The 228,368-nt window shown below is 66.2% G+C and carries 202 protein-coding genes, 4 pseudogenes and 2 riboswitches (2 of these 208 running past the window's edge); of the genes and pseudogenes, 107 read left to right on the top strand and 99 right to left on the bottom strand.

Annotation, left to right across the window (positions count from 1 at the left end; all coding sequences use genetic code 11):
* Positions 1-244 carry the 5' portion of a response regulator transcription factor gene (locus tag FQV39_RS15885; RefSeq protein WP_149131165.1) on the bottom strand. It extends 458 nt beyond the left edge of the window, so the window shows 244 of its 702 coding nt (coding positions 1-244); the start codon lies at positions 242-244; the stop codon falls past the left edge of the window.
* A 142-nt stretch (positions 245-386) separates the two neighbouring features.
* On the opposite strand from FQV39_RS15885, the gene FQV39_RS15890 reads away from it, so the two are divergent.
* From FQV39_RS15890 to FQV39_RS15900, 3 genes are all read left to right on the top strand, one after another.
* The gene (locus FQV39_RS15890) at positions 387-1,148 is read left to right on the top strand and encodes a HugZ family pyridoxamine 5'-phosphate oxidase (protein WP_149131166.1); all 762 of its coding nucleotides are present in this window, start codon (positions 387-389) and stop codon (positions 1,146-1,148) included.
* A gap of 581 nt (positions 1,149-1,729) precedes the next feature.
* Positions 1,730-3,340 carry a phosphoenolpyruvate carboxykinase gene (locus FQV39_RS15895; RefSeq protein ID WP_149131167.1) on the top strand — a complete coding sequence of 537 codons (1,611 nt, stop codon included), beginning with the start codon at positions 1,730-1,732 and terminating at the stop codon, positions 3,338-3,340.
* A 36-nt stretch (positions 3,341-3,376) separates the two neighbouring features.
* Entirely contained in the window at positions 3,377-4,387 is a 1,011-nt protein-coding gene (locus FQV39_RS15900; protein ID WP_149131168.1) for an Lnb N-terminal periplasmic domain-containing protein, read from the top strand.
* A 105-nt stretch (positions 4,388-4,492) separates the two neighbouring features.
* Here FQV39_RS15900 and FQV39_RS15905 read toward each other — a convergent pair whose 3' ends face one another.
* The 3 genes from FQV39_RS15905 to FQV39_RS15915 form a co-directional block, all read right to left on the bottom strand.
* Positions 4,493-5,911 carry a sodium:proton antiporter gene (locus tag FQV39_RS15905; RefSeq protein WP_149131169.1) on the bottom strand — a complete coding sequence of 473 codons (1,419 nt, stop codon included), beginning with the start codon at positions 5,909-5,911 and terminating at the stop codon, positions 4,493-4,495.
* 15 nt (positions 5,912-5,926) lie between these two features.
* A complete protein-coding gene (locus FQV39_RS15910) occupies positions 5,927-7,597 on the bottom strand; it encodes a TRAP transporter large permease (RefSeq protein ID WP_149133877.1) in 1,671 nt (556 codons plus the stop codon).
* A 158-nt stretch (positions 7,598-7,755) separates the two neighbouring features.
* Entirely contained in the window at positions 7,756-8,355 is a 600-nt protein-coding gene (locus FQV39_RS15915) for a TRAP transporter small permease subunit (RefSeq protein WP_149131170.1), read from the bottom strand.
* Between the two features lie 287 nt (positions 8,356-8,642).
* Between FQV39_RS15915 and FQV39_RS15920 the strand changes: the two genes are divergently transcribed.
* From FQV39_RS15920 to rocF, 8 genes and pseudogenes are all read left to right on the top strand, one after another.
* Entirely contained in the window at positions 8,643-9,431 is a 789-nt protein-coding gene (locus FQV39_RS15920) for a class II glutamine amidotransferase (protein WP_149131171.1), read from the top strand.
* Positions 9,432-9,549: 118 nt separating this feature from the next.
* Positions 9,550-11,205 (top strand): acetolactate synthase large subunit, encoded by a 1,656-nt coding sequence (locus tag FQV39_RS15925; protein ID WP_149131172.1) that lies wholly within the window; start codon positions 9,550-9,552, stop codon positions 11,203-11,205.
* 181 nt (positions 11,206-11,386) lie between these two features.
* Entirely contained in the window at positions 11,387-12,769 is a 1,383-nt protein-coding gene (locus FQV39_RS15930) for an aldehyde dehydrogenase family protein (RefSeq protein ID WP_149131173.1), read from the top strand.
* A gap of 240 nt (positions 12,770-13,009) precedes the next feature.
* Positions 13,010-13,795 (top strand): annotated as a pseudogene (efeU, locus tag FQV39_RS33735) (iron uptake transporter permease EfeU); the annotation flags it as partial.
* Positions 13,778-14,845: a cupredoxin domain-containing protein gene (locus FQV39_RS33740; RefSeq protein WP_248313417.1), complete on the top strand. Its 1,068-nt coding sequence runs from the start codon at positions 13,778-13,780 to the stop codon at positions 14,843-14,845. The pseudogene efeU and the gene FQV39_RS33740, both read left to right, overlap by 18 nt.
* On the top strand, positions 14,842-16,161 hold the full coding sequence (efeB, locus tag FQV39_RS15940) for an iron uptake transporter deferrochelatase/peroxidase subunit (RefSeq protein ID WP_149131174.1): 1,320 nt from the start codon (positions 14,842-14,844) through the stop codon (positions 16,159-16,161). The genes FQV39_RS33740 and efeB overlap by 4 nt, the downstream gene beginning before the upstream one ends.
* A 1-nt stretch (position 16,162) precedes the next feature.
* On the top strand, positions 16,163-16,987 hold the full coding sequence (gene efeO / locus FQV39_RS15945; protein ID WP_149131175.1) for an iron uptake system protein EfeO: 825 nt from the start codon (positions 16,163-16,165) through the stop codon (positions 16,985-16,987).
* A gap of 289 nt (positions 16,988-17,276) precedes the next feature.
* Complete coding sequence (rocF, locus tag FQV39_RS15950) at positions 17,277-18,257, top strand: arginase (RefSeq protein WP_149131176.1); 981 nt, start codon at positions 17,277-17,279, stop codon at positions 18,255-18,257.
* Between the two features lie 233 nt (positions 18,258-18,490).
* Here the strand turns inward: rocF and ggt are convergent, their stop codons facing one another.
* Positions 18,491-20,086: a gamma-glutamyltransferase gene (gene ggt / locus FQV39_RS15955; protein WP_149131177.1), complete on the bottom strand. Its 1,596-nt coding sequence runs from the start codon at positions 20,084-20,086 to the stop codon at positions 18,491-18,493.
* A 163-nt stretch (positions 20,087-20,249) separates the two neighbouring features.
* On the opposite strand from ggt, the gene ilvA reads away from it, so the two are divergent.
* The 3 genes from ilvA to FQV39_RS15970 all read left to right on the top strand — a co-directional run bounded on the left by ilvA (position 20,250) and on the right by FQV39_RS15970 (position 24,115).
* Positions 20,250-21,806 carry a threonine ammonia-lyase, biosynthetic gene (ilvA, locus tag FQV39_RS15960; RefSeq protein WP_282570339.1) on the top strand — a complete coding sequence of 519 codons (1,557 nt, stop codon included), beginning with the start codon at positions 20,250-20,252 and terminating at the stop codon, positions 21,804-21,806.
* A gap of 91 nt (positions 21,807-21,897) precedes the next feature.
* Positions 21,898-22,782 carry a LysR family transcriptional regulator gene (locus FQV39_RS15965; protein WP_149131179.1) on the top strand — a complete coding sequence of 295 codons (885 nt, stop codon included), beginning with the start codon at positions 21,898-21,900 and terminating at the stop codon, positions 22,780-22,782.
* A gap of 103 nt (positions 22,783-22,885) precedes the next feature.
* Positions 22,886-24,115: a GTP-binding protein gene (locus FQV39_RS15970; RefSeq protein WP_149131180.1), complete on the top strand. Its 1,230-nt coding sequence runs from the start codon at positions 22,886-22,888 to the stop codon at positions 24,113-24,115.
* Between the two features lie 200 nt (positions 24,116-24,315).
* On the opposite strand, the gene FQV39_RS15975 is transcribed toward FQV39_RS15970, so the two are convergent.
* Complete coding sequence (locus tag FQV39_RS15975) at positions 24,316-25,374, bottom strand: ornithine cyclodeaminase (protein WP_149131181.1); 1,059 nt, start codon at positions 25,372-25,374, stop codon at positions 24,316-24,318.
* 127 nt (positions 25,375-25,501) lie between these two features.
* Between FQV39_RS15975 and FQV39_RS15980 the strand changes: the two genes are divergently transcribed.
* The 3 genes from FQV39_RS15980 to mgrA all read left to right on the top strand — a co-directional run bounded on the left by FQV39_RS15980 (position 25,502) and on the right by mgrA (position 28,898).
* On the top strand, positions 25,502-25,939 hold the full coding sequence (locus tag FQV39_RS15980; protein WP_149131182.1) for an Lrp/AsnC family transcriptional regulator: 438 nt from the start codon (positions 25,502-25,504) through the stop codon (positions 25,937-25,939).
* A gap of 413 nt (positions 25,940-26,352) precedes the next feature.
* A complete protein-coding gene (locus FQV39_RS15985; RefSeq protein WP_149131183.1) occupies positions 26,353-27,783 on the top strand; it encodes an aldehyde dehydrogenase family protein in 1,431 nt (476 codons plus the stop codon).
* Between the two features lie 92 nt (positions 27,784-27,875).
* Complete coding sequence (gene mgrA, locus FQV39_RS15990; RefSeq protein WP_149131184.1) at positions 27,876-28,898, top strand: L-glyceraldehyde 3-phosphate reductase; 1,023 nt, start codon at positions 27,876-27,878, stop codon at positions 28,896-28,898.
* A gap of 187 nt (positions 28,899-29,085) precedes the next feature.
* Here the strand turns inward: mgrA and FQV39_RS15995 are convergent, their stop codons facing one another.
* Complete coding sequence (locus FQV39_RS15995; protein ID WP_149131185.1) at positions 29,086-29,574, bottom strand: Lrp/AsnC family transcriptional regulator; 489 nt, start codon at positions 29,572-29,574, stop codon at positions 29,086-29,088.
* Positions 29,575-29,731: 157 nt separating this feature from the next.
* Between FQV39_RS15995 and FQV39_RS16000 the strand changes: the two genes are divergently transcribed.
* Positions 29,732-31,144 carry an aminotransferase-like domain-containing protein gene (locus FQV39_RS16000; protein WP_248313030.1) on the top strand — a complete coding sequence of 471 codons (1,413 nt, stop codon included), beginning with the start codon at positions 29,732-29,734 and terminating at the stop codon, positions 31,142-31,144.
* Between the two features lie 37 nt (positions 31,145-31,181).
* On the opposite strand, the gene FQV39_RS16005 is transcribed toward FQV39_RS16000, so the two are convergent.
* The 6 genes from FQV39_RS16005 to FQV39_RS16030 all read right to left on the bottom strand — a co-directional run bounded on the left by FQV39_RS16005 (position 31,182) and on the right by FQV39_RS16030 (position 36,895).
* Positions 31,182-31,589 carry a DUF983 domain-containing protein gene (locus FQV39_RS16005; RefSeq protein ID WP_149131187.1) on the bottom strand — a complete coding sequence of 136 codons (408 nt, stop codon included), beginning with the start codon at positions 31,587-31,589 and terminating at the stop codon, positions 31,182-31,184.
* Between the two features lie 122 nt (positions 31,590-31,711).
* The gene (lpdA, locus tag FQV39_RS16010; protein WP_149131188.1) at positions 31,712-33,109 is read right to left on the bottom strand and encodes a dihydrolipoyl dehydrogenase; all 1,398 of its coding nucleotides are present in this window, start codon (positions 33,107-33,109) and stop codon (positions 31,712-31,714) included.
* On the bottom strand, positions 33,106-33,288 hold the full coding sequence (locus tag FQV39_RS16015) for a hypothetical protein (RefSeq protein ID WP_149131189.1): 183 nt from the start codon (positions 33,286-33,288) through the stop codon (positions 33,106-33,108). The genes lpdA and FQV39_RS16015 overlap by 4 nt, the downstream gene beginning before the upstream one ends.
* A 4-nt stretch (positions 33,289-33,292) precedes the next feature.
* Positions 33,293-34,615: a dihydrolipoamide acetyltransferase family protein gene (locus tag FQV39_RS16020; RefSeq protein WP_149131190.1), complete on the bottom strand. Its 1,323-nt coding sequence runs from the start codon at positions 34,613-34,615 to the stop codon at positions 33,293-33,295.
* Positions 34,615-35,631: an alpha-ketoacid dehydrogenase subunit beta gene (locus FQV39_RS16025; RefSeq protein ID WP_149131191.1), complete on the bottom strand. Its 1,017-nt coding sequence runs from the start codon at positions 35,629-35,631 to the stop codon at positions 34,615-34,617. Before FQV39_RS16025 ends, FQV39_RS16020 begins: the two co-directional genes overlap by 1 nt.
* 4 nt (positions 35,632-35,635) lie before the next feature.
* Positions 35,636-36,895, bottom strand: a complete 1,260-nt coding sequence (locus FQV39_RS16030) for a 3-methyl-2-oxobutanoate dehydrogenase (2-methylpropanoyl-transferring) subunit alpha (protein WP_149131192.1) — start codon at positions 36,893-36,895, stop codon at positions 35,636-35,638.
* A 228-nt stretch (positions 36,896-37,123) separates the two neighbouring features.
* On the opposite strand from FQV39_RS16030, the gene FQV39_RS16035 reads away from it, so the two are divergent.
* Entirely contained in the window at positions 37,124-37,621 is a 498-nt protein-coding gene (locus FQV39_RS16035; RefSeq protein WP_149131193.1) for an Lrp/AsnC family transcriptional regulator, read from the top strand.
* Between the two features lie 122 nt (positions 37,622-37,743).
* Here the strand turns inward: FQV39_RS16035 and FQV39_RS16040 are convergent, their stop codons facing one another.
* Positions 37,744-38,775 (bottom strand): LLM class flavin-dependent oxidoreductase, encoded by a 1,032-nt coding sequence (locus tag FQV39_RS16040; protein WP_149131194.1) that lies wholly within the window; start codon positions 38,773-38,775, stop codon positions 37,744-37,746.
* 209 nt (positions 38,776-38,984) lie between these two features.
* Here FQV39_RS16040 and FQV39_RS16045 point away from each other — a divergent pair, with 209 nt between their 5' ends.
* The 8 genes from FQV39_RS16045 (at position 38,985) to FQV39_RS16080 (ending at position 48,752) form a co-directional block, all read left to right on the top strand.
* Complete coding sequence (locus FQV39_RS16045; RefSeq protein WP_248313031.1) at positions 38,985-39,899, top strand: LysR family transcriptional regulator; 915 nt, start codon at positions 38,985-38,987, stop codon at positions 39,897-39,899.
* A 228-nt stretch (positions 39,900-40,127) separates the two neighbouring features.
* Positions 40,128-40,598 carry an NAD(P)H-dependent oxidoreductase subunit E gene (locus FQV39_RS16050; RefSeq protein ID WP_149131195.1) on the top strand — a complete coding sequence of 157 codons (471 nt, stop codon included), beginning with the start codon at positions 40,128-40,130 and terminating at the stop codon, positions 40,596-40,598.
* Positions 40,599-40,601: 3 nt separating this feature from the next.
* Positions 40,602-42,167, top strand: a complete 1,566-nt coding sequence (locus FQV39_RS16055) for a formate dehydrogenase beta subunit (protein ID WP_149131196.1) — start codon at positions 40,602-40,604, stop codon at positions 42,165-42,167.
* Positions 42,168-42,177: 10 nt separating this feature from the next.
* Entirely contained in the window at positions 42,178-45,060 is a 2,883-nt protein-coding gene (gene fdhF, locus FQV39_RS16060) for a formate dehydrogenase subunit alpha (protein WP_149131197.1), read from the top strand.
* Positions 45,047-45,889 carry a formate dehydrogenase accessory sulfurtransferase FdhD gene (gene fdhD, locus FQV39_RS16065; protein WP_149131198.1) on the top strand — a complete coding sequence of 281 codons (843 nt, stop codon included), beginning with the start codon at positions 45,047-45,049 and terminating at the stop codon, positions 45,887-45,889. Before fdhF ends, fdhD begins: the two co-directional genes overlap by 14 nt.
* Positions 45,886-46,158 (top strand): formate dehydrogenase subunit delta, encoded by a 273-nt coding sequence (locus tag FQV39_RS16070; RefSeq protein WP_472840594.1) that lies wholly within the window; start codon positions 45,886-45,888, stop codon positions 46,156-46,158. The genes fdhD and FQV39_RS16070 overlap by 4 nt, the downstream gene beginning before the upstream one ends.
* Before the next feature lie 210 nt (positions 46,159-46,368).
* A complete protein-coding gene (locus FQV39_RS16075) occupies positions 46,369-48,027 on the top strand; it encodes an OFA family MFS transporter (RefSeq protein ID WP_149131199.1) in 1,659 nt (552 codons plus the stop codon).
* A gap of 293 nt (positions 48,028-48,320) precedes the next feature.
* Positions 48,321-48,752 (top strand): OsmC family protein, encoded by a 432-nt coding sequence (locus tag FQV39_RS16080; RefSeq protein ID WP_149131200.1) that lies wholly within the window; start codon positions 48,321-48,323, stop codon positions 48,750-48,752.
* A gap of 134 nt (positions 48,753-48,886) precedes the next feature.
* Here FQV39_RS16080 and FQV39_RS16085 read toward each other — a convergent pair whose 3' ends face one another.
* The 7 genes from FQV39_RS16085 to FQV39_RS16115 all read right to left on the bottom strand — a co-directional run bounded on the left by FQV39_RS16085 (position 48,887) and on the right by FQV39_RS16115 (position 57,246).
* Positions 48,887-49,921, bottom strand: a complete 1,035-nt coding sequence (locus tag FQV39_RS16085; protein ID WP_149131201.1) for an ABC transporter ATP-binding protein — start codon at positions 49,919-49,921, stop codon at positions 48,887-48,889.
* Positions 49,914-50,903, bottom strand: coding sequence for an ABC transporter ATP-binding protein (locus FQV39_RS16090; RefSeq protein ID WP_149131202.1), 990 nt, complete (start codon positions 50,901-50,903; stop codon positions 49,914-49,916). Before FQV39_RS16090 ends, FQV39_RS16085 begins: the two co-directional genes overlap by 8 nt.
* Positions 50,900-52,363: an amidohydrolase family protein gene (locus tag FQV39_RS16095; protein WP_149133880.1), complete on the bottom strand. Its 1,464-nt coding sequence runs from the start codon at positions 52,361-52,363 to the stop codon at positions 50,900-50,902. The genes FQV39_RS16090 and FQV39_RS16095 overlap by 4 nt, the downstream gene beginning before the upstream one ends.
* A 38-nt stretch (positions 52,364-52,401) precedes the next feature.
* Positions 52,402-53,598 (bottom strand): amidohydrolase family protein, encoded by a 1,197-nt coding sequence (locus tag FQV39_RS16100; protein ID WP_149131203.1) that lies wholly within the window; start codon positions 53,596-53,598, stop codon positions 52,402-52,404.
* A 32-nt stretch (positions 53,599-53,630) separates the two neighbouring features.
* A complete protein-coding gene (locus tag FQV39_RS16105) occupies positions 53,631-54,566 on the bottom strand; it encodes an ABC transporter permease (protein WP_149131204.1) in 936 nt (311 codons plus the stop codon).
* Positions 54,556-55,548 carry an ABC transporter permease gene (locus FQV39_RS16110; protein WP_149131205.1) on the bottom strand — a complete coding sequence of 331 codons (993 nt, stop codon included), beginning with the start codon at positions 55,546-55,548 and terminating at the stop codon, positions 54,556-54,558. The genes FQV39_RS16105 and FQV39_RS16110 overlap by 11 nt, the downstream gene beginning before the upstream one ends.
* 129 nt (positions 55,549-55,677) lie before the next feature.
* Entirely contained in the window at positions 55,678-57,246 is a 1,569-nt protein-coding gene (locus FQV39_RS16115; RefSeq protein WP_149131206.1) for an ABC transporter substrate-binding protein, read from the bottom strand.
* Positions 57,247-57,489: 243 nt separating this feature from the next.
* On the opposite strand from FQV39_RS16115, the gene FQV39_RS16120 reads away from it, so the two are divergent.
* From FQV39_RS16120 to FQV39_RS16155, 8 genes are all read left to right on the top strand, one after another.
* Entirely contained in the window at positions 57,490-58,197 is a 708-nt protein-coding gene (locus FQV39_RS16120) for a GntR family transcriptional regulator (protein ID WP_149131207.1), read from the top strand.
* The gene (locus FQV39_RS16125) at positions 58,194-58,892 is read left to right on the top strand and encodes a flavin reductase family protein (protein ID WP_248313032.1); all 699 of its coding nucleotides are present in this window, start codon (positions 58,194-58,196) and stop codon (positions 58,890-58,892) included. The genes FQV39_RS16120 and FQV39_RS16125 overlap by 4 nt, the downstream gene beginning before the upstream one ends.
* A 391-nt stretch (positions 58,893-59,283) precedes the next feature.
* Positions 59,284-60,099: an alpha/beta fold hydrolase gene (locus FQV39_RS16130; RefSeq protein ID WP_149131208.1), complete on the top strand. Its 816-nt coding sequence runs from the start codon at positions 59,284-59,286 to the stop codon at positions 60,097-60,099.
* A gap of 101 nt (positions 60,100-60,200) precedes the next feature.
* Complete coding sequence (locus FQV39_RS16135) at positions 60,201-60,587, top strand: c-type cytochrome (protein WP_149131209.1); 387 nt, start codon at positions 60,201-60,203, stop codon at positions 60,585-60,587.
* A gap of 184 nt (positions 60,588-60,771) precedes the next feature.
* A complete protein-coding gene (nhaA, locus tag FQV39_RS16140; RefSeq protein WP_149131210.1) occupies positions 60,772-61,968 on the top strand; it encodes a Na+/H+ antiporter NhaA in 1,197 nt (398 codons plus the stop codon).
* 128 nt (positions 61,969-62,096) lie between these two features.
* Positions 62,097-62,546, top strand: a complete 450-nt coding sequence (locus tag FQV39_RS16145; RefSeq protein WP_149131211.1) for an NUDIX hydrolase — start codon at positions 62,097-62,099, stop codon at positions 62,544-62,546.
* Between the two features lie 219 nt (positions 62,547-62,765).
* Positions 62,766-63,572, top strand: coding sequence for a class I SAM-dependent methyltransferase (locus FQV39_RS16150; protein ID WP_149131212.1), 807 nt, complete (start codon positions 62,766-62,768; stop codon positions 63,570-63,572).
* A 514-nt stretch (positions 63,573-64,086) separates the two neighbouring features.
* Positions 64,087-64,440 carry an endonuclease domain-containing protein gene (locus FQV39_RS16155; protein ID WP_149131213.1) on the top strand — a complete coding sequence of 118 codons (354 nt, stop codon included), beginning with the start codon at positions 64,087-64,089 and terminating at the stop codon, positions 64,438-64,440.
* Between the two features lie 59 nt (positions 64,441-64,499).
* On the opposite strand, the gene FQV39_RS16160 is transcribed toward FQV39_RS16155, so the two are convergent.
* A complete protein-coding gene (locus FQV39_RS16160; protein WP_149131214.1) occupies positions 64,500-64,922 on the bottom strand; it encodes a DUF2267 domain-containing protein in 423 nt (140 codons plus the stop codon).
* Positions 64,923-65,015: 93 nt separating this feature from the next.
* Between FQV39_RS16160 and FQV39_RS16165 the strand changes: the two genes are divergently transcribed.
* Positions 65,016-66,584, top strand: a complete 1,569-nt coding sequence (locus tag FQV39_RS16165) for an HNH endonuclease signature motif containing protein (protein ID WP_149131215.1) — start codon at positions 65,016-65,018, stop codon at positions 66,582-66,584.
* 16 nt (positions 66,585-66,600) lie between these two features.
* Here FQV39_RS16165 and uvrB read toward each other — a convergent pair whose 3' ends face one another.
* Complete coding sequence (uvrB, locus tag FQV39_RS16170; protein WP_149131216.1) at positions 66,601-69,282, bottom strand: excinuclease ABC subunit UvrB; 2,682 nt, start codon at positions 69,280-69,282, stop codon at positions 66,601-66,603.
* A 143-nt stretch (positions 69,283-69,425) separates the two neighbouring features.
* Here uvrB and FQV39_RS16175 point away from each other — a divergent pair, with 143 nt between their 5' ends.
* Positions 69,426-72,845: a class I SAM-dependent DNA methyltransferase gene (locus FQV39_RS16175; RefSeq protein ID WP_149131217.1), complete on the top strand. Its 3,420-nt coding sequence runs from the start codon at positions 69,426-69,428 to the stop codon at positions 72,843-72,845.
* A gap of 154 nt (positions 72,846-72,999) precedes the next feature.
* Here FQV39_RS16175 and FQV39_RS16180 read toward each other — a convergent pair whose 3' ends face one another.
* On the bottom strand, positions 73,000-74,244 hold the full coding sequence (locus tag FQV39_RS16180) for a TIGR03862 family flavoprotein (protein ID WP_149131218.1): 1,245 nt from the start codon (positions 74,242-74,244) through the stop codon (positions 73,000-73,002).
* A gap of 166 nt (positions 74,245-74,410) precedes the next feature.
* Between FQV39_RS16180 and FQV39_RS16185 the strand changes: the two genes are divergently transcribed.
* Positions 74,411-74,731 (top strand): YnfA family protein, encoded by a 321-nt coding sequence (locus FQV39_RS16185; RefSeq protein WP_149131219.1) that lies wholly within the window; start codon positions 74,411-74,413, stop codon positions 74,729-74,731.
* Positions 74,732-74,888: 157 nt separating this feature from the next.
* Here FQV39_RS16185 and FQV39_RS16190 read toward each other — a convergent pair whose 3' ends face one another.
* The 7 genes from FQV39_RS16190 to FQV39_RS16220 form a co-directional block, all read right to left on the bottom strand.
* A complete protein-coding gene (locus tag FQV39_RS16190) occupies positions 74,889-76,616 on the bottom strand; it encodes a Na/Pi cotransporter family protein (protein ID WP_149131220.1) in 1,728 nt (575 codons plus the stop codon).
* Between the two features lie 434 nt (positions 76,617-77,050).
* A complete protein-coding gene (locus FQV39_RS16195) occupies positions 77,051-78,118 on the bottom strand; it encodes an ABC transporter ATP-binding protein (RefSeq protein ID WP_248313419.1) in 1,068 nt (355 codons plus the stop codon).
* Positions 78,112-80,331 (bottom strand): ABC transporter permease, encoded by a 2,220-nt coding sequence (locus tag FQV39_RS16200; protein ID WP_149131221.1) that lies wholly within the window; start codon positions 80,329-80,331, stop codon positions 78,112-78,114. Before FQV39_RS16200 ends, FQV39_RS16195 begins: the two co-directional genes overlap by 7 nt.
* Before the next feature lie 228 nt (positions 80,332-80,559).
* Entirely contained in the window at positions 80,560-81,597 is a 1,038-nt protein-coding gene (locus tag FQV39_RS16205) for an ABC transporter substrate-binding protein (protein WP_149131222.1), read from the bottom strand.
* Between the two features lie 103 nt (positions 81,598-81,700).
* Positions 81,701-82,483 (bottom strand): inositol monophosphatase family protein, encoded by a 783-nt coding sequence (locus FQV39_RS16210; RefSeq protein WP_149131223.1) that lies wholly within the window; start codon positions 82,481-82,483, stop codon positions 81,701-81,703.
* A complete protein-coding gene (iolG, locus tag FQV39_RS16215; RefSeq protein WP_149131224.1) occupies positions 82,483-83,481 on the bottom strand; it encodes an inositol 2-dehydrogenase in 999 nt (332 codons plus the stop codon). The genes FQV39_RS16210 and iolG overlap by 1 nt, the downstream gene beginning before the upstream one ends.
* A gap of 61 nt (positions 83,482-83,542) precedes the next feature.
* Positions 83,543-84,343, bottom strand: coding sequence for an SDR family oxidoreductase (locus FQV39_RS16220; protein ID WP_149131225.1), 801 nt, complete (start codon positions 84,341-84,343; stop codon positions 83,543-83,545).
* 350 nt (positions 84,344-84,693) lie between these two features.
* Between FQV39_RS16220 and purU the strand changes: the two genes are divergently transcribed.
* The 5 genes from purU to FQV39_RS16245 all read left to right on the top strand — a co-directional run bounded on the left by purU (position 84,694) and on the right by FQV39_RS16245 (position 91,440).
* The gene (gene purU, locus FQV39_RS16225; protein ID WP_149131226.1) at positions 84,694-85,557 is read left to right on the top strand and encodes a formyltetrahydrofolate deformylase; all 864 of its coding nucleotides are present in this window, start codon (positions 84,694-84,696) and stop codon (positions 85,555-85,557) included.
* A gap of 208 nt (positions 85,558-85,765) precedes the next feature.
* A complete protein-coding gene (locus FQV39_RS16230; RefSeq protein WP_149131227.1) occupies positions 85,766-87,553 on the top strand; it encodes a peptide ABC transporter substrate-binding protein in 1,788 nt (595 codons plus the stop codon).
* Positions 87,554-87,704: 151 nt separating this feature from the next.
* The gene (locus FQV39_RS16235; protein WP_149131228.1) at positions 87,705-88,664 is read left to right on the top strand and encodes an ABC transporter permease; all 960 of its coding nucleotides are present in this window, start codon (positions 87,705-87,707) and stop codon (positions 88,662-88,664) included.
* Positions 88,630-89,571, top strand: coding sequence for an ABC transporter permease (locus tag FQV39_RS16240; protein ID WP_149131229.1), 942 nt, complete (start codon positions 88,630-88,632; stop codon positions 89,569-89,571). Before FQV39_RS16235 ends, FQV39_RS16240 begins: the two co-directional genes overlap by 35 nt.
* A gap of 18 nt (positions 89,572-89,589) precedes the next feature.
* A complete protein-coding gene (locus FQV39_RS16245) occupies positions 89,590-91,440 on the top strand; it encodes an ABC transporter ATP-binding protein (protein ID WP_149131230.1) in 1,851 nt (616 codons plus the stop codon).
* A 287-nt stretch (positions 91,441-91,727) separates the two neighbouring features.
* Here the strand turns inward: FQV39_RS16245 and FQV39_RS16250 are convergent.
* Positions 91,728-92,482 (bottom strand): IS5 family transposase gene (locus FQV39_RS16250; protein WP_149129006.1). Its coding sequence is split into 2 segments (ribosomal slippage): positions 91,728-92,149 and positions 92,149-92,482, totalling 756 coding nucleotides; the frame shifts between segments, so codons are not numbered across the junction.
* An 860-nt stretch (positions 92,483-93,342) separates the two neighbouring features.
* Positions 93,343-95,382 carry an NAD(+) synthase gene (locus tag FQV39_RS16255; RefSeq protein ID WP_149131231.1) on the bottom strand — a complete coding sequence of 680 codons (2,040 nt, stop codon included), beginning with the start codon at positions 95,380-95,382 and terminating at the stop codon, positions 93,343-93,345.
* Between the two features lie 305 nt (positions 95,383-95,687).
* On the opposite strand from FQV39_RS16255, the gene FQV39_RS16260 reads away from it, so the two are divergent.
* From FQV39_RS16260 to FQV39_RS33745, 7 genes are all read left to right on the top strand, one after another.
* A complete protein-coding gene (locus FQV39_RS16260; RefSeq protein WP_149131232.1) occupies positions 95,688-97,055 on the top strand; it encodes a nucleotide sugar dehydrogenase in 1,368 nt (455 codons plus the stop codon).
* Positions 97,056-97,249: 194 nt separating this feature from the next.
* On the top strand, positions 97,250-98,305 hold the full coding sequence (gene rfbB, locus FQV39_RS16265) for a dTDP-glucose 4,6-dehydratase (RefSeq protein WP_149131233.1): 1,056 nt from the start codon (positions 97,250-97,252) through the stop codon (positions 98,303-98,305).
* Between the two features lie 16 nt (positions 98,306-98,321).
* Positions 98,322-98,879: a dTDP-4-dehydrorhamnose 3,5-epimerase gene (gene rfbC / locus FQV39_RS16270; protein ID WP_149131234.1), complete on the top strand. Its 558-nt coding sequence runs from the start codon at positions 98,322-98,324 to the stop codon at positions 98,877-98,879.
* Positions 98,879-99,772: a dTDP-4-dehydrorhamnose reductase gene (rfbD, locus tag FQV39_RS16275; protein ID WP_149131235.1), complete on the top strand. Its 894-nt coding sequence runs from the start codon at positions 98,879-98,881 to the stop codon at positions 99,770-99,772. Before rfbC ends, rfbD begins: the two co-directional genes overlap by 1 nt.
* Before the next feature lie 4 nt (positions 99,773-99,776).
* A complete protein-coding gene (rfbA, locus tag FQV39_RS16280; protein WP_149131236.1) occupies positions 99,777-100,643 on the top strand; it encodes a glucose-1-phosphate thymidylyltransferase RfbA in 867 nt (288 codons plus the stop codon).
* A 203-nt stretch (positions 100,644-100,846) separates the two neighbouring features.
* Positions 100,847-101,200: a hypothetical protein gene (locus FQV39_RS16285; RefSeq protein WP_149131237.1), complete on the top strand. Its 354-nt coding sequence runs from the start codon at positions 100,847-100,849 to the stop codon at positions 101,198-101,200.
* 131 nt (positions 101,201-101,331) lie between these two features.
* Complete coding sequence (locus FQV39_RS33745) at positions 101,332-102,030, top strand: glycosyltransferase (RefSeq protein WP_149131238.1); 699 nt, start codon at positions 101,332-101,334, stop codon at positions 102,028-102,030.
* Here FQV39_RS33745 and FQV39_RS16295 read toward each other — a convergent pair.
* From FQV39_RS16295 to FQV39_RS16330, 8 genes and pseudogenes are all read right to left on the bottom strand, one after another.
* Positions 102,011-103,126: pseudogene (locus FQV39_RS16295) on the bottom strand (nitrilase-related carbon-nitrogen hydrolase); the annotation flags it as partial. The gene FQV39_RS33745 and the pseudogene FQV39_RS16295 sit on opposite strands and share 20 nt — an antisense overlap.
* A 254-nt stretch (positions 103,127-103,380) precedes the next feature.
* The gene (locus tag FQV39_RS16300) at positions 103,381-103,998 is read right to left on the bottom strand and encodes a glutathione S-transferase (protein WP_149131239.1); all 618 of its coding nucleotides are present in this window, start codon (positions 103,996-103,998) and stop codon (positions 103,381-103,383) included.
* On the bottom strand, positions 103,998-104,906 hold the full coding sequence (locus FQV39_RS16305) for a glycosyltransferase family 2 protein (RefSeq protein WP_149131240.1): 909 nt from the start codon (positions 104,904-104,906) through the stop codon (positions 103,998-104,000). The genes FQV39_RS16300 and FQV39_RS16305 overlap by 1 nt, the downstream gene beginning before the upstream one ends.
* Positions 104,903-105,919 (bottom strand): glycosyltransferase, encoded by a 1,017-nt coding sequence (locus FQV39_RS16310; protein WP_149131241.1) that lies wholly within the window; start codon positions 105,917-105,919, stop codon positions 104,903-104,905. Before FQV39_RS16310 ends, FQV39_RS16305 begins: the two co-directional genes overlap by 4 nt.
* Positions 105,916-107,049 (bottom strand): glycosyltransferase, encoded by a 1,134-nt coding sequence (locus tag FQV39_RS16315; protein WP_149131242.1) that lies wholly within the window; start codon positions 107,047-107,049, stop codon positions 105,916-105,918. Before FQV39_RS16315 ends, FQV39_RS16310 begins: the two co-directional genes overlap by 4 nt.
* A gap of 16 nt (positions 107,050-107,065) precedes the next feature.
* On the bottom strand, positions 107,066-108,190 hold the full coding sequence (gene wecB, locus FQV39_RS16320; protein WP_149131243.1) for a non-hydrolyzing UDP-N-acetylglucosamine 2-epimerase: 1,125 nt from the start codon (positions 108,188-108,190) through the stop codon (positions 107,066-107,068).
* 2 nt (positions 108,191-108,192) lie between these two features.
* Positions 108,193-109,206 (bottom strand): polysaccharide biosynthesis protein, encoded by a 1,014-nt coding sequence (locus FQV39_RS16325; protein WP_149131244.1) that lies wholly within the window; start codon positions 109,204-109,206, stop codon positions 108,193-108,195.
* Positions 109,207-109,236: 30 nt separating this feature from the next.
* A complete protein-coding gene (locus tag FQV39_RS16330; RefSeq protein ID WP_472840595.1) occupies positions 109,237-110,097 on the bottom strand; it encodes a dTDP-4-dehydrorhamnose reductase family protein in 861 nt (286 codons plus the stop codon).
* Between the two features lie 33 nt (positions 110,098-110,130).
* Here FQV39_RS16330 and FQV39_RS16335 point away from each other — a divergent pair, with 33 nt between their 5' ends.
* The 3 genes from FQV39_RS16335 to FQV39_RS16345 all read left to right on the top strand — a co-directional run bounded on the left by FQV39_RS16335 (position 110,131) and on the right by FQV39_RS16345 (position 113,855).
* Positions 110,131-111,117 (top strand): ABC transporter permease, encoded by a 987-nt coding sequence (locus tag FQV39_RS16335; protein WP_149131246.1) that lies wholly within the window; start codon positions 110,131-110,133, stop codon positions 111,115-111,117.
* Positions 111,107-112,555, top strand: coding sequence for an ABC transporter ATP-binding protein (locus FQV39_RS16340; protein ID WP_149131247.1), 1,449 nt, complete (start codon positions 111,107-111,109; stop codon positions 112,553-112,555). The genes FQV39_RS16335 and FQV39_RS16340 overlap by 11 nt, the downstream gene beginning before the upstream one ends.
* 124 nt (positions 112,556-112,679) lie before the next feature.
* Positions 112,680-113,855, top strand: coding sequence for a TylF/MycF family methyltransferase (locus FQV39_RS16345; protein ID WP_248313034.1), 1,176 nt, complete (start codon positions 112,680-112,682; stop codon positions 113,853-113,855).
* A 626-nt stretch (positions 113,856-114,481) separates the two neighbouring features.
* On the opposite strand, the gene FQV39_RS16350 is transcribed toward FQV39_RS16345, so the two are convergent.
* From FQV39_RS16350 to FQV39_RS16375, 6 genes are all read right to left on the bottom strand, one after another.
* On the bottom strand, positions 114,482-115,573 hold the full coding sequence (locus FQV39_RS16350; protein ID WP_248313420.1) for a class I SAM-dependent methyltransferase: 1,092 nt from the start codon (positions 115,571-115,573) through the stop codon (positions 114,482-114,484).
* A gap of 330 nt (positions 115,574-115,903) precedes the next feature.
* Positions 115,904-117,166: a glycosyltransferase family protein gene (locus tag FQV39_RS16355; protein ID WP_149131249.1), complete on the bottom strand. Its 1,263-nt coding sequence runs from the start codon at positions 117,164-117,166 to the stop codon at positions 115,904-115,906.
* The gene (locus tag FQV39_RS16360) at positions 117,163-118,353 is read right to left on the bottom strand and encodes a glycosyltransferase (RefSeq protein ID WP_248313035.1); all 1,191 of its coding nucleotides are present in this window, start codon (positions 118,351-118,353) and stop codon (positions 117,163-117,165) included. Before FQV39_RS16360 ends, FQV39_RS16355 begins: the two co-directional genes overlap by 4 nt.
* Before the next feature lie 29 nt (positions 118,354-118,382).
* Positions 118,383-119,786: a glycosyltransferase gene (locus tag FQV39_RS16365; RefSeq protein ID WP_187639951.1), complete on the bottom strand. Its 1,404-nt coding sequence runs from the start codon at positions 119,784-119,786 to the stop codon at positions 118,383-118,385.
* A 1-nt stretch (position 119,787) separates the two neighbouring features.
* Positions 119,788-120,996, bottom strand: coding sequence for a glycosyltransferase (locus tag FQV39_RS16370; protein ID WP_187639952.1), 1,209 nt, complete (start codon positions 120,994-120,996; stop codon positions 119,788-119,790).
* A gap of 147 nt (positions 120,997-121,143) precedes the next feature.
* The gene (locus FQV39_RS16375; RefSeq protein WP_149131253.1) at positions 121,144-121,623 is read right to left on the bottom strand and encodes a UDP binding domain-containing protein; all 480 of its coding nucleotides are present in this window, start codon (positions 121,621-121,623) and stop codon (positions 121,144-121,146) included.
* A gap of 466 nt (positions 121,624-122,089) precedes the next feature.
* On the opposite strand from FQV39_RS16375, the gene FQV39_RS33750 reads away from it, so the two are divergent.
* Positions 122,090-122,245: a GMC oxidoreductase gene (locus FQV39_RS33750; protein WP_248313036.1), complete on the top strand. Its 156-nt coding sequence runs from the start codon at positions 122,090-122,092 to the stop codon at positions 122,243-122,245.
* A gap of 516 nt (positions 122,246-122,761) precedes the next feature.
* Complete coding sequence (locus FQV39_RS16385) at positions 122,762-123,571, top strand: hypothetical protein (protein WP_149131254.1); 810 nt, start codon at positions 122,762-122,764, stop codon at positions 123,569-123,571.
* Positions 123,572-123,605: 34 nt separating this feature from the next.
* On the opposite strand, the gene FQV39_RS33195 is transcribed toward FQV39_RS16385, so the two are convergent.
* Positions 123,606-123,767: a hypothetical protein gene (locus FQV39_RS33195; protein ID WP_187639953.1), complete on the bottom strand. Its 162-nt coding sequence runs from the start codon at positions 123,765-123,767 to the stop codon at positions 123,606-123,608.
* A gap of 407 nt (positions 123,768-124,174) precedes the next feature.
* Here FQV39_RS33195 and FQV39_RS16390 point away from each other — a divergent pair, with 407 nt between their 5' ends.
* The 3 genes and pseudogenes from FQV39_RS16390 (at position 124,175) to tnpC (ending at position 126,599) form a co-directional block, all read left to right on the top strand.
* The gene (locus FQV39_RS16390; protein ID WP_248313037.1) at positions 124,175-124,615 is read left to right on the top strand and encodes a transposase; all 441 of its coding nucleotides are present in this window, start codon (positions 124,175-124,177) and stop codon (positions 124,613-124,615) included.
* 2 nt (positions 124,616-124,617) lie between these two features.
* Positions 124,618-124,965 carry an IS66 family insertion sequence element accessory protein TnpB gene (gene tnpB, locus FQV39_RS16395; RefSeq protein WP_472840596.1) on the top strand — a complete coding sequence of 116 codons (348 nt, stop codon included), beginning with the start codon at positions 124,618-124,620 and terminating at the stop codon, positions 124,963-124,965.
* Positions 124,966-125,033: 68 nt separating this feature from the next.
* Positions 125,034-126,599, top strand: a pseudogene (tnpC, locus tag FQV39_RS16400) (IS66 family transposase).
* A 16-nt stretch (positions 126,600-126,615) separates the two neighbouring features.
* On the opposite strand, the gene FQV39_RS16405 reads toward tnpC, so the two are convergent.
* Positions 126,616-127,569, bottom strand: a complete 954-nt coding sequence (locus FQV39_RS16405; RefSeq protein ID WP_149131256.1) for a class I SAM-dependent methyltransferase — start codon at positions 127,567-127,569, stop codon at positions 126,616-126,618.
* 261 nt (positions 127,570-127,830) lie between these two features.
* Here FQV39_RS16405 and FQV39_RS16410 point away from each other — a divergent pair, with 261 nt between their 5' ends.
* The 3 genes from FQV39_RS16410 to FQV39_RS33760 all read left to right on the top strand — a co-directional run bounded on the left by FQV39_RS16410 (position 127,831) and on the right by FQV39_RS33760 (position 129,157).
* Complete coding sequence (locus tag FQV39_RS16410) at positions 127,831-128,376, top strand: ERF family protein (RefSeq protein WP_210251109.1); 546 nt, start codon at positions 127,831-127,833, stop codon at positions 128,374-128,376.
* Positions 128,373-128,777, top strand: coding sequence for a YqaJ viral recombinase family protein (locus tag FQV39_RS33755; protein WP_248313038.1), 405 nt, complete (start codon positions 128,373-128,375; stop codon positions 128,775-128,777). The genes FQV39_RS16410 and FQV39_RS33755 overlap by 4 nt, the downstream gene beginning before the upstream one ends.
* A gap of 209 nt (positions 128,778-128,986) precedes the next feature.
* Positions 128,987-129,157 carry a hypothetical protein gene (locus FQV39_RS33760; protein ID WP_248313039.1) on the top strand — a complete coding sequence of 57 codons (171 nt, stop codon included), beginning with the start codon at positions 128,987-128,989 and terminating at the stop codon, positions 129,155-129,157.
* Between the two features lie 17 nt (positions 129,158-129,174).
* Here the strand turns inward: FQV39_RS33760 and terL are convergent, their stop codons facing one another.
* On the bottom strand, positions 129,175-130,116 hold the full coding sequence (gene terL / locus FQV39_RS16420) for a phage terminase large subunit (RefSeq protein ID WP_248313422.1): 942 nt from the start codon (positions 130,114-130,116) through the stop codon (positions 129,175-129,177).
* 604 nt (positions 130,117-130,720) lie between these two features.
* Here terL and FQV39_RS16425 point away from each other — a divergent pair.
* The 3 genes from FQV39_RS16425 to FQV39_RS16435 all read left to right on the top strand — a co-directional run bounded on the left by FQV39_RS16425 (position 130,721) and on the right by FQV39_RS16435 (position 135,362).
* Positions 130,721-132,133 (top strand): mannose-1-phosphate guanylyltransferase/mannose-6-phosphate isomerase, encoded by a 1,413-nt coding sequence (locus FQV39_RS16425; RefSeq protein ID WP_149131259.1) that lies wholly within the window; start codon positions 130,721-130,723, stop codon positions 132,131-132,133.
* A 581-nt stretch (positions 132,134-132,714) separates the two neighbouring features.
* On the top strand, positions 132,715-134,379 hold the full coding sequence (locus tag FQV39_RS16430) for a GMC family oxidoreductase (protein ID WP_149131260.1): 1,665 nt from the start codon (positions 132,715-132,717) through the stop codon (positions 134,377-134,379).
* A 455-nt stretch (positions 134,380-134,834) separates the two neighbouring features.
* A complete protein-coding gene (locus FQV39_RS16435; protein ID WP_149131261.1) occupies positions 134,835-135,362 on the top strand; it encodes a hypothetical protein in 528 nt (175 codons plus the stop codon).
* A 25-nt stretch (positions 135,363-135,387) separates the two neighbouring features.
* On the opposite strand, the gene FQV39_RS16440 is transcribed toward FQV39_RS16435, so the two are convergent.
* The 3 genes from FQV39_RS16440 to cobD form a co-directional block, all read right to left on the bottom strand.
* Positions 135,388-136,602, bottom strand: coding sequence for an MFS transporter (locus FQV39_RS16440; protein WP_149131262.1), 1,215 nt, complete (start codon positions 136,600-136,602; stop codon positions 135,388-135,390).
* Between the two features lie 18 nt (positions 136,603-136,620).
* Positions 136,621-137,592, bottom strand: a complete 972-nt coding sequence (locus FQV39_RS16445; protein WP_149131263.1) for a D-2-hydroxyacid dehydrogenase — start codon at positions 137,590-137,592, stop codon at positions 136,621-136,623.
* Positions 137,593-137,673: 81 nt separating this feature from the next.
* The gene (gene cobD, locus FQV39_RS16450) at positions 137,674-138,687 is read right to left on the bottom strand and encodes a threonine-phosphate decarboxylase CobD (protein WP_149133885.1); all 1,014 of its coding nucleotides are present in this window, start codon (positions 138,685-138,687) and stop codon (positions 137,674-137,676) included.
* A 14-nt stretch (positions 138,688-138,701) separates the two neighbouring features.
* On the opposite strand from cobD, the gene cbiB reads away from it, so the two are divergent.
* Entirely contained in the window at positions 138,702-139,679 is a 978-nt protein-coding gene (cbiB, locus tag FQV39_RS16455; protein ID WP_149131264.1) for an adenosylcobinamide-phosphate synthase CbiB, read from the top strand.
* Positions 139,680-139,904: 225 nt separating this feature from the next.
* On the opposite strand, the gene FQV39_RS16460 is transcribed toward cbiB, so the two are convergent.
* Together FQV39_RS16460 and FQV39_RS16465 are read right to left on the bottom strand one after the other, a co-directional pair.
* Positions 139,905-141,560, bottom strand: a complete 1,656-nt coding sequence (locus FQV39_RS16460; RefSeq protein WP_149131265.1) for an acyl-CoA dehydrogenase family protein — start codon at positions 141,558-141,560, stop codon at positions 139,905-139,907.
* The gene (locus FQV39_RS16465) at positions 141,557-142,177 is read right to left on the bottom strand and encodes a TetR/AcrR family transcriptional regulator (protein ID WP_149131266.1); all 621 of its coding nucleotides are present in this window, start codon (positions 142,175-142,177) and stop codon (positions 141,557-141,559) included. Before FQV39_RS16465 ends, FQV39_RS16460 begins: the two co-directional genes overlap by 4 nt.
* A gap of 143 nt (positions 142,178-142,320) precedes the next feature.
* On the opposite strand from FQV39_RS16465, the pseudogene FQV39_RS33765 reads away from it, so the two are divergent.
* Both FQV39_RS33765 and FQV39_RS16475 read left to right on the top strand, forming a co-directional pair.
* Positions 142,321-142,422, top strand: a pseudogene (locus FQV39_RS33765) (GntR family transcriptional regulator); the annotation flags it as partial.
* A 193-nt stretch (positions 142,423-142,615) separates the two neighbouring features.
* On the top strand, positions 142,616-143,512 hold the full coding sequence (locus FQV39_RS16475; protein ID WP_149131267.1) for a ketopantoate reductase family protein: 897 nt from the start codon (positions 142,616-142,618) through the stop codon (positions 143,510-143,512).
* A gap of 400 nt (positions 143,513-143,912) precedes the next feature.
* Here FQV39_RS16475 and cobO read toward each other — a convergent pair whose 3' ends face one another.
* Both cobO and cobU read right to left on the bottom strand, forming a co-directional pair.
* Positions 143,913-144,527, bottom strand: a complete 615-nt coding sequence (gene cobO / locus FQV39_RS16480) for a cob(I)yrinic acid a,c-diamide adenosyltransferase (protein ID WP_149131268.1) — start codon at positions 144,525-144,527, stop codon at positions 143,913-143,915.
* A 10-nt stretch (positions 144,528-144,537) separates the two neighbouring features.
* Positions 144,538-145,071, bottom strand: coding sequence for a bifunctional adenosylcobinamide kinase/adenosylcobinamide-phosphate guanylyltransferase (cobU, locus tag FQV39_RS16485; RefSeq protein ID WP_149131269.1), 534 nt, complete (start codon positions 145,069-145,071; stop codon positions 144,538-144,540).
* A 103-nt stretch (positions 145,072-145,174) separates the two neighbouring features.
* Positions 145,175-145,360: riboswitch (cobalamin riboswitch) on the top strand.
* Positions 145,361-145,396: 36 nt separating this feature from the next.
* Between cobU and FQV39_RS16490 the strand changes: the two genes are divergently transcribed.
* The 9 genes from FQV39_RS16490 to cobJ all read left to right on the top strand — a co-directional run bounded on the left by FQV39_RS16490 (position 145,397) and on the right by cobJ (position 155,046).
* On the top strand, positions 145,397-145,573 hold the full coding sequence (locus FQV39_RS16490; protein WP_112576409.1) for a CbtB domain-containing protein: 177 nt from the start codon (positions 145,397-145,399) through the stop codon (positions 145,571-145,573).
* 12 nt (positions 145,574-145,585) lie between these two features.
* Positions 145,586-146,329 carry a CbtA family protein gene (locus tag FQV39_RS16495; RefSeq protein ID WP_149131270.1) on the top strand — a complete coding sequence of 248 codons (744 nt, stop codon included), beginning with the start codon at positions 145,586-145,588 and terminating at the stop codon, positions 146,327-146,329.
* Positions 146,330-146,368: 39 nt separating this feature from the next.
* Positions 146,369-146,758 carry a DUF1636 family protein gene (locus FQV39_RS16500; protein ID WP_149131271.1) on the top strand — a complete coding sequence of 130 codons (390 nt, stop codon included), beginning with the start codon at positions 146,369-146,371 and terminating at the stop codon, positions 146,756-146,758.
* 4 nt (positions 146,759-146,762) lie between these two features.
* Positions 146,763-147,818 (top strand): cobalamin biosynthesis protein CobW, encoded by a 1,056-nt coding sequence (cobW, locus tag FQV39_RS16505; RefSeq protein ID WP_149131272.1) that lies wholly within the window; start codon positions 146,763-146,765, stop codon positions 147,816-147,818.
* A 9-nt stretch (positions 147,819-147,827) separates the two neighbouring features.
* Complete coding sequence (locus FQV39_RS16510; RefSeq protein ID WP_149131273.1) at positions 147,828-151,418, top strand: cobaltochelatase subunit CobN; 3,591 nt, start codon at positions 147,828-147,830, stop codon at positions 151,416-151,418.
* Positions 151,415-152,704 (top strand): precorrin-3B synthase, encoded by a 1,290-nt coding sequence (gene cobG, locus FQV39_RS16515; protein ID WP_149131274.1) that lies wholly within the window; start codon positions 151,415-151,417, stop codon positions 152,702-152,704. The genes FQV39_RS16510 and cobG overlap by 4 nt, the downstream gene beginning before the upstream one ends.
* Entirely contained in the window at positions 152,701-153,333 is a 633-nt protein-coding gene (locus FQV39_RS16520; RefSeq protein WP_149131275.1) for a precorrin-8X methylmutase, read from the top strand. The genes cobG and FQV39_RS16520 overlap by 4 nt, the downstream gene beginning before the upstream one ends.
* Complete coding sequence (locus tag FQV39_RS16525; RefSeq protein WP_149131276.1) at positions 153,308-154,078, top strand: precorrin-2 C(20)-methyltransferase; 771 nt, start codon at positions 153,308-153,310, stop codon at positions 154,076-154,078. The genes FQV39_RS16520 and FQV39_RS16525 overlap by 26 nt, the downstream gene beginning before the upstream one ends.
* Positions 154,079-154,254: 176 nt before the next feature.
* Entirely contained in the window at positions 154,255-155,046 is a 792-nt protein-coding gene (gene cobJ / locus FQV39_RS16530) for a precorrin-3B C(17)-methyltransferase (protein ID WP_248313040.1), read from the top strand.
* Here cobJ and FQV39_RS16535 read toward each other — a convergent pair.
* Positions 154,989-155,753, bottom strand: a complete 765-nt coding sequence (locus tag FQV39_RS16535; RefSeq protein WP_149131278.1) for a cobalt-precorrin-6A reductase — start codon at positions 155,751-155,753, stop codon at positions 154,989-154,991. The two genes, cobJ and FQV39_RS16535, sit on opposite strands and share 58 nt — an antisense overlap.
* On the opposite strand from FQV39_RS16535, the gene cbiE reads away from it, so the two are divergent.
* The 5 genes from cbiE (at position 155,752) to bluB (ending at position 160,264) form a co-directional block, all read left to right on the top strand.
* On the top strand, positions 155,752-157,002 hold the full coding sequence (gene cbiE / locus FQV39_RS16540; protein ID WP_149131279.1) for a precorrin-6y C5,15-methyltransferase (decarboxylating) subunit CbiE: 1,251 nt from the start codon (positions 155,752-155,754) through the stop codon (positions 157,000-157,002). The two genes, FQV39_RS16535 and cbiE, sit on opposite strands and share 2 nt — an antisense overlap.
* Before the next feature lie 161 nt (positions 157,003-157,163).
* Entirely contained in the window at positions 157,164-157,553 is a 390-nt protein-coding gene (locus tag FQV39_RS16545; protein ID WP_149131280.1) for a cobalamin biosynthesis protein, read from the top strand.
* 13 nt (positions 157,554-157,566) lie between these two features.
* A complete protein-coding gene (gene cobM, locus FQV39_RS33770; protein WP_248313041.1) occupies positions 157,567-158,331 on the top strand; it encodes a precorrin-4 C(11)-methyltransferase in 765 nt (254 codons plus the stop codon).
* Positions 158,328-159,656 (top strand): cobyrinate a,c-diamide synthase, encoded by a 1,329-nt coding sequence (locus FQV39_RS16555; protein WP_248313042.1) that lies wholly within the window; start codon positions 158,328-158,330, stop codon positions 159,654-159,656. The genes cobM and FQV39_RS16555 overlap by 4 nt, the downstream gene beginning before the upstream one ends.
* The gene (gene bluB, locus FQV39_RS16560) at positions 159,653-160,264 is read left to right on the top strand and encodes a 5,6-dimethylbenzimidazole synthase (protein WP_149131283.1); all 612 of its coding nucleotides are present in this window, start codon (positions 159,653-159,655) and stop codon (positions 160,262-160,264) included. The genes FQV39_RS16555 and bluB overlap by 4 nt, the downstream gene beginning before the upstream one ends.
* A gap of 351 nt (positions 160,265-160,615) precedes the next feature.
* On the opposite strand, the gene FQV39_RS16570 is transcribed toward bluB, so the two are convergent.
* Positions 160,616-162,265 (bottom strand): caspase family protein, encoded by a 1,650-nt coding sequence (locus tag FQV39_RS16570; RefSeq protein WP_187639955.1) that lies wholly within the window; start codon positions 162,263-162,265, stop codon positions 160,616-160,618.
* Positions 162,266-162,674: 409 nt separating this feature from the next.
* On the opposite strand from FQV39_RS16570, the gene FQV39_RS16575 reads away from it, so the two are divergent.
* From FQV39_RS16575 to FQV39_RS16595, 5 genes are all read left to right on the top strand, one after another.
* On the top strand, positions 162,675-163,442 hold the full coding sequence (locus FQV39_RS16575) for an ABC transporter ATP-binding protein (RefSeq protein ID WP_149131285.1): 768 nt from the start codon (positions 162,675-162,677) through the stop codon (positions 163,440-163,442).
* Complete coding sequence (locus tag FQV39_RS16580) at positions 163,429-164,175, top strand: ABC transporter ATP-binding protein (RefSeq protein WP_149131286.1); 747 nt, start codon at positions 163,429-163,431, stop codon at positions 164,173-164,175. The genes FQV39_RS16575 and FQV39_RS16580 overlap by 14 nt, the downstream gene beginning before the upstream one ends.
* A 77-nt stretch (positions 164,176-164,252) precedes the next feature.
* The gene (locus FQV39_RS16585; RefSeq protein ID WP_149133886.1) at positions 164,253-165,455 is read left to right on the top strand and encodes an ABC transporter substrate-binding protein; all 1,203 of its coding nucleotides are present in this window, start codon (positions 164,253-164,255) and stop codon (positions 165,453-165,455) included.
* Between the two features lie 186 nt (positions 165,456-165,641).
* Positions 165,642-166,529, top strand: a complete 888-nt coding sequence (locus FQV39_RS16590) for a branched-chain amino acid ABC transporter permease (RefSeq protein ID WP_149131287.1) — start codon at positions 165,642-165,644, stop codon at positions 166,527-166,529.
* Positions 166,530-166,549: 20 nt separating this feature from the next.
* A complete protein-coding gene (locus FQV39_RS16595) occupies positions 166,550-167,539 on the top strand; it encodes a branched-chain amino acid ABC transporter permease (protein WP_149131288.1) in 990 nt (329 codons plus the stop codon).
* Positions 167,540-167,707: 168 nt separating this feature from the next.
* Here the strand turns inward: FQV39_RS16595 and FQV39_RS16600 are convergent, their stop codons facing one another.
* Positions 167,708-168,238, bottom strand: a complete 531-nt coding sequence (locus tag FQV39_RS16600) for an isochorismatase family protein (RefSeq protein WP_149131289.1) — start codon at positions 168,236-168,238, stop codon at positions 167,708-167,710.
* Positions 168,239-168,371: 133 nt separating this feature from the next.
* On the opposite strand from FQV39_RS16600, the gene FQV39_RS16605 reads away from it, so the two are divergent.
* The 3 genes from FQV39_RS16605 to FQV39_RS16615 all read left to right on the top strand — a co-directional run bounded on the left by FQV39_RS16605 (position 168,372) and on the right by FQV39_RS16615 (position 171,134).
* Positions 168,372-168,818, top strand: coding sequence for a MarR family winged helix-turn-helix transcriptional regulator (locus tag FQV39_RS16605; RefSeq protein WP_149131290.1), 447 nt, complete (start codon positions 168,372-168,374; stop codon positions 168,816-168,818).
* Between the two features lie 123 nt (positions 168,819-168,941).
* Positions 168,942-170,435, top strand: coding sequence for an MDR family MFS transporter (locus FQV39_RS16610; protein ID WP_149131291.1), 1,494 nt, complete (start codon positions 168,942-168,944; stop codon positions 170,433-170,435).
* A 135-nt stretch (positions 170,436-170,570) separates the two neighbouring features.
* On the top strand, positions 170,571-171,134 hold the full coding sequence (locus FQV39_RS16615) for a DUF1269 domain-containing protein (RefSeq protein WP_149131292.1): 564 nt from the start codon (positions 170,571-170,573) through the stop codon (positions 171,132-171,134).
* A 137-nt stretch (positions 171,135-171,271) separates the two neighbouring features.
* On the opposite strand, the gene dapD is transcribed toward FQV39_RS16615, so the two are convergent.
* The 7 genes from dapD to FQV39_RS16650 form a co-directional block, all read right to left on the bottom strand.
* Positions 171,272-172,114: a 2,3,4,5-tetrahydropyridine-2,6-dicarboxylate N-succinyltransferase gene (gene dapD, locus FQV39_RS16620; RefSeq protein ID WP_149131293.1), complete on the bottom strand. Its 843-nt coding sequence runs from the start codon at positions 172,112-172,114 to the stop codon at positions 171,272-171,274.
* Between the two features lie 60 nt (positions 172,115-172,174).
* Positions 172,175-172,933 carry a precorrin-6A synthase (deacetylating) gene (gene cobF / locus FQV39_RS16625; protein WP_149131294.1) on the bottom strand — a complete coding sequence of 253 codons (759 nt, stop codon included), beginning with the start codon at positions 172,931-172,933 and terminating at the stop codon, positions 172,175-172,177.
* Between the two features lie 53 nt (positions 172,934-172,986).
* Positions 172,987-173,274 carry a hypothetical protein gene (locus tag FQV39_RS16630; RefSeq protein ID WP_149131295.1) on the bottom strand — a complete coding sequence of 96 codons (288 nt, stop codon included), beginning with the start codon at positions 173,272-173,274 and terminating at the stop codon, positions 172,987-172,989.
* Between the two features lie 19 nt (positions 173,275-173,293).
* The gene (locus FQV39_RS16635) at positions 173,294-173,578 is read right to left on the bottom strand and encodes a hypothetical protein (protein ID WP_149131296.1); all 285 of its coding nucleotides are present in this window, start codon (positions 173,576-173,578) and stop codon (positions 173,294-173,296) included.
* Between the two features lie 156 nt (positions 173,579-173,734).
* Positions 173,735-174,514: a VOC family protein gene (locus FQV39_RS16640; RefSeq protein ID WP_149131297.1), complete on the bottom strand. Its 780-nt coding sequence runs from the start codon at positions 174,512-174,514 to the stop codon at positions 173,735-173,737.
* A 24-nt stretch (positions 174,515-174,538) separates the two neighbouring features.
* Positions 174,539-175,525 (bottom strand): TRAP transporter substrate-binding protein, encoded by a 987-nt coding sequence (locus tag FQV39_RS16645; RefSeq protein WP_149131298.1) that lies wholly within the window; start codon positions 175,523-175,525, stop codon positions 174,539-174,541.
* A 69-nt stretch (positions 175,526-175,594) separates the two neighbouring features.
* On the bottom strand, positions 175,595-176,194 hold the full coding sequence (locus FQV39_RS16650; RefSeq protein WP_149131299.1) for a nitroreductase family protein: 600 nt from the start codon (positions 176,192-176,194) through the stop codon (positions 175,595-175,597).
* Between the two features lie 273 nt (positions 176,195-176,467).
* On the opposite strand from FQV39_RS16650, the gene FQV39_RS16655 reads away from it, so the two are divergent.
* A complete protein-coding gene (locus FQV39_RS16655) occupies positions 176,468-177,370 on the top strand; it encodes an aldose 1-epimerase family protein (protein WP_149131300.1) in 903 nt (300 codons plus the stop codon).
* 12 nt (positions 177,371-177,382) lie between these two features.
* Here FQV39_RS16655 and FQV39_RS16660 read toward each other — a convergent pair whose 3' ends face one another.
* The 6 genes from FQV39_RS16660 to FQV39_RS16685 all read right to left on the bottom strand — a co-directional run bounded on the left by FQV39_RS16660 (position 177,383) and on the right by FQV39_RS16685 (position 184,300).
* Positions 177,383-178,972, bottom strand: coding sequence for an ABC transporter substrate-binding protein (locus FQV39_RS16660; protein WP_149131301.1), 1,590 nt, complete (start codon positions 178,970-178,972; stop codon positions 177,383-177,385).
* 56 nt (positions 178,973-179,028) lie between these two features.
* Positions 179,029-180,537 (bottom strand): serine hydrolase domain-containing protein, encoded by a 1,509-nt coding sequence (locus tag FQV39_RS16665; RefSeq protein ID WP_149131302.1) that lies wholly within the window; start codon positions 180,535-180,537, stop codon positions 179,029-179,031.
* Positions 180,538-180,548: 11 nt separating this feature from the next.
* Complete coding sequence (locus tag FQV39_RS16670) at positions 180,549-181,706, bottom strand: amidohydrolase (protein WP_149131303.1); 1,158 nt, start codon at positions 181,704-181,706, stop codon at positions 180,549-180,551.
* 128 nt (positions 181,707-181,834) lie between these two features.
* Positions 181,835-182,050 (bottom strand): hypothetical protein, encoded by a 216-nt coding sequence (locus tag FQV39_RS16675; RefSeq protein ID WP_149131304.1) that lies wholly within the window; start codon positions 182,048-182,050, stop codon positions 181,835-181,837.
* 151 nt (positions 182,051-182,201) lie between these two features.
* A complete protein-coding gene (locus tag FQV39_RS16680) occupies positions 182,202-182,942 on the bottom strand; it encodes a M48 family metallopeptidase (RefSeq protein ID WP_149131305.1) in 741 nt (246 codons plus the stop codon).
* A gap of 56 nt (positions 182,943-182,998) precedes the next feature.
* On the bottom strand, positions 182,999-184,300 hold the full coding sequence (locus tag FQV39_RS16685; RefSeq protein WP_149133887.1) for a polyhydroxyalkanoate depolymerase: 1,302 nt from the start codon (positions 184,298-184,300) through the stop codon (positions 182,999-183,001).
* Between the two features lie 286 nt (positions 184,301-184,586).
* Here FQV39_RS16685 and FQV39_RS16690 point away from each other — a divergent pair, with 286 nt between their 5' ends.
* Together FQV39_RS16690 and FQV39_RS16695 are read left to right on the top strand one after the other, a co-directional pair.
* Positions 184,587-185,939 (top strand): ActS/PrrB/RegB family redox-sensitive histidine kinase, encoded by a 1,353-nt coding sequence (locus FQV39_RS16690; protein WP_149131306.1) that lies wholly within the window; start codon positions 184,587-184,589, stop codon positions 185,937-185,939.
* An 89-nt stretch (positions 185,940-186,028) separates the two neighbouring features.
* Positions 186,029-186,592: an ActR/PrrA/RegA family redox response regulator transcription factor gene (locus FQV39_RS16695; RefSeq protein WP_149131307.1), complete on the top strand. Its 564-nt coding sequence runs from the start codon at positions 186,029-186,031 to the stop codon at positions 186,590-186,592.
* A gap of 73 nt (positions 186,593-186,665) precedes the next feature.
* Here FQV39_RS16695 and FQV39_RS16700 read toward each other — a convergent pair whose 3' ends face one another.
* A complete protein-coding gene (locus tag FQV39_RS16700) occupies positions 186,666-187,844 on the bottom strand; it encodes an MFS transporter (RefSeq protein ID WP_149131308.1) in 1,179 nt (392 codons plus the stop codon).
* Between the two features lie 96 nt (positions 187,845-187,940).
* On the opposite strand from FQV39_RS16700, the gene FQV39_RS16705 reads away from it, so the two are divergent.
* Positions 187,941-188,906, top strand: a complete 966-nt coding sequence (locus tag FQV39_RS16705) for a LysR family transcriptional regulator (RefSeq protein ID WP_149131309.1) — start codon at positions 187,941-187,943, stop codon at positions 188,904-188,906.
* On the opposite strand, the gene FQV39_RS16710 is transcribed toward FQV39_RS16705, so the two are convergent.
* Together FQV39_RS16710 and FQV39_RS16715 are read right to left on the bottom strand one after the other, a co-directional pair.
* Complete coding sequence (locus FQV39_RS16710) at positions 188,898-189,365, bottom strand: MmcB family DNA repair protein (RefSeq protein ID WP_149131310.1); 468 nt, start codon at positions 189,363-189,365, stop codon at positions 188,898-188,900. The genes FQV39_RS16705 and FQV39_RS16710 overlap by 9 nt on opposite strands.
* Before the next feature lie 262 nt (positions 189,366-189,627).
* Positions 189,628-190,686, bottom strand: coding sequence for a LacI family DNA-binding transcriptional regulator (locus FQV39_RS16715; protein ID WP_149131311.1), 1,059 nt, complete (start codon positions 190,684-190,686; stop codon positions 189,628-189,630).
* Between the two features lie 119 nt (positions 190,687-190,805).
* Between FQV39_RS16715 and FQV39_RS16720 the strand changes: the two genes are divergently transcribed.
* From FQV39_RS16720 to FQV39_RS16740, 5 genes are all read left to right on the top strand, one after another.
* Positions 190,806-191,822, top strand: a complete 1,017-nt coding sequence (locus tag FQV39_RS16720; RefSeq protein ID WP_149131312.1) for a TRAP transporter substrate-binding protein — start codon at positions 190,806-190,808, stop codon at positions 191,820-191,822.
* 92 nt (positions 191,823-191,914) lie between these two features.
* Positions 191,915-193,762 (top strand): TRAP transporter large permease, encoded by a 1,848-nt coding sequence (locus tag FQV39_RS16725; protein ID WP_248313423.1) that lies wholly within the window; start codon positions 191,915-191,917, stop codon positions 193,760-193,762.
* Positions 193,763-193,782: 20 nt separating this feature from the next.
* Entirely contained in the window at positions 193,783-194,337 is a 555-nt protein-coding gene (locus tag FQV39_RS16730) for a VOC family protein (RefSeq protein ID WP_149131314.1), read from the top strand.
* A gap of 125 nt (positions 194,338-194,462) precedes the next feature.
* A complete protein-coding gene (locus tag FQV39_RS16735) occupies positions 194,463-195,737 on the top strand; it encodes a ribulose-bisphosphate carboxylase large subunit family protein (protein ID WP_149131315.1) in 1,275 nt (424 codons plus the stop codon).
* Positions 195,738-195,743: 6 nt separating this feature from the next.
* Positions 195,744-197,030, top strand: coding sequence for a four-carbon acid sugar kinase family protein (locus tag FQV39_RS16740; protein ID WP_149131316.1), 1,287 nt, complete (start codon positions 195,744-195,746; stop codon positions 197,028-197,030).
* Here FQV39_RS16740 and FQV39_RS16745 read toward each other — a convergent pair.
* From FQV39_RS16745 to FQV39_RS16770, 6 genes are all read right to left on the bottom strand, one after another.
* The gene (locus FQV39_RS16745; protein ID WP_149131317.1) at positions 197,027-197,971 is read right to left on the bottom strand and encodes a threonine ammonia-lyase; all 945 of its coding nucleotides are present in this window, start codon (positions 197,969-197,971) and stop codon (positions 197,027-197,029) included. The genes FQV39_RS16740 and FQV39_RS16745 overlap by 4 nt on opposite strands.
* Complete coding sequence (locus FQV39_RS16750; protein WP_149131318.1) at positions 197,968-199,008, bottom strand: succinylglutamate desuccinylase/aspartoacylase family protein; 1,041 nt, start codon at positions 199,006-199,008, stop codon at positions 197,968-197,970. The genes FQV39_RS16745 and FQV39_RS16750 overlap by 4 nt, the downstream gene beginning before the upstream one ends.
* 224 nt (positions 199,009-199,232) lie before the next feature.
* Positions 199,233-200,015: a transporter substrate-binding domain-containing protein gene (locus FQV39_RS16755; RefSeq protein ID WP_187639956.1), complete on the bottom strand. Its 783-nt coding sequence runs from the start codon at positions 200,013-200,015 to the stop codon at positions 199,233-199,235.
* A gap of 37 nt (positions 200,016-200,052) precedes the next feature.
* Positions 200,053-200,784, bottom strand: a complete 732-nt coding sequence (locus FQV39_RS16760) for an amino acid ABC transporter ATP-binding protein (protein WP_149131320.1) — start codon at positions 200,782-200,784, stop codon at positions 200,053-200,055.
* On the bottom strand, positions 200,771-201,418 hold the full coding sequence (locus FQV39_RS16765; protein ID WP_149133888.1) for an amino acid ABC transporter permease: 648 nt from the start codon (positions 201,416-201,418) through the stop codon (positions 200,771-200,773). Before FQV39_RS16765 ends, FQV39_RS16760 begins: the two co-directional genes overlap by 14 nt.
* Complete coding sequence (locus FQV39_RS16770; protein WP_149131321.1) at positions 201,418-202,080, bottom strand: amino acid ABC transporter permease; 663 nt, start codon at positions 202,078-202,080, stop codon at positions 201,418-201,420. The genes FQV39_RS16765 and FQV39_RS16770 overlap by 1 nt, the downstream gene beginning before the upstream one ends.
* Before the next feature lie 141 nt (positions 202,081-202,221).
* On the opposite strand from FQV39_RS16770, the gene FQV39_RS16775 reads away from it, so the two are divergent.
* The gene (locus tag FQV39_RS16775) at positions 202,222-203,004 is read left to right on the top strand and encodes an IclR family transcriptional regulator (protein WP_187639957.1); all 783 of its coding nucleotides are present in this window, start codon (positions 202,222-202,224) and stop codon (positions 203,002-203,004) included.
* Positions 203,005-203,354: 350 nt separating this feature from the next.
* Here FQV39_RS16775 and ureG read toward each other — a convergent pair whose 3' ends face one another.
* Genes ureG through FQV39_RS16815 form a run of 8 tightly spaced genes read right to left on the bottom strand, consistent with a single transcriptional unit; the run spans position 203,355 to position 208,912 of the window.
* Entirely contained in the window at positions 203,355-203,975 is a 621-nt protein-coding gene (gene ureG, locus FQV39_RS16780; protein ID WP_149131323.1) for an urease accessory protein UreG, read from the bottom strand.
* Positions 203,972-204,670 carry an urease accessory protein UreF gene (locus FQV39_RS16785; RefSeq protein WP_149131324.1) on the bottom strand — a complete coding sequence of 233 codons (699 nt, stop codon included), beginning with the start codon at positions 204,668-204,670 and terminating at the stop codon, positions 203,972-203,974. Before FQV39_RS16785 ends, ureG begins: the two co-directional genes overlap by 4 nt.
* Positions 204,627-205,136, bottom strand: coding sequence for an urease accessory protein UreE (locus FQV39_RS16790; protein ID WP_149131325.1), 510 nt, complete (start codon positions 205,134-205,136; stop codon positions 204,627-204,629). The genes FQV39_RS16785 and FQV39_RS16790 overlap by 44 nt, the downstream gene beginning before the upstream one ends.
* An 8-nt stretch (positions 205,137-205,144) precedes the next feature.
* Complete coding sequence (ureC, locus tag FQV39_RS16795; RefSeq protein ID WP_149131326.1) at positions 205,145-206,857, bottom strand: urease subunit alpha; 1,713 nt, start codon at positions 206,855-206,857, stop codon at positions 205,145-205,147.
* Positions 206,857-207,162, bottom strand: a complete 306-nt coding sequence (locus tag FQV39_RS16800; RefSeq protein ID WP_149131327.1) for an urease subunit beta — start codon at positions 207,160-207,162, stop codon at positions 206,857-206,859. Before FQV39_RS16800 ends, ureC begins: the two co-directional genes overlap by 1 nt.
* A gap of 4 nt (positions 207,163-207,166) precedes the next feature.
* The gene (locus FQV39_RS16805) at positions 207,167-207,742 is read right to left on the bottom strand and encodes a HupE/UreJ family protein (protein WP_149131328.1); all 576 of its coding nucleotides are present in this window, start codon (positions 207,740-207,742) and stop codon (positions 207,167-207,169) included.
* A gap of 21 nt (positions 207,743-207,763) precedes the next feature.
* Entirely contained in the window at positions 207,764-208,066 is a 303-nt protein-coding gene (locus FQV39_RS16810; protein ID WP_149131329.1) for an urease subunit gamma, read from the bottom strand.
* A 9-nt stretch (positions 208,067-208,075) separates the two neighbouring features.
* Complete coding sequence (locus tag FQV39_RS16815) at positions 208,076-208,912, bottom strand: urease accessory protein UreD (RefSeq protein ID WP_472840649.1); 837 nt, start codon at positions 208,910-208,912, stop codon at positions 208,076-208,078.
* Positions 208,913-209,569: 657 nt separating this feature from the next.
* On the opposite strand from FQV39_RS16815, the gene FQV39_RS16820 reads away from it, so the two are divergent.
* From FQV39_RS16820 to FQV39_RS16840, 5 genes are all read left to right on the top strand, one after another.
* Positions 209,570-209,965, top strand: a complete 396-nt coding sequence (locus FQV39_RS16820; protein WP_149131331.1) for a (R)-mandelonitrile lyase — start codon at positions 209,570-209,572, stop codon at positions 209,963-209,965.
* A gap of 24 nt (positions 209,966-209,989) precedes the next feature.
* Positions 209,990-210,994 (top strand): 1-aminocyclopropane-1-carboxylate deaminase/D-cysteine desulfhydrase, encoded by a 1,005-nt coding sequence (locus FQV39_RS16825; protein ID WP_149131332.1) that lies wholly within the window; start codon positions 209,990-209,992, stop codon positions 210,992-210,994.
* Between the two features lie 34 nt (positions 210,995-211,028).
* Positions 211,029-211,237, top strand: a riboswitch (cobalamin riboswitch).
* A gap of 272 nt (positions 211,238-211,509) precedes the next feature.
* The gene (locus FQV39_RS16830; RefSeq protein WP_149131333.1) at positions 211,510-212,541 is read left to right on the top strand and encodes an ABC transporter substrate-binding protein; all 1,032 of its coding nucleotides are present in this window, start codon (positions 211,510-211,512) and stop codon (positions 212,539-212,541) included.
* A complete protein-coding gene (locus tag FQV39_RS16835; protein WP_149131334.1) occupies positions 212,538-213,581 on the top strand; it encodes a FecCD family ABC transporter permease in 1,044 nt (347 codons plus the stop codon). Before FQV39_RS16830 ends, FQV39_RS16835 begins: the two co-directional genes overlap by 4 nt.
* Complete coding sequence (locus FQV39_RS16840; RefSeq protein ID WP_149131335.1) at positions 213,578-214,363, top strand: ABC transporter ATP-binding protein; 786 nt, start codon at positions 213,578-213,580, stop codon at positions 214,361-214,363. Before FQV39_RS16835 ends, FQV39_RS16840 begins: the two co-directional genes overlap by 4 nt.
* 230 nt (positions 214,364-214,593) lie before the next feature.
* Here the strand turns inward: FQV39_RS16840 and FQV39_RS16845 are convergent, their stop codons facing one another.
* The 9 genes from FQV39_RS16845 to FQV39_RS16885 all read right to left on the bottom strand — a co-directional run bounded on the left by FQV39_RS16845 (position 214,594) and on the right by FQV39_RS16885 (position 226,091).
* A complete protein-coding gene (locus FQV39_RS16845) occupies positions 214,594-215,124 on the bottom strand; it encodes a protein-tyrosine phosphatase family protein (RefSeq protein WP_149131336.1) in 531 nt (176 codons plus the stop codon).
* A gap of 23 nt (positions 215,125-215,147) precedes the next feature.
* A complete protein-coding gene (locus FQV39_RS16850; RefSeq protein ID WP_149131337.1) occupies positions 215,148-216,254 on the bottom strand; it encodes an acetate/propionate family kinase in 1,107 nt (368 codons plus the stop codon).
* Positions 216,251-217,198 (bottom strand): bifunctional enoyl-CoA hydratase/phosphate acetyltransferase, encoded by a 948-nt coding sequence (locus tag FQV39_RS16855; protein WP_149131338.1) that lies wholly within the window; start codon positions 217,196-217,198, stop codon positions 216,251-216,253. The genes FQV39_RS16850 and FQV39_RS16855 overlap by 4 nt, the downstream gene beginning before the upstream one ends.
* A 56-nt stretch (positions 217,199-217,254) precedes the next feature.
* Positions 217,255-218,376 (bottom strand): alpha/beta fold hydrolase, encoded by a 1,122-nt coding sequence (locus tag FQV39_RS16860; RefSeq protein WP_149131339.1) that lies wholly within the window; start codon positions 218,374-218,376, stop codon positions 217,255-217,257.
* An 82-nt stretch (positions 218,377-218,458) separates the two neighbouring features.
* Positions 218,459-220,351, bottom strand: a complete 1,893-nt coding sequence (locus FQV39_RS16865) for a heavy metal translocating P-type ATPase (protein WP_149131340.1) — start codon at positions 220,349-220,351, stop codon at positions 218,459-218,461.
* Between the two features lie 36 nt (positions 220,352-220,387).
* Positions 220,388-221,521, bottom strand: coding sequence for an ABC transporter permease (locus FQV39_RS16870; protein WP_149131341.1), 1,134 nt, complete (start codon positions 221,519-221,521; stop codon positions 220,388-220,390).
* 1 nt (position 221,522) lies between these two features.
* Positions 221,523-224,255: a ribosome-associated ATPase/putative transporter RbbA gene (gene rbbA, locus FQV39_RS16875; protein WP_149131342.1), complete on the bottom strand. Its 2,733-nt coding sequence runs from the start codon at positions 224,253-224,255 to the stop codon at positions 221,523-221,525.
* Positions 224,252-225,262 carry an HlyD family secretion protein gene (locus tag FQV39_RS16880; RefSeq protein ID WP_149131343.1) on the bottom strand — a complete coding sequence of 337 codons (1,011 nt, stop codon included), beginning with the start codon at positions 225,260-225,262 and terminating at the stop codon, positions 224,252-224,254. Before FQV39_RS16880 ends, rbbA begins: the two co-directional genes overlap by 4 nt.
* Positions 225,263-225,413: 151 nt before the next feature.
* Positions 225,414-226,091: a GntR family transcriptional regulator gene (locus tag FQV39_RS16885; RefSeq protein WP_149131344.1), complete on the bottom strand. Its 678-nt coding sequence runs from the start codon at positions 226,089-226,091 to the stop codon at positions 225,414-225,416.
* 171 nt (positions 226,092-226,262) lie between these two features.
* Between FQV39_RS16885 and FQV39_RS16890 the strand changes: the two genes are divergently transcribed.
* The 3 genes from FQV39_RS16890 to FQV39_RS16900 all read left to right on the top strand — a co-directional run.
* Positions 226,263-227,249, top strand: coding sequence for a TRAP transporter substrate-binding protein (locus tag FQV39_RS16890; protein WP_149131345.1), 987 nt, complete (start codon positions 226,263-226,265; stop codon positions 227,247-227,249).
* A gap of 83 nt (positions 227,250-227,332) precedes the next feature.
* Positions 227,333-227,869, top strand: a complete 537-nt coding sequence (locus FQV39_RS16895) for a TRAP transporter small permease (protein WP_149131346.1) — start codon at positions 227,333-227,335, stop codon at positions 227,867-227,869.
* A gap of 3 nt (positions 227,870-227,872) precedes the next feature.
* Positions 227,873-228,368: the start of a TRAP transporter large permease gene (locus tag FQV39_RS16900; RefSeq protein ID WP_149131347.1), read on the top strand. Its footprint extends 785 nt past the window's final position; only the first 496 of its 1,281 coding nucleotides appear in the window; the start codon lies at positions 227,873-227,875; its stop codon lies beyond the right edge, outside the window.

The raw sequence follows: 228,368 nt of genomic DNA on the forward strand, positions 1-228,368 counted from the left end.
CCTTCGAGGTCAGGAAGATCACCGGCAGGTCGGATTTCTGGCGCAGGCGACGCAGCAGCTCCATGCCGTCCATGCGCGGCATCTTGATATCGAAGATCGCGAGATCGGGCGGGTTCTGCTTCAGCCCGTCGAGGGCCGAGGCACCGTCCGTATAGGTCATGATGCGATAGCCCTCTGCTTCGAGAGCGATGGAAACCGACGTCAGGATGTTGCGGTCGTCATCGACCAGCGCAATCGTTGGCATAAGGCTTTCGTCTCTTGTTCTCGTTGCAATAAACGGGTTCCCCTCTCGCGTGAGAGAGGCCAAAGCATGGCGGTAATCTAGCGGGGGCGTGGCGATTTGCCTATGTCCCCGTATCACAAGCCTGAAATCGGAGAGAGGTTCCATGGCCAAGGATGCCAAAGACGTAATCCAGCCGATGGACGACGCCGTACGCGCCGAGGCCAAGGGATTGCTGCGCGAGGCGCGCTCGGCGGCGCTCGCCACGCTGGGACCCGACGGCCATCCCTCGGCGAGCCTGGTCGGGCTCGCCACCGACATCGACGGCACGCCGATCATCCTCGTCTCGGGTCTGGCCGCCCATACGGCGAACCTCGTCGCAGATCCGCGCGCTTCGCTCCTGATCTCGCCCGGTGGCAAGGGCGATCCGCTCGCCCATGCGCGCATCACGCTCAAGGTCCGCGCCCGCAAGGTCGAGCGCGAGACGGAAGAAGCCGCGCGCATCCGCCGCCGCTATCTGGCGCGCCAGCCGAAATCCGCGCTCTATGCCGACTTCCCCGATTTCAGCTTCTTCGCGCTGATGATCGAGGGGGCCAGCCTCAATGGCGGCTTCGCCCGCGCCTTCGCGCCGACGCCCGCCGACCTGATGAGCGACCCGGCCCATGCAGCCGCCCTCGCCGATGTCGAGGAAGGGGCGGTGGAGCACATGAACGCCGATCATGCCGATGCACTCGGGCTCTATGCGACACGCCTTCTCGGCGCCAGGGCGGGTGACTGGCGGGCGATCGGTCTCGACCCCGACGGGCTCGACATGGCGCTCGGCAGCGCTGCGCTGCGCCTGCCATTCCCTACCCCCGTAGACGGCCCCGCGGCCTTGCGCAGGACCCTCGCCGAGCTCGCCGGGAGGGCGCGCGCGCAGGCCGCCTGATCCGGAGCATTGTGCTTTGAGCTGGAATCGTGAGGCTCGGGCTGGCGCGAGGCGAACCCCTCCCCCTTGTGGGGAGGGGCAGGGGTGGGGATCGAAAAGCAAGAGCGATCGATGGGGAGGTGTTTCCGGCGCTGCTGCCACGGCACTGAACCTCCAGCCGGTCACCAGGCGGCACCACCCCCTCCCCTCTCCCCTCCCCACAAGGGGGAGGGGAAGAGCGCGCATCGCCAGCGTAGCGGTTCAACCTAAGCGCAGGATACTCCAGCTCTTTGTTTTGACGCATTTTTTCACGCGAACCGGCTTCCACTTCGCTCGAAAATGCTCTCGCCAGACGACTGCTGCGATCGGCCTGGCTCCCAAGGCAGCGTCCGCCGATTCACTACAACGGTATTTCAATCGATTTAGCGAAAGCGGCAAAGAGACCGGGCATTTCCAATGGCTTGAGCCTGAGCGATCATGGCCCTAAAGACCGGGCGTGGCCTTAAGTGCCTTGCCTCGACGCCCGGACCTTTCGACCGGCCCGCGCGTATTTGTTTCGACAACAGGCCGCCCTGAGAGGGAACGGCCTCCGGAGGAATCCAGTGGATAATATCGGTCAGTTCAACGCCGCCCATGGTGCCGAGGCCTTCGGCTTCCGCAAGCTCAAGGCCGTGCGCTGGAACCTGGAAGCGCCGCAGCTTTATGAAGAGTCGCTGCGCCGCGGCGAATCGCAACTGGCGCGCGGTGGCGCGCTCTGCGCCGATACCGGCACCCACACCGGCCGCTCGCCCAAGGACAAGTTCACGGTGCGCGACGCGCTGACCGAGAACACCGTCTGGTGGGACAACAACCAGGCGATGTCGCCCGAGCATTTCGAGACGCTGCTCGGCGACTTCCTGGCCCACGCCGAAGGCAAGGAGCTCTTCGCGCAGGATCTCTATGGCGGCGCCGATCCGGTCCACCGCGTCCGGGCCCGCGTCTACACCGAGATGGCCTGGCACTCGCTGTTCATCCGCAACCTGCTGATCCGCCCGGCGCGCGACGAGATCGCCTCCTACGCGCCGGAGATGACGATCATCGACCTGCCGAGCTTCAAGGCCGATCCGAAGCGCCATGGCTGCCGCAGCGAGACCGTCGTCGCCATCGACTTCACCCGCAAGATCGTGCTGATCGGCGGCTCGGCCTATGCCGGCGAGATGAAGAAATCGGTCTTCACCTATCTGAACTACGTTCTGCCGACCAAGGGCGTCGTGCCGATGCACTGCTCGGCCAATGTCGGCGCGAAAGATGATTCCGCGATCTTCTTCGGCCTCTCCGGCACCGGCAAGACCACGCTTTCGGCCGATCCCGAGCGCACCCTGATCGGCGACGACGAGCATGGCTGGTCGAAGGAAGGCATCTTCAACTTCGAGGGCGGCTGCTACGCCAAGACGATCCGCCTCTCGGCCGAGGCCGAGCCGATGATCCACGCAGCCTCGCTGCGCTTCGGCACGGTGCTCGAGAACATCGTCATGGACCCGCTGACGCGCGAGGTCGATTTCGACGACCAGTCGAAGACCGAGAACACCCGCTCGGCCTATCCGCTCGACTTCATCCCCAACGCCTCGCGCACCGGCCGCGCCGGCATCCCGAAGAACATCGTGATGCTGACCGCCGACGCCTTCGGCGTGATGCCGCCGATCGCCAAGCTGACCCCGGCCGAGGCGATGTACCACTTCCTCTCCGGCTACACCGCCAAGGTCGCCGGCACGGAGCGCGGCCTGGTCGGCGTCTCGCCCGAATTCTCCACCTGCTTCGGTTCGCCCTTCCTGCCGCGCCACCCGTCGGAATACGCCAATCTGCTGCGCGATTTCATCGCCAAGCACCATGTCGACTGCTGGCTGGTGAACACCGGCTGGACCGGCGGCAAGTACGGCACCGGCCGGCGCATGCCGATCCGCGTCACCCGTCGCCTGCTCTCGGCGGCGCTCGACGGCTCGCTCAACCGCGCCGACTTCCGCCGTGATCCCTATTTCGGCTTCGCGGTGCCGAGCTCGGTGCCCGGCGTCGAGCCGCACATCCTCTATCCGGTGAAGACCTGGGCCGACAAAGCCGCCTTCGCCGAGACCGCGAAGGATCTGGTCGGCATGTTCGCCAAGAACTTCGCCAAGTTCGAGGCCCATGTCGACGACGCCGTGAAGGCAGCGGCCCCAACGAGCTCGCTTGCGGCCTGACGCCAAGCCATCCGGCCTGTGCTACGAGAGGCGGCCATGGGCCGCCTCTTTTCGATTGTGCTGAAGCTTCTCCTCACCCTCGTCATTCTCGGCACCGCGACCTGGGGCACGGGCTTCCTGCTGTTCCGCCTCGCGGGCGCGACCGCGATCGTCGGGGCGATCGGCTTTGGCCTCGCTGCATTGGCAGGCCTCATCGGCATCTGGACGAGCGATGCGCGCCTGCCGCTCGGCTTCGCCGCGGTCTTCGTCGGTCTGCTCTCCTGGTGGAGCAGCTTCCAGCCCTCGCATGATCGCGACTGGATTCCCGAGCTCGCGCGCCTGCCGACGATCGCACGCGAGGCCGACACGCTCACCGTCTCCAACCTGCGCCATTTCCGCTGGCGCACGGAGCAGGATTACGACCAGCGCTGGGAAACGCGCCGCTACAACCTCGCTGCGATCAGCGGCGCCGACATCTTCCTGACCTACTGGTCCGGCGAGGCGATCGCGCATCTCCTCGTCAGCTTCACCTTCTCGGATTCAGTGCCGCTGACCTTCTCGATCGAGGTCCGGCGCGAGCAGGGCGAGGAATGGTCGGCGCTGGCCGGCTTCTTCCGCAGCTACGAAATGGCCTATGTCGCCGCCGACGAGCGCGACATCGTCGGACTGCGCACCCATGCACGGCGCGAGGATGCGCGGCTCTTCCGCCTCAGCGCCTCCGCCAGCCAGGCCCGCGACCTGCTCCTCGCCTATGCCGCCGACATCAATGACCTCGCCGCCAGGCCGCGCTGGTACAACACGCTGACGACCAATTGCACGACCGTAGTCTACCACCTCGTCGGCAGCGTCGCGCCGGGCTGGAAGTTCCCGTTGCCGCTCGATCCGCGCGTGCTGCTCTCCGGTTACCTGCCGAGCTATCTGCAGCAGATCGGTGCAATCCGGCAGGACATCCCGCTCGCCGAACTGGTCCGGCTTGCCCGCATCGGCGACCACGCCCGCACGCTCTCGCTCGACGATCCGGACTTCTCGGCGAAGATCAGGGAAGGCGTTCCAACGGGGCGGCCGTAAGCGGTACGTCATCGTCGGGCTTCACCCGACCATCTCGGAAACCAGTGCCTTCTCGTCCTGAGATTCTCGGGTCTGCGCTTCGCTCCGCCCGAGAATGACGCCCTGCTACCTGAAGAACAGCAGCGTCAGCACCACGAAGAGCGGGATCAGGATCGCGCCGGACCAGAGCATGTAGCCAAAGAAGCTGGGCATCGCGACCTTCCGGTCCTTGGCGATGGCGTAGACCATGAAGTTCGGCGCATTGCCGATATAGCTGTTCGCCCCCATGAAGACGGCACCCGCCGAGATCGCCGCCAATGTCAGCGCGCCGTTCGTCATCAGTGCCTTGGGGTCGCCACCCGCCAGCTCGAAGAAGACGAGATAGGTCGGCGCGTTGTCGAGGAAGGAGGAGAGCGCGCCGGTCAGCCAGAAATAGGCGGTCGTGTTGGCGCTGCCATCAGCATTGGTGACCAGAGCGACCAGCGGTGCGAAGGCGCCATCCTTCCCCGCCTGCAGCATCGCCAGAACCGGGATGATGCAGATGAAGATGCCGGCGAAGAGCTTGGCGACCTCCTTGATCGGCCCCCAGGAGAATTCATTGCCGGCACGGACAGGACCTGGCGTGAGCTTGAGCGACAATCCGGCAAGGACGAGCAGAATGATGTCCCGCAGCAGGTTCTGCCCTTCAACGGCGACGCCGTGCACGGTGAAGGCGGTGCCCGGCTTCCAGTTCGCCGACATCAGGATCGCGCCGATCACGCCCGCCAGCAGCATGATATTGACCTTGCCCCAGAGCTTAATGGCGCGATCGGGCGTCGGGTCCTTGAGCTTCGGATAGTCCTTCTCCCGGCGGAAGAGGAAGCTGTCGATTGCGTAGAACAGCGCCAGCAGGACGATGACGGCGAAGCCAGTCTCCGGCAGCAGATGCCGCGTCGTCCAGAAGAAGTCGACGCCACGCAGAAAGCCGAGGAAGAGCGGCGGGTCGCCGAGCGGCGTCAGCGAGCCGCCGATGTTCGAGACCAGGAAGATGAAGAAGACGACGACATGGACGTTGAAGCGCCGGTCGTCATTCGCCCGCAGAACCGGACGGATCATGATGATCGAGGCCCCGGTTGTGCCGACGAAACTCGCGAGCACCGTGCCGATCGCCAGCAGGGTGGTGTTGGTCAGCGGCGTACCGCGCAGATTGCCGCTGATCAGGATGCCGCCGGCGATGGTGAAGAGTGCGAAGAGCAGGATGATGAACGGGGTGTAGTCGAGCAGTGCCGTGTGGAGCAGCGCGCCGAGCGCCGGCTCGAAACCCCGCAGCAGCACCAGCGGGATCAGCGTGAGAGCGGCCCAGAAGGCGGCAAATTTGCCATAGTGACGCTCCCAGAGATGCGGGAACACCACCGGGCCGAGCGCGATCGAGAGCAGCATGCCGGCGAAGGGCAAAGCCCAGCCGGCACCCATCGTCGCCCCGCCGATGTCGCCGGCGGCAAGCGCGGGTCCGGCCGCCAGGACAGCCGGCACCGCCGCGATCAATGCTCCCCCGCGCCGCATCATCTCAGCGAGCGGCCATCAGGGCTTCGGCGGCTCGATGACGGGCGGCGCGTTCAGGTCGAAGCCGCCCGGCAGGCCCGGACCGCCCAAGCCCGGGATCTGGATCGAGTCGAACTGCTTGTCGATCGCCTTCTGATCGAGCTGCACGGCGGAAGCCTTGTAGTGCATCACCATTTGCGGGAAGAGCACGACGAGAGCGACCATGATGCACTGGATCACCACGAAAGGCACGGCTCCCCAATAGATCTGCCCGGTGGTGACGGGCGCCATCATCTTGCCGGTGACGCGATCCTTGTAGGGGTTCTTTGGTGCGACCGAGCGCAGGAAGAACAGCGCGAAGCCGAAGGGCGGGTGCATGAACGAGGTCTGCATGTTCACGCCGAGGATGACGCCGAACCAGATCAGGTCGATCCCGAGCTTCTCCGCCGCCGGTCCGAGCAGCGGCACGATGATGAAGGCCAGCTCGAAGAAGTCGAGGAAGAAGGCGAGCAGGAAGACCAGCACGTTGACGACGATCAGGAAGCCCGTCGCGCCGCCCGGCAACCCGACGAGGAGATGCTCGACCCAGAGATGGCCGTTGACGCCGTAGAAGGTCAGCGAAAACACGCGCGCGCCGACCAGGATGAAGAGCACGAAGGCGGAGAGCTTGGCCGTCGACTCCGTCGCCTGACGGAGCAGGTCGAAGGTCATCCGCTTCTTGCCCAGGGCGAGCAGGATCGCCCCGGTCGCGCCCATCGCGCCGCCTTCCGTCGGGGTGGCCACGCCGATGAAGATCGTGCCGAGCACCAGGAAGATCAGCGCCAGCGGCGGCACCATCACGAAGATCACCTGCTCAGTCATGCGCGACAGCAGGTTGAGGCGAAGCAGCTTGTTCAGCAGCGCGATGACGAAGGAGATCGCCACCATCAGCGACATGGTGAGCACGACGAAATCGGAGCCGGCCTTCACCTGCGTGAACATCTTCATGTAGGCGTAGGCTAGGGCGAGCGAGAGAAGCGCCACGACCAGCAGCGAGAAGCGCCGCGTCTTGCCGTCAGCATCGCGCAGGGTCTGCGCCTCCGGCGGCAAGCCCGGTGCGCGCTGCGGGTAGACGATGGTGACGATGAAGACGTAGCCGGCATAGAGCCCCGCCAAGACGAGGCCGGGGATGAAGGCGCCCTCATACATATCGCCGACCGAGCGGCCGAGCTGGTCGGCGAGCACGATCAGGACGAGCGAGGGCGGAATGATCTGCGCCAGCGTGCCGGAGGCCGCGATGACGCCCGAGGCGAGGCGCCGGTCATAGCCGTAACGCAGCATGATCGGCAGCGAGATCAGGCCCATCGAGATCACCGAAGCCGCGACGACGCCAGTGGTCGCCGCGAGCAGCGCGCCGACGAAGACCACTGCATAGGCGAGGCCGCCGCGCACCGGGCCGAAGAGCTGACCGATGGTATCGAGCAGGTCCTCCGCCATGCCGGAGCGCTCCAGGATCAGCCCCATGAAGGTGAAGAACGGCACGGCCAGCAGCACGTCATTGTTCATCGTGCCGTAGATGCGTTCCGGCAGGGCCTGGAGGAAGTTCTCCTGGAATAGGCCGAGATCGATGCCGATCAGCGCGAAGAGCAGGCCGTTGGCGGCGAGCGCGAAGGCGACGGGGTAGCCGAGCAGCAGGAAGACCACGAGCGTCGCGAACATCACCGGCGCCATGTTGACGCGCAGGAAATCGCCGACGCCGCCGCCCGCCGCGAAGGCGTCGCCAGTGTGAAGGCCGAAGAAGGCGAGGAGGGTGAGCGCGAGCAGCAGGCCGGCGACGCGCGGAAGGCGATGAGCGTGCATGGGACGTTTCCGGACTTCTTGCGGGCCGCTCACGAAGCGAGACCCTGTTCCTTGGCTTGTTCTAGCAGGCGCTGGGCTTCCGCCTCGGCCGCGGCGGCATGGCCGGCGGCCGCCTCCTGATCCTCAAGGTCGCCGCGCATGATCGCGATCTGCTTGATGATCTCGGAGACGCCCTGGAAGCTCAGCATCAGGAAGCCGATCACAACGAGGCCCTTGGCCGGCCATTGCGGCAGGCCGCCGGCCGAGAGCGACTGCTCGTTGATGGCGTAGGAGCGCAGGAAGAACGGCCAGGCGTGGTAGACGATCAGCAGGCAGAACGGCATCAGGAAGAAGATGTGTCCGAGCAGCTCGATCCACTGGCGGACGCGCTTCGGCAGCATGCTGTTCACGATGTCGATGCGAATGTGCTCCTTCACCTGCATCGTCCATGACGCGCACATCAGGAAGACCGCGCCGAACAGCATCCATTGCAGTTCGAGCCAGGCGTTCGACGAGATGTTGAAGAGCTTGCGGACGATCGCGTTGACCGTCGCAACGATCACGGCCGCGAGGATCAGCCAGGCGACTTTCTTGCCGATGAAGCCGTTGACCGCGTCGATGACCCGGCTGATGGCGAGGAGGCCCTTCACATTCCGCTCCCGTCGAGAGGCGCCATGCGCCGGATATGTTTTCCGGGCATTGATTATGCGCCGTTTATGCGCTGGATCGGTATAGGAGGGATGCGCCTCACGCAAGACTATGTCGTTCTCATCCCTTAGACGAAAGATGGATGTGCGCGGCCGCCTCCTTTCGCGCCAGCAGATTGCGAGCTGCTTCCGCCCGGATGCAAACGCAGAGAATATTCGTTATGTCCACGTTCATCTTCGGGGAACAATATTCCCTGTCATCGTTCCCAACCGGCTGATTCGAGGCCGAGATGTGTCGTTTCCTCGCCTATTCAGGCGTCCCCGTCTTTCTCGAGGATTTCGTCGCCTCGCCCTGCCATTCGCTGATCCATCAGTCGCTTCATGCCGAAGAGGCCAAGACCGGCACGAACGGCGACGGCTTCGGCGTCGGCTGGTATGGCGAACGGGCAGAACCGGGGCAGTATCGCGAGGTGCGCCCGGCCTGGTCCGACGAGAACCTGCTCTCGATCGCCCGGCAGGTGCGCTCGCATCTGTTCTTCGCCCATGTCCGGGCGGCGACCGGCACCGCGACGACGCGAGCGAACTGCCACCCTTTCGTCCATGGCCGCTATCTCTTCATGCATAACGGCCAGATCGGCGGCTACAGCCAAATCCGCAGGCAGCTCGAGGCGCTGATCCCGGATTCGCTCTACGGCGCCCGCGCCGGCACCACCGATTCCGAAGCCCTCTTCCTGCTCGCCCTTGCCCATATCGCCGAAGGGATGCCGCCCGGCGAAGCGCTTGCCGCGGCTCTCTCCGACGCGCTCTCCCTGATGGAACAGACAGGCGTCCGCGAGCCGCTGCGCTGCGCCGCCGCGCTCGCCGATGGCGAGACCATCCACGCGATCCGCTGGTCCTCCGACACGAGACCGCCGAGCCTTTACCTCTGTCCGCGGCCCGACAGCGTCGTCGTCGCCTCCGAGCCCGTCGACGCCGCCCGCGAATGCTGGCAGGCCTTGCCCTGCAACACGCTGGCGACGGTGCAGGCCGGCAATGTGACACTCACGCCCTTTCTCGTCGGTTTGCGGCAGGCGGCCTGACCCTGCCCGGCAGGGCAGCCATGCGCGGCGCGCCCTGACATTGTTCCTGTTGCCTTCCTACGTCGGTGGCCTAGCTTTGCCGTTCAGGCGAGGCTGCTTCCGCGAAAGGCGACAGGCGATGAAGAAGGGTTCCGATCTTCTGGTCGAAGCGCTTGAGAACGAGGGCGTCGACCGCGTCTTCGGCGTTCCGGGCGAGGAAAATCTCGACGTCGTCGAGTCCCTGCGCAAATCCAAGATCGAGCTGGTTCTGACGCGGCACGAGCAGGCCGCCGCCTTCATGGCCGCGACCCATGGCCGGCTCACCGGCCGGCCAGGCGTCTGCATCGCCACGCTCGGCCCCGGCGCGCTCAATTTCTCGACCGGCGCGGCCTATGCCCATCTCGGCGCGATGCCGATGATCCTGATCACCGGGCAGAAGGCGATCATGACCGCCAAGCAGGCGCGCTTCCAGATCGTCGACGTCGTCGCCTCGATGCGCCCGCTCACCAAGATGACGCGCCAGATCGTCAGCCCCGGCAGCATCCCGTCCGTGGTGCGCGACGCCTTCCGCGTCGCGATGGAGGAGCGGCCGGGCCCGGTCCATCTGGAACTGCCGGAGGACGTCGCCGCCGAGGAGATCGAGGATATCCCGCTGATCCCGGTCCATCCGCTCGACCGGCCGGTCGCGCCCACCGCGCCGCTCGACCGCGCCGCCGAGATGATTCTCGCCTCCAAACGGCCGCTGGTGATGATCGGCGCCGCCGGCAACCGGCCGCGCCTCGTCGAGCCGCTTTCGGCCTTCGTGCGTCGCACCGGCCTGCCCTTCTTCAACACGCAGATGGGCAAGGGCGCCGTCACCGGCGGCTCAAACCTCTACATGGGCACCGCCGCGCTCTCCGAGGGCGACTATGTCCATGAGGCGGTGGCGCTCGCCGATCTCATCATCGCCGTCGGCCACGACACGGTGGAGAAGCCGCCCTTCCTGATGCGCAATGCCGGCGGGCCGAAGGTGATCCATATCGGCTACCAGTCGGCCAATGTCGAACAGGTCTATCACCCCGATGCCGAGGTGATCGGCGATATCGGCGCCACGGTGACGGGGCTCGCCGACCGGCTCGAAGGCAAGTTGCCCGAACAGACGCAGATGCTGGAGCTGCGCCAGAAGATCCTGAACAAGATCAACGCCCGCGCCGAGGAGGACCGCTTCCCGGTGACGCCGCAGCGTCTCGTCCATGATGTGCGCGCGGTGATGCCGGAAGACGGCATCGTCTGCCTCGATAACGGCATGTACAAGATCTGGTTCGCGCGGAACTACCGCACCCATGTCGCCAACACGCTGCTGCTCGACAATGCGCTGGCGACGATGGGCGCCGGCCTTCCCTCGGCGATGATGGCGGCGATGCTGCATCCCGAGCGGCGCGTCATGGCGGTCTGCGGCGATGGCGGCTTCATGATGAATTCGCAGGAGATGGAGACGGCGGTCCGCTTGGGCCTCAATCTCGTCGTGCTCGTGCTCAACGACGGCGCTTATGGCATGATCCGCTGGAAGCAGGCGGTCGACCAATTCCCCGACTACGGCATGACCTTCGGCAACCCCGATTTCGTCCGCTATGCGCAGGCCTATGGCGCCAAGGGCTCACGCGTGACCTCGGCCGATGCGCTGGTGCCGACCCTCGAAGCCGCCTTCAAGGGCGGCGGAGTGCATCTCGTCGATTGTCCGATCGACTATTCCGAGAATACCCGCGTCCTCGTCGAGGAGCTGCGCAACAAGGTGCCGGACGTCGATCTGGCCTGAAGAACCGGCTCCAACCGGCAGCCCTCATTCTGAGGAGCCGCGGTACGCGGCGTCTCGAAGGATGATCCAGACGGTTCCGGAGCTTCATGGAACATCCTTCGAGACGCCATTCCGTCGGAATGGCTCCTCAGGATGAGGGCTCGCAGGAAGAAGCCGACAAATCCCTTTCCGGAGAGAAATCATGCTCCAGGTTGTTCAAGCCTATGACCGTGCCCCGATCACCGAGATCGAGACCGACAACGAAGCTGCGCTCGAACGCAAGCTCAAGGCGGCTGAAGCCGTCTTCAAGGACCGCGACAACTGGCTGAAGCCGCATCAGCGCATCGCGATCCTGCGCAAGCTCGCAGGGCTCCTCGAAGCGAAGCGCGACCATTTCGCCATGCAGATCGCGCGCGAGGGTGGCAAGCCGCTGCCCGATGCGATCGTCGAGGCGAACCGGGCCGTCGACGGCGTCTATAATGCCGCCGACGAATTGCGGAACTTTGCCGGGCGCGAGATCCCGATGGGGCTGTCGGCCGCGGCCGCCGACCGCTGGGCCTTCACCACCAAGGAGCCGATCGGCATCGTCGCGGCGATCTCGGCCTTCAACCACCCGCTCAACCTGATCGTCCATCAGGTCGCGCCGGCGATCGCGGTGGGCTGCCCGGTCATCGTCAAGCCGGCCGGCACGACACCGCTCTCCTGCATCGACTTCGTCAAGCTGGTGCATGAGGCCGGATTGCCGGAAGCCTGGTGCCAGAGCTTCGTCCCGACCGAGACGGCGCTGGCGGAGAAGCTCGCCACCGATCCGCGCATCGCCTTCCTGAGCTTCATCGGCTCGGCCAAGGTCGGCTGGTATCTGCATTCCAGGCTCAGCCCTGGCGCCCGCTCGGCACTGGAGCATGGCGGCGTCGCACCGGCGATCGTCGACAAGACCGCCGATCTCGACGCGATCATCGAACCGATCGTGAAGGGCGGCTACTACCATGCCGGCCAGGTCTGCGTGTCGACGCAGCGCATCTATGTCCATGACGCCATCGTCGACGACTTCACCGAGCGGCTGGTCGCGCGGGTGAAGACGCTGCGCACCGGCGATCCCGTGCTGAAGGACACCGAAGTCGGCCCGCTGATCATCCCCAAGGAAGCCGACCGCGTCGCCTCCTGGATCGACGAGGCGGTGAAGGGCGGCGCCAGGCTCGCGACTGGCGGCAGGCGCCTGTCGGAGACGACGCTGGAGCCGGCCGTGCTGATCGACCCGGCGCCGGAAGCGCGCATCTCCAGCGAGGAGGTGTTCGGCCCGGTCGTCGCAATCTACCGCTACGGCAAGCTCGACGACGCCATCGCGCGGGCAAACTCCCTGCCCGTCGCCTTCCAGGCCAGCATCTTCGCGCAGGACATCGACGTTGCGCTGCGCGCCGCGAACCGGCTCGACGCCTCGGCGGTGATGGTCAACGACCCCACGACCTTCCGCACCGACTGGATGCCCTTCGCCGGCCGGCGCGTCTCGGGCTACGGCACCGGCGGCATCCCCTACACCATGCGCGACATGACGCAGGAAAAGATGATCCTGCTGAAGCGGCGCTGAAGACGCGGCGCGGCGGAGCGTGACGCTTCGCCGCGCCCGCTCACCGGAAGCATCCGCAGATCCCGACAAGAAAAAGCCAGGCAATTTCCGGGTTTTCTATAAGTATCCGGCGCAGATTTCTTAGTTTACGACGATTCTAAACTGATAGGATTTGGTTGACCCCTGCCTCGCAGCTGCCTAGGCACTGGCTGTCTGCACCGCGATTAGCTGATCGCGGCGCGCAACCGGGCCGGGTCTGCCGTGATCGTTCCGTTTCTCATCATGCTCCGCGAAGGCATCGAGGCCGCGCTGATCGTCGGCATCGTCGCGAGCTATCTGGTCCGGACCGGGCGACGCGAATGGCTGCCGGCGCTCTGGGTCGGCGTCGCCCTCGCCTGCGCGGTGAGCCTCGCAGCGGGCGCCGCGCTCGACATCGTCGCCGGCGAATTGCCCCAGCGCGGGCAGGAGCTGTTCGAAGCCATCATCGGCCTCATCGCCGCCGCGATGCTGACCTCGATGGTGTTCTGGATGCGCAAGGCGGCGCGCTCGATCAAGGGCGAGCTACAGGCCGGCGTCGACGCCGCGCTGGCCGGTGAGCATCAGGGGCTCGCGCTCGTCGGCCTCGCCTTCCTCGCCGTGGTGCGCGAAGGGCTGGAGTCGGTCTTCTTCCTGCTCGCCATCTTCCAGCAGAACAGCGGCTGGGCTCCGGCGCTTGGCGCGGGGCTGGGCATCCTGCTCGCCGCTGCGGCCGGCTACGCGATCTATGCGCTCGGCGTGAAGCTCAACTTGCGCATCTTCTTCCGCTGGACCGGCATCCTGATCCTGTTCGTCGCGGCCGGGCTCGTGGCGAACGCCGTGCGCTCCCTGCACGAAGCCGGGCTCTGGAACCACCTTCAGCAGACCGTCTACGACCTCGGCGCGGTGCTGCCGGCCGATGGCGCGCTCGGCGCGGTCCTTTCCGGCCTCTTCGGCTATCAGGAGCGGGCGGCGCTTGGCGAAGTCGTCGCCTATGTCGCCTTCCTCATCCCGATGCTCGTCCTGTTCCTTGCCGGGGGCCGGCAGGAACAGACGGCAATCGCCGTCCCCCGTCTAGAAGCCCGGCGTTCTCCGCGCCTGAGATTCGCCGGCGTCGGCACGCTGCTGCTGATCTGCGGCGGCATCGGCGCCTTCGTCTATGCGGCGGGCACCGGCAGCCGGCGCGCAGCCCAGGCGAGCGCGACCGACATCGCCATCGCGATCACCGACCGGAGCTGCGAGCCCGCGACACTGACGATTCCCGCCGGCAAGGCGAGCTTCGTCGTCACCAATCGCGGCGAGCGCGTGCTGGAATGGGAAATTATCGACGGCGTCATGGTGCTGGAGGAGCGTGAGAACATCGCGCCCGGCCAGTCGCGGCGGCTGACGACGCAGCTCCACCCCGGCGAATACGCGATCACCTGCGGGCTGCTCAGCGCCCCGCGCGGCCGGCTGATCGTGCAGGCGTCGGCGACGCAGCCGCGCCCGGCCCTGACGCTGATGGACATGATCGGCCCGGCCGCCGAATACCGCGCCCTGCTAAGCGAGCGCTCGGCCGCCCTCGGGGCCGCTATCGATGCCCTGGAACAGGCGCAGAGCGCAGCCGATAGGCAGGCTGCAGACAAGGCCCGCTTCGACGCTGCCGCGCTGCTGCCCGGCTTGCGCCCCGCAATCGCGGGCGATGTCGAACTCGAAGCGCAGTTCGCAAAGGTCGAGGCCGCGTTGGCCAGCCCCGCGGCCGCTGCATCCGCCGAGATCAAGCCAGCCGCCGAAGCTTTCCGCGCCGCGCTCGGCCAACGCACCATCCTGCCGGACATAATGCTGGCGGGCGCCGTCGCGCTTCTCTCCGCCCAGGACGGAGAGACGGTCTCATCCGAGGCTGTCGCGGCAGCAAGCCATATCGCGCAGCTGCTGCTGCCGCTGACGGCACGTGTCGACCCTGATCTGGCAGCACGGACCAAGGCCGTTCTCATGGCCCTGCCGAACGATGCCAAGCCGGGCGGCACGCTCCGGTCGCTGGCCGAGGATCTCTCGGCCATGCGCAAGGCGCTCGCGCTGCCCGAAGCGGAGCGCAAATCATGACCCGACCTGGCAAGACCTTCACACCCTCACGGCGTTCGCTCCTGACCGGCGGCGCAGCCGCTCTCGGCAGCGCCTCCCTGGCGCAGGCAGCGACCGAGCCAGCACAGAATCCGGCAGCGGCACCGGAAAGCGACGCGACGGCCCAGCGCCAGCCCTTCCACGGCATCCATCAATCCGGCATCGTCACGCCGCGCCCCGCAACCGGCCTCGTCGCCGCCTTCGACATCACCGCCACCTCGCTCGACGAGCTCGAACGGCTCTTCCGGCTGCTCAGCGAGCGTATCGCCTTCCTGATGCAGGGTGGGCCAGCGCCGACGGCCGATCCGGGCTTTCCGCCGCCGGACAGCGGCATCCTTGGCCCGGTCATCGCGCCCGACAACCTGACCGTCACCGTCGCGCTCGGCGCCTCGCTCTTCGACGAGCGCTTCGGGCTTAGCCCGCTGAAGCCGAAGCGCCTGCAGCGGATGAAGCGCTTCCGCAACGATGCGCTCGACGGCGCGCTCTGCCATGGCGACCTCTTGCTGCAATTCTGCGCCAACACCGCCGACACCAATATCCACGCGCTGCGCGACATCCTGAAGAACGCGCCGGACCTGCTCCTGCTACGCTGGAAGCAGGAGGGCACGGTCCCGGTCCTCAAGCCCAAAGCCGACGAGCCGGCGGAGAGCGCCCGCAACCTGCTCGGCTTCCGCGACGGCACCGCCAATCCCGACGCCGCCGACAAGGCGCTGATGGGCCACCTCGTCTGGGTCCAGACCGGTTCGGACGAGCCCGAATGGGCCGCCAATGGCAGCTATCAGGTGGTCCGGATCATCCGCAATTTCGTCGAGCGCTGGGACCGCACGCCGCTCGGCGAGCAGGAGGCGATCATGGGCCGCGAGAAGGCGAGCGGCGCGCCGATCGGCGGCAAACGCGAATATGACGAGCCTGCCTATGCCGACGATCCCGAAGGCCAGCGCACCAAGCTCGACGCCCATATCCGGCTCGCCAATCCGCGCCGGCCGGAGACCGAGGCCAGCCGCATGCTGCGCCGGCCCTTCAACTATTCCAACGGCGTCACCCGCGCCGGCCAGCTCGACATGGGGCTGCTCTTCATCTGCTTCCAGCAGGACCTCGAACGCAGCTTCATCGCGGTGCAGAAGCGGCTCGATGGCGAGCCGCTGGAGGAATACATCAAGCCGGTCGGCGGCGGCTATTTCTTCGCCCTGCCCGGCGTGCCCGATGCCGGCAGCTATCTCGGCGCCGGGCTGATCAGGGCGGCACGCGGCATCGTCCCGGCCTCGGCATCGACTTCCCCCCGCAAGACAGGAGACTGATATGAGCTTGCGCTTCGCATGGCTGGCCGGGGCCGGTCTGTTCACCATCGTCGCAGCAGGACCGGCCTTCGCCGCCTCGCCGCTCGACCTCGTGGCGCCGGTCTCCGAATACAAGCTCTATGTCTCGCAAGGCGTCGACCAGCTGGTGAAGGACACCAAGGCCTTCACCGATGCGGTCAAGGCCGGCGACCTCGCCAAGGCCAGGGCGCTCTATGCGCCGACCCGCGTCTCCTACGAGAAGATCGAGCCGGTCGCCGAGCTGTTCAGCGACCTCGACGGCAAGATCGACTCGCGCGCCGACGACCACGAAAAGAAGGAGGAAGACCCGGAATTCACCGGCTTCCACCGCATCGAATACGGGCTCTTCGCCAAGAACAGCACCGAGGGCCTTGGCCCCTTCGCCGACAAGCTGCTTTCGGATGTCACCGAGCTGCAGGGCCGCATCAAGGGCCTGACGATCCCGCCGGACAAGATGGTCGGCGGCGCTGCCGTGCTGATCGAGGAGGTCGCGGCCACCAAGATCTCCGGCGAGGAGGATCGCTACAGCCACACCGATCTCTGGGACTTCCAGGCCAATATCGACGGCGCCAAGAAGATCGTCGACCTGCTGCGGCCGCTGGTCGCCAAGGAGGACAAGACGCTCGCGGCCAAGATCGACGCGAATTTCGAGACCGTCGACAAGACGCTGGCGAAGTACAAGCTCAAGGATGGCGGCTTCGAGACCTACGACAAGCTGAGCGAGGCCGACCGCAAGGCGCTCGCCGCGATGATCACCACGCTGGCCGAGGATCTGTCCAAGCTGCGCGGCGTGCTCGGCCTCGGCTAGCCGCTTCGGTTCCGTGGAAAGAAAAAGCCGTCATTCCGGACAAGCCGCGAAGCGGCGCCGATCCGGAATCCATCGTAGGGCCCGACGCTCTATGATGGATTCCGGGTCAAGCCCGGAATGACGGCGCGGTTCCGTCAGAAGACAATATGTTTCCGATCTACGTAGACCGATCCGACGCCCTGACACAGAACGGTCACGCAAGCGCGGCACTCGACAGGCGAAAGCCGATGCGCCATGGACGGCGCATCGGCGACGAACGCCCCTTCGCAGACATGGACAGCCTGCCCTCATGACCGACATTTCCGCCAAGAACCCGGCCACACAGGGCCGCATCGCCCTGCTGGGCTGCCCGATCGAGGTTGGCGCCTCGCGTCGCGGCGCGCTGATGGGCCCGGCCGGCCTGCGCACCGCCGGCCTCGTGCGGGTGCTCGAAGATCTCGGCTACGCTGTCGACGACCATGGCGACATTCTTGCGCGCGACCTGAAACCGGTCGACGGCCCGGCGCCCGACAACGCTCGCTTCTACAACGAGATCGCCGCCTGGATGCGCGCGCTGAGCGCCCGCGCCTACGAACTCGCCCGCACCGGCGCCACGCCGATCTTCCTCGGCGGCGATCACAGCCTGTCGATGGGCTCGGTCAACGGCGTCGCCCGCCACTGGCAGGAGCAGGGCCGCAAGCTCTTCGTGCTCTGGCTCGACGCCCATGCCGATTTCAACATGCCGGCGATCTCGCCCTCCGGGAACATGCACGGCATGTCCTCGGCCTTCCTCTGCGGCGAAGCAGGGCTCGACGACCTGCTCGGCCTGGAGCCGCGCGCCTCGATCTCCCCGGAGCAGCTCAGCCTGTTCGGCATCCGCTCGATCGACCCGCTGGAGAAGGCGGCGGTGAAGGCGCGCGGCATCGACATCGCCGACATGCGCGCCATCGACGAGCACGGCGTCGGCGTGCTGATCCGCCAGACCATCGAGAAGGTGCGCGCCGCCAACGGCGTGCTGCATGTCTCGTTCGACGTCGATTTCCTCGACCCGCCGCTGGCGCCGGGCGTCGGCACGACGGTGCCGGGCGGCGCGACCTATCGCGAGGCGCATCTCGTGATGGAGCTGCTGCACGATTCCGGGCTGGTCCGATCGATGGACATCGTCGAGCTCAACCCCTTCCTCGACGATCGCGGCCAGACGGCGCGGCTTGCCGTCGAGCTCGCCGGCAGCCTGTTCGGCCAGCAGATCACCGACCGCCAGACGCCGTCGAACGCCATCGGCGCGGCCTGAGGGGGCTCCGCCGTCATTCCGGGGCTTCGCGCAGCGAAGAGCCCGGAACCCATGAACACGACGGTTATCCAGCCCGCGTCATGCTCGCCCTTGTGGCGAGCATCCACGTCTTGAACACGGCCTTCGACCAGCGAAGACGTGGATGGTCGGGACAAGCCCGACCATGACGGCAAATGTCCTGCTCATGGCATCCGGGCTCAGGCCTTCGGCCTGCCCCGGAATGACGGTGGGGCTCACACCGCCAGCGCGAAGCCGTCCTTGCGGTGGTCGGAGGCGCCGAACATCACCCCGCGCTTGTGATCGACCCAGATCGCCTGGCAGCCGCCGAGCGGCTCCTCGGCCCACACGACATCATGGCCGCGCGCCTTCAGATCAGCGGCAACGCTGGCCTGGATCGTCGTCTCCAGCGAGAGCTTGCCGTCATAGGCGAAGCTGCGCGGCGCATCCGAGGCCTGCTGTGGATCGAGGCCGCGGTCGAGGATGCCGGAGAGGAAATGGACGTGGCCGGTCGACTGGTACTGGCCGCCCATCACGCCCATCGGCATGATCGGCTTTCCGTCCTTGGCCAGCATGCCCGGAATGATCGTGTGGAAGGGGCGCTTGCGCGGGCCGATGGCGTTGGGATGCCCCTCGATCAGGCGGAAGCCCGAGCCGCGATTCTGCAGCATGACGCCGGCCTTCGATGCATAGATGCCGCTGCCGAAGGCGGAGAACAGCGAGTTGATGAAGGACACCATGTTGCCGTCGCCGTCGACGACGCAGAGATAGATCGTGTCCTTGTGCAGGGGCATATCGAAGGCTTCCGGCTTCGCCGCCTTCTCCAGGCTGATCTCCTTGCGGATCCGGCCGACGAACTGGTCGGAGAGGAAGGCTTCCGTATCGAAGGGGCTGACGGCCGGGTCGGCCACCAGCGCGTCGCGCTGACGATAGGCGGCCTTGCTCGCCTCGGCGAGGAGGTGGATGCGGTCCGCTTCGCTCAGCTTCTCGTCCTTGAGGTCAAAGCCCTCGAGGATGCGCGCGATCAGGAGCGCGGCGATGCCCTGACCGTTCGGCGGGCATTCCCAGAGGCGATGGCCGCGATAATCGGCGCCGATCGGGTCGACATAGTCCGGCTTCGAGGCGGCGAAGTCCTCGAGCCCGATCAGGCTGCCCGCACCTTTGAGCACGGCAACCATGTCCTCGGCGATCTCGCCCTCGTAGAAGGCGGAGCGGCCCTCGCGGGCGATGCGGCGTAGCGTCCTGCCGAGCGCGGGATGGACCATCTTGTCGCCGACGGCCGGGGCGTTGCCGCCCGGCAGATAGACGGCGTTGCCGAGGCCGTGCTTCTCGATCCGGCCGCGGGCCTTGGCCCAGTCGAGCGCGACGCGCGGCGTCACCACGAAGCCCTCCTCGGCGGCGCGGATCGCCGGCGCGAAGATCTCGTCCAGGCTCTTGCTGCCGTAATCGGCGACGAGGCGGCACCAGGCGTCGATGGCACCCGGCACGGTGACGGCATGCGGTGAATCCGCCGCGATCGCCGTCATGCCCTGCCCGAGGAACCAGCCGAGCTCGGCCTTGGCCGCCGCCCGGCCGGAGCCGTTGAGCGCCACCATCTTGCCGTCGGCCGGCGCGTAGATCGCGAAGCAGTCGCCGCCGACGCCGGTCATGTGCGGATCGACGACGGCCTGGACGGCAACGGCCGCGATGGCGGCATCGATCGCATTGCCGCCGGCGCGCAGGATCTCGACCGCGGCCAGCGTCGAGGCCGGATGCGAGGTCGCCGCCATGCCGCGATCACCGACCGCAACCGGCCGGCCCGGCGCCATGAAATCGCGATTGCCCCAGCTCATGCTCATCTCCACCTCTGCGGCGCCGTCGCTTCGCGGTGCCTTGTTTCGCTCAACGCTTTGGCGCGCCGGCCGGGGGCTTGGCAATCCCGCCCGGCGCATGGCCGGCATGGGTCACCCCTCGCCGTAGGCAGCCGTCCTGATTGACATCGCGGCATGGAAGGCTATCGCCGCCTGGAAGGACGGGGCTGCCATGCAAGACTACATCCGCAAGATCATCGGGGCGCGCGTCTACGACGTCGCGATCGAAAGCCCGCTCGATCCGCTGCCGCGGCTTTCAGGCCGCATCGGTGGCCAGGCCCTGCTGAAGCGCGAGGACCTGCAGCCCGTCTTCTCGTTCAAGCTGCGCGGCGCCTACAACAAGATCGCGGGTCTCTCTGCGGTCGAGGCCGAGCGCGGCGTGATCTGCGCCTCCGCCGGCAACCATGCGCAGGGCGTGGCGCTGGCGGCGCGCAAGCTCGGCATCAAGGCGACCATCGTGATGCCGCGCACCACGCCGGACATCAAGGTACAGGCGGTGCGCAGCCTCGGCGGGCGCGTCGTGCTGCATGGCGAGAACTTCGACGAAGCCTATGGTCATGCCCGCAAGCTGGAAGCGGAGAAAGGCCTGACCTTCGTCCACCCCTATGACGACCCGGACGTCATCGCCGGCCAGGGCACGGTCGGCATGGAGATCCTGCGCCAGCATCCCGATCCGATCGAGGCGATCTTCGCGCCGATCGGGGGCGGCGGGCTGGCGGCCGGCGTCGCGGTCTATGCGAAGTTCCTGCGACCGGAGATCAAGGTGATCGGCGTCGAGCCCGAGGACGCCGCCTCCATGGCCGGTGCCATCGCTGCGGGCGAACGCGTCGTGCTCGACCAGGTCGGGCTCTTCGCCGACGGCGTCGCGGTGCGGCAGGCGGGCGAAGAGACCTTCCGACTCTGCCGAGAGCTGCTCGACGAGGTCGTCACCGTCTCGACCGACGAGATCTGCGCCGCGGTGAAGGACATCTTCGAGGACACCCGCGCCATCGCCGAGCCCTCCGGGGCGGTCAGCCTCGCCGGCCTGAAGACCTATGCGGCGCGCAGCAACGAAAGAACGGGTGCCCTCGTCGCGATCAATAGCGGCGCCAACATGAATTTCGACCGTTTGCGCCATATCGCCGAGCGGGCCGAGATCGGCGAGCAGCGCGAGGCCCTGCTCGCGGTGACCATTCCCGAGAAGCCGGGCAGCTACCGCGCCTTCATCCAGCTGCTGGGCCGGCGCGCCATCACGGAGTTCAACTACCGCTACTCGGACCCCAAGGCGGCGCGCATCTTCGTCGGCGTGCAGCTTTCCGAGGGCGAGGCCGAGAAGCGCCAGATCATCGCGATGCTGGCCGAGCACGGCTATCCGGTGCTCGACATGAGCGACAACGAGCTCGCCAAGCTGCATATCCGCTACATGGTCGGCGGCAAGGCGCCGGGTCTCGCCGACGAATTGCTGTTCCGCTTCCAGTTCCCGGAGCGGCCGGGCGCGCTGCTGAAGTTCCTGAACAGCCTCTCGGCCGACTGGAACATCTCGCTCTTCCACTACCGCAACCACGGCGCCGATTACGGCCGCGTGCTCGCCGGCGTCCAGATTCCGCAGGCCCAGCGCAGCCAGCTGACCAAGCGGCTCGATGCGCTCGGCTATCCCTATTGGAGCGAGAGCGACAACCCGGCCTATCTGTCGTTCCTGGCGGAGATGCCTCCGGGAAGCTGACCGCCTGTTCGGCACTCCCGCGCCCCTCATCCTGAGAACCGCGCCACAGGATGAGGACTGAGTTTTTTCGATCGGGCTGTAGGATCAGTGCATGACGCTCGAACAGCTTCGCATCTTCGTCGCCGTCGCCGAACGGGAACACCTGACGCAAGGCGCCCACGCCCTCAATCTCACCCAGTCGGCGGTGAGTTCCGCGATCGCAACGCTGGAGGCGCGCTACGCCACCAAACTGTTCGACAGGATCGGCCGGCGAATCGCCCTGACCGAGGCCGGCCGGCTCTTCCTGACAGAAGCCCGCGCCGTGCTGGCCCGGGCCGCAGCGGCGGAAGCCGTGCTCTCCGATCTTTCGGGGCTCGCCCGCGGCTCGCTCGCGCTGATGGCGAGCCAGACAGTGGCGAACTACTGGCTGCCGCCGCTGATCCAGCGCTTTCGCCGGGAGCATCCCGGCATCACCGTCTCGCTCGCTATCGACAACACCGAGACGGTGAGCGCCGCCATCCAGAATGGCGCCGCCGATCTCGGCTTCATCGAGGGCGAGATCGACGACCCGGCGCTGGCCATGACCGCCGTCGCAGAGGACGAACTCGTCATCGTCGCGCCGGCCGGCCATCCCTGGGCGGAAACGCCCCCTTCCCCTGCCGAACTGAAGCAGGGCGCCTGGGTGCTGCGCGAGCCGGGCTCAGGGACGCGGGCCATGTTCGAGGCGGCGCTGCCGGGGCTTGGCCTCGACGCGACCGACCTGACGGTGGCGCTGGAGCTGCCCTCCAACGAGGCGATCTGCGCCGCGGTCGCCGCCGGCGCCGGCACCACCGCGATCTCGCGGCTCGTCGCCGCCAACGCCATTGCCGCCGGGCGCCTCGTCACCGTAGCGCTGCCGCTACCGAAGCGCCGCTTCCTCGCGCTCCGGCACAAGGAACGCTACCTCGCGAAGGCAGCGGCAGCCTTCCTGGCGCTGGCAGGAACCAGCGCGCCCTGAGCGGATCTCAAGGGTGATCTCCGACCTGTCCGTCTCAGGGCGGTTGACATCTATGTTATGTTATAATGTAACAGATCATCTTTCATCGAACCGGGTCTCTCCGATGGCTTCGTCTCCCCTCCTCGTCGACCGGCGCCTGCCGGTCACGGTCCTCTCCGGCTTCCTCGGTGCCGGCAAGACCACGCTGCTCAACCACATCCTGAACAATCGCGAAGGCCGGCGCGTCGCCGTCATCGTCAACGACATGAGCGAGGTGAACATCGACGCTGATCTCGTGCGTGAGGGTGGTGCCAATCTCTCCAAGACCGAGGAGAGCCTGGTCGAGATGAGCAATGGCTGCATCTGCTGCACGCTGCGCGACGATCTGCTCAGCGAGGTGCGCCGCCTCGCCGAGGAGCGGAAGTTCGACTACCTGCTGATCGAGGGCACAGGCATCGCCGAGCCGCTGCCGATCGCTGCGACCTTCTCCTTCCGCGACGAGGAGGATCGTTCGCTCGACGACGTCGCCCGGCTCGACACGATGGCGACCGTCGTCGACGCGCTCAACCTGCTCCGGGACTACGACAGCCGCGATTTCCTCGGCGACCGCGGCGAGACGGCCGGCGAGGGCGACGAGCGCACGCTGGTCGACCTGCTCGTCGAACAGATCGAATTTGCCGATGTGGTGGTGATCAACAAGGCGAGCGAGGTCTCGCCGCAGGAGTTGGAGAAGGTCAGGCTGGTGGTGCGCGGGCTCAATGCCGATGCCCGCATCGTCGAGGCCGATTTCGGCCGCGTGCCGCTCGACCGGCTGCTCGATACCAAGCTCTACAGCGAGGAGAAGGCGCAGACCCACCCGCTCTGGCACAAGGAGCTCTACGGCTTCCGCGACCATGTGCCGGAGACCGAGGAATACGGCATCCGCTCCTTCGTCTACCGGGCGCGGCGGCCGTTCCATCCGCTGAAGCTGCACGCCTTCATGGGCAAGCGCTTGCCAGGCGTCGTCCGGGCCAAGGGCCATTTCTGGCTGGCGACCCGGCCGCATTGGGTCGGCGAATATTCGCTCGCCGGGCGCATCACCCGCACCGAAGGCATGGGGCGCTGGTGGGCGGCGGCGCCGAAGGAGCGCTGGCCGCGCTCGGAGGAATTCCTGTCGCTGATGCACAGGCACTGGTCGCCGACATGGGGCGACCGGCGCCAGGAAATGGTGTTCATCGGCGGGCCGGAGATGGACGAGGCGGCGATCCGCGCCGAACTCGACGCCTGCCTGACCGGCAGCCCGACGACCGGGCTGACGCAGGCGCTGCTCGGACTCGAAGACCCGTTCCCGCGCTGGGACCGCGACGCGGCCTAAATACGAAATGCGATCCTTGGCCAGGAACCACCGTCATCCCGGACGGAGCCCTCGGGTCCGATCTTCGATCGGCCCAAGGATGAACTCCGCGAAGATCCGGGATCCATGCCTGAGCCTTGATCGGAGACGCCCCGGCATGGATCCCGGGTCAAACCCGGGATGACGTCGTGGTTATATCGAGAACCAGCATGCCGAATGGCTCAGGCTGCCGCGGCCGCGCCCGGCGCAGCGCGCATCAGCATGCCGAAGAGATCGCGCGGGTCGTCGGGGTCCGCGATCAGGTCGAGATCGACATAGGTGCCGGCCTCGCGTATGCGCTCATGAACATAGCGCAGCGCCGAGAAATCCTCGATCGCGAAGCCGACCGAGTCGAATAGCGTGATCTGGCGGGCATCCGTGCGCCCCACCGCCGTGCCGGCGATGACCTTCCACAGCTCCTCGACCGGGTGATCGGGATCGAGCTGCTGGATGTCGCCCTCGATGCGGGTCTGCGGCGGATATTCGACGAAGATCGAGGAGCGCAGCAGCACGTCGCGGTGGATCTCGGTCTTGCCGGGGCAGTCGCCGCCGACCGCGTTGATGTGGACGCCGGCGCCAACCATGTTGTCGGTCAGGATCGTGGCATATTGCTTGTCGGCAGTGACGGTGGTGACGATCTCGGCGCCCTCGACCGCTTCCATCGCCGTGGCGCAGCGGGTGATCCTGAAGCCATGGCGCGCGAGGTTGCGGGCGCATTTCTCGGTCGCGGTCGGATCGACGTCGTAGAGCCGCAGGTTCTCGATGCCGAGCAGTGCGCGGAAGGCGAAGGCCTGGAACTCGGACTGGGCGCCGTTGCCGATGATCGCCATGGTCGCGGCGTTCTTCGGCGCGAGGTGCTTTGCCGCCACCGCCGACATCGCCGCGGTGCGCAGCGCCGTCAGGAAAGTCATCTCCGAGAGCAGGACGGGATAGCCGGTCGCGACGTCGGAGAGCAGGCCGAAGGCGGTGACCGTCTGCAGGCCGGCCTTCATGTTCTTGGGATGGCCGTTGACGTATTTGAAGCCGTAGAGCTTGCCGTCGCTGGTCGGCATCAGCTCGATCACGCCCTCGAGGCTGTGAGAGGCGATGCGCGGCGTCTTGTCGAAGATCTCCCAGCGGCGGAAGTCGTCCTCGATATAAGCAGCGATGTCGGACAGCATCCGCTCGATACCGATCGCATGGACCAGCTTCATCATGTGGTCGACGCTGACGAAAGGCACGACATTCAGTTGCTGAACCATAGGATCCCCTGTTGCTCTTGCGAGAGCCCTATAGTGCCCGCCTTCGCCGGCAGACGATAGAAGCCAGATTGACCTGATCGATGCCGGTATTGATCGAAATGGATAGAGACATTATCCATTTCGGGCGATGGACGATATCGACCACAAACTCATCACCCTGCTGCGCCATGACGGGCGCCGCAGCATCTCGGACCTGGCGGCCGATCTCGGCCTGACGCGGGCGACGGTGCGCTCGCGGCTGGAGAAGCTGGAGCAATCGGGCGAGATCATCGGCTTCACCGTGATCCTGCGTTCGGATGCGATCGACCTGCCGGTTCGTGGCATCACCATGATCGAGATCGCCGGTCAGGCCGCGGATTCGGTGATCGCCGCGCTGAGCGGCTTCAGCGAGGTCTCCAGCATCCACACCACCAACGGCAACTGGGACCTCGTTGTCGAGCTCGGCACCTCCGACCTGATCGCCTTCGATCAGGTGCTCAGACGCATCCGCCTAATCCCTGGCGTCACCAACAGCGAGACCAGCCTGCTCCTGGCGACGCCGCGCAGCGTCAAGGCGCGGCTGTAGATCCGTTTCAACTAGGTTGTCTCGTCATTGCGAGCGCAGCGAAGCAATCTAGGGGGACTGGGCTGAACGGTTTGCCCCAGTCCCCCTGGATTGCTTCGTCGCTGACGCTCCTCGCAATGACGGCTCTGGCGGGCTGGCTCGATCGGAAGACGTTACGGGGCTACCGCCAGACAAGAAGCGCCGTTGCATGGCGGCCATCCGCAAACGCGCTTCCCGGCGTGGTGACAGGCGCACGCTGCCCCCCTAACGTTATGCCCCGTCAGATACAGCGTCGATGGCGACCGGCGATGCATGATCGCGCAAGGCCGCCCGTTCGCGTCGGACACCGACAGTTCCCGCTCGGGGCATGACCGCCGGCCGCTTTCCGGCCGGTTTTCCGCGCCTTGGGCCAAGACGAGGCAGGAGACCAGACCATGGCGCATGAGCTCGAATTCTACATCGATGGCCAGTGGGTAAAGCCCTCCGGCAGCCGCACGCTCGGTGTGGTCGACCCGTCCAACGAAGAGGTCTTCGCCACCATCGCGCTCGGCGAGCAGGCTGATGTCGACAAGGCCGTCGCTGCGGCACGCGCCGCCTTCCCGGCCTTCGCCGCGACCTCCAAGGCCGAGCGCCTCGCGCTGATGCGCCGCCTCGCCGAGGCCTACAAGAAGCGCTACGACGCCATCGCCGACATCCTGTCGCGCGAAATGGGCGCACCGAAGGAGCTGGCGCACCGGGCGCAGGCCGCGATGGGCACAGCGCATCTCGCCAAGATGATCGAGACGCTCGAGAATTTCGAGTTCGAGGAGCTGCGCGGCACCACCCTGATCGCCAAGGAGCCGATCGGCGTCGTCGGCATGATCACGCCGTGGAACTGGCCGCTCAATCAGATCATGTGCAAGGTCGCCCCTGCCCTCGCCGCCGGCTGCACTATGGTGCTGAAGCCCTCCGAGATTGCGCCGCTCAACGCGCTGATCTTCGCGGAAGCGATGGACGAGGCCGGCGTGCCGAAGGGCGTGTTCAACCTCGTCAACGGCGACGGGCCGACGGTGGGCGAGGCGATCTCGCGCCATCCGGGCGTCGACATGGTCTCCTTCACCGGCTCGACGCGGGCCGGCATCCTCGTCGCCAAGGCGGCGGCGGATACCGTCAAACGCGTGCATCAGGAGCTCGGCGGCAAGTCCGCCAACATCATCCTCGACGATGCCGATTTGAAGAAGTCGGTGAAGCTCGGCGTCGAGAGCGTGATGCGCAACTCCGGCCAGTCCTGCAACGCGCCGACCCGGATGTTCGTGCCGGAGAAGCTGCATGAGGAAGCCCTCGCCATCGCCAAGCAGGTGGCCGAGCCGCTCAAGGTCGGCGCTCCCTCGGCGGACGGCGTGTTCCTCGGCCCGGTCGTCAGCGAGGCCCAGTACGAGAAGGTGCAGCGTCTGATCGAGGCCGGCATCAAGGAAGGCGCGACGCTGGTCACCGGCGGCCCCGGCCGTCCGGAAGGGCTGAACCGCGGCTACTATGTCCGCCCGACGGTCTTCGGCGGCGTCACCGACGAGATGACCATCGCCCGCGAGGAGATCTTCGGCCCGGTGCTCTCGATCCTGCCTTACAAGAGCGATGACGAGGTGGTGGAGCGCGCCAACGACACGCCCTACGGCCTGGCTTCCTACGTCCAGTCCGGCTCGCAGGAACGCGCCCGCAAGGTCGCGGCGCAGATGCGCTCGGGCAATGTCTACATCAACTACCCGGCCTGGGACGCGGGCGCGCCCTTCGGCGGCTACAAGCAGTCCGGCAACGGCCGCGAATACGCTGCTTTCGGCCTTGAGGAGTTCCTCGAGATCAAGGGCACGGTCGGCTACGCCGCAGCCTGATCGGACAGCCATCTGACGAAAGCGAGGCCCGGTGGACTGAAAGCCACCGGGCCTTCATCTTATCGACCATTCAATCGATTGAGAGGCAGGCCATGGTCAATCCGAACCGCTATGACGCGATGCGCTACAATCGCTGCGGCCGCAGCGGGCTGCAGCTGCCGGCGCTCTCGCTCGGCCTCTGGCAGAACTTCGGCGAGACCGGCAGCCACGCCAACATGCGTGAGATCTGCCGCACCGCCTTCGACCTCGGCATCACCCATTTCGACCTCGCCAATAATTACGGGCCACCGCCCGGCTCGGCCGAGACCGCCTTCGGCGAGATCCTGCAACAGGACTTTGCCGGCTATCGCGACGAACTCGTCATCTCGACCAAGGCCGGCTACCGGATGTGGCCCGGCCCCTATGGCGAATGGGGCAGCCGCAAATACCTGATCTCCAGCCTCGACCAGAGCCTGAAGCGGATGAAGCTCGACTATGTCGACATCTTCTATTCCCATCGCTTCGACCCGAACACGCCGCTGGAGGAGACGATGGGCGCGCTCGACGCCATCGTCCGTCAGGGCAAGGCGCTCTATGTCGGCCTCTCCTCCTACAATTCGAAGCGCACCCAGGAGGCCGTCGCGATCCTGCGCCGGCTGGGCACACCCTGCCTGATCCACCAGCCGAGCTATTCGATGCTCAATCGCTGGATCGAGCAGGACGGGCTGCTCGACACGCTCGATGCCGAGGGCATCGGTTCGATCGTGTTCTCGCCGCTGGCGCAGGGCATGCTGACGGACAAGTACCTCAAGGGCGTGCCGGCCGGCAGCCGCGCCGACAAGAAGGCGCCGTCCTTCCGCGAGGGCTTCCTCAGCGAGGACAACATCAAGCACATCGCGGCGCTGAACGAGATCGCCAAGGCACGTGGCCAGAGCCTCGCCCAGATGGCGATTTCCTGGGTGCTGCGCGGCGGACGGGTCACCTCGGCCTTGATCGGCGCGAGCCGGCCGGAACAGGTGATGGATTGCGTCGCGGCGCTGCAGAATCCGGAATTTTCGGCTGAGGAGCTGGCCGCCATCGACAGGCACGCCGTCGAGGGCGGCATCAACATCTGGGCGGCGTCAGCGGAGCGGTAAGTTATCCTTCGCCGTCATTCCGGGGCGGGCCACAGGCCCGAGCCCGGAACCCATGAACACCGCGCGAACAGGATGAAGCGTTTCCCGACGCCGCTTAGCGAAACGTGACAGTGTTCATGGGTTCCGGGCTCATCGCTGCGCGATGCCCCGGAATGACGGTTTGGTTCCGCCGCAAACGCGTGACCGCTCAATCCTCCTCCGCCACCGCCGCGATCGGCAGGGCGCTGGAGCGCTTCACCTGCCCGAGCGCGAAGCTCGACTCGATCGAAGCGACGCCGTCGAGGCGAGTGAGCTTGTCCTTGAGGAAGCGCTCATAGGCCGGCAGGTCGCGCACGACGATGCGCAGGAGATAGTCGCGCTGGCCGGTCATCAGATAGCAATCGACGACCTCGGGCCAGCGCGCCACGGCCTGCGAGAAGCGGTCGAGCTCGTCCTCGCGCTGGCGCTCCAGCTTGATCGAAACGAAGACGCTGATCGGCAGCCCGACTTTGGTCTGGTCGATGATCGCAGCATAGCCAGTGATGACGCCCGCCTCCTCCAGCATGCGGATGCGGCGCGCGCAGGGCGAGGCCGACAGCCCGATCCGGTGGGCGAGGTCCTGCACCGAGAGGCGCGAATTGATCTGCAGTTCCGCAATGATCTTGCGGTCGAGCGCATCGAGGCGCAGGCGTGCCATTCCCTGTCTCCGGCTCCGGCTGACATGGCTCTTTTACAGGAGTGACAGCTCGCCACCATCCGCATCGCCGCGAAGGAGGGCGACAGCCGCGGCATGCCACTGGCGCAGATGGGCCGTCCGCGCTATGCGATGCCTACAATCGCGGGAATGTATGGAATTGGCTCAGGCGAAGGCCGACAGCGACGAAGCGCTCCACTGGGTCGGCCGGCTCGATCCGGCGGCGGGGCCGCGCTATCTGCAGATCGTCGCGCAGCTTGAGCAGGCCGTCACTGAGGGGCTTCTCCGGCCCGGCGACAAGCTGCCGCCGCAGCGCCGGCTGGCGGAGCATTTCGCGGTCGATCTCACCACGGTGACGCGCGCCTTCGGCGAGGCTCGCGAACGCGGGCTGATCGACGCGGTGACGGGGCGCGGCTCCTTCATCTCGGCGCGGCAGGAGCAGGAAGGGCCGCCGCTCGATCTCAGCATGACCATCCCACCGGCGCCGAAGGGTTTGCGGCTGGGCGAGCTGATGCAGCGCGGCATCGCCGAGATTCTGGCGCGCAGTGATGCCGACCAGCTGATGAACTACCATGGCGGGGCAGGCTCGCTCGCCGAACGCGCCGCCGGAGCGGCCTGGCTCGCGCCGCTATTGGGCGCGCTTCCGCCTGACCGCATCGCGGTGGTGCCGGGTGCCCAGACCGGCCTCAACGCCCTGCTCTCGCTGCTGGCCCGGCCCGGCGAGCCGATCCTGATGGAGCCCCTCGCCTATCCCGGCCTGATCGATGCCGCCCGTCAGCGTCGGCTCGCCATGGTGCCGGTCGCAAGCGACGCCGACGGGCCGCTCCCGGACGCCCTCGACGAGGCTGCCGGCCGACATGGCGCCAGGCTGTTCGCGCTGACGCCGACGTTGCAGAACCCGACCTGCGTCACCCTGCCCGAACGGCGCCGGCAGGACCTCGTCGCGGTCGCCCGCCGACGCGACATCACCCTGATCGAGGACGATCCCTACAGCCTGCTCGCCGGCGATGCCCCCGCACCGCTCGCTGCGCTGGCGCCCGAGCGGACATGGCATGTCGCGACCTTGTCGAAGGTTCTGACGCCCGGCCTGCGCACGGCCTTCGTCGTCATGCCGGAGGGAGCCGACAGCACTGCGTTCCTCGCCGCCCTGCGCGCGACGGCCCTGATGCCGGCGCCGCTGATGACGGCGCTCGCTGCGCACTGGATCAGGATCGGCGCGGCCAAGGATCTGCTGGAAGGCGTGCGGCGCGAGGCGGCCGAACGGCAGCTGCTGGCGAAGGAAATCCTGCCCGAAACGATGCAGGGCCATCCGCATGCCCTGCATGTCTGGCAACCCCTGCCTGCGCATTGGGAGCGCAGCAGCCTGATCGAGCGCGCCCGCGTCGCGGGGCTCGGCGTCATGGCGGCCGACGCCTTCAGCACGGGCGGCGCGGCGCCGGACGCAATCCGGATCGCGCTCGGAGCGATCCCGGAGCGGGCGAGGCTCGCCGAGGCGCTCGGCCTCCTCGCCGGGCTGATCCGCGGCGATGCGCGAGAGACGGATCCGATCAGGTTGAATCAACCTGATCGGTGAATCCGTCTCTAAACTTAAGTGAGAGCACGCGGCCAGCTCAACTCGAGGCGGCCGGCTTTTCCTGCGGCGTCGGGCGGGCGAGCCGACCTTCTTCCGCCTTGTGGAAGAATTGCGAGGCGACGAGCCAGCCCTTCAGCGGCTGAAGCGGTGGAATGCAGGTCAGCAGGATCAGCGGCAGCGTCGTGACCAGATGCACCCAGGTCGGCGGGTTGTAGGTCAGCTCCAGCCAGAGCGGGAAGGCTGCGGCCGGGATGCAGACGAACATCATCACGAAGAAGGCCGGTCCATCGGCGGGATCCGCGAAGGAATAATCCAGCCCACAGACCTCGCATTTCGGCTTCAGCTTCAGGAAGCTCTCGAACATCTTGCCCTGCCCGCAGCGCGGGCAGCGGCCGCGCAGGCCGGTCTGGAGCGGAGAGAGTGGCGGCCAGTGCTCGCCGGACATGAATGATCTCCTCGGGACGGCGCCGTTCGATCGGCGTCGCCCCTCAGATCATCCTCGATGCAGACAATGTCAATATTGTATGCATCTTAGCTGGCTGCCTGCGCGGATCGGCCGCGGGCGCCTCAGATGTGCAGCGCGTGCCCCAGCGCCTTCATCGCGGCCTCCGGGAAGGCCTCGCCGAGCGTCGGATGGGCGTGGATCGTGCCGGCGATGTCCTGCAGTGTCGCGCCCATCTCGATGGCGAGCCCAAAGGCGGCGGACAACTCCGAAACGCCCTGCCCCACCGCCTGGATGCCCAGCACCAGCTCACTGCCGGCCTGCGCGACGACGCGCACGAAGCCAGCCTCGCCGTGGCGTGTCATGGCCCGGCCATTGGCGGCGAAGGGGAACTGGCCGATCTTCAGCTCATGGCCGGCACGCTTCGCCTCCTCGGGCGAGAGACCGACCGAGACGATCTCAGGATCGGTGAAGCAGATCGCCGCGATGCCGCGCTTATCCCAGGCCCGCGGCAGTCCGGCGACGATCTCTGCCACCATCTCGCCCTGCGCCATGGCGCGATGCGCCAGCATCGGTTCGCCGGTGACGTCGCCAATGGCATAGATGCCGCGCATCGACGTCTCGCAGCGCTCGCCGATGCGGATGAAACGGCCGTCCATATCGAGGACGAGGTTCTCGAGGCCGAGATCCTCGGTGACGGGCTTGCGCCCGACCGTGACCAGAACCTTATCAGCAGGTAGGCTGCGCTCGGAGCCATCAGCCGTCTCGATCCGTAAGCCGTCGCCCTTGGCCGTCGGGCCAAGCGCCTTGGCCCCGGTCAAAACCTCGACGCCGAGCGCGGTCAGGCGCTTCGAGACCGGGCCGGTGAGTTCAGTATCGTAGAGCGGCAGGATGCGCTCCAGCGCCTCCACCACCGTGACCTTGCTGCCCATCCTGGCAAAGGCGATACCCAGCTCCAGCCCGATATAGCCGCCGCCGACCACGACGAGGCGCTTCGGCAGCTCGGTCAGCGCCAGCGCGCCGGTCGAGGAGATGACGTTGCCGCCGAAGGGCAGGAAGGGCAGTTCGACCGGGGCCGAGCCGGTGGCGATAACGATAGCCTCGGCATGAATCGTCTTCGGTCCGGTCTCGGTCTCGACCACGACCGTCTTGCCGTCGCGGAAACGGGCGCGGCCATGGACGATCTTGACCTTGGCCTTGCGCAGCAGCGCCGCGACGCCGTTGTTGAGGCGCTGGACGATGCCGTCCTTCCAGGTCACGGCCTGCTTCAGGTCGAGCTTCGGCTCAGCGACCGTCAGGCCGAAGGGCGTCTTGCCGGCGGCGGCCTCGGCCGCCTTCTCGAACTCCTCGGCGACATGGATCATCGCCTTGGAGGGGATGCAGCCGACATTGAGGCAGCTGCCGCCGAGCTTGGTGCTTTCGACGATGACGGTATCGATGCCGAGCTGGCCGGCGCGGATGGCGCAGACATAGCCGCCGGGGCCGGCACCGATGACGAGGAGCTTGCAGGTGATCTCGGTCATGGCCGGTCTCCATCGTCCAGGCTTTCGCGATCGTCCGGGCCCTCGCTCGTCATTGCGAGGAGCGTCAGCGACGAAGCAATCCAGGGGGACTGGGTCGAAGCGTTCAGCCCAGTCCCCTGGATTGCTTCGCTGCGCTCGCAATGACGGCTGGCCGCATCACCTTCGATGACGATCCTCATCACGTCACAGATCCACGAAGAGCGTGGCCGGGTTCTCCAGCAGCTCCTTCAGCCGCTGCACGAAGACGGCGGCATCCCAGCCGTCGATGACGCGGTGGTCGAAGCTGGAGGACAGGTTCATCATCTTGCGCGGCACGAAGGTGGTGCCGTCCCAGACGGGCCGGACCACCATCTTGTTGACGCCGACGATGGCGACTTCCGGATAGTTGATCACCGGCGTCGTCGCGATGCCGCCGAGCGCGCCGAGCGAGGTGATGGTGATGGTCGAGCCGGTCAGCTCGTCGCGGGTCGCGGTGCCGTCGCGGGCGCGCTCGGCAAGGCGATTGAGCTCGATGCCGCAGCCCCAGAGATCGCGCGCCTCGGCATGCTTCACCACCGGCACGATCAGTCCCGAGGGCGTCTGCGTCGCGATGCCGATATTGATCGCGGCATGCTGGCGGACGATGCCGGCCTCGTCGTCATAGAGCGCGTTGAGCGCCGGCTGCTCGGCGAGCGCCTTGACCATGGCGCGCATCAGGAAGGGCAAGAGCGTCAGCTTCGGCCGCTCCGGGGTCGGCTTCTTGTTGAGGGTGGCGCGCAGGTCCTCCAGCGGCGAGACATTGACCTCCTCGACGATGGTGATGTGCGGGATGCGCGACTTCGACAGCGCCATCTTCTCGGCGATGCGACGGCGCAGACCGACGACCTTGATGTCGGTAACGGCATTCTTCTCAGCGAAACCAAGCCCACGCGCCGGCTCAGGCCCGCGCAGCAGGAAGGCGTCGATGTCGTCATGGGTGATGCGGCCGGCAGGGCCGGTACCCGGCACCTGGCGCAGATCGACGCCAGCCTCGCGGGCCTTGAGACGCACGGCCGGCGAAGCCAGCGGCTTCTCGCCCGGTGCGCGACGCTGGGCCGGAGCGGCACTGACGCGGTTCTGTGTCGCCGCGGGCTTCGGCGGCGGAGGCGCGGCAGGCTTGGCGGGAGCGGCCGGCACCGCGGGCTTCTCCGCCTTGGCCGGAGCGACAGGGGTTGCAGCCGCTTTCTCGGCCGGAGCTGCTTCCGTGGCTACAACCTCGGGCGCTTCGGCGGCAGCACCGCCCTCACCAGCTACCTTGAGCTTTACCAGGGCCGAGCCGATCGCGACGGTGTCGCCGACCTCCGCACCCACCCAGGTGACCTCGCCCTCGACCGGCGAGGGAATCTCGACTGTCGCCTTGTCGGTCATCACGGCGGCGAGCAGATCGTCCTCGCGAACGATATCGCCGACCTTGACGTGCCACTCGACAAGCTCAGCCTCGGCAATGCCCTCGCCGACATCCGGCAGCTTGATGATGCGCTCGCCCATCAGCGTGCCTCCATGATGTCGCGCAGCGCCTGTCCGAGGCGGGCGGGACCGGGGAAATAGTCCCATTCCTGCGCATGCGGATAGGGCGTGTCCCAGCCGGTGACGCGCATCACCGGCGCCTCCAGATGGTAGAAGCAATGCTCCTGCACCAGCGCGACCAGCTCGCCGCCGAAGCCGGAGGTCAGCGTCGCCTCGTGCAGGACGATGCAGCGGCCGGTCTTCTCGACCGAGGCGATGATCGCTTCGAGATCGAGCGGGACGAGCGTGCGCAGGTCGATGATTTCGGCGTCGATGCCGGTATCCTCCGCCGCCGCCAATGCGACATGGACCATGGTGCCATAGGCGAGGATGGTGACGGCATTGCCCTCACGCCGCGTCACCGCCTTGCCGAGCGGCACGGTGTAGTGGCCTTCCGGCACCTCGGAGAGCTCATGCTTCGACCAGGCCGTGACCGGGCGGTCGTGATGGCCGTCGAAGGGGCCGTTATAGAGCCGCTTCGGTTCGAGGAAGATCACCGGGTCGGGGTCCTCGATCGCGGCGATCAGCAGGCCCTTGGCGTCGTAGGGGTTGGACGGCACGATCGTCTTCAGGCCGGAGACATGGGTGAACAGCGCTTCCGGGCTCTGGCTGTGGGTCTGGCCGCCGAAGATCCCGCCACCGGTCGGCATGCGGATCACCATCGGGCAGGTGAAGTCGCCGGCCGAGCGGTAGCGCAGGCGCGCCGCCTCCGAGACGATCTGGTCATAGGCCGGGTACATGTAGTCAGCGAACTGGATCTCGATGCAGGGCTTGAGGCCATAGGCAGCCATGCCGATCGCGGTGCCGACGATGCCGGCCTCGCTGATCGGCGCGTCGAAGCAGCGCGAGACGCCGTATTTCTGCTGGAGCCCGTGGGTGCAGCGGAAGACGCCGCCGAAGAAGCCGACATCCTCGCCGAAGACCACGACATTGTCGTCGCGGCCCATCGAGACGTCCATGGCGGAGCGGATCGCCTCGATCATCGTCATCTTGGCCATCGCGTCACACCCCGATCTGCTGGCGCTGGCGGCGCAGATGCGGCGGCAGCTCGGCATAGACATCCTCGAAGATGTCGCGCGCCGAGGGCTTGCCGCCGGAATGCAGCGTGCCGAAGCTCTCGGCCTCCTTCTGCGCCGCGATGACGGTGGCGAGGATCTCGGCCTCCGCCTGCTTGTGGCGTTCCTCCGACCAGGCGCCGACGGCGATGAGATGCTGCTTCAGCCGGATCAGCGGGTCGCCCAGCGGCCAGTCGTCGGATTCATGCTTGGGGCGATAGGCGGAGGGATCGTCCGAGGTGGAATGGGCGCCGGCGCGATAGGTGACGTATTCGACCAGCGTGGGACCCAGATTGCGGCGGGCACGCTCGACCGCCCATTGCGCGACGGCATAGGTGGCGAGGTAGTCGTTGCCGTCGACGCGCAAGGCCGGGATGCCGAAGCCGAGGCCCCTTGCGGCAAAGGTGCCGGAGCCGCCGCGCGCGATGCCCTGGAAGGTCGAGATCGCCCACTGGTTGTTGACGACGTTGAGGACGACCGGCGCCTTGTAGGTCGAGGCGAAGACGAGGGCGGCGTGGAAATCCGATTCCGCCGTGGAACCGTCGCCGATCCAGGCGGCGGCGATGCGGGTGTCGTTCTTGATGGCTGAGGCCATCGCCCAGCCGACGGCCTGGACGAACTGCGTCGCGAGGTTGCCGGAAATGGTGAAGAAGCCGTGCTCCTTCGACGAATACATGATCGGCAGCTGCCGGCCGCGCAGCGGATCGCGCTCGTTCGAGTAGATCTGGCACATCATGTCGACGAGCGGGTAGTCATGCGCGATCAGCAGACCCGCCTGGCGATAGGTCGGGAAGTTCATGTCGCCGGGCTCGAGCGCGATGCGGAAGGCGCAGCTCACCGCCTCCTCGCCGGTGTGCTGCATGTAGAACGAGGTCTTGCCCTGGCGCTGCGCCATCTGCATGCGCGCATCGAAGGTGCGCAGCGTCATCATGTGGCGCAGGCCGCGGATCAGATCGTCATGCGAGAGATCCGGAACCCAGGGGCCGACGGCCTCGCCCTCGCGGTTGAGCACGCGGATGATCGAATAGGCGAGATCGCGTATGTCCTTGGGGTCGACATCGACCGGTGGACGGGCGACGGAGCCCGCCTTGGGGATCACGACATGGGAGAAGTCGGGCTTCTCGCCGGGACGACTCGCGGGTTTGGGGACGTGGAACTGCAGTGGCTGGGTCGCTACCGGCGCGCTGCCGGCCTTGTCGCTGCTCATGAGCGCCTCCATCCCTGACGCCACCAGCATTCCGCCTTTGCCGGCATCCGGCAAGGCGTCTCGTCAGCGGCGCTGCCATGCGCAGCGGCCGCGGCCAGCGGGCGATCGTTCCCCTTGCAACCAACGCTAGCTGCGCCGCCCCGGAGGTTCCTTCCGAATTTGCCGGCGGCGCCGAAATCTTGCAGAAGTTACTTCTGCATAATGACCTAAACCCAGAATGATCATCCGATGAACAAAAAGAGCCAGAACGGTCCTGCTCTCGATCTGATCGATCGCAAGATTCTCGCCGCGCTGCGCGAGGATGGGCGGCTGACAACGCAGGCATTGGCCGAGAAGGTGGGCCTGTCACCCTCGCCCTGCTGGACGCGGGTGAAGCGGCTGGAAGAGTCAGGCGCGATCGAGAAATATGTCGCACTGCTCGACCACAAGGCGCTCGGCTACAACAACATCGTCTTCGTCGAGATCACGCTCGACAAGCATGACGACAAGGTGCTCGACCAGTGCGGCGAGGCGCTGAGCCGGGCGCCGGAGGTGGTCGAGGCGCATCTCGTGACGGGCGAGTACGACTATCTCGCCAAGGTCGTGGTCAGCGGCACCGACCATTACGAGCGCTTCCTGCGCGGAACGATCTACCGCATCCCCGGCGTGCGCCAGACGCGAACGACCTTCGGCTTGAGGGCGCTGAAGCGGACGCTCTCGGTCGATCCGCTGAAGGTTGTAGGGTGAGGCAGCCGTCATGCTCGGGCTTGACCCGAGCATCTCTCGCCGAAAGAGGCTTCTTTAGCCTCATCCTGCCTGAGATTCTCGGGTCCGCGCGAAGCGCGGCCCGAGAATGACGTCGCGGGCTTCTACCCCAGCATCTCCCGCACCAGCGGAATGACCTTCTCGCCATAAAGCCGGATGCACTCCATCAGCTTCTCATGCGCCAGCGGGCCGGCGCTGTATTTGAGCTGGAAGCGGGCGATGCCGAGGCCCTTGGCGGTCGCGGCGATCTTGCGCGCCACCGTCTCGGGCGAGCCGAGATAAAGCGAGCCGCCCGCGACCTCCTGCTCGAAGTCCTCGCGGCTCATCGGCGGCCAGCCACGCTCGGCGCCGATGCGGTCCCGATTCGCCTTGAACGCCGGAAAGAACTCCTCCTTGGCCTGCTCGTCGGTCGCGGCGACATAGCCCGGCGAATGCACGCCCACCGGCTTCGCCGGCTTGCCGATCTGCCCATAGGCGCGGTGGTAAAGATCGACATAGGGTTTGAAGCGCAGCGGGTCGCCGCCGATGATGGCGAGCATCAGCGGCAGGTCGTAGCGCACCGCACGCACCACCGATTCCGGGCTGCCGCCGACACCGATCCAGGTCTTGAGCGGACCGTGCTCGACCGGCGGATAAACGAGCTGGTCCTTGAGCGGCGGACGGATCGAGCCCTGCCAGCTCACCGGCTCCTGCGGCAGCAGTGCGGCGAAGAGATCGAGCTTCTCCTCGAAGAGCTGCTCGTACTGCCGCAGGTCGAAGCCGAAGAGCGGAAAGGACTCGGTGAAGGAGCCGCGGCCGAGGATGACCTCGGCGCGCCCGTTCGAAAGCGCATCCACCGTCGAGAAGCGCTGGAAGACGCGGATCGGGTCGTCCGAGGAGAGAACGGTGACGGCGGAGCCGAGCTTGATGCGGCTGGTGCGCGTGGCCATGCCGGCCAGCACGGTCTCGGGCGAGGAAACAGCGAAATCGGCACGGTGATGCTCGCCGACACCGATGAAATCGATGCCGACGCTGTCGGCCAGCACGGCTTCCTCGACGAGATTGCGGATCACCTGCGCATGCGGCAGCGGCTTGCCGTCCGCCCCGTTGGTGACGTCGCCGAAAGTGTCGAGCCCGAATTCCAGTTCCTGCGCCATGATCGTCCCGAGGCCGTACTGCGGCCTGTTGCCTGCCGGCCATCCCGGCCTCACGGAGTTAGGATCGTGATTGCCGCAGCGCAATTCTGTCGGCGTTGCCCCGGCAGCAACAACCTGTTTGCACGATTGCAACCACGATGCTTGCAACGGCTGCGCGCTATGCCGATGCTCGGGCACGCGGCGATATCAGCCGTTCCCGAAGCGACGCCATGATCATTCGCCAGCTGGTCTATCTCGATGCGCTCGCCCGCGAGAAGCATTTCCGCCGCGCAGCCGAGGCCTGCCACGTCTCGCAGCCGACGCTGTCGGCCGCGATCGTGCAGCTGGAAGAAGAACTCGGCGTGCTGATCGTCGAGCGCGGCCGGCGCTTCCAGGGCTTCACCAAGGAAGGCGAGGTCGTTCTCGCCCATGCCCGGCGCATTCTGGCCGAGGCCGAGGTCATGAAGGATTCGATCGCCGAGCTGCGCGAGGGCGTCTCCGGCCGCATCCGGCTCGGCGCGATCCCGACCGCGCTGCCGATGATCGCCCATATCACCGCACCGTTCTCGGACCGCTATCCGGCGGTGTCGCTCACCGTGCTCTCGCTGACCTCGCAGGAGATCCAGGAGGGCATCGACAATTTCGAGCTCGATGTCGGGCTGACCTATCTCGACAACGAACCGCTCGACCGGGTGATCTCCAAGCCGATCTATCAGGAATCCTATGTGCTGCTGACGCGCGAGGACGGGCCTCTGGGCGTGCGCAACACCATCAGCTGGGCTGAGGCCGCCGAGCACAAGCTCTGCCTGCTCACCGGCGACATGCAGAACCGGCGCATCATCGACGGCATCTTCCGCTCGGTCGGCACTGCGCCGCGCCCGGTCATCGAGACCAACTCGATCTTCAATCTGTGTTCCCATGCCGGCATCCAGGGCGTCGCCAGCATCGTCTCGCTGCAATTGCTGGAGTTCTTCGGCGTGCCGCTCGGCACGAAGGCGCTGTCGCTGGTCGAGCCGGAGGCGCAGCGCACGATCGGGCTGATCGTCGCCGACCGTCAGCCCGTCGCGCCGCTCGCCCGCAACCTGCTGATGATGACACAGCCGATGACGGATGCACGGCTGCCGCGGCGGCCGATCGTACGATAGAGTTCGCCTATCGTCGTAGAAGCGCCGCAGCATTGTGCGGCGCAAAATCGGCAATTCGCGACATTTTCAAGGCGAGGTTTGCAACCACCCGATCAACATCGGCCGCATGCCGGCCATATTGATAGTCAAAAACTATCACACAGTCGAAACAAACGATTTGAAATCATTCCAATTTCACTCACCCTTCCATCCAAGGAGCGCCCGGCGAACCGGGCCGATGGAGGAAAGATGGCGGGTTATCCAGCCTGGGATCAGGACAGCGCGCGCACGATCATCGCCGGTCTGGCGCATCTGGAAGGCGCCACGCTGCCGATGCTGCACGCCCTGCAGGACGAATTCGGCTATGTCGACCCGCAGGCCGTGCCGCTGATCGCGGAGGCGCTGAACCTGTCGCGCGCCGAGGTCCATGGCGCGATTTCCTTCTACCACGACTTCAAGACCGCGCCGCAGCCAGCCCGCCTCGTCAAGCTCTGCCGGGCGGAAGCCTGCCAGTCGCTCGGCTGCGAAAAGGTCGTCGCCGAGCTCGCCGCTGAGCACGGCATCGTCGTCGACGGTGGACCGTCCGGCGACGCACTGGTCGAAACGGTGTATTGTCTTGGCAATTGCGCGCTCGGGCCTTCGGCCCTGGTCGACGGCGAACTGATCGGGCGCGTCGATGCAGCCCGCATCGCCGGGCTCTGCCAGCACGGAAGGGCGTGAGGCATGAGCGCCGCCCCGATCCGCATCTTCGTACCCGTAGACGCCGCCGCCTTGTCGGTCGGCGCAGAAGCTGTCGCTGAGGCCGTCATCCGCGAAGCGGCGGCGCGCGGCCTCGCCGTCGAGATCGTCCGCAACGGCTCGCGCGGCATGCTCTGGCTGGAGCCGCTGGTCGAGGTCGAGACGCCGGAAGGGCGCATCGCCTACGGACCAGTCGCAGCGAAAGATGTCGCCTCGCTGTTCGAAGCGGGCTTCGCCGCGGGCGGCGCGCATGGCTTACGCCTCGGCAAGACCGACGAACTGACCTGGATGAAGCGCCAACAGCGGCTCACCTTCGAGCGCGTCGGCATCATCGACCCGCTCTCGATCGCCGACTATCGCGCCCATGGCGGCTTTGCGGGGCTGGAGAAGGCGCTCTCGCTCACCGGCAACGAGATCGTCCAGACGATCAAGGCGTCCGGCCTGCGCGGTCGCGGCGGCGCCGGCTTCCCGACCGGCATCAAATGGCAGACCGTGCTCGATGCCAAAGCGGAGCAGAAATACATCGTCTGCAACGCCGACGAGGGCGACAGCGGCACCTTCGCCGACCGCATGCTGTTCGAAGGCGACCCCTATCTCACCATCGAGGGCATGGCGATCGCGGCGGTCGCGGTCGGTGCGACGCGCGGCTACATCTATCTGCGCTCGGAGTATCCGCACGCCCATCGCACGCTGCAGCGCGCGATCCTGAAGGCTGAGGCGGCCGGGCTGATCGGCGCTTCGGTGATGGGCACCGAGCATGCCTTCCACCTCCAGGTCCGGCTCGGGGCCGGCGCCTATATCTGCGGCGAGGAGACCTCGCTGCTGGAGAGCCTGGAAGGCAAGCGCGCCATCGTCCGCGCCAAGCCGCCGCTGCCGGCCCTGCAGGGACTCTTCGGCAAGCCGACCATCGTCAACAACGTGCTCTCCTTCGCGGCCGTGCCCTGGATTCTCGATCATGGTGCGCAGGCTTACGCCGATTACGGCATGGGCCGCTCGCGCGGCACGCTGCCGGTGCAGCTCGGCGGCAATGTCAGGCGCGGCGGGTTGATCGAACTCGCCTTCGGCATCTCGCTGCGCGAGATCATCGAGGAGATGGGCGGCGGCACGCTCTCAGGGAGGCCGATCCGCGCCGTGCAGGTTGGCGGGCCGCTGGGCGCCTATCTCACCGCCGAACAGCTCGACGTGCAGATGGATTACGAGGCGCTCGCGGCCATGCGCGCCATGCTCGGCCATGGCGGCATCGTCGTGTTCGACGATACGGTCGATATGGCCCGGCAGGCTCGCTTCGCCTTCGCCTTCTGCGCCAAGGAATCCTGCGGCAAGTGCACGCCCTGCCGTATCGGCGCGACGCGCGGCGTCGAGGTGATGGATCGCATCATCGCGGGCACCGAACGGCCGAAGAACATCGCCGTGCTGCGCGATCTCGCCAAGCTGATGACCGACGCCTCGCTCTGCGCCATGGGTGGCCTGACCCCCATGCCGGTGATGAGTGCACTCAACCATTTCCCCGAGGACTTCGACCGTCCTCCGCTGCCTTTGGCGGCCGAGTGAGGAGGCCGCGATGAGCCTGATCAAGGAAATCGACTACGGCACGCCGATCCGGCTCTCCGAGCAGACGGTGACGCTGACCATCGACGGCCAGAGCGTCACCGTTCCGGCCGGGACCTCGGTGATGGCGGCGGCGATGAGCATGGGCACCGCAATCCCGAAGCTCTGCGCCACCGACTCGCTCGAGCCTTTCGGCTCTTGCCGGCTCTGTCTCGTCGAGATCGAGGGAAGGCGCGGCACCCCCGCGTCATGCACGACGCCAGCGGAAGACGGCATGGTCGTGCGCACCCAGTCGGAGAACCTGTCCTCGCTGCGCAAGGGGGTGATGGAGCTCTATATCTCCGACCACCCGCTCGACTGCCTGACCTGCTCGGCCAATGGCGATTGCGAATTGCAGGACATGGCGGGCGCGGTGGGCTTACGCGAAGTGCGCTACGGCTATGAGGGCGAAAACCACGTCTTCGCCAAGACGAAGGACGGCGCGGTCAACGAGAACTGGCTCGCGAAGGACACCTCGAACCCGTACTTCGCCTATGACCCGTCGAAATGCATCGTCTGCAATCGCTGCGTGCGCGCCTGCGAGGAGGTGCAGGGCACCTTCGCGCTGACGATCACCGGAAGAGGCTTCGAGTCCCGTGTCGCAGCCGGCCCGACCGATTTCCTCGGCTCCGAATGCGTCTCCTGCGGCGCCTGCGTGCAGGCCTGCCCGACGGCGACGCTGATCGAGAACAAGGTCATCGAACACGGCCAGCCGGAGCATTCCGTGGTCACGACCTGCGCCTATTGCGGAGTCGGCTGCTCGTTCAAGGCGGAGATGCAGGGCGACCGCGTCATCCGCATGGTGCCCTACAAGGACGGCCAGGCGAATGAGGGCCATAGCTGCGTCAAGGGCCGCTTCGCCTGGGGCTACGCCACCCACAAGGACCGCATCACCAAGCCGATGATCCGCGACCGGATCACCGATCCCTGGCGCGAGGTCTCCTGGGAGGAGGCGATCGGCAAGGCGGCCTCCGAGTTCAAGCGCATCCAGGCGAAATACGGCCGCGAATCCGTCGGCGCCATCACCTCGTCGCGCTGCACCAATGAGGAGGTCTTCCTCATCCAGAAGCTGGTGCGCGCCGCCTTCCGCAACAACAATGTCGATACCTGCGCCCGCGTCTGCCATTCGCCGACCGGCTATGGCCTGAAGACGACACTCGGCACCTCGGCCGGCACGCAGGACTTCAAATCGGTCGACAAGGCCGACGTCATCCTGGTGATCGGCGCCAATCCGACCGATGGCCATCCGGTCTTCGCCTCGCGGATGAAGAAGCGGCTGCGCGAGGGTGCGAAGCTGATCGTCGCCGATCCGCGCCGCATCGACCTCGTCCGCTCGCCGCATGTCCAGGCGGACTACCATCTGCCGCTGAAGCCCGGCACCAATGTCGCGCTGCTCAATGCGCTCAGCCATGTCGTGGTCACGGAAGGGCTGATCGACGAGGACTATGTGCGCGAGCGCTGCGACCTCGCCGATTTCGAGCACTGGGCCCGCTTCGTCGCCCGCGAGGAGAATTCGCCGGAGGCGAGCGAACAATATACCGGCGTGCCGGCGGCCGATGTGCGCGCCGCGGCGCGGCTCTACGCCACCGGCGGCAATGGTGCGATCTATTACGGGCTCGGCGTCACCGAGCACAGCCAGGGCTCGACCACGGTGATGGCGATGGCGAACCTCGCCATGGCGACCGGCAATATCGGCCGCGACGGCGTCGGCATCAATCCGCTGCGCGGGCAGAACAATGTGCAGGGCTCCTGCGACATGGGTTCCTTCCCGCACGAATTCTCGGGCTATCGCCACGTCTCCGACGATTCCACCCGGCAGGTCTTCGAGATGCTGTGGGGCGTGCCGCTCGATCCCGAACAGGGCCTGCGCATTCCCAACATGCTGGACGAGGCGGTCGAGGGCACGTTCAAGGGCCTCTATGTCCAGGGCGAGGACATCGCCCAGTCCGACCCCAACACCAAGCACGTCACGGCGGGGCTGGCGGCGATGGAATGCGTCGTCATCCAGGACATCTTCCTGAACGAGACGGCGAAATACGCCCATGTCTTCCTGCCCGGCGCGTCCTTCCTGGAGAAGGACGGCACCTTCACCAATGCCGAGCGTCGCATCAACCGCGTGCGGCAGGTGATGGCGCCGCTCGCCGGCAAGGACGAGTGGCAGGTGACGATCGAACTGGCGCGGGCGCTCGGCTACGAGATGTCCTACAGCCATCCCGGCGAGATCATGGACGAGATCGCGCGGCTGACGCCGAGCTTCGCCGGCGTCTCCTACGACAAGCTCGACAAGCTCGGCTCGGTGCAGTGGCCCTGCAACGACAAGGCACCGACCGGCACGCCGCTGATGCATGTCGACCGCTTCGTGCGCGGCAGGGGCAAGTTCATGATCACCGAATACGTCCCGACCGAGGAACGGACCGGCCCGCGCTTCCCGCTGCTGCTCACCACCGGGCGCATCCTCTCGCAATACAATGTCGGCGCGCAGACGCGGCGCACCGAGAACGGCGCCTGGCATGACGAGGATGTGCTGGAGATCCACCCTTTCGACGCCGAGAGCCGCGGCATCCGCGACGGCGATCTCGTCGCGCTTGCCAGCCGCTCGGGCGACATCGCGCTCAGGGCGGAAATCTCCGAGCGCATGCAGCCGGGCGTGGTCTACACCACCTTCCACCACGCCAAGACCGGCGCCAACGTCATCACCACCGACTTCTCGGACTGGGCGACGAACTGCCCGGAATACAAGGTCACCGCCGTCGAGGTGCGGCGCACCAACGCCTGGTCGGCCTGGCAGGAGAAGAACTTCGAGGAAGACATCACCCTGCGCCGGATCGCGGAGCGCCTGCCCGATGCCGCGGAATAACCCGCCCGCCCAGCCGCCGGCCTCGGCCGCCGTCAAGGCCAATCCGCTGCACTTCGGCGCAGCGCCGGACAGCACGCGCGAGATCGAGGTCGCGGTCGAGACGCCGATCAACATCGTCTATGGCAACATGCCCTATGCGGTGATGATGGCGAGCCCGTCGGACCTCGAGGATTTCGTCACCGGCTTCAGCCTGACCGAGGGCATCGTGCGCGGCGCGGACGAGATCCGCGGCATCGCCATCGAACCCAGGGACGAGGGCGTGATCGTCACGGTCGAGCTCGCGCCGGGGCGCTTCCGCGAGCATCTGGCGCGGCGGCGCAACCTGTCGGGGCGGACCTCCTGCGGGCTCTGCGGCGTCGAGACCATCGAGGAGATCCCGATGGCGGATGCGGCGACGCGGGCTTCCCGCGCCGTGCCCGCCTCGGCGATCGAGGCGGCGCTCGCAGCGCTCGACAAGCATCAGCCGCTGAACCAGCTCACCCGCGCCGTCCACGCCGCCGCCTGGTGCGATCCCTCGGGAGCGATCCTGGCGGTACGGGAGGATGTCGGCCGGCACAACGCGCTCGACAAGCTGATCGGCGCCCGATTACGCGCCGGCGCCGATGCCAGCGAGGGCTTCCTGCTCGTCACCAGCCGCGCCTCCTTCGAGATGGTCGAGAAGGCGGCGATCTTCGGTGCCGGCACGCTGGTCGCGATCTCGGCGCCGACTTCGCTCGCCATCGAGCGGGCGAAGCATCTCGGCCTGGCGCTGGCGGCGGTGGCGCGCCGCGATGGCTGCATCGTCTTCACCGGCGCGCTCGCGCCCGAACCCGAGACCATCGCCAGATGATGGAGGCTGCGCTGACGACCGGGCCCGCCCCAGGCGATCATCACGACGAGAACATCGCGAAGCTCCGGCGCATGGCCGGGCAGATCGCCGATTTCTTCAAGGCCTATCCGGAGGAGGAGGCGGCCGCCTCCGTCGCCGATCACATCAACCAGTTCTGGACCGGGCGCATGCGTGGGGACTTCCTCGCCGCCTTCGCTGCCCGGCCGGAGGACCTCCCACCCCTGCTGCAGCGCGCCCTGCCGCGGATCAGGCCGGGGCGCGGGAGTTAGCACGCAAGGCGCCGCCAGAGCACGCGCCGATCTGACTGCAACGCAGTCAGATCGGAGAACGCGTTCTCTCACTTAAGTTTAGAGACGGATTCACCGATCAGGTTGATCCAACCTGATCGGATCCGGCTCTAGGGCGGTGCATCGAGAAGTTCAACGAGCCGGGACCCTACCCGGCCCGAACGGCGAAGCTTTGGGGAAAGGAAACGGGGAATGAGCGTCGCACAGGACATCGGAGAGATCGGGGGCGGCATCGGCCTGCTCGACCGCGAACGGACCATCGCCAAACCGGGCTTCAACCGCTGGCTCGTGCCGCCGGCTGCGCTGTGCATCCATCTGTGCATCGGCATGGCCTATGGCTTCTCGGTGTTCTGGCTGCCGCTGAGCCAGGCGATCGGCATCATCAAGCCGGTGGCCTGCGCCGCCGATGTCGGCCTCGTCGCCTCGCTGTTCACTACCGCTTGCGACTGGAAGGTCGCCGATCTCGGCTGGATGTACACACTGTTCTTCGTGCTGCTCGGCTCCTCCGCCGCGATCTGGGGCGGCTGGCTCGAGCGCGTCGGCCCGCGCAAGGCGGCCTTCGTCTCGACGCTGTGCTGGTGCGGCGGGCTGCTGATCTCGGCGCTCGGCGTCTACCTGCACCAGCTCTGGATGCTCTGGCTCGGCTCCGGCGTCATCGGCGGCATCGGGCTCGGTCTCGGCTACATCTCGCCGGTCTCGACGCTGGTGAAGTGGTTCCCGGACCGGCGCGGCATGGCGACCGGCATGGCGATCATGGGCTTCGGCGGCGGCGCGATGATCGGCTCGCCGCTCGCCGACATGCTGATGAACTCTTTCAAGACTCCGGCCTCGGTCGGCGTCTGGCAGACCTTCGTCGCGATGGCGGCGATCTATTTCGTTTTCATGATGGCCGGCACCTTCGGCTATCGCGTGCCGCCTGCGAACTGGCGCCCGGAAGGCTGGACGCCGCCGGCGACGCAGAACGCCATGATCACCTCCGGCCACGTCCATCTGAAGAACGCGCACAAGACGCCGCAGTTCTGGCTGATCTGGGCGGTGCTGACCCTCAATGTCTCGGCAGGCATCGGCGTGCTCGGCATGGCCTCGCCGATGCTGCAGGAGATCTTCGCGGGCTCGCTGATCGGCAAACCGGAGATCGGCTTCGCCGCGCTCGACGCCGGGCAGAAGACCCAGATCGCCACCATCGCGGCGGCCTTCGTCGGCCTGCTCTCGCTGTTCAATATCGCCGGGCGCTTCTTCTGGGCCTCGCTCTCGGACAAGCTCGGCCGCAAGCTGACCTATGCCACCTTCTTCGGGCTCGGCCTCCTGCTCTACGCGCTTTCGCCCTGGGCGGCGCATGCCGGGTCGCTGGCGCTGTTCGTCGGCTTCTTCTGTATCATCCTGTCGATGTATGGCGGCGGCTTCGCGACGGTGCCGGCCTATCTCGCCGACATGTTCGGCACGCAGTTCGTCGGCGCCATCCATGGCCGCCTGCTGACGGCGTGGTCGACCGCCGGCATCATCGGCCCGGTGGTGGTGAACTATATCCGCGAGGCGCAGATCAATGCCGGCGTGCCGCGCGCCCAGGTCTATGACCGCACCATGTACATCCTCGCCGGCATGCTGGTGCTCGGCTTCATCTGCAATCTGCTGGTCCGCCCCGTCGCGGCGAAATGGTTCATGAAAGACGCCGAGGTCGCGGCGCTGCAGGCCAAGTCGGCCAATGCCAGCGCGACCACGCATTACGGCTCCTACGGCATCGGCAAGGGCGGCTTCGACGGCACGGCCCTGCTCGCCTGGGCCGTCGTCGGCCTGCCGATCGCCTGGGGCGTCTGGATCACCCTGTCGAAGTCGCTGGCGCTGTTCCGCTAGAGCACGCGCCGATCTGACTGCAACGCAGTCAGATCGGAAAACGCGTTCTTTCACTTAAGTTTAGAGACGGATTCACCGATCAGGTTGGTTCAACCTGATCGGATCCGGCTCTAGCGGGAGCGTCCGCGCAAGATTGGCGAGGCCCGCATCGGGGAACCGGTGCGGGCCTCGCTGCTTCCGGCAAGTCGTCATACGCTCGGACGGCGAACCTGCTACGCTCTCGCCCGTTGTGGAAAGGCGGCTCCGCCTGACGGCGCCACCATCCAGCTTCAACCACGAGAGGAGTCAGCATCATGGCCATCAACAGGACCGGTTCGGCCCATTGGGAAGGCGGCATCAAGGACGGCAAGGGCGCGATCTCGTCTGAGAGCGGCGCGCTCAGCGCCTACCCTTATGGCTTCTCCAGCCGCTTCGAAGGCAAGCCCGGCAGCAATCCCGAGGAGTTGATCGGCGCGGCGCATGCCGCCTGCTTCACCATGGCGCTCTCGCTGATCCTGGGCGAGGCTAATCTCAAAGCCGATGCGCTCGATACCAGCGCGCGCGTGACGCTCGACAAGCTCGACGACGGCTACGCTATCACCGCGATCCACCTCACCCTGACGGGCAAGGTGCCCGGCGCCGACCAAGCGACCTTCCAGTCGCTGGCCGACAAGGCCAAGGCCGGCTGCCCGGTCTCGAAACTGTTCAAGGCGCCGATCACGCTGGAAGCGACGCTGGCGGACTAGGCGGCGTCGACAATTGCTGGATCGCTTCTGATCAGAACCACCATCGTCATTCCGGGTTCGCGCCTGCGCGAAGACCCGGAATGACGATGGTGTTGCTCGACGCCGCTCCGATCAAGTGTCAACAGCCCTCAGCCTCAGGCGAAGTGGCAGGACACTTCGACGCCGTCGATCGGCCGTAGCTCCGGCCGCTCGCTGCGGCAGCGATCGGCGGCTTGCGCGCAGCGCGGGTTGAAGCTGCAGCCTGGCGGCGGCGCGATCGGGCTCGGCACCTCGCCGGACATCGGCCTGCGCGCTCGGTTCGGCCGCTCGACATCGGGGATCGTATCGAGCAGCAGCCGCGTATAGGGGTGGCGCGGCTGCGTAAAGACCTCCTCGGCCGGCCCCGCCTCGACGAAGCGGCCGAGATACATGATCGCGAGATCGTCCGACATGTGCCGGACGACCGAAAGGTTGTGGCTGATGAAGAGATAGGTCAGCCCGAATTCCTTCTGCAGCCGGACCATCAGGTTGAGGATTTGCGCCTGGACGGAGACGTCGAGCGCCGAGGTCGGCTCGTCGCAGACCAGGAAGTCGGCCTCCGTGGCGAGTGCGCGCGCGATCGAGATGCGCTGGCGCTGGCCGCCGGAGAAGGCGTGCGGATAGCGGCTCGCATCGGTCCGGGAGAGGCCGACGACCTCCAAGAGATCGCCGACGCGCTGCTGGACCGCCGCCTCGTCCGGCCTGAGCTTCAGCTCGCGGATCGGCTCGGCGATGATGTCGCCGACGCGCCAGCGCGGGTTGAGCGAGGCATAGGGGTCCTGGAAGATCATCTGCACGCGCGGCGGGCCGAAGGAGCCATCGGCGCGGCGGATGTCGCGGAAGTTCAGCATACCCTCGGTCGGCCGCTGCAGGCCCACGACCATGCGCGCCAGCGTCGACTTCCCGCAGCCGGATTCGCCGACGATGCTGAAGGTGGTGCCGCGCTTCACCGTGAAGGAGATGTTCTCGACCGCGCGCAGGATGCGGCGCGGCTCATGCGAGAACAGCCGCGACAGGGCCGGCGCCGAGACGTCGAAGCGGCAGGAGGCCGCGGCGACATCAAGGATGATGTCGTCCTGCGGCGCTGCCTCGGCTATCGCAGGCTTCGGCGTCAGCTGACCCCGCGTGAGCGTCGTCACGGTATCACGCATGCGCCGCCTCCTTCAGTGGGAAATGGCAGGCTGCCGCATGCGCCGCCGCCGGCAGCCCGGGCTTGTGATCCCGACAGAAAGCCTCGGCCCGGCCACAGCGTGGATTGAAGGCGCAGCCGGGCGGGATGGCGTTGAGGCGCGGCATGGCGCCGTCGATCTGGTTGAGATTTTCGTGGCGGGCGTGGACGCTGGGGATCGAGGCCATCAGCCCGGCGGTATAGGGATGGTGCGGGCGGCGCACGACCTCCTCGACCGGGCCGATCTCGACGATGCGGCCAGCATACATCACCGCGACCCGGTCAGCCGTCTCTGCGATGACGCCCATGTCGTGCGTCACCAGCATGATCGATGTGCCGTGCTCGCGGCAGAGCCGCTTCAGCAGCGTGGTGATCTGCGCCTGAATGGAGACGTCGAGCGCGGTCGTCGGCTCGTCGGCGATGATCAGCGAAGGCTCGGCGCAGAGCGCGAGCGCGATGACCACGCGCTGGCGCATGCCGCCGGAAAACTGATGCGGGAAATGGTCGATGCGCGTCTCGGCCGCGGGGATGCCGACCTCCTTGAGCAGGTCGAGCGCCCGCTTGCGCGCCTCCGCCCGGCTCACCGGCAGATGGGTCATGATCGTCTCGACGATCTGGTCGCCGACCTTGAGCAGCGGATGCAGCGAGGTCAGCGGATCCTGGAAGATCGCGCCGATGCGCCGGCCGCGCAGCTTGCGCATCGCCTCCGCCGGCAGATTGTCGATGCGCTGGCCCGACAGGTGAATCTCGCCGCCGGCGACGCGCCCCGGCGGATCGAGCAGGCCGATCACCGCCGTGCCGGTCAACGACTTGCCCGCGCCGGACTCGCCGACCATGCCGAGGATTTCGCCGGGCGCGATGTCGAAGGAGACTCCGTCGAGCGCCGTCAATGGGCCGTGGCGGCCATCGAAGACGATGCGCAGGTCGCGCACGGACAGGAGAGGCGCGGCGGCGGATGCGGTCATGCAGAGACCTCGCTGCGTTCGATGGCGTAGCTCGACGAGAAGATCTCGCTCATCGGCGGATGGCCCAGGGTGCGCTCGGGATAGCGCGCCATCACGCCCTCGAACTGCTTCTGGGCGCGGGCGTTGTCGGCGGCCTCGTCCTGGCCCGGAACGACCCGGTTCTCCATGACGAAGCGGCCGTCGATCACCACCGTCGAGAAATCGCGGCCATGGCCGGTCAGCATCATGGTCTGGATGGGGTCGATGACCTGGCCGCTATGCGGGCGGTCGAGCTCGAAGACGGTGATGTCGGCGCGCGCGCCCGGCTGGAGCCGACCCAGATCGGGCCGCTGCAGCGCATCGGCGCCGCCAATGGTAGCGGCGTCGTAATAGTCCTCGGAGCGCACAGCGCCGACATTGCCGGCCATGGTGCGGGCCAGGATCATGCCGGTCTGCAGGTTCATCACCATGTCCGGCGGGCTCGTATCCGTGCCCATGGCGATGTTGAGCCCCATGGCACGGTAGCGGCCGAAATGGTCGATGGCGTTGCCGTGACGGCCCGAGACGAGCGGGCAGTGGACGATGCTCGCGCCCGAATCCCGGATGATCTCGAGGTCGCGGCCGGGACGGTCGATCAGCCGGCTGCCGGAGACGACCGTGCCATGCGGCAGCAGGCAGCGCTCGTTGAGGAAGCCGAGGCTCTCCAGCCATTCCGGCGGGCTCATGCCGTGCTGGGCAAGAACGAGGTCGTACTCGATCTTCGACTGGCAGCAATGTAGCCGGACGGGGATATCGAGCTCGCGCGAGGCGGCGGCGGTGCGGCGCAAGAGCTCGGCCGTGGAGGTCTCGATCCGATCCGGCGCGAACATCGCCCGGATCAGGCCGCCGGCGGCGCCTTCATGGCGCCGGGCGAAGTCGATCGCCGCATCGAGCTCGGCGAGGCCGCGGGCCTCGTCGTAATGAGTGACGATGCGCCCATCCGTCTCGACGAGCTGGTTGCCCGTGCGATAGGCCGGGCCGAGATAGACGCGCAGGCCGAGATCGGCGGCGGCCTCGGCTGCATCCTCGAACTCCTGCACCGTCTCGCCCCAGGCGCGGTAGAACAGCGAGGCGATCGGCAGCGCCGTGGTGATGCCGTTGCGGATCAGCGAGGCGAAGGCGTAGCGCTTCTGGAAGGCCAGCTCCTCGCGCGTGTACATCTCGTAGGGGCCGGCCTCGACATAGCTGCGCGGCCAGACCCGGCCCTTCTTCCAGGCCGGCTGGTTGTCATAGCCGAGGATGGTGGTGTCGAGGTCGGAGAGCGCATCGCAATCGACGAAGCCCGGCCCGATCAGGGCGTTGCCATAGTCGATGCGTCTGCTGACCTCGCCGGGAAAGCCGTGGCCGACGAAGACGACTTCGCCGTTCTCGAAGACGACCTCGCCGTTCTCGTAGAGGCGATGGCGGCCATCCTTGTGGCCGACCACCCAGCGTGCGGTCATCAGGATGCGGCCTTCCGGCCGCCTTTTGGCTTGCAGGCTCACGGGGCGGTCCTCACCGAGACGCCGTCACGGGCGACGATCTTGCCGCGCTTGACGACGCGACGCTTGGGCGAACGGGTCACGACCAGATCGGTCAGGCTCTGGCCGGGCATGATGACAAGGTCGGCGACCTTGCCCTCGGCGAGGCCGTAATCGGCGATCTCCATCACCGCGGCGCCGCCGCTCGTGCAGACCTGGAGGCCGAGCTCGACCTCGTCGTCGCGGCGGAAATTGTTGCGCAGGCCGATGAACATCGCCCGCTCGACCATGTCGGCATTGCCGTAGGGGCCCCAGGTGTCGCGGATGCCGTCGGAGCCCGAGCAGACGCGAACGCCGGCATCGAGCAGCTTCTTCACCGCCGGCGCGGTGTTGCGGGCCGGCGCCGTGGTCATGATCGCGATATCGAGCTCGGCGAGCTGCGGGATCACCGGATCGACCAGCTGCGGATCGGTGCCGAGACAGAAGGCGTGGCTGACCGTCACCTTGCCCTTCATGCCCAGTGCGCGGGTGCGCTCGATGATCAGATCGAGCGAGAACAGGCCCATCTCGCCGGGCTCGTGCAGGTGGATGTCGAGCGGCTTGCCATAAGTCTGGCAGAGCCCGAAGATCGCATCGAGATGGCCCTTCGGGTCGCGGTCGATGGCGCAGGGATCGAGCCCGCCGACGATCTCGCAGCCGGCCTTCATCGCCTCATGCATCAGCTCCAGCGTGCCTTGCCGGCGCAGCAGGCCGGATTGCGGGAAGGCGACGAGCTCGATGTCGACGATGTCGCGATAGTCATCGCGGGTCTGCATCACGCCCTCGACGCCCCAGAGCCCGTGCTCGGTGTCGATATCGATATGGCTGCGGATATGGGTCGTGCCCATCAGCGAGGACTGAATCGACTGGCGCGCCGACTGGCGTGCGGGATCGATGTCGAGACGCTTCTTGTTCTCCCGCTCGTTGTCGATCTTGTCGAGGAGCTTCGGACCGACCTCGTTGACGTACCAGGGCAGGCCCCAGAGGCTCTTGTCGAGATGGGTATGCGCCTCGACGAGGCCGGGGATGACGATCTCGCCGCGGCCATCCTCGACCGCCACGCCGGCGGGGGCGGCGATGTCCTTCGCCGTCCGGCTGATGCGGCCGTTCTCGATCAGGATGTCGAGAGCCGGCCCCGCATTCGGCCGGACGTTGCGGATGAGGAGGGAGGCAGTCATGGCAGGCGTATCCTCGTGGTTTCTTATGATGGTCAGCGCAGCTTCGGGTTCAGCGCGTCGCGCAGCCAGTCGCCGAGCAGGTTGACCGAGAGCACGATCAAACCGAGCTGGAGCGAGGGGAAGACGACGAGCCACCAGGAGCCGGAGAACAGGTACTGGTTGCCGATGCGGATCAGCGTGCCCAGCGAGGGCTGGGTGATCGGCATGCCGACGCCGAGGAAGGACAGCGTCGCCTCCGAGAGGATGGCAAGGCCGAGATTGAGCGTGGCCGAGACCAGCACCGGCGTCATCGTGTTGGGCAGGATGTGGCGGCGCATGATCCGCGTCGCCGGCACGCGGATGATCCGGGCGGCCAGCACATATTCCTTGCGGCGCTCGACCATGGTCAGCGCGCGCACCGTGCGGGCATATTGCACCCAGCTCGTCAGCGCGATCGAGATGACGAGGACCACCGCGGCAAAAGGTTCGCGCAGCGCCGGCGGCAGCATCTCGCGGAAGATCGCCGACACCAGGATCGCCATCAGCAGCGTCGGGATCGAGAGCACGGTATCGCCGAGCCGCATCAGCAGATTGTCGACGCGCCCACCATAGAAGCCGGCGGTAAGCCCGATCGAAACGCCGATCAGCATCGACACGACGACAGCGGAAAAGCCGATGATCAGCGAGATGCGCGAGCCGTAGAGGATGGCGGAGAACACGTCGCGGCCCTGCGGATCGGTGCCGAGCAGGAAGGGCCACTCGCCGCCCTCCTGCCAGATCGGCGGGATCTCGGCCTTGTCGATGAAGATCTGGGTGAGGTCGTAGGGGTTCTGCGGCGCGATCAGCGGGGCGAAGAGCGCGCTCAGCACGAGCAGCGCCAGCACCAGCGCCGAGAGCCAGGCCACCGGGCTGTGGCAGAAGCTCCAGCCGATGTCGCTGTCGAGGAAGCGGCGCAGGCGGCCGGGTTTCTTGATGGTGTCAGCGGGCATTGGCGCCTCCCGAGAGCGCGTCCTCGCGCAGGCGCGGATCGACCCAGGCATAGGTCAGGTCGACCAGCGTGTTGAGCGTGACGAAGATGAAGGAGACGACGATCAGATAGGCCGCCATCACGGGGATATCGACGAAGGTCACGGCCTGGACGAAGAGCATGCCCATGCCCGGCCACTGGAACACCGTCTCGGTCACCAGCGCGAAGGCGATGAGATTGCCGATCTGCAGGCCGGTGACGGTAATGACCGGCATCAGGCAGTTGCGCAGAGCGTGGCCGAAATGGATGGCACGCGCCGGCAGGCCGCGGGCCCGGGCGAAGCGGATGAAGTCGGTGCGCATCGTCTCCAGCATCTCGGCGCGAACGAGGCGCATCACCAGCGTGATCTGGAAGAGCGAGAGCGTGATGCCGGGCAGAATCAGCGCCTTGCGGCCCGAGGGCGTCAGGAAGCCGGTGCTCCACCAGCCGAGCTGGACGACCTCGCCGCGGCCGAAGGCCGGCAGCCATTGCAGCGAGACCGAGAAGACCAGGATGAAGAGGATGCCGAGCGCGAAGCTCGGCAGCGAGACGCCGAGCACCGAGACGAACTGCAGCGCCTTGGCGAGCAGGCTGTCTCGTCGGATCGCCGTATAGACGCCGAGCGGAATGCCGAGGGCGAGCGACAGGAAGGTCGCGACCAGCACGAGCTCGAAGGTCGCCGGGAAGCGCTCCGAGATCAGCGTGAAGACGTCCTGCTGGTTGCGATAGGAGATGCCGAAATCGCCGCGCGCGGCATTGCCGACGAAGGTCGCGAACTGCATCACGAAGCCCTTGTCGAGGCCGAGGCGGACGCGCAGCTCGTCGCGCTGCTGCTGGCTCGCCTGCTCGTTCAGCATCAGATCGACGGGATCGCCGACGAAGCGGAAGATCAGGAAGGCGAGAAAGGCCACCGCCAGCATGACGCCGGCAGCATTGAGCAGTCGCTTGAGAAGAAAGGCCGGCATGGGGACTCCTGCGTTCCGGCGTCATTCTCGGGCCGGGCGAAGCCCGAACCCGAGAAGCTCAGGAGGTGAAGGCGCTGGTTTCCGAGATGGCCGGGTCAAGCCCGGCCATGACGGCACCCTGACGCGCCCTCACTTCATCACTGTCAGCCAGAGCCGCGGCTTGTTGTCCGAGGCCTGAACCGTGGCGGTGATGGTCGAGCGCGTCGCCCAGGCCATGGGCTGCTGGTGCAGCGGGATGAAGAGGTGCTGCTCCTTCAGCAGCTTGAGCGCCTCCTGCATCAGCGCGATGCGCTTGGGCGTATCGAGCTCGACGCCGGCCTTGTCGATCAGCGCATCGATCTTGGCGTCACCCCAATTGCCCCAGTTGAAGACGCCCGCGGTGCCGCTCTTGGTGTGGATGACCTGTACGAGCAGCGAATAGGCGTCGATCATCGGCTCGTTGGCCCAGCCGAACGAAAAGACGTCGAAGTCGCCCTTGACGCGCTTCGGCGACTGCTGGGCACGCGGCGCCATGTTCAGGTTCGGCTTCAACCCGGCGCGCGCCCACATGGCCGCTACCGCCTGGCAGAACTCCTCCTCATTGGTGAGGGCGTCGCTCTGGCAGTTGATCTGGAACGAGAAGCCGTTCGGATAGCCGGCATCGGCGAGCAGCTTCTTCGCGCCGTTGAGGTCGAAGGGCAGGCGCACGTCCTGCGAGGGCTCGTAGCCGGGGATCGCCGGGGCGACCAGCGCGCCGGTATTGCGCGAGAGGCCGCGCATGGCGCGCTTCTGGACGGCGTCGATGTCGATGGCGCGGTAGAGCGCCTCACGCACGCGGATGTCCTTGAAGGGGTTCTTGTCCTTCACGTCGCTCTCGAAGGGCTTGTCCCGCATGTTGAAGCCGAAGAAGACCGAGCGCAGCTCGTTGGTCTGCAGCACCTTCACGTCCGGCGAGGACTGCAGCCGCGGCAGGTCCTGCAGCGGGGCGACATTGGTGAAGTCGATCTCCCCGGAGAGCAGAGCTGCGACGCGGGTCGAGGACGAGGCGATCGGCGTGAACTCGATCTTGTCGATGTTGTGCTTCGGCTTATCCCACCAGCCACCGTTCTTGACGAAGACCGTCCGGGCATCGGGCCTGCGGGATTCGACGATGAACGGGCCGGTGCCGTTGGCGTTGTCCGTGGCGTAGCCCTTGATGCCCTTGCCGACGTCGGTCGGCATCGTCGCATTGTTGGCCTCGAGCCACTTCTTGTCGAAGATGAAGATGTTGGTGAGATCGTTGAGCAGCAGCGGATAGGGCGCCTCGACCTCGATGTCGACGGTGTAGGCGTCGATCTTCCTCGAGGATTTGTAGGCCGGGAGATTGCCCTTCAGCGGCGAATCCGGATGCGACACGCGCGCCAGCGAAGCAAGGACGTCGTCGGCGGTGAAGGGGTCGCCGTTATGGAACTTGACGCCCTGGCGCAGCTTGAAGCGCCAGACGGTCGGCGACACCGTCTCCCACGACTCCGCCAGCGCCGGCTCGATCTTGAGGTCGCCGGTATAGCGAACCAGGCCTTCATAGACATGGTTCAGCACCGACAGGGTGAAGGTCTCACCGAAGGAATAGGGATCGAGCGAGGCGATCTCGCGCGCCGCGCCCCATTTCAGCGTCCTCGCCTCCGCCGCGCCCGTCAGCGCAAAGGCGGCGGCAGCCGCCAGCAACCAGGCCTTTTTCATCCAACTCTCCCCTTTTGTGTTTCCGGCCCTGCCGCAGCGGGCCGGCCCGATCGTCATTGCCGTCTCTTTAGGCACAGTGGCGTTTTGATCGCCATCTCGTGTGCGATTATTGAACAAACTTGCATACGATAGAAAGATCGTATTGTATGCGATTATTGAACACAAGCAGAAACTGGATCGGAGCCCGCAACCGTGACATTGACGCCCCCTGAAACAGTCAGATCAGGACGAGGGAAGGTCGACATGGGCGAGCGTCGTACGCCGGTTCTGCGGGCGGAATCCGTATACAGGGCGCTCCGGCGCGCCATCATCGAGCAGGCACTGAAGCCAGGCATGAAGCTGCCGGAAGATTCGATCGGCGAGCAGCTCGGCGTCAGCCGCACCTTGGTGCGCGAAGCGTTCGGGCGCCTCGCCGTCGAAGGGCTGGTGGAACTCAAGCCCAATCGCGGCGCCTCCGTCGCCTATCCGACGCTGGAGGAGGCGCGCGACGTCTTCGAGGTCCGGCGCGGGCTGGAGCGCCTGGTCGCGGAGAACCTGGCCGGGCGCCTGACGGCGTCCCAGGCGGCCGAGCTCGAAGCCCATGTCGAGCAGGAAGAGCGAGCGCACGAACAGGACGGACCGCAATCGATCCGCCTTTCCGGCGAGTTTCACATCAAGCTCGCTACGATGACCGGCAACGCGCTGCTGCTGCGCTATGTCCAGGAAGCGTCATCGCGTTGCTCGCTGATCCTGGCGATCTACGGGCGCCCGCATTCGAGCGAATGTGCGGTCTCCGAGCACCGCCAGCTCATCGAGGCATTGCGCGCAGGCGACGCAGCCCGCGCCGCCGATCTCATGGACCATCATCTGCGCGCGGTCGTGACCCGCGCCCTGCTGACGCCGCGCGTCGAACGGGACATCCGCGACGTGCTCGCCCCCTACGCCCGCAGCGAAGGATTGAACCCATCGTGACCGCTCACCCGTCCGGACAGCCGCGCGCCGAGACCGCCCCCGGCATCGTCACCTTCGACTTCGCGTCGCTGACCCCGCGCGAGCGCTACAAGCTGCTGATCGGCGCCGTCGTGCCACGCCCGATCGCGCTGGTGACGACGATCGACGAGCACGGCACGGTCAACGCCGCTCCCTTCTCCTTCTTCAACTGCCTGTCCGCCGATCCGGCCATCCTCGCGCTCGGCGTCGAATACCGGCCGACCGGCGCACAGAAGGACACCGGGCGCAACGTCCGGCAGACCCTGGCCTTCACCGTCAACATCGTCTCGGACGCGCTGCTGGAAGGCATGAATGTCTGCGCGGTGCCCTTCGAGCCCGGCGCCGACGAACTGGCCGAGGCCGGATTGACCGCCATGCCCGGCGTCAAGGTGCCCTGCCCCTGGATCGGCCAGGCGCCGGCAGCCTTCGAATGCCGGCACCACACGACGCTCGGCATCGGCAATTCGCGCGAGATCATCCTGGGCGAGGTCGTCTACGCCCATTTCCGTGCTGACACGGTCGATCCGCAGAAGCTCTACGTCGACCCGGCCGCGCTCGACGCCGTCGGGCGCATGGGCGGGCACGGCTATGCGACGACGCGCGACTATTTCGACCTGCCGACCATGTCGGTCGCGACCTGGCGCACGGATCCGGAGGCAGCGAACCGGCGCAGCTGAGTCCTCGCGTGAAGCCTGCTGTGCGCTTGGCAGAATGGCCTCGCCCGTGAACAGGCACAAAGCTATGCTCTGGACGCAGACCAATTAGCCTTTGGTCTATTTGATCTGCGCCAGGGACAATCCGCCCCCTGCGCTCAAGCCATGGCAGGTGCGGCCCTGATGCGCCATCCTCTCACGAACCGGTCCCATCGGCCAGATCAAGGCCGAACGACCGGCGGTGGGCGACCTAGGCTTTCAGGGAGGACGGGGCCATGTCCGGGATCATGCGCGCCAGGCGCAGCAGCGCACGTCGCCTGCGGCATCGGGCCAAAAAGTGGACCCCACTTTTTGGGGGACCCCGATGCCCCGACAAGAGATCAATCGCCAATGGCGATCGGTCGCGAGGTGACGCATGACAGCCACGACCGAGATCATCGACTTCAAGGTCGAAACGCCCGACGGCGCGACCTTGCACGCCTTCAAGGAAGGGCATGGCCAACCGCTGCTTCTGGTCAGCGGCCTGAGTGGCACCGCGGCATTCTGGAAGGATATCGCCGCGACGCTGTCTCGCTCCTTTCAGGTCATCCGCTTCGACCAGCGCGGCATCGGCGCCAGCACCCGCGGCGAGGCCCCTTGCGACATGGAGCTTCTGGCCCGCGACAGCCTCGCCGTGCTCAACGCCGCCGGCATCGAGCGCGCTGTGGTGCTTGGCCATTCGACGGGCGGCTGTATCGCCCAGAAAATCGCCAAGCTCGCTCCCGAGCGCGTAGACGGGCTGATCCTCAGCGCAAGCTGGCTTGCGCCGGGCCGCTTCCTGAACGCCCTGTTCGGGGCGCGCCTCGCAATCCTCGAAGCGGACCCCTACGCCTATGCCGCCATTTCGGTGCTCAGCGGTTATCAGCCGCGCTGGATCGAGCAGAACTGGCACATCTATGACGCTGCGCTGGAAGCCGCCCCGGTCAGCGAGCATGCCCGGACGGTGACCCGCGAGCGGCTCAACGCGCTCCTCGCCTTCGACGGCTCGGCCGATATCGGCTCGCTGCCGATGCCGATCCTGATCCTCGGCACGCGCGACGACATAGTCGTTCCGGTCTACCATCAGGAAGCGCTGGCCGCAGCCCTGCCCGGCTGCCGCCGGGCGATCATGGAAACAGGCGGGCATCTCTTCCCGGTGTCGCGCCCGGACGCCTTCACGGCGACCGTGGCGGAGTGGATCGGCGAGCTCTGAGGCCAAGCTCCGAGGGAGCGACGCAGCGCGGCGAAATGGCCCATGCGGCGCCGCGCGGCTTCGAGCTAAATGAGAACGCCTCCAAGTCGAAAGACCTGCCCATGCGCGCGATTCTCCCAAGCCTTCTCCTTCTTCTGCCCTTTATCGCCCAGCCCGCTGCCGCACAGGATGCCGCCGCCGGCGAGCGATCCTTCAACAAGTGCCGCGCCTGCCATCAGATCGGCGAAGGCGCACGCAACCTCGTCGGCCCCGAGCTCAACGGCCTGATCGGCCGGCATTCGGGCGCGGTCGAAGCCTACAGCTATTCGACGGCCAACAAGAGTTCCGGCCTGACCTGGGACGAGGCGACCTTCACCGACTACATCAAGGACCCCAGGACCAAGATCCCCGGCACCAAGATGATTTTTGCCGGCATCAAGAACGACAAGGAGATCAAGGACCTGATCGCCTTCCTCAAGCAGTTCGACAAGGACGGCAAGAAGCTCTGACCTCCGGCCCGGCCTCCCTGGAGCAGTTCCGTGATTCTCCGGATCGCGGACCTGCTCCAAGTTCATATTTTTTCGCATTTTCTTCACGCGAACCGGTGTCCACTTCCCTCGAAAATGCTCTAGATTTGGCCCTCGGCGCCGGCTTGTCGTATCTCCTTTTGCCCGATCGACGAAGGAGAGCCTGATGGCCGGCCCCGCCCCCCGGACGAGACCCTTTTCCGCGCTGCGGGACTTCCTGCGCAGCGAGGCCGCCGGCGGCATCATCCTGATGGTGGTCGCGGCGCTGGCGCTCGTCATCGCCAATTCGCCAGCGGCGCCGCTCTATTTCGGCACGCTGAAGAGCTATGTGCTCGGCCTCTCCGTCCTGCACTGGATCAACGACGCGCTGATGGCAGTGTTCTTCCTGCTCGTCGGGCTCGAGATCAAGCGCGAGATGCTGGACGGCCAGCTCTCGAGCTGGGGACGGCGCGTGCTGCCCGGCTTCGCCGCGCTCGGCGGCATGATCGCCCCGGCGCTGATCTATGTCGCCTTCAACCTGAACTCCGGCGAGAGTCTGCGCGGCTGGGCGATCCCGACGGCGACCGACATCGCCTTCGCGCTCGGCGTGCTCTCGCTGCTCGGGCCGCGCGTGCCGGCGTCCCTGAAGGTCTTCCTGACCGCGCTCGCCATCCTCGACGACCTCGGCGCGGTGATCATCATCGCGGTGTTCTACACCGCCGAGCTGTCGGGCCTGCATCTCGGCCTCGCCGCGGCGACGCTGGTCGTCCTGGCGACGCTCAACCGTCTCGGCGTGACACGGCTCCTCCCCTATCTCGTGCTCGGCGCGGCGCTCTGGTACTTCACCCTGAAGTCCGGCGTGCATGCGACGCTGGCCGGCGTCGCGCTGGCCTTGACCATTCCGCTCACGCCATCTCCGGCCCGGCCCGACGACACCAAGTCGCCCTTGCACAAGCTCGAACACGGGCTGCACCGCTATGTCGCCTTCCTGGTCATTCCGGTCTTCGGCTTCGCCAATGCGGGCGTCTCCTTCAGCGGCCTCGGCCTCGCGACGCTCGCCGCGCCGGTGCCGCTCGGCATCATGCTCGGCCTGTTCCTCGGCAAGCAGATCGGCGTCTTCGGCTTCGGCTGGGTAGCGATCCGCGCCGGCCTCGCCGATCTGCCGGCACGCGCCTCCTGGGCGCAGTTCTACGGCATCGCCCTGCTCTGCGGCATCGGCTTCACTATGAGCCTGTTCATCGGCCTGCTCGCCTTCCCGGATTCGGAGGCGCTGCAGAGCCAGACCAAGATCGGCGTGCTCGCCGGCTCGCTGCTCTCCGGCATCGGCGGCTGGCTGCTGCTAAGGCTCTCTGCCGGCGAGGATATGCACAGAAAGCAGGGCTGACCCGTTCACTTTTTCGGCAGAACGCCTCTTCCATTTTCGCGAAGCGATGCAATATTTATTCGCTTCGGCAGCCATTCCCGATTCGGAGCCGGAGGGAATCTGCAGCCAGCGAGGAGCGTCCAGCGTCGATGAAGAAGGCCAAGCGGAAACCGGGGGAGAAGCGGTCGCAGATCGCCGCCATGCCGATCCGCCACGCCGCCGACGGCTCGACGGAGATCCTGCTCGTCACCTCGCGCACGACGCGCCGCTGGATCGTGCCCAAGGGCTGGCCGATGAAGGGGCTGAAGGACCATGACGCCGCGGCCCGCGAGGCCTTCGAGGAGGCCGGCGTCATCGGCCGCGTCAGCCGCGAGCCGGCGGGACGCTACACCTACTGGAAGCGCATGAGCGACCATTTCGTGCTCTGCAAGGTGAAGCTCTATCTGCTGAAGGTCGAGCAGCAGCTCGCCAACTTCAGCGAGCAGCATCAGCGCGACCTGCACTGGTTCAAGCTGGCCGACGCCGCCGACCTCGTCGACGAGCCCGAGCTCAGCACGGCCATCCGCCGGCTGGAACAGCTGCCCGCCCTGGCGGCGTGAAGCCGCCTCACCACACATGAGCGCAGACGCCTCCACCGCGCACACGGCATATCGCCCCGATAGCGCCACTCGCGGATAAGTTGAAGCCAACAAAAAGCGAGGACGAATTGGCGCAGATCCTGTCGAGGCACCGCCATTTGCGCGCCGCAAGACAGCTTCAACTGGCAGAATCTGCCAAAATGACGTAAAGTCAGCCTTTCCGGACCAAAGGGCCAGAGAATGCCCGACCAGACACGCCATGACACATGGCAGGCCGGCGAGAACTATGATCGCTATATGGGGCGCTGGAGCCGCGAACTCGCGCCGCTTTTCGTCGACTGGCTGAACCCCCTGCCCGGCTTCGAATGGCTCGATGTCGGCTGCGGCACCGGCGCGCTGACCGAGGCGCTGCTGGGCGGCGCCGTGCCGGTCAGCATCGTCGCGATCGACCCCTCGGAGGGTCTCCTGGCCCTCGCCCAGCAGCGCATCACCAACTGGCGCGTCAGCTTTCGGCAGGGCAGCGCCGAGGCGCTGCCGGTCGAGACCGCGAGCTGCGACGCCGTCGGCTCCGCGCTGATGCTCAACTTCGTGCCGGACCGGGAGCGGGCGCTGGCGGAGATGCGCCGCGCCGTGCGGCCGGGCGGGCTGATCAGCTTCTATGTCTGGGACTATCCGGGCGGCGGCCTGCAGTTCCAGCACGCCTTCTGGACTGCGGCGACAGCCCTCGACCCGCAAGCGACGGAGCTGGCCCAGGACCGGCGCTTTTCCTTCTGCACGGACGCGGGGCTGACGGAGCTCGCTGCCGCCGCCGGGCTGATCGACATCGCCTGCGAGCCGCTCACCGTACCGACGCTGTTCCGCAACTTCGATGATTTCTGGCAGCCCTTCACGCTCGGCACCGGCCCGGCGCCGGGCTATTGCCTCAGCCTGCCGCTGGCGGCGCGCGAGCAGTTGCGGCAACGACTGCGCGAAAGCCTGCCATTCGCATCCGACGGCACGATCCCGCTGGAGGCGCGCGCCTGGGCGGTGCAGGGCATCTCGCCCTGAGGCGCACGCGCGTCTTCCCCCGCCCGCGCTTCCGCGCGGGCGTTCGTCATGAGGGGCAGCGGAGCGCCGCGAGGCGCGGGGGTATCGGGCCGCTTTCCTTGAGCCAGGATGCGGCGCGGAAGGATTGAGCCACCTTCCGCACGCCCCGTGGCGCTCCGCTCATCGGCGATTTCGGACTCCGGGCCGCGCTTATTGGGTCGAGGATGCCAGGCACCGGCCGACCGTTCCAGCGAGCTCCTCGCGCAGGGGCCGTAGTACCCCCAGGGCGGTGCCCCGAAGCCTCCCGGGAGTGGGTCGTAACGCCACCCGCAGGCGCCGAACCTCCTCCCGCCACTGGCATACCTCCGGATGGCCGCCCCTCGGGGATGAGGTGGGCCGAGCATAGGGGCGAAGCGAGAGGGCGGGGATAAGTTTTATGGGAACGCGCGGGGAACCCCTCTCCCGGATGGGAGAGGGGCAGGGGTGAGGGACCGCCATTGATTGCAAAGGCAATTCCTTTCAACATCCGCGCCTGATGACGAGCGAGCGCCGGCAATTCGCAAGAGATCTGCGGCGGTATTCGACCGAGGCTGAGAGCGTGTTGTGGTCACTGCTGCGGGATAGGCGGCTCGACGGGCTGAAGTTCAGACGACAGGTTCCGCTGCTCGGCTATACCGTCGATTTCGTCTGCATCGAGCGTCGTCTGATTGTCGAGGTCGATGGCCGGCAGCATGCCTGGGAAACGGAATACGATGCCGTACGAACCGCAGAGATCGAGCGGCATGGGTTCACGGTGATTCGTTTCCGGAATGACGAAATCATCGATAATCGGGACGCTGTCACAGCTGTCATCAGGCAGGCGGTTGCTGGTCCGGCTCAGCCCTCTTAACGAGCGGCGGTCCCTCACCCCTGCCCCTCTCCCATCCGGGAGAGGGGTTCCCCGTGCGCTTACTCCGCCGCCCAGAACGCCCGCGCGCCCGTTGGCAGCTTGTCCAGCGCGTGCGCGAAGGCAGCCGCGTCGACATGGCGGCGCAGCGCCCGGGCGACGTCGGCGATGCCGCTTGCGGGCAGGAGCGTGTGGTCGTGGCGATAGCCGATCGCCTTCCGCGTCAGCGCCGTGTGCTCGGCGAAAGGTTTCGGCGGCTGCGCCGTGTCCCAGTTCTGCAGAAACATCGCCGCGAGTAGCGGCGGCAGGGCGTTCGCGAAAGTCACGCCCTCTGCGGGCGTCAGCCGCGCCCGGAAGGTGACGAGCACGGCCAGCACCGCCGCATAGGTCTGGTGCGTGGTCCCGAGCCCGAGCTCATCGCGCGCATCGAGCAGGAAGCGCTCGAAATCGCGCGAGGCATAGACGAAGGTGGAGGGGACGGTCATGGCGAAGGCGCTCTAGGATGTCGGCGGTGTGTCAGCTGACTCTTTACATCGAAACTGCGGCATGCTCGTTTTTCTGGGGGAGGCGCTCACCGAATGCCTGATACAGTTATTCTAGACGCGATGATTGCTCGCGATGATTTTGCAGTTAAAGGCCCACCTATGTCTTCTGCAGAACCTATCAAAGCTCTCTCTATGGAGAGTCTTGGAAGCAACGGAATGCTAGTTCCATTGCTAAGGAAGCCGGATTTTCAACGAGAAACGAACCATTGGACGACAAAGCAGGTCGTTAGCTTCTTGGAAAGCTTCTTAGATAACGAATTAGTTCCATCTATAATTCTTTGGCAATCGGAGTCGTACGTTTTTGTAATTGATGGCGGACACCGAATTAGCGCCCTCAAAGCCTGGATTAACGACGACTACGGCGACGGCCCGATTTCGCTAAAATACTTCTCCAATAACATATCGATCTCTCAAAAAAAGACGGCAGAGAAGACGAGAAAAGAAGTAGAAAGAACCATCGGGAAGTACACTTTAGTTAAAGATGCCCTCGTTAATCAGAGTTCTCACACGCCAGAGCGAGTCGCACGCGCGCGCAATATGGCGACGCGCTCATTATCACTGCAATGGGTTAACGGGGACGCCGACAAAGCCGAGAGTTCGTTCTTCAAGATCAATACGCAGGGAACGCCCCTGGACGCCTCAGAAGAACTTCTCCTAAGGAACCGCACTAGGTCCATTGCAGTTGCCGCTCGGTCTGTCGTCAGAGCCGCGACAGGTCACAAATACTGGTCAAAATTCCCGGACGAGACTAGAGAAAAGATCGAAACCCAAGCGAAGATACTGCATCAAAATTTCTTCGCTCCTGAAATAAATGTTCCGATTAAGACACTTGATCTGCCAATTGGCGGCACAAAATCTCCACTCAACGCCCTTGAACTGCTAATGAATATAATTTCAATCACAAGCGCGAAACAAGGATCGACTCGCCAAGCTATCGATGAATTTGATGAAGATTCCGACGGAAGCAAAACTATTAGTGTCTTGAAAAATACGATTTCAGTAATGAGTCGAATTTCTGGAAACGATTCTGGCAGCCTTGGCCTCCATCCTGCCGTATATTTTTATTCCGAAAGAGGACGTCATATTCCAGACCTTCTCTTGGGAATGATTCTGTGCTTCAAGAAGCATATATCTAATAATAACGATCAATTTTTCCGAGATTTTTCTAATCATAGAGCAGATGTCGAGAAATTTATAATCAACAATAAATCGCTAATTACCCAATCTCTTCAAATAGCTAGAAGCAAAAATAGATTTGAAAGAGCCTCAGACATGATTGATTACATGGTAAAAAATCTAAAGTTAGGAGGAAAATTCAAAATCGAAGATCTTATATCCGTCATAATACCGAATTCAGAAGGAAAAATACTCGCATTAAAAGAAAAAGCAACATCATCTAATTTTTCTGACGACACAAAATCGTCGATTTATATCAAAGAATCTCTAAAGAAGGCAGTCAAATGCCCCATATGCAAAGGTCTCCTAGATCCAACTAGATCAATTTCTTACGACCACATTCAACGCGTCCGCGATGGAGGAAAAGGTTCGGCGGATAACGGGCAGTTAACTCATCCCTACTGCAATTCGGGAATTCGGTGTTAACACCCGCTCGGGCGACTTACCGCCTCCGCCGTCTCTCCCCCGCCCCCTTCGGCCGCGTTTCCGGCACCGGGCCCATCTCGTCGAGGGTGGGCTTGCGGGCGCGTGAGGCCAGCGGGTCGCTCTTCGGCTTGCCCTCGCCGCCGCCCCAATTATGCGGGCCCATATCCGCGTCGGTCGGCTTGCGCGCGCGGGTCGGCGGCAGGTTGGCGCTCGATCCGTAGCTGCGCTCGCCCTTGTAGCGGCCGGCGCTGGCCTCGACATCGCTCTGGCGGGCGAGCGGGTCGTCGCTGATCGCCAGCTCCGTCGCCTGCAGGCGCTTGATCTCGTCGCGCAACCGGGCGGCGGTCTCGAATTCGAGGTCGGCGGCGGCCTCGCGCATGCGCTTCTCGAGATCGGCGATCGCGGCCTTGAGGTTGTGGCCCGAGGCCGGCGCCACCAGCCCCTTGTCGACCGTGACATGGTCGCGCTCATAGACCGAGCCGAGGATGTCGCCGATGGCGCGCTTGATCGTCTGCGGCGTGATGCCGTTGGCCTCGTTATAGGCGACCTGCTTCTCGCGGCGGCGATTGGTCTCGGCCATCGCCCGCTCCATCGAGCCGGTGACGTGGTCGGCATAGAGGATGACCTTGCCGTCGACATTGCGCGCGGCGCGGCCGATGGTCTGGATCAGCGAGGTCTCGGAGCGCAGGAAGCCCTCCTTGTCGGCGTCGAGGATGGCGACGAAGCCGCATTCGGGGATGTCGAGGCCCTCGCGCAGCAGGTTGATGCCGACCAGGACATCAAACGCTCCTAGACGGAGATCGCGAAGAATCTCGATGCGCTCGATCGTGTCGATGTCGGAGTGCATGTAGCGCACGCGCACGCCGTTCTCGTGCAGATACTCGGTCAGATCCTCGGCCATGCGCTTGGTCAGCACGGTGACGAGGGTGCGGTAGCCCTTCTCGGTGACCTCCTTGACCTCGTCGAGCAGGTCCGCGACCTGATGCTTGGCGGGGCGGACCTCGACCGGCGGGTCGATCAGCCCGGTCGGGCGGATGACCTGCTCGGTGAAGACGCCACCGGTCTGCTCCATCTCCCAGCCGCCGGGCGTGGCCGAAACATGCACCGACTGCGGCCGCATCGCGTCCCATTCCTCGAAGCGCAGCGGCCGGTTGTCCATGCAGGAGGGCAGGCGGAAGCCGTATTCGGCCAAGGTCGCCTTGCGGCGGAAGTCGCCGCGATACATGCCGCCGATCTGCGGCACGGTGACGTGGCTCTCATCGGTGAAGACCAGCGCGTTGTCGGGCAGGTATTCGAACAGGGTCGGCGGCGGCTCGCCCGGCTTGCGGCCGGTGAGATAGCGCGAATAGTTCTCGATGCCGTTGCAGGAGCCGGTGGCCTCGATCATCTCGATGTCGAAGGTGCAGCGCTGGTCGAGCCGCTGCGCCTCCAAATAGCGGCCCATACGGTTGAGCTCGTCGAGGCGGGCCTTGAGCTCCTCCTTGATCGACTTCACCGCCTGGGTCAGCGTCGGGCGCGGCGTGGTGTAGTGCGAATTGCCGTAGACCTTGATGAATTCGAGCTCGCCGGTCTTCTGGCCGGTGAGCGGATCGAACTCGGAGATCGACTCGACCTCGTCGCCGAACAGGCCGATGCGCCAGGCGCGGTCCTCATAGTGCGCCGGGAACAGCTCGATCACGTCGCCGCGCACCCGGAAGGTGCCGCGGGCGAAATCGCCGAGCGTGCGCTTGTATTGCAGGGCGACGAGATCGGCGATGAGCTGGCGCTGCTCGATGCGCTCGCCGAGCTTCACCGAGAAGGTCATCGCCGTATAGGTCTCGACCGAGCCGATACCGTAGATGCAGGAGACGGAGGCGACGATGATCACGTCGTCGCGTTCGAGCAAAGAGCGCGTCGCGGCGTGGCGCATGCGGTCGATCTGCTCGTTGATCGAGGATTCCTTCTCGATATAGGTGTCCGAGCGCGGGACATAGGCCTCGGGCTGGTAATAGTCGTAATAGGAGACGAAGTACTCGACCGCGTTGTCGGGGAAGAAGCTTTTGAATTCCCCGTACAACTGGGCGGCCAGCGTCTTGTTCGGCGCCAACACCAGCGCCGGGCGCTGCGTCTCCTCGATCACCTTGGCCATGGTGAAGGTCTTGCCCGAGCCGGTGACGCCGAGCAGCACCTGGTCGCGCTCCTGCCGGCGGATGCCGTCGACGAGATCGGAGATCGCGGTCGGCTGGTCGCCCGACGGCGAGAAATCCGACTTCATCGTGAAAGCGATGCCGCCTTCCGACTTCTCCGGACGCGGCGGACGGTGCGGCGTCCAGGGTTTACCCGGATCGATGAAGGGGCTGCCGGTTTCAAGCAGCGACTGCAGCGACGTCGCGGTCGCGGCCGCCGCCCCTTCGGCGCCGGCGAAAGCTGAATCCGCCTTCTTCGAGAGCTTCTTCTTCGGCCTGATATCGCCATCGCCGGGGCGCGCCTCGGCCTCGTAGCCGGCCTGCGGCGTATCCTTGAAGCCCGAGGCGCCGCCGGGCACGGCCGTGCCGCGATTGATCGCCGGGTTCAGCAGATCGGCGAGATAGCCTTCGAGCGGCTTCAGCTCGGGCTTCGACGCCTTGGAGTTCGGCGTGCGGGCCGATGACGGCTTCTTTGTCGCAGCGGACTTGGCGGCTTTCGGCTTGGCGGTCGTGCTGTCAGGGCTTTTCGGCATGGCGGCAATATGGTCCCGAACGCCTGATGATGCGAGGGGGTGCGGCGGCGAAACGGCCAGATTGGTGACAGGAGTTGACAGGGGAAGTAGTTGCAATCTTAGGTTGCATATTCTGATCTGAAGCAACCTGGGGAGACGGGACCATGTCGGGGGGCGGGTCCGGGCCGGATACGGCGGATGTCGAGGCCTTCATCGCGCGCTGGCGGGTGTCGGAAGGGGCTGAGCGCGCCGCCTATGCGCAGTTCCTGAGCGAGCTCTGCCGGCTGATCGGCGTCGAGCCGCCGCAGCCACCGACCAGCGATTCCGACGCGGTGACCTACCGCTTCGAATATCCGGTGCGCTTTCCCGATGGGCAGGGCGGGCACAGCACGGGGCGCATCGACCTTTACAGGAAGGGCGCCTTCGTCCTCGAAGCCAAGCAGAGCCGGCTGAAGGGGCAGGCGAAGGAAATCCTCCCGGCGCAGGGCGCCCTGCCCTTCGCCGAACCGGCCGGGCCGCGCGGCCGGCGCGGGGCCGATCGCGCCTGGGACGTGCTGATGCTCAACGCCAGGCGCCAGGCGGAGGACTATGCCAAGGCCCTGCCGGCCTCGCATGGCTGGCCACCCTTCCTGATTGTCTGCGACGTCGGCCACTGTTTCGAGTTCTACGCCGACTTCACCGGGCAGGGTAAGAACTACGTCCAGTTCCCGGACCGGCAGAGCTACCGCGTCTATCTCGACGATCTGCGCGAGGAGGCCGTGCGCCGGCGCCTCGCCGCAATCTGGACCGAGCCGCTCGCGCTCGACCCGACCCGCCATGCGGCGCGCGTCACCCGCGCAATCGCTGAGCGACTGGCCGCCGTCTCCAAGGCGCTGGAGCGCGACCATGATCCGGAGGAGGTCGCGCTTTTCCTGATGCGCTGCCTGTTCACAATGTTCGCCGAGGATGTCGGGCTGATCCGCAAGGATGCCTTCAAGACGCTGCTGCGCGAATGCCGCGACGATCCCGAATCCTTCCTGCCGCTCGTATCGGAGCTCTGGCAGGCGATGGACAAGGGGCAATACTCGACCTCCGTGCGCGAGCGGATGAAGCGCTTCAACGGCAAGCTCTACGAGGACGCGAAGGTCTACCCGCTCGGGCGCGAGGAGATCGGCGAATTGCTGGCCGCCGCCGAGCACGACTGGAAGGAGGTCGAGCCCGCGATCTTCGGCACGCTGCTCGAACAGGCGCTCGATCCGCAGGAACGTGCGCGGCTCGGCGCGCATTACACGCCGCGCGCCTATGTCGAGCGGCTGGTCGTCGAGACCGTGATCGAGCCACTGCGCGAAGACTGGCGCGCCGTGCTCGGCGCCGCGCAACAGGCACGCGACGGCGGCGACACGAAGAAGGCGCTGGCGCTGGTCGAGGTCTTCCACGAAACCTTGTGCCAGACGCGTGTCCTCGACCCGGCCTGCGGAACGGGGAATTTCCTCCATGTCGCACAGGAGCTGATGAAGAAACTCGAGGGCGAGGTTCTGGACGCAGCGAGCGAGCTCGGCAGTGCCGAGACGCTCGGCGGCTTCGCACGACACGCGGTCGGTCCGCAGCAGTTCCTCGGCCTGGAAACGAACCGCCGAGCCGTCGCCATCGCCGACCTCGTGCTCTGGATCGGCCATCTGCAATGGCATTTCCGCACCCGCGGCTTCGCGCCGAAGGAGCCGATCCTCAAAAAGCTCGACCACATCTACAAGCGCGATGCGGTGCTGAGCTGGGATGGCTGGCCGATCCCGAAGGTGGTCAATGGCCATGAAATCCTGCCGAATCCGCGCCGGCCGGAATGGCCGGAGGCCGAATTCATCGCCGGCAACCCGCCCTTCATCGGCGGCAAGGACCTGCGCAGCCGACTTGGCGACGCCTATGCAGAAGCGCTGTGGGCGGCGCACCCGCAGATGAACGAGAGCGCCGATCTGGTGATGTACTGGTGGGATCGGGCCGCCGAGATCCTGACGCGGCCAGGCACGAGGCTGCGGCGCTTCGGCTTCGTCACCACCAACTCCATCACGCAGCTTTTTCAGCGCCGCACGATCGAACGGCATCTGGCGGCGCGACGGCCGCTCTCGCTGGTCATGGCGATCCCCGACCATCCCTGGACGAGAGCCGGCAAGGACAGCGCCGCTGTGCGCATCGCGATGACGGTGGCGCAAGCCGGGCGACACGACGGAAGGCTCTGCGAAATGACGTCCGAAGCCGCGCTCGACACCGATCAGCCGCAGATCGAATTGAGCCTACGCGAGGGGCGGATCAGCTCAGACCTTTCGATTGGCGCAGACGTAACCCAGGCGGTCGCGCTGAGATCTAATGAAGGCTTGTGCTCGCGCGGCGTGCCGCTGCACGGAGCAGGCTTTATTCTCAAGCCGAGCGAAGCCGAAGCTCTCGGCTTGTCTCGCCGGGCAGGGCTAGTCGAACACATCCGCCACTATCGCAACGGCCGTGACCTCACATCACGCCCACGCGGCGTTCTGGTCATCGATCTCGATGGGCTCGGCAGCGAGGACGTAAGGACACGCTTCCCGGAAGTTTATCAGCACCTTCTGCTGCGTGTGAAACCTGAGCGGGACAAGAACAACGAGGCTTATCGGCGGGAAAACTGGTGGCTGTTCGGTCGCAGAAATACCGACATGCGCGGTTTCACAGCTGGACTGCAGCGCTACGTCGCCACGGCCGAGACCGCCAAGCATCGCGTCTTCCAGTTTCTTGACGCTTCGATCCTGCCGGACAACATGCTCGTCGCGGTAGGCCTCTCCGACACGTTCCATCTTGGCGTGCTCTCGTCTCGAATCCACGTTGTTTGGGCCCTGCGCGCCGGCGGCTGGCTCGGCGTCGGCAACGATCCGCGCTACTCGAAATCCCGCTGCTTCGATCCCTTCCCGTTTCCCGATGCGAACGAGCTTCAGAAAGAGGCCATCCGGAAGCCCGCCGAGGCGCTGGATGCCCTGCGCAAGCAGGTGCTGGCCGATCATCCCGACCTCACCCTGACCAAACTCTACAATGTGCGCGAGGCGATCCGTGCCGGCGGCGCCCTGACGGCGGCCGAAGCCGGTATCCGCGACCGCGGGCTGGTGCTGATCCTCGACGAACACCACGGCGCCATCGATGCCGCGGTCGCCGCCGCCTATGGCTGGCCGGCCGATCTGGCCGGGGAGGAGGTTCTGGCGCGGCTCGTCGCCCTGAACCGGCAGCGCCTGCGGGAGGAGGCGCGCGGCACGGTGCGCTGGCTCCGGCCTGACTATCAGCGCCCGCGCTTCGGCGATGCCGGCCGAGGCGGTGAGCAGATCGAGGCGGAAGGGCTGGTCGCGGCGCTGCCGGCCGGCGCGGGCCGGCCACTCTTCCCCACCGATCCGGTGGAGCGCGTCGCCTGTGTGCTCTCGGCCCTGGCCTATGCTCCGGCAGCGCTCGACGCCGCCGGAATCGCCGCGCACTTCCGGCAGGGCCGCAAGGTTGAGCGCGCGATCCGCGACATCCTGATCTCGCTCGCCCGCGTCGGCGAAATCTCGACCGTCGATGGCGGGCGCAGCTTTGCGCGCCGTTTGAGCGCGAGCGGGTGAAACGGGCTTGAAGAAATCTGGTCGTCCCGGGCGCAGCGAAGCGGAGACCCAGTATCCATGCCAGAGCGTTCCGATCGAGGTTCGGACATGGATCCCGGATCGGCGCCGCTAAGGCGGCTTGTCCGAGATGACAGGCGTTCGGCGAGCACTAAGCTCACCGCTCCACCAACCACTCCACGATCCCACGTGCCGCGGCCACGCCCGTCGCGAAGCTCGCCTGCAGCAGATAGCCGCCGGTCGGCGCCTCCCAGTCGAGCATCTCGCCGGCGGCGAAGACGCCCGGCAGGCGCTTCAGCATGAAGCCGGCATCCAGCTCGTCGCGGACGATGCCGCCGGCCGTCGAGATGGCGCGCGCGATCGGCATCGGCGCGGCGAGGCGCAGCGGAACGGCCTTGATCAGCGCCGCCAGCCTATGCGGCTCCGTCGGCAGCGCGGTCCCCGCCGCCTCGCGCAGCAGCGCGACCGCGACCGGCGCGAGACCTGCGGCCTTGCGCAGGTGGTTGCTCAGCGTCTCGCCCTTGCGGCGCCGGGCCAGGCGTGCGGCGAGACCGCCCGCCGCGAGATCGGGCCGCAGATCGATCGCGATCTCCGCCGCGCCGTCACTCAAGATCGCCTCGCGGATCGGCGCCGAGAGCGCGTAGATCGCGCCGCCCTCGATGCCATCCGCATCGATCATCGCCTCGCCGGCCGCTTCCTCGCGGCCGAAGCGGATGACGATGCGCTTGAGTGGCTGGCCGGCGAAGCGCTCCTGCATCAGCGGCGACCAGGCGACGGTGAAACCAACATTTGCCGCCCGGAGCGGGGAGACCGCAACGCCGCGCCCTTCCAGCAGCGGCAGCCAGCCGCCATCGGAGCCCAGACGCGGCCAGCTCGCGCCGCCCAGCGCCAGCAGCATCGCATCGGGGCGGACAAGTTCCGTTTCACCGCTCGCGAGGCGGAAGCTCACCGCGCCATCTGCGTCCCAGCCGGCCCAGAGCCGACCCGGCGCGAGCCGGACGCCGAGCGCATCGAGCCGCCCGAGCCAGGCGCGCAGCAGCGGCGAGGCCTTCATCGCCCGCGGGAAGACACGGCCGCTGGAACCGACGAAGGTCTCGGCGCCGAGCCCGTCGGCCCAGTCGCGCAGGGCCCGCGGCGGGAAGGCCCGCAGCGCCGGCCCCAACCATTCCTGCGCCTCGCGATAGTGGCCGAGGAAGGCTTCGAACGGCTCGGAATGGGTGAGGTTCAGGCCGCCGCGCCCGGCGAGCAGGAACTTGCGGGCGGGCGAGGCCAAGCGCTCATAAATCGTGACGCGATGCCCGGCCTCGGCCAGCCGCTCGGCGGCGATCAGCCCGGCAGGGCCTGCGCCGATGATGGCGATGTCACAGGCAGGCACGGAAATCTCCGAATTGGATGCCGTCATTCCGGACAAGCCGCGCGAGCGGCGCCGATCCGGAATCCATCTTGAGCGCAACGCCTTACGATGGATTCCGGGCCTCCGCTACGCTGCGCCCGGAATGACGATGTGTTTCATTCGCTCCCTTGCATTACCCTGCTCGCCTTCGCGCCGAAACCCGCCAGGACATCCCATGCCCACCATCACCGCCTATATCGGCGCCGCGCTCTTCGAGATCGCCGGCTGCTTCGCCTTCTGGGGCTGGCTCCGGCTCGGCAAGCCGGTCTGGTGGCTGCTGCCGGGGCTGGTGTCGCTCGGACTCTTCGCCTGGCTTTTGACGCTGGTCGAGAGCGCAGCGGCGGGGCGCGCCTTCGCTGCCTATGGCGGGGTCTATATCGCCGCCTCGCTCGGCTGGCTCTGGGCGGCCGAGGGGGTGAGACCGGATCGCTGGGACCTGACCGGCGGCGCCGTCTGCCTCGCCGGCGCTGCGATCATCCTGGCGGCGCCACGCTGACACAGGCTGGCTCGGCTCGCAAAGCTCCACATCGTTCCACAACCGTCATGCTTGCCCTTGTGGCGAGCATCCACGTCTTGAACTCCGCATTTTGTGAAGGAAGACGTGGATGGTCGGGACAAGCCCGACCATGACGGGAACGGGCGTTCAGAAAGTCCTACCCGCCCGAATGCGGAGCGGGGATGAGCACGGCCGGCGTCTCGCGATTGCGCGCCGCTTCCTTGGTCTCGCGCAGCCGGCTCTCGCGCAATTCGTTGGCGCCCTCGAGGATCGGGTAGGCGATCGAGACGATATGGCCGTGGATGCGCTTCAGGTCCCGGATGATGTCGAGATGGATTGCGCTGGTCTCGATCGATTCCGGCCGGCCCGAACGCAGGCGCTGGAAATGGCTGTCGGCGGCGTGCCGCTCGGCCTCGCGCATCGCCGCCTTGTCGGCGAAGAGCTGGCGGGCGAGCACGATGTCGCGGGTGGCGAAGACGTTGAGCGCCAGCGCCAGCGCCGAGGCGACGCGCTGGTGGAAATCGCGGATCTCGGCCAACCCCTCGGGCGAGAAGGTAAAGCGCTTGCGGATCTTCTTCTCGGCGAGCTCGCGGAGGTTCTTGTCGATGATGTCGCCGATATGCTCGAGATTCGTGATCAGGGTGATGATCTCGAACAGGCGCCGGCTCTCCTCCTCGGTCAGCTCGTTGCGCGAGACCTTGACCAGATAGAGCTTGATCGACTCGTGGATGGTGTCGACGCCGTCATCAGCCTGGGCGATGACGCGCGAGAGCTTGAGCTCGTCCTTCTCCAGCAGGGTCATGGTGTCGCGCAGCATGATCTCGACGCGGTCGCCGAGCCTGAGCGCCTCGCGCATCGCGCCGGCGAGCGCCTCCGTCGGGCTATCGAGGGCGTTGGGGTCGAGATAGCGCGGCGCGACGGCTTCGGCCGTCTCCTCCTTGCCGGGCATGAAGCGCTCGACCAGGGCGGCGATCGGCCCGACGAAGGGCAGGAAGATCAGCGCACCGACCAGATTCAGGCCGACATGGAACTCGATGGCGAAGCGCGAGCCGGCCATCGGCAGGCTGGTCAGCCAGGCTGAAAGCGGGCCGACGAAGGGAATGACGGCGAGCGCCAGCAGGAGGCGCGTCAGCAGGTTGCCGACGGCGGCGCGGCGCTGGGCGGCGGGTGCGCCGAGCTGGTCGAGGACCGGGATCAGCGCATTGCCGAGATTGGCGCCGATCACCAGCGTCAGCGCGGTCGCCGGCGGGAACAGCCCGGAAGCGGCGAAGGTCGCGACCAGCAGGATGACGGCAATGCTGGAATGCACCATCCAGGTCGCGGCGACGGCGACAAGCACGGCGAGCAGCGGCTCGCTGCCGATGGCGCCGAGGATGACCCGGAAGGTCGGAGACTGGGCGAGCGGCGCGGCTGCGGTGTTCAATTCGATCAGCGAAAGCAGGATCAGGCCGATGCCGACCAGGACGCGGCCGATATTGCGCGGGCGCTCCATCGCCTCGCTCGACAGATACATCGCGACGCCGATAGCGAGGCACAGCCCCCAGAGCCAGCCGAGATCCATCGAGATGACGAAGGCGGCAAGCGCCGTGCCGAGATTGGCGCCGAGCAGCACCGCCAGCGCCATGGCCGAGCCGATCAGCGCCTGCCCGGCGAAGGACGAGACCAGAAGCGTCGTCGCCGTCGAGCTTTGCAGCACCATGGTCACGGCGACGCCGCTGCCGAAAGCGGCAAAGCGATTGCGGGTGAAACTCTGCAGGGCATGCCTGAGCTGCGAGCCGAAGGCGCGCATCGCGCCCGTTCGCACCAATCTGACCGCCCAGATCAGCAGCGCGACGCCGCCGGCCAGATGGATCAGGATAGTGGTTGCGCTCTCGCCCGTGGCCATTTTCGTGCGGTCTTTCCCCGATTCAGGTGCAAATCATCGGCCGAATCTATCAATTTTTGATTAGCCAACTCAACAGATATAAGCAGTGAAAGTGCTGAGAATGGGGCGAAACCGTCATGGCCCGTTCAGCGCCGGCCAGCGGCCGACCCGCGCTTGCTATCGCGACTCCCCTCCCCCTTGTGGGGAGGGGTTGGGGTGGGGGTCGGAAAGCAAGAGCGATCGACGGGGAAGTGTTTTCGACGCTGCTGTACGGCACTGACCTGAACCCGATCACCAAGCGGCACCACCCCCACCCCTATCCCCTCCCCACAAGGGGGGAGGGGAAGAGCCTCCCGTCATGACGTGAGTTCAGCACCAGCCGAAGGCCGAACCGTCAGCCCTGCCGCCCCTGGATCACTTCGTCGCTTCGCTCCTCGCGATGACGGCGTCCAGGCTCAGGTTGGCGGAATCAGCGTCACGCCCGATTTCGCGAAGGAAACCGCGACCGGAGCGCCCTGCTCCAGCAGGTCGCGGGCGCCGTACTGCACCACGAAGAGCTCGCCGACCTCGGTCTCGACCATGATGTCGAGGTGATTGCCGAGATAGGCGCATTTGCGGATCGTGCCCGGCAGCGCACCGGACTGCCCGGCCTCGCCGAGCAGCAGCGCTTCCGGCCGGATTGCGACCTTGGCCGGGCCAAGCCCGAGACCGCGCGCCGGCAGCGAGACCGTCGCGGAGCCGATGCCGACATCGGCGCGGCCATCCGCCACGGCCTTCACCGTGACGTCGATCAGGTTGGCATCGCCGATGAAGTCGGCGACGAAGGCGTTGGAGGGCTGCTCGTAGAGGTCACGCGGAGCTCCCTCCTGCGCGATCCGCGAATTCGACATCACGATGATGCGATCGGAGACGGCAAGTGCCTCCTCCTGATCGTGGGTGACATAGGCCACGGTCAGGTTGAGGTGCTGCTGCAGCTCGCGGATCTCCTCACGCACATGGCGGCGCAGCTTCGCGTCGAGGTTGGAAAGCGGCTCGTCGAAGAGCAGCACCTGCGGCTCCAGTACGAGCGCGCGGGCCACCGCGACGCGCTGCTGCTGGCCGCCGGACAACTCCGACGGGTAACGGTTCTCGAAGCCCTTGAGGCCGACCAGCGCCAGCTTTTCCAGCGCCATCTGCTTCGCCTGCTCCTTGCCGAGCCCCTTTACGGTCGGACCATAGGCGGCGTTCTCCAGCACGGTCATATGCGGGAAGAGCGCGTAGGACTGGAACACCATCGAGACGTCGCGGTCGGCGGCGGAGAGCCTGGTCACGTCCTTGCCGCCGATCAGGATCTGGCCCTCACTGGCGATCTCGAGGCCGGCGATCATGCGCAAAGTCGTGGTCTTGCCGCAGCCGGAGGGGCCGAGCAGCGTGACGAGCTGGCCGGCCTCGATGGTGAAGCTGACATTGTCCACCGCCGTCACCGCGCCGTAGCGCATGGAGACGTTGCGGAACTCGACGGAAGCGGGTCCGGCCTTCACGATGCGACTACTCCTGGCTTGAGCGGCTCGGCGGCCGAACTCGACAGCGGGATGAGCTTGCGGCGGCCGAGCTTGCGCTCGCCGACGCCGAGCTGGATGAGGGCGATGCCGAGCGCCATGAAGACGATCAGCACCGAGGAATAGGCGATGGCGAGACCGAACTCGCCGGCTTCCACGCGCCCGACGATATAGGCGGTGGAGAGATTGTATTCGGCCGAAACCAGGAAGATCACGGCGCTGACCGCCGTCATCGAGCGGACGAAGGAATAGACCAGGGCCGAGACCAGCGCCGGCTTGAGCAGCGGCAGCACGACGCGCCAGAGCGTGGTGAAGCTGCGGGCGCGCAGCGTGGTCGAGGCCTCGTCCAGGCTCTTGTCGATCTGCGACAGCCCGGCGATGCCGGAGCGGACGCCGACCGGCATGTTGCGGAAGACGAAGGCGATGACGAGGATCAGCCCGGTGCCGGTGATCTCGATCGGCGGCACGTTGAAGGCGAGGATATAGGCGACGCCGAGCACCGTGCCGGGGATGGCGAAGGAGAGCATCGTCGCGAATTCCAGCGTCGAGCGGCCGCGGAAGCGCTGGCGCGTCAGCAGATAGGCGGTGAGCAGGCCGATCATGGCCGTCAGCGGCGCCGAGATCGCCGCGACCTTGACCGTGGTGAAGAAGGACGGCCAGGCCGAGCCCTGGAAGTAGATGCCGTTGCTGAAATCGATGGCGAAGCCGGTGAGATAGTGCTGCAGCGTCGGCGTGAAGTCGCGGCCCATGTTGCGGACGAAGCCGCCGACCAGGATGACGATGTAGATCACCAGCGTCAGTGCCACCCAGGGCACGATCACGGCGGCGGAGAGCCAGGTGATGCGGCGTGGCAAGGGCGTCGGCAGGCCGGCATCGCCCTTGCCGGTCACGGTCGTGTAGGATTTGCCGCCGAGCCAGCGCTGCTGCACCCAGAAGGCGCCGAGCGTGAAGGCGAGCAGCACGATGGCGAGCACCGCCGCCTGCCCCTGATTGTAGGAGGCGCCGACCACTGCGAAGAAGATCTTGGTCGAGAGCACCTCGAAATTGCCGCCGAGCACCAGCGGATTGCCGAAATCGGCCATGCTTTCGACGAAGCCGAGCAGGAAGGCATTGGCGATGCCGGGCTTGAGCAGCGGCCAGGTCACGGTGCGGAAGGTCTGCCAGCGCTTGGCGCCGAGCGTCTGCGAGGCTTCCTCAAGGCTGGGCGAAATGCCCTGCACCACGCCGATCAGCACGAGGAAGGCGATCGGCGCGAAGGCGAGGACCTGCGCCAGCAGCACGCCCGGCAGACCGTAAAGCCAGCGCGAGCGCGGGACGTCGAACCATTCATAGAGCAGCGTCGAGACCGCGCCGGCCCGGCCGAAGAGCAGGATGAGGGCAAGGCCGATGACGAAGGGCGGGGTGATGATCGGCAGGATGGTGAGCGCGCGCATCATGCGCTTGCCGGGCATATTGGTGCGCAGGATCAGGAGCGCGCAGGCAAGGCCCAGCAGCGTGGTGATGACGCCGCAGAGCACGGCGAGGATCAGCGTGTTCCAGGCGACGCCGCAATTGGTGTTGCTGGTGACGCAGCCCAGCCCCCATATCGACGAATCGAGGAAGCGCGCAACGAAGGCCGAAAGCGCGAAGGCACCGCTCTGGTCGATCAGCGCGCTCTTCAGGATGATCGCGACCGGGAAGAAGATGAAGACGCCGATCAGCAGAATGATCAGGCCGATCGTCGAGGTGGTGAAGAGATCGCCGCGGCAGACACCGCGATAGGCGAGGCCGTGGCAGAGCAGGAAGAGCAGCGAGAGCAGCGTGACGAAGGCACCGCCGCCGATGCCGCGCTGCGCGGCGCCGGCGCCGCCGAGCAGGGCGGCGAGCCAGCCGATGCCCTGATCCTTCAGCACGATGGCGAAGGCCTGGGCGAAGAACAGGAGCATGCCCAGAAGACCCGCCCAGAGCAGCACACGCGCCGTACGCTGACGATCCTGGCTGCCCCAGAAGAGCGTGGCCGCGGCCAGCGCGACGCCGACCGGCAGGAGCCAGGGCGTCTGTCCGGAGAGAGCCAGAGCAAGTGCGCTGCCGGCCTTGCCGAACGGATACTCCGACAGCCAGCCCCAACCCGTCAGGCTCATGCCCTCGACGAGATACCAGGGCATCAGCGCATAGCCGAGCCAGCCGATCAGCAGCACGAATCGCGTCGCCGGTGCCATCCTTGCCCTGTCCCCTTGTAGAAAGTGATCCGGACCGGTTCACCCGGCCTTCGCGGTTGTGAATGCGATCTTGCGGTGCCCCGCCGCCGTCATCCCGGACGGAGCGAAGCGGAGATCCGGGATCCATACCTGAGCACGACAGGCCCAGTTCCGGCATGGATCCCGGGTCGAGCCCGGGATGACGGCGTGTGTCCGGGGCTAGTCGGAAACACGCCGAGGAGCCGCAGCTTACTTCGGCAGCGCCTTGACTTCCTTGTCCCACTTGGCGAGCAGGCGGGTGCGCTCGGCCGAGGAGCCATATTTCACGAAGTCGTAGTTGATCAGCTTCATCTGATCCATCTTCGGCGACTGTGCCGGCACGGGCGCCGCCTTGTTCGACGGCGCCTGATAGGACTTGGCCGGCGCTGCGAGCGCCTGGGCCGCCGGGGTCAGGGCCCAGTCGTAGAACTTCTTGGCGTTGTCGAGATTGCGCGCGCCCTTGACGATCGACATCGAGCCGATCTCGTAGCCCGTGCCCTCGCAGGGCGCGACCGGCTTGATCGGGTCGCCCTGCACGGCGAAGACCACCGCATCGTGGATGAAGACGATGCCGACGGCGGTCTCGCCGAGGCTCGCCGCCTTGGCCGGCGCCGCGCCCGACTTGGTGTACTGGCTGACGTTCTTGTGGAGCTGCTTGAGATAGTCGAAGCCCTTCTCCTCGCCCATCAGCTGCACGACCGTGGCGAGCAGGTTGTAGGCGGTACCCGACGAGTTCGGGTCGGCGACCTGGACGTCGTCCTTGAGCTTGGGATTGAGCAGGTCCGCCCAGCATTTCGGCTCCGGAATACCCTTCGCCTTGATCTGATCGGTGTTGAAGCCGAAGCCGAGCGCGCCGGCGTAGATGCCAACCGAGCGCTGCTTGGCGGCCTTCCACTGGTCGAGCGCCCAGCTATGCAGCTCCTTGTTCTTCGGCGATTCATATTCGAGGGTCAGCCCCTCTTCCGCCGCCTGGAGATGCGGATCGCCGGTGCCGCCCCACCAGATGTCGCCGCGCGGGTTCGAGGACTCGGCCTTGAGCTGGGCATAGATCTCGCCCGCCGATTTGCGGGTCATCGCGACCTTGATGCCGGTCTCCTTCTCGAAGGCGGTCGACATGGCGCGGCACCATTCCTCCTGGACGCCGCAATACATGACGAGCGACCCTTGGGCGCGGGCCGGCGTTGCAGCGAAGGCCGCGGTGGCGAGAGCGGCGAAGACGCCGGCCTTGAGCCAGGATTTTGATGACATGGTAACCTCCCTGATCGAAGAACCCGGCTTCTATGTCCGGTTCTTGTGACTGCCGTGAAACTGCGACGAGTGATCGCGAAAGATCAATGAAATACGGCGCCGGCTAAGCGATTCCTGTGATCTCCCTGAGCACAGGGGCCAATTCCGGCGTGCAGCACAGGATCGGATTGCCCCTGGCGATCCCCTCGCCAGCAAAAAAGTCGTTGATGAAGGCCCCCGCCTCGCCGGCGATGACGATGCCGGCCGCAACGTCCCAGGCGTTGATGTGCAGCTCGGCGTAAGCATCGCTGCTGCCGCCGGCGACATGGCAAAGGCCGAGCGTGCCCGAGCCGCCGCGCTTCATCGCGGCTCCCGCGGCATAGCCGCGCTCGATCACCTTGAGATAGTTCGCGGCCGGCACGCGGGTCGACCAGCCGAGTTCGACCGAGGCGCGGGCAATGTCGGTGGCGCCGGAAACCCGGATCGGATCGCCGTTCAGGGTCGCGCCGGCACCGCGCCGGGCGGCATAGACCTCACCGAGGGCCGGCGCCGCGACGACGCCGATCTCGGGCCGGCGGTTCGCGAGGAAGCCGATGGAGATGCACCAGTTGCGGTCGCCATGGGCGAAGTTCGCGGTGCCGTCGATCGGATCGAGGATCCAGACCGCGTCGGAGGCTTGGCCCCCGCCCTCCTCGCCGATGACGGAATCATTCGGGAAGAGCGCGGAGAGGCGCCGGCGCAGGAAGTCCTCGACCTTGCCGTCGGCGACCGTCAGCCAGTCCTGCGCGCCCTTCATGGTGATGCCCAGAGACTCGCGCTTGTTGAAATAGCCCAGCGCCAGATGGCTCGCCTCGGCCGCGAGGCCGAGCGCCGCATAATAGCGCAGATCGCGTTCCGCCGGCGTCATCACTTCACTCCCAGATCGACGCGGACGGGCTTGCCGGTCTGCGCGGATTCGGTCGCGGCATCGGCGAGGATCTGGGCCTTCAGCCCGTCGAGGCCGGTCGGCGAGGCCGCAGCCTTGCCGTGGCAGGCGGCGATGAAGGCGTCGAGCTCGGCGCGGTAGGCGGCGGCGTAGCGCTCCAGGAAGAAGTTCTGCACCGGGTCGGCGCGGAAACCCTGCCCGGTCGCGATCTCGACCGTGGTCTCGTGGATATTGCCGGCCCGCAGCATGCCCTTCGAGCCGTGGACCTCGATGCGCTGGTCGTAGCCATAGGTCGCGCGGCGGGAGTTCGAGATCTGGGCGATCTTGCCGCTGGCCGTCTTCATCACCACCGCGGCGGTGTCGACGTCGCCGGCCTCGCCGATCGCCTTGTCGACGAGAGCGGAACCGAGCGCGAAGACCTCGACCGGTTCCTCGGCCAGCAGGAAGCGCGCCATGTCGAAATCATGGATCATCATGTCGCGGAAGAGCCCGCCCGAACGCTTGATGTAATCCACCGGCGGCGGGGCGGGATCGCGCGAGATCACGGTGACGATCTCGATCTCGCCGGCTTCGCCCGCGCGCAGCCGCTTCTCAAGCGCCGCGAAATTCGGATCGAAGCGGCGGTTGAAGCCGATCATCAGCGGCTTGCCGGACTTCTCGACGGTCGCGAGGCAGCGGCGGATGCGGGCCGCGTCGAGATCGACCGGCTTCTCGCAGAACACCGCCTTGCCGGCGGAAATCGCCTGCTCGATCAGATCGGCATGGGTGTCGGTCGGGGTGCAGATCAGCACGGCGTCAATCGCCGGATCGGCGAGGATGGCCTCGGTGCTCGCAGCCTTCGCGCCGGCAGCGGCGGCGAGCGAGGCTGCCGCCTCCGGCATCGCGTCGGTGACGGCGACCAGCTCCGCATCGCCGCGCGCGGCGACGTTCAGCCCGTGAATGCGCCCGATGCGGCCGGCGCCCAGCAATCCGATCTTCATGGTGTCTTTAAGTCCTATGGTCTCATCCGGCGGCCGTCCTGCCGCGATTGGAGCCGGCGCGCTAGTCGTGCGCGCCGAGAATCGTCTGGTCGAAATCGATATTGGCGCCGGTCATCAATCCCGACTCGGCCGAGGCGAGATAGGCGACGGCCTTGGCGACCTCGCGCGGATCGATCAGCCGCCCGAAGGGCTGGCCGGCGGAGGCCTCCTCCAGCCAGCCGTCCTTGGCGTCGTGGCGCAGCTTCATGATCGCATCCTCGCCCGGCGTCGCCATCCAGCCGATATTGAGGCCGTTGACGCGGATGCGGTGCTTGATCAGGCCATAGGCGACATTCTTCGTCAGCACCGCGAGCGCGCCCTTCGAGACGCTGTAGGCGGAGAGGAAGGGCTGGCCGCCATGGGCCGACATCGACTGGATGTTGACGATCGCCCCCTCGATGCCGTGCCGGCGCATCAGCTCGGCCGCATCCTGGATCAGGAAGAAGGGCGCGCGCAGGTTCACCGCCATGATGCGCTCATAGAGCGCGGGCGAGGTGTCGAAGATGGTGCCGCGATCGGTATCGCCGGCCGCGTTGACGAGGATATCGAGCCGACCGAAGGCTTTCTCCGCCGCCGGGACGATCTGCCGCACCGCATCGAGATCGGCGAGATCGACCTGATGGAAACGGGCATCGCAGCCCCCAGTGCGCAGGCTCTCCGCCACCGCCTCACCACGCGCCGCATTGCGCCCGGTCAGCAGCGCTGCCTTGAGGCCACGGGCGGCGAATTCGCGCGTGATCGCCTCGCCGAGGCCTTGGCTGGCACCGGTGACGATGGCCGCCTTGCCCTGAAGGTCGCGGCTGAACGAACTGACTTGCGGCAAGGAAACGGCCTCCCGGAACACGGCAGGATTTTTTTATAGCTCCCGCTCAATGGAATAAACATTCCATTCTCAGCACAAACAAGTCAAGGCGATCCGGAAGCCTGCGTTGACAAAAAGCGCCGAAGGCGGTGTTTCATCCGGCATGGTCCCCGACCAGCGAGCCCATACGACCCATACGATCATGACGACCGCGAGACCCAAGGCCCTTTCCCGGCCACAGCGTCGTTCGGAACCGGCGGCCTTCCGGCGCGCGACCGGCCGAGGTTGACGGCAGCGCGACGCGCGCAGCCGTCCTCTCTCCCTGTCTTTATCCGTTCCCTGAAAGGGCCGCCTCCCCGGCGGCGTCAGCCATGCTCGATCTCAGCTCGACCCTTACCCTCTCCTGCCCGAACCGCCCGGGCATCGTTGCCGCCGTTTCGACCCTGCTGTTCGAAGCCGGCTGCAACATCCTCGACGCCCAGCAGTTCGACGACACCGAGTCCGACCGCTTCTTCATGCGCGTCGTCTTCAACCGGCTCGAAGGCAGCCAGCCACACGAGGCTATCGCGGAAGCGCTCGCCGCGCTCGGCCAGCGCTTCCGGATGGAGCTCAGCCTGCATGAAGCCAGCCGCCGGAAACGCGTCATGCTGCTGGTCTCGAAGTTCGATCATTGCCTGGCGGACCTGATCTACCGCTGGCGGATCGGCGAATTGCCGATGGACATCACCGGCATCGTTTCAAATCACGCGCGCGAGCACATCGCCTCGACCGATCTCGGCGACCTGCCCTTCCATCACCTGCCGATCACCCGCCAGACCAAGATGGAGCAGGAAGCGGAAATCTGGCGGCTGATCCAGGAAACGCAGACCGACCTCGTCGTGCTGGCGCGTTACATGCAGGTCCTGTCCGACGGGCTTTCGGCCAAGCTCGCCGGGCGCTGCATCAATATTCATCATTCCTTCCTGCCCGGCTTCAAGGGCGCCAAGCCCTATCATCAGGCGCATGAGCGCGGGGTGAAGCTGATCGGCGCCACCGCGCATTATGTGACCCCGGATCTAGACGAGGGCCCGATCATTGAGCAGGACGTCGAGCGGATCTCGCACCGGGATACGCCCGATGACCTCGTCCGCAAGGGTCGCGATATCGAACGGCGCGTCCTGGCGGGCGCCGTTCTCCACCATCTGGAGGACCGCATCATTCTCAACGGAAAGAAAACTGTCGTCTTTACCGGCTGACCCGCATAAAATTGCGACCGCGCGTGAATGGAAGGCACATTCATGCAAAGCTCGCCACATAAAACCGCCCGAGGCGCTGGCCGGGACCGAACGGTCCCGCGCTGCACAGTTGACGCTTTCGTTGGCACATGCCTTGCTGAGACCATCAACGAGAAAACGGCGCGAAAGCGCTGGGGATGACTTTTTGCTTAATGGTGGAGGCAGTTCGATGAATGAACAGGAAATCCGCGGCCTCGTCGCGGATGTGAAGGACGGCACGCTGTCGCGACGATCCTTCATCCAAAAGATGGCGGCGGTGGGCATCGCCGCCCCGATCGCGAGCCAGATCCTGGTCTGGAACAATGTGGCGATGGCGGATGCCACGCTGCCCTACAAGCCGATCAAGGCCGGCGGCGGCGGGCCGCTGAAGATCCTGCTCTGGCAGGCGCCCACCCTGCTCAACCCGCATTTCGCCTCCGGCACCAAGGACCAGATTGCCTCGCGCGTCTTCTACGAGCCGCTCGCCGGCTGGGACAAGGAAGGCAACCTCTTCCCGCAGCTCGCTGCGGAAGTGCCGACCCGCGCCAATGGCGGCCTCTCCGAGGACGGCAAGGTCGTCACCTGGAAGCTGAAGCCGGGTGTGAAGTGGCATGACGGCAAGCCCCTCACCGCCGACGACGTCGTCTTCACCTGGGAATACGCCAAGGACCCGGCGACGGCGGCCTACACCACCGGCTCCTACACCAACATCAAGGTCGAGAAGGTCGACGACCTCACCGTCAAGGTCATCTTCCAGGAGCCGACGCCGTTCTGGGCCGATCCCTTCGTCGGCGTGAACGGCATGATCATCCCGAAGCATCATTTCGGCGACTATGTCGGCGCCAAGTCGCGCGAGGCCCCCGCGAATCTGAAACCGGTCGGCACCGGCGCCTACAAGTTCGTCGAGTTCAAGCCGGGCGACATCCTCACCGGCACCCGCAACGAGGACTACCACGTCAAGAACCAGCCGCATTTCGACACGCTCGAGGTCAAGGGCGGCGGTGACGCGGTCTCGGCAGCGCGCGCCGTGCTGCAGACCGGCGAATACGACTATGCCTGGAACCTTCAGGTCGAGGACGAGGTCCTCAAGCGCATGGAGACCGGTGGTCGCGGCAAGGTCAGCGCGGTGGCGTCCGGGGACATCGAGTTCATCATCCTCAACACCACCGATCCGTGGACCGAGGTCGACGGCGAGCGCTCCAGCGTCAAGACCAAGCACCCGACGCTGACCGACCCGGCCGTGCGCCAGGCGATCAACCTCTTGATCGACCGCGACTCGATCCAGAAGTTCATCTATGGCCGCGGCGGCACCGCCACGGCGAGCTTCGTCAACGAGCCCAAGCAGTTCAAGTCGCAGAAGCTGAAATACGAGTTCAACATCGAGAAGGCCAACAAGGTCCTCGACGAGGCCGGCTGGAAGAAGGGTGCCGACGGCATCCGCGAGAAGGACGGCAAGAGGCTCAAATACGTCTACCAGACCTCGATCAATGCCCCGCGCCAGAAGACCCAGGCCATCATCAAGCAGGCCTGCCAGCGCGCCGGCATCGACCTCGAGCTCAAGTCGGTCACGGCTTCGGTGTTCTTCTCGTCGGACGTCGCCAACCCCGACACCTACACCAAGCTCTATGTCGACATGGAGATGTATACGACCACGCAGCCCCAGCCCGATCCGGAGCGCTTCCTCAACCAGTTCACCTCCTGGGAGATCGCGACCAAGGAGAACAAGTGGCTGGGCCGCAACGTCTCGCGCTACTCGGACCCCGAGGCTGACAAGGCCTACAAGGCCGCCCAGAAGGAGCTCGACCCGGCCAAGCGCGCCGCGCTCTTGATCAAGGTCAACGAGATCTTCTGCGAGGCCAACGTCATCCTGCCGATCCTGTCGCGCACCCGCGTGGCCGCAGCCTTGAACAACCTCTCCCACGACCATTCCGGTTGGGACGTCGATACCTGGAACCTCGCGGCCTGGTATCGCAGCTAAGTGCCGAACAGCCTCTCGCGGAGAGATGATCTCCGCGAGAGGCGCTTTTGCACCGGCCCATCCCTTCGGCTATCGGCAGCTGCAGGGATGAGTTGATCGCAATCGGCGTCAGTCCGCGGCGGCGCCGCGCACGCAAAGAGAAAAACACTACATGGCGACCTATCTCATACGGCGGCTTCTGATCGCCATTCCAAGTCTACTCGGAATCAGCGTGATCCTGTTCACGGTGCTCGCACTCGCGCCGGGCGATCCGTTCTCCGAAATGGCGACGAATCCGAACGTGCCGCCCGAGGTGCGCGAAGCCATCCGCGCCAGCTTCGGCCTGAACGACCCGATCATGGTGCGCTATCTGCGCTGGCTCGGGGCCATGGTCCAGGGCGACTGGGGCTTCTCCTTCGCCAGCCGCATCAATGTCGAGCAGCTCATCCTGCAGCGCGTGCCGACGACGTTGTTCGTGGTTGGCTCCTCGCAGATCCTGGCGCTGTGCATCGCCCTGCCGGTCGGCATCTTCGCGGCGACGCGGCCCTATTCGATCTTCGACCAGATCGCCAACACGCTGGCCTTCGTCGGCTTCTCGCTGCCGACCTTCTTCACCGGCCTGCTCTTCATCCTGATCTTCTCGGTGACGCTGGACTGGTTCCCCTTCGTCTATCGCTCCGACGTCGCCGCCACCGGCTGGCGCTGGTACTGGGAGATGTTCCGCCAGGCGATCATGCCGATCATGGTGCTCGGCCTGTTCCAGGCAGCCTCCTATACGCGCTACGTCCGCTCGGCCGTGCTCGACGTCATCCGGCTCGACTACGTCACCACGGCGCGCGCCAAAGGGCTCAGCGAGCGCACGGTCACGCTCAGGCACATCACGCGCAACGCGCTGATCCCGGTCGTGACGCTGGTCGCGCTGCAGATGCCCGCCGTGTTCGGCGGCGCCATCGTGACCGAGCAGATCTTCCGAATCCCCGGCATCGGCTCGCTTCTGATCGATGCGATCCTCGCCAACGACACACCGGTGATCATGGCCGTGACTTTCGTCTTCGCCTGCCTGGTGGTCCTGTTCAATCTCATCGCGGATGTCCTTTATGGCTGGCTCGACCCTCGCATCTCCTTCAGCTGATCCGACGGTGACGGCAGCCGCCACCACCGCCGTGGTCTCGCCGGGGCGCGAGACATGGCGCCGGTTCCGCCGGCACAAGCTCGCCATGGCCAGCACCTTCGTGCTCGGCTTCCTGATCCTCAGCGTCGTCGTCGGCCCCTGGTTCTGGACGATCCCGATCAACGACATCGACTTCTCGGCGCAGCTGCAGGGTCCGTCCTGGGCGCATCCGCTCGGCACGGACGACCTCGGCCAGGATATCCTGTCGCGGATGATGTATGGCGGGCGCATCTCGCTCGCCGTCGGCCTCGCCGCGATGATCGTGGCGACCATCGTCGGCGTCGTCATCGGCGCCTTCGCCGGCATGTCGCGCAAGATCGCCGACCCCGCCCTGATGTGGGTGACGGACCTGTTCCTGTCGCTGCCGCAGCTGCCGCTGCTGCTGCTGATCATCTATCTGTTCCGCGAGCAGCTGAAGGCGCTGTTCGGCGTCGAGGGCGGTGTCTTCGTGCTGATCGTCGTCGTCATCGGGGGCTTGCGCTGGATGCCGGTGGCGCGTCTGGTGCGCGCGCAGTTCCTCTCGCTGCGCGAGAAGGAGTTCGTCGAGGCGGCCCGTGCCCAGGGCGCGACCAAATTCCGCCAGATGACGCGCCACATCCTGCCGAACGCGCTCGGTCCGGTCATCGTCGCCTCGACGATCGAGGTCTCCTCGGCGATCATCGCGGAATCGACGCTCTCCTTCCTTGGCCTCGGCTTCCCGCCGGACATCCCGACCTGGGGACGTCTGCTGTTCGACGCCAAGGACCACCTCGACTCGGCGCCGCACTGGGCGCTGTTCCCCGGCGCCGCGATCTTCCTGACCGTGTTGTCGATCAACTTCATCGGCGACGGTCTGCGCGATGCGCTCGACCCGCGCCGTGTGATCTGATCCAGAGAAGGACCCGAAATGACGTCCCCGATCCTGTCGGTTTCGAATCTCACGACCTCCTTCCGGGTGGAAGGCCAGTGGAAATCGGTCGTCCGCAACATCTCCTTCGACATCAAGCCGAAGGAGACGCTGGCGGTCGTCGGTGAATCCGGCTCCGGCAAGAGCGTGACCGCGCTCTCGATCATGCGGCTGACCCCGCCCGGCTCGAGCAAGATCGAGGGCTCGATCAAGCTCAACGGCAAGGAGCTGCTGACGCTGCCGGATGCGGATATGCGCCATATCCGCGGCAACGAGATCGCGATGATCTTCCAGGAGCCGATGACCTCGCTGAATCCGGTGCTGACCATCGGCTTCCAGATCGCCGAGGCGCTGATCCTGCATCGCGGCCTGTCGCGCTCGGAGGCCGAGGCCGAAACAATCCGCCTGCTGGAGAAGGTGCGTATCCCCGCCGCGAAGTCGCGCTTCCACGAATATCCGCACCGCTTCTCGGGCGGCATGCGCCAGCGCGTGATGATCGCGATGGCGCTGGCCTGCAAGCCGAAGCTCTTGATCGCCGACGAGCCGACCACCGCGCTCGACGTCACGATCCAGGCGCAGACCCTCGAGCTGATCAAGACGCTGCAGGACGAGGAGGGCATGTCCGTCCTGTTCATCACCCACGACATGGGCGTCGTCGCCGAAATCGCCGACCGCACCGTCGTGATGTACAATGGCGACGAGGTCGAGACCGGCACGACCGAGGACATCTTCGCCAGCCCGCGCAAGCCCTATACCAAGGCACTGATCTCGGCCGTGCCGAAGCTCGGTTCGATGATCGGCAGGGGGCGCCCGATGCGCTTCCCGGTCGTCGACCGCAATACCGGCGAATCCGACGTGCCGACCGAGACGCCCGATACCGTGCAGGCGGCCGAGCGCCCGGTGCTGGAAGTCGCGGGGCTGACCACCCGCTTCGAGATCCGCGGCGGCCTGCTCTCCTCGGTCAAGGGCCGGGTGCATGCGGTCGAGAACGTCTCCTTCAGCCTCAAGGCCGGCGAGACGCTGGCGCTGGTCGGTGAATCCGGCTGCGGCAAGTCGACCACCGGCCGCTCGGTGATGCGCCTGATCGAGCCGCTCGCCGGCTCGGTGCTGCTCGACGGCGTCGACGTGCTGAAGCTCAACCAGCATGACCTGCGCGAGCAGCGCAAGCGCATGCAGATGATCTTCCAGGACCCGTTCGCCTCGCTCAATCCGCGCATGAACGTCGGCACGGCTGTCGCCGAACCGCTGCTGATCAACAACCTCGCCACCCGCAACGAGGCGCGCGACAAGGTCGCCGACCTCCTGAAGCGCGTCGGCCTGCTGCCGGAGATGGCCAACCGTTTCCCGCACGAGTTCTCGGGCGGCCAGCGCCAGCGCATCTGCATCGCGCGTGCGCTTGCGGTCGAGCCGCGGCTGATCGTGGCGGATGAGGCGGTCTCCGCGCTCGACGTCTCGGTCAAGGCGCAGGTCGTCAACCTGATGCTCGATCTGCAGGCCCGCATGGGTCTGGGCTATCTGTTCATCTCGCACGACATGGCGGTGGTGGAGCGCGTCAGCCACCGCGTCGCCGTGATGTATCTCGGCGAGATCGTTGAGATCGGCCCGCGCGAGGCGATCTTCCAGAACCCGCAGCACCCCTATACCAAGCGGCTGCTCGCGGCGGTGCCGATCGCCGATCCGGCCCGGCGCCTGCAGAAGCGCCCCGTCTCGAACGACGAGATCAAGAGCCCGGTGCGGGCGCCCGATTATGTCGTGCCGGTGCGCCAGTATCGCGAGGTCTCCCCCGGCCATGCCGTGATGATCTGGGGCGAGGAATGGGAGAAGAAGGAGCCCACCGCCGTCGCGGCGTGAGGCCTTCGGAGCTCGAAACAATCAGCCCGCGGCGCGAGCCGCGGGCTTTTTTCTAAGAGCCAATGCCCGTCATTCTGGGGCGGCCCGATGGACCGAACCCAGAACCGATGCGCGGCCCGTAAAGGCTCATCGTAAAGGCTCATACGGCCGGTCCGCTTCCCGATTAGGCGCGTCGGTTCGGATTCCGCGCTCAAGCGCTACGCGCTTGCCCCGGAATGACGGCGCAACTCATCACCTCATGCTGGATACGGTATTCGGTCAGAGGCTCTAGGCTCAGGACTCGTTGATCAGAGCCAGAAGATGACGGTAGCGGCGATACAGATTGCCGAGAAGAAGGTGTGGGCGCATCGGTCGTAGCGTGTGGCGATGCGCCGCCAGTCTTTGAGCTTGGCGAAGAGGTTCTCGACCTTGTGGCGCTGGCGATAGAGCGTCTTGTCGTAGGGATAAGGGGTTTTCCGGCTTCTGCTCGATGGAATGCAGGGTTCGATGCCTTTGGCGACCAGCGCCTGGCGGAACGCGGCGCTGTCGTAGCCGCGATCGGCGATGAGGGTTTTGGCTGGCGGCAGGGCCACGAGCACGAGGCTTGCGCCCTTGTGGTCGCTCATCTGGCCTTCCGAGAGCAGCATGATGATCGGGCGGCCGGTATCGTCGCAGACGGTGTGGAGCTTGGAGTTCAGCCCGCCCTTGGTGCGCCCGATACGACGGGGAAGAGCCCCTTTTTGAGCAGGCTCGCCGCCGTGCGGTGCGCCTTCAGATGCGTCGCGTCGATCATGATCCGCTCCGGCTTCGGCCCTTCGCCGGCAAGACCGGCGAAGATGCGGTCGAAGACGCCGAGCCGGCTCCAGCGGATGAAGCGGTTATAGAGCGTCTTGTGCGGGCCATAGTCCTTGGGCGCGTCCTTCCACTGCAGGCCGTTGCGGATGACGTAGACGATGCCGCTCACCACGCGACGATCGTCGACCCGCGGCACGCCATGCGAGAGCGGAAAATGCGGCGATATCCTCGCCATCTGGCGCTCGCTCAGCAAAAACAAATCACCCATCACGGCATCCTCCCAGACACCGTGAATCACAGATCAAACCAATTTAATAGGTCCTGAGCCTAGATTAGCAAACACCTAATAGAACAACTAAATTTATCGGAACTTGCAATAAAATCCAAATTCTATTCAATATCGTAGCCGACAAACCCCGAAACTCTCTCGGTTGATATTAAATTTATGCTCACTAAATTCCTTAGCGCGCTCGAAAGACCAAACTCGATAGGAGGTGTGAAATCACAAGAAGGTATTTCGTATGCCCCGCATTTGGACGATTTCCGTAGCTGCGTTTTTTTTCTTCACGGCCACACCGCATGCTCAAGCCCAAATGCAGCGTGATATGGCCCTGGATCTGATCGGCGCCGCGCTCGGGGGCGGGCTTGCCGGTGTCGCCGGCGTCTTAACGCGAGCCGCTATCGAGGATGCCGTGCGGCAGCCGAACTACCGCACATCTCGGCCCATCAATGTATCGACAACGCCGAGCTACGGAACTTCGCCGCAGGGCGGTTTCGCTATCTCGTCAGGCTATTCCGACCCGGACGCAGATGTAGACGGCTCAAGAATTCGTTTTAACAAGCCGTCCTCAAGCTCGATTTCAAACTCACGGCAAATGCGGTCTCGCAAAATTGCGAGCATCGAATCCATCATTTACGGCCTAGATGACGCGGACCGTTCAATTGAACGGCCCCGCTACCTTGCCAAAAGAGTCCATGCTCCGCGTGTCCGGTCGGCTCACGCCCATCACAATCAGCGCATTCACGCCCGTGGACAGCGTGTTGCTAATAGCGGGTCTCGATAAGAGCGCTCGACGTCGTCAATGACGCGACGACCAACGGACGCGCTTCGTCATTTGCGGCCTTCGTTCAATCCGGAATCCGCGCCCAATCCGCCTGCCAGGGCGCGGCGGAGGCGTCGCTGGGCGCGCGCCAGTCGCCGCGCGGCGAGAGCGAGCCGCCGGAGGAGACTTTCGGGCCGTTGGGCACGGCCGAACGCTTGAACTGGCTGGTCTCGAAGAAGCGGCGAATGAAGACGCCGAGCCAGCGCTTGATCACGGCTAAGTCATAGGCGACGCGCTTGCCCGCCTCCATGTTCGGCGGCCAGGCGCCGGCGGTGGCATCGCGCCAGGCATGCTCGGCGAGGAAGGCGATCTTGCTCGGCCGGAAGCCGTAACGCGTGGTGTAAAACAGGTTGAAATCCTGCAGCGCGTAGGGGCCGACGAAATCCTCGGTCTTCTGCGCCGGTTTGTCGCCATCGCCCGGCACCAGCTCCGGCGAGATCTCGGTTGAGAGGATATCGAGCATCACGGCCGAAGCCTCCGTCCCGAAGCGGCCGGACTGCGCCACCCAGCGGATCAGATGCTGGATCAGCGTCTTCGGCACCGAGCCGTTGACGTTGTAATGCGACATGTGATCGCCGACGCCATAGGTGCACCAGCCGAGCGCCAGCTCCGAGAGGTCGCCGGTGCCCATCACCAGCGCATTGTGCCGGTTGGCGAGGCGGAAGAGCACGGCGGTGCGCGCACCGGCCTGCACATTCTCGAAGGTGATGTCGTAGACCGGCTGCCCTTGCGCGAAGGGATGGCCGATATCGATCAGCATCTGCCGGCAGGCCGGCGTCATGTCGATCTCCTCGGCGCTGACGCCGAGCGCCCGCATCAGCCGCCAGGCATTGTCCTTGGTGTCCTTGCTGGTGGCGAAGGCCGGCAGCGTATAGGCAAGGATGTTCTCGCGGGGCAGCCCGAGCGCGTCGAAGCTGTGGGCCGCGACAATCAGCGCCTGCGTCGAATCGAGACCGCCGGAGACGCCGATCACGACCTTGTCGAGCCGCGTGCTCTCCAGTCGCTTGCGCAGGCCGTGCGACTGGATGTTGTAGGCCTCGAAGCAGAGCTCGTTCAGCCTGGCATCGTCGCTCGGCACGAAGGGGAAGCGCTCGACGGTGCGGGCGAGCCCGAGATCGGCGTCACGGTCCGGTTCCAGAGTGAAGTCGATGCGACGGAACGTGAGCCGGTCGCGGTTCACATCGGCGCTGTCGCCGAAGGTGTTCTGGCGGATGCGGTCCATCGCCAGCCGTTCGAGATCGACATCGGCGAGGATGAGCTGCGGCTCGGCGGCGAAACGCTCGGCCTCGGCCAGCAGCGCACCGTTCTCGTAGATCATCGCCTGCCCGTCCCAGGCGAGGTCGGTGGTCGATTCGCCGGTGCCGGCGGCGGAATAGGCATAGGCCGCGATGCACCGGCCGGAATGAGCCTTGCAGAGCGCATGGCGCCAGTCCGACTTGCCGATGGTGACGTTGGACGCCGAGAGGTTGAGCAGCACGGTCGCGCCAGCGAGCGCCGCAAAGGACGAGGGCGGAATCGGCGTCCAGACGTCCTCGCAGATCTCCATATGGACGACGAAATCCGGGATATCGGCTGCGGCCAGCAGAATATCCGTGCCGAAGGGCACCTCCTGGCCGCAGAGATCGACATAGAGCGCGCCCGCCCGCTCGCCCGAGGCAAACTGCCGGCGCTCGTAGAACTCGCGATAGTTCGGCAAATAGGTCTTGGGCACGGCGGCGAGGATGCGCCCGCGATGGATCGCGACGGCGCAATTGAACAGCCGCCCCTCGACCCGCAGCGGCGCGCCGACCACCGCGACGCCGCGCAGCGCGCGGCTCTCCTCGACGAGGAGGCCCAAGGCCTCGCGCACGGCATCGAGCAACGCATTCTGCTGCAGCAGATCGTCGATCGCATATGCGCTGATGCCGAGTTCCGGGAACAGGGTCAGCGACGCCCCGCTCTCGTCCGCCCGCCGCAGCATCGCGATCGTCTCGGCCACGTTGAAGGCCGGATCGGCCACCTTCAGCCGCGGCGCGGCGCAGGCGATCCGGACGAGACCGTGGTCATGGATGTTGCGGAAGCTCATGCAGACCCCGTAGCACCGGCGCAGCCAGGCCGAACATTTGGCTTATCGCGCAGGTAAAGCCCACCGAGCAAGGGGCCATCCCCCAGCTCCAAATACAGGGCTGCTGAGCCTGCACGATCACGAAGCACACGCGCGTCGCGACCTGACAGGTCATCGTACACGGCAGAAACAAGGACTCTCCTGCGACTGCAAAGCCGCATCGCTTGCCAAAACGAAGATAGGTTGACATCGCTCAAACCCGACGGCAAGGCGACCGACCGTACCGTCTTTCTCCCATGCATATTTTACCACGCGGAAAGCCGTTCATGCGCTCCTCGACGACTGATGGCCTTGAAACGGTCTCCCAAGAGCTTGCCGCACAGTTCGCCCGGATCACCGCAAGGGACTATCAAATCGGAATCATCGGTCTCGGCTATGTTGGCATCCCGCTCGCGCTGACCGCCTGCAAGTCCGGCTTCAAGGTTGTCGGCTTCGATATTGACGCGAAGCGTGTCGCGCAGATCAACCGTGGCGAGAGCTTCATCAAGCATATCCCGACGGAAGCGCTCGCCGAGGCCCTGAAGGAGGAACGCTTCCGGGCGACGACGGATTTCGACCAGCTGCGAGAGGTCGATGCCATCATCATTGCCGTGCCGACGCCGCTAACCAAGCATCGTGAGCCGGACCTGTCCTATGTCGAGAGCACGGCGCACGCCATCGCGCCGCGGCTGCGCAAGGGTCATCTGGTCGTGCTGGAATCGACGACCTGGCCGGGCACGACCGACGAGGTCATGCGCCCGATCTTCGAGGCCACCGGCCTCAAGAGCGGCACCGACTTCTACCTCGCCTTCTCGCCCGAGCGTGAGGACCCCGGCAATCCGGATTTCGGCACCTCGACCATCCCGAAGGTCGTCGGCGGTGACGGGACCGATGCCTTGGCACTGGCGAACGCCGTCTACAGCGCTCTCGTTGTCAAGACCGTGCCGGTGTCGAGCTCCGCGACAGCCGAGGCGGTGAAGCTCACCGAGAACATCTTCCGTGCCGTCAACATCGCGCTCGTGAACGAGCTCAAGGTGATCTACGGCAAGATGGGCATCGACGTCTGGGAGGTGATCGATGCCGCCAAGACTAAGCCCTTCGGCTTCATGCCGTTCTATCCGGGCCCCGGCCTGGGCGGGCACTGCATCCCGATCGACCCGTTCTACCTGACCTGGAAGGCGCGCGAGTTCGACGTCACCGCCCGCTTCATCGAGCTCGCCGGCCAAATCAACACCGCCATGCCGCATTGGGTGGTGGACCGCGTCGCCGAGGCGCTGGACCGCCGGCAAGGCCGTGGACTGAGCAGCGCGCGCGTTCTTGTCGTCGGCATCGCCTATAAGAAGAATATCGAGGACACCCGCGAAAGTCCCGCGCTGAAGCTTATCGAGCTTCTGGAAGAACGCGGCGCGACAGCCGATTATCACGACCCGTATGTTCCGGAGCTGCCTCGGACCCGTAAGCACGGCAACCTCGCAGGGCGCACCTCGGTTCCTCTGACGACCGACAATATCGCAAGCTATGACGCCGTGCTGATCGCCACGGACCACGACGCGGTCGACTATCGGGCTCTGGCGGAGGCCGCCCGCCTCGTCGTCGACACTCGCAATGCCTGTGCGAAAGCGGGGCTGGGCGGCGACAAAATCGTCAAGGCGTGAAGCGGCAGCAGCGACCCGCCGCCGCTCTACAAGATGCGCGTGAATCACCCAGCATATAGAACGTATCTCGATGCGTTTCCTGCGGCCCCGGAGCCACAATCGAAAGCTGCAAGCGGCTTGACACTGCCTAAAGAGGCTGCTTCTTGCCGGATCGACTTGAAATTGGACGGCTTTTCGTCTCGGAGTTCTGTGACGTGTCTCTGAAATTTCTCGTAACCGGCGGCGCCGGCTTCATCGGCTCGGCGGTCGTGCGGAAGCTGATCGAGGAGACCGAGCATCAGGTCTGCGTCGTCGACAAGCTGACCTATGCCGGCAATCTGGCCTCGCTGGAGCCTGTTGCGGGCAGCAACCGCTATCGCTTCGAGCAGACGGATATCGGCGACGCTGAGCGGATGCAGACGATCTTCGCCGATTTCGCTCCCGACGTGGTGATGCATCTGGCGGCCGAGAGCCATGTCGATCGTTCGATCGACGGGCCGGCCGCCTTCATCGAGACCAATGTCGTCGGCACTTTCACGCTGTTGCAGGAGGCGCTGCGCCACTACCGGGCGCTGCCGGAGGCTCGAAAAGAGGGCTTCCGCTTCCACCACATCTCGACCGACGAGGTCTTCGGCTCTTTGGGCACTGAGGGCTTTTTCCGCGAGGATACGGCCTATCAGCCGAACTCGCCCTATTCGGCGTCCAAGGCGGCCTCGGACCATCTCGTGCGGGCCTGGCACCACACCTACGGCTTGCCGGCGGTGATGACCAACTGCTCGAACAATTACGGCCCCTATCACTTCCCCGAGAAGCTGATCCCGCTGATCATCATCAACGCGCTCGAGGGCAAGCCTTTGCCGGTTTACGGCAATGGCCTCAATGTGCGCGACTGGCTCTATGTCGACGATCATGCCGACGCCCTGCTGACCGTGGCCACGACCGGAAAGCTCGGCGAGAGCTACAATATCGGCGGCCATAACGAGAAGGCCAATATCGAGGTGGTCAAGGCGATCTGTGCCATTCTCGACGAGCTCAGACCCGATCCGGCGGGACCGCGCGAGCGCCTGATCTCCTATGTCACCGATCGGCCGGGCCATGATGCCCGCTATGCGATCGATGCCGGCAAGATCGGCCGCGAGCTCGGCTGGAAGCCGAAGCAGACCTTCGAGACCGGTCTGCGCCGCACGGTCGAATGGTATCTCGCCAATCCGACATGGTGGGGCGATATCCGTTCCGGCCTCTATCGCGGCGAGCGCCTCGGCGCGGCCTGAGAAGGGAACGGAAGCGATGCTGAGCGTCGAGGACACGGCGATCCCTGCCGTCAAGATCGTCACGCCGCAGAAATTCGGCGACCATCGCGGCTTCTTCTCGGAAATTTGGAGCCGCAAGGCCTTCGTCGAGGCCGGGCTCGATCTCGATTTCGTCCAGGACAATCAGTCGCTGTCGGCACCGGTCGGCACGCTGCGCGGTTTGCATTTCCAGTCGCCGCCCTTCGCGCAGGACAAGCTGGTGCGCGTGACGCGCGGGCGCATCCTCGACGTCGCGGTCGACATCCGGGCCTCCTCCCCGACCTTCGGCCGGCATGTCGCGGTCGAGCTCTCGGCCGAGAACTGGAAACAGCTCCTGGTGCCGGTCGGATTCGCCCATGGCTTCGTCACGCTCGAGCCGGATACCGAGGTGCTCTACAAGGTCACGGCGCCCTATGCGCCCGATAACGACCATGGCCTTGCCTTCGACGACCCGGCGCTGGGCATCGACTGGCGCCTGCCGGCCGACAAACTCACCCTCTCCGACAAGGACCGCAAGCATCCGCGCCTGGCCGAGATGTTGCGGTATTTCGACTGATGGGCCTGCGCATCGCCGTCACCGGCTGGACCGGCCAGGTCGTCCGCGCCATGCTGGAGCGCGTGCCGGCGGGCGTCGAGGTCATTGCGCTCCGCCGCCCGGAACTCGATCTCGCCGATCACCGGACGATCGCGCCGGCTTTGCGCGCGGCCAGGCCCGGCGTCATCGTCAATGCGGCGGCCTATACGGCCGTGGATCAGGCCGAGAGCGAACCCGATCTCGCCATGCGCATCAACGGGGGGGCGGCCGGCGAAGCGGCGCGCGCGGCCGCCATCCTCGGCATTCCCGTCATCCAGCTCTCGACCGACTACGTCTTCGACGGAACACTCGGCCGGCCCTATCGCGAGGATGACGCGACCGGGCCGATCTCGGCCTATGGCGCGAGCAAGCTCGCCGGTGAACAGGCGGTCGCCACTGCCACGGCGAACCATGCCGTGCTGCGCACGGCCTGGATCTACAGCCCCTTCGGCAAGAATTTCGTCAGGACCATGCTGCGTCTCGCCGAGACGCGTGACGAGGTCGGCGTCGTCGCCGATCAGCAGGGTTGTCCGACCAGCGCGCTCGACATCGCCGATGCCGTCTTCGCCGTGGCGCGCAATCTTGTCGCCCGCCCCCAGGACGATACGCTGCGGGGCGTCTTCCATATGAGCGCCTCAGGCAAGGCCGTCTGGGCCGACGTTGCCGAGGCGATCTTCGCTGAACGCGAGCGCCTTGGCGGGAGGCCGGTCGCGGTGAAGCGCATCGCGACCGCGGACTACCCGACGCCGGCGCGACGGCCGGCCAATTCGCGGCTCGACTGCAGCAAGCTCGCCGCGCGACACGGCGTTGCGCTTCCCGCGTGGCGCGCTTCGCTCCCGGCTTGCGTCGAGAGGCTCCTCGAGGACCAGGGATAGACACATGAAGGGCATCATCCTCGCCGGCGGCTCCGGCACGCGGCTGCATCCGATGACGCTGGCGATGTCGAAGCAGCTTCTGCCGGTCTACGACAAGCCGATGATCTATTATCCGCTGTCGACGCTGATGCTCGCTGGCATCCGCGAGGTGCTGATCATCTCGACCCCGCACGACCTGCCGAACTTCAAGCGCCTGCTCGGCGACGGTTCCGACTGGGGCATGAGCCTTTCTTACGCGGAGCAGCCGCATCCGGGCGGGCTGGCGCAGGCCTATCTGATCGGGGCGGAATTCGTCGCCGGCGAAGCCTCGGTGCTGATCCTCGGCGACAATCTCTACTATGGCCACACTCTGCCGGAGATGATGGCGCGCGCGAAGGAGCGGACCAAGGGCGCGACCGTCTTCGCCTATCACGTGCGCGATCCGGAGCGTTACGGCGTGGTCGAGTTCGACGCGAACGGCAAGGCGATCTCGATCGAGGAGAAGCCGCAGAACCCCAAGTCGCATTGGGCGGTGACGGGCCTGTATTTCTACGACGCGCAGGTCGTCGAGATCGCCAGGTCGTTGAAGCCCTCCCCGCGTGGCGAGCTCGAGATCACCGACATCAACCGGATCTATCTGGAGCGCGGCGAACTTTCGGTGGAATCGATGGGGCGCGGCTTCGCCTGGCTCGACACCGGCACGCCCGACAGCATGCTCGAGGCGGGCGAGTTCGTCCGCACGCTGGAGAGCCGGCAGGGCCTACGCATCGCCTGCCCGGAGGAGATCGCCTATCGCCAGGGGTGGATCTCAGCCGAACAACTCGCCGCGCTTGGAGAGAAGCTGGCGAAGGGTGACTATGGGCGTTATATTCTGCTGGTAGCAAGGACATAGAGCCATATTTGAAGCTGAAACGCAATGAACAGTGGAAGCGCTACTATCGGTGGCTCCTGACTTCGCTGAGCCAGTAGAAATACACCTTGCAGAACTATCAAGCCTAAGCGACGCGAGCATCAGCGGTCTCAGCCGCCACCGGTTTCGTGAGCAGCTACGGCGTGATAATCGGCCGGAGCAATGAGCTCGCTTTGGAGACTTGAATGACCTGGCGGAACACCGTGATCTTATGGTGGCGTCGGACGGAGCAATTTTATAGCGACCTCCCCGACATTACTCGCCATGAAGGCCTAGTCACCGCGACGACGGTTCTGGGCTACCGCCTGGGTCGGATGATCAAGCACCGGCTTTTGTCGTCCATCCATTCCCGCCGTGCGCCTTACCGGGAGCGACACGTAGTACCGGCAACAATTATTGAAGAGAATGCCCCGCTGAAGCCGGGCGTCTTGTTCGTCGGGTACATTGAGGCGGGACTTGGTCTTGGCGTCTCGCTAAGAGGGTTGATCAATTCTACCGCCGAAACGGATGTTCCTTTCGCGGTTTTCCTTTCAACGTGAACGTAGAGTCACGTTTTATAGGAACGTTCCGACCAGAACGTTACGACCTAAACGGGCGCTATCAGATCAACGTCATTGAGACTGCGACCGATCAGTTACCACTCGTCCTGCGCACGCTCGGTGCAGACCGCATGGTGGCAAGCTACAACATTCTGCGAACCTATTGGGAACTGCCGCATGCACCGGAGCAGTGGCGGGCATTGCTTGAGGGCATCGACGAGATTTGGGTACCGAACAATGTCGTGGCCGAGGCCTTTCGCCAGATATTTCCGCGCGCCATCACGATCATTCCCCCCTGCGTCGAAGCACATGCCGCCGCCTCGCTGAATCGGGCGGCGCTTGGCCTTCGCGACAGGACGTTTTATTTCCTGTTTACTTTCGATTATTTTTCCTTTCCGTCACGTAAGAACCCCCTTGGCGTGCTGCGCGCCTTCCAGGCAGCCTTCCCTAAGGGAGACGAACGAGTTGGCCTGATAATCAAATCGACCGGATCGCAAAGCCAGTTTCGCGAGGTCCGGGCGGTCATCGCCAGCATCGCGCGGCGCGATCCGCGTATCGTTGTGGTTGAGACCAACATGTCGCAAGCCGAGGTTATGTCGCTGATCGCCAGTTGTGACTGCTGTATCTCGCTGCACCGTTCCGAAGGGTTCGGTCTCGGCATGGTCGAAACGATGCTCCACGGTAAGCCAGTCATAGGTACCGACTTTTCCGGTAGCACGGACTTTCTGTCGCCGAAGACAGGTTATCCGGTGACATACACGCTGCGGCCGGTACGGCGTGGCGAGTACATCTATCCGGAGGAACAGATCGTCTCGGCACCGAGCCGTTGACGTTGTAATGCGACATGTGATCGCCGATGCCATAGGTGCACCAGCCGAGCGCCAGCTCCGAGAGGTCGCCGGTGTCCATCACCAGCGCATTGTGCCGGTTGGCGAGGCGGAAGAGCACGGAGGTGCGCGCACCGGCCTGCACATTCTCGAAGGTGATGTCGTAGACCGGCTGCCCTTGCGCGAAGGGATGGCCGATATCGATCCGGTTCACATCGGCGCTGTCGCCGAAGGTGTTCTGGCGGATGCGGTCCATCGCCAGCCGTTCGAGATCGACATCGGCGAGGATGAGCTGCGGCTCGGCGGCGAAACGCTCGGCCTCGGCCAGCAGCGCACCGTTCTCGTAGATCATCGCCTGCCCGTCCCAGGCGAGGTCGGTGGTCGATTCGCCGGTGCCGGCGGCGGAATAGGCATAGGCCGCGATGCACCGGCCGGAATGAGCCTTGCAGAGCGCATGGCGCCAGTCCGACTTGCCGATGGTGACGTTGGACGCCGAGAGGTTGAGCAGCACGGTCGCGCCAGCGAGCGCCGCAAAGGACGAGGGCGGAATCGGCGTCCAGACGTCCTCGCAGATCTCCATATGGACGACGAAATCCGGGATATCGGCTGCGGCCAGCAGAATATCCGTGCCGAAGGGCACCTCCTGGCCGCAGAGATCGACATAGAGCGCGCCCGCCCGCTCGCCCGAGGCAAACTGCCGGCGCTCGTAGAACTCGCGATAGTTCGGCAAATAGGTCTTGGGCACGGCGGCGAGGATGCGCCCGCGATGGATCGCGACGGCGCAATTGAACAGCCGCCCCTCGACCCGCAGCGGCGCGCCGACCACCGCGACGCCGCGCAGCGCGCGGCTCTCCTCGACGAGGAGGCCCAAGGCCTCGCGCACGGCATCGAGCAACGCATTCTGCTGCAGCAGATCGTCGATGGCATAGGCGCTGATGCCGAGCTCCGGGAACAGGGTCAGCGACGCCCCGCTCTCGTCCGCCCGCCGCAGCATCGCGATCGTCTCGGCCACGTTGAAGGCCGGATCGGCCACCTTCAGCCGCGGCGCGGCGCAGGCGATCCGGACGAGACCGTGGTCATGGATGTTGCGGAAGCTCATGCAGACCCCGTAGCACCGGCGCAGCCAGGCCGAACATTTGGCTTATCGCGCAGATGACAATCCCAGAGCAATGCTGCTCCGGCATCCCTGCCCGGCTGACGGATCAAGAAACCAAAAGCAGGTCAATCCAGCCGCCAGCTATTATTCCGCCACCGTTACAGCGAAAGGCATCGGCCTGCCCAGATATCTCGACGGAAGCATCGTCGCCGAGCAATTAAACAAGTAATCCCGGTCACCGTCTAGGCAAAGACCGGTCAGCGCGGGGCTGCGGCAGGATCGCGATAGCGCGTCGCCTCGAAAGCGGGGACCTGAGCCGCGAAACGGTCGAGCCAGCCCGTCAGCGCGGGGAAGTCCGCGCGCCAAGCGCCCTCGAAGCGCAGGTCGAGATAGCCGAGCGCCGAGGCGAGGGCGAAATCACCGATCTGGAGCCCGTGGCCAGGGCGGGCAACGATCTCGCCGGCGCGCTCCAGGCCGCGTGAAATCTTGGCCTGCTGGTGCGCTACCCAGCGCGGCTCGCGCTTTGCTTCTTCGCGCCAGCGCCGTTCGTAAACGACGAGGACGATCGCCTCCATCACGCCGTCGGCCAAAGCCTCATAGGCTCGCGCGACGAAGCCGGCGTCCCCCTGCGGTGTGAGTGGGCTGCCGGCGCGCGCGTCGAGATAGGCGGCTATCACGGCGGAATCGAAGAGCGCCTCGCCCTGCGGCATGACCAGCGTCGGAATTTTAGCGAGCGGATTGGCAGCGAGGAAGGCGGCGTCAGGCGCACCCGTATCGACGAAACGCTCCTCGACATCCTCCTCGAAGCCGAGATGGCGCGTCAGCATGCGCACCTTTCGGGCGAAGGGTGAAATCGGGGCGCAGTAGAGGATCATCAGCTGCGTCCTTTCATGGCACGCGCCAGCCGCCCGCGCACGACCGCGCCGGCTCCGACGGCGAGGCGGCCAAGCGTGTGCGCGGGCCGTTGCGCGAAGGCCGCGCCGGCCGGACGCAGGATGGCGCCGAGCTTGCCCTCGAAGGCATAGGTGCCAACCGCCTGCAACCAGATGTCTGCCACCGCCTTGCGGCGGTCCGTCGGCGCGAGGGCGTCGAAGACATCGCGATGCTTCGCAAGCAGAAGTTCGGCCGAACGCTCCACGACCTCGCCGAGCCGCGCGCGGCGATTATAGACGCGCGCCAGCGGTTCGCGAACGGCAACGATCGTGCCCGTTCGCGTGTAACGGATCAACCAATCCCAATCCTCGAAGCGCGGCAAGGTCTCGTCGAGCGGACCAATGGCGTCAAAAACGGCGCGGCGCGTGAGCTGCGTCGTGCCGGGGCTCAGGTCGCAATCCATCGCCAGATGCCGTGCCCAATCGGGGCTGTCCTCGAGCGGTTGCAACCGTGTGACCGCGTGGTCGAGCAGATGCATCTCGACGCCGGTACAGGAGACCCCTGCATCGGCCGGCGCGGCCTCGAGCGCCGCAACCTGGATTTCGAGCTTGCGTGGGAACCATTCGTCGTCGGAGTCAAGGAAGGCGACCAGCGATCCGCGCGACGCCGCCACGCCAGCATTGCGCGCAGCTGAAGCACCGCCATTGCGCTCGCGGCGCAGCAGCCGCAGGCGCGGATCATCGATCGCCGCGACCGTCGCGACGGAAGCATCGCTCGAAGCATCGTCGACGACGATCACCTCGATGTCGCGGAAGCTCTGCGCCAGGGCACTGTCCACCGCGCGCCGGATGGTGGCGGCGCGGTTGAACATCGGGATCACGACGCTGACCTGCGGTGTCGATACCGTCATGTCTCCTCCTTCCGCACGGTGGGATCGAGGCCGAACGTCTGGTCGAGGACCGCTTGCCTGCTGAAGCGAGCAGGCAGCAAGGGCGACGCGACCGCGTGCAGCCAACCTGACAAGGGCTGCGCTGCAGCATAGGCGAGATGGCCTGCCGCGCGACGCTGGGTAGCATCGACGGGCTCGGCCCAGCGCCGTTTCAGCAGATAGGATTGCAGGGTGTAGCGCAGCGCCGGCGTGTCGGGCGCGCGAAGGCCGACGAGCGCAGCATGATAATAGGCGGCGCTGAGCGCCTGTGGCCCGAGCGCACGCACATGTGGGGGAAGGTCGGGTCGCGCCAGCAGGCGCTTGATCGTCTCGATCTTCTGGAGCGCCAGACGCGGCCCTTGGCCGCGGCGGGTCGCGCCACCGGCATGCAACCGCCAAGTCGCAAGCACGCGCGGCAGCCGCTTCACCATGGCGCCGCGCGAGCCGAAGCGCAGCCAGAAATCGTAATCGGAGATCAGCGAAGCGCGAGCGTCGCGGACGGGCTCGCCGGCGAGAACACTGACCCGAAAGAAGGCGCCGGGGCCGGGGATGCAGAAATGCTGGCCGAGCAGCACATCGTAGTCGTAATCGCGCGTCGCAATTCTCGCGAGTTCCTGCCCCCTCGCATCGATCTTGAGCCAGTCGGGATACACCGCATCAAGGGTCGGGTCGTCGTGAAAGGCGGTCCGCACCGCGTCGAGGAGACCAGGCAGGATCGGATCGTCGGCGTTGACGATCCCGACGATGTCGCAGGTCGCGCGGGCAACGCCGGCGTTGACGGCCTGTGCCTCGCCGGCATTGGCCTGTGCGACCAGATCGATCGGCAGATCGGCCGCAATGAGGCGAGCCCGCGTATCGTCGGTCGAGCCGTCGTCGACCACCACGTAGTGGTCGCCGGATTGCAGTTGCTCCACGACGGAGCGCGCCGTCTCGACGATGTAATCGGCGCCGTTGAAGACCGGCGTAACCACGGCGAGCCGAGGTCCCGCCGTCATGGTGCCCGCCTCTGCTCAGCAAGGCTGCGATAAAGCGCTTCATAGGCCCGCGTCATCGTGCCGAGCCCGTATTGTGCGCGGGCTTCGGCGAAAGACGTCGTCCAGCGCGGATCTCCCACGCTCGAGAACGTCAAGGCGGCAGCCAGCGCTTGCGGATCGGCAGGGGGGGCCAGCGCCTCAGGCGGACAGGGCAACCGCCCGACATCGCCGACACGGGTCGCGGCAATCGGCTTGCCCATCGCCAATGCCTCGAGCAGCGCCATGGGCATGGCCTCGCCATAGCGGGAGCCGAGCAGAACGGCGTCGGCGGCGTCGAGCAGGCCCGGCATGTCGGCGACCGCTCCGAGTGACAGGACTACGGGTCCGAGGCCGCGCGCGGCGATCATGGCGCGTAGCCCGGCATCCGAGTCATCCATGCCGCGCCCGGCCAGCAGCAGCCGCGCCTCCGGTGCCTCGCGCCGGAACAGCGCGAAAGCGTCGAGGCAATTGGGCAAGTCCTTCTGCGGATCGTTGCGGGCGCTCAACAGCACGGCGAAGGCGTCGTCGGAAAGGCCCAAAGCCGCGCGCCGCGTTGCACGTCGCTCCGCGTCGGCGCGGAAGCGGGTGAGATCGACACCGTTGTCGATGACGAGGCCGCGTTCCGGCGCATAGCCGTGCGCCTCATGAAAGGCTCGCGCCGATGCCGCGCAATAGACGATCGCATCGGGTACCGCGCGCGAGCGTGCAGCGAGCACGCGATCGACCAGGTGCAGCTGAGGGTTGGCGAGAAGCCGCGGGAAGGTGGTGTTGTGGATCGACCAGACGAGCCGCGCGCGTGCGGCAACGGCAAGGCTGAGGAACGCGCCGTAATAGAGCCAGCCCTGCACGACATCGGGCTTGAGCCGTTCAATCAGAGCGCGCAGCCCTCGACGCGACGCCGGCAGATGGGTCAAGGCCCCGAAGCGGCGTGTCAGGTCGAAGCCGAGATCTTCGACGCTCAGGCCGGCCCGATCGAAAAACACCTCATCCTGCATGAGCGCGACATGGTGGGTTACGCCGTCCGACGGATGGGTGGCGAGCTCGAACAGCAGCCGTTCAGCACCGCCCTGGCGCAGATGGGGCGCAACATGCAGAATTTTTAGCCCGGCCATGCCGCGCCCTCTCGCCTCACGATTTACGCCACACCGTGCGGTTGACGTAGTCGATATAGCTCAGAACGATGGCGACGACCTTGCGCGACACGGGGCCGGCGACATAGTCGGCGACCGGCCGCGGCGTGAGCCCGGCGGCATGGGCACGGATGACGAATCGGACCGAGTCGAGCACCGATTCGCGCGTGAGCCCACACATCACGAGCGTGCCTTCATCCATGCCCTCGGGGCGCTCATGCGCCTGGCGGATGGTCACGGCGGGGAAGCCGAGCAGCGAGCTTTCCTCAGTGATGGTGCCGCTGTCGGAAACGACACAGGCCGCCGTCATCTGCAGCTTGATGTAGTCGTGGAAGCCGAAGGGCGGCAGGAACCGAATGCGCGGATCGAGCTCGGTCTCGCCGAGCGCTTCCAGCCGCTTGCGGGTGCGCGGATGGGTCGAGACAATCACCGGCCAATCATAGGTCTCGGCCAGTCCCTTCAGCGAATCGAGCAGGTCGGCGAGATTGCGCTCGCTGTCGACATTTTCCTCGCGATGGCTGGAGACCACGAAGAACTGGCGCTCGGTCAGGCCGAGCCGGCCGAGGATGTCGGAGGCCTCGTAGCGGGGACGGAAATGCTCGAGCACCTCATGCATGTGCGAGCCGACGTTGAAGGTCAGCTCGGGCGGCAGGCCTTCGGCCAGCAGATAACGCCTGGCATGCTCCGTCAGCGTCATGTTGATGTCGGAGAGGTGATCGATCACCTTGCGATTGAGCTCCTCCGGGACACGCTGGTCGAAGCAGCGATTGCCGGCCTCCATGTGGAAGACCGGAATCTTGCGCCGCTTCGCCGCGATCACCGCCAAGCCCGAATTGGTGTCGCCATAGATCAGCATCGCATCGGGCTTCTCCTGCTCCATCACCGCGTCGGAACGCTTGAGCACTTCAGCGATGGTGTCGATCGCTGAGCCCCCCGCCGCCTCGAGGAAATGATCCGGCTTGCGGATGTCGAGGTCCTCGAAGAACACCTGATTGAGGCCATAGTCGTAATTCTGGCCGGTATGGACAAGGACGTGCTGCGTCTGCTCGTCGAGCAAGGCGATGACGCGGCACATCTTGATGAGCTCGGGGCGGGTGCCCACGATCGACATTACTTTGCGCATGTCTAGCCTTGCAGCTCAGCCTGGATGTAGTCGAGGCCGAGAAGCAGCTTCTTCACTCCCTCAACGTCGAGAATCTCGGTGTTGTCGGAGGTGTAGTCCTCCGCCATCGAAATCGCGCTTTCGCCCTCGACGAAATATTTGGCGTAGTTGAGATCACGGTCGTCCTGCGGGACACGGTAATAGCCGCCGTGATCGGCAGCGCGCGCCATCTCCTCGCGCGAGACGAGCGACTCGTAGCGCTTCTCGCCATGGCGGGTGCCGATCACCTTGATCGGAACCCGCTTGTCGAAGATCTGCATCACCGCCTCGGCGAGATGGCCAATGGTCGAGGCGGGCGCCTTCTTGACGAAGATGTCGCCCTGCTCGGCATTGCGATACGCATAGATGACGAGATCGACCGATTCCTCGAGCGACATCAGGAAGCGCGTCATGTTGGGATCGGTGATGGTGATCGGCTGGCCCGCCTTCACCTGCGAGACGAACAGCGGGATCACCGAACCACGCGAAGCCATGACGTTGCCGTAGCGCGTGGCGCACAGCGTCGTATCGCTTTGGGAGAGCAGACGGGCGCGGGCGACTGTGATCTTCTCCATCATCGCCTTGCTGATGCCCATGGCGTTGATCGGATAGACCGCCTTGTCGGTGGAAAGCACGACGACACGCCGGGCACCGGCGTCGATAGCGGCTTCGAGCACGTTGCTCGCGCCGAGGACATTCGTGCGCACGGCCTCCATCGGGTAAAATTCGCAGGAGGGCACCTGCTTCAGGGCGGCGGCGTGGAAGATGAAGTCGACGCCACGCATCGGCGCGCGCAGGCTGCCGGGCTCGCGCACGTCGCCGATATAGAACTTGACCCGATCGTTCTTCAGCTCGAGGCGCATGTCCTCCTGCTTCTTCTCGTCGCGGCTGAAGACACGGATCTCGCCGATGCCCTCGCGCAGGAAGCGGCGCAGAACGACGTTGCCGAAGGATCCGGTTCCGCCCGTAATGAGCAGAGTTTTGCCCTTGATATCCATGGGGTCAGGTCACTTTCTCTTGGCGTGCGCTCAACGTGCGGCGCGCATGCGGGCAATCAACTCCGGCCACGCTGGGGCGACATACCCTGTCGCCGCCTGGAAGCGCGAGCCGTCCATTGAGCGGTCGATCGCGACCGCATCGTCGGGGACGATATCGATCGCCTTTCCGTATTCTTGCGCTACCAGCTTCAGCAGCTCAAATTTGTTGATCTTGTCGGCTGCAACATGCCAGAGACCGCGCAGCTCCGGGCGCGGAATGACGACGTCGCGAATGACGCGCGCAAGTTCGACCGTCGGCAGGCCGGTGTAGATCGCCTTGCGGTATCCCTTCACCGCCGGGCCTTGCTGATTCAGGAACCAATCGACCAGCGAATGGGCGGAATTGAGCTCATGTCCGATGATGGAGGTACGCAGCGTGATCGCGTTGGGATAGTCGACCTCGCCAAGAAACTTGCTCTTGCCGTAGAGATCTTCGGCGTTCGAAGGGTCCGTCTCCTTGTAGTCACCCTTGCGACCGTCGAAAACGCAGTCCGTCGAGACATGCACGAGGCGCGCGCCCGCCGCTGCGCAGAGTTCAGCGAGACGGTGTGGCAGCAGCGAATTCAACGTGATGGAGACAAGCGGATCCTTGGCGGCGGAAAGTTGCTTGACCACGCCGACACAGTTGATCACCACATCAGGACGCGTCTCGCCCATCACCCGGATAAGACGGTCCTGATCGGTCGCATTGACATCGCTGAGCAGGCGCGCTGTCGCGCCTTGCGAGACGAGTCCGGCCGGCGCACCGCCACGGATCGTGCCGACGACGTCGAAGCCCGGCGAGGTGGCAAAGAGCCGGTAGGCAGCGTTGCCGAGCATGCCAGCCGCGCCGAGAATGAGAATTTTGGTCAAGAGCATCTCCGCTCAAACGGTGAAAACAGCGTCTTGACCATCATCGCAAGCACGTCGGACAAGTCCGCAAAGACAGGCACGATTTACTCAACCGATCCGGGATTGTCGAGCCGCCCGACCCGCACCGCAACAGAACGCGTTTGCGGGACGTGGATGCGAGGTGCTAAAGGGGCGCCGCGGCCGACGATCCGGTGCGGCTGGAGTTCAAGGATTGAAGCGTTGACGAGTTGGGGCGATCATCTGCGCCAAACGACGGAACTGACCCTGCGTCTAACAATGCGTGACTTCGAAGCACGCTATCGGGGCAGCGTATTGGGCGTCGGCTGGGCGTTTCTGACTCCGCTCCTGACCGCGCTGATCTTCACCTTCGTCTTCTCCTCGGTGTTTCAGACGCGGTGGGGGACGGGGCCGGACGGAACCGACGCCAACTTCACCTTGATATTGCTCGTCGGCGTTCTGCTGCATTCCATGCTCGCGGAGACGCTGAACCGGGCTGCGGGATTGATCCTCGCCCATAGCAGCTATGTAAAGAAGGTCGTCTTCCCGCTCGGCGTGTTGCCCATCGTCGTCGTGTTGGGTGCCCTGATCACCGCAGCCTTCGGTCTGCTGATCGTCGTGCTGGGCCATGTCCTACACAGCGGCCACGTCGAGGTAACCGCACCGCTCTTCATCCTGATCATCATCCCCTATTTGTTGTTGCTGCTCGCGACGGCCTATGTGCTTGCGGCCCTGGGCGTCTATCTTCGCGATATCGGACAGATCGTGACTTTTATCGTCACGGCCTCGATGTTCCTGACGCCGATCTTCTACCCGATTTCCTCGGTTCCTCCCGGCTTCCGGACGGCGATGCAGTTCAATCCGTTGACCATTGTGGTCGAGGAGTCTCGCAACGTGCTCTTGTTCGGCCGGGCTCCGGACTGGCAGGCTCTGGCGTTTTTGTGGCTGGGAGCGCTGGTGACCCTGCCCGCAGCGTTCTGGGTCTTCAATCGTCTGCGCGTGGGTTTCGCCGATGTCCTCTGAGATCGCGATTGAGGCCAGGCGGCTCGCTAAAGCTTACCACATCTACCAGAGCCCGTCCGACCGGCTCGCCCAGGCCGTGATGCCGCGCCTGCGGCGGGCGCTGGCGCCGACCTTGCGCGCGTTCGGTCTGAAATGGCCGGAGAAGAACTACTATAACAATCACTGGGCCCTCAAATCCCTGAGCTTCGAGGTTCCCCGCGGCGACAGCATGGCCATCATCGGCCGCAACGGGTCGGGCAAATCCACATTGCTGCAGCTCGTGTGCGGGACGCTGTCCCCCACCGAGGGCGAAGCACGCGTCAAAGGGCGTGTCGCTGCGCTGCTGGAACTGGGATCAGGCTTCAACCCCGAATTCACCGGCCGCGAGAACGTCTATCTCAACGCCTCGATCCTCGGCATGAGCCGCGAGGAAACGCAGGCCCGGTTCGACGATATCATCGCCTTCGCCGATATCGGCGACTTCATCGAAAGACCGGTGAAGACCTATTCGACCGGCATGGCGATGCGCCTGGCCTTCGCGGTGATCGCCCATGTCGATGCGGATGTACTGATCATCGACGAGGCGCTGGCGGTCGGCGACGCCTATTTCCAGCAGAAATGTCTGCGCTGGCTGCGGCAGTTCCGCGAACGCGGAACAGTGCTGTTCTGCGGCCATGACACCGGCGCGGTGATGAGCCTGTGCGACAGCGCGATCTGGATCGACAAGGGCGACCTGGTGATGCAGGGCTCCGCCAAGGATGTCTGCGAAGCTTATTCAGCGTCCATCATGAGCCAGGCGCAAGGGTTGTCGGATCAACCGATCCCGCGACCGCGCGCCAAGGCGAATACGCGCCCGGCCGATGCGCCGGCGACGACGGGCGAGGAGACGCCGCCCGAGGCGCAGCCGAAACGCGCTTCACTCCCCGAACCGCCCAAGCCCGACCGGCCGGCGATCTTCGACACCATGGCAGACAGCGCCGATTTCGGGAGCGGCAAGGCGCGCATCCAGCGCGTGAGCCTCACCCATGCCGACGGTTCACCGCTGCATTGGATCGAGGGCGGGGAGGATGTGCAACTTCTCATCGACGTCGCCGTTATCGAGGATCTCGAAGCGCCGATCGTGGGTTTCCACGTCAAGGACCGTCTCGGCCAGCCGATCCTCGGCGATAACACCTTCCTGAAGACTCTCGCCAACCCGATCACAGCGCGTGCCGGCCAGACACTTGAGACGACCTTCGCGTTCCGATTGCCCGCGCTCGCGTCGGGGCGCTATTCGGTGACCGCCGCCTGTGCTTCCGGAACGTTGGAGAATCACGTGCAGCATCAATGGATGCACGACGCATTGATGTTCGACGTCCACTCGCCCTTCCGGAACGGCGTCCTGGTTGCAATTGATATGGACCGTGTCGAGATCGCTGCTGCAGATTCGTTCCATTCGAGCGCCTCCTCCGATGCTTGACGCCTACGCGCGTTCGCGACGAAGAATTGACAACATTCTCCGTTTCATGGATGCCGAACCGGCTCACATTTTCCGGTGGAGCAGGTAGTACGAGCGCTCGATCTCGATACGTGTCGAGTGCATAGTGGTGGATATCTACGTGACGCAATCGTCTCTCACTGCCCGTCTGCTGGGCCGTATTCCAGGTTTGCGCGGCGAAGTTCGCAGGTTCGCCGAGGAGCGCGATACCTGGCGCGAGGAAGCACGCAAGTCCGCCGAGGAGCGCGACGCTTGGCATAAGGAGGCGCGCAAGTCCGCTGAGGAGCGCGATACTTGGCGCGAGGAAGCGCGCAAGTCCGCCGGCGAGCGTGATGTCTTAACGGAACGACTGGCGGCAAAGGCGACGTTGGAAGACCAAGTCAACCACGTGCTCCAGCGGATCGGCGCCCATCACGATTCCACATATCTGAAGCTGGACAATGTCTCGGCCCAAATCCTTGGCGTAGGCGCCCGTCAGGAGGAGGCCGTCGCCCGCCTCGGACGCCGATTGCAGGGCAGCAGCCCCGGCCTTGGAGGCGATGGGCGCGCCGCGGAACTCTACCTCGATTTGCTGGAAGCATCGCTCACTGGACTGCTGATTGAGGATGCGTCGCAGGCGCCCTGGACAGAACGCAAGTTCGACCCCTCGCTTCGCGCCATCGGCCGCGATTGGCCCGAACAAGCGATCACGATGATCGGAACTGCGCGCATGCGCAATTTGCGGATGCTGACGACACGGGCGTTGGAAGAAGGCGTTCCGGGCGATTTCATCGAAACCGGTGTGTGGCGTGGCGGCGCCTGCATCTACGCCAAGGGAATTTTCGAGGCTTACGGCGCAAAGGACCGCAAGGTCTTCGTCGCCGATAGTTTTCGCGGCCTGCCCGAGCCCGACGCGGCACAGAATCCGGCCGATGCTGGCGACACTCACCACACCTATGCCCAACTCGCCATTTCCCGTGAGGCTGTCTCCAGCAATTTTCGCCGTTACGGGTTGCTCGACGAACAAGTCGTCTTCCTTGAGGGGTGGTTCAAGGACACGCTTCCCGTCGCGCCGATCGATCGGCTGGCCGTGCTGCGACTCGACGGCGACATGTACGAGAGCACGATGGATGCGCTCAACGCGCTCTATCACAAAGTATCGCCAGGCGGCTTCGTCATTGTGGACGACTATGTGCTCGAGCCCTGCGCCAAGGCCATCCATGATTTTCGTGGACAACACGGCATCGAAGCCCCGATGGAGCCCGTGGACGGCGCAGCGGTCTGGTGGCGCGTTCCCCTATGAAGGATGAGGCGGCTTCAAAGCTCAAGGCGAGCATTTGAGGCTAACCGCGTCTTAACTATTCTGGCTATTGCGAGCGCTCGATCTGAGCTGCCTCTTGTTCGCGCCTTTCCGTGAGCGCGGCCAGATTGTGGGGTGGGCGAGCGCATGGGCGGTCTCTCAGTTGACATCGGGCAATCCGGCGATTGTCATCACAGGCGGCCAATTCTGCGATATCCACAGCCAGTCGTCATCGCTGCCGGAATCGTTTCCGACACGATCAAGCGAGAAGATGGCATGGACCTGTTGATGTGCAGGATGATGCCGCCTAGGCGGAGCGTTCCGTTGCCGCGAATCTGCAATTCCGCAGCCATAAATCATACATTAGGCTTTGTGGGTGTCAGCGAGATATGTCTTTTGGATCAACGTCGTTTATCCGCAGGGCTGACGTGACGGACTACCTTCATTCCCGAAATCGATCGGCTAACCGTCGCAGGATGGCGCTATCAGCCTGACCCGGTCACCTTTCTGGGGCGCCTTCTCTCTAGACTTGGCACATTGACCTCTGCTGGTCGGCCCCTTTTGGTTCCACATGCCAAGCGCGAGAGCTCTCGCGGCTTCCAGAAGACAAGCGATAGCTTGATCGCTTGTCAGGAAATTGTCGCGAAAAAGGCGCCCCCCTTGTGGTTTGCGCCAACAAGGCTCGGATGGTTCCACATTCGCGAAAAGATCGCGTGCAGCTCTGGTGTCTCCCCAATAAAATAGGCTGCAAAATCAGGTTTTAATTTCTCTCCGGCAAGCAGCCACGATGCCAATAGGTATTGCTCGTTGAAATACCATTCCAACCATGCGGGCGGATAGTCGTCCGGCAAAAATATATCGTGGATTCCGAAAACCGACCCACTCTTGAGGCGAGGAAGGATCTCGTTGAAAAAGACAGTTACATCGCTGTTTTGGAAAGATCTGTGACTACCATCAAAAAATATCATGTCATTTGGCGAGAGACCTTCGAAAAATTCCATAGAAATCTTCTCAAGCGGCTCTCGAATTACTTCATCACAGATTGCGTCAATTTCAGTGCGCGGTTCCGGATCAATTGATATCAGCTTTGTATCAAGCTGGTGGTCGCGGATCGCGCGCCTGGCAAACTTAGTAGAGAAGCCCGAACCGATCTCGATCAGACGCTGCGGCTTGTGCAGCGCTATCATTCCATAGAGTGCCATCGCGTCCAAAGCCGGGAAAGCCGGATTGATCCAGTTCGGCTCCGTGGCGTCTGCAACAACATTGCTCGGGATGGTCAGCATCGGAGCCAGCAAGGGCAGCATGGCACGCATCTGCAATGCGAAATGATCCGAGCAAGCCTTCAGCCGAGCCAGCATAAGCGGCTCAGATGGCTGACCATGGCCATGTCGCACTTTTGGGGTAACAGGAAAGTCCAGCTCGATCAGCTGATTGCGATTCTTGAGATATAGCCAATGCGCGTTGCGGTTGATTTCTTCTGCCGAGAGTTCGGGTTTTGAAGCGAGTGCATCCTGCTTCGAACGCAATTCCCCGAGAGCGGTCGCGCTCGCCTGCCGTTCCGCATCCGATTGCGCAAGTAGCGCGTTTAGCTCTGCGGCCAGTTTGTCCGCTTCACGCCTCGCGGCTATTCTCCCTGTCTCGGCCTGCCGCGCAAAATCATGCAGGCGACGAAGGGGCGGGAAGAGGCGAGCAGTGTCGCGAGCGATTCGACGCAATACCATCACAAGTACTCGCATCCTGTTGTTAAAGGCTGAAGCGTAGCTGTCGTATGCTAAAAAAACTCAAGCTTCACCTGCCGGAGAGCCAAGAGTTCCACAAAACTGGATCAGAAGGCAAGGCTATTGCCACTCTGATGACGTGCAGCTTGACATGGGGCCTCGATAGCCATTTAGCTCGGCGGCTGCTCAACAAGCTCAAGCAGCTTAGGTCTGTTGCAGCCAGATACGAGGCGTTTCGTGCCGAGCCCATGGGCTTCGCAAACTCGCCGCTATGGTCCCTCAATACGGGTAGGAAATTGCCGCTGTCGCCTCAGCGGTGGCCTCGTCGTTGAACTAGACCACCTCCAATCCATGCGCCTGCCCCGCCTTGCCGCCTTCATAACCAAGAAACCTGCGCACCGCACGCTCCATCCGTGGGAGCGTGAAGTCGGCGAGAAATGCACCTCGTGCCGCCAGCGCCGTCGCCTCGTACAGCGTGCTATCCTCGATCAAATGGGCGAGCCCATTATAGACCGCCGACGGATAGAGATCGCGGCAGAGATATGCTGCACCTCGCTCGTTCAGATAGGCGTAAGGAGCCGAATAGGATGGGCCGTGAAACAGGATCGGCCGCCCCGCCGCGAGATAAGTGGGAACCTTGGACGGGAAACTGAGGCGTGAGACCTCCGCCATCCGTTCCGCGAACGGATACGGACAATAGGCAATGTCGCAATGCTCGGCGAGCGTCCGGATCACCTCAGGTTGATCCATCCACCCCATGAACCGGAGGTGCTCGTCAGGAACGTCGTTTGGTGGCCGCTCATGGCCGAACGTCATCAGAACGACTTTACGTTCCCCCACCCGCCATTTCGCGATTTTGAGGGCCGTGACAAGCTGTGCCCATTCCTCGCTGGCATAGAATTGGCCGACCATGCCGATGACGACGCTGTCGTCGCTGATGAGCTTCGGCGGCGGCGCTTGCGCGAGCGCCGGATCGATCGAGGCGATGACCGCCGTCGAGGGAACGCCGTAGGTTTCCTCGTAATGCCGCGCCATCGGAATCGACGCCGCGGCACAGCTTGCCGCCTGCTGTAAAGTCCGATCGAACAGGGCGAGATCGAGCCGGCGATTGACAGGATCAACCCCGTGGGCGTCGAGCCACCAGCGCAGCGGATCCCATACGTGAACGCGCAGCGGGACGCCGAGCCCGCGCGCCACGGGCGCGGCGATGCGGACCATCGTCTGCCCCTGCAGAATCGCCCACAGGTCAGTCGCACCAACCGCCCGGCCATAGGCTATCGCCTGGCGGATGAGGCGGCGGGGCAGGGCTATGCGCTTCATCGCCTCGATCGCTGCCGCACCGGCTCTCCCCACCCTGATGCCGCGCAGAACGCGGCGCTGCAGTTCGGTGGGCTTGCGAACCGTCTTCATCTCGATGCCCGCGAGATCGTCGCAGAGCATCGGCCGAAGATGCGGATTCATGACGCAGAAGATCGCAAGCTCGTCCTTCGGAAGGAAGCGACACATCTGCGCCGTCACGATCCCCGCAGTCAGATTGCTGCATGGGGGAATGTCGGTCAGGAGAAGGATGCGCTTCCTCGGCGCTTCGCGCGTCATCCCTGCACCACCTTTCGATAGAGGGCAGACATCCTGCGCGCGAAATCGATGTCGCTGTAATGCGCTTCGACCCAGCGCCTGCCCGCCGCACCGCGCCGCTGGCGCTCGTCGGGAGACTGCACGAGACGCTCAATCGCCGCAGCCAGGGCGGCGACATCACGCATCGGGGTGGCGACCGCAACATCCGGTGCTCCGGCGACCTCGGGCAGCGAAGTGCCCTCGAAGACGATGATCGGCTTGGCGAAGGCGAGGGCCTCGATCGCCATCATGCCGAAGGCTTCGGCCGTCGAGGGCATCAGGAAAATGTCTGTCGCGGCAAACGCGTCCATCATCAACTCCCCGTCATTGACCCAGCCGAGATCGATGATCTGATGACGCCCGATGAACTCGTTGAGATGCCCCTTGCCGTGGGTCGTCAGAATGGTCAGGGGGATGCCGGTGTCGGGTAGCTGACGCAGCGCTTCGACGACATATTCGAACCCCTTGAACGGGCTGTCTGCAAAGGCGCGCACGCCGAGTACCAGCCGGCCCGGCAGGACGCCCAGACGGGACCGCGCCGGCTGTGGATCGACCGGACGGAAGCGTGTCAGATCGATCCCGAAGGGAATGACTTCGATATTTTGCCCCGCGGCGATAGGGGACTGCGCAGCCATGTCGCGCATGTAGCGGGAGGCGACCACGATCTGCGCGCGGCTTTTGGCGACGATCCGCTTCTTCCAGGCGAACTGTTCCGCCGTACGGTCCTTGCGCATTGTGAAGGGAAGATCGAGCGACGGACACTGTCCGCATCCTTCCCGCCACCGCTCACATTCCAGCGAATAGATGCAATGGCCCGTCATGGGCCAGGGGTCGTGCCAGGTCCACACGCTCGGCTTGCCGCGCGTGAGCCAGGGCAGGGCATCGAGGCTGAAATAACCGTCATGGATGATATGGAAATGGACCAGATCGGCTTCGCGATAAGCTCCCGACAATGCCAGCGCGTAAGCCTGCCATTGCAGGCGCGAATGGATCGAGAGCCTCGATTCGATCCGACTGATCACCCTATTGGCCAGGCGCGCTCCGGGGACCTCGAAGAAGAGCCGCGAGTCGGGGCTGTCGCTCAGCTTGCTCCATACGAGATGCGTTGACTCGATGCCCTCCGCAGCAAGCAGATGGCGAATGTCGAAATTGTTGAAGCGACTGCCCACGACGTCGCTTGCGTTGATCTGGAGAACTTTCAGCGGGGTCCACTCCCATCGCGGCGGAGCGGCACGCCGAGCGCTTGACGATAGAAGTCTCGGATGGCCGGTGTCATCACGGACTGATCGAGGCGAGACCGGATGATCTCGAGATTACGTACCGCCGCCTCGTCAACCAAGGCATCATCCGCCAGTGCACGTTCGAACCGCGCGCAGATCTCTTCGAAATCGTCGGGAGAGACGGAGAAGCCGGTCTCACCCTGCACGAACCATTCCTCGCAGCAGGAGGTGTTGGTCTGAACCGGAAATGCACCCATCAGCATCGCCTCGAGCACCGAGGTCGAGATTCCATCGGAGATGCTGACGGCCAAATAAGCTCGGGCGCGTCCGAAGCATTCCAAAATCTCGTCATGCGTGGCGAGATCGATGACGCGGATGTTGAGGACACCAGCAGCCTTCAATTCGAGCGCGCGGGCTCGGGGACGGGCACCGACCGAAAACATGACGATCTCATAGTCTTTCAGGCGGTCGGCGAAACGCTCGAGCACAGCAAGGGAGACCATGGCACGGCCGGCGAAATGATCGTAGCCCTTGACCATGATGAGCTTGCGCTGCGATGGCGGGGTTTGGTCGCGCAAGCGCTGGGCGGCATCAACATTGATGCCCCCGGAATTGGCCAGAATTGGCAATTCGGGGCCTTGATAACCAAAACTGCGTCCGAGCGCGAGATCGCGGCGGCATTCGCAGGAATAAAGGTCGACCGCCTCGCATACGCGCCGGATTTGACGCGCATGCGCTTCGTCGCGACCGAAGTAATAGATGTCACTGCCCCAGTTCGTCGCGAGCCAGCGCGGGAAGCCACGGGATGGACTTTCCGCAAGCATGAGATCGCGCGCTGCCAGCACAAGGTAGGCGTTGTGCTGGAATTCCAGGGAGTGGATGAGGTCCGGCTGCACATCGGCGATCACTTCGGCCAGCATCTGCGGGCCATGGAGCGCCATAATGGTTTCCTCGCTTTCGTCGGGACGGCCGAGCCGCACCCGCGCCTGCGGATCGTCACCATCGAACGGAACCGGACGAACGCGAAGAGGGCTTCCATCCCGCGGCGGTGACTCCGGCGCGGGCGGTGGCGCCGCACGGCGGGCGAGCTTCTCCCGCAGCAGGCGGATCGCGTCCAACGGATCCTTGAGCACATGCCGAAGAAAGCGTACCGCCCGCCGGCTGATCGAAACCGACGGTGCGGCGACAACAGGCGATGCGGGCGTCGGTCGGTGGAACGTCAGGCCGCGGATGTAAGCGTGTGGAGGAGCAGGGTCGACCGGATACAAATGCAAGTCAAAGCCCGCGTCCAGGAGAGCTTCGATCCAACGTGCCGCATGCACGGAATGATGCATCGCCACGAACAGGATGCGGGGGCGTCTTCCATCCGACAAAGGCTTCATTCTATGCGACCTCGCCAAGCGCAGCCGAAAAGGCCGCACGGGCGCGATCGACGCCAAATTCCTTCGCCGCGACCCGCGCGTTGGCGACGAGATGGGCCCGCAGCGTCGCATCCTCGCTCAACCGGGTCAGGGCCTGTGCGAGCGCCTCGACATCCGGTTGATCGATCACCAGCCCCGCCTCGCGCGCCGTGAAAAACGACGATACGAACGACCCTCGCGGCGCGTGAACGACGACAGGCCGTCCCGAGGCGAGATATTCCGCAACCTTGGCGGGTGCCGATGAACGTACGACCTCTGGGATCGGAGATTCGAAAGCAAGGGGTAAGAACAAAATGTCGGCCTCGCGCTGGCGCATCAGCGCCTGCTCCTGCGGCAGGTGGTCGAAGCGATGAACAAAGGGGCCGACAAGACCGTTGTCACGAACCTGCGCCTCGCTCTGCGCCGTGTGGACATGAAGATGGAAGCGCCCCTCAGCCCGCTCCAGCGCAGCGATCAGATTCCGGAAGGCGCTGGCCTGCGCGCTGTAGACCGAACCGGTGTACAGCACCGTCCAGGGAGCTTGCGCGCTCGGCGGGGGGCCTGCCTGCGCCACGCGGTCCGAACCAATCTTCCCCAGCTCGATCTGCTTCAGAGCGACCGGATTGCGGACGATGGCCATGGAGGTGCCAGGAACGCGGGCGCGCACATCCTCGGCCAGCACCTCATTCGGGACGATCACCTTCGCCGCGCGCGCCGCCCACCGCTTTTCCCAGAACCGAGCCAGGCTACGATAAGGCCCCTTCTCCCATTGATAGACAGGATCGTCGAACAGATAGGCGATAAAGGGCAGTTTCAAGCGCCTTGCAGCAATGGCGGCGGCCGGCAGATCGAAGGGATTGCCGCTGCACCCCACGATCACTTGTACCGGATGCTGCTTGACCGCTGCCACGATTTCGCCTGCGCGCGCCCAAACGTCCCGCACCAATCCGGCGAAATTGTTGAGGCGCTGGATATGCTCGTTTCCAAGGGTCCGCATGATCTGGAACCTCGGCGACGACAGCGCAGCGTAAACGCCAAATCCAGCTTCGCCCGGGTCGAGCGCCTGAAGTTGATCGGATAGAAACAGATGCCGCGACTCGCCGCGCTCTTGCGCCAGAAGCGCGCCCAGCACCCGCGCCTGACCGCTGGCAGAGGGCGGCACAGCAGTTGTGACGATCGCTAAGCGCTTCATTATACTGCGTACTATGTCCTGAAAAGCCGAGAAGCCCGAACCTGGCCAGCGCGGCGAGCGCATAGCACCCGCCCGACGGCACGGTCAACGGCAGGGATTTCCCATGCCCAAGTGGGCAATCGCTCAGGCTTGGCTTGGCAAGTCTCGTCAGGCCTTGATCACGTTAGCTGCGAAGGCCCCGTTCCGCTCGCAAGCATTGCGCGTATCGACAATCAGCCGAGCTTCCGCGACGAGCCTTTTGTAATCGACAGCGTCGTGGTCGGTGGCGATGAGAACGGCATCGAAATCGCCTATCGTGCCGGGGGCGAGGTCAATGGATTGGCGCCCGGCAAGGCCGCCATGCTCCCTGGTCTGCGGAATGATAGGAACATGCGGATCGTGATATGACGCATAGGAGCCTCGTTGCTCGATCAGCTCGATCAGGCGCAGTGACGGGCTTTCGCGCATATCGTCGACATTCTTCTTGTAGGGAGCGCCGATGACGAGAATCCGCGCTCCGTTCAGTCCGCGCGCGAAATGCTGATCCAGACCTTGCGCGAGCCGTTCGACAACCAGATACGACATCGCAGTGTTGATTTCGCCTGCCAGCTCAATGAAGCGCGCCGAGCTTCGATGCTGGGTACCCATTGCTGCTCCTCGTGAAAAGGATGCATGCGAATGCCTAGCAATCCCACCTTCGGCCACATCCTCGCAGCCATGACAAGTATGATCCGGTCCTATGTCGGGGCGAGAACTTCAACTCGTTTCCGGCGCGGCGACTCGCGATTGGTTTTCGAGCCAAAATTAGCCACAGAGAAGCAGTACGGATATGCAGATCCACGCGCTGACACACCTTTCCGACCTATTTCAGATTGCTCCTTCACTGCCGACATAACGGGCAGGTCCGCAACACCAAGGAGGACCGGTAGGTCGCGATCGAGGCGCTGAAGCTGACGCGACGGATCGTGGCACAGGCACCCTTGGCACGCTTCCGGTCGGAAGAATATCTGCCGGGCGATACGGCCCAGCCCGACGAAGCGCTGCTGAAGGCAGCCGCTAAGCTCCGCACGACGATCTTCCACCCCGTCGCAGCCGCGACGACGATCCGGGCGCCATGCTGGACGAACGGCGGCGTGTCCGCGGCGTCTCGGGCCTGCGCGTCATCGACACCTCGGTGATGCTGGCGATCACATCCGGCAATACCGGAAACTCGACGATGATGATCGCCGAGAAGGGCGTGGCGATGCTGCTGGAGGAAGAATACCAATAATGGCACCAAGTAGTGCGAAGCGGTCGGCCGGCGTCCTCGGTAAAAGGGAGCGGACAGAGAACGTCTATCGCTTCGAACGCGAGAGCGCACGGGGGTGAAAATCAAGCCGTTAGCGTGATCCGCCACCTCCGATGGATCAATCCATCGAGCGGCCGATCACTACGAGATGAGGGCAACGGCCCGAACTGGTCATGCGAACGATCTAGTTGAACTTGACGGATGGCATTTTCTTCGTTTGGGGTTCCGCGGCAGAAAATGTTCGATCGAGGAGTGCGGTCTCCGAACTAGGAATGCCGCCCTCGAGCGTCCGGTGATAAAGCGTTTGGAGGGGGCCAGTGGGGCCGATCGGGAATGCCGCGAATGCGACGACCTTGGAGCCGGTTTTCGGCGACTATTCTTGTAACTATTGCCACTGCGGCCGTAGCCACATGGCTTTTCACCTTAATGGCTGATCCGTATGATACGGGTCGTTTCGCGGCTTTTGGCAAGCGACCACTGTCATCGATATCAACTCGGATGGCTATCGCCAGTCTCGGCCGAAATGATCGGTTCGATGCAGCGGTTATCGGCAACTCGCATGTTGCTCCTCTATCGCCCCATCGGCTTTCCACTAACACCGGCCTAGAGTTCGTATCTCTGACTCTTCCAGGAGCGTCGGTTCAACCCGAGTTGCAACTGCTGAAGTGGTTCCTCACCCATCGAAAAGCGCCGCCAAAGCTGATCGTCGTCGGCATCGACGATGTTTGGTGCCGACAATCACCAAAATATGCGGAGGAACCAGCGCTTCCGACTTGGCTCATCAGCGACAATCCATTGTCGTATGCGGCAAAGCTATTTCGCTACGACAGTGTAGAGCAGGCGGTACAGCGGTTCACCAATTCCGGGAGATCCGTCGCGCGACCGCCTGATCCTCGTGGTTTTTGGGACCTCGAACTGGACTATAAATGGGAAGAAGAGAAAATCCGCTCCGAGCTTGCTAAGCCCTGGATTCATTCGATCAACTTGTCCGGCAGTTATCCGGCCTTGGGATTGCTTCAGCAAACGCTGTCGTTCGCCCCACCCGATGTGGCCGTGGCGCTGATCATGCTCCCCGTTTGGGCCGATACGCTGCCACAAGGAGGCGCCGAGCTGATCTCCGAGGGACTGTGCAAGCGCGCATTCAAGAACTTCGCCGAGTCTCTTAACCGTGGAATATTCATTGACCGCAGAAAGGCAGATACACCCACGAAAACCCCAAAGAACTTTTTCGATAGAACCCATTATAGAGCGCCGATCGCCGAGCAGGTCGAAGCCGAGCTAATCCAAGAGTTCCAGCGTCTCTTGTGAACTTGCTTACTGGAGGGGCGATCTAGCGCGCGACTTAGGCGCGATCACCGAGCTTTACGAAGCTATGATCGCAATAGTTGTAGATCCTGGTGTCGACGATGCTCCACTCGGCATAAAGACCAGCAATTTGAATGTGCCTGAAAGGCTGGTCCCCGAGTATCAAACGATGGCCAAAGACCTTGAGGAAGTAGGTCACGATCATTTTCCAGTGCCGGGCGCGTCGGGCAGTTCTCGTACCAATGTTTCACTTGTTCTGCCCCAACCGTCAGCCGAAGGAAACAGAGCGGCGACAAGCCCAAATTTCCATATCGACGGTGTTTCTCGAAAGGATGAGGCGTCTCCGGCGGTACGAACCATCGGTTTATGGGGCCAATGAATCTAATTTTAGCCTTTGGTCGATTAACTCCGCCCTTTTAATGCCGAGTGCGAGCTCACCCGGAATGCCACAATAACACGGCTGCAGCTGTCTTAGAGAACGTCGGGACCGATTGTGGGAGGGCCGTGCGGCCCGGCGTCCTTGCCCAGCCATGAGTAAGCGCTCGGCCGTTCCCCTCGTGCGCGGAGAGCTCAGAATATGCCAAGCCTCCTGTTCAGGAGAACGGGATGGTTGGGATGGAAGCGGACGGCAAAATGGGCGTCCATTTGGACGTCTCGACACCTGGCTACGCCGGCCGGCTTGAGGTTGTTGAAGGCCCGACGGGTCGGCGGGTTCGCTCTGCGTCGGAGAAGGCGCGGATTGCGGCGGAGAGCTTGATGCCGGGAGCGCAGGTGAGCGCGATTGCCCGCAAGCATGGCGCGACGCGCTGGCAGATTTATGATTGGCGGCTGCGCCTTCGTCTGGGAGAGCTTGTCCTTCCGGAGAGCCAGGAACCGTTATTCGCGCCGCTGCTCGTGGAAGAAGCGCCGCTGCCGCGGGTGACGCCGAAGCCGCCGAAATCGGCACCGGCGAAGGTCGAGATTGCGATCAACGGTATGGTAATCCGAACGACGGTCGAGGTCGAGCAGTTGGCGCAGGTGATCCGTGCGGTGCGGGCTTCGCGGTGATTGTGCCGGGCGCCGATCTGAAGATCTACGTGGCGACGCGTCCGGTCGAATTCCGTCGAGGCCTTGATGGGCTGGCGGCGGCGGCACAGGAGATGCTTGGCCTTGATCCCTACAGTGGGGCCGCCATCGTCTTCCGTGCCAAAAGGGCGGATCGGATCAAGATCTTGGTCTGGGACCGCACTGGACTGGTGCTGGTGCACAAGCGGCTTGAGGGCTCGAAGTTCGTCTGGCCGCAGCTTCGCGGCGGCGTGATGCGGATGTCGCCTGCGATGTTTGCGGCGTTGTTCGAGGGGCTGGATTGGAGATTGGTTCGGCCCGAGAGGGTTCGGCGTCCGCAGCTTGCCGGGTAGGTGCGGCACACTGACTCAGGCCCGTGCCGGGAATGGCGCTGACGGCAGATCCGTGCTCGAAATAGCCCATGAACGTCGCCGTTCTCCATGATGAGGTCGAGCGTCTGAAGGCCGAGTTGGCGCAGACGCAAGAGGCCCTGGCTCAGTCCGAGGAAGCGCGGCGGCTGGAGAGCATCGTCAGCGACCTCCAGCGCGAGAAGTTCGGCGCCCGGTCCGAGAAGCTCTCCGTCGAGCAATATCATCTGCCGCTGGGGACGTCGAAATCGCCCAGGGCGTGCTCGATGCAGCCCACGAGAAGGCGCAGCGGATCATCAAGGGCCGCCCGAACGGCGCCGGCGCGTCTCACCACCGCAATTGCGGTCATCTGCCGGCCCATCTGCCGCGGGTCGAGCGGATGATCGAGCCGCAGAGCAGGCTGTGCCCGTGCGGCTGCGGCGAAATGGCGAGGATCGGCGAGGACGTCAGCGAGCGGCTGGACGTGGTCCCGGCGCAGTTGCGCGTGCTGGTTACCCGCCGCCCGAAATATGCCTGCCGCCGCTGCTCGGGCGCGGTCGTGCAGGCCCATGCCCCCCGAGCATGTGGTGCCAGGCGGCCTACCGACTGAAGCGCTGATCGCCCAGGTCATCGTCGCCAAATTCGGCGACCACTTACCGTTCTATCGACAGGCCGAGATCTATGCCCGCCAGGGCATCCGGCTGGATCGGGCGACATTGGGTAACCGGGCTGGCCGGGCCTGCTTCCATCTCAAGCCCATCGCCGATCGCATGCGCCAACATCTGGCTGCGGCGGAACGCTTGTTCATGGACGAGACCACCGCGCCGGTGCTCGATCCCGGGCGCGGGAAGGTCCGGAAAGGCTTCTTCTGGGCGATCGCGTCCGATGATCGCGGCCATGCCGGCCAGGATCCGCCGATCGTGCTGTGCCACTATGCGCCGGGACGCAGTGGCGAGCATGCCGAACGCTTCCTTCAGGGCTTCCGCGGGCAGTTCCTCCAGGTCGACGCCTATGAGGGCTATGATCGGCTGACTCGTCTGGAACGGCCGCAGGGGCCGTGGCAACTCGTCCATTGCTGGAGCCACCTGCGCCGGCGCTTCGTCAAGCTCGCGCGCAACACCAAGTCGCCGATCGCCGAAGCCGCAGTCCGCCAGATTGCAGCGCTCTATGCCATCGAGGCAACCGTGCGCGGGGCCGCGCCGCAACTGCGGCTCGCCGCCCGGCGGGAGCACTCCGCGCCGATCATCGCTGCCTTCAAGCCGTGGCTCGAAAAGCAACTGTCGATGATCTCCTCCGGCTCCAGGCTGGCCGAAGACATCCGCTATGGGCTCGTCCACTGGGAGGGGCTTACCCGCTTCCTCGACAATGGCCGCCTCGAGCTCGACACCAACCCGGTCGAAAACGCCATCCGCCCAGTTTGCCTGACCCGAAAAAATGCCCTGTTCGCGAGGCACGAGGTCGGGGCGGACTGGGCACTGCTCTCATCCCTCGTCGCCTCACCCGTCGCCCATATTGCCGAAACCCTCGACGCCATCATCAACGGCCACCCGCAAAGCGCCCTCGAAGACCTCATGCCGTGGCGCTTCCGGAAACATCAAGCCCAAATCCGTAGGGCCGCGGCGCGGCGCTTACAGCCATGAGCCGCATGCCGCCTCTTCATTCGACGGGCTGTTGCTCCGGAGCGGCGCCGGCGCTGGAGCGCACCGCAAGCATGATCCCGCCAATACGGAGATCGCGTTCTGCGTAACCCGCGAACACAGCATCAAGAGCGCTCGGCAGTGGGGCGTCTTCGCGTACGACATCCCACAGAACCTCGACCTGCGCAGCCGGCATCGATCGGAAGATGCGCAGCCAATCTGATGCACGTAGTCGATTGCCTCGTGCATCCGCATCGCTTTCCCGCCAGTCGGTGTCGGCGGCGAGAAAGGCATGCGGATTATATCGGTAATCGAGATGGTCTTCGAGATGGATGGCATGCAAGGCAACGCCACCCGGGCGCAATGCGGCCTGCGTGTTGGCGACGATGGCCCTTACGTCAGCGAGCGGCAGATGCTCCAGCACCGAGGCGGAATGGATGAGGTCGAAGGTGCCGGCAAATTCCGTCTCCCGGCCAAAATCAGCCGGGGCCAGGTAGTCGATCCCGTGCTCTGAAAGTGCCTCGAGTGTCCAATTGCCAAGCTGATCAAGGCGGGTGATCCGTTCCGCAACGGTCGCCCCCGACGCCGCCGGCGCCAAAGCGGCCAGCAACACATCGCGGTCGGCAGACGTAAACGCGCGGCGCGCGAAATGCAGGTGCAAGAGGGGGTGAAAGTCGACAGCCACGACTCGCGTTGCCCCCGCGAGCCAGAACACCAGCGCCTCCGAGAGCAAGTGCCCGCTGCCGAATTCAAGGCAGGAACGGCCCTCGACGGAGCCACATGTGTCTCTAATCAGGGCAGCGAGCCCGGGCGCAATTCGGTCGATGCGCTTTTCGCCTCGGGCCCGGTGCCAAGCCCAGAGAGTGTGCGTCCAGTGTTGAGCATGGCCTTGGCCGCCGATGGCGCGCCGCAACGACCTGCGCAACGGCGTAGGCAAGCGGCCTACCAAATGAGCCAGAGTTTGCACTGGCACGGGTGATGCCCTCCAAAAGGACTAAACGGCACCCAAATCCGTTCGGCGGGGCGCACGACAACCGTGCAAAATCCGAGGCAAAAGTCCAGAAGTAGTTGTAGCGGAGTAGGCGTCTCTCAGTGAGGAACCTTCCAATTATTCAGTTTCGGACGATGCAGGGCGCCTGGTAATAGGCGGTCTTGAAAAAACGATCAGCTGTGTTTCGGATGCAAGTTTGACCCAATATGGCGGCAAATGGCGTGCGCGCGCCTGAGGCGGACAGTGAGCCGGCCAGCAATTGATACGCGCCGAGCTTTCGCAAGCAGACTGCACTCCGCGCTCGGCGCGAAGCATTATCGGCATGAGGGTCTAGCCGAGATCGCCCGGACGATCGGGCCGATCCTGGCGCGCCACGGTCTAGCCTACCGCTTCCGCTCCAAGACCGAAGGAGAGCACGTCACTGTCATCTGCGTGATCTCGCACTGCGAGGGCCATAGCGAGGAGAACAGCCTCTCCGCCGGTGCCGATCACAGCGGTGAGAAGAACGCCATCCAGGCGATCGGCTCGACGCTGACCTATCTGCAGCGGATGACGCTGAAGGCTGCGCTCGGCCTTGCAGCCGCCGATGACGATGACGGCAAGGCGGCCGGAGCTGGCGAGACCGTCACGCGCCAGCAGGTTCGCGAGCTCACCGCCCTGATCGACGAGGTGGGCGCCGAGCGCGAGGCGCTGCTGCGCTTCTTCAAGATCAAGGGTTTTGCCGAGCTCCCGGCCCGCCGCTTCCGGCAGGCGCTGGTGATGCTCAACGCCAGGAAGAGACGGGAATGACCATGCTCGAAATCGTCAACTGCATCCAGGGTTCGCCCGAATGGGCACAGGCACGCCTCGGCATCCCGACGGCCTCAGAGTTCGCCTCGATCCTGACCAAGGGACGTGGCGGCGCCGAGAGCCGGACACGGCAAAGCTATCTCTACAAGCTCGCCGGGGAGCGGCTGACGGGCGAGGTCATGGCGTGCTTCAGTTCGCCGCATCTGGAACGCGGCAGGCTGATGGAGGAGGAAGCTCGCAGCGCCTACAGTTTCGTCACCGGGCTCGATTGCGAGAGCCTCGGCTTCCTGCGCCGCGGCCAGGCCGGCGCCTCGCCCGATGCGCTGATCGGCGAGGACGGGCTCCTGGAGATCAAGACCAAGCTGCCGCACCTCCTGATCGAGGCGCTGTTGAAGGGCTAGTTCCCGGCCGAGCACAAGGCGCAGTGCCAGGGCCAGCTCTGGATCTCGGGCCGGGCCTGGATCGATCTGGCCATTTATTGGCCCGGACTGCCGACCTTCATCTGCCGCGTCGAACGGGACGAAGCCTATATCCGCGAGCTCACAGCGGCAGTCGACGCGTTCAACGACGAACTCGATCGGGTCGTCGCCCGCGTCACGGCAAGGGCGAGGTGGCCAAGGCCCAGGCCATGGCTGCGCCGATCTATTCCGGCCGCGGCCTCGCCGATGCCATGGAAGCCGGCATGCTGGACGCCCAGCGCAACCACGCCCTGCGCCAGATCATGGTCGGCTGCATGGCGGGGCGCGGCTACAGCATGACGCCGGTTACGGTGCAGCCATAGACAAGCCCGAGCTTGCCTCAAGGGCGGGCGCGGCCCTTCGGACGCACGATCCGCTCCGGGCGCTCCCGGATCACCGGGGTCCGCGCCGTCAGAAATTTCAGCGCCTGGCTCGTCGCATCCACCTGATCGTCATGGCGCGCCAGCGGGAAGGCCAGAAGCTCACCCAGATAGTCGCCCAGCCAGTGCGCCTCGCGCGGCAGGAATACCTCAAACCGCGTGGCCTGCGCCATCGGCCGGGCCGTCTTCTTGATCCGCGATGGCTGCAAGAGTGGGTAGAGTACCCCGCTCTTGCGCAGATCCTGCGACAAGGCCCGCCCCAGCTCGGTATCCTCGATCAGTCTCGCATCGACATGATGGCGCTGCGACAGCTCGACCATCTTACGGCGTAGCTGCGGCGCCTCCCAGCGATCGCGCACCACATCGATCAGATAATAGCTCTGCCCCACTGCACCCCAGACTGTCCCGCCCGACCAGTCCGAATGCTCGGCTTGGGTCGAGGCTGTATCCCAGGATGCGATCGTCAGCTCGAAGGCTTCGGGAAGCTCATCATAATGCTGGAGCCAATCGCGCTTGATGATCTGCCCCTCGGCCGGCAGCGGGTTTTGCTGATACTGCGCCGAGAAGTTTAACGCGCCGAGATTGAGCTTGGCGGCCCCCAGCCAAGCCCGTGTATCGCGGCCGGGATGAAGCCAGTTCGCCGCGGCGACGCTGATAGATTGCCACGCCTTGATGCTCTCCGCGATCATGTGGATCTGCTTGCGCGCGTTGCGCGGCGACGGCGTCAGCTGCGCGAGCGCCTTCATCACGATCTGCGGCGCGAAACACGCCGCTGCCTGTTCGAGGATCGGGTCGTCGGCAACGCTGCCGCGACGCTGGCGCGTCCGCACACGCGGGGTGGAGGATTCGGAGGACATTGCGATCGTTCCTTTTGCAAGGAGACGACCAGAGCAAGCGAGCACCCGCGGCAAAACGCGCGCCTCCGCATCGCTGCCGAAGGAGCTGGTCTCACCTAACGAGGGCTGCTCACCTAAAGTGAAATGCCTCAGTCTGGATGCCGGGACTCGAACTGATCGGTCTCGGCCAATGCCGACGATGATTCGTCGGCACCTATCTTCATAGCGCCCTCAGAGCGCGGATTCAAGGACTGATGTCCTGAGAACTAGGAACATATACTGGCTTTGTCCGCTCGAGGGCACTCTGCCGCCTGCCTCGCACGCCCTTCTGTCCGCTCGGTACCGGCGCAACCTCCCTGCCCGTGTGAGAGAAATTCCCAGCTACCTCAAAAACAGCTCCCTGCTCCGCGTCAGCTGGAATCCCTGCTGCCACAAGCGCCCCATCGCCTAAAGTGCCTTGAAAATCCCGGCGTTTCGCCAGCCCTGGACACCCCACAGGGGCAGCTCTCCTCGCCAAATTCCCTGATAATTCCCTCATACTAGGGAATTCTGGAGTATCGAGCTTTAGCTAGAGGGCATTCTTTATTCGCGGCGCCGCTAGACCGTTCGCCAAGACTTGTGTCGGTTCCGTAGACTTACTAGAGAACCGACAGTCAGGAGCGTGCAAAAGATGGTCTCAAAACTAGTCCCAGTCGTAATGTGTGGTGGGGCCGGTACGCGTCTTTGGCCGGTGTCGCGGGACACGATGCCGAAGCAGTTCATTTCGCTGCTGGGGCAGGGCTCGACCTTTCAACGGGCGATGCGGCTGGTGTCCGACCAATCCGTGTTCGCCGAGCCGATCGTGATCACCAACGCTGAGTACCGTTTCACGGTTCTCGAGCAGTTGCAGGCCATCGGGGTATCGGCGCAGATCGTGCTAGAGCCGATGCGCCGCGACTCGGCCGCTGCGGTGGCGGTGGCGACGGAGCTGGCGCTGGCGCGCGACGAGCAGGCCGTGGTCGGTGTCTTTGCCGCCGATCATATCGTCCAGGACGGCGCGCTCTTCGTCGAGACCTGCCGTAAGGCTGGCGCCGTCGCGGCACAGGGCCGGATCGTGACGATCGGCATCCCGCCGAGCCATCCCGCCACCGGCTACGGCTATATCCATCCGGGCGAGGAGATTGCCGGCGATGCGCGGCAGGTCGCAGCCTTCGTCGAGAAGCCCGATGCGAAGCGCGCCGCCCAATACCTGCTGGACGGCTATCTCTGGAACTCCGGCAACTTCATATTCGACGCCGCGACAATGCGCGCCGAGCTGGAAGCCTTCGAGCCGCAGGTGCTGGAACCTGTGGTCACGGCGGTTGCCGCCGCCAAGCCCGATCTGGATTTCCTGTTGCTCGACGCCGAGGCCTTCGGTCAGGCCAAGACGATCTCGATCGACTATGCCGTGATGGAGCGGACGAAGAAGGCGGCGGTCGTCGCCGGCAATTTCGGCTGGTCGGATGTCGGCGGCTGGTCGGCTGTTTGGGATCTGTCGGAGAAGGATGCCAACGGCAACGTCGTCGAAGGGCGCGGCTATGTGCTCGACGGCTCGAACAATCTCATCCGTTCGGAGGATGCCCTCGTCGCCGTGATCGGGCTCGACGATGTGGCGGTGATCTCGACGCGCGATGCCGTGCTGGTGGCGCCAAAGGCCAAGGCGGACAAGGTCAAGGAGATGGTCGCGCTGATCACCTCTAAGGGTGAGGCCGAAGCAGGAGCGCATCGCGAGATTCACAGGCCCTGGGGCAAGTATCTCTCAGTCGATATGGGCTCGCGCTACCAGGTCAAGCGCATCACGGTGAAGCCAGGCGGCGTCCTCTCCCTGCAGAAGCACTACCATCGCGCCGAGCACTGGGTCGTCGTGCGCGGCACGGCGGAGGTGACGCGTAACCACGAAACCATCGTCGTACACGAGACAGAATCGATTTATCTGCCGATCGGCTGCGTCCACCGCATGGCCAATCCCGGCAAGATCCCGCTCGAACTCATCGAAGTCCAAGTCGGCTCCTATCTCGGCGAGGACGACATCATCCGCATCGAAGACGTCTACAAGCGCGTCTGAGATGAGCAGCCTGAAATTCGGGATCTCCAGCCTGCGTGGCCTTGTCAGCGAACTGGCCGGCCTGCCGACTACAGCCATGTCCGCGCCTTCTGCGCACTGCTTCAGGAAGACGAAGCCCCCGGGACGGCAGCCGAGGTTCTGATCGGGCAGGATCTGCGCGCCTCAAGCCCTCTCATCGCCGCGCAGGTCGCACGGCATCGCCGATTCCGGCCTGCGCCCGGTCGATTGCGGTGCGGTTCCAACCCCCGGCCCTGGCTCTCGCCGCGAACAGACTGAGTGCATAGGGCGAAGCCAACCCGACAATCTGCGGCAACCGCTTCGAACAAGTTTCCCTGCAACTTCCCCGCAAATTTGGCGATCTGCCCAAGCCTCGTACGCCAGCGACGCCTCGTGCCAGATTAATGGCAACTCCTAGACCTGACCGCCGAAAGGCCCCCGCCGCGATGTAGACGCCGATCGGGCGCATCCTTTTCCCCCGACCGCTGTGCATATCCGCGCACTGTCGTGCCAGTTTGACCTGTGCCAAGCTGCTCTTCAGCCAGGAAACTGGCCGTTTTCGTCGATCACGCCTTGGAAGCCCCATGCTCGATACGCCTTCGACCGACCGCCGCCTGATTGGCACCTTCGACTACGTGGTCATCGGTGCGGGCTCGGCCGGCTGCGTGGTCGCCAACCGGCTCGCTGCCGATCCGGACACCAAGGTTCTGGTGCTGGAAGCGGGTGGCAAGGACGACTGGATCTGGTTCCACATCCCGGTGGGCTACCTCTTCGCCATCGGCAACCCCCGCGCCGACTGGCTGTTCCAGACCGAGCCGCAGGCCGGCCTTGGCGGGCGAGCGCTGGCTTATCCGCGCGGCAAGGTCGTCGGCGGCTCCTCGGCGATCAACGCCATGGTCTATATGCGCGGCCAGGCAGCCGACTATGACGGTTGGCGCCAGCGCGGCCTCGCCGGCTGGGGCTGGGACGACGTGCTGCCCTATTTCCTCAAGCACGAGGACCATATCGCGCCGCCGCCCGGCGGGATGCACCAGGCTGGCGGGGAATGGCGCGTCGAGCATCCGCGCGTGCGCTGGGCGATCCTCGACGCCATCCGCGACGCGGCCGAGGCGGCCGGCATCGCCAAGATCCCGGACTTCAACACCGGCGACAACGAAGGCTCCTCCTATTTCCAGGTGAACCAGCGGCGCGGGCGTCGGCTCAGCGCCTATCGCGCCTTCCTGAAGCCCCTGCTCGACCAGCGCGAGCGCTCTAACCTGCGACTGGAAACGCGCGTCCATGTCGAGCGCATCGTCTTCGAGGACGGCCGGGCGAAGGCGGTTGAGTTCACCCATGGCCAAGGCACGCAGAGCGAGGAGAAGCTCAGGGTCGAGGTGCGCGGCGAGGTCGTGCTGTCGGCCGGCGCCATCGCCTCCCCGCTCCTGCTCGAGCGCTCCGGCATCGGCGACGGGGCGCGGCTGCAGAGCCTCGGCATCGAGACGCTGATCGATGCGCCCGGCGTCGGCGAGAACCTGCAGGACCATTTGCAGATCCGGCCGGTCTACAAGGTGCACGGCGTCAAGACGCTGAACAGCGACTATGCCAGGATCTGGCGCCGGCCGCTGATGGCGTTGCAATGGGCGGCGCTGCGCTCCGGCCCGCTGACGATGGCACCGTCGCAGGTCGGCGCCTTCGCCAAGTCCGCGCCGCATTATGCGACGGCGAACCTGCAGTATCACTTCCAGCCGCTCTCGCTCGACAGCTGGGGTTCGGGGCTGCATCCCTTCGACGCCTTCACCGCGAGCGTCTGCAATCTCAGGCCGAGCAGCCGCGGCAGCGTGCATCTGCGCTCAGCCGGGCCCTACGGCACCCCTGTCATCTCGCCGAATTATTTCGACACGGAGGAGGACAGGCAGGTCGCGGTCGACGCGCTGAAGCTGACGCGACGGATCGTAGCGCAGGCGCCGCTGGCGCGCTTCCGGCCGGAAGAATACCTGCCGGGCGAGGCGGCCCAGTCGGACGAAGCGCTGCTCGAAGCCGCCGCCAAGCTCGGCACCACGATCTTCCATCCGGTCGGCACGGCGAAAATGGGCCGCGACGACGATCCGGGCGCGGTGCTGGACGAGCGGCTGAGGGTGCGCGGCGTCTCGGGCCTGCGCGTCATCGACGCCTCGGTGATGCCGACCATCACCTCCGGCAATACCGCCAACCCGACGATGATGATCGCCGAAAAGGGCGTGGCGATGCTGAAGGAAGATGCGCGCCGTTAGACCGGGCGGAGCGAAACGGCACTGCGAGTTCCGCACCGGCCGCCGGCCGACCCGCGCTTGCTGTAACGAGCGGCGGGCGAAAGATGGGGACGGCTGGCAGTGTGGCATGCGATCGCAATGGCCGCGCGCGACTCCCCTCCCCCTTGTGGGGAGGGGATGGGGGTGGGGGTCGCTCCGCTTGGTGACCGGTCCGAAATCTCGGTCGACCAGCGCCGCCTCACTTCGATACGCCGCCCCCAGACGTTCGCCCCCCACCCCTGTCCCCTCCCCACAAGGGGGAGGGGAAGAGCCTCCCGTCATGGCGCGACTCGCGTCGTTGCTTCTTAGCGAAAGCGAAGCAATCCAGAACGTCGAGTTCTGCCTTCCTGGATCGTTTCGTCGCGGCCGCTCCTCACGATGACGGGCAGCGCGTTGCATGGAAATGCCATAAATCCGGGCTTATGAATCCGGCTGCGATGTCCAACGAACTCCCGCCCCTGCCCGTGCCGGAGCGCGGCCCGCTCAAGCGCGGGCTGCTCGCGGCACTGCGCGCCATCCTCACCGTCTTCATCGTCTTGGATGAGCTGCTGCGGCCGCTCTACCGGCCGCTGATCCGTTGGCTCGCGAGCCTACGTTTCATGCGCAGGCTCGAGGAGACAGTCGCTGCCCTGCCGCGTCCGCTCGTCCTGCTGGCGCTGGCGATCCCCTTCGCCATCGCCGAGCCGCTGAAGCTCTTCGGCCTGCTGCTGTTCGCGCGCGGGCAATTCTGGACCGGGCTCGTCGTGACAGCCTTCGCGCATCTGATGAGCTTCGTCTTCGTCGAGCGCATCTATCGCGCCGGGCGCGAGAAGCTGTTGAGCTATCGCTGGTTCGCCTGGGTCATGGGACAGGTTGTGCGCGTGCGCGATCAGGTGCTGGGCTGGGTGCGTGCGTCGGCCGCCTATAGCTTTGCCATCCGTACCCGCGACGCCGCCCGGCGCTGGTGGCAGGGGCTCATGGCCTGAGCCCCACAATGGGTAACAACCTCAGCTAGCGCCCACTGCGCGCCAGCAACACGAGCGCGCTGGCGGCGAGCGCCGAGACGGCGATCAGCAGCAGCGTCGAAACCATGACGCCGCCGCGCTGCAGCGAAACGGCGAAGGCCAGCGGCGCCGCCGCCTTGATGACGAGGCCGGGCGCCGAGAGCTTGCCCATCGTCGCGCCGAAGCCAACCGGGCCGAAGAGCTGGAGCGGAACGGTGCCGCGCACGATCGAGCTCAGGCCCATGCTGATGCCGAAGGCGATGGCGAAGAGGCCCGCGACCACCGGCTGCGAGCCACCGACCAGCAGGAGCGCCAAGCCGAACGGCATGAGCCAGGCGGAAGCCCAGGCGGTGTTGATCGGCGAGACGGAGCGGCCGAACAGCATCTCGGCGAGGCGGCCGGCCACCTGCGACGGCCCGAGCATCGCGCCGATGCCGACCGCAACGGCGGCGCTGAGCCCGAAGCCCTGCAGCAGCGCCAGCATGTGGACGGCCATGGCCGAGATAACGAAGCCCTGCAGCGAGAAGGCCAGCGCCAGCAGCAGGAAGGCGCGGCGACGCGCATTGCCCGTCAGATAGGCCGCTTCCGGCTCCTGCGGCGCCGGCGATGCGGCATGCGCGGCCGACACGACCGGCCGCTTCACACGTCCCGGCAGGAAGACGAGATGCAGCGGCATGCAGACGAGGATCTGCGAGAGGCCATAGAGCCGGTAGACGCCGCGCCAGTCGAGGATCGCGAGCAGGCTGCTGGTGAGCGGCCAGAACAGGGTCGAGGCAAAGCCGCCGATCAGGGTGAGTTGGCTGATGGCGCGGCGCGCCTGGCCTCCCCGCGCCTGCGTCAGCGCCGCGAAGGCAGCGTCGTAGAAGACGGCAGTGGTGACCGCCTGCAAGGCCACCATCGCGAGGACATAGCTCACGATGCCGCGCGCCTCGGACAGCGCCAGCAGGGCGAGGCCAGCCAGCGCCGAGCCGATCGTCATCACCAGCCGCGTGCCGTAGCGGTCGATCAAGCTGCCGGTGACGGGCGCGACCGCGCCACCGAGGAGAAGACCGGCCGCGAAGCCGCCATAGGTCCATTCCGGCGCCCAGCCGAAGCTCGCGGTGATACGCGGCGCCAGCACGGTGAAGGCGTAGTAGAGCGCGCCGTAGCCGAAGACCTGCGTCACGCCCAATGCAAGGATGAGCGACGGCCCGCCGGGCCGTCCGAGTTTGGGCCAGGGCATGGCCGCCCCCTGTTCCCGTCAGACGATCTGGTTGCGCAACGCCGTCTCGCCACGGGCGAGGCGATCGAGATTGTCGAGGAGGATGTCGACCACATTGCCTTCATAGGCCCGGGTCTCGCCGGCACTGTGCGGCGTGACGATGACCTGCGGCAAGCGCCAGAGCGGCGAGGCGGCCGGCAGCGGCTCCTCATGGACGCAGTCGAGCCCGGCGCCGGCGATCCGGCCATTGCCGAGGGCATCGAGCAGCGCCGCCTCATCGACGACACGGCCGCGCGCGACATTGATCAGGAAGGCGGAGGGCTTCATCGCCGCGAGGATGCAGGCGTCGATCAACCCTTCCGTCTCGGGCGTCAGCGGGCAGGTCAGCGCGACGAAATCGGCTCCGGCCACCGCGTCAGTGAGCTTGTCGGGATGAACGACCGCTTCGACATGAGGCTGCGGCTCGGGGCTGCGCCGGACGCCAATGACGCGCATGTCGAAGGCGCTCGCCAGCTTCGCCAGCCTCAGGCCAATGCGGCCGAGCCCGACGACGACCAGCGTCTTGCCGCCGAGCTCGTCCTCGCGGCGGGCGCGGTCGCCGATCATCGGGCGCCAATACTGCTTCGCCTGGTTGTCGCGGGCGAGATGGATCTGGCGGGTGAGCGCGAGGATCAGCGACATCGCATGCTCGGCGACGGCCCGCTCGTTGACGCTCTGCGCACTCGCAAGGCGGATGCCGGCTGCTCCGATCGCCGCCTTGTCGAACTGGTCGGTGCCGGCGCTGATCGACTGGATGAAGCGCAGCTTCGGCAAGCGCGGCAGGAGATCGTTGCGCCACAGGCCGGAGACGACGAGCACATCCGCCTCGGGCGCGCGCTCGCGCAATTCGTCGAGATTGCGCACCTCGAAGCTCCTGGCGGCTCGTCCGCGCGTCGCGAACTCGTCGCCGAGCTGGTAGGCGGCGTGGGCGAAGCCGATCGTCAGTTCGCCTTCCGGCGGCAGGAATGCCATGCGTCTTCTCTCCCCGAATCCTTTTCGGTGGACGTTAGCCTCCGGGCCGGCTCCTGTCCCCGCATCCACCGCATGCAAGCTTCACGCTGGCGGCGATGCCTTCCGCGCATCGGCGGTGAGCGCCGCCTGCAGGCGCGACCAGCCGGCCTCGTCGCCCGGCAGACCGAAGCGCAAACGATCCGGCGCATTCTGGAAGCGGCGGACATAGATGCCGTGGCGGCCGAGGCGGGCGAAGAGTGCCGGCGCTGCCGGCGTTTCGAGCAGGCGGAACAGGCTCGTGCCGCCGAGGATGCGGCCATGGGGCGCGAGCAGCGCGTCGAGGCGGACGGCATCGCGCGCCCGCGCTTCGCCGGCGCTGGAGAGCCACTCGGCATCTGCCAGAGCCTGCGCACCGACATGGAGCGCGGGACCGGCCACCGACCAGGGCCCGAGCGCCGCCTTGAGCCGCGCCATCAGATCGGCAGCCCCGATGGCGAAACCCAGTCGCAGTCCCGCCAGGCCATAGGTCTTGCCGAAGGAGCGCAGCACGATCGTTTCAGCCGGCAAATCCGGCACGATGCTGGTCTCGGGCGTGAAGTCAGCGAAGGCTTCGTCGATGACGAGCGGGCCGCCGCGTGCAGCGCAGCGTGCGGCAAGTTTCGCGAGCTCCTCTCGCGAGAGCAGCCGCCCGTCGGGATTGTTGGGGTTGACCACGACGATGGTCGCCGCCGCTTCGCCGGGCGCCACCGCCTCGGTGACCGCGAAGCCCGCCTTGCGCCAGGCATGGCCGTGCTCGGCATAGGTCGGGCCGAGAATGGCCACGGGCCCGGACGGCGCAAGGCGCGGCAGCAATTCGATCAGGATCTGCGTGCCGGGCGCCGCGACGATGCCGACGTGATCGGGAACGCGATAGGCCGTGCGGGCTGCGGCGAGCAGCGCGGCCTCGTCATCAGCGCCCGGCAGACGCGCCCACAGGCTTAACGGCAGCGCGGGAAGCGGATAGGGGATCGGATTGATCCCGGTGGAGAGATCGATCCAGGGTTCCGGCGCATCCGGAAAGAGCGCGCGGGCCGTGGCGAGATCGCCGCCATGCCAGATGCCGTCCTCAGCCACGATTGCGCCTGCCCCGCATGAACCTCTCCGCCAGCTTGCCGTTGCTCGTGCTCGCCCTCGTGATCGAGGCGGCCTTCGGCTATCCGCAGCGCTTCTATGCCGCAATCGGCCATCCCGTCACCTGGATCGGGCGATTGATCAGCGTGCTGGATCGGTTGCTCAACCGCGAGGCTTCATCCTTGATCACGCGCAAGGCCATGGGGGTGCTGGCCCTGGCGGTGCTACTCGCGGTCACCATCGCGCTGTCCGCGCTGGTTCAGCATCTGTGCCTGTACTTCGGTCCGCTCGGCCTCGTGCCGCTTGCGTTCGTCGCCTCGACGCTGATCGCCCAGCGCAGCCTCTATGAGCATGTCGCCCGCGTTGCCGAGGGGTTGGAGTGCGAGGGGCTGGAAGGCGGGCGACGGGCCGTTTCGATGATCGTCGGGCGCAACCCGCAGACGCTGGACGAGGCGGGGGTCGCGCGCGCCGCGATCGAGAGCCTGGCGGAGAATTTCTCGGACGGCATCGTCGCGCCCGCCTTCTGGCTCGGTGTTGGCGGGCTGCCGGGGATCGCCGCCTACAAGGCGATCAATACCGCCGATTCGATGATCGGCCACCGCACGCCGCGCCTCCTCGCCTTCGGCGGGGCTTCCGCTCGGCTCGACGATCTCGTCAACCTGCCGGCTTCACGGCTAACCGCATTGCTGCTCGTTGCCTCGGCAGCGCTCGATCGCACAGCGGATGCCAGCGGCGCCCGGCGAGCCTTGCGGCGCGATGCCGGCAAGCACCGTTCGCCCAATGCCGGCTGGCCGGAGGCGGCGATGGCCGGAGCACTGGACCTGCGGCTCGCCGGGCCGCGCGTCTATGGCGAAACCCGCGTCGAAGATCACTGGATGGGCGATGGCCGGGCCGAGGCGACGGCGGCCGATATCCGCCGGGCGCTTACGCTCTACAAGCGTTCCTGCGGCCTGCTCTGGGCACTGGCGGCGCTTCTGGCGGGTGTGACGCTGCTCTGATCTTCGCGACCACCTCGCCCCGGCACCGTCATTCCGGGGCATCGCGAAGCGATGAGCCCGGAACCCATGAACACGGGGGTTTCGGGAAGAAGCGGCGACGCTCCCGCATGTCGTTTATCCGACGGTGTTCATGGGTTCCGGGCTCGGGCCTTCGGCCCGCCCCGGAATGACGGCGCGGTTCGTCGCAAACCCACTTGGCCGCGATTGTCGGCCGATGCCCCGTCCTTAGTTCGGAACCGGCACGGCGCGCCGCGCGATTGCTTGCAGATCGGCACCTTGCGACAGCGAGCCGAAATGGCCGGACCAGCCGCCCGCCAGACGCGAGGCGACGAAGGCATCGGCGACCGCATGCGGCGCGTGGCGGATCAGCAGCGAAGCCGACAAGGCCAGCGCCATGCGCTCGACGAAGCGCCGGGCCAGATGCTCGTGGCGGAGCACATCGACGAGATCGGTTTCGAGCTCGGCAAGGAAGGCGTCGTAGCGCGGATCGTTGCCACGCGCGGCGCGCAGTTCGTCGAGCAGGGCCGGCACGCAGTCCGGATAACGGCGGATCGAGCGGAGAACGTCGAGGCAGACGACGTTGCCCGTGCCCTCCCAGATGCCGTTGAGCGGTGCCTCGCGATAGAGCCGCGCCATCAGATGGTCCTCGATGAAGCCGTTGCCGCCATGGCATTCCAGCGCCTCGACCACGACCGGCGTGGCGCGCTTGCAGTTCCAGTATTTGGCGATCGGCGCGCCGATGCGGCCGATCAGCTTTTCCGCCTCGCTCTCGCCCTCGCGGTCGAGCGCATGGACGAAGCGGAAGGCGAGCCAGGCCGAGGCCTCCGCCTCCAGAGCGAGGTCGGCAATGACGTTCATCATGATCGGCTGGTCGATCAGCGCCTTCTGGAAGGCGCGACGATGTGCGGTGTGATGGGCCGCCTGTGCCACGGCATGGCGCATCAGTCCGGCCGAGCCGACGGCGAAATCGAGCCTTGTATAGTGGTTCATCTCCAGCCCGGCGCGGATGCCGTGCCCGGGCTCGCCGATCAGATGCGCAACGACGCCGCGGAATTCGACCTCTGAAGAGGCGTTCGACTTGTTGCCGCACTTGTCCTTGAGCCGCTGGATCTGCAGCCGGTTGCGTGAGCCGTCCGGCAGCCAGCCCGGCACGACGAAGCAGGAGACGCCTTCTTCCGTCCGCGCCAGCGTCAGGAACACGTCCGAATGTGGGACCGAGAAGAACCATTTGTGACCGGTGAGCGAATAGGTGCCGTCCGCGTTGCGCGTCGCCACGGTCTGGGTCTGGCGCAGATCGGAGCCGCCCTGCTTCTCGGTCATCGCCATGCCAACCGTGCCGCCGCGCTTCTGCGCGGCCGGGAGGGGGCGCTGGTCGTAGTCGGATGAGGTGACCAGCCGGCCGAACTCGGCCCAGCGTGCGGGGTCGCGCTGCAGGACGGGGATCGCCGAATAGGTCATGCCGAGTGGGCAGCAGATGCCGTTCTCGCCCTGATTCCAGAGATAGGAGACTGCCGCGCGCGCCACCTGCGCGCCGGCCCGCGGCTTCGTCCAGCACAGCGAATGAAACTCGTCGCGCATGGCGAGGCTCATCAGCTCGTGCCAGGCGGGATGGAACTCGATCTGGTCGACGCGTCGGCCCCAGCGGTCATGGGTCCGAAGCTCCGGCAGGCTGCGATTGGCCTGCCGCGCGAGGTCCTGAACCGCTTGCGAGCCGACATGGTGGCCGACGACACTCGCCTGCTCGCGGAACCAGCCGCCTCCGAAGGCATCCAGGATGCGGCCGAGCGCCGGATCGGCCGCGAAGGCGTCGTAATCCGCCAGCGCCGGGGCCTGGTTCAGCACCTCATGGGTGTCGTAGCCGTAAGCGTCGAGAGCGGTCATGCGGCCTGTCCTTCTCGTGAGATCAGTGCGGCGAGGGAAAGATCGGCAAGGGCCGCGGCGATCTCGCGGCCGCGCTCGGACGTGGTCGCTCGTTCGGGCGAGAGCGGGCCGATCAGCGCTTCCATGAAGCCGCCGACGATCATCGCAGCGGCGGCATCCGAATCGACGTTACGGAAGACGCCCTGTCTCCCGCCTTCGACGACGAGCGCGCGGAAGATGCCAGCGATCTCGCGGCGATAGTCGAGCCGCGTCGCATCGACGGCCGGGTCGGCGGGCTCGGCGATCATCGACCAGGCGAGGCGGCGATTGGCGAAGGCACGGCGCGCGAAGGCTTCGACCGCGGCGGTCAGGCGCTCCGCGACGGGGGCGTCGCTCGCGGCGATCTCGCGCAGCACGGCGAGCTCGCGCGACGACACGGCCGCGACAATCTCGGCCATCAGCTCGGCCTTGGAGGAGAAGTAGGAGTAGACGCTACCGGTCGAGACCCCGCTAGCGGAGGCCACCGCGGCGATGGAGGTCTCGTGGAAGCCAACCTCCGAGACGATGCCACGCGCAGCGGAGAGGATCGCCTCCCGCTTCCCGGCCTTGCGCGGTTGTCTCGGCACCATCTCGGGCATGCGCGATCTCGAAATTGAACTTGAATTCAAATTCAATTTGAGAGCAAATCCGACTACCGTCAAGCGTCGCTGCGTGAATTGTGGAGTTGGAGAGCTTTCACCGGGCGCTTGTCGCGCCGTGCAAGATGCCGGGATTGCTGAGCATGCTCGACGATCTTCAACTTGCAGACTCGCACATTATTTTTTCGGCGGCTCGTGTTGCCGATTGGCGGCCGGGTTCCAGCCTTGCGCATCGCCAGATTGTGGCCGCCCTTCGCAAGCGCGACACGACAAGGGCGGTTGCGATACGCGAAGCCCATATTCGGGGGCTGGAACACGCGGCGCATGATCGTTTCGGCTCAACGCCTCCGACAAGCCGCCCGCTGGAGACGCGTGACGCAATAGGTAGGTGGCGGAACGCATGCCGTTCAGATGGCCCATTGGCCGGGAAGGGAAACGATGAAGATCGCTGTGATGGGGGCCGGCGCCGTCGGTTGCTACTACGGTGCCATGCTGGCGCGGGCCGGTCATGCGGTCACGCTTGTCGCGCGGTCGCAGCATGTAGCGGCGATCCAGGACCATGGCCTCATCCTGGAAACCGCGACCTTCTCCGAAGCCGTCGCGGTTACGGCAACCGCCAAGCCGTCCGGAGTCAGCGATGCGGAACTCGTTCTGTTCTGTGTCAAATCAGGCGATACCGTCGCGGCGGGCCATGAGATGGCGCCTCATCTCCAGCCCGGCGCCACGGTTCTCAGCCTGCAGAACGGCGTCGATAATGCCGAACGCTTGCAGGAGGCCCTGGGACGGCCGGTAATACCGACGGCCGTCTATGTCGCGACCGAGATGCCGCGCCCGGGGCATGTCCGCCATCATGGCCGCGGCGAGCTCGTTATCGGCTCGGGCCCTACGAGTCCGGCGCTCGCCGAAATGTTCGGGCAGGCCGGTGTCCAAGCCGAAGTTTCCGACCGTGTCGTCGAGGATCTCTGGAGCAAGCTGATCGTCAACTGCGCCTACAACGCGCTCTCCGCGATCCCGCAGCTGCCTTATGGACGGATGATGCGCGTGGAAGGCGTGACCGCCTCCATGAAGGACATCGTCGAGGAGTGCCTCGCCGTGGCGCGAGCCTGCGACGTGCACGTCGAAGACGGCATTCTCGCCAAGGTGCTCGGCCTCGCCGCTACGATGCCCGATCAGCTCTCCTCGACCGCCCAGGACCTGGCCAGGGGCAAGCGAACCGAGATCAGCCATCTCAACGGCTATATCGTCCAGACTGGTGAAAGACTCGGCATCGCAACGCCTGCGAACCGCCTGCTGACGGTGATCGTCAAGCTGATGGAAGAGGGCAACCAAGACTAAGGGAAACACCCCGCTCGTCGCGGGCTGCCGCTTCAATACGGCGTTAGCTTCTGAAGCTGCCGGTTTAGCCTAACCTCCACAGGAGTAGCCGGCTCAGGCCGGCAGCTAGAGCATGCTGCGTTTTCACGGAAGCGCGGGTCATCCCGGCCGGAGCCCTCGGGTCCGATCTTCGATCGGCCCAAGGATAAACTCCGCAGAGAGCCGGGATCCATGCCTGAACCTGGACCGGAAACGCTCCGGCATGGATCCCGGGTCAAGCCCGGGATGACGGCGTGTTTCCGCATAAAATCAGCAGGCTCTAGAGCATTTTCGAGCGAAGTGGACACCGGTTCGCGTGAAGAAAATACGATAAAACAAAGATTTGAAGCATTTCCGCGATTCGGAGAAACGCGGAAATGCTCTAGAACTCGATGCCCTGCTGCGCCTTCACACCAGCGGTGAAGTGGTGCTTCACCAGCGTCATCTCGGTGACGAGATCGGCCGCCTCGATCAGCTCCGGCTTGGCGTTGCGGCCGGTGACGACGACGTGCAGGTCGGGGCGGCGAGCGACCAGCGTCGCCACGACATCGGCGAGCGGCAGATAGTCGTAGCGCAGGGCGATGTTGAGTTCGTCGAGCACCAGCAGCCTGATCTCGGGATCGGCCATCAGTTCTTTTGCCTTGGCGAAGGCGCGTTCGGCGGCAGCGATGTCACGGAGCTTGTCCTGCGTCTCCCAGGTGAAGCCTTCGCCCATGCTGTGCCAGCTCACCTGATCGCCGAAGGCTTCGAGCGCCTTGCGCTCCCCGGTCGACCAGGCGCCCTTGATGAACTGCACCACGCCGATGCGCCAGCCATGGCCGAGCGCGCGCAGGATCAGGCCGAACGCCGCCGTCGACTTGCCCTTGCCGGGGCCGGTGTTGACGATGAGCAGCCCCTTCTCCAGCGTCTTGGAGGCGACCTCGGCGTCCTGCACCGCCTTGCGCTTCTCCATCTTCGCCTTGTGGCGGGCAGCTTCGTCGTCGGTCGTCGCCATCATCTCGCTCGTCCTACTTCACCTGCATCGGCAATCCGGCGACCATGAAGACCACGCGGCCTGCGCGCGCCGCAAGCGCCTGATGCAACCGCCCCGCCTCGTCGCGGAAGCGGCGGGCGAGCGCGTTCTCCGGCACGATGCCGAGGCCGACCTCGTTGCCGACCAGCACGAGCGGCGCGGATATGCGCTCGCAGGCGGCGATGAGGGCCTCTCGCGCGGCGGCCGTATCGCGCTCCGCAAGGATGAGATTGGTCAGCCAAAGCGTCAGGCAATCGACCAGGATCGGCCGGCCGGCCGGCTGGGCGGCGATCGCATCGGCCAGATCGAGCGGCGCATCGACCGTCTGCCAACCCGTGGGCCGGCGCGCCCGATGCTCGGCGATCCGCTCCCGCATCTCCTCGTCATAGGCCTGCGCGGTCGCAATGTAGCTCCAGGGCGCCGGGTAAGCCTCGATCAACGCCTCGGCATGATGGCTCTTGCCGGAGCGGGCGCCGCCGAGGACGAGGGTGAGGTTGGGCAATTCCATCGAAAAGTCCTCAGCCGTCATGCTCGGGCTCGACCCGAGCATCTCCTGCAAGAGATTCTCGGGTCTGCGCTTCGCTTCGCCCGAGAATGACGGCGCACTGCATTGCACAGCTGCGCGGTGATGGCTAATGATGATCGGTGACGGTGCCTCCGCGAGGAGGTGAAAAGGGAACGCGGTGAAACGCCGCGGCTGCCCCCGCAACTGTAAGCGGATGTCTTTCGCCATCGGCCACTGGAGCGTTCGCTCCGGGAAGGCGGCAAAGGGCGCCAAATCCGCGAGCCAGGAGACCTGCCGTCGACCCGCAATGATCCAACCGGCTGCCGGCGGGGCGGCCACGGAGAGCCTTATGAACACCGCTTCGGTTTCCACCACCCAGCTCAGCGTCTCGGAGCGCGTCAAGGCGGTCGCCGCCGCGCTCGTGATCGGCGTCGCGCTGATCTACACCACCGGCTTCGCGGCCTCGACGAACGTCCACAACGCCGCGCACGATACCCGTCACGGCCTCGCCTTCCCCTGCCACTGAGGGAAAGCATCCATGGTCACGCGTGTTCTCACGGTCAGCATCCTGGCCGGGCTTCTGGCTGGGCTGATCGTCGCCGCCCTCCAGCATGTCACCACCACCCCGCTGATCCTCAAGGCCGAGACCTATGAGGCGGCGCTGCGCCTGAAGGCGCCGACGCTCGCCGCTTTCGACGGCGAGGCCCGGATCATCCTTGCGCACGGCCCCACAGGCGACGCGCCCGGCCACGACCATGCCGAGTGGAAGCCGCAGGACGGCCTCCAGCGCACGCTCTTCACCAGCGCGGTGACGATCGCGAGCGCGATCGGCTTCGCGGCGCTGCTGCTCGCGGGCATGATCGCGGCCGGCGACACCATCGATCAGCGCAGCGCCCTGGTCTGGGGCGCCTGCGGCTTCCTCGCGCTCGGGCTCGCCCCGGCAATGGGGCTCGCTCCGGAATTGCCGGGCGCCGCCTCCGCCGCGCTGGAGCAGCGCCAGCTCTGGTGGCTCGCGACCGCCATCGCCACGGCGCTCGGGCTTTTCCTGTTCCTGCGCTTCGAGCAGCCCTGGCTCAAGCTCCTGGCCGTAGTCGTGATCCTGCTGCCGCATGTCATCGGCGCCCCGCATCCGGCCGCGCCGGAGAGCAAGGTCCCAGCCGAAGTCGCGGCGCATTTCGCGGCGCTGTCCCTCGGCATCCAGGCCGCGCTCTGGCTCGTCACCGCCTTCATGGTCGGCGTGCTCTGGCCCTGGGCCAGCCGCCGCACCGCCTTAGCGCGCTGAAGGCAGCGGGGCCCATCGGCCCCGCGCGAAAGGCAAGCCATGTCCGAGGGCGACCTCACCATCCATGTCTGCACAGCCTGCAGACGGGCGCGCGCCGATCTCCCGGAAGGTTACGACCAGCCGGGGCTGGCGCTCGCCGAGGCGCTTGCCGAGCGCCTCACCAACAAGGGCAGCGCGATCCCCGTGCTGCCCGTCGAATGCCTCGCCGTCTGCAAGCGGCCCTGCACCATCGCGCTCAGCGCCGACGGCAAATGGACCTATCTGATCGGCGACCTCGATACTGAAACCCATCTCGACGAGATCGTCGGCGCGGCACAGGCCTATGCCGCCAGCGCCAACGGCATCGTTCCCTGGAAAGAGCGGCCCCAGTCCTTCCGCAAGGGCGTGGTCGCGCGCGTGCCGCCTTTGCCGGCGCGCCAGCAAGGATGACCTCATGAACGCTCCGCAGACCGCCAACCTCGGCAAGACGCCCTGCACGATCATCACCGGCTTCCTCGGCGCCGGTAAGACGACGCTGGTGCGCCATCTCCTCGAGAACGCCGAGGGCAAGAGGCTCGCCGTGCTCGTCAACGAGTTCGGCGATCTCGGCTTCGACGGCGAGTTCCTGAAAGGCTGCGGCATCGCCGGCTGCAGCGACGAGGACGTGGTCGAGCTGCCCAATGGCTGCATCTGTTGCACCGTCGCCGATGATTTCGTGCCGGCGCTGGAGAAGCTGCTGAATCGGCCGAACCCGCCCGAGCACATCCTGATCGAGACCTCCGGCCTCGCTTTGCCGAAGCCGCTGGTGCAGGCCTTCAACTGGCCGGCGATCCGCTCCCGCGTCACGGTCGACGGCGTCATCGCCGTGGTCGACGGGCCGGCGGTGGCCGAGGGCCAGTTCGTGGATGACCCCGAGTCGCTCGCGGCGCAGAAGGCGGCCGATGCGTCGGTCGAGCACGACAATCCGCTGGAGGAGGTGTTCGAGGACCAGATCCTCTGCGCCGATCTGATCCTGCTCAACAAGAGCGACCTCGTCGACGAGGCCGGCCGGGCCCGGGTCAAGGCCGAGATCGCCGAGCATCTGCCCAAGGCGATCAAGATCGTCGAGACCGCCCATGGCAAGGTCGAGCCGGCGCTGATCGTGGGCTTGGGCGCCGCCGCCGAGAGCGACCTCGCGGCCCGCCCCTCGCATCACGGCGAGGGCGAGCATGATCACGACCATGACGATTTCGACTCCATCGCCGTGCCCCTGCCGGCGGGTCTCACGCCCGAGGAGCTGTCGGCGCGCGTCGCCAAAGCGGCCGAGGCCGAGGGCGTGCTGCGGCTCAAGGGCTTCACCGCCGTGCCGGGCAAGCCGATGCGGCTCGTCGTGCAGGGTGTCGGCCGGCGCGTCGGGCATCATTTCGACCGGCCCTGGGGCGCGAGCGAACCGCGCGACGGGCGCCTCACCGTGATCGGCCTCAAAGGCTTCGACCTGAAGGCCGTGGAAGCGGCCCTCGCGGGGGCGTAACATCGACCGATGCACCTTCTCCCGACCAGCGAGATCAGGCTCGACGATGGCGAAGACGCCGTCGATCTCGCCCTGTCGCCGGGAGATGTGCTCGTCCTCTCCTTCACCGACAGCGACCTTTCGGCGCTGGCGGTGGTGGCAGATGACGGCAGCCTGTCGGTGCGGCTCGCGCCGCTCAGGCGACTGAAGCATCCGCTCTCGGTCGATGTCCTGATCGAGAAGACGGCGGCGCAGTGCCGCTTCGTGCTGGTGCGCTGCCTCGGCGGGCTCGATTACTGGCGCTACGGCATCGAGCAGCTCGGCGCAGCCTGCCGCGAGCGTGGCATTCCGCTCGTAATCCTGCCCGGCGACGAGCGCGACGATCCAAGATTGGGCGAGCACGCGACCGTGCCGGCGGAGTTCGCGGCCGAGCTGCTAGCCTATTTCCAGGCTGGCGGCGGCGCGGAGAACATGCGCCGGCTGCTGGGGTTGATTGGGCGGTATCTGGCAGAGCTTAAGCCCTCATCCGCCTGCCGGCACCTTCTCCCCCGAGGGGAGAAGGAAGCAGACATGCCCGTCTCGCCCTTCTCCCCTCGGGGGAGAAGGTGGCTCGGCGAAGCCGAGACGGATGAGGGCCGGCGCGACGCTCCCGACCTCGCGCCCGTCCCATTGCCGTCTTTCTTTGCACTTGGCGCCGATGGTCTCCCGCTGCCCTGGCGCGATGCACTCGCCGCCCTGCCCGCCGACCGGCCGCTGGCACCGATCCTGCTCTACCGCTCCGGCGTCGCCGCCGGCGACACGGCAATGGCCGAGGCGATTACCGCCGCCCTCGCCGCCCGCAGCCTCGCGCCCCTTCCGCTCGCGCTGACCAGCCTGAAGGACCCCGCCGTCACAGCCGAACTCGCCGCGCTGATCGCGACGCGCAGACCGGAACTGATCGTCACCACTACCGCGTTCTCCGCCCGCGAAGGCGCCGATTTCGTGCTCGACGCCGCCGATTGCCCGATCCTGCAGGCCATGCCCGTCGGCAGTCCGCGCGAAGCCTGGGAAGCCTCGCCGCGCGGTCTTTCGGCGGCCGACCTCGCCATGCAGGTCGCGCTACCGGAGTTCGACGGGCGGATCGGCGCCATTCCAGTGGCCTTCAAGGCGGAGGAGAACGACCCGGCGATCGGGCTCAGCGTCCGCCGGCTCGTGCCTGATGCGGACGGTGTCTCTGCGCTCGCCGATCTCGCGGCGGGCTGGGTCGCTCTGGCCCGGAAGCCAGCGGCAGAGCGTCGGTTGGCGTTGGTGATGTCGGACTATCCCGCGCGCGGCGGGCGGGCCGGCTTCGCCGTCGGGCTCGATACGCCGGCGAGCGTGACCGCGATCCGGAAGCTATTGGCGGGAGCGGGATATTCCGTCGATCTCCCCTCCTCGGTCATCCCGGGCGACCCACCGGGTCCGACCTTCGGTCGGCCCGATGGCAGGCTCCGGGAGACCTGGGATCCATGCCTGAGCGCTTCCGATAAAGGTTCAGGCATGGATCCCGGATCGTCGCCGCTGACGCGGCTTGTCCGGGATGACGGTGCGGATTTGGATGAGGGGGCTCGCTTGATGGCAGCCCTCACCGCAGGCCCGGCCGGCCTGAGTCTCCCGCTCACCACCTATCGCACCTGGCTCGCCAACATCCCCGCCGCCGCCCGCGAAACACTGCTGGCCGCACACGGCGCCCCCGACGCCGACCCCGCCTGCCACGACGGCGCCTTCCGCTTCCGCGCCGTGCGCTACGGCCAACTCACCGTCGCCCTGCAGCCGCCACGCGATGCCGCGCCCGACAGCAAGGCGCGCTATCACGATCCCGACGCGCCGCCGGGCCACGCCTATCTCGCCTTCTATCTCGCACTGCGCGAGCCCGAAGCCATCGACGCGCTGATCCACCTCGGCACGCACGGCACCACCGAATGGCTCCCCGGCAAGGCCGTGGCGCTCTCGGCTGGCTGCTGGCCGCGCCTCGCCGTCGGCGGTCTGCCGGTGATCTACCCCTATGTCGTCGACGATCCCGGCGAGGCGGCTCCCGCCAAGCGGCGGCTTTCGGCCGTCACGCTCGGCCATCTGCCGCCGCCGCTGGCCGAAGCGGATGCGGCCGGCGAAACCGCGCTATTGCGCGACCTCGTCGAGGAGTTCTCGCAGGCGCAGGTGCTCGATCCGCGCCGGGCTGACATCGTCGCCGCCGAAATCCGCGCGCGCGCCGAGGCGAGCGGGCTCGCCACGTCCTGCGGCGTCGCGCCCGACATGGAGATGAATGAGGCGCTGACGCGGCTCGACGCTCATCTCTGCGACATCGCCGAGCTGCCCTTCCGCGACGGCTTGCATGTCTTCGGCCATTCCGACGCCGACCCGGCCTCCGCGCGCAACGAGCGCGAAAACCTGCTCGCCGCGCTCGATGGTCGCTTCGTCCCGCCCGGCCCGGCCGGCGCGCCGCATCGCGGCCGGCCGGACGTGCTGCCGACCGGGCGCAATCTCTCGACCCTCGATCCACGCGCGATCCCGACGCGCGCTGCGACCCGGCTCGGCAAGCTGGCGGCGCAGGCAGTGGTTTCGCGCCATCTGCAGGAGCATGGCGACTATCCGCGCCGGATCGTCATGGATCTCTGGGCCTCCCCCACCCTGCGCTCGGGCGGCGAGGACATCGCCCGTGCGCTGGCGCTGATGGGCGTGGAACCACTCTGGGACAACGCCTCGACCCGCGTCACCGGCTTCAGCATCGTCCCGCAGCCGAAGCTCCCCTTCCCGCGCCTCGACGTGACCGTGCGCATCTCCGGCACCTTCCGCGACACCTTCCCGGGTCAGATCGCGCTGATCGACCAGGCTGCACGGGCGGTCGCGGCTCTGGACGAGCCGGACGACTGGAACGAGCCGGCCGCCGCCCGCCGCCGCGGCGAGCATGGCGCCCGCATCTTCGGCGCCGCGCCCGGCCGCTATGGTGCAGCAATGGCCGACCGCGCGCTCGACGGCGACTGGACCGAGCGGGCTGAGCTCGGAGCGGCCTATCTCGCGGCTTCAGGCCATGCCTATGGCGGGCCGGAAGGCATGGCCACGGCCGATGCCGGCTTCGCCGACCGCATCCGTACTTCGGACGCCTTCGTCCATGTCAGCGACACCGCCGGGCGCGACATTCTTGAGGCGACGAGCGCCGCCGACGTCATCGGAGGGCTTGCCGCCGCGGCCAGGGCGCTCGGCGCCGATCCTGCACTCTACAGCCTCGACAGCTCGAATCCGGAAGCGCCGAAAGCGCGCACGCTGGCCGAGGACATCGCCCGCATCGTGCATGGCCGATTGACGCATCCGCGCTGGATCGCCTCCCAGCTCGCCCATGGCTGGCGCGGCGCAGCCGAACTGGCGGAAGCGGTCGATACCTTGTTCGTCTTCGCCGCCAGCACGGACGCCGTCGCGGACGGGCTGTTCGACGCCGTCTTCCAGGCTTATTGCGCCGATCCGCAGATCTGGGTGGCGCTCGAAGCCGCCAACGCGCCGGCCGCCGCCTCGATCCGCTCGCGGCTGGCCGAGGCCGCCCGGCGCGGGCTCTGGACCAGCCGGCGCAATTCGGTCGGCGCCTTCCTGGCGCAGGAGGCGCCGGAATGAGCGCACTCCCAAAGGAAGCACTGCGGCGCGGCTGGTGCCCGAGCACGCTCAGTCCGATGGAGACCGGCGATGGCTGGCTGGTGCGCCTGCATCCGCCCGGCGCGAAGCTGGCACCCGCGCAATTGCGGCGGATCGCGGCGCTGGCCGGCGAGCATGGGAACGGTCTCATCGAAATCTCGGCCCGCGCCAACCTGCAGATCCGCGGCGTGACGCCCGACAGCCATCCGCTTCTGGTCGAACGCCTGCTGGCGGAGCATCTCGTCGACGAGCATGACGGCGACGGGCCGCAGCGGCTGACACTGGTCTCGCCGCTGGCGGGCCGCGATCCGAACGGCCTGATCGATGCGATTGCCCTGGCCGAACAGGTCGAGCTGCGAGCCCGCATGATTCCCGGCCTGCCGGCCAAGCTCGTCATCATCGTCGACGATGGTGGCGTGCAGGCGCTGGACGGTTTCGTCGGTGATATCCGGCTCGTCGGCATCGGCGCGGGACGCGTCGCCTTGCGTCTTGCGGATCGTCTCTGGCAAGGGCCGCTCGCCGAAGCGGGGGCGGCCGCGACGATCGAAGCCATCTTGCGCCGTTTCGCGGCGCTGCGTGCCGCCGCCCCCGACCATATCCGCCGCCTGCGCGATCTCCCGCCCGAGGCTTTGGCCGGTCTGAGTCCTCTGCCCGAAACGCCCGCCCCCGCACCACGCCCCCGGCCTCGGCGCGCCGGGCTGTTCGCTCTGGGAGAGGATCGTTTCGCAGCGGTCATCGGCCTGCCCTTCGGGCGCTGTAATGCGGCGACGCTCGACAGGCTCGGCGCCGGCATTGAGGCAAGTGCAGCCGAGATCCGGCTTTCACCGTGGCGAGGACTGGCCTTTCGCCATCTCCACCTCGCCGAAGCGGAGCGCCTGCTGGCGTTCGCGACGGACCTCGGCCTCATCACTTGCGACGACGATCCGCGCCTGTCGGTGCAGGCCTGCGCTGGCAGCCCCGCCTGCTCGCGCGCCGAGGCGCCGACCATGACGGATGCGGCCGAGCTTGCCACGGCTGCGGCCGATCTGCTCGCGCAGGGCGTGACGCTGCATGTCTCCGGCTGCGTCAAAGCCTGCGCCCACCCCGCCGCGGCCGACCTCACCCTGGTCGGGCGCGAGGGGCGCTATGACGTCGTGTCCGGCGGCACGACGCGGGACAAGCCGGTCGCGACGCTTGACCTTTCGATGCTCCTGGCGCGATTGCAGCCTGGGCAGGAGATTCGCGCGCGGCTCGCCGAGGCCGCGCGTTCAACGGGACCGCGCGGTTGAGCAGGGCATACGATTACATTCAGGACGGGGCAGCGATCTATGAGCGCTCCTTCGCGATCATCCGCGCCGAGGCCGATCTCGCCCGCTTCAGCGGTGCGGCCGAGCGCGTCGTGGTGCGCATGATCCATGCCTGCGGCATGACCGACCTGCCCGAGGACGTCGAGATGTCGGCCGGTTTCGCGGAAGCTGCGCAGGCAGCGCTCCGGGCCGGCGCGCCGATCCTCTGCGACGCCAAGATGGTCGCCAACGGTGTGACACGTGCGCGCCTGCCGGCCGGCAACGAAGTCATCTGCACGCTCGACGACCCGCAGGTTCCGACGCTGGCGGCGCAGATGGGCACGACCCGCTCCGCCGCCGCGATGGAGCTGTGGAAGCCCAGGCTCGCCGGCTCCGTCGTCGTGATCGGCAATGCACCGACCTCCCTGTTCCGGCTGCTCGAAATGCTCGATGCCGGCGCCCCGAAGCCTGCCGCCGTGATCGGCATCCCCGTCGGCTTCGTCGGCGCAGCGGAATCGAAGCAGGCGCTCGCCAGGGACGGGCGCGTGCCCTGCCTCGTCGTGCATGGGCGGCGCGGCGGCTCGGCCATGGCGGCGGCGGCCGTCAATGCGCTGGCGCAGGACAAGGAATAGTCGGGTGAGCGGGACAGCAAGAACCCTGCTCTACGGCGTCGGCCTCGGACCGGGCGCACCGGACCTGATGACGGTGCGGGCGCGGGAGATCATCCTCTCGGCCGACCGGCTGGTGCATTTCTGCAAGCGCGGAAGGCGTGGCAACGCCCGCAGCACCGCTGACGCCATCATCGCACCCGATCCGGCCCGCGAGATCGAACTCGCCTTCCCGGTCACGACCGAAGCCAATGTCGGCGAGCCCGACTATGACGGGCCGATCGCGGCGTTCTACGAGGAAGCAGCCGAGCGGCTGGCCGCAGAGATGCGGGCCGGGCGGTCGCTCGCGGTCCTCTGTGACGGCGACCCGTTCTTCTACGGCTCCTTCATGCATCTGTGGCGGCGGCTGAGCCCGCGCTTCCCCACCGAAATCGTGCCCGGCGTCACCGGCATGACCGGCGCCTGGGGCGAGGCCGGCGCACCGATCACCTGGGGCGACGACGTGATGACCGTGCTGCCCGGCACGCTATCGGAGGCAGAACTGGCGCGGCGGCTGGCCGACACCGACGCCGCCGTGATCATGAAGCTCGGCCGCAACCTGCCGAAGGTGCGCCGCGCGCTGACTGCCGCGGGGCTTGAGGGCCGTGCGATCTATGTCGAGCGCGCGACAATGGCGCGGCAGGTCGTGGCGCGGCTTTCCGACAAGGCCGATGACGAGGCGCCTTATTTCGCCATGGTGCTGGTCCCGGGCGAGGGGCGGCGGCTGTGAGCGATCACCCTTCGCATTCCGGCTCAGCTCCACCGTCATCCCGGACAAGCGGCGAAGCCGCGCCGATCCGGGATCCATCGGAGGCCGCGCGTTCTACGATGGATCCCGGATCTCCGCTTCGCTCCGTCCGGGATGACGACGCGAAGGGGGACAGGGCAGAGAAAAGGGCGCCGGCTGTGACGGGCTCGCTTACCATCATCGGCCTCGGCCCTGGCACTGCTGAGTGGATCACCCCGGCCGCCCAAGCCGCGGTTGATGCCGCAAGTGACCTCGTCGGCTACGGCCCCTATCTCGACCGGGTGCCGGAGCGGGCGGGCCGGACCAAGCACGCCTCCGACAACCGTGTCGAGGTTGAGCGCGCGTCGCATGCGCTGCGGTTGGCGGCGGAGGGCCGCAAGGTCGCAGTGGTCTCGGGTGGCGACCCCGGCGTCTTCGCGATGGCGGCGGCGGTGTTCGAGGCGCTGGAAGCCGGGCCGGCGGAATGGCTGGTCATCCCGATCACGGTCGAGCCCGGCATCACCGCGATGCTGGCGGCGGCGGCGCGGGCCGGCGCCCCGCTCGGCGGCGATTTCTGCGCGATCTCGCTCTCGGACAACCTGAAACCATGGGATGTCGTGACGGCGCGGCTGACGGCGGCACTCGCTGCCGATTTCGTGATCTGCCTCTACAACCCGATCTCGAAGGCGCGGCCCTGGCAGCTCGGCGCGGCACTGGAGCTGGCGGTCAAACATCGCGAAGCGGAAACGCCAGTGCTCTTCGCCCGCGCAGTCGGGCGGCCGGACGAAAACCTGCGCGTGCTGACATTGGCCGAAGCTGTCACGGCCGCAGGCACGGCCGATATGGCGACACTCGTGATGATCGGCGCTTCGAGCACGCGGCGGATCGCGCGCGATGGCGCCGCGCCTTACGTCTATACGCCGCGCTCGGTGACGAAGAGCCCCTGGGTCACCAGCCAGGGCAGGACCTGATCGATATGATCGACGGTCTCGACATCGGGCTTCGGCGGCCGCTCCACCATGATCACCGGCAAAGAGAGCCGGCGCGCCGCGACGAGCTTGCCGACCGTCGCCGAGCCGCCCGAGTTCTTGCTGACCAGGACCTCGACGCCCTCGCGGCGCATCAGATCCTCCTCGTCGTCGGTGTCGAAGGGGCCGCGCTGCTGGATGACGTCGACATGCGGCACCGGCAGCCGGTCGCCGATCGGCTCGATGGCGCGCACGAGATAGCGATGCTGCGGCGCGTCGGCGAAGGCGGGCAGTTCGAGCCGACCCACGGTCAGGAAGACGCGCCGCGGCGTGTCGCCCAATGCCTGCACCGCCGATTCGATGTCCGGCACGGATTTCCAGCGATCGCCGTCGCGCGGCTTCCAGGAAGCGCGCCGGATCGCCAGCAGCGGCACGCCTTCGGCCTTGCAGGCATGCTCGGCATTGAAGGGCATCACCGCGGCGAAGGGATGGGTCGCGTCGACGACGGCGACGATGCCTTCCTCGACGAGATAGCGCCTCAGGCCCTCGATGCCGCCGAAGCCGCCGATACGCACCGGCAGGTTGGTCGGCCGGGGATCGACGGTGCGGCCCGCCAGCGAGATAATGGCACGGATATCGGGTGCCTGATCAGCAAGAAGCTGGTCAAGTGCAGCAGCTTCGCTCGTTCCGCCAAGGATGAGGACGGTCATGCCGACAGTTTTGCGTGAATCGGATGTTCTGTCGAGCCGCGAGGCGCCGGCACCCTGGCTCTCGCTGATCGGCCTCGGCGAGGACGGCTCCGCGGGCCTTTGTCGCGAAGCACTTGCCGCGTTGAACGAGGCCGAGATCGTCTTCGGCGGCGAGCGGCATATCGCTCTGGTCGGCTCCGTGCCGGGGGAATTGCGGCCCTGGCCGCAGCCATTCCGCAACGCGCTGCCGCAGATTCTCAAGGAGCGCGGCCGCAAGGTCTGCGTGCTCGCGACCAGCGACCCCTTTCACTACGGCATCGGCAACAGCCTGAGCCGCGCGATCCCGGCTGAGGAGATGCGGATCATCCCGCAGCTCTCCTCCTTCTCGATGGCCTGCACGCGAATGCGCTGGCCGCAGGAGGAATGCGCGCTGGTTTCGCTGCACGGCCGCACGCTCTATCGCATCGTGCCGCACCTGCAGCCCGAGGCGCGCATCCTCGCCCTCTCCTGGGACGAGAGCACGCCGCGCGCCGTCGCGGAACTCATGACCGCACGTGGCCTCGGCGCGAGCCGCATCGCCGTGATGGAATCGCTTGGCGGGCCGCAGGAGCGCATCCGCGAGACCCGCGCCGACGCCTTCGCCATCGATGATATCGTGCCGCTCAACCTGATCGCCGTCGAGGTTACCGCGACCCACGACTCGCGCATCCTGCCGCTGACGCCCGGGCTCGACGAGGAGTGGTTCGCCCATGACGGGCAGATCACCAAATCGGAGATCCGCGCCATCACCCTCTCGGCGCTTGCCCCGCGTGGCGGCGAATTGCTCTGGGATGTTGGCGCCGGCTCCGGCTCGGTCGCCGTCGAATGGTGCCAGCGCCATGTCCGCAACCGCGCCATCGCCTTCGAGGCGAAGCCGGAGCGGGCCGAGCGGATCAGGCGCAACGGACTAGAGCTCGGCGGGCTCTCCGTCGATGTCGTCGGCGAAGCGCCAGCGGGCTTCATCGGGCGCGAGGCGCCGGATGCGGTCTTCATCGGCGGCGGGCTGACGGAGGAAGGGCTGTTCGATGCCGCCTGGGCCGCCCTGAAGCCGGGCGGGCGGCTCGTCGCCAATGTCGTCACCATCGAGGGCGAGGCGAAGCTCGCGGCGCTGCACGCCGAGCATGGCGGCTCGCTCAGGCGCATCTCGATCGACCGGCTCGCGCCCGTCGGCGGCAAGCATGGCTGGCGCCCGGCGATGCCGGTGACGCAATGGCGGGTCGAGAAGCCTTGAAGCACCTTTCGCATTCCCCCACGCACATCGTCATTCCGGACAAGCCGCATCGCGGCGCCGAGCCGGAATCCATCGTAGAGCGCCAACGCCCTTCGATGGATTCCGGGTCTCCGCTTCGCTCCGCCCGGAATGACGGCGCGGGTGGAACAGAGCGCCCAGCCATGACCGGCCGCCTCGTCGCCGGCATCGGCATCCGGCCCGGCACGGAAGCAGCCGACATCCTCGCCTGTCTCGACGAGGCGCTGGCGATCGCCGGCCTCAGCGGCACCGCGACGCCGCGCTTCGCCACGCTCGCAAGCCGTGTCGGGGAAGCCGGCATGGTCGCCGCCGCGGCCGATCGCTCGGCCGAACTCGTCGCCATCCCCGACGAGGCGCTGAAGGGCTTCGAGGCCGCCTGCGCGACGCGCTCGACCCGCATCGCCTCGCTCTATGGCGTCGGTTCGGTGGCGGAAGCTGCGGCGCTCGCGGCAGCGGGCCCGGGCGGCGAGCTGGTGCAGCCACGCATCGCCACCGCGCGCGTCACCTGCGCGCTGGCCAGAACAACCTCATGAAGCCGCACTGCGCATGACCATCCATTTCATCGGCGCCGGCCCCGGCGCGCCGGACCTCATCACCCTGCGCGGGCGCGATCTCATCGCCGCCAGCCCCGTCTGCCTCTATGCCGGCTCATTGATCCCCAAGGCGATGCTCGACTGGTGCCCGCCGGGCGCCCGTATCGTCGACACCGCCCCGCTCGATCTCGACGCGATCATCGCCGAGATGGAGGCCGCCCATCTCGCCGGGCAGGACGTGGCGCGGCTGCATTCCGGCGATCTCTCGATCTGGAGCGCCACGGCTGAGCAGATGCGCCGGCTCGACCGGCTCGGCATTCCCTACACGGTAACGCCGGGCGTGCCGGCTTTCGCCGCCGCCGCCGCGACGCTGAAGCGCGAGCTCACCCTGCCGGGCGTTGCGCAATCGCTGGTGCTGACGCGCACCTCCGGGCGCGCCTCGGCCATGCCGCCGAAGGAGACACTCGCGACCTTCGCCGCCTCCGGCGCGACGCTCGCCATCCATCTCTCGATCCACGTCGTCGAACAGGTCGTGGCGGAGCTGGCGCCGTTTTATGGCGGGGATTGCCCCGTCGCGGTGGTGTTCCGTGCGACATGGCCGGACGAGACGGTGTTGCAAGGAGTGCTCGCCGACATCGCCGGCAAGGTCCGCGCCAGCGAACTCGAACGCACGGCGCTGATCCTGGTGGGGCCGGCGTTGGCGGCCGAAGATTTCGGCGAAAGCGCGCTCTATTCGATCGACTACGACCGCCGCTTCCGGCCGCGGGGCGGCCTGTGAGCGCGCGCGGACTGCTGATCGCCGCGCCGCGCTCCGGCTCGGGCAAGACCACGATCACGCTCGGGCTGCAGCGCGCGCTGGTGCGTCGGGGCCTGACCGTGCGGGGGCTGAAATGCGGACCTGACTACATCGATCCTGCCTTCCACGCCGCAGCGACCGGGGCGCCGAGCGCCAATCTCGATTCCTACGCGATGTCGGACGGCCTGCTCGGACGGATCACCGGTGAAGCGGCCTGGGCTGCCGACATCGTCATCGCCGAGGGCTCGATGGGGCTGTTCGACGCGGTGCCAGGGCCTGCGGGCCATACGGGCGCGAGTGCCGACATCGCCGCGCTGACCGGTTGGCCGGTCGTGCTCGTCATCGACGTCTCCGGACAGGCGCAGTCGGCGGCGGCCGTCGCGCTCGGCTGCCGGACTTATGACCCGCGCATTCGCGTCGCCGGCGTCATCCTCAACAAGGTCGCGAGCACCCGCCATGAGCGGCTGGTGCGGCAGGGCATGGAGTACATCGGCCTGCCCGTTCTCGGCGCGCTGCCGCGCGAGGCGAGCCTGATCCTGCCCGAGCGCCATCTCGGTCTGGTCCAGGCCGGCGAGACGGCCGATCTACACACCCGCCTCGATGCGCTGGCGGAAGCCGTCTCGGCGGCCGTCGACCTCGATGCGATCATCGCTGCGGCCGATGACACGACGATCTCGGCCGCTGCGGGCGACAACGCCCCGCCCCTTCCACCGCCCGGCCGGCGGATCGCAATCGCCCGCGATGCCGCCTTCTCCTTCGTCTACCCCCATGTCGAAGCGGGGTGGCGCGCGGCCGGCGCCGAACTGGTGCCGTTCTCGCCGCTCAAGGACGAGGCGCCGCCGGACAATTGTGACGCCTGCTGGCTGCCGGGCGGCTATCCCGAGCTCCATGCCGGCACGATCGCGGCAGCGAACCGCTTCCTCGGCGGCCTGCGCGCCTTCGCCGCGACGCGGCCCGTGCATGGCGAGTGCGGGGGCTACATGGTTCTTGGGCGCAGCCTGACCGATGCCGATGGTGTCGCGCATGTCATGGCCGGACTGCTCTCGGTCGAGACCTCCTTCGCCAGGCGCAAGATGAATCTCGGCTATCGCCGGGCTGTTCTGGAGGCGTACGGGCCGCTTGGGCTCGCCGGCACCGCGCTGACCGGGCATGAATTCCACTATGCCAGCATCGTCGCGCAGGGCGAGGATCCGCCTTTCGCTGTGGTGACGGACCCGCATGGCTCGGCACCTGCCCCGGCGGGAAGCCGGCGCGGGCTAGTGACGGGCACGTTCTTCCATGCGATCGCGGTGGCGGAAGCAGCATGAGCCAGGCACCGGTCTTCGACGAGGCCTTCGCCCGGCAGTTCGAGGAACTGCTGCGTTGGCGGCGCGATGTCCGGCGGTTCCGACGCGATCCGGTCCCGGCCATGTTGATTGAGGGTCTTCTCGCCCAGACGCAGCTCTCGCCCTCCGTCGGGCATTCCCAACCCTGGCGCTGGCTCGCCGTAGAAGAGCCGGCTCAGCGCGAAGCCGTGCAGGCGAGCTTCCGCCGCTGCAATGCCGAGGCCCTGGCGTCCTATGAGGGCGAGCGCGCCGCGCTCTATGCGCGCCTCAAGCTCGAAGGTCTGCGCGAGGCGCCGGTACAGTTCGCAGTGTTCTGCGATCACGGCACCGAGCGTGGCCATGGCCTCGGCCGGCGGACCATGCCGGAGATGCTCGACTATTCCGTGGTCGCGGCCATCACACAGTTCTGGCTGGCGGCGCGCATTCATGGTCTCGGCGTCGGCTGGGTCTCGATCCTCGAGCCCGCCGAGATCGCGGCGGTTCTCGGCGCATCGCCCGACTGGAAGCTGATCGCCTATCTCTGCGTCGGCTGGCCGGAAGAGGAATGCGACGTGCCGGAACTGGTCAGGGCCGGCTGGGAGCAGGGCTGAAGTTGCGTCGAGACCGGCGTCCTCGGCCGGCGCGCGCAGCTCCCGGCCGAAGCCTATATCGGACACCGACTCGATGAGCCGCTCGGCCCCGCGGCCCGCAGCTTCGCGGCGGCGCTCACGCGGCTCTGCGCCAACCCTTGAGGCATGCTGCGTTTTCCTGGAAGCGCGGGTCATCCCGGCCGGAGCGAAGCGGAGAGCCGGGATCCATGCCTGAACCTTCGTCGGAAGCGCCCTCAAGCCCGGGATGACGGCGTGGTTCCGCGTCAAATCAGCAGGCTCCAGAGCATTTCCCCAAAAAGAAAAGAGCCGGCCAAACCGGCCGGCTCCGATCGTCAGGTCCATGGGCTCGGCTCAGCGGCCGCGCAGGATGCCGCCCATGATGGCGCCGCCGATGATCGAGCCGAAGGCCGCGGCACCGGCCGAGTCAGCCGAGCTGGTTTCGCGGGTGCGGACCTGGCCTTGATAGGCCCCGGCCGTGCCGCGCTGCTGCGTGCCAGAGCCTTGGTAGGCAGTGCCGCGCTCACGAGCGAGGTCGCGCCGATACATCTCCTCGCCCTCGTCGACGGTCTTGCGGGCGGAACGGCTGCTCTGCCCCTGCTGAGGCTCCGCGACGGCCTTCCGCGTCTTCTTCTCGGCGGCCGTCTTCTGCTCCTCGGCCAGGACACGCTGGTAGGCCTGCTCGCTCTGAGCGTTCAGTGCCGTCATCTGCATGGCCGTCAGGAAGCCGGTTTCAGGGATGCCGCGCGACTTCTGCCATTCCTGGATCGCCTTGCGCTGGCTCGGCCCGAAGGTGGTGGCGAGCTTGCCGGGCTGGAAGCCGGCGACGCGCAGGCGGGTCTGCAATTCGCGACGATCCTTGGCCTGAAGCTTCATCGCCGTCTCGGTCTGCACAGTGCCGACCTCGTTCTTGAGCGCCTCGTCAGTGACGCCGGGCGGTGTTGCCACAGCACTGGCAGCGGGCTTCGCCGCTTCGAGGCTGGCAAGGCGATTGCGCGCGAAGGTGGCGAACTGGCCGGACGGGAAGGCATCGAGATAGGCGCGGTAGTCGGCTACGGAGTTGCCGCGCTCGGCGACTTCCCAGGTCTTCACGTCGAGCTGGGCGCGGTCGAGGGCGGGCGCCGCCGGCATGGCCGGAACCGGCACGGCCGCGTCGATGGTCTTGGTCGCGGCAGCCGAAGCATCGACCGAGGCGAGCTTCAGCGTCGGGTTGAGCTTGAACTCGCCGATGATCGAGGAGTTCGTCCAGGGCTTCTGCTTCTTGCCCGTCGCTTCCCAGACGTCGGCACGCACGCGGTCCATCACCGTGGTGATGGAGACCTCGGGCGTCTCGATGTGCTTGAGCAGCGCGGAGGTGAAGGGGCTGTTGCCGTCACGCTCGCCATCGAGCGCAGTCGCGCGCGGGTCGGTGGCGAAGGCGATCAGGATGCCGGAGGCCGACTGGGTCTCGATCGCGGTCAGACCGCGCGTCACGGCACGCGACTTGGCCTGCAGTTGCGTGGCGAAAGGATTGTCGCGGCAGGCGTCGAGGATGACGATGTTGACGCGTTCGTCGCGCTGCATCTGGCGCAGCACGAGCTGGACGTTGACCGCCCTGAAGTCGAGATCGGCTTCCGAGCGCAGCGAGGCGTCGACCGGGATGAGATAGTTCTCGTCGCCGACGGCGATGCCGTGGCCGGCATAGTAGACGAGGCCTGCCTTGGCGCCATCGAGCTTCTGCGCGAATTCGCGCACCTTGCCCGTCATGTCTTCCATCTTCAGGTCGTAGCCTTCCACGACCTCGAACCCGAGACGTTTCAACGCCGCCGAGACGCCCTTGGCATCACGCTGCGGATTGGCGAGCGGCGGCACCGCCGTATAGGCGCTGTTGCCGATCACCAGCGCAACGCGCCGCTCCGGCACGGCGGCAAAGCCGGGCGAAGACAGCACAACGGCCCAGAGCACCAACGCAAAGGCCGAAGCCATGCGGGCTTGGAACACCGAAACCAGAGACGCGAAGCTCACGACAACCTCCTCCGATTCAGCGGCCCATACCCTCTGGCCGCGAAGCTCCCGATGGGGGACACCACACGATTGGTCGATGGACAACAATAGTGAGAGCCAACAGGCATTTTTACCGCAACACTTCCCGACGGTAAACCAGAATACCCCTTGGTCGCGCCTACCCTGTCCCAGGTTCAAATGGATTTTCCGGACCTGTATCCGAAGCAGGCAGCATCGCGTGACGCGGCCGAGCGCGACATCCTCCATTTGCAGGACATCTTTGGAATAAGACCAAGGGATAAGAAGCCTCTTCCGCGAGCCGCTTCCAGCCCAGCGAACGTTGACTTATGTTTGCGACGCGGTGCAGCATGCCATGCAAGGGGAACCGCACAAGCAAGAAAGACAAAGCTGATGAAGGCTGGCAATCGGAATGCCTGAGGACAATATTCTTTCGACGTCAGGTCTAACCAAAGAATTTGCCGGCTTCACAGCTGTAAATGGCGTGAACCTCAATGTCCGGCGCGGCTCGATTCATGCCTTGATCGGCCCCAATGGCGCCGGCAAGACGACCTGCTTCAACTTGCTGACCAAGTTCCTTCCGCCGACACGCGGTACGATCATATATAATGGTCGCGACATCACGCGCGAGAAGCCAGCCGAGATCGCGCGGCTCGGGCTGGTGCGCTCGTTCCAGATCTCGGCGGTGTTTCCACAGCTTTCGGTGCTGACCAATGTCCGCATCGCCCTGCAGCGCAAGCGCGGCGATTCCTTCGACTTCTGGCGTTCGGAGCGCGCCCTGAAGAATCTCGACGATGAGGCGAAGAGCCTCGTCGAGGCGGTCGGTCTCACGCCCTTCCTTTCGCTGACGGCGGGTGAGCTCAGCTACGGCCGCAAGCGCGCGCTCGAGATCGCGACGACGCTGGCGCTCGATCCGGAGATGCTGCTGCTCGACGAGCCGATGGCCGGGATGGGCCATGAGGACGTCGAGCGCATCGAGGCGCTGATCCGCAAGGTTTCGAAGAATCGCACCATTCTGATGGTCGAGCACAACCTCTCGGTCGTCGCTTCGCTGTCGGACCGCATCACCGTGCTGGCGCGCGGGCAGGTGCTGGCCGAGGGCGACTACGCCACCGTCTCGAAGGACCCCCGCGTGATCGAGGCCTATATCGGTTCGGGAGGCGGCCATGGCCACCACTGAGGCTTTGAAAGCCCCCACGGTGGCCGTCGGCGCCGCTCCGCTGCTGAAGGTGCGCGGGCTCGAGGCCTGGTATGGGGAATCCCATGTGCTGCACGGCATCGATATCGACGTCGCGCCCGGCGAGGTCGTGACGCTGCTGGGCAGGAACGGCGCCGGCAAGACCACGACGCTGAAGTCGATCATGGGCGTGATCGGCAAGCGCAAGGGCTCGGTCGTGCTGGAAGGCAAGGAGACGATCGGGCTGCCCTCGCGCGCCATCGCCCGGCTCGGCATCGGCTTCGTGCCGGAGGAACGCGGCATCTACGCCTCGCTCTCGGTCGAGGAGAACCTGATGCTGCCGCCGCAGGTCAGGCCCGGTGGGCTTTCCCTCGACGCCATCTTCACACTCTTCCCCAACATCAAGGAGCGGCTGAAGAGCCAGGGCACCAAGCTCTCCGGCGGCGAGCAGCAGATGCTGGCGATCGGGCGCATCCTGCGGACCGGCGCGCATCTGCTCCTGCTCGACGAGCCGACCGAAGGCTTGGCGCCGGTGATCATCGAGCAGATCGGCCGCACCATCGCAAAACTGAAGCAGGAGGGCTTCACCATCATCCTGGTGGAGCAGAACTTCCGCTTCGCCCAGACCGTGGCGGACCGGCACTATGTCGTCGAGCAGGGCAAGGTCATCGACATGATCCCCAATGCAGAGCTCGACGCCAATATCGACAAGCTGCACCGCTATCTCGGGGTTTGACGGGCTTCGCCCGGATGCCGGCATCACGCGGCCAAGAACACGGCGAAATGCCGACAACCACAGCAGGGAGAATGATGATGAAGCTGAAGACGATTCTTGCAACGACTGCGCTCGCCGCCCTGATGGCGAGCCCGGCGCTGGCCCAGCAGATTTCGGTCAAGGCCGGCGTGCTGAACGACCGCTCGGGCCTCTATGCCGACCTCTCGGGCGAAGGCTCGGTCATCGCCGCGCGCATGGCGGTCGAGGACTTCAAGGCCGCCAACAAGGGCATCAAGGTCGAGATCGTCTCGGCCGACCATCAGAACAAGCCGGATGTCGGCTCGACCATCGCCCGGCAATGGTACGATCAGGACGGTGTCGACCTGATCCTCGACGTGCCCACCTCCTCGGTCGCGCTGGCGGTCAGCCAGATCACCAAGGAGAAGAACAAGATCCACATCAACTCGGGCGCCGGCACCTCGGACCTCACCGGCAAGGCCTGCAGCCCCAACACGATCCACTGGACCTATGACACCTACGCGCTGGCGCAGGGCACAGGCGGCGCCATGGTCAAGGCCGGCGGCGACACCTGGTTCTTCATGACCGCCGACTACGCCTTCGGCCATGCGCTAGAGCGCGATGCCGCCGCCGTGGTCCAGAAGGCAGGCGGCAAGGTGCTCGGCACCGTGCGCACGCCCTTCCCCGGCACGGACTTCTCGTCCTTCCTGCTGCAGGCGCAAGGCTCCAAGGCCAAGGTCATTGGCCTCGCCAATGCCGGCGGCGACCTGATCAACTCGGTCAAGCAGGCCAGCGAGTTCGGCATCACCCAGGGCGGCCAGAAGCTGGCTGGCCTGCTCACCTTCATCAGCGACGTCAACGCGCTCGGCCTGCAGGCGGCGCAGGGCCTGGTCCTGACCGAATCCTTCTACTGGGATCGCGACGACCAGACCCGCGCCTGGTCGGAGCGCTTCGCCAAGCTCAGCGGCGGCAAGAAGCCAAGCATGGTGCAGGCCGGCGTCTATTCCGGGCTGCTGCACTATCTCAAGGCGGTCGAGGCGACGAAGAGCAAGGACGCCGCCACCGTGATGGCCAAGATGAAGGAAATGCCGACCGACGACCCGCTCTTCGGCAAGGGCTCGATCCGCATCAACGGCCGCAAGCTGCACGACATGTATCTCTACGAGGTCAAGAAGCCTTCGGAATCGAAGGGCCCGTGGGACTACTACAAGCAGATTGCGGTGCTGCCGGCGGAGCAGGCCTTCCAGCCGCTGGCCGAGACCGGATGCTCGCTCGTCAAGTAACACGTTCTCCGGTGCCTCCCGTTGTCATCCCGGGCGCCCGCTGGGCGACCCGGGACCCATCGGAAGGCGCCGGAGCCCTGCGATGGATCCCGGCCCTGCGCTTCGCTTGGCCGGGATGACGCTGGCGGCTCCACCGCCAATCCCTGTCCGGATAACATCCCACCGTCAGGATAAATCGAGCCCAGCATGTTCGAACTTCTCGGAGTCCCGCCCCAGGCGCTGTTCGGCCAGGTCCTTCTCGGCCTGATCAACGGCTCGTTCTACGCGATCCTCAGCCTCGGGCTGGCGGTGATCTTCGGGCTCTTGAACATCATCAACTTCAGCCATGGCGCCCAGTACATGATGGGCGCCTTCGTCGCCTGGATGTGCCTGAACTATCTCGGCATCAACTACTGGGCGGCGCTGCTGCTGGCGCCGATCATCGTCGGTGCGACCGGCATCGCGATCGAGCGGCTGCTGCTCAAGCGCATCGCCCATCTCGACCATCTCTACGGGCTGCTGCTCACCTTCGGCCTGGCGCTGATCATCCAGGGCGTGTTCCGCAACTACTACGGCTCCTCCGGCCTGCCCTATGCCATCCCGCCGCAGCTCGCCGGCGGCCAGAATCTCGGCTTCATGTTCATGCCGAACTATCGCGGCTGGGTGATCGTCGCCTCGCTCATCGTCTGTCTCGGCACCTGGTTCCTGATCGAGAAGACCAAGCTCGGCGCCTACTTACGCGCCGCGACCGAGAACCCGACCCTGACCCAGGCCTTCGGCATCAACGTGCCGCTGCTGGTGACGCTGACCTATGGCTTCGGCGTCGCGCTCGCGGCCTTCGCCGGCGTGCTCGCCGCGCCGATCTACTCGGTCAATCCCAATATGGGCGGCGACCTGATCATCGTCGTCTTCGCCGTCGTCGTCATCGGCGGCATGGGCTCGATCATGGGCGCCATCGTCACCGGCTTCTCGCTCGGGCTGATCGAGGGGCTGACCAAGGTGTTCTACCCGGAAGCGGCCGCGACCGTGATCTTCATCATCATGGTGCTGGTGCTGCTGGTGAAGCCTGCCGGCCTGTTCGGCCGCGCCCACTGACGCGAGCGAGGGACCATCACATGACCGACCTTGCCTCGACCGACGCCCCGGCCGCCACCGTCCTCACCGAGACGGACGACAGCACGGCGCGCCTGCACCGCAACCTGTTCATCGCCATCGCCGTGGTGCTCGCGATCGCGCCCTTCGTCGCCTATCCCGTCTTCGTGATGAAGGTTTTGTGCTTCGCGCTGTTCGCGCTCGCCTTCAACCTTCTCCTTGGATATGGCGGGCTGCTTTCCTTCGGCCATGCCGCCTATTTCGGCATGGCGAGCTATGTCAGCGCCTACACTGCCAAGAACTGGGGCCTGACGCCGGAGCTCGCGATCCTGCTCGGCACGGCGGTGGCCGCCGTGCTCGGCGCGGTGTTCGGTGCGCTCGCGATCCGCCGCCAGGGCATCTATTTCGCGATGATCACGCTGGCGCTCGCCCAGATGGTGTTCTTCTTCTCGCTGCAGACGCCGCGCTTCACCGGTGGCGAGGACGGCATCCAGGCCGTGCCGCGTGGCAAGTTCCTCGGCCTGATCAGCCTCGCCGACGACCGGGTGCTCTACTGGCTGGTGGCAGCGATCTTCATGGCGGGCCTGCTCACGATCTACCGCATCATCCACTCGCCCTTCGGCCAGGTCTGCAAGGCGATCCGCGACAACGAGCCCCGCGCCATCTCGCTCGGCTACCGCGCCAATCAGTACAAGCTGGCGGTCTTCGTACTCTCGGCGACGCTCGCAGGGCTCGCGGGCGCGACCAAGGCTATCGTCTTCCAGCTCGCCTCGCTCACCGATGTCTACTGGTCGATGTCGGGCGAGGTCGTGCTGATGACGCTGGTCGGCGGCCTCGGCACGGTCTTCGGTCCGATCGTTGGCGCGCTCGTCATCGTCGCAATGCAGAACTATCTCGCCACGCTCGGCGCCTGGGTCACCGTCGTCCAGGGTGTCGTCTTCGTGGTTTGCGTGCTGCTCTTCCGCGAAGGCATCGTCGGCGTCATCGCCAAGGCGATCAAGAAGCCGCTCTGAGAGCGCGGCTAGAGCCCGCTGATTTGATGCGGAAACACGCCGTCATCCCGGGCTTGACCCGGGATCCATGCCGGAGCACTTCCGATCAAGGTTCAGGCATGGATCCCGGCTCTCCGCTTCGCTCCGGGCGGGATGACCCGCGCTTCCAGGGAACGCAGCCTGCTCTAGCTAGCGGATCAGCTTCGAGACCGGCCGGAACTGCGGATGCTCGGCCGTCCGCAGCCATTCGAACAACACCATCTCGGTGGTGACGATCTCGGCGCCATGGCTCGCCATGCGATTCAGCGCAATCTCGCGTGACTCCGGGGCGCGTGAGCCGATCGCATCCGCGACAACGATTGCACGCCGACGGTGATCGAGCAGGCTGAGCACGGTCTGGCCAACGCAGACGTGCGCCTCGCAACCACAGATCACCAGTTCGCGGTCGCCCGCAACGGCATCGAGGAAAGCCGGCTCGGCACAGGCGTCGAAGCTCATCTTGGTGACGACCGGACCAGCCCCAGCCAGTTCCGGCACCGTCGCGCCCAGGCCGTGCGGATTCTGCTCCGTCAGGACCGCGGGAATGTCGAGCAGGCGCGCGGCCTCGATGAGACGGCCCGCATTGAGCAGCACCTTGTCGCCGGCATGGATCGCAGGCATCAACCGGGCCTGGAAGTCGATGACGACCAGCATCGCGTTCCCGGCGGCTAGCAGCGGCATCGCAAACCTCTCCTCGCTATTTCCGATTCCGCCATTATAGCGCCCACCGGGGCAATCCACGTCAAGCTGGCGCAGAGCTGCCGGCCGCGCGGCGTCGCTTGACTCGCCCCGCGCCGGCTCACATGCCATGGGCATGGACGAGAACGCGAGCGTTCCCTTCGCGACGACGCTGCATGTGCGCGATCACTGTCTGTGCCTGCATGTGCAGCGCGCGGCACGCGCCCTGGCGCGCCGCTTCGACGAGGCGCTGCGGCCTGTCGGGCTGACCAATGGCCAGTTCTCATTGCTCATGGCACTCAACCGCCCGGCCCCGCCATCGCTCAGGCCCGTCGCCGACCTTCTCGCCATGGACCGCACCACGCTGACGGCGGCTCTGAAGCCACTCGAACGCCGCGGTCTCATCGGGATTGTCACCGACCCCGCCGATCGTCGCAGCAAGCTTCTGTCGCTGACGCCGGAAGGACGCGCCCTGCTCGCCGCGGCCGTCCCGATCTGGCAGAGCACCCATGTCGCTATCGAGGCGACCTTGCCCGGGGATGCGCCGGAGACATTGCGCACCACCCTGCGCGAACTGGCCTGACGAAAATCGCAGCAACTGCTCCGCCCTCATCGCAGGGCGGCCCCGACAATGCGCAGCTGGCGCATGGCACAGGCCGGCACTAAGCTTCGCCATTCCCAAAATGCAGTCTCAATCACGGTTTCCATGGACAAGCGGCTCGACGCACCGGCCCAGGCCGCATCGCTGACCCCTGCCGATATCCGCTCGATCCTGATCGGCGTCATGCTGGCGCTGTTCCTGGCCGCGCTCGACCAGACCATCGTCGCGACCGCGCTGCCGACGATCGGCCGCGAGCTCAACGACGTCACGCATCTGTCCTGGGTCGTCACCATTTACCTGCTGGCCTCGACCGCCGTGACGCCGCTCTACGGCAAGCTCGCCGATATCCACGGGCGGCGGGTGGTCCTGCTCTCCGGCATCGCCGTCTTCGTCGTCGGGTCGATCGCCTGCGCGCTCGCCCCGTCGCTCTGGCTGCTGGTGCTGGCGCGTTTCATCCAGGGGCTCGGCGGCGGCGGGTTGATCGCGCTTGCCCAGACCATCGTCGCCGACATGGTGCCGCCCAAGGAGCGCGGACGCTATCAGGTCTATTTCGCCAGCGTCTTCATGTCGTCCTCCCTCCTCGGCCCGGTCCTCGGCGGCGTGATGGCGGAGCAGCTACACTGGTCGGTGATCTTCTGGATCAACGTCCCGCTCGGGCTCGTTGCCTACTGGATGACGAGCTCTGCGCTGAAGCGCCTGCCGCGCCATGAGCGCCCCCACACGCTCGACGTGCTCGGCGCCGTGCTGATGACGCTGGGAACCGTGTCGCTGCTGCTGGCGCTCTCCTGGGGCGGCACCGCCTATCCCTGGCGCTCCCTGCCGATCGCCGGGCTGGTCGGTGTCTCCCTGGCGCTCTGGGCGCTCTTCGCCTGGCGGCTGCGGACGGCCTCCGAGCCGCTGATTCCGCTCGACCTGCTCGGCAATCGCGTCGTACGGCGCGGCACGGTCGCAGCCGGTTTCGGCATGGGCACCTTCATCGGCCTGACGATCTATCTGCCGCTCTATTTCGAGACGGTGATGGGGATGAGCGCCACCCATTCCGGCCTGGGCCTCCTGCCGCTCACCTGTGGCACGGTTGTCGGCGCGACGAGCTCCGGCCGGGCCATGTCGCACCTGACGAACTACAAGCGCGTGCCGCTGGTCGGCCTCTTCGTCGCCCTTGCCGGCACGGCCGTGCTGGCCATCTTCTCGGGGCAGCTCCCGCTTTTGGTCTTCTCCGTGATCCTCGCCGTCGTCAGCATCGGCTTCGGCACGCTGCTGCCGGTCGCGACCGTCTCGATCCAGAATGCCGTCCACCCGCATCAGCTCGGCACGGCGACCGCGGTGGCCAATTTCTTCCGCCAGATCGGCGGAGCGCTGATCGTCGCGGTCTTCGGCGCGATCGTGCTCGGCGGCGTCGGTGGGCCCACCGCGCAGCTCTCGCCCGAGGCGCTGAAGCTTGGCACGGTCGATCGCGAGACGATGGTGACGCTGTTCCGCTATGTCTTCGGCGCAGCAAGCCTCGGCTTCGCCTGCGCCCTGATCTCGCTCGCCCGCATGGAGCAGCTGCCGCTGCGCGGCCGGTCGATCGAGGCAGCCAAGGCCGTCGGAGGCGAGTAGAGCCGAATCCGATCAGGTTGAACGAACCTGATCGGAAAACGGTCTCTGACGGAACCGAAAGCGTCGCTGTGCGTTGCCTTGTGCCTGTCATCCGCACGGGTCAGCATGCCAGCATCCGCAGCAGGAGTTCCCGCCATGTCCGATCTCGTCGTCATCGTGTATCCGACCGAGGCCCGCGCCGAAGAGATGCGCCAGAAGCTCATCGGCCTGCAGAAGGAATATCTGATCGAGATCGGGGATGCCGCCATCGCGGTGATGCAGGAAGGCGGCAAGGTGAAGCTGAACCAGCTGCTCAACACCACGGCGATGGGTGCGGTCTCCGGCTCGTTCTGGGGGCTGCTGATCGGCGCGATCTTCCTGATGCCGATCTTCGGGGCGGCGCTCGGTGCGGCCTCCGGCGCGCTCGGCGGCGCCCTGACCGACTACGGCGTCGACGACAAGTTCATGAAGGATCTGTCGAGCAGCCTGCAGCCCGGCAACGCCGCGCTCTTCGTGCTGGTCAAGAAGGTGACCGGCGACAAGGTGCTGGAGGCGATCCGCGGCACCGGCGGCACCGTGCTCAAGACCTCGCTCGACCACACGCAGGAACAGAAGCTGCGCGATGCGCTCGCCGACGCCCATGGTGCGACGCCCCCGGCGGCCCACACGCCGCCCGAGCCCTATCCGCAGGGAACGGGTGCGCCATCGCCGGTGGGTTGAGACAGCCACGCATCGTCATTCCGGACAAGCCGCTTTAGCGGCGCCGATCCGGAATCCATCGAAGAGCGCAGCACTCTATGATGGATTCCGGGCCTACGCTTCGCTTCGCCCGGAATGACGGCGTTGTATGAGAAAGTTCAGTCCCTGAGCAGCTCGTTGATGCCGGTCTTGGAGCGGGTCTGTGCATCGACGGTCTTGACGATGACGGCGCAGGAGAGCGCCGGGCCCGGCGTGCCGTCCGGGAAGGGCTTGCCCGGCAGCGAACCCGGCACCACCACCGAATAGGGCGGCACCTTGCCGATATGGACCTGGCCGGAGGCGCGGTCGACGATCTTGGTCGAGGCCGAGATGAAGACGCCCATCGAGAGCACCGAACCCTCGCCGACGATCACGCCCTCGACCACCTCCGAGCGGGCGCCGATGAAGCAGTTGTCCTCGATGATGGTCGGGTTGGCCTGCAGCGGCTCGAGCACGCCGCCGATGCCGACGCCGCCCGATAGGTGTACATTTCGGCCGATCTGGGCGCAGGAACCGACCGTCGCCCAGGTGTCGACCATGGTGCCGCTGTCGACATAGGCACCGATATTGACGAAGGACGGCATCAGCACGACGCCGGAGGCGATGAACGAGCCCTTGCGCGCGGCGGCCGGCGGCACGACGCGGAAGCCGGCGGCGCGGAAGCGGTTCTCGCCCCAGCCCTCGAACTTCGACGGCACCTTGTCCCAGAACACGCCTTCGCCGGGACCGTTGGCGATGATCATGTTGTCGGTGAGGCGGAAGGAGAGCAGCACCGCCTTCTTCAGCCACTGATGGACGATCCAGTCGGCGCCTTGCTTTTCGGCGACGCGGGCCTGGCCGGAATCGAGCATCTCGATCGCCTGCTCGACCGCATCGCGCACGGCGCCCTTGGTCGACACGCCGATCTCGGCCCGGTTCTCCCAGGCGGCGTCGATGGTGGCGGCGAGATCGGCGAGGGACATCGGGCAGCTCCAGCGCTTCTGAAAGATCGGCGCGAGCGATGGCGGATGCGGCGCCTCGCGTCAAGCCGGGCGGCGGCGCAGCAGATAAGTATCCATGATCCAGCCATGGCGGGCACGGGCCTCGGCGCGAACCCGCGCAATCTCGGCGGAGAGTTCGGCGAGCGGCCCGGCGCGCAGAATCTCGTCCGGCGTGCCGAGATAGGCCCCCCAGAAGATGTCGAGATCCGCGGGAGCGACCTTCGCGAAGGCCTGCTCGCCATCGAGCATGACGACGACGCTGTCCTGATCAGCCGGGAAGCCCGCCGCCAGCCTTCGCCCCGTGGTGATCAGGATCGGCGCGCCGATCGTATTGAGCGGGATGCGGTGGCGCGCGGCCAGTACCTGGATGCTGCTGATGCCGGGATAGACCTGCCAGTCGAGGCTAAGGCCGGAGGCCGCGACGCGCTCCATGATGCGCAGGGTGCTGTCGTAGAGCGCAGGATCTCCCCAGACCAGCAGCGCGCCGGTCTGCCCCTCGGCCAGCTCCGCTTCGAAGAGGGCGCGGTAGCGCGCGGCGATGCGCTCGTGCCAGTCATCGACCACACCGTGATAGTCGCTGCCGGCCTCGGCCCGGCGCGGGATGTCGACGGGAACGGTGCGGTAGTCCGGCCTGCGAATGAAGCGCGCGCAGATGCCTTCGCGCAGGGCCCGCAACGACGCCTTTTCCTCGCCCTTGTCGGGGATGAACAGAGCATCGGCGCGATTCAGCGCCGCGATCGCCTCGATCGTCATATGGTCGGGATTGCCGGCCCCGATGCCGATGATGAGGATATTGCGCATGCCGTCCCGAGGGTTCGCAGCGGCTTAGCATGGCCTGAGCGCGGAATGCGAGATCAGGCCCGGCCGAGCACGGCCATGCCGGCGAGGTCCGGCTGTGGAGTGGACGCCGCGCTCAGCGCCAGCGCCGCCTGAAGCGCCTCCAGATCCGCCTGGAGGCGCGGCCGCCAGCCGCAAGGGCATGGCTGATCGCCGCAATGAGCATCCGCCACCTCTCTGTAGACAGAACCGACCGCATGCGCCGCCAGCTCGATCAGGGCGAGAGGCGGCAGCCGAGTATCGTGGAGCGCCGCGCAAAAAGCCGTCAGCACCGCCTGCCGGATCTCGGCACGGGCGGCTTCCAACGATTCGGCGCTCCCCTGATCAGGCCGCACGATCGATGCCCTTCATGGCGGCATGGAGGCGCTTTGGCGGCCCCTGTACGGGTTTGGGCCCCTGCTCGGGCAGCGTGACCGCGAGCAGCTCGACAAGCCGTTGCATGCGTGGCGGCAGTGCCGCATCGGCAGCGAGATCGCCCGGCCCCTTGGCGAGAGCGAGCGCCCGGCGCAGCTCCGGCCGGCTTGCACCCGTGCGGACGATTTCGCGAATGATGATCTCGTCGATCCGGCCGATCGTGGCCGCGACATCGACCTCGGTGACTCCACCCATTCCGGTCCCTCCGTCGGTTGATTCACTGATCGCGAGGGAGAGATAGGCAGGCAGGCGATTCGATGCAAGCCTTTGTTATTACTAAATAAATAGAACGATTCGAAGGTAACGGGCCACTGTCGCCCGCAAGCGTGACCGGAAAATGACGCCGCCGGCTCAGCGATCGCGGACGATTTCCAGACGGGCGCCATGGGCAAGGCCGATATCGAGCGCCACGTCGTCGGGGCCATAGAAGGAGACCGCATAAATGCCCTGGCCACGGGCAATGAGATGCGCCGCCGGAGCGGCTGCGGCGGAAGCGCGCGGCTCCACCAGCGAGAGGGTCTGGCGTTCGATACGGAACTGGACGAGGCCGAAACCCAGCCCCGGAAGGCCGCCCGTCGCGAGCGGTTCGCGACCGAGCAAGGCCCGATAGCGCGCCGTCGAGCTCACGAGATCCTGAACGGCGACCGTGACGCCCGCGACCCCGGTGACACCGTTCGGGTGACGACGTGCCGCACCGGGCGGGACGCGCAGGTCGCGCGGCGTGACGTCGGTGACGAGGAAGGGAATGTCCGGCTCGGGCGGGCGTGCCGAGCGCCAGGCGATGCGCGCGCCGTCCGGCTGGAGCCGGCCGCCGTCGATCGGCCCGTCCATGACGATGCCGGCGGCGCGGGCGCGGGCGAGATCGGCCTGGAAATCATCCGGCAGCACGGCATAGTCGACGAGGCCGGGGCCGGCGCGGTCCAACACCTGCCACCAGCGGAAATCCGGCACCGGCCGCGGGAAGGCGATGATCTCGAGATAGGCGCCGTCCTCGAACACGACGAGCGCATTGCGCGAGCCGCGCGGATGCTCGCCACCCGGCAGCACGGTAAAACCGAGCGCGGCATAGTTCCGCATGGCCGCATCGAGATCGGTGACGGCAATGACGATATGGTCGATCGAAAGCGGCATGGCTGTCGTCCTGCGATGCGGTGATCAGGCGCTCTGCGCGATGGCTTCGATCTTTGCCATGCCGCCAAGCTGGGGCGCAAAGCTCGCCCAGACCTTGCGGGCACCGTCCTGCCAGCCGGCGCGGTCCTCGGCCGGCACGGTCCTGCCGCCTTCGGAAGCGGCCTTGGCCATCGAAGCCGCCTCGTCGGCCAGCATCAGCTCGTCGAAATAGGCTGTTCCCTCGGCCACGGCCGCGGCCAGCGCCTCACGGTCGGACGGCGTCAGCGCCTTCCAGAACGGCGCGGCGAACATCACGACGCCGGTCGCCCAGATATGGCCGGTCTCGATCAGGACCGGCACGACCTCATGCAGCCGGAAGCCGACATAGGCAGATTTGGTCAGGTCCATGCAGTCGACCACGCCAGTCTTCAGCGCGTTGTAGGTCTCGGGGATCGGGATCGGTGTCGGATAGGCGCCAAAGCCCGACCACAGTGCGGTGTGGAGCGGACTCTGGATGACGCGGATGCGCTTGCCCTTGACGGAGGCGGGCGTCGTCAGCGGCTCCTTGGCCAGCAGATGGCGGGCGCCGTAGTTGATGAAGCCGGGCACGACGAAGCCCTGCGCCTCGTAGCGCGCCTTGAGCTCGCCCCCGAGCGGGCCTGCCAGAACCCGGCCGAGATGGTCGCGATTGCGGAAGAGGAAGGGCAGGTCGAGGATCTGCCCCTCCGGCACCCAGCCGGACAAAGACGAGACCGTCGAGAGCGCCGCCTGGATGGAGCCGAGGCGCAGGCCCTCGGCGACCTCCTTCTCGCCGCCAAGCGCGGCATTGGGCACGATCCGCAGGTCGAAACGTCCGGGCGCAGAGCGCGCCAGGATCTCGGCGACGCGCCGCCAGATCTTCGTCTCCGGCTTGTCCTCGCCGAGCAGCGAGGCGACGGTGACCGGCCGGCCGGCGGCGAAAGCCTGCCCGCCCTTCAGGATGGCGGGCGCGGCGAGAGAGCCGGCGGCGAATTGGCGGCGGGTGATCAGCAAGGGCTTGCCTCCTTCGGCACTGCCGCGGGATCGCGCGAATCGCGGCCCGCGGCAAGAGGCGCCTGCAGCTCAGGCGCCGAAGGCGCCCTCGAAGGCGGTCGCCGAGATCGGATTGCGCTGGCTTGGCGTCTCGCGGGACTGCAAGGCTTCCGGCAGCTGCGCCTTGTCGCCGGGCTTGCCGATGGCGACGGCCGCCTCGACGCGGTAGCCGGCCGGCACCTTCAGCTCCGACAGCGCCCGCTCGCGGTCGAAGCCGACCATGCCATGCGCCTGCCAGCCGAGCCGCACGGCCTGGAGGGCGAGATTGGCCCAGGCAGCGCCGGCATCGAAGGAATGGCTATGGGACGGCACTTCCTCGGCCTTGCCGGGCACCGCCATGGTTTCCTTCGAGACGATGACGACGAGAGCCGCCGCATTCTTCGCCCAGGACTGGTTGAACTCGTTGAGCAGGCCGAGCAGCGTCTGCCAATGCGCCGTGCCGCGGCGGGCATAGATGAAGCGCCAGGGCTGCGAATTATAGGAGGACGGCGCCCAGCGCGCCGCCTCGAACAGTGCCTTCAGCTCAGCTTCGGAAATGATCTCATCGGTGAAGGCGCGCGGCGACCAACGCTCTAGGAAGAGCGGATCGATCGCGTGATCGGCGGTGCGGCTGTTGATGGTGCTGGTCATCGGAAATCCTGACGGCATGAACGAAACCCGGCGTACGGTACGCCACGGCTGGGGCGCCCCGCGGAGGCTCTCGGCAGGATCGACATGAGCGAAAGAGGGGTCAAGGAAAGGAACAACCTTAAAAGGACCCGTTTCGACAACGCGTCACCTGCCGGGCGGAGCCGGCGGAGAACGATGCTGCTTTTGCATGGATTCCGGGGAATGCAGGATCACGCCTGCGTGATATGCAGGACAGACCGGTTTGCGAGATCGCGGCCACCGGCGGAGACGACGATGACGGACACCCATGAGATTGCCTCCGGCCGGCTGCGGGCGACGATCCGGGCACAGGGCGGCGAGCTGATCGCGTTGTCCGATGCGAATGGGCCGCTGCTCTGGCATGGCGGGCCGGAATGGCCGCGCCACGCGCCCGTGCTCTTCCCGATCGTCGGACGGCTTACTGAGGACACGCTGATCCACGAAGGCCGATCTTATCATCTGACACAGCACGGCTTCGCCCGCGACAGCCTGTTCCAGTGGATCGAACGGACGCCCGATCGCGCCGTGCTGAAATTGCGCGAGAGCGCGGAGACGCTGGCACGCTACCCGTTCCGCTTCGTGCTGCAGATGATCTACGAGTTTGCCGGCGACACGCTTTCGGTGACGACGCGCGTCATCAACCCAGCCGAGACGACGCTGATCTGCGGCGTCGGCGCCCACCCGGCCTTCCTGTGGCCCTTGGCGGAGGGCGTCGCGAAGGAGGCCCACGGCCTCAGCTTCCTTCAAGTCGAGCCCGGACCGGGCCTCGGCGTCGAAGGCGGGCTGCTCGGCCCGGCGATCCCGCTGCCTTTCGACGGCACCGAGCTGCCACTCGCGGAGGCGCTGTTCGCCAATGATGCGATCGTGATCCCGGACGTGGCCAACCACTCGGTACGTTTCGCCGCGCTCGACGGGTCAGGGCGAGAGCGGCGCGCCCTCACCGTTAGCTGGGAGGGCTACAAGGATCTCGGCATCTGGTCGAAGCCGACCGGCGCGCCCTTCCTCTGCATCGAACCCTGGTTCAGCATGGCAAGCCCGATCGGCTGGCAGGGCGAATTCGCGGAAAAGCCCGGTATCCTGGCGCTAGCGCCGAGCGAAAGCCGCGATTTCGTCTGGCGTGCCACGCCGCATTTCATCCCGACGGCTCCGTCGGGATGAACCGCCGCCGCGTCACTTCTTCTCGATGTTCCAGAACAGCATGACCGGCGCCGCCAGCACGCCGGCGACGTTGGTCCGGCGGGCATAGGGCTGGTCGAACTGGCCGAGCACGCGATAGGGCTGCACCTCGGCAAGGCGCTTGTGCAGCGCTTCGAGCGCGATCTTGCGGCTGGCGTCATCGGGTGCATCGACGAAGGCGCCGCGCAGCTTCTCCGCCTCGGCATCGCAGGGCCAGCCGGCCCAGGCGCGCTCGCAGGCCATGTTGGTGCCGATATTGGTCAGCGGCGACTGCATGGTCGCGCCCGAGGCATAGGTGACGAAGAGATTCCAGCCGCCCTGGTCCGGCGGGCTCTTGTTCTGCTGGCGCGTGGTGACGGCGCCCCAATCCGCGAACTGCACATCGACATTGAAGCCGACTTCCTTCAGCGAAGCGGCCGCGACCTCGGCCATGCGGCCGATCGGGGCGATGTCGTTGCTGGTCGAGAGAACCAGCTTCTCGCCCTTATAGCCGCTCTCCTTGAGCAGCTGGCGCGCCTTCGCGAGATCGGGCTTGGCATAACCCTCCGCGCCGGCCGCGATGCCGTTCGGGCTGCCGCAGACGAAATAGGCGTTGCAGCGCTTCCACCATTCCTCATCGCCGAAACCGGCAGCGAGGAAATCGGCCTGATCAGTGGCATAGGCCAGAGCGAGCCGCGCTTTCGGATTATCGAAGGGCGGGTAGAGGTGGTTCGGCCGCAGCATCACCTGATTGGCGAGGTTGGAATAGCGCTCGACCTTGACCTGGTTGTTGGCCGAGACGACCGGGATCAGGTCCTGGCTCGGCTGCTCCCAGATGTCGATCTCGCCGGTCTGAAGCGCGGCGGCGGCCGTAGCGGCGTCCGGCATGATCAGCCATTCGACGCGATCGACCTTGACGACGCGGCCGCCTGCGAGGCCATCGGCCGGCTCGGAGCGCGGCACATAGTCGGGATTGCGGTCGTAGACGATCTTCGAGCCGCTGCGCCATTCCTCCCGGTTGAACCTGAACGGGCCGGAGCCGATCGTCTCGGTGATCGGCTTCATCGGATCGCTCTTGGCGTCCGCCTCGCGCATGATCACCGGGATCTGGCCGACGGCCGAGCCGAGCGCGAAAGGCACGAGCGCCAGCGGGCGCTTGAGCTTGAGCTTGAAGGTCCTGTCGTCGACCGCCTCCATGCCCTCGGTGTATTCGCCGAGCTTGCCGCCGATGGTGTCGCGCTTCATCCAGCGGGCGAGCGAGGCAATCACGTCCTTGGTGGTCACCGGCTGGCCGTCATGGAACTTGAGGCCGGGGCGCAGCGTGAAGCTCCAGATCAGCTTGTCCGGCGAGGTCTCGAAACTCTCGACCATCTGCGGCTTCGGCTGAAGGTTCGAATCCCAGGCGAAGAGGGTCTCGTAGATCATCAGCCCGTGCATGCGGGTGATGACGATCGAGGCCGCGACGGGATCGAGCGTCTTGAGATCGGCATGCGGCGCGACGCGCAGCACGCGGTTCGCGGCAGGCTGCGCCTGGGCGGCGGCCGGCAAAGGCAGCAAGGCGGACGCCGTCAAAAGCAGCGCGGCAGCGAAACGGGGCAGTTGCATCGAAACGTCCTCCTCCATCGTCATCGGCCCGGCTGCATCGCTCGCGCAGAGCGGTGCTAGCCGACGCGCTTCATTTGCAAAATCCTTGCCCGGTGCCCGGCGACCCGCAAGCCGCCAGCGCCATCGAGCCAGAGGCAGGGCCGCGACCGCCAGGGGCCGTGCAACAGATCGGCCAGCGCCCGGCCGTTCGGCAATGGCGTCAGCCGCGAGAGCATGCCGCCGGAGGGCCAAGGCATCAGCGCGGTACCGTCCGCCCGGATCTCGATCTGCGTCCCGAAATGCGGATCGCGCCACTGACCGATGAGCCGGTCATCGAGCGCCGTATCGGCCGGCACGCGCCGCAACGAACGCTGCACGCCGCCGATCAGGCCGGACAAGCAGTCCGCCCCTTCCTGCCGAAGGCGGATGTCGAGATAGGCCGGCAGGCTACGCAGCCCGCCCGCGCCGTCCGCGACAAGGCGCTCATAGCCGCCCATGAAGCTGATCGAATCCCGCGTGAATTCCGCCCAGAACGGGCCCTTTTCTGTGACGAAGAGTCCGGTTGGTGCGTCGGCCGGCGCGGGCAGTTCCTGCCCGAGCAGCGCCGCCAGCACCGTCATGGCGGGCCAGAGCGCCTCTTCCTCGCGATTGGTCAGCACCACGACGCCGGCGCCATGGGCCGGGGCCATCAGGAAGTGGTTGCGATAGCCGGTGAGCGAGCCGCCATGACCGACGATCTCGGTCTCGCCGAGGCGGCTGCAGACCAGCCCGAGCCGATAGACGCTTGCGCTGCCATCCGCGAAATGGCGCGGTATCGTCAGGCGTTCGAGCATGCCAGCGAGCGGCCCGCGCCCCGCGAGCAGGGCGGAGGCCCAGCCGGCGAGATCGGCAGCGGAGCCAGCGATGCCGCCCGAGGCGGAGAAATGGAAGCCGTAATGGCCGCGCCGCCAGGCCGCGCCGTCGCGCCAATAGCCCGTGGCGAGACAGGGGACGATCTCGGCAGCGTCATAGGGCAGCCGGAAGGCAAGGCCGAGCTCGCCGGACAGTTCCGTGACGATATCGCTATAGGACCGGCCGGTGACGCGCTCGAGGATGCGCTGCCCGAGCCGCCAGCCGGTGTTGGAATAGGCCATCTCCGTACCGGGCTCGGCGCTCAGCGACGGAAAGCGGCGGGCGAGCGCGAAGACCTCGTCGGCGCTCAGCGTCGCCGTGAAGGGCACGCCCTGCTGCCAGAAAGCTTCCATCATGTCCGGCAGGCCGCCGGTCATGTCGAGGGCCCGGCATAGCTCGACCGCGGCGAGCGGCGCTGGCAGCTCGGTCAGCCAGTGGCCGAGCGGGGCATCGAGCGGCACGCCCGCACGCAGCAACGCGATCGCCAGCACATGCTTGCTGATCGAGGCGAAGCGGTTCGGCGTCTGCGGCGTGAAGGGCAGCTGGTAGTCGATGCTGGCGAGGCCGCCGGCAAAGGCCTCGCGCACCCCGTCACGATCAAACAGCACGACGGCGCCGCCGGGCCCGGCCTCGCGCTGCCAGTTCGCGGCGATTTCGTTCGCGCGCGCAGCGGCGCGTGTCCAGTCCAGAGCCATCCGCCTTGTCCTCAGGCTCGCGGAGCTTCGCCGACGAGATTGCGCAGCGCCCGCATGAAGACGCGCGCGCCGGTGTCGATCGCATCGTCGGGGAAGTCGAAATCGGGGTTGTGCAGATGGGCGGTGTCGCCCGAGCCGAGCAGGAACATCGCCGACTTAGCCTTGCGGCCGAACAGGCCGAAATCCTCCGAACCGCGGGACGGCTTGGTCGGGCCGTGCGGCACCTTCTCCTCGTCCATCGCCCGGCGCAGCATGGCGACGGCCTCGGGCTCGTTCTCGCAGTGGTGGAAGATGTCGTGATAGCTCATCTCGGCGTCGAGGCTGCCGGCCGCCGCGACCTCGCGCACCAGCGCCTCGGCCTTCTCGCAGAGCGCGCCCATCTGGGCATCGTTGACGGTGCGCAGCGTCACCCAAAGCTCACCGCGGCCGGGCGCGATGCCAAAGGCCGGCTCGCCGATCCCGGCATGGGTGACGGTGACCAGTGCGAAATTCGCATCGAGTTCGCCGCCCGGGCCGAGTGCGGTCAGTTCAGGGATGAGGCGGGCGATGGCCGGGGCCGGCGAGCGGCCGTGCTCGGGCGTCGAGGCATGCGAGGTCTCGCCGTTGAGGACGATCCTGAGGCCGCGCGAGGCGCAGTTGGCGGCGCCTTCCGAGATGCGGGCATGGCCGATCGGAACGCCGGGACGATTATGCAGCGAGAAAGCGTAGTCCGGCGCGATCTCGGCGAATTTCGGATCAGCGATCACAGCAGCGGCGCCGGCGCCGGTCTCTTCTGCCGGCTGGAACAGCAGGATGGCGCGGCCGCGTTTGGGCGGGTTGCGGTGAAGCCCGCGCGCCAGCCCGGCGAGGATGGTCATGTGACCATCATGGCCGCAGAGATGGCCCTTGCCGGGAATTTCGGAGCGATGATCGCTGGTCGAAAGCTCCTCGATCGGCAGCGCGTCGAGTTCGGCGCGGATCAGGACGGTCGGGCCAGGCTCGGCGCCCTCATAGATCGCGGCGACGCCATGGCCGCCGAGTTCGGAGATGATACGGTCGGGCTGCGTCGGCTTCAGAAACGCGACGATGGTGGCGGCGGTCTCGCGTTCCTCGCCCGAAATCTCAGGCCTCCGATGCAGCCGATGCCTGAGATCGACGAGATCGACCATATCGCTGTTGGTCAGGAACACGGATGAGCCTCCCGGGCTTGTGACCGGCGGACCACCGGCTCTTTCCCGCAGAGGTTCGACAATTCATCCGCTTCGGCAACCCGCGCCGTCGCCGGGGGCGGCATGCGCGGGCGCGATGCCGACCCGAATCAGTTGCCGAGCTCGGCCTCGACCTCGGCGTCGAAAGCCTGCGCAAGCATGGCGCGGCAAGCTTCGGCCTGCGCGCGGGCGCTGTCGAGCGCGATGTGCGGCATGATTTCCGCGAGATCGCGGAGCGCAAAGTCCACCGCCGAAAGCAGACCGAGCACGGGCTCGGGCGCGGCGGAGGGCTGTTGCGGGCGGCGGAACGCTATGACCTGACCCATAGGCTTACTCACACTGAAGGCGAATCGGCCTTCAGTGTGCGGGCGCAGGCTTCAGAAAGTGGTTAACGGCGAAATTGCGGCGGAGAGGCCTTTGTTTCATCGCATCTTCTTCACGCGAACCGGTATCCACTTCGCTCGAAAATGCTCTCGGTCAACCATAACCATGCAGGCTGGCGCCGTGGCGTTTCAGCCAGGCCTCCGCCTCCTCGGTATGCGGGCAGAGCTTGTGGGTCAGTGCCCAGAAACGATGAGAGTGGTTCATCTCCTTGAGATGCGCCACCTCATGGGCCGCAAGATAGTCGAGCACCGAGGCCGGTGCGAGAATCAGTCGCCAGGAGAAGTTGAGATGCCCCTGCGAGGAGCAGGAGCCCCAGCGGCTCGTGGTGTCGCGGATGGTGATCTTGCGGGCGGGGATGCCGAGCGCCGCAGTGTGGCGCCGCACCGCCTTCTCCAGATCCTCGAGCGCGAGCCGCCGCAGGAAATCCTTGACCCGGCGCGGGACATGCGCCGCCTCGCCGGCGACCGCGATGATCGGGGCGCCGTCCTTGTCCTGCGTCGCCTGGGTGAGCCCGCGCGCCTTCGACCAGTGGACGATGCGGTGAGGGACGCCGCGCAGGGGAATGCTCTGCCCCGGCTCGAACAGCACCGCCAATGGGCGCTTCGCGATGCGCGCCGCGATCCAGCCGCCATGATTCTCGGCAAAGGTCCGGCCCGCGGCGAAGTCGGCCCGCTCGGGCAGCGTCAGGGTGATCTCGCCGGTCGCCTGCGAGACGCGCAGCGTCATCCGCCGCGCATTGGCACGCCGCTTGACGAGAACGGGATAGGGCGTGCCGGCGTGGACGACCTCGATCCGGTCGGGGTCCGGCTGGCGCCTGAACAGGGAGATGCGCATCGCCCGCGATTGTGCGGGATTCGCGGGCGATGGGAAAGAGAGACCCTTATTCCCCGTCAGCCGACGACCTTCAGAGCCTTGCGCTGCTCGCTGGCGCTGTCGCTACGGCGGCCCTTGGCCGCCTCCATGTCGAGGCTGACCATGAAATCGGAGATGCGCGGCTGGATCTCGGCGCGGAAGCGCGAGCCGTTGAACACGCCGTAATGGCCGACCTTGGGTTGGAGATAATGGACGCGCTTCTCGGCGGAGATGTTGACGCAGAGATCATGCGCCGCCTTGGTCTGGCCGACGCCGGAGATGTCGTCGTTCTCACCCTCGACCGTCATCAGCGCGACACGGCGGATAGCCTTGAGGTCGACCGGCTTGTCGCGATGCATCATCTCGCCCTTGGGCAGCGCATGCTTGACGAAGACGGTGTCGACCGTCTGCAGGTAGAACTCCGCCGTCAGGTCCATCACCGCGAGGTACTCGTCGTAGAACTCACGATGCTTCTCGGCCGAATCGCCATCCCCGCCGACGAGATGCTTGAACATGTCGTAATGGGCGGTGACGTGGCGGTCGATGTTCATCGCCATGAAGCCCGAGAGCTGCATGAAACCCGGATAAACCTGCCGGAAAGCACCCATATGCGGGAAGGGCACGACGGTGATGCAGTTGCGGCGGAACCAGTCGGTGCCGCGCTCCATCGCAAGCTGGTTCACGGCGGTCGGCGAGCGGCGGGTATCGATCGGCCCGCCCATCAGCGTCATCGAGCGCGGGGCGCAGGAGTCGCCCTCTGCCTCCATGCGGGCGACCGCGGCGATCACCGGCACCGAAGGTTGGCAGATCGCCATGACATGGGTGTCCGGCCCCAGCGTCTGCAGCATGGCGATGACGTAGTCGATATAATCGTCGAGATCGAAACGGCCCTCAGTCAGCGGCACCAGCCGTGCATCAGTCCAGTCGGTGATGTAGACCTCATGGCCGGGCAGGAAGGCCTCGACCGTGCCGCGCAGCAGCGTGGCATAGTGGCCCGACATCGGCGCCACCAGCAGCACCTTGGGCTGCGGCTTGCGCCGGCCCGGAATCTTGCGATCGAAATAGACGAGCTTGCAGAAGGGGCGCTCCCAGACGACCCGCTCCTCGACCGCCACCTTGACGCCGTTGATCGTCGTCTCGTCGAGACCGAAGGCCGGCTTGCCGTAGCGGCGCGTGACGCGCTCGAACAATTCGCAGGAGGCTGCGACCGTGCGACCGAGGGGGGTATAGGTCAGCGGATTGGCCGGGTTCTTGAAAGCGAGGTGCATCGCATCGGAGACCCCGCGCACCGGGCTCACCATCATGTGAACCGCTTCGTAGGCATGATAGGCAAACGACATGGTGGCACCGTACATGCGATCGAGTGTCCTTCTGGCGGCGCAGCAAGCAATGATGCGTCGCAATAACGCACCTTACGTTGATTTTGTTCTCATTCAATCCAGCTAAAGGCTAAGATTCTCCTGCCATGTGGATGAAACCGTCATTCCCGCTCCCAGATCGCCGCGCGTCCCGTCGGATGCGAGGTGGCGATCGAGCCCTTGGTTTGAGCATCGGATTTCTCCGAAAAGTGGATTCCACTTTTCGGTCCGATGCTCTAGCGGGAGCCGCGCAGGAGGCCGATCAACGGTGAGCGCCTCGGACCTCTCGACGCCCCTTCTCGCCCGCACGGGTCGCCATTTGCGGCTCGACACGCTGGTCCGGCTGCGCTGGCTCGCCATCGCCGGGCAGAGCGCAGCCGTCGCCGGCGTGCATTTCGGCCTCGGCTTCCCCCTGCCCTTCGGCTGGTGCTTCACCATCATCGCCGTCTCGGCCTGGCTCAATATCGCGCTGCGGATCCGCTTCCCGCTCAGTCACCGGCTGCAGGACGGCCCGGCGACGGCACTGCTCGGCTTCGACATCGTCCAGCTTGCGGCCCTGCTCTTCATGACCGGCGGGCTGCAGAACCCGTTCGCGATCCTGTTCCTGGCGCCGGTGATGATCTCGGCGACGGCACTGCCGCCGCAACGCACCCTGCTGCTCGGCCTGCTGGCGATGATCCTGGCGACCCTGCTCAGCCGCTTCCACCTGCCGCTGCCCTGGGCGGGCGCCGACCGGCCTGTGCTGCCGCCGTTTTATCAGCTCGGCAACTGGGTCGCGCTCGTGCTCGGCCTCGCCTTCACCGGCATCTATGCCTGGCGCGTCGCCAAGGAGGCGCGCGACCTCTCGGACGCGCTCGCCGCGACCGAACTCGTCCTGGCGCGCGAGCAGCATCTGTCCCAGCTCGATGGGCTCGCCGCCGCCGCCGCCCATGAGCTCGGCACCCCGCTCGGCACCATCGCGCTGGTCGCGCGCGAGCTCACCCGCCTCGCCCCACCGGATGGCGAGATGGCGGAGGATATCGCGCTGCTGCGCGAGCAGGTCGAACGCTGCCGCGGCATCCTCGGCAAGCTCTCCAGCCTGCAGGACGACGATGCCGGCCCTCTGGATCAATTGACGCTGCGTCTGCTGATCGAGGAAGCGGCGGGGCCGCAACGGCCCTTCGGCGTGCCCTTCGAGATCTCCATGACCGGCGACAAGCCGGAGCCGGTCTGCCGGCGCAATCCCGGCATGATCTACGGCCTCGGCAACATCGTCGACAATGCGGTCGACTTCGCCCGCTCGACCGTGACGATCGCGGCAGAGTGGACACAGAGCCGCGTCGTGTTGACGATTGCTGACGATGGACCGGGCTTCCCGCCCGACGTGCTGATGCGGGCGGGCGAGCCCTATCTCTCGCGCGGCAGCGGCGAGGGCCGTGCCGGCGGCGGGCTCGGGCTCGGGCTTTTCATCGCCAAGACGCTACTCGAGCGTGGCGGCGCGACGCTGGAATTCTCGAACCGGCCTGCCCCGGCGAGCGGCGCCTCGATCCGCATCGTCTGGCCCCGTGACATTTTTGAAGCGGATCTGCCCGCCATTGGGGGTACCAAGCCGGAAGCATCGGTATTACATGAGCTTAGCTGAGCGCAAGCCCGAGAGGGCCTGCGGCCGGCGTTTCGAAACCTCACTTCGCGCCACCGCAGCGCGCATGGACAAGCGGTCAGGAGATCAAAATGCAGGATGCGCCGAGCGAGACCGGCAGGCCCGAGAGTGCGGACATGTCGCTGTTGCTGGTCGATGACGACAAGCCTTTCCTCACCCGCCTCGCCCGCGCCATGGAAGGCCGCGGCTATGTGGTCCGCACTGCCGACAGCGTCGCCGCCGGGCTCGCTGCCGTGGAGGAATCTGCCCCGGCCTTCGCCGTGATCGATCTCCGTCTCGGTGACGGCAACGGGCTCGACGTGATCGCCCGGCTCAAGGAGCGCCGGCCGGAAGCCCGCGGCGTTGTCCTCACCGGCTATGGCAACATCGCCACCGCCGTCAGCGCCGTGAAACTCGGTGCCTTCGACTTCCTCGCCAAGCCGGCCGATGCCGACGAAATCCATGCGGCGCTCGCGGCCGCGCGCGATGCCCGGCCGCAGCCGCCCGAGAACCCGATGTCGGCGGATCGTGTCCGCTGGGAGCATATCCAGCGCGTCTACGAATTGTGCAGCCGCAACGTCTCCGAGACGGCGCGCCGCCTCGGCATGCACCGGCGCACGCTCCAGCGCATCCTCGCCAAGCGCGCCCCGCGCTGATCCGACGATCGAATGCAGAAAGCCCGCCGGACGGCATGTCCGGCGGGCTTTTGCTTGTTGAGCTGTTTTCGCGTCAGGTCGCGTTAGCGGGGACGAGGCGGGCCGAGCGCCGGTCGAGCGCCACGGCGAAGGCGGCGAGGCCGAGCGCAACCAGCGGAACGACAGCCGCGACCGGCGCGATGGCGCCATAACCCAGCCCCTGCGTGATGACCGCGCCGCCGAGCCAGGCGCCGAAGGCGTTGCCGAGGTTGAAGGCGGCGATGTTCAGGCTCGACGCCAGCCCCTGCCCGGCCCCGCCGGCCTGCTGCAGCACCCACATCTGCAGCGGCGCGACAGTCGCGAAGGCCGCAGCACCCAGCGCGAAGGCCGCGATCACGGCGCCGACCTGGCTGTAGAAGGCGAGGCCCGAGGCGAACATCGCCACCGTCAGCAGCGCGATGGTACCGATCAGCGCCGGGGCGAGGTTGCGGTCGGCCCAGCGCCCGCCGAGCAGATTGCCGACGACGAGCCCGGCTCCGAAGACGAGCAGGATCGGCGAGACCGCCGCCTCGCTGAAGCCGGCGAGCTCGACCAGGATCGGCTGGATGAAGGTGAAGACCGCGAAGATGCCGCCGAAGCCGAGCACGGTCATCACGAGGCCGAGCTGGACCTGCGGGCGCGCCAGCACCTTGAACTCCTCGGCGAGCGAGCCGGGGACGACACGCTCGCGGTCCGCCGGGACGAGCGTAGCGAGGACGATGAAGGCGAGCACGCCGATGCCGGTCACGGCCCAGAAGGTCGAACGCCAGCCGAAGGCGAGGCCGAGCCAGGAGCCGAAGGGCACGCCGAGCAGCGTCGCGATCGTCAGGCCGGTGAACATCAGGGCGATGGCCGAGGCCTTGCGCTCCGGGGCGACGAGGCTGGTCGCCACGAGCGAGCCGACGCCGAAGAAGGTGCCATGCGCCAGCGCGGTCACGATACGCGCCGACATCAACCAGGCGAAGCTCGGCGCCAGCGCAGCGGCGAGATTGCCGAGGGTGAAGATCGCCATCAGCACCAAGAGTGTCGTCTTGCGCGGCAAAGAGCGGGTCGCGATCGTCAGCACGGGCGCGCCGACGAAGACGCCGAGCGCATAACCGGTCATCAGCAGGCCGGCGAGCGGCACGCTGATGCCGAGATCGCTGGAGACCTGCAGCAGCAGGCCCATGATCACGAATTCGGTGACGCCGATGCCGAAGGCACCGACGGTGAGAGCATAAAGGGCAATGGGCATGAGATGCCTCCGGGAATGTTCGGGCCCGGAGATAGCGCCGCTCGCGGTTGTGAATTAGACTGCGTGAAAGATCAGCAATTGTGAGTTGAATTCACGATGCCACGCTCCGAGATCAACCGCTCCGGCGAGATGGAGGTCTTCGCCCGCGTCGTCGAGCTCGGCGGCTTCTCGCCAGCGGCGCGTGCGCTCAGGATGACGCCGTCGGCGGTCAGCAAGCTCGTCGCCCGGCTGGAGGCGCGGCTCGGCGTCAGGCTGATCGTGCGTTCGACCCGCAAGTTCATGCTCACGGAGGAAGGCACGACCTTCCACGAGCGGACGCTGCGCGTGCTCGCCGATCTCGACGAGGCGGAACGGGCGGTTGCCGCCTGCCAGATCCCGCGCGGCCGGCTCAGGGTCAACACCAACGTGCCGTTCGGCCGACACTTCCTGCTACCGCTGGTGCCACGCTTCACCGCGCTCCATCCCGGCGTTCAGCTCGACCTCACGCTGAGCGACGCCGTCGTCGATCTGGTCGACGAACGCGCCGATGTCGCGATCCGCGTCGGTCCGCTGCGTTCCTCGCAGCTCGTGGCGCGCAAGCTCGGAGAAAGCCGGATGGCCGTGGTCGCCTCGCCGGCCTATCTCGCCGGGCATCCCGCCCCGCAGCACCCCGACGACCTCGCGCAGCACGACCTCGTCACCTTCAACTTCGCGCGGCACAGCGATTCCTGGCCGTTCCTGATCGGCGGCAAGCGCAGCGAATTCCCGGCGCGTGGACGCAGCACGGTCGGCGATGGCGAGAGCGCGCGCGAACTCGCTCTTGCAGGCCAGGGGCTGACACGGCTTTCCCTGTTCCATATCGCCCACGACATCGCGGCCGGCCGCCTCATCCCGGTCCTCGAAGCGTTCAATCCGGGTGATGTCGAGGAGATCCACGTCGTCTATGTCGGCCATGGCGGCCGGCTACCGGCGCGCGTGCGTGCCTTCATCGATTTTCTGGTCGAAGAGGTCGACCTACGCTCTTTCGCGAAGCCTCTGGCGACCGCAGCGGCCGAACCTGCGCGAGAGGCGGCCTCAGTCTGAGCCGATGGGGTCTTCGATCAAGGCGAGCCGGCTCGATGCCAGTCGCGCCAGTGCGATGGTCAGCATCTTGCGGCGCGCCGGGCTCAAGGGGTGGCGCGGCGGCTCGCGCAACAACGCGCCGCCATAGGCATCGGCGACGATCAGGCCGACATCATCGGGCAGGATCTCGTGCGGGAATTCGGGCGCGACCGCGAAGAGGAAGCCATCGCAATAGTCGCGATAGTCCGGCCATTTGCCGTCGACACGGTAGTCCGCGATGCCGGACTTGACCTCGACGACCCAGAGCTCGCCGGACGGCGACAGCGCGACGATGTCGCCGCGCCGGCCATTGGCGAAGGTCATCTCCTTGACGATGGCATAGCCGCGCTCGCGCAGATGGCGGGCGGCGCCGCGGCAGACCATGCGCGTGATGTCGGGCCGTGCCGGCGGCGGGTTGAGAACGGAATCCGGAAGGGACATGCTTTCATGTTCCCTCTTTGTTTCCGGGATTGCAAGCCCGAGCCGCTCTCGGGGCCGAGCAATCGCTTCCAGTCGACTTGCCGCCGCTGTCATTCCGGGCGGAGCGCAGCGAAGACCCGGAATCCATCATGGAACGCCGAGCTTTACGATGGATTCCGGATCTGCGCCGCGTTGCGGCTCGTCCGGAATGACGTGCGGGGGTGGTTTCGGGTTCGCCAGGAAGCAATGAAGGGATTTGGACTTTCGGCGACTACCTTGGCGATCAAGGCAGGTTCTCGCGCAGGATGATCTCGATACTCGGGGCCGCCGTCCCCTCCAAGGCAGGTCGCCCGGCCCGCAGATTGGCGAAGATCGCGATGCAGCTCATCAGCGCCGCATGAGGATGCTGGGTGATGACCGCGTCCATCGTTCCGTCGAGCAGGAGCGCGCGGGTCTCGGGCGTCAGGCCATGGCCGACGAAGACGACCTCCTGCTGGCGGCCGACCTCCTTGAGTGCACGGGCGATGCCCTCCGGCCCACCGCCGATATTGTAGATGCCGGCAAGATCCGGGTGCTTGCCCAGCAACGCCTTGGCCTGCCGGTAGTTGCGCCCCTCATCGTCAAGCCCTTCGCGCAGCCCGACCACCTCGATCTGGGGGAACATCTCCTCGAAGAGATGCAGGAAGCCCATCTCGCGCTCCTCATGGGCGCGGTAGCTCAGGCTGCCGGCGATCATCGCGACCTTGGCCGGGCGCCTGCCGATGAAGCGGGCGACGAGATAGCCGGCGGTGCGGCCGGTTGAGCGGTTGTCGAGCCCGACATAGGCGGCGCGGCGCGAATTGGCGACGTCGGAGATCAGCGTCACCGTGGGTACGCCACGTTCGGCGAGCGCGTTCACCGCCTCGCGTACGGCCGGGTGCTCCAGCGCCATGAAGGCGATGCCATCAACGTCGCGGCCGACCTGCCGGAGCTGCTGGGCGAGCAGTTCGGGCTTGAAGCTCTCGATGAACTCGACGCGGGCACGCATGTTGAAGGAGGCGAGCTGGTCCTGCGCCGCCGCGATATGACGCCCGAGCATCGCCAGGAAGCGGTTGCTACCCGCCGGCAGCAGGAAGGCGAGCCGCATCGGCGTCAAAGCCTGCGCGGGCAGGCCGGGATCGAGGACATAGCCGAGCTCGCTCGCCGCCTTCAGGACGCGCTGGACCGTCGCTGCGCGGACGCCGGGGCGCTGGTTGAGCACCCGGTCGACAGTTGCGGTCGAGGCGCCGGAGAGCGCCGCCACGTCGGTGATGCGTGCCATCCGGCGGCGTTTCAGCCCGTCTCCTACCTTGGGATCGTTCATTGAACTACATCAAAAACCATCAAGAATTGAGTTTGACGACCATCATTTCCGCTTTCTAGTCTTGAGGCAAGAAGACCTCAATCAAATCAAATCGCATCAGCGATATCGGGAGGAAGATCATGACGAACTTCACGCGCCGCACGGTGCTGCACGCGCTGGCCGCCGCCCCCGCCGCCTCGCTCATCGGCATGCCGCATATCGCGCGCGCCGCCGAGATCGAGCTGAAATACGGCAACAACCTGCCGCTCAGCCATCCGCTCAACATCCGCGCCCAGGAAGCGGCCGAGCGCGTGGCCAAGGAGACGAACGGCCGGGTCGAGATCAAGATCTTCCCGAACAACCAGCTCGGCGGCGACACCGACATGCTGAGCCAGGTGCGCAATGGCGGCATCACCTTCTTCACGCCGTCGGCGCTCGTCATCGCGACGCTGGTGCCGGTCGCGGCGATCAACGCGGTCGGCTTCGCCTTCGCCGATTACGACCAGGTCTGGAAGGCGATGGACGGCAAGCTCGGCGCCCATGTCCGCGAGGCGATCGCGAAGGTGAATCTCCATGCATTCGAGAAGATGTGGGACAACGGCTTTCGCCAGATGACCACCTCGGGCAAGGCGATCGAGACCGCCAAGGAGATGGCCGGCCTCAAGATCCGCGTGCCGGTGAGCCCACTCTCGATCGCGATGTTCAAGGCGCTCGACGCTGCGCCTGCGAGCCTGCAGTTCTCGGAGGTCTATTCGGCGCTGCAGACCAAGGTCGTCGACGCGCAGGAGAACCCGCTGCCGATCATCCAGGTCGCCAAGCTCTACGAGGTGCAGAAGAGCTGCGCCGTCTCCAACCATATCTGGGACGGCTTCTGGTTCATCGCCAACGGGCGCGCCTGGCGCGGGCTGCCCGCCGACATCCAGACCATCGTCGCGAACGCCATCAACGATGCCGGCGTCGCCCAGCGCGGCGACATCAAGAAGCTGAACGAAACCGTGCAGGCGGATCTGCAGTCGAAGGGCCTCGCCTTCAACAGGACCGACCCCGATTCCTTCCGCGCCAAGCTGCGTGAGGCGGGCTTCTACAAGGAGTGGCAGGAGCGCTTCGGGACGGAGGCCTGGAGCCTGCTCGAAGGCGCCGTCGGCAAGCTGGCCTGAGGGGTGCGGGCGGGCCTATAAGGCGCCCAACGCATAAAACAGGAAACGCCCCGATGGATGTTCACAGCGCGACCCTTCCCGCTGCTGCCACCATGCCCAGAACCGGGCTCGGCCGCTTTGCCAATCACCTCGATCGCGCGCTCGGCGGGCTGGTCGAGGCGGTGGCGGCCGTGCTGGTGCTGGTCGAGATCATCATCCTCGGGGCGGGCGTGGCAGCGCGCTACGTTTTCCACGCACCGCTCGTCTGGTCCGACGAACTCGCCTCGATCCTGTTCCTCTGGCTGTCGATGCTCGGCGCCGTGGTGGCACTGCGCCGCGGCGAGCATATGCGCATGACCGGCCTCGTCTCTCGCGTCTCGCCGCAGACGCGGGCATTGCTGGAGGCGGTCGCGATCACCGCCTCGATCGCCTTCCTGCTGCTGATCATCCCGCATGCGATCGAATACGCCGAGGAAGAGAGCTTCATCGTCACCCCGGCGCTGGAGATCACCAATGCCTGGCGCGCCGCGGCGATTCCGGTCGGCGTCGGGCTGATGCTGATCGCGGCGGGCTGCCGCCTGCTGCGCTTCGGCTCGCTGAGGCCGGTGCTGCTCGCGATCGGGCTGACCGCCCTGCTCGTGCTGCTGTTCTGGCTCGCGGGCCCGGCGCTGAAGCCGCTCGGCAAGCTCAATCTGATCGTCTTCTTCGTCGGCGTCGTCGCGCTCAACGTCTTCTCCGGCGTGCCGATCGCGTTTTCCTTCGCGCTTGCCACCTTCGGCTACCTCGCCTGCACCACCTCGACGCCGATGCTCGTCATGGTCGGCCGGCTCGACGAAGGCATGAGCCATCTCATCCTGCTCGCCGTGCCGCTTTTCATCTTCCTCGGCGCGCTGATCGAAATGACCGGCATGGCCCGCGCCATGATCCAGTTCCTGGCGAGCCTGCTCGGCCATGTCCGCGGCGGGCTGTCCTATGTGCTGGTCGGCGCGATGTATCTGGTCTCGGGCATCTCCGGCTCGAAGATCGCCGATATGGCCGCGATCGCGCCGGTTCTCTTCCCCGAGATGAAGCAGCGCGGCGCCAAGCCCGGCGACCTTGTCGCCCTGCTCTCCGCCACCGGCGCGCAGACCGAGACGATCCCGCCCTCGATCGTGCTGATCACCATCGGCTCGGTGACCGGCGTCTCGATCGCGGCGCTCTTCACCGGCGGCATGCTGCCGGCCGTGGTGCTGGGTGCCGCGCTCTGCTTCGTCGTCTGGTGGCGCTGCCGCGGCGAGGATCTGAGCAACGTCAAGCGCTATCCCAAGCGCGAGATCGCCAAGCTCGCGCTGGTCGCGGCGCCGGCGATCGCGCTGCCCTTCGTCATCCGCGCGGCGGTGGTCGAAGGCGTGGCGACCGCAACGGAGGTCTCGACCATCGGCATCGCCTATGCGGTGCTGGCCGGCATCCTGCTCTATCGCCAGTTCGACTGGCGTCGTCTGCCCAGGATGCTGGTCGAGACGGCCTCGCTCACCGGCGCGATCATCTTCATCATCGGCTGCGCCACTGCCATGGCCTGGGGGCTGACGCAGTCCGGCTTCTCGCGCGATCTGGCGCAGATCATGGCAGCGGTGCCGGGTGGAAGCTGGGGCTTCCTCGCCATCTCGATCGTCGCCTTCACCATCCTCGGCAGCGTGCTGGAAGGCATCCCGGCGATCGTGCTGTTCGGGCCGCTGGTGTTCCCGATCGCCAAGCAGGCCGGCGTGCACGAGGTGCATTATTCGATGGTCGTGATCTTCGCGATGGGCATCGGGCTCTTCGCCCCGCCCTTCGGCGTCGGCTATTACGGCGCCTGCGCGATCAGCAAGATCAATCCCGACGAAGGCCTGAAATACATCTGGGGCTACATCCTTGCCCTGTTCGTCGGCCTCATCGTCGTCGCCGCCGTGCCGTGGATCTCCATCGGCTTCCTCAGATCCTGATTTCATAGAGAGCAACGCCCATGAGCCGCTTCTTTGGCCAGATCCGTCAGGCCGGCTATGTCGTCCCGGACATCGAGGCGGCGATGGACTACTGGAGCCGCGTGCTGGGCGTCGGGCCGTTCTTCTACAACCCGAAGGTCCCGATCAAAAACTACCGCTACAAGGGCGCGTCGTACGAGCCGCACAACTCGGTGGCGCTGGCCAATTCCGGCCCGCTCCAGATCGAGCTGATCCAGTGCCGCAACGACGTGCCGTCAATGTACAAGGACTTCACCGATGCCGGGCTGACCGGCCTGCAGCATGTCGCCTACTGGACTTCGGACTATGACGCCGACATGGAGCGCCTCCTCGCCGAGGGCTTCAAGCCGGTGATGAGCGGCGAGGTCGGCGAGCGCGGCCGCTTCGTCTATTTCGACACGCATTACCATCCGGGCACGGTGATCGAACTGTCGGAGGTCGCCGGCCCCAAGGGCGAGATGTTCCGCCTGATCCGCGAGGCATCGGAAACCTGGGACGGCAAGGACTCGGTTCGGCCCTTCCCGGATCTGAGCAAACTCGCCGCCGCGGCGGCCTGAGTCCGCAAATGCATCACGTCATGGTCGGGCTTGACCCGACCATCTCGGCAACCAGTGTCTTCTGGTCATGAGATTCTCGGGTCGAGCCCGAGAATGACGCCCTATGAATGGCCAGGATGCGTCCGATGACCGATAACCGCTTCGAAGCCAGCTATCTGATCGAAACCCCACTCGACCCGGCCAAGGTCGCCGAGGTGATGGCGGGCGAGCAGTCCTGCGGCACCTTCACCCGTGTCGCCGGCGAGACCGATGAATTGCGCGAGCGGGCCCGCGCCGTCGTCACGCGGATCGAGGAGCTGGAACCAGCCGCACAGCCCAGCCTGCCGAACGCCTGGCTCTCCCGGAAGACCATAGGCGGCCCCTGGCTTCGGGCGCGCGTCACCATCTCCTTCCCGGTCGACAATGTCGGCGCCAATCTGGCGACGCTGGCCGCGGTCGTCGCCGGCAATCTCTATGATCTCGGCGAGGTCACCGGCTTGAGGCTGGAGAGCATCGCCCTGCCCTGGTCCTATCGCCAGCGCTTCCCGCTGCCGGCGCAAGGCATCGCCGGCACGCGCCGGTTGACCGGAGCGGCGAAGAGCCCGCTCGTCGGCTCGATCATCAAGCCCAATGTGGGTCTCAGCGCTTCACAAACCGCCGAGCTCGTCGCCAGCCTGTGCGAGGCCGGGCTCGATTTCATCAAGGACGACGAGATCTCGGCCGATCCCGTGCACGCGCCGCTGGCCGAGCGCATCCCGGCCGTGATGGCGGCGGTGCGCCGGCACCAGGACCGGACCGGCAAGCATGTCATGGTTGCCTTCAACATCACCGACGAGACCGACGCCATGCGCCGCCATGCCGATCTCGTCACGCGCGAGGGCGGCTCCTGCGTGATGGCTAGCCTGAACTGGTGCGGCTTCTCAGGCGTCGAGAGCCTGCGCCGCTCGACCGATCTCGCTTTGCACGGCCATCGCAACGGCTATGGCGCCTTCTCGCGCCATCCGCTGCTCGGCATCGGCTTCCAGGCCTATCAGACGCTGTGGCGGCTGGCCGGCGTCGACCACATGCATGTCCATGGCCTGCAGGGGAAATTCGCGCAGGAGGACGAGGAAGTCATCACCTCGGCCAGGGATTGCGTCACGCCGCTGACCGATGGAGCCGACGACCGCGTGATGCCGGCCTTCTCCTCCGGGCAATGGGCCGGGACGGCGCAGCCGACCTGGGACGCGATCGGGCATGACGACCTGCTGTTCATGGCGGGCGGCGGCATCCTTGCCCATCCCGGCGGGCCGAAGGCCGGCGTCGCCAGCATCCGGCAGGCCTGGGCGGCGGTCGCCGACGGCACCCCACTCGCCGAGACAGCCCGCGCGCATCCCGAACTGCAGCAGGCGCTCGACACCTTCGGCAGCAAGGCAGGCTAGAGCGCCGTGGTTGCGAAGCAGACGCCCCTCTATGGCTGGTATGGCGACGATTTCACCGGCTCGACCGACACGCTGGCGACACTGGCCGAGCGCGGCTTCCGCGCGCTGCTCTTCCTGCGCCAGCCCAGCGAAGCGCAGCTTGCAGCCGCCGGACCGCTCGACGCGATCGGCATCGCCGGGGCGAGCCGCACCATGGCGCCGGAAGCGATCGTGGCGGAACTCGCGGAGATCGGACGTTTCTTCGCCGGGCTCGGCGTCGGGCTGATGCACTACAAATGCTGCTCGACCTTCGACAGCGCGCCGCATGTCGGCAGTATCGGTGCGGCGGTCGCGGCGCTGAAACCGCATTTCCCGAACCCGCTGGTGCCGATCCTCGGTGGCCAGCCCAATCTCGGTCGCTATTGCCTGTTCGGACATCTGTTCGCGGCGGGTGGCGACGGCACGATCCACCGTATCGACCGGCACCCGACGATGAGCCGACATCCGGTGACGCCGATGGCCGAGGCCGATCTGCGCCGACACCTCGCCGCGCAGGGGCTCGCGGATGTGGAGCTCGTCGACTACCGCGCCTATGCCGGAGGGGGTGCAGCTACAGCGCTGGCCCCTGTCCGCACTGGCGCCACGCAAGCCATCTTGTTCGATGTCGCGGAGGAGGCCGACCTCAAGGCAATCGGCGGACTGCTGGCCGCTGCGCTGACGGATGGGCCGATGCTGGCCGTGGGCGCCAGCTCGGTCGCACGCGCCTTCGCCGCCGGACATCCCAAGGAGATCGCCGCCACGACGGCCGCCGAAGCGCGCCAGCGCGGTGGCGGGCCCTTGCTTGCGCTCGTCGGCAGCCTGTCGCCGGTCACGCGCGCGCAGGTCGAAGCAGCAAGAGGCTATGCGATGCTCCCCATTGAGCCGGGACGACTGCTTTCGGACGAAGACTATGCCGCCCAATTGCAGGCAGCGACCCTTTCCAAGCTCGGACAAGGCGACGTGATGCTGGTGACGGAGCAGCCGGAAGGAGCGCCAGCCGCAGCCGGCGAGGTGGCGAGCGCGACCGGCCGCCTGCTCACCGCGATCGTCGCCGAGGCGCATCTTAGCCGGCTCGTCATCGCGGGTGGCGACACCTCGACCATGGCGATCCGCGCGCTGGCGCTCTGGGGCCTGTCCTATCGCGGCCCTTGCGTGCCCGGCGCCCCGCTCTGCCGCGCCCATTCCGACGATCCGCAGCTCGATGGGCTCGATATCGTACTGAAGGGCGGGCAGATGGGTCCGCCGGGCTTCTTCAACGACGAGGCCCGCGCCTAACCCGGCAGGCAGCCATCAGTGCCGGCGCCGCAGACCAGGGCGCAGACCTTCTCGCCGCCGTTGAGCGCGACCCGGCCGGACTGGAGCGCCGCCAGCGCCGCCGCGCCCGAGAGGTCGGCGGCGATGCCGAATTCGAACCAGAGCGACTTGGCCGCCTGCTCCATCTCGGCATCGGTGATCAGCACGATCTCGTCGACATTGCGCGCGACCGCCTCATAGATCGCGTGGTCGGTCTGACGGCAGGACATGGTGGCGACGCGGGTCTCCAGCCGGTCGAGCGCGACGAGACGGCCGGCGGCGAGGCAGGCATGCAGCGTCGGCGAGCCGACCGGCTCGATGCCGATGATCCGCGTTTGCGGCCGCAAGGCCTTCACCGCTGTCGAGAGGCCGGTGATCAGCCCGCCGCCGCCGATCGCGACGAGGATGACGTCGACATCCGGCATGTCGTCGAGAATATCGAGGCCGAGCGTGCCCTGCCCGGCCACCACGACCGGATCGCTGAAGGGATGGGCGTAGGTCGCACCGGTCTCGCGCGCATGGGCCAGTGCCGCCGCATTGGCATCGTCCCAGATCGCGCCGACGATGTGGACGTCCGCGCCCCAGTCGCGCAGCTTGGCGATCTTGTCGGGCGCGGCGTTGGACGGCAGGAAGATCGTGGCGGGCACGCCGAGCACATGGGCCGAGCGGGCGATGGCGAGGCCGTGATTGCCGCCGGACGCAGTGACGACGCCGCGCGCCAATTCGTCCTTCGACAGGGTCAACAGCCGGTTCATCGCACCGCGCGCCTTGAAGGAGCCGGCCGCCTGCAGCAATTCGAGCTTCAGCGTGACATCGCCGCCGAAATCCGTGCCGCGCGTCTTGGCATAAGGCAGCGTCGGGGTTTGCCGGATATACGGCGCGATCCGCTGGCGGGCGGCGCGGATGTCGTCGAGCGCGATCATGACAGGGTTCCGCGATAGGGCGCCGCGACGATGAGGCAGCAATTGCCCGGCTTCACCCGCCCCGGCTGGCGTCGGCCGTAGAGGATGCCGTCGGCGGCGTAGTGCAGCGTCTCGGGCGGGCGTGCCGGGTCCCAGGTGCAGTGGATGCGGCCGGCGGGCTCGCCGGCGCTCACCTTGGCGCCGTTGGCGTGGAAGGGCTCGAAGATGCCGTCGGCCGTCGCATAGACGTAAGCCGCGGTGCCGGGCAATTCGAGGATCTGGCCGTCGCCGCGCTTCGGCTCAGGCTTCTCCCGGACGACGACGCCGAGATGGTCGAGCACATTGGCGACGCCGCGCCGGCAGACCGCAAGCGCCTCCAGCGAGACGGTACCGCCACCCGCCATCTCGGTACCGACCGTGACGAGCCCGGCCCGGCAGGCGGCGGCGGTTGCGGTGCGCGGCTCGCCGAGATTGCTGATGACGACCGTCATCGGCGCGTCGAAGGCCTGCACGGCGGCGACGTTGCGCTTGTGCAGCGCCGGATCATCGGTCGGCTCGACGATGGCGCTGGGGATGATGTCGAGCGAGGAGCCGCCCGAGTGCAGGTCGAGGAAGGCGTCGCCGGTCGGCAGGATATGATCGCTGACGAAGGCGGAAATCTGCTGCGTGATGGTGCCGCGCGGATCGCCGGGGAAGGTGCGATTGAAGTTCAGCCCGTCGACCGGGGAGGTGCGCTGGCCGGCGATGACGGCATGGACGTTGTTCGCCGGCATCAGGATCAGCCGGCCCTGGACGCGGCCGGGATCGAGATCGCGGATCAGGTCGCAAATCGTGATCGGCCCCTCATATTCGTCGCCATGGTTGCCGCCTTCCATGATCACGGTCGGGCCGGTGCCGTTCTTGATCACGGCGATCGGCACGCGTGTCGCGCCCCAGGCGTCGTCATGCGGCGAATGCGGGATCATGAGGAAGCCGGCCTGCTTACCCTCCCGGTCGAGATCGACGGTGAGGAAGGCGCTGGAGGGGCGCGGTGTCGGCTTGGGCCGGAAGCTGGTCATGGCGGGCTCGGGAAGAAACTGGGCTCGGGATTTCAGGCACGAGCGCGGGGAACCCTCTCCCGAAGGGAGAGGGCAGGGTGAGGGGTAGGCGGCCGAACCAGTGAAGCGTCGCGCTCACCGCGCGGTTGGGTTCGGGCCAACGTTTCCAGTCCGAACACCTCACCCCTGCCCCTCTCCTTCCAGGAGAGGGGTTCCCCGCGCCAGATTCGGTTACCGATTGCCCGTCACAGCGGCGGCAGCGGGTCCATCGGCATGTCGAGATACTTCCGATGCAGCCGGTCGAGCTCGCCGTTCATCGCGTTGAAGAAGATGAAGCCGTCGAGCCAGCGCACGAGATTATGCTGGTCCATCTGGACGCCCATATGCGCCGGGCTGCGGCGGATGACGAATTTGCGCTCGAACTCCTTGTTCGGGTTCTGCTTGGCGAGCGCCTGCGCCACGATCGAATTGGTGGCGAGCAGATCGGCCTGGCCGGTGATGTAGGCGGCGGCAGCCGTCGCGTCGTCCTCGGTACGCATCAGGCTGGCCTTCGGCGCCGAAGCCGAGATGGCGAGCTCCTGCGTCGTGCCCTTGGCAGCGGCGACGCGCGCCGAGCCGATCGTCTCCGGGCTCGTCACCGGCGAGCTCTTGGCGCCGTAGACCGCCAGGAAGGTGTTGGCGTAGGGCGCGGTGAACTGGATCTGCCGGGCGCGCTCGGGGGTGAGGCCCATCACCGAGATGACGATGTCGACCTTGTCGGTGAGCAGGAAGGGGATGCGGTTGGCGCCGGTGATCTGCTGCATCTCCAACTTCACGCCCAGCCCCTTGGCAACCATCTCCGCCATCTCGATGTCGAAGCCGATCGGCTTGCGGTCCTGATCCTGGGCGCCGAAGGGCGGCGCGTCGAGCGGCACGCCGATGCGGACCACGCCCTTGGACAGGATGTCCTGAAGCTTGTCGGCCCTGGCTTCGGCTGCACCGAAAGCCGCAACCGCCAGGGCGGCTAAACCTGCGAACAGTGAACGCATCGTCTTTTCTCCCCTCGTTGATGTTGGTTCTTCCGCCTCAGTGCAGCACCGCGCTGAGGAAGGTCTGGAGTTCCGGCGTCTTCGGCTCGGCCAGCACGGCGGCCGCCGGCCCCTGCTCATGGACGCGCCCCTCATGCATGAAGACGACGCGCGAGCCGAAACGGCGGGCGAAGCCCATCTCATGTGTCACCAGGATCATGGTCATGCCTTCCTGCGCGACGGATTCGAGGACCTTGAGGACCTCGCCGGTCAGCTCGGGATCGAGCGCGGAGGTGACCTCGTCGAACAGCATCAGCTTCGGCCGCATGGCGAGCGAACGGGCGATGGCGACGCGCTGCTGCTGGCCGCCGGAGAGCTGCGAGGGATAGGCGTCGAGCTTGTCTTCCAGCCCGACGCGGGCGAGCACCTCGCGGGCCACCTCGCGGGCGGCCTCCGGGGCCTGCTTCTTCACGACGCGCGGCGCGAGCGTGATGTTGTCGCAGACCGAGAGATGCGGAAACAGGTTGAAGCTCTGGAAGACGATCCCGACCTCCTGGCGCAATTTGCGCAGGTCGGTCTTGGGATCGTTGACCTGCGTGCCGTCGACGCGGATCACGCCGGCCTGCACCGGTTCCAGCCCGTTGATGCAGCGGAGCATCGTGCTCTTGCCGGAGCCGGAGCGGCCGATCACCGCAATGATCTCGCCCTTGGCGACGTCGAGCGTCACATCCTTCAGCACCTGGACAGTGCCGTAGCTCTTGCTGATCCCATGGATTTCAACGAGCGACATCGAGCCTCCGCTCGATCGAGCGGCTCCATTGCGTGAGGGGGAAGCACATCGCGAAATAGATCGCGGCGACGGTGATGTAGACGGCAAAGGGCTTGTAGGTGCCGGCAGCGGTGAGCTGGCCTTCGCGGGTGAGTTCGACGAAGCCGATCACCGCGGCGAGCGATGTGTTCTTGATCAGCTGCACGAGGAAGCCGACCGTCGGCGGGATCGCGACCCGGATCGATTGCGGCACGATGATGTGGCGCAGCTGCTCCCAGAGCGAGAGCCCGAGCGAGGCGCCGGCCTCCCACTGCGTCTTCGCGATCGAGACCAGCGCGCCGCGCCAGATCTCGCCGAGGAAGGCGCTGCCATAGACCGAGAAGGCCGTCGCCGCGGCGATCCAGGGATTGACCGAGATGCCGACGAGCGGCAGGCCGAAGAAGATCACGAACAGCCAGACCAGCAGCGGCGTGCCCTGGACGATGTGGATATAGGCCGCGGAAACCCAGCGCAGCGGCGCGATGGGCAGGATGCGGGCGATGGCGATGACGATGCCGATCAGCGAGGCGCCGATGAAGGCGGTGACGGTGAGCGCCAGCGTCCAGCGCGCCGCCGCGATCAGGTACATCACATCGATGAGGCCGAATTCGCGGATCATCGCCTGACGAACGCCCAGTAATAGATGCCCGCGAACAGGCCGCGGAAGGCGAAGGCGAGCCCGAGATAGAGCACGCCGATGATGGTGTAGACCTCGAAATCGCGGAAGGTGCGCGACTGCACGATCGAGGCCGCGTGGAACAGGTCCTCGACCGAGATCTGCGAGACGACGCTGGTCGCCAGCATCAGCAGCACGAACTGGCTGGCGAGCGCCGGGAACATCGCCTTCAGCGCCGGGAACATCACGACATAGCGGAAGACCTGCAGGCCCGAGAGACCGAGCGAATGACCGGCCTCGACCTGCGCCTTCGGCACGGCCTCGAGCCCGGCGCGGACGATCTCGGTGGTGTAGGCACCGAGATTGACGACGAGCGCGATGATCGCGGCGGTGAAACCGTCGAGCCGCAGGCCGAGGCTCGGCAGACCGAAGAAGATCAGGAAGAGCTGGACCAGAAGCGGCGTGTTGCGGATGATTTCGACATAGGTGCCGACGATCCGACGCAGCCAGGCCGGGCCGTAGACGCGGGCCGCCGCGCAGGCGATGCCGATGACGAGGCCGCCGACCATGGCCGCCGCCGACAGCACCAGCGTGACCCAGACGCCGTCGAGGATCGACTCCCAGGCCGCGAAGACGTCGCGGAACTGCAGGCCGTATTTCATGCCCGGCCGCCCTGCGGCCGTCGCGCGCACCCCCAAGAACCCGCGATATGATCCGACGATCGCACCATCCGCCTCCCCTTTACGAGGAGGCTAGGTTCGTTTCTTATTTGATGTCAAGCTTCATATATGAAACAGGAAAGCATGAGCGACCTGCCCGACTCCGAGAACGGAGACAAAAGCACCTATGCGGCGCCCGCGCTGGAGAAGGGGCTCGACATCCTCGAGCTCTTGGCCGAGGTGGGCGAGCCGCTCTCGACGCGCGAGATCGCCGAGCGCCTCGCCCGCTCCAAGAGCGAGATCTTCCGCATGGTCTTCGTGCTGCAGCAGCGCGGCTATCTCGCGCGCGAGGCCGGCACCGACCGCCTCGCCCTGTCGCGCCGGCTGTTCGACCTGGGCATCCGCACGCCGGGCGGGCGCCAGCTCACCTCGATCGTGCTGCCGCTGATGGAGCGCTTCAGCGAGGACAGCGGCATGGTCGCCCACCTCGTCGTGCTGAGCCGAGCGCAGACCGTGGTGCTCGCGACCACATCCGGCCATCTCGACGCCAGCGTCATCGTGCGCCCCGGCTATGGCCGGCCGGCGCTTGACGCCAATTCTGGCCTGCTCATCCTCGCCTTCCAGAGCGAGGCGCGCCGCCGGCAATTGATGAAGGAGGCCTCCGAGGCCGACCGCGACAAGCTGGAGAGCGACGAGACACGCCGCCTCCTCGCGGACATCCGCGCCACCGGGTATCGCGTCGCGCCGAGCCGCGACATCATGGCCGTGACCGACATCGCCTGCCCGGTGATCGGCCCGGGCGGCCATGCGGAGGCCGCGATCCTCGTGCCCTGCCTGCAGCGCCACGGCGTCGCGACCGACGAGGAGGCGATCCTGCTCGCGCTCAAGGCCTCCTGCCGGGAGGCGGGTTCGCAGCTCTCGCTCTGAGGAAGAATCCGGACTGTGCAGATTTTAGACCGAACCACACGGTCATCCCGGGCTTGACGCGGGGTCCATGCCAGAGCGCTTCCGTTCGAGGCTCAGGCATGGATCCCGGATCTCCGCGGAGTTTATCCTTGGGCCGATCGAAGATCGGACCCGAGGGCTCCGTCCCGGATGACTCATGCTTCAATGACAGACGCAGCGTGACTTAGAGCGTTTTCCGATCAGGTTGGGTCGCAGAAGCCGTCATTGCGAGGAGCAAAGCGACGAAGCAATCCAGGGGCGACAGAGCTCTACGTCCTCCTGGATTGCTTCGCTGCGCTCGCAATGACGGTTCAGTCTGATCGAAAAGGGCTCTAGGCCGCCGCCAGGCCGCCATTCTCCTCAATGAAGCCGACGATGTCGTCGAGGCCGATGCGACGGTTGAGGTCGGTGAAGACGAAGGGCCGTTCGCCGCGCTGCTTCTGCGTGTCCGCGCGCATCACGTCGAGGTTCGCGCCGACATAGGGCGCGAGGTCGATCTTGTTGATGATCAGCAGGTCCGAGCGGGTGATGCCCGGCCCGCCCTTGCGCGGGATCTTCTCGCCGCCGGCGACGTCGATGACGTAGAGCGTGATGTCGGCGAGGTCCGGCGAGAAGGTCGCGGCGAGGTTGTCGCCGCCGGATTCGATGAAGATCACATCGAGATCGGGAAAGCGCCGGCGCATCTCGGCGATGGCCGCGAGATTGATCGAGGCGTCCTCGCGGATCGCGGTGTGCGGACAGCCACCGGTCTCGACGCCGATGATGCGCTCTTCCGGCAGCGCCTGCAGCCGGTTGAGGATCAGCTCGTCCTCCTTGGTGAAGATGTCGTTGGTGACGACGGCAACCGAGTAGCGGTCCCGCATCGCCTTGCAAAGCTTCTCGGTGAGCGTCGTCTTGCCGACGCCGACCGGCCCGCCAATGCCGACCCGGAGTGGACCATGGGAGGATTTCACGAGCGGAACACCCTGGAATACTGCGTTTCGTGGTTCATCGATAGGATGTCGGCGAGGATGGTGCAGGAGCCGAGATCGTCGAGCGTCGACACCGCCGCGCGCTGCGCGGTACGCAAGATGATCGGCTCCAGCGCGGCGAGCGTCGCCACCCCGTCGCGCTGACCGAGTGGCACCAGCCGGACGCAGGCCTGGACGAGGTTCGAGGCGAAGGCGTGGAGATAGGCGATGAGCGTATCCTCCAGCGCGACGCCATGGCGCGCCGCGGCAACGCCGACAGCCACGGGATAGGCTGTCACTCCTTCCCCACCTGCCGAGGGCTCGCCGCTCCAGGCCGCCATCGCATCGATGAAAGCGCCGCCCTGCAGGGTCGTCTCCATGTGGCGCTCACGTGAGCCGGACATCGCAGCAGCGAGTTCGGCAACATCGTCGGTGCCCTCGCCAGCGGCAGTGCCGCGCCAAGCCTCGGCCAGCAGCACCGCGTCGTTCCAGGCGGAACCGTGCTCCAGCAGGGTTTCGAGCCATTCGATCAGGCTCGACCGATCCCGGATCAGCCCGTCATGGATCGCCCGCTCCAGCCCATGGCTATAGGCGAAGGCTCCGATCGGAAACGCCGGGGACAGCCACGTCATCAGTCGTGCGAGTGTGACGGCGTCAGTCATGCTGGTGGTGGTGATCGTGTGCGTGGGCGTGACCATGTCCCTGCGCGTGCTGGTGCCCATGGCCGTGATCATGCCCGTGGGCGTGATAGGCGCCATGCACCGGCTGGAACCGGGCCACGACCTCCCGAACCGAAGCGCCAAGCCCTTCGAGCATGGCGCGAATGACGTGATCGCGCTGGATCAGGATGCGGTCCTCGTCGATCTGCGCCGGCAGATGGCGGTTGCCGAGATGCCATGCGAGATGGCGCAGCGGGCAGACCGCGCCCGGCCGCACCTCGTAGAGCTCTTCTTCCGCCGCGACGATCGCGACCGCGCGGCCATCCTCCAGCACGAGCCTGTCGCCATCGGCGAAGAGCACGGGCTCGGGCAGGTCGACCATCACCTTCTCGCCCTGGTCGGTGGTGACGAGCTTGCGGCGCAGATGGCGCGCGGCATGGTCGAGCCGGATCGTGCCGGCCGGCTGGCCGGCACCACCATGGCTATGGGAAATGGCGCGGAGCATGGCGGGCCTCAGAACAGGAAATAGCGCTGCGCCATCGGCAGCACGGTCGCGGGTTCGCAGGTCAGGAGTTCGCCATCGGCACGGACCTCGTAGGTCTCGGGGTCGACCTCCATATGCGGCGTGGCGTCGTTGAGGATCATCGAGGCCTTGGAGATGCCGCCGCGCGTATTCTCGACGGCGAGCATGCCCTTGGCGACGCCGAGCTTGTCCTTCAGCCCGTTCGCGATCGCGGCCTGGCTGACGAAGGTGACGGAGGACACGGCCGGCGCGCGACCCATGGCTCCGAACATCGGCCGGTAATGCATCGGCTGCGGCGTCGGGATCGAGGCGTTGGGATCGCCCATCGGAGCGGCCGCGATCATGCCGCCGACCAGCACCATCTCCGGCTTCACGCCGAAGAAGGCGGGGTTCCAGAGCACGAGATCGGCGCGCTTGCCGACTTCGACAGAGCCGACATGCTTCGACAGCCCCTGCGCGATGGCGGGGTTGATCGTGTACTTCGCGATGTAGCGGCGCACCCGCAGATTGTCGTTGTCGCCCTTCTCCCCAGGGAGGCGCCCGCGCTGCAGCTTCATCTTATGCGCGGTCTGCCAGGTGCGGATCGGCACCTCGCCGACGCGGCCCATGGCCTGGCTGTCGGAGGAGATGATCGAGAAGGCGCCGATATCGTGCAGGATGTCCTCGGCCGCGATGGTCTCCTTGCGGATGCGGCTCTCGGCGAAGGCGATGTCCTCCGGAATCGACGGCGACAGGTGGTGGCAGACCATCAGCATGTCCAGATGCTCGGCGATGGTGTTCTGCGTGTAGGGCCGCGTCGGATTGGTCGAGGACGGGATGACGTTCCTGAGCCCGCAGACCTTGATGATATCAGGCGCATGGCCGCCGCCGGCGCCTTCCGTATGAAAGGCGTGGATAGTGCGGCCCTTGAAGGCCGCGACCGTGTCCTCGACGAAGCCACTCTCGTTCAGCGTGTCGGTGTGGATCATCACCTGCACATCGTAGTCGTCGGCGACAGTGAGGCAATTATCGATGGCAGCGGGCGTTGTGCCCCAGTCCTCATGCAGCTTGAGCGCGCAGGCGCCGCCCTCGATCATCTCGATGAGGGCAGCCGGCTTCGAGGCATTACCCTTGCCGGAAAGCCCGAGATTGATCGGCACCGCATCGAAGGACTGGATCATCCGGCCGAGATGCCAGGGACCGGGCGTGCAGGTCGTCGCCAGCGTGCCATGGGCCGGGCCGGTGCCGCCGCCGAGCATGGTGGTGACGCCGGCCATCAGCGCCTCCTCGATCTGCTGCGGGCAGATGAAATGAATATGCGCGTCAACGCCGCCGGCGGTGAGGATCTTGCCTTCTCCTGCGATCGCCTCGGTGCCCGGCCCGATGACGATGGTGACGCCGGCTTGCGTATCGGGATTGCCGGCCTTGCCGATGGCGACGATCAGCCCGTCCTTCAGGCCGATATCGGCCTTCACGATGCCCCAGTGATCGACGATCAGCGCATTGGTGATGACGGTGTCGACCGCGCCCTCAGCGCGGCTCGCCTGGCTCTGGCCCATGCCGTCGCGGATGACCTTGCCGCCGCCGAACTTCACCTCCTCGCCATAGACGGTGAAGTCCTTCTCGACCTCGATGATCAGGTCGGTGTCGGCGAGCCGGACCCGGTCGCCGACCGTCGGTCCGTACATCTGCGCATAGGCGGCATGGGAGAGCTTGGCCGGCATCAGAGTTTCCCCATCACCTTCTGCTGGAAGCCGTAGACGGCGCGCCCGCCACCGAACGGGACAAGGCGCACCTCGCGCTGCTGGCCGGGCTCGAAGCGCACGGCGGTGCCGGCGGCGATGTCGAGCCGCATGCCGCGCGCGGCGGTACGGTCGAAATCGAGCGCCGCGTTGGTCTCGAAGAAATGGTAGTGCGAGCCGACCTGGATCGGCCGGTCGCCGGTATTGGCGACGAGCAGCGTGATCTGCGCCGCACCCTCGTTGAGAGTGATGTCGCCCGCGGCAGGAAAGACCTCTCCGGGGATCATCGGCTCAGACTCCCGCGACCAGCCAGAGGCCGGCGAGCGCCGTCAGGCCACCGGCGATGCGCGCCGCGATGCGCCCGCGGTGCGACAGCGTGTTGCCGGCAAAGCCGATGCCGGCCGCATGCAGCAGCGCCGTGGCAAGCGCGAAGCCGACCATGAAGGGCAGGCTCGTCGCAGAGCCGATCTCGCCGCCATGAGCATAGCCGTGGAACAGCGCGAAGAAGCCGACCATTGCCATGCCGACCGGCGTCGGCACCTGCAGCGCCATCAGCGCGAGCAGCCCAAGCACCACGACGGAAGCCGCGATCACCGGCTCGACGAAGGGCAGACCGATGCCGGCCAGCGCCGCGGCGAAGCCGAGCATCATCGTGGCGACGAAGGCGAGCGGGATCGCCCAGACAGCGCGCCCGCCGACGACGAAGGCCCAGAGGCCGACGCCGACCATCGCCAGGATATGGTCCGCGCCGAAGAGCGGATGCGAGAAGCCGGCAGCGAAGGAGCCATGCTCGGCGGGGTTGAGATGGGCGAAGGCCGGGCTCGCGGCGACGACGCTCAGGATCAGGGCGATCGACAGTCTCTTCATGGCAGCCTCCGGCTCGCGATGTCAGCGGATCGGTTCATGGACGGTGACGAGCTTGGTGCCGTCCGGGAAGGTGGCCTCGACCTGCACGTCGTGGATCATCTCGGCGACCCCCTCCATCACCTGCGCACGGGTCACGACATGGGCGCCGGCCTCCATCAGCTCGGCGACGCTGCGGCCGTCGCGCGCGCCCTCGACGACGAAATCGCTGATCAGCGCAATCGCTTCCGGGTGGTTCAGCTTGACGCCGCGCTCGAGCCGACGCCGGGCCACCATGGCCGCCATGGAGATCAGGAGCTTGTCCTTCTCGCGCGGTGTCAGGTTCATGCCGTCATCCTAGAGTTGCCAGACCTTGGGCAGTTCGCGGCCACCCATGAGAAGCGTTAGCAGCGGTTCCAGCCGCCGCCTGAGTGCGAGCCCGGTCTCCTCGACCAGACGCGCGAGAAACTTGCCGTTCCAGGCGCTGGCGCCCCCGTTCGGACCGATGACGGATCGGGCCTGATCCAGAAAGCGCTCGGGTGTCGCTCCGGCGAACAGCACCGTCGCCATGGCGCGTCGGCCGGCCAGGGCAGGCTGCGGAGCCAGACGCGCGGCAATGTCTCCTTCGACGCGCAGATCGTCGGCAAAGATCAGGCGGCCGTCGCGGCGAATGCGCCAGCGGTCGTGCAGATGGCCGCTGCGCAACGTCTCGCCCATTGCCACCCGGCCGAACAGCACGGCTTCGACGGCAACCAGCTCGGCATCGCCTGCGAGATCGGCTTCGAGGCTGCGGGACAGGCGCCCGCCATCGAAAAGAATGGTTTCCTGCGGCAGCCAGGCAAGCCGCGCCCCGGCCGCGAGCCGCAGGGTGTTGCCGACGACGGCATCCGCGCCGGTCGAGCGATAGATGCGCTCGCAGGCCTGCGTCGTCACGCAGGCCGCCGCCTCAGGGCCGAGATCGACCTCCGTCGCCAGCCGGTCGCCGCCGGTCAGGCCGCCGGCGGTGTTGATCAGAATCGCCTGCGGATCAGCGCCGTCGATCGGCTTCGGCAGGCGGATCTTGGCGCAGCCTTCCTGGAAGAGTCGCTCAAGCCGCGTCGTTTCCGACTGCGACCGGAAGCGTATCCCCGCGCAGCCGATCGCGCGCTGCATGCGCGGCTCACTCGTCCGCACTGCCGCAATGTCGGGAGCCATGAGCATCAGCTGTTCCGCTGCCGCAGCGCGGTGGCCAAAGCGGGCTTCAGCGCCTGCAACCGTGCAATGAGCGCGGGGCGGGCCGAGTGTCGCACCTTGCCGCCGTTACATCCCTGCCAAGCTACCACCCTGCGCACGCCGCTCCTCCTAAACGTCGAAAAGCGACGCAAGCGATATGCCAGCCTAGAGCCGTTTTCGATCAGGTTGGATTGCAGAGCCGTCATTGCGAGGAGCGAAGCGACGAAGCAATCCAGGGGGACTGGGTTGAACGCTTCAGCCCAGCCCCCCCTGGATTGCTTCGCTTCGCTCGCAATGACGGTTCATTCTGAGCGAAAACCGCCACGAGGAAGAGTTGGCGCTTCAGACGCCGCCACCTGCACAGGAAATCGGCGGATTTTCCGGGAAGCTGTGGCGCATTTCGCGGCGAGCGCAGATGCCCGATCGACCGCGAGTCGATATCTGCATAAGAAATGGGCAATTCGTGATCGTTTCGCATGCGATTCCGATCGCTCGCTTTTGAGAAGGCTGTCGCGACGGACGCGGGAGACCTTGACGGTCGCGGTTCTCGGGTGATCCCCTCGCGATGAAACGACGCGGAGCGGGCGAGCCATCGCCAACCAACCCATCCGCCGAAACTCAAACCATCAGGAGATCGTCATGGAGATCATGCGCGCGGGCTCGCGGCCCTCGGGGAAAGGGCCGGCCGACTGGTTCACCGGATCGGTCCGGATCGACCCGCTGTTCAACCCGCATGCGCCGGAGCGTGTGCAGGGCGCGAGCGTCACCTTCGAGCCCGGCGCGCGGACGGCCTGGCATACGCATCCGCTCGGCCAGACGCTGATCGTCGTGAGCGGGGTCGGCCGGGTGCAGCGCTGGGGCGGGCCGGTCGAGGAGATCCGGCCCGGCGACGTGGTCTGGTTCCCGCCCGGCGAGAAGCACTGGCACGGCGCTGCCCCGTCGACCGGGATGACCCATATCGCGGTTCAGGAAGCCGAGAACGGCAAGGTTGTGGAGTGGCTGGAGCAGGTCTCCGATGATCAGTATGGCGGCTGATGGCCGACGTAACGGGACCAAACGATGACGCCTGAGCTTTCCAGCCTTCTGCGCGAGCCGCGCCACGTCCTGCTCGACACCCCAACGCCGCTGCAAAGGTTGCGCCGCTTCGAGGCGAAGCTCGAACGACCGGGCATCTATGCCAAGCGCGATGATCTGATGCCGATCGCGCTCGGCGGCAACAAGCTGCGCAGCCTCGAATACTGGCTGGGTGACGCGCTGCGGAAGAAGACCGACATCCTTCTGGTCGGCGGCGGCGCCAGCTCCAATCTCTGCCGTTTGACGGCCGCGGCGGCCTCGCTCGTCGGGCTGGACTGCCTCGTCCTGCACAACGCGCTGGACACGCCGGAGAACCGCCAGGCCTCATTCCTGAACCGGCTGTTCGGCGCCGAATTGCGTTTCCTCGGACCGGTCGATGAAAGCCAGCGCAACGCGGCGCTTGCAGCGGCAGCCGCAGAACTCGCCCGGCAGGGCCGGACGCCCATCATCGTCGGCGATCCCGTGCTGGGCGCAATGGGTTATGTCCGGGCTGCCTTCGAGCTGCATGAGCAATCGCAGCGTGAAGAAGCTCCGATCAAGCATGTCTTTCTCGCCGGCTCGATGGGGCCGACCGAGGCTGGCTTCATCTTCGGCAACGCCCTGCTGGGGCATCCCTTCCAGATCCATCTCGTCAGCGTCGAATACGAGCAGGCCGAACTGGCCGGCTATATCAGGCGCATCTACGAGGGCCTGCAGGAGCGGACGGGGCTCGACGTCGCCGCGCTGCACGATGCACCCCTGCACTATCACATGGGCCATCTCGGCGATGGCTGGGGCGCCCCGACACCGGCCTCGGAAGCCGCCATCCTGAGCTTTGCCCGCACCGAGGGCATCCTGATCGAGCATGTCTACACCGCGAAAACCTGCGCCTGCTTCCTCGAGCGGCTCGCCGATGGAGGGATCGCCAGCGGCGAGCCCGCTTGCGTGCTCCATACCGGCGGCACCGCCGCGCTCTTCTCGCAATTCGGCCTGTTCCGAACGCTGACCTAGCGTCGGCCTGCTTGACGGGCTTCGGTGCCGCTCTATGGTGCCGCTCGATCGAGGTTCTCCGGTTCGGCCCGGAGCTAAGAGGGAATTCGGTGAGGCGCACGCTGCGCCAAGGCCGAGGCTGCCCCCGCAACTGTAAGCGGCGAGCCCTCCGTCCATCGTCCACTGGCGCCACGCGCCGGGAAGGCCGGGCGGATCAGGCGTCGACCCGCGAGCCAGGAGACCTGCCGCGATCGCAAGGCGTCTTTCGGGCGGGGTGTTCCGGAGGGATGCGCATCGGCGGCCGGCTCCGGAGCTGCGCCCACCGACCGTATCCATCGAAGCTCCCGCCCTCATCTCGGGGAGCGATGAATTCCATGTCCATGATTTTCGGCCGGGCCGCAGCGAAGGCTGCGACGCGCTTGACGCGGTCGCGCCGTGCGACCTATGGGAAATGCAACATTGTTACACATGACGCGCACCACGCCGAAGCCTTCCAGCTTCACAGACGTGGTGCCCGCCCCAGCCGAGTTGCCTCCATGCGCCGTGCCTTTTCGTTGCTGCCCGCCCTCTTCGCCGTCGCAGCCGGCACTGCCCTGCTTGCTACGCCAGCCGCCGCCGGGCCGACGCAATATCCGCTGACGCTGGAGAATTGCCGGGAGACGATCACCTTCAACGCCGCGCCCAAGCGGGTCGTCGCGATCGGCCAAACCCAGACGGAAATCCTCTACGCGCTCGGCCTCGGGGACCGTGTGGTCGGCACCGCCGTCTGGTTCTCGCCCGTCGCCAAGCCCTATGAGGCCGTCAACGCCAAGGTGAAGCGCCTCGCCGACAATGATCCGAGTTTCGAGGCGGTGGTCGGACAGGAGCCGGATCTCGTCACCGCGATGTTCGAATGGCATGTCGGGCCGAACGGCATCGTCGGCAAGCGCGACCAGTTCCACAAGGTGAAGGTGCCGACCTACATCTCGCCGACCGACTGCGTCGGCAAGGACAATTCCGGCCCCGGCGACGGCGTGCGCACGCAGATGTTCTCGATGGAGCTGGTCTATCGCAACATCCGCGAGTTCGGGCAGATCTTCGATGTCTCCGACCGGGCCGAGAAGCTGGTCGCGGAGCTCAAGGCGCGCGAGGACAAGGCGGTCGAATCCGTCGCGAAGCTGAAGGCGCAGGACGTCCCCGTCGTCGTCTGGTTCTCCAGCAAGGACATCAAGGGCGACGGCTTCATGGCCGGCAAGAACGGCGTGCCCGCCTATATCCTGTCGAAGCTCGGGGCGCGCAACATCATCACCACCAATGAGGAATGGCCGCTGGTCGGCTGGGAGAGCATCGCCGCGGCCAACCCGGCGGTGATCGTCACGGTGAAGATGGACCGGCGCCGCTTCCCGGCTGATGACATCGAGAAGAAGCTCGCATTCCTGAAGACCGACCCCGTCGCCAGCAAGCTCGATGCGGTGAAGGGCAACCGCGTCGTGATCATGGATGTCGGCGCAACCCGCGCGGGGCTCGACACGGTTGACGGCATCGAGACGCTCGCCAAGGCGATCGCCAGCTTCGGCCTCACCCCTTGAGCCACGCCGCCCACGGCCCGAACTGGCCGGCGCGGATCGGCGTCGCGCTCCTGTCGCTGGTGGCGCTCACTGTCTCGGTGGCGCTGGCGGTGACGATCGGCGAGATGGCGATCCCATTCGATGTCGCCCTCAAGGCGCTCGGCAACGGGCTGTTCGATCTCGGCCTGCCGGTCGGCGCGATCCAGCAGGGCGTCATCTTCGATTACCGCTTGAGCCGGGCGCTGATGGCGGGATTGTGCGGCGGAGCACTGGCGCTGTCGGGCGTGATCCTGCAGGCGCTGCTGCGCAATCCGCTGGCCGAGCCCTATATCCTCGGCATCTCGGCCGGCGCCTCCACCGGCGCGGTCGCGGTGCTGATCCTCGGCGTCGGCATCGGTGGCATGGCGGTGAGCCTGTCGACCGGCGCCTTCATCGGCGCCTGTGCGGCACTCGCCGTCGTCGCGCTGCTCGCGTCGGGGGCTGGCGGGGCGAGCGACCGCGTCATCCTGGCCGGCGTCGCCGCCTCGCAGCTCTTCAACGCCGCGACAGCGACCATCGTGACGACGCTCGCCAGCGCCGAGCAGGCGCGCGGCGTGATGTTCTGGCTGCTCGGCAATTTCGGCGGGGTGCGCTGGCCGGATCTGTGGATCGCGACGCCGGTCGCGCTGATCAGCTTCGGCATCTGCATGCTGCACGCCAAGGCGCTCGACGCCTTCGCCTTCGGCGTCGATGCTGCGGCCTCGCTCGGCGTGGCGGTGGTGCGCGTTCGGATCGTGCTGTTCGCGACGACCGCGGTGATGACCGCCGCGATGGTCAGCATCGTCGGCACGATCGGCTTCGTCGGCCTCGTCATCCCGCATGCGGCGCGCTTCCTCGTAGGCTCGGGCCATGCCCGGCTGTTGCCGGCCTGCCTCGTCATCGGTGCGATCTTCATGATCCTCGCCGATATCCTCTCGCGCGTGCTGGTGCCGCAGCAGATCCTGCCGATCGGCGTGGTCACCGCCCTGTTCGGCGCGCCCGCCTTCGCACTGATCCTCTATCGCGCCCGGAAGCCGGCATGACGCTCGCGACGCATGACGTGCGCTGGGGCGCCGCCGGACGGATGATCGTCGACGGCGTGACGCTTCATGCCGCTCCCGGCCGCATCCTCGGCCTGATCGGCCCCAACGGCTCGGGAAAATCGAGCCTGCTCAGGCTGCTCTGCAGGCTGCGCAACGTCGCCAGTGGCGTCGTGACGCTCGACGCACGCGACATCGCCACGGTGCCGCGCCGCGAACTGGCGCGCCGGCTCGCCTTCGTCGAGCAGCAGGCCACGACCGAGGTCCAGCTTTCCGTGTGCGACGTCGTGCGCCTCGGCCGCACGCCGCATCGCGCCGCGCTCGCCTCCTGGGCCACAGCGGACGAGGCCGCCGTCAACGCGGCGCTCGCCCGCGTCGGGCTCGCCGACAGGCACGAGCAGCTCTGGCACACCCTCTCGGGCGGGGAGCGCCAGCGCGTGCACATCGCCCGGGCGCTGGCGCAGGAGCCGAGCGAGCTGATCCTCGACGAACCGACCAACCATCTCGACATCCAGCACCAGCTCTCGATCCTGACGCTGATCCGGCGGCTCGGCGTCACCTGCATCGTTGCGCTGCACGATCTCAACCTCGCCGCGCTGTTCTGCGACGAGATCGCGCTGCTGCATCAGGGGCAGCTCCTGGCCGCCGGCGCGCCGGAAGCCGTCCTGACGGAGGAGACGATCCGCGCGGTCTTCGGTGTCGCCGTGGCGATCCGGCCGGGCACCGCCGGGCGCCGCCATATCGAATATCTGGTCGATCTGGAGCGCGGCGAAGCGGGAGCGTGACTGAGAGCCTGCTGATTTTACGCGGAAACACGGCATCATCCCGGGCTTGACCCGGGATCCATGCCAGAGCGTTTCCGACAAAGGTTCAGGCATGGATCCCGGCTCTCCGCGGAGTTTATCCTTGGGCCGATCAAAGATCGGACCCGAGGGCTCCGGCCGGGATGACCCGCGCTTCCATGAAAACGCAGCATGTTCTAAGGCGCGCATGTGCCGCAGGCCTTGAAACCCGTTCACTGGCCGGAGGCTTTTCCTCCGGAATGCACCGCCTCTTCGGCGTAGCGCGCGACCAGCTGCTTCTGCACCTCCGTCTCCGGCCCCGAGCCAGCGGCGGTGATGGCTGCGACCGCCTCCTCGCCGCTCAGGCCGAGCGCGACCAGGATGCAGGTCGCGACCATGCCGGTCCGGCCGATGCCGGCGGCGCAGTGAACGAACAATTGCCTGCCCGCCTTCAGGTCGTGGGCGGCTTGTTCGGCAAGAGCCCTCAGGCCGCCCCCATCATCGGGAACGCCGAAATCGCCGATCGGAAAGCGCGTGACGGGAATGCCGAGATCGGACTGCCGCGCAGCGTAATCCGGCGACTTCAGCGCGATCTCTTCCGAGGGCGTCAGGCAGATGATGCGGCCGATCCTTTGCTGGGTCAGGTCAGCCAGATCGTTCTCCAGCGGCCGCAGCCGGCCCGGCATCGGCCCGAGCCAGAGCGTGCCGGCAATCTCGGCCGGCAGATCGACGCGTCGCATGAAACCGGTTTGGGTGCTGATCATCCCAGCCTCCCTCGTTCTATCGATCAAGCGAGCAGCGCCTTCGCCTGGACGGCCATGACGCGCTCCTCATTAGCCGGAATCACCAGAACCTTGAAATCGCCAAGGAAGCTGAGACGATCGAGGATGGCGTTGCGAACCGGCGCGGCATGCTCCCCGATGCCGCCGGTGAAGACCAGGCCGTCGATGCCGCCCATCGCCGCCGCCATTGCCGCGCTGAACTGCGCGACCTTCAGCGCGAAATAATGGAGGGCGAAACGGGCGCGGGGATCGTCGCTGTTCAGCAACGTTTCGACATCGTTGGAGAGACCGGACAGGCCGAGCAGGCCGGAGCGCTCATAGAGCGCGTCCGAGACCTCTTCAGCGCTCATGCCCAGGCTCTGGAACATGTAGAGCACCGCGCCGGCGTCGAGCGCGCCGCAACGTGTGCCCATCGGCAAGCCGTCAAGTGCCGTCATCCCCATGGTCGTGTCGATGCTGCGGCCGCCCCGGATGGCGCAGAGACTGGCGCCATTGCCGAGATGGGCAGCGACGACGCGGCCGGCATGGAGATCGAGATGCCGCTCGGCCAGCACCATCTCCAACCACTGATAGGACAGGCCGTGGAAGCCGTAGCGGCGGATGCCCTTGTCGCGCAGCCCCTGTTTGAGCGCGAAATTGTGGGTCAGCGCATCGTGCCGGGCATGGAAGGCAGTGTCGAAGCAGGCGATGTTGGGCACCTCGTCCATCAGGCGCCGGGCGGCAGCCACCGCGGCGAGATTATGCGGCTGATGCAGCGGCGCCAGCGGCGAGAGCGCTTCCAACGCGGCAAAAACCTCGGGCGTCACCACGACCGGATCGGCATAGCGCTCGCCACCATGGACGATGCGATGGGCGACGGCCTGCATCCGCCAGCCATCGTCATGATGGTCGACGAAGGCAAGAACAGCACTCAGCGCCGTGTCGTGGTCGCAGGCCTGCGGCAGCGCGATGCGCTCGCGCGGGCCGTCGGCGAGGCTCGCATCCATGACCGGTTCCGGCTCGCCGAGGCGCACCGCCTTGCCGCGAGCGAGCACGCTGAGGTCGTCGCTGCGGAAGACCTGGAATTTGAGGCTGGAGGAGCCGGCGTTGAGGACGAGGATGGTGTCGATCACTTGATCCGCCCCGTGCGGCGCGCGTCGGCCAGGAGGACGGCCAGCACGCAGGAGAGCAGGCGCGCGCGCAGATTGTCGGCCCGGCTCGTCAGGATGATCGGCACCCGCGCGCCGAGCACGATCCCGGCCGCATCGGCACCGCCGAGGAAGATGAGCTGCTTGGCCAGCATGTTGCCGGCTTCGATCTCGGGCACGAGCAGGATATCGGCATGTCCGGCAACGGCTGAGACGATGCCTTTCTCCTTCGCCGCCGCGATGCTGATCGCGTTGTCGAAGGCGAGCGGCCCGTCGACGATGGCATCGGTGATCTGGCCTCGATCGGCCATCTTGGACAGGGCGGCGGCATCGAGCGTCGCGCACATGCGCGGGTTGACGGTCTCGACGGCAGCGAGCACCGCCACCTTGGGCAGCTCGTCGACGCCGTTCAGCGCGACATGCCAGAGATTGACGGCGTTCTGGACGATGTCGGCCTTGGTGGCGAGGTCTGGCGAGATGTTGACCGCCGCGTCGGTGATGATGAAGGGCTTGGGATAGCTCTCGATATGCATGACGAAGGCATGGGAGATGCGCCGCTCGGTCCGCAGGCCGGAGTCGGCGTGCACGACCGCGCCCAGCAGTTCGTCGGTATGCAGCGAGCCCTTCATCAGGGCTTCGAGCTTGCCGGTGGCGGCCAGCGAGACGGCCTTTGCCGCCGCTTCATGGCTGTGCTCGGTGTCAACGACCTCCCAGGGCGAGATATCGACGCCGGCTTCCTGGGCGGCCGCTTGGATACGCGCGGCCGGGCCGATCAGGACCGGATCGATCAGCTGCTCGGCGACCGCATCGGCGACGGCCTCGATCACGTTGGCCTTGACGGGATGAACCACCCCTGTGCGCACAGCCGCAAGGTCCTCGCAACGACCGAGTGCGAGCTGAAAATATTCGGAAGCGGACAGCGTCGTCATGGCGCGGCGAGGGCTCCGGGATGGGTAGGTGTTTCGGATAGCGTGACGTGCAGGCGTCAGCCCTGCGCGGCGATCCAGCGGGCGATACCGGGCCAGGTTTCGCTCAGCGTCTTGCGCCCCATGAACAGGCCGATATGGCCGCCGGGCACCAGCTTCTTCTCGATCTTCTTCCTGGGTGTGCCGACGAGGTCCTCCGCCGCAAAGACCTGCTCGCTGGTGGTGATGTCGTCCTCGGCGCCGGCGAGGAGATAGACCGGGCAAGTGACGTCCTTCAGGCTCAAACGCCGGCCGAGGCCGACGAACTCGCCCTTGGCGAAGCGGTTCTCCTTGAAGATCTGCTCGATGGCCTGGAGGTAGTAGACGCCGGGCAGGTCGAGCGGGTTCTCGTACCAGGCCGCGAAGGTCTCGGTGCGGTCGAGATAGTTCTTGTCTGCGATGTTCTGGTAGAGCCGCACGAACTTGTCGACGTAGTGCTCGGCGGGATGCATGTTCTTCCAGCCGGCGAGCATGAAGCGCCCCGGCATCAGGCCGCGCCCGAGCCTGACCATGTCGCGATAGCTCTTCAGCGGCAGGGTCTGCGCCATGCGCTTGATCGGCCCATTGCCGGCATCGGCGTCGATCGGGGAGCCGGCCAGGACCAGCGACTTGACCTTGCCCGGGAAGCGCGAGGCCAGCATCGCGCTGAGCCAACCGCCCTGGCAGAGGCCGACCAGATGCACGACGCCGCCGAGATCGTCGATCGCGGCGTTGAGCTCGGCCAGATAGGTGTCGATGCTGAAATAGCGCATCTCCTGCGTCGCGGACTTCCAGTCGGTGACAAGGACGTGGCCGATGCCGTTGGCGAGCATCGTCTCGACGAGGCTTTGGCCCTTGTCGTAATCGGCGATGGTCGCGCCATGCCCGGCATAGGGCGCGTCGATCAGGACAGGAATTCCGCCTGAGTCGGGATTGCCGAATTCGCGCAAGGACATCGTCGGCAGGTCGAGGCGCACCGTGTTCGGCGTCGCCCAGTCCGGCGGCGGCGGGCGGGTGATCTTCACCGCCTCGGAGAGGAAATCGAGATTGCGCTCGGTCAGGCGCAGGGCGGCGTCGACGGGCCAGAACCAGGGCAGGCTGAGTTCGTCGGAACCGCTTGTCGGCTGGCGAGATGTCTTTATTGCGTTTCGGCTGGTAGCCATGGTCGAAACACCCGCATCGTCGGTCGGCCCGGACCGTAGACAGCCGATCTGGCCGAGGCAACCGCGGCGGCCTTGCGCCAGGTCAAACCCCGTCTGCGATGCGCGGCTCCGGAGCGGCCTCCAGATTGCGGCCCGGCGCCATCGGGCCGACGAGCGTGCGCAGGGCGTTGACGATGACAGCCACGTCGATGCCCTGCTGCAGGAAGGCTCCGACGACGGGCGGAATGTAACCGAAAGCTGCGAAGACCATCGCGACCCCCGACAGGCCGAGGCCGACGACGATGCTCTGCTGCGCGATCGCCCGCGTCCGCTGCGCGATCGCGACCGCTTCCGCGACCCGGTCGATCCTGTCGACCAGGATCACCACATCGGCCGCTTCGGAGGAAGCGGTTGCACCTCTTGCGCCCATCGCCACGCCGACATCGGCGGCGGCCAGCGCCGGTGCGTCGTTCAAGCCGTCCCCGACCATCATCGTCGGCTGACGCGCCTTCTCCGCCGCGATGGCAGCGACCTTCTCGGCGGGGCTGCAATCGGCTTTGACCTCATCGATAGCGAGGTGAGCGGCAACCTCGGCCGCCGTACCGGCATCGTCGCCCGTCACCATCAGGATGCGATTGACCCCGGCGCCATGCAGACGGTCCAGCGTCACGCGCGCGTCGGGCCGCACCGCATCCGCCAAGGCAAGGAAACCGACGAGCTGCCCATCGATAGCGACAAAGACGGCAAGAGCAGCGGCACCGCCGAGGCCCGCTTGTGCCGTCCGGGCCCAGTCCGGCAGCGGCCTTTCGCCCAGCACGAGGCTGCGCGAGCCGGCGCGGACATGCCTGCCGTCCACGACGCCTTCGAGACCCGAGCCCCGATATTCCCGCACCGCGGTGGGCTGAGAGAGGGGCTGCAACTTCTGGCGCGCCAGCGCGACCAGCGTTTCGGCGAGCACATGGTGCGAGGCCTGTTCGAGCGAGGCAACGAGACGAAGGATCTCGTCCGCCTCGACCGCGGGAGCCGTGTCCAGCGCGACCAGCCGGGCTCCGCCCTCGGTCAGGGTTCCGGTCTTGTCGAAGATCGCCGTGCGGACCTGCCCGAGCGCCTCGATGGCTGAGCTGCCCTTCATCAGGATGCCGGCACGGGCGGCACGGGAAACGCCGCCGATGAAGGCGACCGGCGCGGCCAGGATCAGCGGGCAAGGCGTAGCGACGACCAGCACGGCGAGCGCGCGGATCGGATCGCCCGAGAGCCACCAGGCGAGACCGGCGACAATCAAGGTCGCTGGCAGCAGCAGCAGCGCGAAGCGATCGGCCATGCGGATGAAGGGGGCCTTCGCGGTCTGCGCCGCCTCGACCATGCGGACGATGCCGGCATAGGTGCTGTCGCGCGCCGCCGCGGCGGCGCGATAGCGGAAAGCTTCGCCAGCATTGACGGTGCCGCTGCGCAGCACCTCGCCTTTTGCCTTCGCTTCGGGCAGCGGCTCGCCGGTGACGGCGGATTCGTCCAGCCGGGCCTCGGCATCGAGGAGCTCGCCGTCCACCGGCAGCATCTCGCCGGCCCGCACCAGCAGTTCGTCACCGACGGCCACATCCTCCGCGGCGACATCGACAAGGCCACCCGCCTCCTGGCGGTGAGCGATGCGCGGCGTCCGGTCCCGCAGCGAGCGGAGCTCGCGCTCCGCCTTGCCGCGCGCATAGTCCTCCAGCAGGTTGCCGCCGGAATACATCATGGCGACGACCACGCCGGCGAGTGGCTCGCCCATCGCGATGGACGCGATCATGGCGACGAGGGCGATCGCGTCCACGCCGAGCCGCCCGGCCAGCATGTCGCGGATCATCGAGACCGCCAGCGCCACGGCAACCGGGATGGTGGCTGCCGTCCAGATCAGGTCCGGCGACCACGCGCCGTCGACACGGCCAGCAAGCAGCCCAGCGACAGCGCCTGCCAGCGCGATGGCGAACAGGCTCAGATGGATGACCATCTCACGCATCGAAACTGCTCCGGTTTCGCCTCGGGCCGGCGTCGCTCAAGCGAAGATCACCTTGCGGAAGCGCGCGAGCGCGAAGGCGAAATAGGCCGCCCCGATCGCGATGATCTTGGCGATCTCGGGCCAGACGACGTCGAACCCCGCTCCGCGATAGAGCACGCCTTGCGAGAAGGAGACGAAATGCGGCGTCGGGCTGAAGATCCGCATGATCCACTGCAGCCAGATCGGCATGCTCTCCATCGGCGTCGTCGCGCCTGAGAGCAGCTGCGTGACCACGAAGACCGGGATGGCGAGCAGGCCGAACTGCCCCATCGTCGTCGCCAGCGTGCCGAGCAGGATGCCAAGCGCCGCGACCGAGAAAGCGTAGATCGCGGTCCCCAGCACGAACAGCAGAAGCGAGCCGGCGATCGGAACGCCCAATGCCCATTCAACGATGAACACGAGCGATGCGACCGCCGCGACCAGGATGACGAGTGCGTTCGCCACCATCTTGGCGAGCATGATCTCGACTGGCGTGACCGGCATCACCAGGAGATGCTCGACCGTGCCCTGCTCGCGCTCGCGGATCAGTGCCGCGCCGGTCAGCACGATCGTCAGCAGCGTGACGTTGTTGAGGATCTGCATGACCGAGCTGAACCAGCCCGAGTCGAGATTGGGGTTGAAGCGCGCCCGCACCACCAGATTGATCGGCAGCGAGGTTGTGGTCTCGCGCCCGGCCTGCCGGTTTGCGATCTCCTGCGCGATGATCTGCTGGATGTAGACCGCGCCGTTGCCGGCCTGGGTCATCGCGGTGGCGTCGATGTTGAGCTGCAGCGTTGCAGGACGCCCGGCCTGCAGGTCCGCCTGGAACTTGGGCGGGATCTCCAGCACGAAGACCAGGCGGCCGGAGTTCATCTCGGCGTCGATCTCGTTTGCGGCAATGCGCTTGGAGACCTTGAATAGTGGCGGGCCGAAGGCGCCCAGCAGGCTGCGCGAGAATTCGGACTGGTCCTCGTCGACGATGCCGATGGTGAGATCGCGCGCCTCCAGCTTCACGCCGGTCGCGACGGTGTAGACGGCGATGCTGAAGGTGTAGACCACCAGCACCAGCATGATCGGGTCGGCCCGGAGGCTGCGCAGCTCCTTCACCACGAGGCGCAGGATGTTCTGAAGATGGATGACGAGCGCGGCCATCTCAGACTTCCTGCTTGCGCAATGCGAGCTGGGCGACGACCAGGAAGAGCAGGAAGAAGAAACCGAGCATCACCAGATTCGGCCAAAGCGCGGCCGCCCCCAGCCCCTTGGTGAAGACACCAACACTGACCGGCTGGTACCAGGCCGGCGGCAGGGTCATGCCGATGAGACGGCCGCCGCCCGAGAGCGAGGCGACCGGTACCATCAGGCCGGAGAAATTGACCGCCGGGATGATCGAGAGGATCGCCGTCGCGAAGACGGCCGACACCTGCGTGCGCGTGAAGCTGGAGATGAGCTGGCCGAAGCCGGTCGTGGCGGAGACATAGAGCAGGGTTGCGAGCCCCAGCACCCAGGCCGAGCCCTTGATCGGCACCGCGAAGACGGTGAGCGCGATCACGACCAGCATGACGAAGCTGGCCATCGCGACGGCGATATAGGGCAGCTGCTTGCCGAACAGGAACTCGAAGCGGCTGATCGGGGTCGAGCGGAAATTGGCGATCGAGCCGGTTTCCTTTTCACGGACGACGCCGATCGCCGACATGATCGCCGGAATGAGGATCAGCATCAGCATGATCACGCTCGGCACCATCGCATTGGCGCTCTTGAAGTCCTGATTGTAGCGGAAGCGCGTCTCGATCGTGACGGCGGCAGGCGCATGGCTCGACGCCGCATGGGCCGCTGTAAAGTCTCGCGCATATTGCGCGGCCAGGCCCGTGACATAGCCGCGGGTCGTCTCGGCCCGGAACGGCATGGCGCCATCGAGCCAGACAGAAAGTTCCGGCGTCCGCCCGGCCTTCAGGTCGCGGCCGAAGGAGGGCGGGATTTCGATAGCGAGCTGCAGCTCGCCGCTCCTCAGCCGTTGATCCAGTTCCGCCGTGGAGCGGATCGGCGCCTGCTCGCTGAAATAGCGCGAACTGGAGAAGGCCTCGATCAGCTGCCGGCTCTCCATCGATTTGTCCTGATCATAGGCAGCGAATTTCAGGTTCTCGACATCGAAGGAGATGCCGAAGCCGAAGGCCAGCATCAGCAGCAGCGGTCCCAGGAAGGCGAAGCTCAGCCGGATCGGGTCGCGCAGCAGCTCCATCGTCTCGCGACGGGTGCAGGCCCAGAGCCGGCGCGGATCGAAGCGGCGGGCCGGCGGCGCAGGCTGGGCCGCGGCAGCGGGGATGATCGCGGCTTCCACCGGTGCTTCCTCGATGCCGGCAGCTTCCTTGAGATAGGCGATGAAGGCCTCTTCCAGCGTGTCGGCACCGCGCTTCTGCACCAACTCCTGCGGCGTGCCGACCGCCAGCACCTTGCCGGCATGCATGAAGGAGATGCGGTCGCAGCGCTCCGCCTCGTTCATGAAGTGGGTCGAGAGGAAGATGGTGACGCCGTCGTCGCGCGAGAGATCGATCAGCGTGCGCCAGAACGCGTCGCGGGCGATCGGATCGACGCCCGAGGTCGGCTCGTCGAGGATCAGCATGGCCGGCCGATGCAGGACGGCGACGGCGAGCTGCAGGCGCTGGCGGATGCCGAGCGGCAAGCTGTCGGGTCGCTCGTCGGCGACGTTCTCGAGGTCGAAGCGGGTCAGAAGTTCGGCAATCCGGCCGGGAATCTCGGCCGGCGGCAGATGATAGAGCTCGGCATGCAGCACGAGGTTCTGGCGGACCGTGAGCTCGCTGTAGAGCGAGAAGGCCTGCGACATGTAGCCGACATTGCGCCGGGTCTCCATGTCGTTGGCGGCGAGCGGCTGGCCGAACAGCTTGGCCGTGCCCTCGGTCGCCGGCAGCAGTCCAGTCAGCATCTTCATAGTCGTCGACTTGCCGCAGCCATTCGAGCCGAGAAAGCCGAAGATCTCGCCGCGGCCAATGCGGAAGCTGACATGGTCGACGGCGACGAAATCGCCGAAGCGGCGTGTCAGCCCCTCGGCCTCGATCGCCGGCGTCGCATCGTCGCTCACGACCCGCAGCCGCAGCACGACCTCTTGGTGCTGCGCGCGCTTGGCTTCCGGCAGCAGAGCGACGAAAGCGCCTTCCAGCGTCGACTGCCCGGCCTTCTTCCGCAGCTCTGCAGGCGTGCCGGTGGCGATCGCCTTGCCATCGTCCATCGCCACGAGCCAGTCGAAGCGCTCGGCCTCCTCCATATAGGCGGTGGCGACGATGACGCTCATGCCAGGCCGGCGGGCGCGGATCGTGTCGATCAGGTCCCAGAACTGGCCGCGCGAGAGCGGATCGACGCCGGTCGTCGGCTCGTCGAGGACGAGCAGGTCGGGATCATGGATCAGCGCACAGCAGAGCGAGAGCTTCTGCTTCATGCCGCCGGAGAGCTTGGCGGCAGGGCGGCCCTCGAAGGGGGCGAGCCCCGTGGCCTTGAGCAGCTCATCGATGCGCTGGCGGCGCTCGGCAGCATCCTGCCCGAACAGCCTCGCGTGGAAGTCGATATTCTCGAAGACGGAGAGCGTCGGGTAGAGATTGCGACCCAGCCCCTGCGGCATATAGGCGATCCGCCCGCGCCGGGCTTCGCGCTGCGCCTTGACGCCGAGGTCGCCACTGAGGGCATGGACGCTGCCCTGCTGGATCGCCCGCACGCCGGCGATGAGCGCGAGCAGGGTCGACTTGCCGACACCGTCCGGCCCGATCACGCCGATCATCCGGCCGGACGGGATGTCGAGCGTCAGCCCATCGAGGGCGGTCACCTTGCCGTAGCGGTGCGTGACGCCCACGAGACTGGCGGCAGGCCCGGCCTCCGTCATGGCAGCTTCACGGCGAGCGAGTCAGGCCATTTCGCGGAGGGAGAGGTGCGAACGAAGCCGAGGCCACGCACGCCGGTCTTCACCTGCCGATGGTATTTGGCGAGCAGATCCTTATCGACCTGGAGCTTGGCGCGGAAGACCAGCTTCTCGCGCTCCTCGGCGGTTTCGACGGCCTTGGGCGTGAACTGCGCATCGGCGGCGACGAAGCTGACCGTCGCGGGAATGACGTATTGCGGCACGGGATCGAGAATGATGCGGGCCTCGTCGCCCAGCGCGAGCTGCCCCGCCTGCGCGGCCGGCAGGTAGATCGTCATGTAGACGTCCGACAGGTCGAGAATGGTGATGACGCGGGTGCCGGCCGAGACCACCTCGCCCGTACGCGCAAGCTGGTACTGGACGCGCCCGCTGCGCGGCGCGAGGAGCACGAGGTCGACCAGGATCGCCTTGATCTGCTCGGCATCGGCCTCGGAGGCATGGATCGCGAACTGGGCCTGGTCGCGCTGCGCCTGTGCGGCCCGTAGGGCGGCATCGGCCGCGTCGGCCTTGGCCGAGCGCTGGTCGTCGACCTGCTTGCTGAGATAGCCTTTTGCCACCAGTTCCTTGCCGCGCTCGGCGTCGGTGCGGGCGAGGATCTGGTCGCTCTTGCGCTGGGCGATGAGCGCTTCGGCCTCGGCGAGCGCCTGGCGGGCTCGTAGCACCTGCGCCTGCGCGGCCCGCAACTGCGCCTCGTATTCGGGCGAGGAAATGCGGGCGATGACCTGGCCGGCCGTGACCTCGTCGCCTTCCTTGACCGTGACCTCCGCCAGGCGGCCGGCATATTTCGAGGACACATCGACCTGCGTCGCCTCGATGCGCCCGTTGGTCTTGACGATCCCTTCCGGCATCGTGTCGCCGCGCAGTCTTTCGATCAGCGCCTTCAGCCGCGACTGCGCCTGCACCGGGGGCGGGGAAAGCAGGGACGTAGACGTAACGAGGGCAGCAGCAAAGGCTACGCGACAGAAGCGCATGGAGCGTCTCCAACGGAACAGGCTTGGAACGTTCAGCTCGGCAGCTTTCATAGCATGCAGGAAGCTGTCGGCGAGGCCCGTGGCCGCATGCCGCCGTCTTCGAATGCGCACGAGAGCGCGGCATGACGCCGCTGGTTGCGCGCGGCCGGCGCTACTCGAACAAATCGGGGTGAGCGGCTTCCGTCTTCGGCAGAGCGCGCAAGATCTCGGTGAGATGATGGCGCATGGCGGCCTCGGCCGCCGCGGCATCGCCTGCATCGATCGCGGCCATGATGCGTCGATGCTGCTCGATCAGCGGCAGCATCGCATCCGGCCCCGGCAAGGTCAGCTGGCAGACCCGGTCCATATGCGCCTTGATGTCCCGGATCGCCTCCCAGGCGAGCGGCATGCCGACACCTTCCGTCAGCTCGACATGGAAGAGCTCGTCATAACGCTGGAAGGCGGCATGGTCGTTCCGTGACGCGGCCTTGTCCTGCATCTCCAGAAGATCGGCGATCCGCTGGCGGCTCTGGGCGGCGAAGGACTGGCAGGCCTGCCGGACGATCGCGACCTCGACCGCCTCGCGCACGAAGCGCGCCTCCATCATCTTGCGGACGGAGAACTTAACCACGACCGTGCCGCGCTGCGGCTGCACGTCGACGAGCCGGGTCTTGGCAAGCGCGATCAGCGCCTCGCGCACCGGCTGGCGCGAGACGCCGTATTTCAGCGCGATCTCCTGCTCCGACAGGCGCGTGCCAGGCGGCAGCTCGAGCGCGATGATCGCCCGGCGCAGCTCGGCTTCGACACGTCCGGCCGCCGAAGCGCCCGTGAGAACGGGGGGTGACGTCAACGAAAGGCTCAAGTCAAAAACCTCCAGGCCCGTTGCGTACCATACAACGACATACTACCATACAATCACTGCCGCAACCGAGCATGGGGAGCGGGCAGCAAGCTTACGTTCGACGCGCCAGCGAACAAGCCAGGAAACGGCGAGGCCTTCGAACCCACGGGAGAACGCACCATGACCGCACGCCGCAGTTTCCTTGCCTGTACCGCCGCGCTGGCCTTCTCGGCCGCTGCGGCAACCTCCGCCCTCGCCCAGAGCGTGACGCTGCGCTCGGCCGACATCCATCCCACCGACTACCCGACAGTGGAAGCGGTCCGCTACATGAGCAAGCTGCTCGAAGAGCGCACCCAGGGCCGCGTCAAGATCAACGTGTTCCACTCGGCCCAGCTCGGCCAGGAGAAGGACACGATCGACCAGACCCGCTTCGGCGTCATCGACATCAACCGCATCAACATGGCGCCGTTCAACAACCTGATTCCGGCGACCAACATCCCGTCCCTGCCCTTCATCTTCCGCTCCGTCGATCACATGCGGAAGTCCATGGACGGGCCGATCGGCGACAACCTCTTGAAGGAATTCGAGAAGCACGACCTGATCGGCCTCGCGCTCTACGATTCCGGCTCGCGCTCCTTCTATAATTCGAAGCGCCCCATCAACAGCCCTGCCGACATGAAGGGCATGAAGATCCGCGTCCAGCAGTCCGACATGTTCGTCGCGCTGGTCTCGGCGCTCGGCGCCAACGCCACGCCGATGCCCTTCGGCGAGGTCTATTCGGCGCTCCAGACCGGCGTCATCGACGGCGCCGAGAACAACTGGCCGTCCTATGAATCGACCCGCCACTTCGAGGTCTCCAAGTTCTACTCGGTGACCGAGCACTCGCTCTCGCCGGAGGCGCTGGTGATGTCGAAGAAGAGCTTCGACAAGTTCAACGCGGCCGATCAGGCGCAGATCAAGGCTGCGGCCAAGGAATCGGTCCTGAAGATGCGCGAGCTCTGGGATGCGCGCGAGAAGGCATCCGAGGCCAAGGTCAAGGCCGGCGGCGCCCAGATCAACACGGTGGAAAAGAAGCCCTTCATCGACGCGATGAAGCCGGTCTACGACAAGTTCGTCACGGACGCGAAGCTCAAGGACATGGTCGCCGCGATCCAGGCGGTGAACTGAGGTCTTCCAGACATGACTTGTGTCGGCGTGGCTCCCGCAAAGGGCCACGCCAGCGCAAGACCTGCCACGAAACGGACACTCCCATGCACGCCTTCACTCTCGCGCTGTCGCGCCTGTCGGCGCGATTGACGCTCATCGTCCTCGCTCTCGCCGGGCTCGGCATCCTGCTCATGACCGCGCTGATCGCCTGGGGCGTGTTCGGTCGCTTCATCCTCAATGACACCCCGACCTGGGTCGAGGCCGGGTCCCTGCTGCTGATGGCCTGGTTCATCTTTCTCGGCGCCGCCGTTGGCGTGCGCGAAAGCGACCATCTCGGCTTCGAGGGGCTGCTGGCCTTCATCCCCCGGCGGCTCGAGGCGGCGCTCGTGGTGTTCACGCAGATCCTCATTCTCGGCTTCGGCATCGCCATGGTCATCTACGGCCTGCAACTGGTCGAGAAGGGCTGGTCCGACCGCATCCCACTGATCGGCATCGCCAAATCCTGGGACTATGTCCCGCTCGTCATCGGCGGTGTGCTGATTACCTTCTTCAGCGTCGAGCGCCTGTTGCTGATCGCAACCGGCGTTCCGCGCGTCCCGTTGCGCATCAAGGCCGAGCGGGCCGGCGGCGGAGAGCTCTGAGCCATGGAAATCTGGGTTCTCTTCGGCGTCTTCTCGGCGCTGCTGCTGATAGGCGCTCCGGTCGCCTTCTGCCTCGGGCTCTCCTCGCTGGCGACCGTGCTCTACATGGGCATCCCGCCCGTCGTCGTCTTCCAGCAGATCAACTCGCAGATCAGCGTATTCTCACTGATGGCGATCCCCTTCTTCATCTTCTCGGGCGACCTGATGATCCGCGGCGGCATCGCCGAGCGCATCATCGCCTTCGCCGCCTCGCTGGTCGGGCATCTGCGCGGCGGCCTCGGGCAGGTCAACGTCGTCGCCTGCACGCTGTTCGGCGGCATCTCCGGTTCGGCAGTCGCCGATGCCTCGGCGATCGGCGGCATCATGATCCCGCAGATGGTCAAGCGCGGCTACGCCGCCGACTATGCCGTCAACGTCACCGCGAACGCCGCCATCATCGCGCTGATGCTGCCGCCGTCGCACAACATGATCCTCTACTCGCTCGCGGCCGGCAGCGGCA

Origin of the sequence: Bosea sp. F3-2 (assembly GCF_008253865.1) — a bacterium.
Taxonomy (GTDB): domain Bacteria; phylum Pseudomonadota; class Alphaproteobacteria; order Rhizobiales; family Beijerinckiaceae; genus Allobosea.

What these genes read in the sequence shown, in the direction of transcription:
- FQV39_RS15890 (WP_149131166.1), top strand. Translation starts at nt 387, where the DNA reads ATGGCCAAGGATGCCAAAGACGTAATCCAGCCGATGGACGACGCCGTA.
- FQV39_RS15900 (WP_149131168.1), top strand. Translation starts at nt 3,377, where the DNA reads ATGGGCCGCCTCTTTTCGATTGTGCTGAAGCTTCTCCTCACCCTCGTC.
- FQV39_RS15905 (WP_149131169.1), bottom strand. Translation starts at nt 5,911, where the DNA reads ATGATGCGGCGCGGGGGAGCATTGATCGCGGCGGTGCCGGCTGTCCTG.
- FQV39_RS15910 (WP_149133877.1), bottom strand. Translation starts at nt 7,597, where the DNA reads ATGGCGCCGGTGATGTTCGCGACGCTCGTGGTCTTCCTGCTGCTCGGC.
- FQV39_RS15920 (WP_149131171.1), top strand. Translation starts at nt 8,643, where the DNA reads ATGTGTCGTTTCCTCGCCTATTCAGGCGTCCCCGTCTTTCTCGAGGAT.
- FQV39_RS15925 (WP_149131172.1), top strand. Translation starts at nt 9,550, where the DNA reads ATGAAGAAGGGTTCCGATCTTCTGGTCGAAGCGCTTGAGAACGAGGGC.
- FQV39_RS15930 (WP_149131173.1), top strand. Translation starts at nt 11,387, where the DNA reads ATGCTCCAGGTTGTTCAAGCCTATGACCGTGCCCCGATCACCGAGATC.
- FQV39_RS33740 (WP_248313417.1), top strand. Translation starts at nt 13,778, where the DNA reads ATGCTCGTCCTGTTCCTTGCCGGGGGCCGGCAGGAACAGACGGCAATC.
- efeB (WP_149131174.1), top strand. Translation starts at nt 14,842, where the DNA reads ATGACCCGACCTGGCAAGACCTTCACACCCTCACGGCGTTCGCTCCTG.
- efeO (WP_149131175.1), top strand. Translation starts at nt 16,163, where the DNA reads ATGAGCTTGCGCTTCGCATGGCTGGCCGGGGCCGGTCTGTTCACCATC.
- rocF (WP_149131176.1), top strand. Translation starts at nt 17,277, where the DNA reads ATGACCGACATTTCCGCCAAGAACCCGGCCACACAGGGCCGCATCGCC.
- ggt (WP_149131177.1), bottom strand. Translation starts at nt 20,086, where the DNA reads ATGAGCTGGGGCAATCGCGATTTCATGGCGCCGGGCCGGCCGGTTGCG.
- FQV39_RS15965 (WP_149131179.1), top strand. Translation starts at nt 21,898, where the DNA reads ATGACGCTCGAACAGCTTCGCATCTTCGTCGCCGTCGCCGAACGGGAA.
- FQV39_RS15970 (WP_149131180.1), top strand. Translation starts at nt 22,886, where the DNA reads ATGGCTTCGTCTCCCCTCCTCGTCGACCGGCGCCTGCCGGTCACGGTC.
- FQV39_RS15975 (WP_149131181.1), bottom strand. Translation starts at nt 25,374, where the DNA reads ATGGTTCAGCAACTGAATGTCGTGCCTTTCGTCAGCGTCGACCACATG.
- FQV39_RS15980 (WP_149131182.1), top strand. Translation starts at nt 25,502, where the DNA reads ATGGACGATATCGACCACAAACTCATCACCCTGCTGCGCCATGACGGG.
- FQV39_RS15985 (WP_149131183.1), top strand. Translation starts at nt 26,353, where the DNA reads ATGGCGCATGAGCTCGAATTCTACATCGATGGCCAGTGGGTAAAGCCC.
- mgrA (WP_149131184.1), top strand. Translation starts at nt 27,876, where the DNA reads ATGGTCAATCCGAACCGCTATGACGCGATGCGCTACAATCGCTGCGGC.
- FQV39_RS15995 (WP_149131185.1), bottom strand. Translation starts at nt 29,574, where the DNA reads ATGGCACGCCTGCGCCTCGATGCGCTCGACCGCAAGATCATTGCGGAA.
- FQV39_RS16005 (WP_149131187.1), bottom strand. Translation starts at nt 31,589, where the DNA reads ATGTCCGGCGAGCACTGGCCGCCACTCTCTCCGCTCCAGACCGGCCTG.
- lpdA (WP_149131188.1), bottom strand. Translation starts at nt 33,109, where the DNA reads ATGACCGAGATCACCTGCAAGCTCCTCGTCATCGGTGCCGGCCCCGGC.
- FQV39_RS16015 (WP_149131189.1), bottom strand. Translation starts at nt 33,288, where the DNA reads ATGAGGATCGTCATCGAAGGTGATGCGGCCAGCCGTCATTGCGAGCGC.
- FQV39_RS16020 (WP_149131190.1), bottom strand. Translation starts at nt 34,615, where the DNA reads ATGGGCGAGCGCATCATCAAGCTGCCGGATGTCGGCGAGGGCATTGCC.
- FQV39_RS16025 (WP_149131191.1), bottom strand. Translation starts at nt 35,631, where the DNA reads ATGGCCAAGATGACGATGATCGAGGCGATCCGCTCCGCCATGGACGTC.
- FQV39_RS16030 (WP_149131192.1), bottom strand. Translation starts at nt 36,895, where the DNA reads ATGAGCAGCGACAAGGCCGGCAGCGCGCCGGTAGCGACCCAGCCACTG.
- FQV39_RS16035 (WP_149131193.1), top strand. Translation starts at nt 37,124, where the DNA reads ATGAACAAAAAGAGCCAGAACGGTCCTGCTCTCGATCTGATCGATCGC.
- FQV39_RS16040 (WP_149131194.1), bottom strand. Translation starts at nt 38,775, where the DNA reads ATGGCGCAGGAACTGGAATTCGGGCTCGACACTTTCGGCGACGTCACC.
- FQV39_RS16045 (WP_248313031.1), top strand. Translation starts at nt 38,985, where the DNA reads ATGATCATTCGCCAGCTGGTCTATCTCGATGCGCTCGCCCGCGAGAAG.
- FQV39_RS16050 (WP_149131195.1), top strand. Translation starts at nt 40,128, where the DNA reads ATGGCGGGTTATCCAGCCTGGGATCAGGACAGCGCGCGCACGATCATC.
- FQV39_RS16055 (WP_149131196.1), top strand. Translation starts at nt 40,602, where the DNA reads ATGAGCGCCGCCCCGATCCGCATCTTCGTACCCGTAGACGCCGCCGCC.
- fdhF (WP_149131197.1), top strand. Translation starts at nt 42,178, where the DNA reads ATGAGCCTGATCAAGGAAATCGACTACGGCACGCCGATCCGGCTCTCC.
- fdhD (WP_149131198.1), top strand. Translation starts at nt 45,047, where the DNA reads ATGCCGCGGAATAACCCGCCCGCCCAGCCGCCGGCCTCGGCCGCCGTC.
- FQV39_RS16070 (WP_472840594.1), top strand. Translation starts at nt 45,886, where the DNA reads ATGATGGAGGCTGCGCTGACGACCGGGCCCGCCCCAGGCGATCATCAC.
- FQV39_RS16075 (WP_149131199.1), top strand. Translation starts at nt 46,369, where the DNA reads ATGAGCGTCGCACAGGACATCGGAGAGATCGGGGGCGGCATCGGCCTG.
- FQV39_RS16080 (WP_149131200.1), top strand. Translation starts at nt 48,321, where the DNA reads ATGGCCATCAACAGGACCGGTTCGGCCCATTGGGAAGGCGGCATCAAG.
- FQV39_RS16085 (WP_149131201.1), bottom strand. Translation starts at nt 49,921, where the DNA reads ATGCGTGATACCGTGACGACGCTCACGCGGGGTCAGCTGACGCCGAAG.
- FQV39_RS16090 (WP_149131202.1), bottom strand. Translation starts at nt 50,903, where the DNA reads ATGACCGCATCCGCCGCCGCGCCTCTCCTGTCCGTGCGCGACCTGCGC.
- FQV39_RS16095 (WP_149133880.1), bottom strand. Translation starts at nt 52,363, where the DNA reads ATGACCGCACGCTGGGTGGTCGGCCACAAGGATGGCCGCCATCGCCTC.
- FQV39_RS16100 (WP_149131203.1), bottom strand. Translation starts at nt 53,598, where the DNA reads ATGACTGCCTCCCTCCTCATCCGCAACGTCCGGCCGAATGCGGGGCCG.
- FQV39_RS16105 (WP_149131204.1), bottom strand. Translation starts at nt 54,566, where the DNA reads ATGCCCGCTGACACCATCAAGAAACCCGGCCGCCTGCGCCGCTTCCTC.
- FQV39_RS16110 (WP_149131205.1), bottom strand. Translation starts at nt 55,548, where the DNA reads ATGCCGGCCTTTCTTCTCAAGCGACTGCTCAATGCTGCCGGCGTCATG.
- FQV39_RS16115 (WP_149131206.1), bottom strand. Translation starts at nt 57,246, where the DNA reads ATGAAAAAGGCCTGGTTGCTGGCGGCTGCCGCCGCCTTTGCGCTGACG.
- FQV39_RS16120 (WP_149131207.1), top strand. Translation starts at nt 57,490, where the DNA reads ATGGGCGAGCGTCGTACGCCGGTTCTGCGGGCGGAATCCGTATACAGG.
- FQV39_RS16130 (WP_149131208.1), top strand. Translation starts at nt 59,284, where the DNA reads ATGACAGCCACGACCGAGATCATCGACTTCAAGGTCGAAACGCCCGAC.
- FQV39_RS16135 (WP_149131209.1), top strand. Translation starts at nt 60,201, where the DNA reads ATGCGCGCGATTCTCCCAAGCCTTCTCCTTCTTCTGCCCTTTATCGCC.
- nhaA (WP_149131210.1), top strand. Translation starts at nt 60,772, where the DNA reads ATGGCCGGCCCCGCCCCCCGGACGAGACCCTTTTCCGCGCTGCGGGAC.
- FQV39_RS16145 (WP_149131211.1), top strand. Translation starts at nt 62,097, where the DNA reads ATGAAGAAGGCCAAGCGGAAACCGGGGGAGAAGCGGTCGCAGATCGCC.
- FQV39_RS16150 (WP_149131212.1), top strand. Translation starts at nt 62,766, where the DNA reads ATGCCCGACCAGACACGCCATGACACATGGCAGGCCGGCGAGAACTAT.
- FQV39_RS16155 (WP_149131213.1), top strand. Translation starts at nt 64,087, where the DNA reads ATGACGAGCGAGCGCCGGCAATTCGCAAGAGATCTGCGGCGGTATTCG.
- FQV39_RS16160 (WP_149131214.1), bottom strand. Translation starts at nt 64,922, where the DNA reads ATGACCGTCCCCTCCACCTTCGTCTATGCCTCGCGCGATTTCGAGCGC.
- FQV39_RS16165 (WP_149131215.1), top strand. Translation starts at nt 65,016, where the DNA reads ATGCCTGATACAGTTATTCTAGACGCGATGATTGCTCGCGATGATTTT.
- uvrB (WP_149131216.1), bottom strand. Translation starts at nt 69,282, where the DNA reads ATGCCGAAAAGCCCTGACAGCACGACCGCCAAGCCGAAAGCCGCCAAG.
- FQV39_RS16175 (WP_149131217.1), top strand. Translation starts at nt 69,426, where the DNA reads ATGTCGGGGGGCGGGTCCGGGCCGGATACGGCGGATGTCGAGGCCTTC.
- FQV39_RS16180 (WP_149131218.1), bottom strand. Translation starts at nt 74,244, where the DNA reads ATGACGGCATCCAATTCGGAGATTTCCGTGCCTGCCTGTGACATCGCC.
- FQV39_RS16185 (WP_149131219.1), top strand. Translation starts at nt 74,411, where the DNA reads ATGCCCACCATCACCGCCTATATCGGCGCCGCGCTCTTCGAGATCGCC.
- FQV39_RS16190 (WP_149131220.1), bottom strand. Translation starts at nt 76,616, where the DNA reads ATGGCCACGGGCGAGAGCGCAACCACTATCCTGATCCATCTGGCCGGC.
- FQV39_RS16200 (WP_149131221.1), bottom strand. Translation starts at nt 80,331, where the DNA reads ATGGCACCGGCGACGCGATTCGTGCTGCTGATCGGCTGGCTCGGCTAT.
- FQV39_RS16205 (WP_149131222.1), bottom strand. Translation starts at nt 81,597, where the DNA reads ATGTCATCAAAATCCTGGCTCAAGGCCGGCGTCTTCGCCGCTCTCGCC.
- FQV39_RS16210 (WP_149131223.1), bottom strand. Translation starts at nt 82,483, where the DNA reads ATGACGCCGGCGGAACGCGATCTGCGCTATTATGCGGCGCTCGGCCTC.
- iolG (WP_149131224.1), bottom strand. Translation starts at nt 83,481, where the DNA reads ATGAAGATCGGATTGCTGGGCGCCGGCCGCATCGGGCGCATTCACGGG.
- purU (WP_149131226.1), top strand. Translation starts at nt 84,694, where the DNA reads ATGCTCGATCTCAGCTCGACCCTTACCCTCTCCTGCCCGAACCGCCCG.
- FQV39_RS16230 (WP_149131227.1), top strand. Translation starts at nt 85,766, where the DNA reads ATGAATGAACAGGAAATCCGCGGCCTCGTCGCGGATGTGAAGGACGGC.
- FQV39_RS16235 (WP_149131228.1), top strand. Translation starts at nt 87,705, where the DNA reads ATGGCGACCTATCTCATACGGCGGCTTCTGATCGCCATTCCAAGTCTA.
- FQV39_RS16240 (WP_149131229.1), top strand. Translation starts at nt 88,630, where the DNA reads ATGGCTGGCTCGACCCTCGCATCTCCTTCAGCTGATCCGACGGTGACG.
- FQV39_RS16245 (WP_149131230.1), top strand. Translation starts at nt 89,590, where the DNA reads ATGACGTCCCCGATCCTGTCGGTTTCGAATCTCACGACCTCCTTCCGG.
- FQV39_RS16255 (WP_149131231.1), bottom strand. Translation starts at nt 95,382, where the DNA reads ATGAGCTTCCGCAACATCCATGACCACGGTCTCGTCCGGATCGCCTGC.
- FQV39_RS16260 (WP_149131232.1), top strand. Translation starts at nt 95,688, where the DNA reads ATGCGCTCCTCGACGACTGATGGCCTTGAAACGGTCTCCCAAGAGCTT.
- rfbC (WP_149131234.1), top strand. Translation starts at nt 98,322, where the DNA reads ATGCTGAGCGTCGAGGACACGGCGATCCCTGCCGTCAAGATCGTCACG.
- rfbD (WP_149131235.1), top strand. Translation starts at nt 98,879, where the DNA reads ATGGGCCTGCGCATCGCCGTCACCGGCTGGACCGGCCAGGTCGTCCGC.
- rfbA (WP_149131236.1), top strand. Translation starts at nt 99,777, where the DNA reads ATGAAGGGCATCATCCTCGCCGGCGGCTCCGGCACGCGGCTGCATCCG.
- FQV39_RS16285 (WP_149131237.1), top strand. Translation starts at nt 100,847, where the DNA reads ATGACCTGGCGGAACACCGTGATCTTATGGTGGCGTCGGACGGAGCAA.
- FQV39_RS33745 (WP_149131238.1), top strand. Translation starts at nt 101,332, where the DNA reads ATGGTGGCAAGCTACAACATTCTGCGAACCTATTGGGAACTGCCGCAT.
- FQV39_RS16300 (WP_149131239.1), bottom strand. Translation starts at nt 103,998, where the DNA reads ATGATCCTCTACTGCGCCCCGATTTCACCCTTCGCCCGAAAGGTGCGC.
- FQV39_RS16305 (WP_149131240.1), bottom strand. Translation starts at nt 104,906, where the DNA reads ATGACGGTATCGACACCGCAGGTCAGCGTCGTGATCCCGATGTTCAAC.
- FQV39_RS16310 (WP_149131241.1), bottom strand. Translation starts at nt 105,919, where the DNA reads ATGACGGCGGGACCTCGGCTCGCCGTGGTTACGCCGGTCTTCAACGGC.
- FQV39_RS16315 (WP_149131242.1), bottom strand. Translation starts at nt 107,049, where the DNA reads ATGGCCGGGCTAAAAATTCTGCATGTTGCGCCCCATCTGCGCCAGGGC.
- wecB (WP_149131243.1), bottom strand. Translation starts at nt 108,190, where the DNA reads ATGCGCAAAGTAATGTCGATCGTGGGCACCCGCCCCGAGCTCATCAAG.
- FQV39_RS16325 (WP_149131244.1), bottom strand. Translation starts at nt 109,206, where the DNA reads ATGGATATCAAGGGCAAAACTCTGCTCATTACGGGCGGAACCGGATCC.
- FQV39_RS16340 (WP_149131247.1), top strand. Translation starts at nt 111,107, where the DNA reads ATGTCCTCTGAGATCGCGATTGAGGCCAGGCGGCTCGCTAAAGCTTAC.
- FQV39_RS16350 (WP_248313420.1), bottom strand. Translation starts at nt 115,573, where the DNA reads ATGGTATTGCGTCGAATCGCTCGCGACACTGCTCGCCTCTTCCCGCCC.
- FQV39_RS16355 (WP_149131249.1), bottom strand. Translation starts at nt 117,166, where the DNA reads ATGACGCGCGAAGCGCCGAGGAAGCGCATCCTTCTCCTGACCGACATT.
- FQV39_RS16365 (WP_187639951.1), bottom strand. Translation starts at nt 119,786, where the DNA reads ATGAAGCCTTTGTCGGATGGAAGACGCCCCCGCATCCTGTTCGTGGCG.
- FQV39_RS16370 (WP_187639952.1), bottom strand. Translation starts at nt 120,996, where the DNA reads ATGAAGCGCTTAGCGATCGTCACAACTGCTGTGCCGCCCTCTGCCAGC.
- FQV39_RS16375 (WP_149131253.1), bottom strand. Translation starts at nt 121,623, where the DNA reads ATGGGTACCCAGCATCGAAGCTCGGCGCGCTTCATTGAGCTGGCAGGC.
- FQV39_RS33750 (WP_248313036.1), top strand. Translation starts at nt 122,090, where the DNA reads ATGCTGGACGAACGGCGGCGTGTCCGCGGCGTCTCGGGCCTGCGCGTC.
- FQV39_RS16385 (WP_149131254.1), top strand. Translation starts at nt 122,762, where the DNA reads ATGGCTATCGCCAGTCTCGGCCGAAATGATCGGTTCGATGCAGCGGTT.
- FQV39_RS16390 (WP_248313037.1), top strand. Translation starts at nt 124,175, where the DNA reads ATGGTTGGGATGGAAGCGGACGGCAAAATGGGCGTCCATTTGGACGTC.
- FQV39_RS33755 (WP_248313038.1), top strand. Translation starts at nt 128,373, where the DNA reads ATGACCATGCTCGAAATCGTCAACTGCATCCAGGGTTCGCCCGAATGG.
- FQV39_RS16425 (WP_149131259.1), top strand. Translation starts at nt 130,721, where the DNA reads ATGGTCTCAAAACTAGTCCCAGTCGTAATGTGTGGTGGGGCCGGTACG.
- FQV39_RS16430 (WP_149131260.1), top strand. Translation starts at nt 132,715, where the DNA reads ATGCTCGATACGCCTTCGACCGACCGCCGCCTGATTGGCACCTTCGAC.
- FQV39_RS16435 (WP_149131261.1), top strand. Translation starts at nt 134,835, where the DNA reads ATGTCCAACGAACTCCCGCCCCTGCCCGTGCCGGAGCGCGGCCCGCTC.
- FQV39_RS16440 (WP_149131262.1), bottom strand. Translation starts at nt 136,602, where the DNA reads ATGCCCTGGCCCAAACTCGGACGGCCCGGCGGGCCGTCGCTCATCCTT.
- FQV39_RS16445 (WP_149131263.1), bottom strand. Translation starts at nt 137,592, where the DNA reads ATGGCATTCCTGCCGCCGGAAGGCGAACTGACGATCGGCTTCGCCCAC.
- cbiB (WP_149131264.1), top strand. Translation starts at nt 138,702, where the DNA reads ATGAACCTCTCCGCCAGCTTGCCGTTGCTCGTGCTCGCCCTCGTGATC.
- FQV39_RS16460 (WP_149131265.1), bottom strand. Translation starts at nt 141,560, where the DNA reads ATGACCGCTCTCGACGCTTACGGCTACGACACCCATGAGGTGCTGAAC.
- FQV39_RS16465 (WP_149131266.1), bottom strand. Translation starts at nt 142,177, where the DNA reads ATGCCCGAGATGGTGCCGAGACAACCGCGCAAGGCCGGGAAGCGGGAG.
- FQV39_RS16475 (WP_149131267.1), top strand. Translation starts at nt 142,616, where the DNA reads ATGAAGATCGCTGTGATGGGGGCCGGCGCCGTCGGTTGCTACTACGGT.
- cobO (WP_149131268.1), bottom strand. Translation starts at nt 144,527, where the DNA reads ATGATGGCGACGACCGACGACGAAGCTGCCCGCCACAAGGCGAAGATG.
- cobU (WP_149131269.1), bottom strand. Translation starts at nt 145,071, where the DNA reads ATGACGGCTGAGGACTTTTCGATGGAATTGCCCAACCTCACCCTCGTC.
- FQV39_RS16490 (WP_112576409.1), top strand. Translation starts at nt 145,397, where the DNA reads ATGAACACCGCTTCGGTTTCCACCACCCAGCTCAGCGTCTCGGAGCGC.
- FQV39_RS16495 (WP_149131270.1), top strand. Translation starts at nt 145,586, where the DNA reads ATGGTCACGCGTGTTCTCACGGTCAGCATCCTGGCCGGGCTTCTGGCT.
- FQV39_RS16500 (WP_149131271.1), top strand. Translation starts at nt 146,369, where the DNA reads ATGTCCGAGGGCGACCTCACCATCCATGTCTGCACAGCCTGCAGACGG.
- cobW (WP_149131272.1), top strand. Translation starts at nt 146,763, where the DNA reads ATGAACGCTCCGCAGACCGCCAACCTCGGCAAGACGCCCTGCACGATC.
- FQV39_RS16510 (WP_149131273.1), top strand. Translation starts at nt 147,828, where the DNA reads ATGCACCTTCTCCCGACCAGCGAGATCAGGCTCGACGATGGCGAAGAC.
- cobG (WP_149131274.1), top strand. Translation starts at nt 151,415, where the DNA reads ATGAGCGCACTCCCAAAGGAAGCACTGCGGCGCGGCTGGTGCCCGAGC.
- FQV39_RS16525 (WP_149131276.1), top strand. Translation starts at nt 153,308, where the DNA reads ATGCGCTGGCGCAGGACAAGGAATAGTCGGGTGAGCGGGACAGCAAGA.
- cbiE (WP_149131279.1), top strand. Translation starts at nt 155,752, where the DNA reads ATGCCGACAGTTTTGCGTGAATCGGATGTTCTGTCGAGCCGCGAGGCG.
- FQV39_RS16535 (WP_149131278.1), bottom strand. Translation starts at nt 155,753, where the DNA reads ATGACCGTCCTCATCCTTGGCGGAACGAGCGAAGCTGCTGCACTTGAC.
- FQV39_RS16545 (WP_149131280.1), top strand. Translation starts at nt 157,164, where the DNA reads ATGACCGGCCGCCTCGTCGCCGGCATCGGCATCCGGCCCGGCACGGAA.
- cobM (WP_248313041.1), top strand. Translation starts at nt 157,567, where the DNA reads ATGACCATCCATTTCATCGGCGCCGGCCCCGGCGCGCCGGACCTCATC.
- bluB (WP_149131283.1), top strand. Translation starts at nt 159,653, where the DNA reads ATGAGCCAGGCACCGGTCTTCGACGAGGCCTTCGCCCGGCAGTTCGAG.
- FQV39_RS16575 (WP_149131285.1), top strand. Translation starts at nt 162,675, where the DNA reads ATGCCTGAGGACAATATTCTTTCGACGTCAGGTCTAACCAAAGAATTT.
- FQV39_RS16580 (WP_149131286.1), top strand. Translation starts at nt 163,429, where the DNA reads ATGGCCACCACTGAGGCTTTGAAAGCCCCCACGGTGGCCGTCGGCGCC.
- FQV39_RS16585 (WP_149133886.1), top strand. Translation starts at nt 164,253, where the DNA reads ATGAAGCTGAAGACGATTCTTGCAACGACTGCGCTCGCCGCCCTGATG.
- FQV39_RS16590 (WP_149131287.1), top strand. Translation starts at nt 165,642, where the DNA reads ATGTTCGAACTTCTCGGAGTCCCGCCCCAGGCGCTGTTCGGCCAGGTC.
- FQV39_RS16595 (WP_149131288.1), top strand. Translation starts at nt 166,550, where the DNA reads ATGACCGACCTTGCCTCGACCGACGCCCCGGCCGCCACCGTCCTCACC.
- FQV39_RS16600 (WP_149131289.1), bottom strand. Translation starts at nt 168,238, where the DNA reads ATGCCGCTGCTAGCCGCCGGGAACGCGATGCTGGTCGTCATCGACTTC.
- FQV39_RS16605 (WP_149131290.1), top strand. Translation starts at nt 168,372, where the DNA reads ATGGACGAGAACGCGAGCGTTCCCTTCGCGACGACGCTGCATGTGCGC.
- FQV39_RS16610 (WP_149131291.1), top strand. Translation starts at nt 168,942, where the DNA reads ATGGACAAGCGGCTCGACGCACCGGCCCAGGCCGCATCGCTGACCCCT.
- FQV39_RS16615 (WP_149131292.1), top strand. Translation starts at nt 170,571, where the DNA reads ATGTCCGATCTCGTCGTCATCGTGTATCCGACCGAGGCCCGCGCCGAA.
- dapD (WP_149131293.1), bottom strand. Translation starts at nt 172,114, where the DNA reads ATGTCCCTCGCCGATCTCGCCGCCACCATCGACGCCGCCTGGGAGAAC.
- cobF (WP_149131294.1), bottom strand. Translation starts at nt 172,933, where the DNA reads ATGCGCAATATCCTCATCATCGGCATCGGGGCCGGCAATCCCGACCAT.
- FQV39_RS16635 (WP_149131296.1), bottom strand. Translation starts at nt 173,578, where the DNA reads ATGGGTGGAGTCACCGAGGTCGATGTCGCGGCCACGATCGGCCGGATC.
- FQV39_RS16640 (WP_149131297.1), bottom strand. Translation starts at nt 174,514, where the DNA reads ATGCCGCTTTCGATCGACCATATCGTCATTGCCGTCACCGATCTCGAT.
- FQV39_RS16650 (WP_149131299.1), bottom strand. Translation starts at nt 176,194, where the DNA reads ATGACCAGCACCATCAACAGCCGCACCGCCGATCACGCGATCGATCCG.
- FQV39_RS16655 (WP_149131300.1), top strand. Translation starts at nt 176,468, where the DNA reads ATGACGGACACCCATGAGATTGCCTCCGGCCGGCTGCGGGCGACGATC.
- FQV39_RS16660 (WP_149131301.1), bottom strand. Translation starts at nt 178,972, where the DNA reads ATGCAACTGCCCCGTTTCGCTGCCGCGCTGCTTTTGACGGCGTCCGCC.
- FQV39_RS16665 (WP_149131302.1), bottom strand. Translation starts at nt 180,537, where the DNA reads ATGGCTCTGGACTGGACACGCGCCGCTGCGCGCGCGAACGAAATCGCC.
- FQV39_RS16675 (WP_149131304.1), bottom strand. Translation starts at nt 182,050, where the DNA reads ATGGGTCAGGTCATAGCGTTCCGCCGCCCGCAACAGCCCTCCGCCGCG.
- FQV39_RS16680 (WP_149131305.1), bottom strand. Translation starts at nt 182,942, where the DNA reads ATGCGCATCTCCCTGTTCAGGCGCCAGCCGGACCCCGACCGGATCGAG.
- FQV39_RS16685 (WP_149133887.1), bottom strand. Translation starts at nt 184,300, where the DNA reads ATGTCGTTTGCCTATCATGCCTACGAAGCGGTTCACATGATGGTGAGC.
- FQV39_RS16695 (WP_149131307.1), top strand. Translation starts at nt 186,029, where the DNA reads ATGCAGGATGCGCCGAGCGAGACCGGCAGGCCCGAGAGTGCGGACATG.
- FQV39_RS16700 (WP_149131308.1), bottom strand. Translation starts at nt 187,844, where the DNA reads ATGCCCATTGCCCTTTATGCTCTCACCGTCGGTGCCTTCGGCATCGGC.
- FQV39_RS16705 (WP_149131309.1), top strand. Translation starts at nt 187,941, where the DNA reads ATGCCACGCTCCGAGATCAACCGCTCCGGCGAGATGGAGGTCTTCGCC.
- FQV39_RS16710 (WP_149131310.1), bottom strand. Translation starts at nt 189,365, where the DNA reads ATGTCCCTTCCGGATTCCGTTCTCAACCCGCCGCCGGCACGGCCCGAC.
- FQV39_RS16715 (WP_149131311.1), bottom strand. Translation starts at nt 190,686, where the DNA reads ATGAACGATCCCAAGGTAGGAGACGGGCTGAAACGCCGCCGGATGGCA.
- FQV39_RS16720 (WP_149131312.1), top strand. Translation starts at nt 190,806, where the DNA reads ATGACGAACTTCACGCGCCGCACGGTGCTGCACGCGCTGGCCGCCGCC.
- FQV39_RS16725 (WP_248313423.1), top strand. Translation starts at nt 191,915, where the DNA reads ATGCCCAGAACCGGGCTCGGCCGCTTTGCCAATCACCTCGATCGCGCG.
- FQV39_RS16730 (WP_149131314.1), top strand. Translation starts at nt 193,783, where the DNA reads ATGAGCCGCTTCTTTGGCCAGATCCGTCAGGCCGGCTATGTCGTCCCG.
- FQV39_RS16735 (WP_149131315.1), top strand. Translation starts at nt 194,463, where the DNA reads ATGACCGATAACCGCTTCGAAGCCAGCTATCTGATCGAAACCCCACTC.
- FQV39_RS16745 (WP_149131317.1), bottom strand. Translation starts at nt 197,971, where the DNA reads ATGATCGCGCTCGACGACATCCGCGCCGCCCGCCAGCGGATCGCGCCG.
- FQV39_RS16750 (WP_149131318.1), bottom strand. Translation starts at nt 199,008, where the DNA reads ATGACCAGCTTCCGGCCCAAGCCGACACCGCGCCCCTCCAGCGCCTTC.
- FQV39_RS16755 (WP_187639956.1), bottom strand. Translation starts at nt 200,015, where the DNA reads ATGCGTTCACTGTTCGCAGGTTTAGCCGCCCTGGCGGTTGCGGCTTTC.
- FQV39_RS16760 (WP_149131320.1), bottom strand. Translation starts at nt 200,784, where the DNA reads ATGTCGCTCGTTGAAATCCATGGGATCAGCAAGAGCTACGGCACTGTC.
- FQV39_RS16770 (WP_149131321.1), bottom strand. Translation starts at nt 202,080, where the DNA reads ATGAAATACGGCCTGCAGTTCCGCGACGTCTTCGCGGCCTGGGAGTCG.
- FQV39_RS16775 (WP_187639957.1), top strand. Translation starts at nt 202,222, where the DNA reads ATGAGCGACCTGCCCGACTCCGAGAACGGAGACAAAAGCACCTATGCG.
- FQV39_RS16785 (WP_149131324.1), bottom strand. Translation starts at nt 204,670, where the DNA reads ATGGTCACGCCCACGCACACGATCACCACCACCAGCATGACTGACGCC.
- FQV39_RS16790 (WP_149131325.1), bottom strand. Translation starts at nt 205,136, where the DNA reads ATGCTCCGCGCCATTTCCCATAGCCATGGTGGTGCCGGCCAGCCGGCC.
- ureC (WP_149131326.1), bottom strand. Translation starts at nt 206,857, where the DNA reads ATGCCGGCCAAGCTCTCCCATGCCGCCTATGCGCAGATGTACGGACCG.
- FQV39_RS16800 (WP_149131327.1), bottom strand. Translation starts at nt 207,162, where the DNA reads ATGATCCCCGGAGAGGTCTTTCCTGCCGCGGGCGACATCACTCTCAAC.
- FQV39_RS16805 (WP_149131328.1), bottom strand. Translation starts at nt 207,742, where the DNA reads ATGAAGAGACTGTCGATCGCCCTGATCCTGAGCGTCGTCGCCGCGAGC.
- FQV39_RS16810 (WP_149131329.1), bottom strand. Translation starts at nt 208,066, where the DNA reads ATGAACCTGACACCGCGCGAGAAGGACAAGCTCCTGATCTCCATGGCG.
- FQV39_RS16815 (WP_472840649.1), bottom strand. Translation starts at nt 208,912, where the DNA reads ATGGCTCCCGACATTGCGGCAGTGCGGACGAGTGAGCCGCGCATGCAG.
- FQV39_RS16820 (WP_149131331.1), top strand. Translation starts at nt 209,570, where the DNA reads ATGGAGATCATGCGCGCGGGCTCGCGGCCCTCGGGGAAAGGGCCGGCC.
- FQV39_RS16825 (WP_149131332.1), top strand. Translation starts at nt 209,990, where the DNA reads ATGACGCCTGAGCTTTCCAGCCTTCTGCGCGAGCCGCGCCACGTCCTG.
- FQV39_RS16830 (WP_149131333.1), top strand. Translation starts at nt 211,510, where the DNA reads ATGCGCCGTGCCTTTTCGTTGCTGCCCGCCCTCTTCGCCGTCGCAGCC.
- FQV39_RS16840 (WP_149131335.1), top strand. Translation starts at nt 213,578, where the DNA reads ATGACGCTCGCGACGCATGACGTGCGCTGGGGCGCCGCCGGACGGATG.
- FQV39_RS16845 (WP_149131336.1), bottom strand. Translation starts at nt 215,124, where the DNA reads ATGATCAGCACCCAAACCGGTTTCATGCGACGCGTCGATCTGCCGGCC.
- FQV39_RS16855 (WP_149131338.1), bottom strand. Translation starts at nt 217,198, where the DNA reads ATGACGACGCTGTCCGCTTCCGAATATTTTCAGCTCGCACTCGGTCGT.
- FQV39_RS16860 (WP_149131339.1), bottom strand. Translation starts at nt 218,376, where the DNA reads ATGGCTACCAGCCGAAACGCAATAAAGACATCTCGCCAGCCGACAAGC.
- FQV39_RS16865 (WP_149131340.1), bottom strand. Translation starts at nt 220,351, where the DNA reads ATGCGTGAGATGGTCATCCATCTGAGCCTGTTCGCCATCGCGCTGGCA.
- FQV39_RS16870 (WP_149131341.1), bottom strand. Translation starts at nt 221,521, where the DNA reads ATGGCCGCGCTCGTCATCCATCTTCAGAACATCCTGCGCCTCGTGGTG.
- rbbA (WP_149131342.1), bottom strand. Translation starts at nt 224,255, where the DNA reads ATGACGGAGGCCGGGCCTGCCGCCAGTCTCGTGGGCGTCACGCACCGC.
- FQV39_RS16880 (WP_149131343.1), bottom strand. Translation starts at nt 225,262, where the DNA reads ATGCGCTTCTGTCGCGTAGCCTTTGCTGCTGCCCTCGTTACGTCTACG.
- FQV39_RS16890 (WP_149131345.1), top strand. Translation starts at nt 226,263, where the DNA reads ATGACCGCACGCCGCAGTTTCCTTGCCTGTACCGCCGCGCTGGCCTTC.
- FQV39_RS16895 (WP_149131346.1), top strand. Translation starts at nt 227,333, where the DNA reads ATGCACGCCTTCACTCTCGCGCTGTCGCGCCTGTCGGCGCGATTGACG.